The following is a 230,686-nucleotide window of genomic DNA, read 5'->3' on the forward strand; positions in this document are numbered from 1 at the left end:
GGCCGGCGGAAGCTGGGAGGGCCTCGCGATCGAGTCACTGATCGGTGCTGCCCCTCCCGGCACGGAAGCGTACTTTTTTCGGACCGCGGCCGGCGCGGAGATCGATCTGCTGCTCAAGCGCCCCGGCGAGCGCAAGCCCTGGGCCATCGAGATCAAGCGCGGTCTCGCGCCGAAGCTCGAGCGCGGCTTTCATCTGGCCTGCGATACCGTCAAACCGCTGCATCGTCGTGTGGTGTACGGTGGTGTCGAGCGATTCCCGATCTCGGCGGACGTGGAAGCGATCTCGCTGCCCAGCCTTTGCGAGGAGCTTGGCGATACTTGAATGCAAGGCAGTACGATGAACCTGACCCCGTACCACGCCAAGTACTTCGCCCACGAGCTCACGCGCCGAGCGACCAGCTCTGCCTCGAGCGCCTTTCAACTAATGCGGCCGGCCAGGTGGTCTATCAACTCAAGAACCCGTTCCGCGACGGCACCACACACATGCTGTTCAGTCCGGAAGACTTTATCGCCCGCCTCGCCGCGTTGGTGCCACGCCCGCGGGTCAATCTCACCCGCTACCACGGCGTCTTCGCCCCAAGCTCGGCCATGCGCCGCGCGATCGTGCCGACGCCAGCGAATGCTCGCCGGCGCAGAAAGCTCAAAGATTCAGCCGCTGTGCCGGCAACCTGGCAGTGCTCTCCCACACAATCACGCAGCGACTGCAATGATCCGCCCGCCGCACCGCTGACCTGGGCGCAGCGATTGAAGCGAGTCTTTGTCCGATCGCATCACGATCGACATCGACAGTCACGCTCTGCCCGCTCTGCGGCGGACAGCTGCGGATCATAGCGGACATTACCGATCCCGGCCTGATTCGCAAGATCCTCGACCACATTAACAGCCGAGCACCCCCGCACCTGCCGCCTCGGCGCGCCGAGCCGCACCAGAACCCACCTGATCTGTTCGCCGAACGCTGAAAATACCTCGGCAACAGCCCCGCCTGCGCACAGGATTTCCAAAATTCCCTTTTCTCCCGACGATCTGTACGCCCACAATTCCGACAGTCGTAAGAAGTCAGACCGCTCTCCATCGTCCGGTTGAACCTCGCCAACGTCGACCTCCCCTGACCTCCGCGTCAGTACCCCAAGCAATCGAGGAAAGGCCACGTTATCCTCCCTATCCTCTTACTCCAACTCCTTGCTGGACAAATCGAGCAGGCGCTCACTGCGCCAGACCCGCACGACACGCACGTGCTTCGGATCACGACGGTAGACGATGCGAAATGGGGGCCGGATCAGTTCGCGCAGAAAGGACTGGTCGAACTCCGGGACGACCCGGCCCATGTCCGGATGATCGGCCAGCGCTTCGATACTCGCGACGATTTCCCCGATCAGGCGCTCGCCGACATCGGGCACACCCTGTTCGGCGTACCAGGCCCGTATCGATTCCAGATCGGTCAGCGCGGATTCGGCGAACCGGATGACAACCTTCGCCATGCGATTACTTCAAGCCCAGGCGTGCCTTGGCCTCTGCGAGGGACAATTCTTGTCCGGCCTCGAGGTCGGCAAGACCGCCGACGACAGCCCGCATGAACGACCGCTCCTCCTCGGCGGCCTCGTAGTCGGTCAGCGCTTGAACCACCGCCACACCGCGTCCGCGGCTGGTGAGCAGCACAGGACGGTGAGCGTCTGTCGCATGCTTGACGACACGGCCCGGGTTCACCTTCAGGTCGGTCAGCGGGATGACGTCCTCGGAAAACTTGATGCTCATGCTCGGATCTTCAGTCCCTATTAACAGGTCAGAGAGTAGCACCTGTTAACGGACCTCTCCAACAGGAGGCTCCGGCGGTTGGCCCCGACGCGCCGAGGGGAAGGCGCCACTTTTACTCAAGTGGCCAGGGAGAAGATGCCGGCATTGGCCGGCGTTGTCAGTCCTCGTTCGGCAGCCCGCGCGTCCGCCAAAATCCCCCATCCGAGTGAGCAGGTCGCTCAATTCGTCAGTTCACATCCAAGTCCAGCTCAGTGCTGATGGGACACCTTCGACGGCAATGCAGACTACCTCCGCAACAAAGCCCCGTTGAATTTCCTATCCTCTCGCCGGTGCTGAACTTTAGAGTACCCAGGCGATAGAGGTCTCGCGCGATGTCGGATGAGGGTGCAAACCTTGCGCGATCCATTGCCAGCGCTTCCTCAAACGCAGCTTCGGCCTGCTCGAACTGTGCCTGCTCACGCAAGACTTCGCCACGCTCAACCAGCATTGTCGCGCGGCGGGCATCGTCGCCGACTGCAGCCATAGACGCCGCTTTGTCCAGCAACACCGTCGCGTCGTCGAATTCGCCCTTCATCCGCGCGAGCCGCGCGCGCACTATCATGGCATCGAGTCGGGCCTCATGGTCGGATATAGACGCGTACAATTCGTCGGCCTGTTCTGCCAGTAGCTGTGCCTCGTCATAGCTGCCAAGCTGACCGTATGTGTTAGCCAGCAACAACAGCATTTCCGCGCGGGTTTCCGGTTGTCCTCGAAGCTCTTCATTAACGCGACTGGCACCAAGATCGACCAACTGTCGCGCTGTGAGTCGGTCGCCAAGGCTTTTATCAGGATTCGCGAATTCGAACAGACTGGTCACAAAGTCCCGCGTCTCATTGGCTCTCGCCGCTTCGAGGCGTGCCAGCGCGGCAGCCGTTTTTGCCTGGTTGGATTGGTGCAGTGCAAAACTGGTACTGAGCAGCAGGCAAATGACGCCAACGGCGCTCAGTGGCACACCTACCGGATGACGCGTTACAAACTTTCTGACGCGGTACCAGGTCGTGTCAGCGCGCGCCAGAACCGGCAGGCCGGCAAGGTATCGCCGCAGGTCCGCGGCAAGCGCATCCGCGGTCGTGTATCGACGTTCCGGTTCGGCGCGTAATGCTTTCAGCGCAATGTTCTCCAGATCGCCGGAAATTGCTCGTAGCAACCGGCCTTTTCCGAGTCTGCGGGAAGCAGCGGCCTGTTCAAGATCGACCGGATCCACGGTTGCCAGAAATTGGGCAAAGGTCTGTGCACCGCGCTCGCGCACGGCTCGCTCAACCTCGAGCGCTGATCCGCCCACGTCGCCGAACGGCCTTCGACCTGTCAACAGCTCGTAGAGCAAGCCGCCCAGCGCGTAGACATCGACAGCGGTCGTAATTTGAGCGCCAACAAACTGTTCCGGTGCTGCGTAATCCGGCGTCAGCGCGCGAAGGCTCGTTTGCGTTCGGTCAGTCGTTCGGTCAGACAATAGCTTTGCGATGCCGAAGTCGAGCAGCTTCGGCAATCCGTTGTCGTCGACGAGGATGTTGCTCGGTTTGAGGTCGCGGTTAACGATAAGATTCCCGTGGGCGTAGTTGACTGCATCACAAACCGGCAGGAACAACCGGATCCGCTGGTTAATCGACAGACGATTCCGGTCGCAGTAAGTCGTGATCGGCAATCCATTGACAAACTCCATTGCGAAATAGGGCTCTGGGGCTTCGGTCAGGCCCCCGTCAAGAAGTGCGGCGATATTGGGATGTTGCAGCGATGCGAGAATCTGTCTTTACTGCAGGAAACGAGCCTCCCAGTGTTCAGTTCGTCGGGATGGCAGGATCAATTTGAGTGCGACCGTCTGCTGGGAATCCTGATCCGCGCGTTCCGCTTTGAAGACGGTCGCCATCCCGCCCTGATCGATCATCTCAACGATGCGATATCGGCCAATGCGTTCAGGAGCCGATATCGTGCTGGTGAACCGTTCATCCGCGATGTCGTCGAGCATGCCGGACTTCCGATCATCCGCGGCAAACATCTTCAATACCTTTCGAAGTACTACGTCATCCTCACAGTTTTCGCTGAGATAGCTGTTGCGTTCGTTCGCGGGCACATCGAGCATCTTCTCGAACAGGTCCAGTGCTTGCCGGTCTGTCGGTTTGCCTTCAGTCATCCACGTCCATCTCGGCATAAAGAAACGCACGCGACTTGCGCCACGCAGTTTTCACTGTGCCTTCGGAGATCTCCAGAAGCTCGGCGATTTCATCGATCGTGCAACCTCCGAAAAACTTGAGCTCCACGACCTGATGCCCCCGCTGATCCACCAGCCCGAGTTTTTGCATTGCTTCCTCCAGGGCGAGCACCTGATCCGAGAGTTTCGCCGCCGGGAGTTCACCATCATCAAGGTCAAGCCTTACCCAGTCGCCACCGCGCTTTTCCGAACTTCGCCTGCGGGCATGATCGACGAGGATATGCCGCATCGCCTGCGCCGCGGTTGCGATCAGGTGCCGGCGGTTCTCGAGTCCGCCGAGATGTTCGGCGCCTATAATCTTAAGAGAAGCCTCGTTGACGAGTTCGGTTGTGCAGATCGTGCTGCCACGATTCGCGTTCAACTGCGAACGTGCGAGTTTCTTGAGCACCGGATATATTTTCTCGAACAAATCGCCGTTCGCAACCGGGTCACCGGCAGCGGCGCGCTGAAGCAATGTCGTTAGCGTCGTCATCGTGATCACCCGCTGTCCTTTACTTGTCTGGCGCTCTTGTCATCAGATATTCCGACAACTTCATCTGCACGGATCGGAGAACGGCGCGTGGCCCGCACCCCAATCGACACTCGAAACTCGCTCGCTGAAAACAGGCAGCGGCGTTCGAAACCATCCTTCCTGCGCCCACTCTATGCGTGGTTGTGGAAAAGGCGCTGATTTTAACCGATTTTCTACCGAGTTCGGTCGGGTCGCGGCCGGGAAAAAGCATCATCTCGGACATCGCACTGCTGATTCCTGGCGGGCTTAGGAAATCTCTCCTGACAGGAATCATGATCAGCGCGGCTTGTGAGTGAACTGCAGAAAAAAATGGTCGGGGGAGCGGTTTTCGCCAGCACTGCCTCGACGTCAGCACCGGTGACTCCCATGTCTCTCCTGTGGGACGGCCTGGTGCTGAAACGCGACTCAGATTTCGACATTGAACCCGATTAGCTGTCGCCGTGACTCATCAGTACCACAAACCGACGGACAACCAACATGCGAATTATAACTGTGCTTACCCTGATCCTGGTTACAGCATGCGCAATGGCAGAGCCACACGGGTACCTGAAAATCCCTGATATCGACGGTGAAGCCCCGCAGAGTCAGTTCCCGGTCGAACCCCGTCGGGCTCAGGGGTCTCAGGGCCCCCTTTATCCGGCTGGCTGGGAGCAGCTGGTGAACGGCGATGAAGGCGGCAGCCGCATCGGAACGCTGCAGCCCGCTGAGACGCAAAATCGCGAGACCTACCACTCTATCGACCAGTCGTCTCCCTACTACGCCTGGTAACTGGCGGCCGGGCGATTGTCCGAGCCGCTTTCCAGAAGAAGGCCGTACGCCCGAGGTGCAGTATGCCTTCTGTACAGCCGCCCGGCTCGCCGAGATTGATTATCGCGGAAGCCTCTACTACTAATTCAAACCACCACTCAGCCTGCCTGATTGAGCGTCCCGGCCAGTTCCTCGAACTCAGCCTCGTCACCCTCGCAACCGCTTCGCTCGCCAGTGGAAAGTTTTCCTCTGCCCGGTGTGAAACAACAGTGGAGCGACATCTACAACGAGATACTGATTGAAACTGAAGCGTTCTTCGTCAGGCAGCTTGAGTGGCGTGTTGATCCTTCAATTGCCGTCGGCTATCTCGTTGACGTTTGTTCCGGAAGCCGCATTCGTGATCATCACTGACCTCTCTACCCATTTGACACTTATGTTCATTTTCAATAGTGCCTGCTGCACTCGCAAAGATTCGGGAGTTCTTCTGCCAGGTCGCAGGCGGCACGCCATACTCCCGCTTGAACGCCCGATTGAACGCCGACTCGAATTCATACCCGCAATCGAAGGCGTTCCGAGTAAAGGCCGATTGCGACAAGCCCACCCTGTGCCGCCACAGCGTGCCGAGTCCCTCCGGACCCTTACCGACCTGTTCCACGGGCACTGAAAGGCCCCCGGCATGAGGCTCTGGATACCACATTCCCGACTTCGCGATTCCCCCAGCCTTCACCCGTCAGAATCCTCCATCCGAGCGAGCAATCCCTTCGACCCGCCGCTTCACGACAATAATCATCAAAGTACAGCTTGCGCACCTGCAACAACACTACAGACCGCCTGCCTGGATAAGTCCCGTTGGATTTCCTGTCTGCACGCAGCGAGCTCATGTTCGCTGACGTTGAGCTCAGCCAGGCACTGTATTGAGAGAGCTGCTTCCGCTGACAGATCGAACGCGATCTTCAGATTTCTGAAACCATACTGTTGTTCATACTCTTTTCTGGTCTGGATGTTGCAGGTCGCGTTGACGCCTGTTGGCGTATGCCAGGGATCTCCGCAATCATCGATCTGCGGTCCAACCTCTCCTGGATCAGCTACTGCAGGTAATTTCGCAAGAGATTTTGATCTGGATCAAAGACAAACCGCGCATTCTAGTTAGCGTCAGGCTACGGCCTTCCGAATGGATTTTACCCTCTGCGAACTGGAGAACGGCATGTCAGCAACAGTCGAACAAAGCCTGACCATCCCGGACAAACTGACCAGGCTTGCCAGGGAAAAAGAATGGCCGCTCGAGAAACTCGAAAGGATGCTGCAGGTGTTCTCACCTTTCCAGGTGCAGATTCTTCTCGACCGAAACATGACGGCCGCTCAGGCCGAGCGGTTGCTTGCCGGTGAACGGCCCGACGAGAACGCGCCTCTCTATACACCTGATCAGGAGGAATACATCGACAGGCTCAAGGCTGGCAAGTATGACCTTCGATGGCTGAAGGATCAGGAGCCGCGCTGGGGAGTCCGTTCTTCGTTGAGTGCCCGGGGTCTGACCCTGATGGATATCAATAAAGCCTACGCAGGCGAACCTGAGGATGTTGCTCCCACCGACAGCATGGCACCGCGGGGCGCGCTTCTGGAAGATCAGTACCCTGGTATGGGTTACACGATGAACTCGAAATATCAGATGTGGGCAGACAACGTCGCGCCTTTGTACGAGGAAGCCGTTTCCCGCCAATGGAGCGTCACCCGTGACATTCCCTGGCAGGATCTGAAGCCATTGCCGGAGGATCTCGAGCGTGCCCAGTGTGAATTCTGCACATTTCTTACCGAGGTAGAGATGATCGCCAGCGACTTCCCGGCGAAGTGGCTGTGGCGCATGAACCAGCACTACCATGAGGTCAAGATGTTCCTCTGCACGCAGGCCATGGACGAGGCGAGGCACCTGGAAGTCTTTCGTAAACGTGCCCTCGCCAATGGCGGCGGACTGCTCCATGCGCGTGCAGAAACCGAACTGGGGCTGGCCAACATTCTTCATGCCCCTACCTATGTACAGGGCTCGTTTCTGATGCATGTGGTGGGTGAGGGCCTGGTACTGGACATCTTCCGTGCCGGTGAATTTCTGGCCCAGAACAAGGTTGAGAAAGAAATGTACCGATTGTGCATGCAGGACGAGGCGCGCCACGTCTCCTATGGCACGATGCATCTCAAGTATTTTCTGGAAAATCATCCGGATCGTGAAAACGCAGAGCGTGAGCTGCACGCAGTAGCAGAGATCGCCGAGCGCGGGTTCACCAGCTTCCTCTGCAATTCCTTCATCATCGAGCCGCTCGCGGTGCTGGCAGGTGGCGGCATCAAGCACATCGACAAGGGTATGGAAGCAGTCAAGGTAGTCTGGAAACGGATCACAGACGAGTATCTGAACCGCTGTGATCTGGCGGGTCTCGATCGACGTTCCCGCATCTTACTCCCGGCAGAAGCACCGTACTGAAAATATGCCACAACGGAATCAGCCGGATCGAAAAGGAGGAAATACAGTGAAGTTTCCATCAATTCAATGGTTCGAAGCCATTCAGCAGGAGGCCAAGGCCGAAGCGGATACATTCCGTCGAATGGGTTTCTGTGATGCGAAAGTCCTGTTCGAGTCCCGTTCGAGTAAAACAAACCGCCGTTTCCTGCTTTCCTTCGAGGACTATGGCATGACATCGGTGCGTGAACTCGGTACGGACGAGAAAGCCGATGCTGACTTCAGCCTCACAGCTGATGAAACAGTCTGGCAGGAAATGATCGAGAACATCCATTCAAACGGCGAAGCTGATCTTGGACACACCCTGAATCGACTGCAGTTGCCCGGCGCAGTACAGCTCGTGGCGGAGGATCAACAGAGGGCAGATCTGTTTTATCGATACAATCAGACCTTTCAGGAATTCTTCAACCTTTCTTCCAGGGTCGAGAGCGAGTTTGCAGGATCCGCCTAGCATGGAAAGCAACTCACACAGCGCGGGCGCTGACGAATCCGGCATCCGGAGTAACCGTGAGAAACACGTCATCAGCAACGACTGCGTCAGCTGCGGTGTCTGTGAGTACATGTGCCCGCTCGGGGCGATCGTCGAGACCAGGAACCAGTTCAGTATTCTCAAGCGTGTCTGCGATGGTTGTGCGATTTGTGTGCCGTACTGTCCGGTACGTGCGATCGTTCCCAAGACTGGGATCAGAGACCGGCAGGACAACAATGTAGCCGTCAATCTGCGTCGCGCCCTGGACGATGGGAAGTAGCCTCAAGGATCGCCTGCAGTAGTTTCCTCCTCAGTTTGATTTCCTGATCGTTGCACAACTCTCACGGGTGCTCTGCGATGACCTCTCATGTCACGGCAGATCCGAAGTTCAGCGCCTTTGCCTCGCCAGTTACGTTCGCTGGCCCTAAACGCATCACTCAGCCCGCAATTGAGCCTGAAGCTCTGCCACCGATCCATGCCGTCGTTATATCCCATGATCACTATGACCATCTGGATAGCGCGTCGATAAAACGGTTAGGAAATGGCCCTATGTACTTCGTGCCATTGGGCATCAAGCGCTGGTTGATCGAAAAAGCATAGATTCTGTGTGTATTGCTGAATCGCGGCATCGGAGCAAAACAGTCGATAGGCACTCACCGGGTTACGTTTGTTCCCTCCGGTGAAGGAGCACTCACCCCACCGAAGGAACTCGCCAGCACCCGTGCAACGTACGGGATGTCGCGAGCTGAATTCGATATTTTCGCTGTCGGCGAGACACGATACTTCCAGGGCTGACAGGTGTAAGTGCACATCGACATCACACGAATTACCGTTGCGAATTGCAGCCACACCTGCATGCGTGATTGCTTTTCGGCAATCTGCTGAGCTGTGGCTGCAAATGATGTGGGTCGCAACCGGCCTGGTTTATTTGAACTCGTAGACGAGGTTTACCGTGGTCATGGTATCGGTGCTCTTGAAACTGCTCGGCGGGTCCGTGTTGTGTCGCACCGTATAGCCGAGCGCGAGTGCGAGCTTCGCGTTCATTTTGACCTTCAGCGCAAGACCATTTTCCAGATAGGTATTGTTCGAGCCCGCCTCGACGATGAAGTTATTGATCACACTGGTCGATTCGTTGAACGCATGCTCGAAATCTGCGGTACCGCGAAATATTGCTTCATTGTCCGTGTCGCCTTCTTCCAGCAGCGCACCCAGGTCATCAAAAGTGTCCCGCGTTTCAAAGAACTTGTAACCGACACCGGCGGTAGCAGTTAGTTTCGTCTGATCAGTTCGGATCAGCTTCCGGCCCAGGCCGCTCGATAGAGTAGCCTGATACTTGAAACCGCTGAACTTGTCCCGTTCATAGCGACCCGCACCGAAGGCGAACGTCTTCTCGCTGATGTTGTAGTCACTCTGTCCGAACAGCTGCCAGCGCTGGGCAGTCTTGTCACCCTCATTGGACGCATAAAGTCCTTCCAGCCCAAGGCTGTGCTTCCAGTCACTGACTTCGGTGCTGAACTTCAGTTTCGCGTTCGCCGATTCAGTTTCGGTGTTTCCATCAGACATCAACAGACCGGCCTCTCCGATTCCGGTCCAGTCAGCCTGGGCTGATATTACAACGCTCGACAGAACGCCGAGTAACAGGTACCTGATCACTACGATCTCCCTCCATGGTTTTGGCGCAGGTGTGCTCTGCACACCAGCAGGTTTTTAATATGGAAGCGCCCGGGATCCGGGCGCGGGCAGAGTATAAAGCTTACCTATACTGTGCGTCACTATTTTCAGGAGGCGGCTCCACGCGGCACAGGATGCAACAGCGCAGTCAGAGGAATGCTGATGATGACTACGAGCACCATCGCCCGGAAATTGTCGAAACAACCGGCTATCAGGAGCTGCTGATTTCAGCGTTCGCGCACTCACGCTCCGAGGCTTCAGTTGCTGTAAAGTAGTCCTGATATTTGGCGGTTACTACGGGGTTGGCAATGTACGGGGACGTGTTCGGTGGGTGGGGAGTAAATCGAGTTTCTCGACTTTGGGCGAGCCTGATCATGTTTCTCTTTGTCCTGCTGTCCTCCTGCGGAGGTGGCGGTGGCCGACAAGCCAACGTGCCGGTCCTGCCACCTGGGAATGCGCCTTCCCCCCCTCCTGCTGGGGCAGACGCGAACCTCGCGAACCTCGAGGCCACACCGGGTTCTTTGGATCAGTTGTTCCAGCCATCATTACGCAGCTACACGATGCAGGTAGGATTTCTGACCTCGTCAATTCGGGTGGTAGCAGCTGTATCGGATCCAGCCGCGGACCTGACATTGAATACCGCTCCACTCAGCAGTGGCGTACCGAGTGGTCCCATCCCGCTGGTCGAGGGACTCAATACCATCAATCTGGAGGTGACCGGCGCTGATGGAATGACCCGACAGAGCTACGAACTCGGAGTAACGAGACGCCCGCTCTCGTCATTTTCGCAGCGCGCGTATCTCAAGTCATCTGCGTCCGACAGTGAGGACTACTTCGGAACCTCGATGGATGGACATGCTGACACTCTGGCTGTCGGTGTACCGAGCGAGGACAGTGGTATTGCGGGCGACCCGGGGGACAACAGTCTGCTGGACTCCGGCGCGGTTTTCGTTTTCGTGCGCAGCTCAACCGGAGACTGGCATCAGCAGGACTATCTCAAGCCCGACACGTTCGATTCGGGTGATCGGTTCGGCTCAAGCGTAGCCGTTCATGGAGATCTTCTTGCTGTGGGTGCGCTTGGCGAAGACAGCAGCGCCACCGGTGTGGGTGGTGACGAAACAGACAATGGTCATCCGGACTCTGGTGCTGTGTATGTCTTCGCACGAGACTCTACAGGGAACTGGGCGCAGGAGGCTTTTCTTAAGGCTTCCAATTCCGGGGACGGAGAACGGTTCGGTGAGACCCTGACGCTGCAAAACAACACTCTCATCATCGGGAGCACGCGATTCGCGAACCTGGTCGGCAGGGTGTGGGTATTCGAGCGTGATTCCGCGGGTATCTGGACTGAAGTCGATCAGTTTCAGGCATCGGACGGGACATCAGATTCGGCTTTCGGTTTCGATCTTGATCTTCAGGATGACACTCTTGCAGTCGGCGCCCCCTATCATGGTGGTATAGGAAATTTTTATGGTGCCGTCTACGTCTTCAACCGCAATACATCCGGTCTCTGGCAGGAAACGGCGATGTTCAGAGGTCCCAATACGGACCGTCTGGACAGTTTTGGACAGAGCGTCGCTCTCACTGAAAACATGCTTGCAGTAGCTGCTGGTGGTGAATCGAGTGCGGCAACTGGAATCGACGGAGATCAGCTGGACAACAACGCCGCCTATAGTGGTGCGGTGTATCTGTTCGTTAAGGATTCAAACAACGACTGGCTACCCGAAACCTATTTTAAGGCATCGAATACCGATAGCGGAGATTTCTTCGGCAGTCAACTGGCTTTTAATGGGGACCGGCTGCTCGTCAGCGCGAGCGCAGAGGACAGCGCCAGTACTGGAGTTGGTGGAGATCAGGGAGACAACGGTCTCGCGGACGCCGGAGCAGTTTACGGTTTTTCGCGTGATAGCAATGGTACCTGGACCCAGGATATGTACGTGAAATCGTCCTCCACTGGCGCTAACGATGTTTTCGGAAGGCAACTCGTGCTGACGGAGATATTCATGGCAGTCGGCGCACCCTTCGAAGACAGCCGGGCGGACGGTATTAATGGTGACGATAGCGATAACGCCGGCCAACAGAGTGGAGCGGTGTATGTGTTCGAATGACCATCCTTACTCACATCTTCGCAGCTGAAGTGGATAAGCCCTGGGTAGTCCTTTCTGAGCAAAGACAGGCGATCTCAGCGTCTATGGCGCCCGCGTATTCTTACAGGTGCTGCTACTGCACGCTGCCAGAGCGTCTCTCTTCAATCTGCTTCAGCCATTTCACTTTGCCCTTTGTCGCATAGTGATCCGGCCCAAATATATCCAGAAACTTATCATGCGACCGCCGGATCATCTCCTCAGCCTGGCTGTAGTCGCCCAGCAGCATGTGGCAATAGCCGATCGCTCCTTCAATGTCGGGAATGTTCCAGTTGTCTGGTGGATAAACCGCACGAGCAGATATGAGCGCATGCTGCAGCGCCTCGATACCTGGCTGCATACCATTCGACGCGCACAGGGCGTAGCCCAGCTTTGCCTCGAAGTAGGAAACCCGGGGGTCTTTCAGACTCATGCGTTCGCGAACATAGTCCCGCCAGGGCAACATAACCTGCACCGCCTGAGCAGCTTCACCGCGGGCGTGTAGTGCACGGCCACGATTCGCCACCAGCTCGACGACTGCAGGATGCTCTCTGCCAAAGGTGCGCTCCAGACCCGAGAGAGTCATCTGGAAGGCGGTATCGGCTTCACTATGACGGCCGGCCCAATCCAGATAGTCGACGCGGTTGGCCTGAATTGTCAAACCAAGTGAAGAGTTCAGGAAACCGAACTGCTCAGCAATTGAAAGCGCATCCGCATTGTGCTGGATCGCCTTTTCACGCTCATCCCGGTTTGCATAAACGTTAGATACTCCGTGATGGGCTGACGCGAGATCAAGGGGGAACAGAGGGTAATCCTGATTCAGCCTGATCACCGCGTTGAACTGTTCGACAGCTTCATCGCCACGACCCAGCAATGCCAGCGCACTGGCACGACTGTTGAGTCCGCTTATTCGATAACGCCACAAAGGCTGGTCAAAACCCAGTGGCGTGACAAAGGCTTTATCGACAGCCGCAAGGCTCTGGTCGAACTCACCGAGATTGAGTAATGTGGCTGCCAGCTGTTGCCAGATCAGCTCTTCATTCTCAAAGTCCTTGTCAGCTTCAAGCAATGCCTGTGACTGCGCAATGTATGTCGACGCCAGATCTCTCTCGGCTCGCCCGGCATGGATGTTGGCAAGATTAGACAGAATGAAAATCCGAGTCTCCGGTGTAACTTCCATTTCATACATGGGGTTGTTGATCGAGTTCGCGACGCTCGCTAGCGCGTCGCGAATCGAATCTGTAGCGACCGCAGACATGGGATTGTCTGCCTGCAGTACATCAGAAAGGAACTTGAGGGCGGATTGCGAGGTTGCTGTTTGGCGCTCAGCGAGCGCGCGCTGGTCATTCGCTTCCTGCAAGGCAATCAACGCCGCGATCAGCGCAGAAACTACGGCCGCGCCAGCGAAAGCCACGATACCAACCAGAACTCGATTCCGCGCAAAGAACCTCCTCAGCACGTACAGCAGGTCGTCCTTGCGGGCAACAATCGGCCGACGTTCCAGCAGACGTGTTATATCCTCTGCCATGGCGATCGCAGAGTAGTAACGTCGTTCCGGGTCGAGGTGCATCGCCGTGGCGACGATCTGGTCAAGATCAGCGTGACCGCTGTCCAGGCTTGCGGGGGATGAACTGCGTACAACCTGTGCTGCCTTGATGGGAGAAAGCCCCGCAACTTCAAACGGTCGCCGCCCTGCAAGTACTTCGAACAGTAAAACACCCAGAGAATAGACATCACTGCGGACGGTAGACGGCTCACCTTCCAGGCATTCGGGGGCGGTGTAGCTGGGCGTCATGGGCAACCCGCCATCTACTGTCAGGTCGATAGCTGAACCCGTTGAGTGTTCATTCAACTCATGCAGCAGCTTGGCAATACCAAAATCCAGAAGTTTGGGCTCACCAGCGCTGTCAATCATCACATTGGAAGGCTTGATATCGCGATGCAGAATCAGTCGACTGTGGGCGTGACCAACCGCTGCACACACCTTGATGAACCTGCGCAGCTGTCTGTTTCTTGATACGCCCGGATCGTGAGTGAACGGCGATCCATCGATGTACTCCATGACAAGATACGAGATATCGCCATCTACACCACCATCCAGCAAAGTCGTGATGTTCGGGTGGCGAAGCTGTGCCATCAAGTGTCGTTCAACATCGAAACGCTCGCGCGCACCCTTAGTCAGAGCCGAGGCACCAAGCAGCTTGATTGCCACAGTCCTTTCAAAGGCACCATCCATGCGTTCGGCCCGATAAACGCTGCCCATACCACCTTGCCCGATCAGATTCAGCAGACGGTATGGGCCCAGTTTTACCGGTGGAGACCGCGCCGGCAGACTTGTCGGGAGTTCCAGACTGTCCAGCGGCTCATCACCCGCGTGATCCCAGGTGAGCAGTTTTGTAACCCGGGCAAGGAGAGCATCGTTTCCTGCGCAGCGACCGCGCACGTAGTCCAGCCTTGAATCAGGCTCCTGCTCGAGCGCCGCCATCAGCAGATCAAGTGCTGCGCGTTCCAGTTCAATGTTTCCGGACATTATTGATCTGCGATCCAGGTGGCTAACTCATTAGCTCAAGTATGGCAGCTGGCAGGACGAATGCACTCAACGACTCCCGGTGATCCGGTCAGGCAGGTGGTCGGCCTGTCTCCGACCACCCTAAGGTACCGCCGCTCAATCTGTCTGCGGGAAAAACGGGTAGACACTGGCGTGGATTCGACCGGTTACTCGGTCCGTCAGAATCACGATCGCTGGCGCGGGGAAAGCGCCACTACGGTGGACAATCGGGAATCCGTTGCCCAGCACAACCTGGGAACAGTCGTTCACCTGGTCGAAAAAACAGCCTCGCAATACCTGGTTGGACCTGGTCTGCTGAGTACCTTCCAGGCTTCCCGCAGCGGCTTCCGCAGCGGCCTGATCAAGCTCAGCCAGCTCCTGGAAACTGGTTGGGACCTCGAAATCCGTCGCGAAATCCAGCCAGGCCTGATATCTGTCAGGGCCAATGAGTTTAATGTTGAAAGCCCGACCGTCACGACTCAGGTCAGTAGCTTCAATGATCGAATTTCCAGCCCTGAAGACATGAAAGCTCTGCGATGCACCGCTGATGATCGCAACCAGCGGAGTCACCTCATGCTCCTGTTGAAGCGCATCGAATTCAGACAATACACCTGCGGTAGAGATCAGGCGCGTGACATAGGGTACGTACAGATTCTTGATCAGATCGGTGCGTATTGCCGTCGCCGTCATCATGCCACCCAGGGTAAAAAACGTCGGCTGAGATTCCGCATAGAACGCACTGACGGACGCAATAGCGTGACCACTGGACGGCCCCGCGTCTGCAAGCAGTCCGTCTGTCACCAACAGCCCAATGATGCGAGTCAGGTCATCACGCAGCAGTTTCGGCAGCAGGTGGGACAGCAGAACGTAGCTTTCAGTATTGAAATAGCTTTGCGCGCCAACTGACAGCGGAGTAGCCAGCAGACTGCTGAATGCGCTTTCCAGCTGCTGATTGAGAAAACGCGCCCGCACATCGTCATTACGTGACGCGCTGGCATTCAACTGAACAAGAAATCGCTGACTTTCATTAATGGCATTTTCGACCTGCCGGAAAGCCGCAACACCTGCCGCCAGTTCACTGAAACCCGCGGGGAATCCCGCACCTGCCGCCTGTGTTCGATTGGGCAGAAAACCTGTTTCCGGCGCAAAGGGGTTGCGTTCGGCCAGCAGCTCAAGGTCAATACCATCGCGCAGTTCAACAAGCACGGCACCCAAAGATTCAACGGTCAGCAGATCATTGCCGCTCAGCGCCTGGGATATCGCGTTAATCAATCCGGGCACCTGCTCTACCGTTGACGCAAAATCCGCAACCGCCTCGTAGTAACTGCCGGCGGTCAGGCCACCACGCACGATGAAAGGCAGTGTTCGGCTGCCAAAAATCCCAGCATTGACCTGAAGCTCGTAAGCTCCTCTGGTGTCGGCAAAGGTCGTGGCCCCGAACGCGTCAGCCATCGGCGGTGTACCAGCCGCACCGGGCAGAGCGACTACAGAGACAGTCACCGCAGGTTGCGGCGCGGCAGGCTCGCCCTGATTATCAAATGCATTCACGCTGAGCGTCGCCACATTACCCGCGCCTATAATGACGTCCGCAAGTCCCGCTTTGAGAGAAGGTCCAGATGAAACGGTTAACGGGACAGCCTCGCCGAGGCCCGCCAGCACGCCTGGTGCACGGCCTTGCGAAGTCACGATTCCGGGAAACACGCTGTCGCTGTTAACCCGCGTTATGCTGCCCGCCGACAGGCCAACCGCCTCCAATGCCGCGGTCGCAGTCGACAGATTCAGTCCAGCAAGATCGGGCACAAAGATAGGCTGCGGGCCCAGGGAGATGACATAGTCAACTGCTGCACCCGCGCCACTTTCACTGCCACCTGCCAGGCTCTGGGAAATCACCTGGCCGGCTGGAACGGTCAGACTGAAAGCCTGCGTCACAGAGCCGATGGTAAGGCCTGCACCAGTGAGGTCCGCCATGGCATCGCCATCGTCACTGCCCAGGATATCGGGCACGCTAACAGCTGGAACGACATTCACCTGGAAGTCCTGACTGTCGGTGTTGCCGTCGCTGTCCGTAACCAGCAGCTGTATGCGAACGACGTCGCCGAGATCGGTTGTTTCCGGGGTCCAGGAAACGATCCCAAATAGGTCCACACTCATACCTGCCGGTGCATCGACAAGAGACCAGGTGAGCGTATCGCCAAAATCAGCATCCGTGGCTAACGCTGGATAGCTGTACTCAAAATCCGGCGACGCACCCAGTGGTGGCTTCGATACGATTTCCGGGGCGTTCACCGTTGCGATAGTGATGCGCACACTGGCTTCGTTGGAACTGGCGCTTCCATCGGCGGCCGTGTAGCGGAACTGATCCAGACTGGTGGCCGTTTCGCCCGGGACCACAGGAGCTGCGTTGTACTTATTCAAGCCGGGGATGAGCCAGTGGGGTCTGACCGATCGCGGTATGGTGCCATCGTCATTGACCTGGGTCGGATGATAAAAGCCCTGGTTGCGAATCTGGCGTGCGGGCGGATACGGATTTCCAGCGGTGCCTTCAAATACGCGAATCAGATCGCGATCAAACTCTGTGGGCGAAGCATCCTGGGCAAGAATCTCCGCGGCACCATCACCGTCGACATCGGCAACCGTCAGCGAGTGATACTGATGATCTCCGGAGAGTTCCAGCCACGGTTGAGAGCTGATGACGCTGCCGTCAGCGCCGTTGAGAATGTACAGCCCATTGGGCGTCAGACTTCCGTTGGAGCCACCAAAATACCAGACCAGCTCATCAATACCGTCACGGTCGAAATCGAACGCGACCGGCACCGTTGACCAGGCGTGGGTGGAGGAGGCCATTTCGAACGGCGTGCCATCATGAGTCCACAGCACACTGCCGTCCGAATCGTATGCGACGAGCCGATGAAAGCCTTCGCCGGAGGGCAGCTCGATCATCAGATATTCCGGAGCGCTATCGGCATCCAGCTGAGCGATCGTGATTTCATGATTCGCGAGGCCGCTGCGCAGAATCTGCCATTTCAGCGCGCCGGTATGCTCAAACATCCGATGCGCATCAGGATCGACAGTCAGAATTTCAGCGTACGGATCGTTGTCGAAATTCGCGATGGCGATTTTTTTGTGTTTGGGCGTGCCTGTTCCAGCCGGCAACAGAAATTCTAATGCCCCGGTATGCGAAACCACATTGTTGCCGAAGAGAATTTCGACCGTCCCATCCAGATCTATATCGGCGATCGCCCAGTGCGAGCCGCTGCGCCCGTTGGCGGTTGCTTCCAGGGGCCCCGTGTATTCCCAGAGAATCGCACCCGTTTGACCGTTGTAGGCCGTTATGTGAGCTCGACCCGTGGCACCGTTGGTACCCGGCGCACCGGTGCTGGCGACAAGAAGTTCGGGCAGACCGTCACCGTCCAGGTCCACGGCACTGGGGCCGACGCTGGAGAGTGCGTTAGCAGCAATTGTGGCGGTGGAGATCAGTTCCGACACACCTGCAGCATTCCACACCGGGGTACCGTCAATGTTGTGCGCCATCAGTCGATACTGAGTATTCGTGTTGGGCAGCTGGGCACTGCCGTCCAGGTAAGGCACGACGATTTCCAACTCGGGATCGGCATCCAGATTGACGAGGGTGAGCGCAGGGCTGACTACGGGGCGGCCAAACTGGGTGCTCAACGTGACACGGCTTTCGAGCGCACAGGTGGCAGCGTCATAGACGGAGATCGTTCGAAAAGACCAGGACACCATTTCCAGGGCGCCATCCGCATCCACATCGGCAACAGCGATACTCTGCACGCGGAAGTTGCCACCGGCTGAAACCGTCCGACACTGTTCAACGAGACCGATTTCGATCGGTGGAATCGGCGGAGGAGTATAGGTAAAGGATCCGTTACCCTGAAACGAATCCAATGAACCAAGAACGGGCAGGCTGGAACCCGCTGCAGTCAGCACGTCGCTGTTTGCATCAACATCGTTGTCAAGGACACCCGGCGCAACCACCATGAGCTGCTCCCGATGGCCGATCGTGTAGGCGTCGTCGAACGCCACGGGGGCGACTGGCGGCTCTACTACCGTGATCACAAAATTGGTCGTCGCTGTATCACCGGCCGAATCGGCAACGGTTGCGATCAGACTCACAGCACCCGCATCGTCAACATCTGGTGTCCAGGTCAGTACACCACTACGCGAATCGAATCTCAGGTCCGCCGGTGCACCGGAGAGCGTCAGCGTCAGTATGTCATTGGCGTCGGTATCATGTGCCGTGACTGTCAGCGTGATGGTCGACAGAGCGTCGACAGTCTGATCTGCAACCGGATCGATGGTTGGCGCATTGTTGACCTGTTCAGACAGGACGGTAACCATGAAACTGGTCTGTGCCTGCTGGCCACCCGGATCGGTCGCCGTCACCGTCGCACCAGCAGTGCCCACCTGAGCGACGCCGGGTGTCCACTGTATTGCGCCGGTCGTGGTATTTATCGACAGACCCGCAGGTCCGGTCGCAACACCGTAGCGAAGCGTTTCCCCTTCCGGGTCCAGCCCTATAGCGTTCAACACCAGCGTCGCACCAGTGACCGTAAACTGATTTCCAATTGGCTGCAGGGTCGGCGGTAGATCTCCCGGGCCGTTGTTCACGCTGACAAGGTAGATCTGCCGGCCGGTTCGGCCCGTAAGATCTGTGACCTGCACGTCGACGTCGGCAGGTCCCGTTGCATCAGGCACCCAGCCGATGATCCCGGTGCTGGAATTGATGGTCATTCCGGCAGGCGCCGTCAACAGAGCATAGGTCAGGGCGTCACCGGCATCGGCATCCGTTGCGGTGACATCGTAGGTGTAGTTCTGGCCTGTGCTGGCAGTCACTACCGGGGATGAGGTTATGACCGGTGGATTGCTGCCGTCGAAAGTCACGGTCACCGTCATCGTGTCAGGCAGAGAGTTCAACAACCCGTCGTTAACCGTCAGTGTGACTGTATAGATGCCCGCGACGTCTGCGGTAAATGTTGGTGAGACCGCGGCGGCGCCGTTCAGGACCGAGCTGCTGCCCGCCGGGCTGGACAGTGACCACGCATAGGTCAGAGCATCACCTTCAGCATCCGACGAAGCTGCTCCGCTCAGAGTAACAGTCTGGCCAACATTCGCAGTCTGATCGACGCCCGCACTCGCAGTAGGCGCGGTATTCGTGGGAGCTGGCTCGTCCGCTGTAAAGGTCCAGGTCAGGTCGGCAGGATTGAACAGATATCGGCGATCCTGCCGGAACTGAAAGGTGTCCGCGCTCTGGATCGAACCTGGCCCGACATTCCCGAGACTGACTGTGCCGTCCAGAATCACGGTGTTCGGTGAGCTGGATGTTACCGTGGCGACAGCGTTTTCGAGCGGGCCACCAGCATTACTGATCGAAATGGTATACGTGAAATCATATGCGCTTCGGCCGGAGCGTTGCTGGCTGACCAGTTGCTGGTCCATGACCGCAAGATCCTCAACGCTCGCGAATACCTGGCCAGCCGGGAGCACGCAGACGAGCGCAATGAGTGCCGCGCCTGATTTCGGGACCGCCATAGCGGGTTGTCGCATGAATACCAGAGAGAAAAGGCCTAATCCGAGCAGGATCAGAGACGAGGGTTCAGGCACCGCGCGCGGAGCGGCTTCGGTGAAGCCAGAACTGGTGGCAGTAAAGGAGAGGGGGTCGATGATCTCAAAATACTGCGCTGCCGGGGAGCCTGATCCCAGCCAGTCAAAGGTGACAGCGAAACCGCCGAGGATTTCACCTGGCAGGATTGCGAGTCCAAAGGTAAGCCAGTCTGCAAAACCTTCATGGGGCAGCTGGGGATCCGGCTGAGCAGCAAATCCATCCCAATCAGAACCTGGCGATGCTGAAATGCTCAGATTCTCGTAAAGCCCAAGATCAAAAAAGATCGTAAATTCTTCGATCGGGTCCGCGGTCAGATTGTTGACTGTATAGAAATACGTCCACTGGTTGCCGGCGACATTTTCTGCTTCATAGTAAATCGGATTTCCCCAGGCACCCGCCGCCCAGAAAAGCATGAGAACCGCCGGAAACGCTATACGCTGAACCAAGACTTTCTCCAGAAAACTATTTCCTGGCCATAACAACGACAAATTCACTGCAACCGGGTCACTTGCCGGCCAACATGAACAAAATCATTACATTCAGCCTAAGTTTATGAGGAAGCTTGCTCGTAGCTTTAGATGGGTCGCCTCCGCACACTAGCGGCTCACAGGAAGGCGATCTGCCCGGTTCAAGCGATTTCGCAACAGGAGAACTTTGAGCGAACCAACTCAACTACTGCGTCGATGGCAGACCGGAGACCAGGCCGCGCTGATTGAACTGATGGAGGTTGTCTACAAGGATCTGCGAACTCGTGCAGGCAAGATCCTGTCCGGTCAGAGTGCAATACGCCTCCAGCCCACCGAACTGGTCAACGAGTCGTTCATCAAGCTTGCCACAATAGAGGGGGCGGACTGGCAGGATCGCGCGCATTTTCTAGCTGTAGCAGCCAAGGCGATGCGTCAGGTATTGCTGGATCAGGTCAAATATGACCACGCCGCGAAGCGGGCGCGAAAAGATGTGACGCTCGTGACACACCATCTGGAACAGGTCGCGCCCGCTGATTTTTGCGATCTGGACGACGCGCTACGCAGGCTATCGGAAATCGATGAAGGGCTGGCTCAAATCGTGGAACTGAAGTTCTTTTCCGGAATGAGCAATCCGGAGATTGCGGCCTACACCCGGACCTCTGAAAGTACGGTTAAGCGCCAATGGAGAGCCGCCCGGGCCTGGCTGCTTGATGAGTTGTCCGTGCAACCAGAAGGTTGATGTACTGGCAGCGTCAGCCTCGATACTGCAATCTGCCCGCAGGTACCGAACGACGCGCAAACTGCAACCTGCTACGCTGCGACGGGACATCGCCGGTTTCCGCTGAAGCCGAGCTGAGATCTTCCGCTGAAGACGCGGACAGATCTTCAGCGGAAGATACTGAACGGGCTTCCGCCGAAGATTCGGTCCCTCGGCCCTCAATCGGCCGCCCGTCGGGCCGCGCGAAGTAGTAGCCCTCGGCCGTTGCCCGCAGCCTGAACCCGCCTTCATGCATCTGCCTGTGGTGATGGCTGCAGAGCAGGATCAGATTATCGAGGGAGGTTTCTCCGCCGTCGCACCAGTGCCGGATGTGGTGGGCGTCCAGCCAGCGGCTGTGATGACAGCCGGGAAACCGGCAGCTTCGGTCCCGGGCCGCCAGGGCCCGGCGGATGGCGAGGGGTACGGTGCGCTGTTTGCGGCCCACATCCAGTACTTTCTGGCCGTCCTTGAGGATCGGCACCAGAGACCCTTCACAGCACAGACGCCGGATGGTCGGTAAGGGCAGGTCCGCTTCGCCGCCGGCGCCGGATAATGCCTGCGCATCCACATGCACCAGGACCTGATAGTCGGCGGCCGTCGAGTCAGCGGCCGGGGTTGAACCGCCATCCGCCGCCCTCCCCCGCGCAACCAGTTCCATAAACGCATCCGCCCGGGCGGCTGCGGTACCTCGAGCAGGATCTTCCGGCAGCGTCTCCACCATCTGCGTCAGTACCTGTTCTACCAGAGCAAAAGCCTCGGCCGGCAGTTTCACCAGGATCTCCCCCGAATGGGGATACAGCGCCACCGACCGGGCCTCATGATCCCGCCGCGCGATCTGACCAGCCGTGCGCTCATCCCCATGGCGCAACCGTTTACAGCACTGCTCCAGCTGCTCCGCCGTCGAGGTCCGGGCATAGGCCAGCAGGTCGGCTTCGTTCGTCTCATCGGCGACGCGCGTGAGCGCCCGGACCTGGGAGTAGGACAGTTCACCCGATTGGAACGCCGCATCGATCAGAGGCACGAACCACAGCGCTTTCGCGACTCTCAATTTCTCTAAAGCCGTCGTCCGCGACAGCTTGAGTTTGAAGTCGAGCCACTGGGCACAGTCGGTGCAGCCATAGGCCTGCCAGCCCCGGCGCAGATCGAACTCGCGCAGCAGGCTCAGGAAGCGATGGGTGGCCCGGGACACATCGAGCCAGCTCGACTCCAGGGCGGATTCCAGATCATCGATGGGACCGAGGCGGACGATGGGCGACAGGCGATCGGTGTTGGCGAGAAACTCGGCACTGGGCAGCGGGGTGTAGTGAGACATGGGCGGCTCCGGCTGAAACAGATACTGTATGTACGTACAGTATTCTACGCCTGAAAGCGCGAAAACCCAATAAATACGCTGGTAAAACCGTGTCGGTACTACATCCAATCGGGCTGATTTCCGACCACAACTCCGATCAACCCCAGGAAAAAACGGGACCTGAAGCCCCGCTACCGCTTTCCATCCTGATACAGACATCCTGCGCGCTCGCACAGACAACCGCGCATCGGAACTCAAAAGATACAATTCGAACGTCGCGTACTACGCTATGCCAATGCCTGTAGACGAATCCGAATCGCACGTCACATATGCAACCCGTTAAACGTCTGCTGGAGAGAGTGGGCTTTCTTAACTCCTGGATTTCGGAGCTACCTGATGATTCGACTACTTATCTGGGCTCTTGTCCTGTTCTATCTGTTTACCGGCCTGTACATCGCCATTCTTCCTCACGACTTCTACCTGAACGCTCCAGGGGCACAGGAAACCGGTCCATACAACATGCATTTTATCCGCGACGTTGGTTTTGCATTCCTGACCAGTTCCCTGGCCATCGGCTACGGGATCTACTCCGGCATCAAGCCCCTCATGGTGTTTGGCGCGCTGTGGCTGCTGGTACATGGTCTCTTCCATCTCAGCCTCTGGGCCGTCCACGGCATGCACTTCGACAGCGCGGCCGCTATCGACATGGTTGTCGTCTCCATACCGGCTGTTGCAGCATTCGTTCTATGTGCGCGTTACAAGGCAGCGTGAAGCTGGGGAGGGTCCTGCAGATGATTTCGAGAAGAATCGCCCTCCTCATTACCGTATTCACCACCTCAGCCGTTACACGAGTTTAAACCCCGCTTCACTCAGCGGCATCGATCGAATGCGCACACCAGTGGCAGCATATATCGCGTTTGTCACGGCCGGTGCCAGGGGAGGCAGTGCGGGCTCGCCCAGGCCTGTGGAGGGGTTGTCACTCTGAATGAAGTGCACGTCGATCTGCGGTGTTGCAGCGATCCGCATGACAGGGTACTGATGAAAGTTGTCCTGCTGGATCACGCCAGCTTTCATGGTGATCTGCTGCAGGGCCATGGTGCTCAGCCCGTCGACAACGGATCCCTGAACCTGACTGATCGCACCGCTCATGTTGATGATCGGACCGACGTCCACAGCCACTGTCACTTTATCCACACTGAAATTCCGATCTGCATCCACGGACACTTCCACAATCTCGGCGATGTGCGCCGCATGACAGAAGTAGAAGGCCATTCCCTGGGCTGAGCCTTGCGGCATCTGCTTACCCCAGTCCGCTTTCCGGGCCGCGAGTTCTATGACGTCGATGGCCCGGCCCGTGTTGAGCGCATTCACATTGCCTTCGCTGACCCAGCGCCTGGGCAGCATGAGCTCCCGCAGGAACTCCACGTGATCGCGCCCGGCGAGCACGGCCAGTTCGTGGATAAAGCTCTGCTCAACAAAGGCATTGGTATTGGATCCCGGGGCACGCCAGGCCCCGCAGGGTGTGGCGATGTCCATCATGGTCTGGCGGACGCGCGCGTTGCTCAGTGCAGCCATCGAAAATTCATTGCCCGCCAGGCCGGATCCGATTACCGGCCTCGAACCTTTCCTGAACCCGATGTAATGCTGATCCCATGCAACCAGCTTTCCTTCCGGATTGACGGCCGCCTTCATGTGCTCAAAACCACCGGCCCTGAAGAAGTCGTTATGAATGTCATCGGTCCGGGTCCAGGTGAGCTTTACCGGAACGCCACCGCGGTGCGAGATCGCCATCGCTTCGGCGGCGAAGTCGTGAACGGCACGGCGGCCGAAACCGCCGCCCAGGCGTTTCAGATTCACCTTCACGTTGGCTGGATCGACTCCGAGCATGTTCTGCGCGATCTCTTTCACCTGGGCAGGAAACTGACTGCCCATCCAGATCTCCAGAGTATCCGGCGCACCATTGGTTCCTTGGCGGTAATCGGCCGTGCAGTTCATGGGCTCCATGCAGACGTGGGCCACAAAGGGGAACTGGTAGAAGGCTTCCAGCTGCCGATTTCCGGCTTTTGTCAGCTGCTCGTCCACGTCTGATCCGGCCTTGCGGATATCACCACCGCCTTCACGCGCAATCTGCTGAGCACGCTCAATCATGCTCGACCAGTCATCCTCAGATGCGGACGATTCATCCCACTCAACCTCGAGTCTGGTTTTTGCATCCAGCACAGACCAGGTGTCGTCTCCGATGATCGCAACCCCGCCGCGCAGCGAAGCCAGCCCCTCCAGAAACTCCATCGAGGCTTTGCCGGAACGCTCGTCAGGCTGAAGAATGAAGGCGTCAGTGATCCCCGGCAGTTTGCGGATCTCTGCTTCATTGAAGCTGACAGCGGTGCCGCCGATCCTCGGGCAGCGCGTATAGCTGGCGTATTTCATTCCGGGAATATCGACGTCGATGCCGAAGTCGGATCGGCCGGTTGCGATCACCAGATTGTCCACACCCCCGACGGATGTCCCGATAATCGTGTAGGAACGCGGATCCTTGAACGAGAGGGTTTCCGGATCCGGGACGGGCTGTTCGGCAGCAAGTGCTGCGAGCTGGCCGAAAGTTCGACGCTCGCCGGATGCGTGGATCACCTGGCTGTCTTTTGCTTCGAGGTCTTCCCGATCCACTTCCATGAGCAATGCAGCTGCACCGATCAGCATTTCCCGGGCCGAAGCACCCATGCGGCGCATCGTGCCGATATCTCTGGGAATCGACGTGGAACCACCGGCACCCTGGAGCCCGTATTTCTGCTGGTCGACCGGCGCCTGGATGACCCGCACATCCTCCCATTTCGCGCCCATCTCTTCGGCGATGATCATGGGGAGCGCCGTGGTCACCCCCTGTCCCATCTCCGGCAGGCTGGAATAGATGGTGATTTCACCGTCGGAGGCGATCTGCACGAAGACGTTCAGTTCCTTCGAATCGATGATCGTGCTGGCTTCCGCCGCCAGTGCAGATCCGGGTAGGCTCAGCTCGAGCATCAGCCCGCCGCCGGCCAGTGCCGATACCTTGAGCAGGTTCCGTCTATTCATCCGTATGGCACTCATCCCTGGACTCTCCTGTCCGAGTGGTGGTCGACGCTGTAGTAGCCGGCTGCCGTGTGCACGGCCTGTCGAATCCGGATGTAGGTGCCGCATCGGCAGTAGTTGCCGGACATTGCCGCATCGATGTCCGCATCGCTGGGTCTGGCGTTCGTTGCCAGCAGCGCCGCCGCCGTCATGATCTGCCCGGCCTGACAGTACCCGCACTGGGGGACATCGTGTTCGATCCACGCGGCCTGCAGCGGGTGCAGATCACCGCTATCTTCGAGCCCCTCGATCGTCGTAATCGGGCCCTGCACGGCTGAAACGGGCAGCACGCAGGAGCGGACGGCCGTGCCGTTCACATGAACGGTGCATGCGCCGCACTGGGCGATACCACAGCCGTATTTGGTTCCCGTCAGTTTCAGTTTGTCGCGCAGCACCCACATGAGCGGCATATCAGGACTGACGTCAACCTCATGCACTACTCCGTTCACCGTCAGTTTGAACTTACTCATCCGTGTCTCCTCATCGATGAAGCCTGTCAGATCCGATCCAGCCGGAACACAGAGATCTGTCCCTGCGCCTCCTCGATCGATGGGAAACCGGCGACGATGTCCGGGTAATCGGGCCGATACTTCTCCACATAGGCGTTCAGCACAGGCTGCCAGCCCTCGGTGACCGGCGTAGCCCGAAGCGAGTAGGTTGTATCACCCAGGCGCATCTCGACCGGACCGCCACTTCCCAGCATCCTGACCCAGCCGCTGTCGCTGGCGCCGACAATGTGCAGATCACCGGCGTGTTCTATGACCCATATGATTACGACACGGGGCAGAGCGCCTGGAACTTTGAGTCGGATCTCATGAACGGATGAAGTGTCCGGCCATTGTGCAGGCACTTCGGCGGAGGTTCCGCCAATGAAGACGCCGGGCAACGGACCTATGGGTGCGGCAATCACCACCACGACCAGAATAGCCGCAATGGCGAGCAGCGCGATCTTCAGTACTTTCATAAATTTTTCTACATTGAAAACCAACAGACTAAAGATCCGGCGTTCAGAACTCTACCCTCGCTCGAGCTCTCCAGCCTTCAGCGCCGCGATCATCTCTTCCTTCAACCCGCGCTTGTTGATCTTTCCGGAAGCGATGCGCGGTAACTGCTCGCTGACGATGTGAATGATGTCCGGCACTTTGAATCTGGCGAGATGTTCGAGCGCGTGCGCCCGCAGTTCCGCTGCGTTCGGATTCGTTCCCGGTCGATGCATGACGATGGCGGCCACGGTCTCGCCGAGCCGCTCGTCCGGCACACCGAACACCGCGGCTTCGGAGACGGCGGGGTGATCGCACAGCACGGCTTCCACCTCCTGACAGCCGATGTTCTCACCACCGCGGATGATCATGTCCTTGGCGCGATCGGTGATGAACACGAAGTCCTGCTCGTCCATATGGCCGATATCGCCGGAGTGAACCCAGCCATCGGAGAGTGTCTCCGCGGTTGCCTTGGGATTGTTCCAGTATCCCCGGAAGTTCATCGCGCCCTTGAACCAGATTTCCCCGGTCTGCCCCCGGGGGACCTCGTTGCCGGCAGGATCGACGACCCTGATGGTGACGACCGGTGGGATCGGGCGGCCCGCACTGCGCGGCCGTTCCAGCAGATCGGTGCCGGAGATCGATGTACCGAGGCCGTTGGTTTCGGTCATTCCGTAGCCGGTACCCGCGACCCCGCCGTTGGGCGTAAGACGTCTGTTGATCTGCCGCGAGTGCTCAGGCGCCATGGCGGCCCCGCCACCACCAGCCGATTTCAGGCTGCGCAGGTCGTATTTATCGAAGTCAGGCGACTGCACCAGTTCCCAGGACATGGTCGGCACCCCGTTGAAACCGGTGATGCGTTCGTCCTGTATCAGGCGTAATGCTGCTTCCGGATCCCACTTGTACATGCCGACCAGCTTCCGGCCGCCGCGAAAAGAAGACATGAACTGGACGTTCAGCCCCGCAACATGAAACAGCGGCACAGCCAGCATCATGGCCGGGTGAAACTCAGGAGACGGGTCTGCCAGTTCGGGTGAGAGTTCCACTGCGATGGCTGCACCGCACTCCCAGCCGAGCACCGCGTGGATGATGCTGCGATGGGTCGCGAGCACGCCCTTCGGATGCGCGGTGGATCCGGAGGTATAGAGAATGGTCGCGTTGGCATCCGGATGCACATCGGGCTCCGGCATGACGTTCGACGCGCCTGCGATGAAGGCTTCGAATGAACGCACCTTCGAGTCCGCCGGGTCGTGCGGGGTGCGCATCGTCACTATATCTACCGGATGGGTGTCGGACAGGGGTCGCAATCGTTCGAGTCGCTCGCTGTCGGCAAAGACCAGCCGGGTACCGCTGTCCGTCAGTCCATAGGCCAGTTCCTCAGTGGTCCACCAGGCATTCATGCACACCGCAGTAGCACCGATGGAAGTGATGCCCATGAATGCGAAGATCCACTCGGGATAGTTGCGCGCCGCGATGGCGATGCGATCGCCGGGCTGCACACCTTCGCGCAGCAGTGCATTGGCCACTTCGGCCGCACGCTCCCAGGTCTGCGCAAACGTCCACCGCTGTTCCAGAAACACATAGAAGTCGCGTTGTGCATGCTCAAGACTGGAACGGAACAGTTCCCGCAGATTGACAGGTGCATGTCTGAATACGTCGAAGGTCACACCGTCGATGACCTCAGGCCCCATCTCATAGGGCTGGCCTTCGCCGGTCAGCCTGGCTGTGGCGCGTCTGATGTCGCGGATGTCCATGGGGGTCCTTAGAGATTGGCCGGTCGATGATTCTGGCATGGACACCCGCACCCGGCTACTTACGCGTTACTCCTCTTCCGGCTGCTGCACCAGCCGGGCGATGCGCACCGCTTTAGATTGCTAACATGACGCAGATTCCTTCCAACTCGGAGCACCACATGCCCACTACCCGCAAGCTGGAATTCCCAAATACCCGGGGCGAATCCCTCGCTGGCGCCCTGAACCTGCCGGATCGCGAGCCAAGGGCCTGGGTGCTGTTCGCCCACTGCTTCACCTGCGACCGCAACAGCGTGGCCGCCGCCCGCATCGCCCGGGGGCTGGCTGCGCATGGCTACGCCGTGCTGCGCTTCGATTTCACCGGTCTCGGGAGTTCGAGCGGTGAATTCGCCAACACCAGCTTCTCTTCCAACGTGGAGGATCTCGTCGCGGCGGCCGATTACCTGCGACGCGAGTATCAGGCTCCCGCACTGCTGATCGGTCACAGCCTCGGCGGCACTGCTGTGCTTTCAGCAGCCGGTCAGATTGACGAATGCCGGGCAGTGGTCACCATCGGCGCTCCGGCGACACCGGAGCACGTTGAAAAGCAGTTCGGCGCCAGTCGGGCGCAGATCGAGCGCGAGGGCGAAGCCGAGGTTTCCCTCGCCGGGCGAAAATTCCGCATCCGGCGCGCATTCCTGGAAGATCTCAAGCAGCATCCGCTGGCCGACCAGGTCGCGCGCCTGCGTCGCGCGCTGCTGGTGTTTCATGCGCCGCTCGACGAGGTGGTATCCATTGATGAAGCCGGTCGTATTTTCATGGCGGCCCGTCATCCCAAGAGTTTCGTGTCACTCGACGGTGCGGATCATCTGCTGACCCGTCTGGCGGATGCACAGTATGTTGCCGACACAATTGCCGCATGGGTGAGTCGTTATCTGTCCCAGGAGGAACCCGTGCGGCCGCCCGTGCAGGGCGGTGAGGTGCTGGTAGCGGAGGTCAATCAGCGCTTTACCCGGGAGATCACTACGGACGATCACGCCTGGCTCGGAGACGAACCCAAGTCCGCCGGTGGCGACAATCTGGGCCCGGATCCCTATGAACATCTGCTGGCAGCACTCGGTGCCTGCACCTCCATGACCCTGCGCATGTACGCAAATCGCAAGGCCTGGCCACTGGACGACGTGGAGGTGCGGGTAACCCACGAGCGCCGACACATCGAAGACTGTCAGAACTGCGAAAGCGAAGACGGAAAAGTCGAGGTGCTGAGCCGCCACATCATCCTGCAGGGTTCGTTATCTCAGGAACAGCGCAGCCGACTCATGGAGATCGCCGATCGCTGTCCCGTGCACCGCACACTGGAGGCGGACCTGCGGATCGAGACGCAGCTGACTGCGGATCGCCAGTCGAGGCGCTGACGATCCAGGGCTTGTCCCTGCACTGAAGCTGCCGCCAGGCGAGGCAATTCACCAGACCCACAGGACCAATCCATCATGCGAATCCTTCTCACCAACGACGACAGTCATGATTCACCGCTGTTTCTCCTCGCCATCACGATCCTGAAGGAATTCGGTGATCTGTCGATCGTGGTGCCCGCCCAGGAGCAGAGCTGGAAGGGTAAATCCATGACCCGTTTCAGCGAACTCTACGTCGACCGCATCGATCTGCACGGCACACCGGCCTGGTCGGTCACAGGGACACCGGCCGACTGCGTCAATCTGGCAATCTACAACCTGATGGACGAACCTCCGGACCTGGTGGTGTCGGGTATCAACATCGGGATCAACTCCGGCCTCGGGTTTTTCATGGCTTCCGGCACTCTGGGTGCCTGTTTCGAGGCAAACATCGCCCGCATTCCTGCCATTGCCCTGTCCCAGGCGCTGACACGGGAAGATTTCGGCGCCTGGTACAACACCCGCAGCTTTCCGGAAGCGTCACTCGCGCGCATGCAGGCAGCGACCCGGGAACTGCTGCCGGTCATCTGGAAAGCGTACGTGCTCGAGCTGAACGAACCGGTCACCTGGAGTTTCAACATTCCGGACCCGCCGCTGCATCCGGAGATCGTGCGTGCACGCCTGGGACGGACTTACTACCGCCGCTGCTTTTCCCGGCGCGGAGACCAGTTCTACCACGATCTGCAGCCCTTTGAGATCGACAGCGAACCCGACACGGATCAGGCGGTGGTAGCCGGTGGCAATGTCAGCGCCACCCGGATCGATCTCAGTGAAATCGGCCAGCGGCTCTGATACGCATCCTGAAGTCATGCCATCAGGCAACCATCACGCCCAACGCCAAGGCAAACATCACAGTGGTCACAGGGCCCCACAGCCGGCGCTCGGCGCCTGATGGTGTGATCCAGTTCAGCAGCATCGAAACCGCCTGTACACCGAGCGCACCCCAGGCCGCCCAGCGCGGCCAGTTCGGCCATCCACCAGCTCCTGAGAGCACCGCTCCTGCCATCATCATCAGCAGCAGAATCGAGATTGCCGCGATAACCCTGCCCCGCAGCGGCAGCACACCCGTGTGGCCACCACCCTGGGTGAGATGACCCCAGGGGGCGCCGGCGATCAGACAGATCTGAAACAGGATCACGCCTGCGCACAGTACTGCATAAATGAACGCTGCCGACTGCACCGGTTACTGCGCCTCTGCCCGGTCCGCCCGCTCGAAACTGCGAAAGAAGCCATCGTAAGACTCCTCTGTGAACCGGGACGCTGACCTGCCGTCTGCATCAAAGCGCACACGCAGCGTATCCGAGCTTTCCAGGTAGAAGAGTACTGGTGACGCAGCCACCAGCGCTTCCGCCATCCGCTCTCCGCGCCGATACCACAACCGGCCATCCTCGAAGGAAATGGTGCGATCGCCATAGTGGCCGGTCAGTGTCTCAAGCGCGCTCACCGCAACCGGCGACTGCGCTGCGCGCAGGTAGTCGAGCGCCCATTCCAGTTGCTGCTGCGCCAGCTCATCCTCGTTTCGGGCAAGTTCTGCGCCAAGGGCCAGTTCATGGGCCTGCCTTAACGCGGAGGATTCGCTGACATCCACATGGGGCTCAACGCCGCTACCCTCCCAGTTGCTGCCCGTGATGGGGTTGATCGCCTTGCCGGTAGAAACGAAAACCGACCAGCCTCCACCGAGATCCATATCCTGGCCTGGATTCGCCGCACCATAAGTCGTCCGGCCAACCAGCGTTCCTCGCTCCAGTGCGCGCAGGTTGTAGGCAAATTCCTCCGCCGCCGAGCCGGTTCGTGCACCAATCAGAACATAAACCGGCTTGTCGATCAGCCGCGCACCCGGCACCACCGGCAATGTCCAGAACTGACTGGTCTGATTCGAGGGTCGCCAGTAAAGGCTGTTGAGCAGCACCCCGGGCTCGATCAGATAACTGCAGAGCAGCTGCACCATCGCAGGATCGCCGCCACCGTTGCGTCGCAGATCGAAGATCAGCGCATGCGCGTTTGCGACGAACTGCATGGCACCCGCTGCGGTGGGTCCGGCAGCTTCAGCTGCAGCAAACTCCCGCAGGTCGATGTAGCCGATGTTGCCCCGCAGAATCTCCACCTGTTGAAATCCGTAGTTGCGGCGGCGGATCGCGCCCGCGTAGTCCACAGCACCGGCTTCTGCTTCGATCACGGCCGGACCCGGCGGTCTGAAGCGAACCGAGAAGTGCCCGTCGAATGGCTTGAGGAGCTCCGTGAACCGGCTCGCCAGGCGGGATTCGTCTCGTGCTGCCCAGGTGCCCTCCCGCAGCAGTGCCGCGATTTCCCGTCCTGTGTCGGGTTCGACATAGTTGTCTTCGATCACCTGCGCGAGTCGCTCGGCGATCAGGCTGCCGCTCTCCCGATCAATGGCATACAGGCCCGGTGCGACGCACAGTACGGCGGCACAGATAATGATTCTCAACATGATGTATCCCCGCTCCGAATCGAAGGCTGCACTGCATCGCAGCCGACCCGCTATGGGAACATATCACCTTCAGGGGCTGACCCGCCGCGCTCAGACTGGCAGAATCCCGGAGCGGCAACAGTGGAGGTTCAGGTGCACAGACAACGGGCTCGAAGATCGGCTCCCGCGCACCATCGGCTCATCCCGCTGCTGCTGGGCTGGATGGTCACACTGGAAGCGCAGGCGGCAACGCCAATCCAGGCTGAACTGAGCGGCCCATTTCACGAGGTGGTGCAGGAAGAGGTCAGTGTCAGCGGGACCGTGGTAGTGGGCGTCGCCGCCGCCGGTGCGCTGTCCGGACCGGCAACCCTCGCGGGACTGATCATGCCCACCTCCGCCGGCCAGATCTGTCTCACCGTGCTTTCCAGAGACGGCGTCTACTACTCCCGGAATTCCTACAATGTGCCGGAAGGCAGTCCGACCGAGGGCGACATCCTGGTACAGCTGCCATTCGAAGGCACCCGGCGCCGCGAGCTCCTGGCCGGGTATGCGGAAGGCGAACTCGCAGTTCTGGCGACACCGGGCGCCTGCGATGCTGCCACCACAACCTATCTGGTTGCGGGCGGACCCACGGAGGTCAAAGCAGTCGACATTCTGATCAACAGTTTCGGCGCCAACACCGTGTACTATCGGACCGCAGAAGGTTTCGAAGCGGACTGCACCGAGTTCACCGAAGGTCGCCGTACGAGTTTCGACTACCGCTGTGAAATTCCAGCTGCAGCACTGGGCAGTGGCCGCCAGGCGCTGACCATTGAGCGGGAACGTTATGGGCGACCGCTTGGGCAGGTAGCAATCGAACTGCAGCTGCGCACCGGCTCATGATCGAACGGCTGAGCCTGCTCGGGGAAGCCGGAAGTCTGCTCTGGAATCTTTTTCTGCTGACGATCCGCAGGCTGCAGCCACTGCTCGTGATCACCATGGCCGGCCTGGTCGCCTGGGCAATGCTGTCCCGGGAACCCTGGCCCTACTCGATCGACGCCGAATCCGAACACGTGACATTGAGCCTATCTCAGGACACGGAAACGAACTGGCGCATCGACGCAGCTCAGCTCTGTGTGAGATCCGCCCTCGAGCCATTCGATCTTCCGCAAGTCAGTGGTTCGACGCCGTGTCCCAGCCGGCGCTGGCGTGCGCACGATCTGGCAGGGATCGCCGAAGCCGTCCTGCGCATTCCCAGTGCCACGGACGATGTCGGTCACTACACCGTCCGCATCGATGTCAATGTCGACGGTTCTCTATCGGTGCAGTTCGAGCCGGACCAGAGCGCCACGGGACTGCTGCTCTTCGCAGATAACCTAGGGCCACTGCCGCTGGGCAAGGAGGTGCTCCTGCATTTTCCCGTACCCGCAGAAGGCAGCCCGCCCAGCCGCCTGCTGTTGCCATTCGTTGGCGCAGGCACCCTGGGTAAGGATGTTTCCTGGCGGGAGCCGACCCTGCTGCGCAGTGGCGTGATCACCCTGTACACCCGATCCGACGAAGCCGCAGGTGGCAGAGAGCTGGTCGCCACTACCGAACTGATCGCGGGTGATCGCATCGATCTCAGCCAGGGTGATGCAGCCGCCGGTCAGCTTGCGAAAGGTTTCGTGCACTTCGATCTTGATGCAACACTGGACGATCCGCCGGTGATGCGTGTGGTCGCATTCGGTGAGGCGGATTCGGTACGCATTGTCAGGTTCGGCGAGCAGGGTTTCAGTTTTTCCCCGGGCCCGCTGGCAAGACTGTCACGTCACAGCGCCATTTCGACCTGGGCCGTGCTGCTGTTTTCCCTGCTGGGACTGATGGCGGTATACAAAGAGGGTTCCGAGATCGGTGAAGGCTCATTCGCCGAGGGACGCAGCGAGTTGCGGATCCGCTGGCGCAGGCTGTGGCGTCGCAGCATATGAGCCCGGAAACGGGCACACGCTGGATACTGGCGGTCATGGCTCTGCTGCTGTCATATCCTGCCGCCGCGCAGCAGGCAGTGGTGCGCTCATACGATCAGCCGGAACTGGAAGTCGGTCAGGCCTGGCTGGTCAGCAGCGGTGGTCGGTGCCTGGGTGTTCTGCCCTATCACGTGGCGACCGAAACCACCGTACCCTCACTGCTGAAGGAGGGCAGCGGCAGCCTGCGCGGGGAGGCACAGTCGGTGGTGGATCTCGGCGACGATGCAGCCTTCGCCTTCATGACAGGCGCGATCACCCGGGATTGCGGATTGAGTCTCGGCAGTATCAGTCGCGCCACGGATCGGAATCTGCGAGGTGGCGGCCTCGGCGCACTGCGCTTTATCAATGGGGACGGCACCGTCGGTCGCCTCGCGGTGACCGTGGTGGATGACGATGGACAGCAACTGCTTCGCGTGCAGACCACAGACCCGGATGAGCGAATCCGTAAAGGCCAGAGCGGCAGTTTGCTCATGGTCAATGATCAGTCTGTGGGGATGCTGCTCTCTGTTAACGCACGTTCAGGCATCGGCACCGTGATGCGGACAGACGCGCTGCTGCGCAAGGTTGAAGACTACCTGCGTAATCCGATATCACAGCCACAGGCTGCATCCCAGACACAGGCCACGATATCCGCCCCGACTGCGGAACTGAAGAACCAGGACGCATGGTCAGTGGCCGCCTGGAATGTTGATCCGGTGAGTTCTGAACACACCGCGGCCAGACTGACCGCGGAAGGCAATGAAGGATTCTGGTCTGCAAGGATGGGCAATCCACCAGCGGCCCTGGAATTCAGTGGTCCGGGTTCGATCAGGGTGGTGAATGGCATAACTTTCCATGCCGGATCCGAGGTGCCACAGGCACAACTGCCCGCCCGGGTGCAGATACTCACGTCCGTGAACGCCGATCGACCCGCCTGGCGGGTCAGCGGCTCCGGTACCCTGACATTCGAAGCGGACCGCGCAACGCTCAGCTTCATGCCGGTCCGTGCGCGCTATCTGCGCATCGAACTGTTCGATACCCGGGGTGGCGCTGATGAGATCTCTTTGTCACGCATCCGCATTCTGGAAGCACCACCACCACCCAGGTAGCGGTTCCTGCCCGTCAGCGGATGGGTGCTGAGGCCTTGAACTGATGGTTGCCGCCATAGCTGTAATAGACCGTGCCGGCGAGCGTGTTGTCGTCCTGCAGGTGCAGTTCACCGGTGTGGTAGCCGTAGTCGAATGTGAGAACGAGCCCGCTGATATTTCCGGTGCGATTGCTGTTGCCGGGCAGATGGAAGTAGCCGCGGGCTACGTCCACGGATTTGGTGTCGATCTTCAGCACGAAGCTGGACCCGGTCTTCTCCAGATAGGCGCGTGATTTCTCCTGCACTTCCTTCGGCGCGCCCGGATCCAGAATCAGGCTGAGGTTAAGCTGTTCAAGCGAGAGAACCGCATACTTGAGGGCGAGTCCGCGCAGTACCTGATCCGTGCTGGCAATTCCCGCATCGAGCGCGAGCTCACGCATGAGTGGATCGCCGCTGTCCACCATGGCCTCGAAGGCGGCGAGCCGCACATTCTGATCCGGATCATTGAGTACCTGTTTAATCTCGTCGAGTTGGCGGGCCCGTTCCCGGGCCTGTTCGACGATCTGCGCTGCGCTCGTCTGGGCAAGTGCGCTGAAACTGAGTGAAGCAATACAGATGATCAGGAATAATCTGACGCAGGCAGTGGTCATTTCCGGTTCCATCAAAAAGCTTGGGGTTGATTAAACGGTGATCGGGAATCGATTGGAAGCCCCAGGTCCACCTTCCCGGCAGAACCGCGCGCAATGCCGGCAGCCGGACGGATCCTTGTCCGGATAGCGGGGTTCGGCGAGTATCAGTGCCAGATTTGACCCACCAGTGGTGTGCGGCATGAACCGACCTCTATATCCATTTCTTGCGGTGTTGGCCCTCCTTGGTGAAAGCGCAATTGCGCTCGATCCTGGCGAAAGCGCCTCCGCTGTCGACGCCGTCGATGGGTTTCCTGTGATTGAGACCCGGCAGCTGTTCATTCACCGTTGCGAACGGGAGCTGCTGGCGCACCATCCGGAGGCGGCATCCTGGGCCCCTGCTCAGTGCCGGAGCAGATGGCAGGCCGCCCGTGCCGCCGGACCCATGGCGGAAGCTCTGCTCACCCTCGCTCAGTCCGAACCCGAGTCTTTCCGCTCCACAAACGACGTCCGCAACGCACTCTCCTCCGTGCAGTGGTCGTCGGACAGGGAAGGCACGCTGGGAGATCTGGCGGTGGTACTGCGCGGAGACTCCGCTCCCGGCATCAGCTTCGCCTGGTACGAGATCGGCGCCTACGGGCGCTACAACGTCATTGACGCCCTGCGCAGCCGCGGCGCAACACTGCAGACCCTCGGCTGCCCGCAATACCCGGGCGCGTCCATGGGTCAGGAGAAAGTCATGCGGGTCGATACTGAAAACGCTGCAGCTTTTACGATCAGCGTTTACAGCCGCGGGGCACCGACTGCCATCGAGCCCGGTATCTACGAAGTCAACGCTCAGTTCGGTGGAGCAATTCCCTCGCACGATGCACTCCAGTCCGGCAATTACCCGGGTGGCGGTGGACGCGCATTCGCGGTGGACGCAACTGGCTGGATCTTTGAGTGCGCAGATCCCGAGTGACTGGCGCATCTCAGGAGACCGGCCGAGGCACACCGATTCCGTGAGCAGATTCCGCGCCAGCCCCTGAAACAGCGGGTACAGACCGCCGGATCCAGTCCCTTGTTATGATATCGGCATGGCCAGCGACACCGACAAGCGTCCGCAAGAGCAGAAGCGCGAGGGGCGTCTGGCCCGCCACCGCCGCATCGCCGGAGAGATCTATGCACAACCTCGCACCCTCGGCGGTCACCTCCGCGACGGCCTGCTGTCTGTCTGGGTCGCCCGTGGCGCCGGATTTTACGGTCTGGGCTGGATCATCACCTTCCTGGTGCTCGAGGTCACCATGTTCAGCAATGAACTGGCAGAGAGTGCGGGTGTGACCGAATTCATCGGCAGTCAACTGATCGAATACGTATTCCGAATGGGTTTTCTCTCCCTGGTGAACAGCCTGCTGGCTGCGATCTGGCCCGTTTATCTGCTGCAGTGGCTATCCGGCTATGGAATTCTGGTGTTCGTCGGCGGCTACTTTGCATTCGAGAAGCTGCTGAGACCGGTTGTGGAAGGACGTTTCCCCGAACTGAGGGCCGCCCGCGAAGCCAAAGCCGCCCGGCAACGGGAGAAAGAGGCACGAAAGCGAGTGAAGAAGAAACCATCCGGCTAGTACCGACCAACTGACCGGCCCGCTTCACCTCGCGGTCGTTTTTTGAACAACTCTCCTGGTCAGCCAATCAATCACTCAGCCGCTCAACTGCCCGGCTCTACATTCAAACGTGCAACTTTCGCCATCACCCGCAGCGCCTGCTCATTACCGGTGATGGTCAGTCCGGTGATCCCACAGTCTTCCCAGGCTTTGAACCGCCTGCTGATACGCTGCTCATCGCCGATCAGCGCCCCCTGATCGACAAATTCATCGGGTACCGCCGCGATTGCTTCGTCTTTCCGTTTGGCGAGATACAGTTCCTGAATCCGTTCCGCGGCTTCAGCGAAGCCACGACGGATCATCATCTCCTTGTGGAAGTTCTTGTTCCTGTGGCCCATGCCGCCAACATACAGCGCGATACCCGGCTTCTGCCGGTCGAGGCCCGCCTGCACATCGTCGGTGACATTGACATGGGTCATGGCCTGGCGTTCGAAGCTCTCGAGTTTCTTTCCCGCCTTCGCAAGACCGGCTTCGATCCAGGGTCTGTAGGTCTGGTAGTTTTCCGGCACCAGACCCAGGGGCAGCCAGCCATCGGCAATTTCCGCTGTCAGCTTCACGGTGGATTCCATACCGGTACCGAGCCAGATGGGTATGTCCGGATTCATATGGAGGATGGACTTCAGCGGCTTACCGACACCCATGGCACCTTCACCCACATAGGGCAGGGAAATCTCCTGCCCTTCATGCACCACAGGCTCTTCCCGGCGCAGAATCTTCTTCATGATGCTGACGTAGTCTTTGATCCGGTAGTAGGGCCTGCCCCAGGGCTGGCCATACCAGCCTTCGACGATCTGCGGACCGGACACACCGATGCCGCAGATCACCCGGTTACCTCCGGCGAGGGCGTCGATGGTGGCGATGGTCATTGCCGCGTTTGCGGGTGTGCGTGCCGCAAGCTGGATGATGGCGGTACCCAGACGGATGCGTTCGGTTTTCCCTGCCAGATAGGCCAGCGGGGACAGCGCGTCAGAGCCATAGGCTTCCGCCGTCCACACCGTGTCGTAGCCCAGGCGTTCAGCCAGCTGCACCAGTTCTACCGGCAGCTTCAGCTCCCCGCCCGAGTATCCCAGCATCAGTCCCAGCTTCATTTATGCTTCTCCTTTACGCCGGTTACACGGTCGAAAAACCGTCCGATACTCGCCAGCGCGTCGCCGGATTCCGGCAGACCGGGCATGGCCTGGAATACATGAAAGGCTTCTTCGTAGATTTCCAGCTCGGCAGTTACCCCCTGAGCCACCGCGCGCTCGGCGAGTCGGGTCGAGTCGTCGAGCAGCACTTCGTGATCGCCAACCTGAATCAGCAGTGGTGGCAGCCCCGTCAGGTCACCAAATAAGGGCGAGACCCCCGGATCCGCTGGATCGGTATCGCCAATATAGAGCTTCGCGGTGGGCAGGAGGTTTTCAGCACTGATCATCGGATCGAGTGCCGCCCGGCTGCGCGAACTCTCACCGCTGCCGGTGAGATCCGTCCAGGGGGAAAGGAGCACAGCCCCAGCCGGCTGTGGCTTTCCCTGCGCTTTCAGGGCCAGCAGACAGGCCAGTGTCAGACCGCCACCGGCGGAATCACCGGCGATGACGACCTGATCGGGTCGGATGCCATTGGCGAGCAGTCTGTCGTAGCTGGCAACTGCATCCTCAACCGCCGCCGGATAGGGGTTCTCAGGAGCCAGGCGGTAGTCGACACCAAGCACCGGTGCGCGGCAGGCTTCAGCCAGTCGCCCCATCAGCTCAGCGTGTGTATCCAGAGAGCCGAGCATGTAGCCGCCACCATGCAGATAAAGGAGGCCTCTGTCCTCACGTACACCGGCGACGGTGATATGGCACAACGGGATGCCATCGACATTGAAGTCCTTCCGGGTGACATGGTCTGCCATGGGCGCGGTCATCGACACCATGTTCTCACGCATCTCGGCGACATTGATTTCAGACCCGCTGAAAAGCCCCGACTCGCGCAGCATGTCCGCCATCGCGCGCATTTCTTCACTCGCCATTGCACTCCCCCATAAGCTTTAGAGGGCCGAGTATACCGGGGACCCGGAAATCCGTCCGTCTGTCTGTCTGTCGCCCGGATCAGTCGACCGTGCGTCCGGTTGCCCGGGCCAGTTCTTCTTCGGTTCGCGACAGGGCGGTCGCGGTAGTCACGGCGCCGGTGGTGATCAGTTCATGAATTCCGGTCGCGAGCGTCTGATGGTCCACGGCTGAATTCCGACGCAGCACATTGCTCATCAGAGCGATCATGTAGTGATGTTTTCTGGCCCCGGCAGGAGACTCGACGATCGCGACCGAGTTCATCAGGTTCTTGACGTTGCCGTGATATTTCAGACACCTGAATCCCGCTTCGGGTTCGCACTGGTACAGAGATCCTGATTTGAAGTAGACGGCGGCCTGGTTGAGCGCCGGTGCAGACGCATAGCGAATCCGCCGTTCCGTCGAATACAGCAGTCGCTTCAGCTCCCTGCTGGAGAACTCATCCACCAGCCGCCCCTGCTCCATGCGCAGCAGAAACTCGATCAGTGTGCGCGGTGTGGCATAACTCTTTGTTCCAGGCACTCTGCGATTACCGGTCGCCGTGAAGAAACTGCCCTGACGGATTTCGTCGAGATTGAATCCGGCTGCGGTCACTGGCAGCTGCAGCGTGCGGATAAGCAGACTTCCCAGCTCTGCGCGGGAAGTCTCGGCAAAGAACCGCATCCCCACGTCGTGGGTAACCGGGTACTCGTCGCCGAATTTGCGCATGAGCATCGTTTCGCGGATCAGCGACGATGCCGCCGAATTGGAACTCGCGGACATCATCCAGTCCAGGTACTCCCAAATCGAGCCGACATCGCCAGGTTGCAGCGGGCGTCTGGTGAGAACCTCCAGGACCGGGTCCCACTGCCGCACCGTGTGGTGATCCGTGAGTACGAATTCATCGGCAACGATGCGCGTGTTCTTCAGCAGCGCCCGACGTTCATCCACCGCTTCCGGACGGAGGTCAGCAAGCGCCTGAAACAGTGCCAGCCCGACCAGCAGTTTTCCCACGCTGCCCACATTGGCCCTGTAATTTTCACCGTGCTCCGCATATCTGGGCCGCGCCGGATCGGACAGGTCCAATAGCGCAAACTGATAGTCATCTTTCCGATCTCCGAGCAATTCGATGACCGAAGCGGACAGCGCCGCGTCCGGTTCCGGCAGCTGCAGGTCCTGCCGATCGAGCAGGCGCAGATCGACCTCGGAGAGACTCAACAGACCACCAGGCGGTTGTTTGCTGCCATACATCTCTCCCGCCTGTACCCGCCGCGCCACCTCCAGACGGCCGATGCCCGTCTCCTCGTAGCCATCAATTGGATAGGCGGCGATCTGCGCTGCCGGCACCAGCAGGCTGACTGCCGCCAGCGCAACCAACGACCCCGTCACTCTCAAACTCTTCATTGGACTCCTTCTGTTAGTGGACGGTCGCTGAGGTCCACCCGGATCGGGCCGGTATCAACCAGTTGCCGGTCCAGATTCGCGAGATATTCATGGTTACGCATCCTCGTGCTCTCGAGAAATGGCCGGATCTGGAAGAGGCGCAGTTCACCCCCCAGAAAGCCAAACTCGATATCCGCCGGAGCCGGCTCTCCCTGTTCATCGGTAATCGGAGGAAACTGCTGCGGCAGAGTTTCTGCCAGGCGGATCAGCTGAGCAATCTCCTCCGCCTGCAGAATGACACTGGATCCGGAAACCGGTATCCGCACGATCCCGCCCGTTGCAGGGGTTATACGTTTCCACGGAGCAGCCGCCTGAGCCAGAAGACGCACCCTGCCGGTGCTGATTTCCACACGCAGAGACTCAGCCGCCTGACCGTCCACCGCACCGCCCACGCCTTCGTTTGCCGCAATCGACAGCCAGCGATCGTCGCCGCTGTCGATGTCCCGGGTAACCATCACACCTGACTTATCCACCGGCACGGTGAGCTGCAGCAGCACGGCCGGATAGACGTGTTGAGGCGCAGGCATGAAGTTCTGTCGCCAGGCAAACGCCCGGGCGCTGAAGGGCGATGCCCACACCCGGCTGACGGCTTCGATCACCGCATCGAAACCCACCACATTCGGCACGGTGAGATTCAATCCTGCCCCGGTGAATCCGGGCAGATCTTCGACATTGGTGTCACTGCGCACAAACACACCATAGCTGCCCTCCTCGCCGAACGTCTCCTCCATTGCTTTCCGCAGCCGCTCGCGGAACTCGTCTCCCGGATCCGCGTGCAGGATCCAGGCTTCCAGAACCTGTCGAAAGCTCTGGGTCTGTGCTTCGCGCTGCGGGGAGTTCACCGGCAGTGTGGCAAGGTGCTCATACTGCTCCACCATCCATTCAAACACGGTGCCTGTGGTACCCGTCTTGGGTTGCTCGAGCAGGGCGCGGAACTCCCCAAAGGGGACGACGATGCCATTGGCGACCGCTTCCGGAAAATGATGACGCAGCTCGGCGAGTTTCGCCGCCTTGGGTCCCACGATCCGGCCTGAATCGGCTGCCCGCAGACTGTCCAGTGTCGGAATTTCTCGAAAGCCGAGTTCGATTTTTGCCATGTCCGGAACGATCCGCACCGCTGGCTGACCGGTTTCCTCCCCGGCATCCTCCAGCGCCTCAGGATCCACACCACGAATCTCTACCGAACCTGTCTGGCCAACTGCCAGGACCACCGTCTCGCCGGCGTGTCTGCGTAATCGCTCCATGAGCTGCTCACTGATCGCAACATTCGGAATTCCCAGATTGCGGGCGAGAAGCTGGACATGAGAAAGCGGATTGCCTTCACCGGCCGTGATGATTCCGGCTACAGGCGGGAGATCCGCAATGGTTTCATGCAGTACATAGATACCATTCCGATCGAACTCGGTGGTCTCGTCCACCGTCAGTGCAAAGCGCAACACACCCCGTGCGAAGCCGGGATTCAGGGATCGCATACCACTGATACGCTCGCCGAACAGCTCATTGCGCACACCGGCCAGTTGTTCCGCGTCGCGCTGCAGCACATCGAGGGCCTGCGCAAAGAAGAACAGTGCACTCCCGCGCAGCTGGTCCTGAATGAAGAGGAGGCTCAACGGCTCGATGGCGGCGAAACGCTGCATCGCTTCACCGAAATACAGAGACAGAGATGAGGTACCCCAACCCGGCACCCGGGCTAGAAAACCAAGAGCGTCCCGGTATTCGGTCAGACTGACCTCCGGACTCCGCAATCGCTGCATTTCCCCTTCAATGGCCGCTCGCTGCCGCTCGGAGATCAGACCGGCACCATAGAGGGCGGAAGAGTTCGTCAGGAGCCAGTCGATGATCCTGCTGCGCGATGCGCTGTGCAGTTCATCGCGCAGCTCTGTCCCGGCAGCAAAATGCTCTGCCTCGAGTTTCAGGGTTGCATTGACGAGCGCCAGGCGTCGGTCGGGGCTGTTCGGAACCAGCAGCTGATCGCGCAGCACTCTGAGCAGCTCAGCTGTGTAGATGAAGCGGGCTTCCACGTTCTCAGCAGTCGCAATTCGGGTCGCTGCGGCTCTCAGAATCTCACTCAGCTCCCCCGAGCCCTGCAGACGCACTGCGAGCTTATCAAGGTACTCAACGAGGGTAGACGGCTGGTAGGCTGAGCGTATGGTGCTGGCCAGCAGCTCATAGTCCGCCAGATGTTCGGAGTCGGGATGGGCCGCAGCGTATGCAAACACAGCGTCCGCGTCCGTCGCGTCCGGCCTTACGTGGATCTTGTTGCGCAGAAGCTGAAAAGCGGCGTCCCGCCGGGCAAGATCGGTGCTCAGCTGCCGGATCTGGGTGATCTGATCGGTCTCCGAGCCATGAGGGATAAAGCGGGCGGCGGTGCGCAGCATCACATAACGGGTCCGCAGCCATTCACGGTCTTCGGCCATCTTGAACAGCAGGCGCCGGGCACCCCGACGTTCGCCCTCTTCCTGCAGGGCACCCCGATAGTAGCGGGCGTGGCGCAGAATCCAGCCATCGTCGATCGCAAGCAGAAACTGCTCCAGTACAATCTGAGCCAGCCTGTCACGATGATTCGGCTCCGTCAGGAAGTCTTCGACTTTCAGGTTGGACAGGATGTTCGCTATGAAATAGCCGTCTGCGCGCATGGCCTTGACCTGATCTGTCCATTCCCCATGCTGCGCGCCGCCCCCGTGTCCATCACACGCCCTCGGTGTGGGCGGCCAGTCTGTGCCATCGTTACAGAACCAGCGCACCCGGGAAAACGGCCCGCGCGGAGCCTCCTTCATCTGCACTATCCAGTCCCGGTACTGAGCGGGCTCCGCCTGCAGATCCTGGCTCATCACGAGCACCGCCACCAGGAACAGGACAACCGACCGGTAACTGAACAGAGTCCGGATTTCCACGCGCCTGATCGCAGGGCAAATAAAGGCAGCCCTCATCATTTCCTCATAATCCACACACCTGAATTCATCGACTTCTGCCAGGGACGTTGATACTTATCCTGAGACTGCCTAGTGTAGTGCGCCATTCCAGACCCGGGCATGACCGCCGACCTGGGTGCGTAATGTGCGCGCGATATGCGCGCCCACGAGCTCAACTGAGACGATCAGACAATGACAGCGACCCGCGAGACGATTTCACTGATTCAGCCCGACGACTGGCACCTCCACCTCCGGGACGGCCAGGGCATGAAAGACGTGGTCGCCCACAGCGCCCGACAGTTCGCACGGGCCATTGTCATGCCCAATCTGAAACCGCCGATCGTGGACACCGCCCAGGCCGGTGCCTATCGCCAGCGTATCCTCGACGCGCTGCCGGCGGGATCGGATTTTGAACCACTCATGACACTATATCTGACCGATCACACCAGGCCCGCAGAAATAGATCGCGCCCGCCAGAGCGGTTTCATTCCGGCATTGAAGCTCTATCCGGCTGGTGCCACCACCAATTCCGACTCGGGTGTCACCGATCTGAAGAAGACTTACCCCGCACTCGAAGCCATGCAGAGGCTCGGTATGGTGCTGTGTATCCACGGCGAAGTGACAGATCCCGCAATCGATCTCTTCGATCGCGAAAAGGCATTCATCGACGATCAGCTCATCCCTTTGGGGAGGGATTTCCCTGAGTTGAAGATCGTTTTTGAGCATATCACCACCACAGACGCCGCAGACTATGTCATCGAGGCGGGCCCGAACGTGGCGGCGACGATCACCGCACACCACCTGCTCTACAATCGCAATGCGCTGTTTCTCGGCGGCATCCGTCCTCACTACTACTGTCTGCCTGTGCTGAAACGGGAGATCCACCGTCAGGCCCTGGTACAGGCTGCAACCTCGGGGAATCCGAAATTTTTCCTCGGCACCGATTCCGCACCACACCCGCAGGAGGAGAAGGAGTCCGACTGCGGCTGCGCCGGCTGCTACACCGCACTGCATGCCATGGAACTGTACGCACAGGCCTTCGACCAGGCCGGGCGCATGGACGCACTGGAGGGATTCGCGAGCCTGTTCGGACCGGCGTTTTACGGACTGCCAGCCAACCAGCGCAGGATCACACTGGAGCGCAAAGCCTGGACCGTGCCTCGGACATTGAAATTTGCTGCTGGTCAGCTGGTACCGCTGGCTGCGGCCGAATCTCTTGACTGGCGCCTGATCGATTGCTGACTCCATAGAAGATGGATCCTGTTACACAGGGCGTGCTCGGCGCTACGCTGGCACAGGCGACAGCGGACCACCGGCGCCTGCGTGCCTGTGCGATCGCAGGTCTGGCCGGCGGTCTGGCACCCGACCTCGATATCTTCATCCGCTCTGCAACGGATCCACTGCTCTACCTGGAGTTCCATCGGCAGTTCACCCACGCACTGGTTTTCATTCCCATCGGTGCGGGCCTGTGCGCGCTGCTGTTGCAGCCGTTCCTGCACAGGCACCTGAGCTGGCGGGATACCTATCTGAGCTGTCTTCTCGGATACGCCACCCACGGTCTGCTGGACGCCTGCACGAGCTATGGCACGCAGCTGTTCTGGCCGATGTCGACACTGCGGGTCAGCTGGAACTGGATCTCGGTCGTTGATCCCCTCTTTACCCTGCCGCTGCTCATCCTGCTGGGAATCGGCTTGCTCCGCCGTCGGCCCATGTTCGCGAAAGCCGGCCTGATCTGGGCAGCGCTGTACATGTGCATCGGTTTCGCTCAGCACGAACGGGCAGTGGCAGCAGCCGAGCGGCTGGCGCACACACGCGGTCACCAGATCGAGCGGCTCAACGTGAAACCGGGCTTCGCCAATCTGCTGCTGTGGAAAGCCGTCTACCGGCACGATGGCCGCTACTACGTCGCGGGTCTGCGTATCGCCGCCGACACCAGTCATTGCGGTGGTGCAGACATCGAAGCGCTCGACACAGACAGGGCACTGCCCTGGCTGGTGCCGGACAGTCAGCAGGCGAGAGACCTGGAGCGTTTCCGCTGGTATTCGGATGGCTGGCTGGCCCTGGATCCCGAGGAGCCTCTGTATATCGTTGATGTGCGTTATTCGTCGCTGCCGAACACCATCGATGCGCTCTGGGGACTGAAACTGGACACAGAGGCAGGCCCGGACCGTCACGCCACATACCATGTGGTGCAATCAAGACGCACAGAGGCGATGGACAAACTGCTCGATCTGCTCCGTGGCAGCGCCTGCCGTAACCTTCCACCGGCGTGACGCTGAGCGGACGTCGAAGTTTCAGAGTTTCCCCTGCAACCACTGCACCGCATCGGCCGTGTACCCGGCGGGCAGTGAATGCCCGCTGTCGTAGAAGCGAATTGTTTTCACATCGCCAGGCACGGCATCGAACAGAGCCATGGCCTCATCGACGCTGTAGAACTGGTCGTTTTTCGCCATCAGCAGCAGCAGCGGGTCGGCACCCATATCCCGGGCAAAGGCTGCGGCTGCCATCGGCATGCCCGCCGAATGGGGCACCACACAGGCCACCGTCGCCTGGATTCTCTCCTCCACTGCGCCGAGGATGAACGCCATGTGTCCTCCCATGCTGTAACCCACCAGCCCGATGCGCGAGGAATCGATGTCGTCCCGGGTAGCCAGGTAATCGATCGCACGCCGGTAATCAACGACGGACTGGGTCAGCATGTTTGCATACCGCACACCCCAGCCTCGTTTGAAGACCATTTCTCCCGCGTCGATATGGTCGTTGTAGACCGCGCGATCGCCATGATACTGAGCATCCAGCGCCAGCACGGCATAGCCCTGCTGCAGCAGAGCCGCTGACAGCTCACCCCCATGGGTGAAGTCGTCCTCCAGCCACTGGGATTTGTTGCCGGTGAGACCATGCAGCAGCAGTACAACGGGGAACGGACCTTCGCCCTCGGGCGGCAGCGCCAGCAATCCCGGCACCCTGCCGTCGTGGAAGCTGTCGAAGACCAGCTTCTCAAAGGTGGCAGCGCCGTGGGTGAAGGTTCCGACGATTCGAGCATTGAGTGGATAGCTCTGGTCGTAAGAGTAGATGGACTTCAGCAGACCATAGGCCTGGGGATTCAGAGCCTCGGCAGAGGCTGTTCCACACAGGCCACACAGCAGAATCGCAATCAGACATTTGCTCATGGTGCTCACCCTGGATCGATCGAAGGGTGCATCGTACCCGCGTCGGCAGTTCATCGCTCCCGATACTGCTCTTCACCAAACAGTATCGAGCGGTGTGCATCATCAAAGCCCTGCAGCCCGCCCTGGATGATCTCCGGCCGCACTTTTTCATCGAAGGCCACCAGACCGCGACGCACCGCGGGTCGTTCCCGCAAACCCCGGGCCCAGGCCTGCAGGTGCGGGCGTTCACCCGGGGACGCATCGAGGCGGCCTGCCACCCAGGGCAGCACACAGATGTCCGCGATGGTATAGGTCTCATCGACAAAATAAGTGCGTGTGGCCAGGTGCTGGTCCATCACCCGCATCAGGCGCTCAGTCTCGCGTTTGTAACGATCGATGGCGTAGGGGTGTTTGTCCTTCGCGTAATAGTAGAAGTGCGCAAACTGACCGAACATTGGACCCACACCGGCCATCTGGAACATGATCCACTGCATCATCATGTGGCGTCCGGTCGCCGTCGGTGGCAGAAAAAGGCCCGTCTTCTCCGCCAGATAGATCAGGATGGCGCCACTCTCCCAAAGGGTGATGGGTGCTCCGTCCGGCCCTTCGGAGTCCCGCAGAACCGGAAACTTGTTGTTCGGGTTCAGCGCCAGAAACTCGGGCCTGAACTGATCCCCGGCCAGCATATCGACATACTCCCAGCGCCAGTCGAGTCCCGACTCTTCGAGGAAGATCGAAATTTTCCGTGCGTTCGGTGTCGGTCCACCCCAGAGTTCGATCATGATTAGCCTTCCCTGTACCCATCATTTCAGCCTGACAGGAGACAGCATGCCTATCCCAACCCTGCGAAATCAACGCGTTGTGGTGATCGGAGGCACTTCCGGCATCGGTTTCGCGGTTGCGCGAAGCGCTCTCGCCGAAGGCGCCGATGTCATCGTCGGTTCGAGCAGTGCAGCCAGAGTCACGGACGCGGTAAAAAGGCTGGGCGGCACCGCCAGCGGTGCTGCCGTCGATGTCAGGGATGAAGCCAGCGTGGCCGAGTTCTTCAAGCCCATCGGCAGCTTCGATCACCTGGCCTACACCGCAGGAGACTGGGGTCCGAATCGTGGCGGCGGAACGGTTGCCCAGATGGATCTTGCAGGCGCAAACCCGACCTTCAGGGTTCGATTCTGGGGTGCGTTGATCGCCATCAGACATGCCCAGCCCCATCTGTGCACCCGGGGTTCGATCACCCTCACAAACGGCATGATCGCCCATCGACCGCGCAAGGAGGCCGCGCTGAGCAGTGCCATGGCGGGCGCCATCGAGCACCTGACCCGGGCGCTGGCGGTCGACCTCGCGCCACTGCGGGTGAACGCAGTCTGTCCCGGTTACGTGCTGACCGAAGTCTGGGACAGCATCCCGGCGGATCGGCGGGAAGCACAGCTGCAGCGGATGACCGCGCGCCAGCCCCTGGCCCGGGCGGGAGATCCGGATGAGGTCGCCCAGGCCTATCTCTATCTGATGCGCGGCGGCTTTACGACCGGACAGGTACTGGTCGTCGACGGCGGGATGGCCCTGGTCTAGTGGTGCGCTGCAGGCGCGTAACCCGAACATTCAAAGTAGTTTGCAAGCTAAGCATTTTCGCTTAAGGTCAGATTCCAACACTTCCGGAGGACGATCTTATGGCCAACTGGCAGCGGCAGTTTGTTTCCATGGCTTCACCCACCGGTGCGCGCAACGGCGCCGGTTTCTACCCCTGCCAGGGGCTCTACTACAGTCCCGAGGGCAAGCGGCCGAAGACGGCGCTCATCGCCACCCATTACAACGTGGACTTCAGCGAACACTATCTCGGCGAGTTCATGGCAAAGCGGGGTGTCGGCTTTCTCGGCTGGAATACCCGCTTCCGCGGTAACGAAGCTTTTTTCCTGCTCGAACACGCTCTGGTCGATATCGGCGCAGGCGTACGCTGGCTGAAGGAAACCGCGGGGGTGGAGCAGGTAGTGATCCTGGGAAATTCCGGAGGTGGTTCACTGATGGGTGCTTATCAGTCCCAGGCCCTCGGGGTGACCATGACCCCCACCCCAGGACTCAAGCTGCCGGATGCGCTGCAGGACCTGATTCCGGCGGATCTGTACATCTCGCTGTGTGCACACCTCGGCCGCCCCGAGGTGCTCACCGCCTGGTTCGATCCATCCATCACGGATGAAACCGACCCAGCCAGCATCGACCCCGCACTCAACATGTTCGACCCGGCCAATGGACCGCCGTACTCCCCGTCCTTCATCGCGAAATATCGGGCTGCCCAGGAAGCGCGCAATGATCGGATCACCGCCTGGTGTCACAGCGAGCTGGCGCGGCTGCAGAAACTCGGCATGACCGACCGGGCGTTCAATCTGTACCGCACCTGGGCCGATCTGCGGCTTATGGATGGCACCATCGATCCCTCGGAACGGCAGGTCGGTCGCTGCTACGCGGGAGATCCGAAGACGGCGAATTTCGCACCGCGCGGCATCGGCCTCACCAATACACTGCGAACCTGGCTGTCGATGTGGAGCCTCAAGGAGTCCCACTGTCGGGGGGCCCCGCATCTCAACCGTATTACCCAGCCCGCGCTGGTCGTGCAGAGCACGGGGGATACCGGCGTCTTCCCGAGCGACGCGAAATCCATTTACGAAGAGCTGGCCAGCACGGACAAAACTCTTGAGATGATACCGGGCGATCACTATCTGGAAAGCCCGGACAACGCCCGCGACGATGTTGCAGATCTGATCGTCGACTGGCTGAAGCGCTATGGCGCCTGAGCACAACTTCGCAATCTGGGAGAAGACACTGTGATCAACCTGCCTGTTCTACCAGCGTCGCTCGTTGGCAGCTACGCACAGCCTTCCTGGCTGATCGACCGGCAACGTCTGAACGAACGGCTGCCACCCAGAGTTCTGCTCAACGCGCTCTGGCAGATCCCTCCGGAGCGGCTTGCCGAGGCGCAGAACGATGCGACTGTGCTCGCCCTGGAGGATCAGCACCGGGCCGGACTGGACATCGTGACCGACGGTGAGATGCGTCGCGAAAGTTATTCCAACCGATTCGCCAATGCCCTCAACGGGGTGGATATCGATCACCCCGGGGAAGCGGTTGATCGCACGGGAAAAACCGTCCCGGTGCCGCGTGTCGTCGGCGAGGTTTCCCGCCGCGAACCTGTGGAAGCACCTTTCATAGCCTTGCTCAAGCAGCACACGGACAAACCGATAAAAATCACACTTCCAGGGCCATTCACCATGGCTCAACAGGCGCAGAACGACTACTACCCGGACATCGGTACGCTGGCGATGGCCTATGCGGCAGCGGTCAACGAGGAGCTGCGCGATCTGTTTGCCGCGGGTGTCGACATTGTGCAGCTGGATGAACCCTATGTGCAGGCACGACCGGAAGCGGCTCGTGAATATGCGGTCGCAGCCATCGACCGCGCTCTGGCAGGTGCGACCGGGCCAACCGTGCTGCACGTGTGCTTCGGATACGGCAAACATGTGGCTGACAAGCCGGCAGGCTACGCCTTTCTCGGCGAACTCGACAGCTGCAGTGCGGATGAAATTTCCATCGAGTGTGCCCAGCCGAGATTGAAGATGGATCTGCTCCAGGCACTGCCGCACAAGAAAGTACATGTCGGAGTGATCGATCTCCGCGACCTCACGCCGGAAACTCCCGAAGTGGTGGCCGAGCGTATCCGCGCGGCGCTCGAGTTTCTGCCTGCGGAACGGATGGTCATCGCGCCGGATTGCGGGATGAAATACCTGCCAAGGGATGTCGCCTACACGAAACTCACAAACATGGTGCTGGGTCGCAACATCGTGCGCGACTCTCTGACCGGATGATGCAGATGAGCGAAGACAAACGACACATCGTGATCGTCACCTTTGTGACAGAGCCGGACACTCAGGATGAGGCACTGGAGAAGATCGGCGCCTATGTCGGCAGCTTTCTGAGCAGGCAGCCCGGCTTCGTCGAGAGTTTCCTGCACAAAGGGCTGGACGGTACCAGCATCGTGCACTACGCAAAGTGGCAGTCGGAGGCGGACTTCAAGGCTGCCGGAGAGAAAGCACGGGCGCATCCCGATCTGCCCGCTCTGCTGGTCTACCAGCCGAAGGGCCTGGGCTACCGGGTCTGGTCCACCTACTGAGCAGCCCGTTCCGCAAGCGCATCTTGCTCCGCAAGCGCATCTTGCTCCGCAAGCGCATCTTGCTCCGCAAGCGCATCTTGCTCCGCAAGCGCATCTTGCTCCGCAAGCTGGGCGCGGATCGCAGCAAGGCTGCGCCAGAGAATGAGCCCACCCAGCGGACAGAGTATGGCCGCGCACAGGGCTATGGATTTACCGATGGCTTCGTCGTAGCCGAACACATAGTCGGTGGTCGCTGCCACCAGTGTCGGCCCCAGTCCAAGCCCGATCAGATTCGATACCAGCATGTACAGGGCGATCACCTGACCGCGCATCCGGTTCGGCGCCATCAACTGCAGAGTGCCACCACTGACACCGCCCTGAAATGCGGAGAAGAACACCGCGAGGGCCATCAGCAGGATGGCCGCCAGATCATTACTCGTGAATCCGAGGGCGACTGTGCAGGGAGTGATGCAGACGATACTGACCAGAATGGTCCGCACGTAAGCATCTCGGGTTCCGCGCAACATCCAGGCATCCGCAATCGTGCCCGCCAGGAGCAGACCGGCAGTCCCGGCACCGATCATGATCAGACCGAACGTCCAGCCTGCCTGCGCCGGGCTGTAAGCAAAGGTGCGGATGAAATAGGTGGGCCCCCAGAGATTCAGGGCATACACAACCATGATGAAAAGTGAGACACCGAAGATGTGGCCGCCGAAAGCCGCCTTCCGCTGCCAGAGATAGCCGACTACTTCAGGCAGCGGGATTGCCGCGGTATCTGTACCCGCCAGCCCGCGCCGTGGAGGCTCGCGGATCGTGAGAAAGACCAGCAGGGCGACCAGCAGACCCGGCAGCCCGACAATGAAGAACGTCAGCTGCCAGCCTTCCACCGGGCCGAGCACGGGCAACACCACCTGACCCATGCTCGTCACATAGGCAACCACCGCCCCGCCGAGCATGTAGGCAAAGCCGGAGCCCAGCGTCACACCGATCATGTAAACCGAGAGCGCTCTGCCAAGAACCGTCTTCGGGAAGTAGTCGGTGATCATGGAATAGGCACCCGGCGCGAGCGTCGCTTCGCCGACACCCACTCCGACACGGGCAATGAACAGGGTCCAGAATCCACGTGCCAGTCCGCACAGCGCAGTCATCGCACACCAGACCGCAATACCTGCGGCGATCAGATTACGCCGGTTCCGGCTGTCTGCGATGCGCGCCAGCGGAAGACCCATGATCGCGTAGAAGAGGGAGAACGCCAGACCAGCCAGCAGACTGTACTGGGTGTCGGAGATCTGGAAGCTCTCGCGGATGGGCCCCACGAGCAGGCCCATGATCATGCGATCGAGGAAGGAAAACGCCTGGGCAAGCAGGAGTACGGCTACCACATACCAGGCGTATCCGAGGCTGGCACTTTTCAATTCATACCAGCCTCTGGCTCAAACGCACCCGTGCCGAACTCGTTCCCTCTACTTCTGGTATGCGAGCGTCAGGCCATAGGTCCGCGGCAGACCCCAGAAATGCTGGTTGAAAAACTGGGCGGTGGGTGTGAGCCCGCTAGTGTAGTGCTTGTCTGTGCAGTTCTTGCACCAGGCCTGCACGCGCCATTTGTCATCCGGGCTGGTCCAGCCGGTGCTGGCATCCATCAGCCAGAAATCGCCCGTATCACCTTTCGGATTGTTGCTGGTACCACCGGCGGAGTATTTGCTCTCGTAGTCGGTCGCGGCGCGTACATGGAATCCCCCCATACTCGTGTTCCAGTCGTACTGGGCGGAGAGGTAGATCTGGGTCTTCGGCGCGCGGGTAAGTTCCAGATCGGTATGATCCCGGTCCACCAGCCAGGTACCATTCGGCAGCGCAACCACTACCCCACCACAGTCAGAAACCGGATTGGTCTCCACTGCCGGTCCATCGAGGTCGGCACAGAAATCATCGTACTCCGAATGCAGCAGGCCCAGCACACCCTGCAGGGTCAGACCATCGATCGGAACAGCGGTAAGCTCCAGCTCCAGGCCGTAGACGGTTGCTTCGCCGATATTCTGTGACGCTGTTTCCTGGCCGGTCGGGTTGTTGGGCGACGGGAAGAAGACTTCGAAGGCCAGCTCTTTGTAGTTCGTGTAAAACGCGGTGGCATTGGCGCGCAGGCGGCCATCCAGGAGATCACTCTTGACACCGACTTCAAAGGCGTCGGAAGTCTCGTCGTCGGTCGGACCCGCGGTGAGATCCGAGCCTGCTCTGGCACCGAATTCACCCGCCTTGTAGCCCTGGGAATAGGTCGCGAAGCCCATCACGTAGTCGGTGAACTGATAGTCGACACCGACCTTGATCGTGGTCCGGTCGCTGTCGAGTTCGCCATTGACCGTCATCGGCTGCCGCGACATCTCGTCGATACTGGGCCGGGAAGAAGGATTGGTCGCGGAGATCTGAGTCCCGAAGAGGGTGCCCGGATTGCGTTCGAAATCCTTATGCTCATCCGTGTAGCGCACGCCGAACAGGAAATTCAGCCGGTCGTTGATTGCGTAGATCGCCTGACCAAAGATCGCCTTGCTTTCACCCTTCTGGTGGGCGTAGTCGGCAGACGACGGATTACCCAGGGTCGGGAAAGACTGCACGATTTCATGCTTCTGTTCGAAGTAGAACAGACCCCCTACCAGTTCGAGGTTACCGAGGAAACCGTCCATGTCCGAGAAATCGGTCTGCACCCGGATTTCCTGGCTGAACTGACTGTGTTCCTGATCTCTGAAAGTCGGGAAGAAGGGCAGCTCGGTCTGATCGAAATCCGCCGCCGCGAAATCGTCTGTCGAGATGTAGCCGGTGATCGAAGTCAGCGTGTAGTTACCGACATCCCAGTTCATGATCCCGGTCCAGCTGTCCTGATCGGTGTCGTAGAAGTCCAGCGCATCACGCCCAACTGTGAAGTCACCGTCGTCGGGTTCGCCGTTCCAGAAGAAGGGTGCACCGGCGAAGAAGATGTTGATCAGCTGATTGGGATCGGAATCGTCGTCCCCACCGGGGGCCTGGCTGCGTTCTTTCAGCCAGCCATAGATCAGAGTGGCATCAAAATTCTCGGTCGGGGTCCAGGAAAGGGTCCCACGGATCGAATCCACATCCTCGCCATTCAGATGACCGCCGTTCGCCCGGTTCTTATAGTGGCCGTCATAATTCTGGGCCAGGCCGGAAATTCGAGCAGACAGCTTGTCTTCGATAATGGGGAACTGAACCGCGCCACGGAAATCGAGGCGGTCGTAGTTGCCGCCTGTCACTTCGGCCCTGTAGTCGACTGTGCCGTCCGGCTTGATCGTGTCCACCGCTACCGCACCGGAAAGGGAATTCTTACCGAATGTGGTGCCCTGGGGTCCGCGCAATACCTGCACCGTGTCCACATCGAAGAAATCGATCAGGGTGGCCACCGGTCGCGATATGTACACGCCGTTGACCGATACACCGTTTCTCAGCTCGTTGGTGGACTCGATGGTAAGCGCGCCCATTCCGCGGATGTGGATGGCCGAAGAATTCGGCGCGAAGGTATTGGGCTGAATATGCACGTTTGGAGACTGGGGGCCTACATCGCGCAGATCCAGGGCAGTAATCTCCTGAAGCATGGACTGGTTGAATGCCGTTATGGCAACCGGCGTCTCCTGGGCTGTCTCTTCCCGATAACGCGCGGTAACGACGACTTCTTCGATGGCGCCCTTTGATTCCTCGGCACCAATCACTACAGGTGACCAGACTGCGGTACTCAACGAGGCACAGAACAGAACTACTCGACTATGGAATACTTGCATGACTCTCTCCTTTCACACAGTTAGTATCAGTTGGGCGGGTCCGATCGGGCCCGCATCAGATTTCGTCCGTTGGTTTGCGGAGCTGGAAAGCCTCGCCGTCTACCGGCGTCTGCTCAGTCGACGCTGACAGGCTCACTGTTCACGTCCCGCTGATCGAGCTCCCGAGTCCAGGCTGCGAACTCCAGCAGGATCCCGTCCGGATCCTTGAAGTAGATCGAGCGCACAAAGGTCGATTCGGTGAGTGTCGGACTTGCCTGGGTTTCAGAGTCGTCATGATTGACCACGGGAGTGACCTCTACGCCGGCCGCCTCCAGCTTGCGCTGGTATTCATCGATCTTGTCCAGCGGAACATCGAAGGCAACGTGGTTCATCGACGCGTGAGCAGATGTGATATCCCCCTGCCCGACCAGTGCCGCGGCATGAGAAACCCCGGGTTCACTCTTACGGGCGTTGGGAAACCAGAAAAACGCCAGCGAATCCCCCTTGCCGATGTCGAAGAAAAAATGCTGACCCATACCGCCGGGCAGATCGATGGTTTTGGTAAGCGGCATGCCGAGAACGCCGGAATAGAAATCCACGGTCGCCTTCATGTCACGGCACACCAGTGCCAGGTGATTGATTCCTCTGATCTCAAATTTCTGATTGGTCGGCATTGGCCTCTCCTCCGTTGCGCGGGTCAATATCGTTGACTAAGTACAAGTCTGTCAATAGCATCATTGCAGTTCATGCGTTGAAATAGTGCCCGCGCAGTCTCAACACTCGTGTTGGCGGCGGCCTTTCAACTTCGCTTCCGCAATCGAGGGAGAATGCAATGCCGAGACTACGACAGGTACCTAGAAGCAAGGCCGGACAGAATGTCCTCAAGTACTATCAGGCGCTGTTCGGCGATCGGGATCCGGTGGCCGAACCCGGGACTGCCACCGGCACACCCGGCAACTGGTGGACGGTCTTCGCGCTGGTACCCTACATCTTCGATCACGCGACCAGTCATTTCGGCATGTTCGGCATGTTTGCGGATAAAAGTATCAGCCAGCTCGACAATAAGGTTCGCGAGCTGGGCATCATGCGGGCCGGATACACACAGGGAAGCCAGTTTGTTTTCTCCCAGCACTGTAAAGCAGCCAGACGCTTCGGTATCACGGATGCACAGATCGCAGCGATTCCACACTGGGAGGTATCCGACGAGTTCGATGCTAAAGAGCGGGCGGTGCTGGCCTGGGCGGACGCTCTGATTCTGCATGGCGGGCGCGCATCCGATGAACTGTTCAATGTCCTGCATTCGCACCTGAGTGATGAAGACATCCTCGAGCTCACATATCACGTCATGGGGTACAACCTTCATGCGGTATGCTGCAAGGCACTGCGTCTGGAGTTCGACGATGTCCCTGAACGCATTCGGGAAGTACCGGTTCCCGGTGCAGGTGAACCTGCGGATTGGGCAGGCGGAGCATGGAAGAAGGAGAACTGAGTAATGCCGGCGAATCAACCCATTGAATACGGCAGCCCGATTACCGGCGCGTGAATCCCGGAAAAAAGTCTGCCGCACCATCCGCCGGTTCCGGAGATCACGTGCTCCTGCGGGATCTGGTGCATGCCACCTACTGGATCGATGACGGCCTGCAGGCCTACATGAAACAACACGCGGGAATGTCTCTACCCCGCGCGCAGTCGATGATGATGGTCTACCTTTCCGAAGGTATCGACCGACCTGCCGATCTCGCAAAGCGCCTGCGCATCAGCAAACAGGCGGTACGGCAGGGACTGAAAGAACTCATGACCAAGGAAATGGTCACCCTGGAGCCCGATCCGACCAACGGCAGGCAGAAGATCGTGCGATTCACCCCGCGTGGCCGGGAACTGCGCGACATCGCCAAGGAGGGGCTGGGGGATCTGGAGCGCCTGCTGGTGCGGCGCATCGGCAGGTCCCGGGTCGATGGGCTTCGCGACGCTCTGCACCAGAACTGGGGCTCCGCTCCGGAATCAGACAGCTAGGGAGGACTCCGCGATGAACGAGTCAGCGTTGACAGTCGCCGGCCGGCTGTTCGCATGCATTGAAGCCGGCAATCCGGCCGGTGTCGACGCGCTCTACGCCACCGATGTTGAGGTCTGGCATAACTTCTCGAACTCAGTACAGAGCAAAAGCGAGAACCTGAGGACACTGGAAGGCCTGATCAGCAGTGTCGCGGCCATCGAATATGAAGTGAAGGAGCGTGTGGCGCTGGACGATAACCGAATTCTCCAGCGCCACGACCTGCACTGCACAACGGCGGGCGGGGAGCGTCACACCATTCCCGCCTGCATCTTCATTACCGTGAAGAATGGCAGGATCGTCCGTATCGACGAGTACCTGGATAGCGTCCAGGCCAACGTCCTGCGGGCTGCGACGGGCAGGGAAAAGATCAGCGACAGTTAATCCGCCGGATCCACAGGCATGCCGCGTTCACCAGGACAGGATTACAGGTCTGCCTCGACGAGATTCGCATAAACAGTTGCCAGCAGCTGTTTCAGCTTCTTCTGATCGGCGGCAGAAACCCCGCGTACCGCCACATCGTTCACTTCTGCAACATAGGGCATCAGCTTCGCCTGCAGTCTTTTCGCCTTCGGCGTCAGCTTGATCCGGACTTTCCGCTTGTCTTCCGGATCACTGCGTCTGGTGACGAATCCGTCCCGGACCAGGCTGCGGATCATGAGCACCGTGGTCGCCTCAGTCGCCCCGACCCGATCGCTTAATTCACGTTGAGTGATGTCGTCCTCTGCCCAGAGCACCCGCAATGAGCGCCACTGACCACTGCTCACGCCGTGGGCGGCGATGCGCTTTTCCAGTTCCCGGGCAAACAGCCTGAAGTTGATCCGGCACAGGAAGCCGATGCTCTGCATGGGATCATCGAAGCGGTGCATTAATCTGCGAGCCGACCCAGAAATCCCGAGAGCGCTTCTCCTACCCGCTGTACCATGGCCTGGCCGGTCGCATCCTTCAGCGCACCGCCGTCGTCAAAACTTTCCGGCTTCGCACCGGGAACACCCCAGTGCTCTGGAATCACCGTCACCCCGATACCACTGAGTATCTGGCGCAGATGCGCCTGAGCACGGATTCCACCCATCGGCCCCAGCGATGCAGACAGGAGCGCGGCGATTTTACCGTTGAAACAGGCCAGATGGGGTTCATCGGGCACCGGCCGGGTTACCCAGTCGATGGCGTTTTTCAGAACACCGCTGATGGACGTGTTGTATTCCGGCGTAGCGATCAGCAGCCCCCGATGCGCCTTGAACAGGCGCTTCAGTTTCAGCGCGTTCTCCGGAACGCCTTCCGCAGCCTCCTGATCGCCGTCGTAAATCGGCAGAGGAAAGTCCCGCAGGTCGATCACCGTCACTTCCGCGTCATCGCGGCGGGCCGCCTCTGAAGCGATGGCCAGAACCTTCTTGTTCACCGATGCGGATCGGGTGCTGCCTGCAAAGGCCAGTATGGATTTACTTCCACTCAAGTCGATAACTCCTTGCTGCCGATAAAAGAAAAAGCTGCAGGCAGATTAACCGGACAGGACGGCATCTTGCCACAGCGGAACGATTCGGACACAGGTGAATACCGGCTTCTCATACCGGCTTCTCATACCGGCTTCTCATACCGGCTTCTCATACCGGCATGGAAACCGGCATATCCAGCAGCACGCGTCCGTACTGTTCAGAACTGATGTCCAGATCGAACACCGTGTGACAGGAGAGCGTGTGCATGTCCCGCAGCATGCGCTGGAGAGGATTGTCGAGAAAATGCGCGTGTGCGCCGCTGGCTTCCACCACATCACGCACCACGTCCCGGGATTTCCGGACGACGTCTCCGATCCGTACGCGAAGCCTGGCACGCTCGGCGTCCGGACAGACGATTCCGCTGCGACCCCATTCTTCGGTCTCCCGGGCGAGCTGCATCAGAAGTATTTCCGCGTTCTCAGCCGCGACCGCAATCTGACCCAGCCGGTGCTGTGTTACCGGCTTCTCACCCTGGGCAGTGGTCGTGCCATAGACCATGCGCTCCTTGAGTCGCGCGCGAAACAGTTTCACCGCCTTCCTCGCGCAGCCAACCGCGGGTGCCGCTGCGGTGAGGCCGAGCACGGCCATCATCGGCATCTTGTACAGATGGGAATCGAGCCACTTCGACCCTTCTGTTTCGCCCGAGCGCATACTGGTAACGCTGGCCACCCGGTGTTCGGGTACAAATATATCCCTCACCGCTACATCGTTGCTGCCGGTTCCTGCCATGCCGGCGATGTTCCAGGTATCGATGATCTCCACGTCGGAAATCGGCACTGCAAACATGCACAGATCCATTTTGTCCGTCCCGGCTATCGGCGTCAGTGCACCCAGCAGCGCCCAGTCGGCGTGCATGACGCCGGTACCCCACTCCCAGCGCCCGGTTACCCGATAGCCACCTTCCACGGGCGTCGCTTTCCCCTTCGGCGCAAGCGTACCGGGTGCGATGATGTACGGCTGTCGGCCGAAGATGTCTTCCTGGGCTTTGCGGTTGTAAAGCGCCAGCAGCCAGTTGTGCTCGATACAGAAGGTGGTGACCCAGGCGGTCGACACGCAACCCTCACCGAGGGCGAGCCCGATCTTCATGAAGGTTTCCATACCGAATTCATAACCATCGAAGCGCTTCGGCACGAAGTAACGATAAACGCCGGTCTCTTCGATGGCGCGCATCACCGAATCCACCGGTTTGCGGCCCGCCTCCGCCTCCGCGGCATGGGCCTCGAGCATGGGCACGAGTTCTTCAATCCGCGCGAGCAGCGTTTCTTCCTGCATTTTTCTTCTCTCCCCGGCCCCTGGCAGTAGTTGATTCGCCTTCTGCGAGCGTTGCTTAGTGTGTTAGCGGCGTCAAATGATTTTACACAATTAACGTCCCGCCTCAAGGCTCAGGGCAGCACGGTGACCGGGGCAGAACGGACCTTCAGTGTAAAACCATTTGACCTAGGCAGCGGAGTCCGGTTACATAAAGACGGCTTAAGTACTTAGCTGCCTAAGGTTTGACCGGGAGAGATCAAAATGCAGGTTAATGGTTTAAGTCCGCTGCGCCATGCAGTCGGAATTCTGACAATGCTGGGTCTTGCGGCTCCGCTGTTCGCAAGTACCAGCGATACCGTACTCGAAGAAATCGTTGTGACGGCCACCAAACGTACCGAGAGCCTCCAGGATGTACCGATTTCGATCGGCGTTGTCACTGGAGAGACCATCGAGCAGTACGGCATCTTCAATCTGCAGGATCTGCAGAGTTTCGTTCCCAATCTCACTGTCCAGCGTACCTTCGGTAACTGGGCCGTGCGTATTCGCGGTCTCGGATCAGGCGTGACCAACCTCGCCTTCGATTCCTCGGTGAGCATATTCAGCGACGGCATCTATTGCGGACGCTCGCGCTGTCTGGAAACCGCCTACCTCGACCCGGGCCGGGTGGAAGTCGCCCGGGGACCCCAGGGCGCACTGTTCGGCAAGAGCACCATTGCCGGTGCGCTGGGTGTGTTCTCGGCGCGACCCACGGACACATTCGAAAGCTTCGTGAAAGGCGGCTACGAATTCGAAAACGGCGGTTACACCACCTCGGCCATGGTCTCCGGTCCGATCGCGGACAACGTGCGCGGCAGGCTCGCTGGAGAATACCGGGACGTGGACGGATGGATGTCCAACCCCTACGGCCACGACGATGCGCCCTCCACCAAAGCCTACGCCGTGCGGGGCAGCATCGAGTGGGACATCAATGAGGACTCCATGCTTTACCTGAAGGCGGAAACCTTCAGCACGGACATGGACGGGCGCAGCAATCAGCTGGTCAGCCCCGGTCTGTTCGGCGGACTCACGGCAGATCCCAATCCGGAGTACGACCGCGACAGTACCCGCAGGGTAAGCACCGGCACCAGCAAGGATGAATTCGACAACTCCGATTCCTTCGGCTTCACCGCGCAATTCGACACCATGCTCGGCGAGCACTCCCTGGCGGTCATCGCCGGGTACTGGGATCTGGATTACGACAACTACCTCGATGTGGACGGGGTGCCCGAGAATTTTCTGAACACAACCCTCTCCGAGGACTACGACCAGCAGTCTCTGGAAGTCCGCCTGCTCTCGCCGGTCGGTAACAGATTCGAGTACATCGCCGGCGTGCTCTACCACACCAGTGACACGAAGACCCGGCAGCATTCACCCTTCGGTTTCTTTCCCGCCTTTCTGGCTCCGGTACCGGTCGGCGGTGACCGCAACTTCAAGCGGGACAGCGACACCTGGTCGGTCTATGCCCAGACCACCTGGCACATCACAGACCAGTGGCGTGTCATCGTCGATGCCCGCTACACAGACGAGAAGCAGAAAGCCGAAGGCCACTCCTTCCCGGTTTCGTACCCTGATCTGATCAATCCGGTCTACACACCAGCCGCCTTCAACCAGCCGCCCGAGTATCTGTTCAAGGAAACGTACAACGACGACAGCTTCGACCCGTCGATCCGTATTCAGTACGACTGGACGGATTCCCTGATGGTTTATGCCGCGATTTCAACGGGCTCCAAGCCCGGCGGTCTGAAGGCAAACGACGGCAACCTCGGCACCCAGCTGCTGGCAAAGAACGATACCGCCTACTACCAGCGCTATGTCGGACAGCCGACAGTAACGACCGCAGATCTGCTCGCGGGGGTTACCCTCGACCAGGGTAATGGGGTCTTCGATTTCAAAGGCGAAGATGCCACCAACTACGAACTCGGTCTCAAGGCTCTGTTCGCCGACGGACGTGCCTCGCTGAATGCTGCGGTATTCACGATGCAGTTCGACGACCTCCAGACGTCCTCCTACGACGGCACCCAGTTCATCATCCAGAACGCAGCATCCGCTGATGTGACGGGCTTCGAACTGGAGGGGATGTTTCTCGCCACCCCGGACGTGCAGCTGCACGGATCACTGGGCTATGTCGATGCGACCTACGACGAGTTCATGGGCGCACAGTGCATCGTTGCCGATGTAAGCGGCGCTTTCGAGGACCCGACCTGCGTTAACGGATTCGAAGATCTGAGCGGCAAGCGACTCGAGCGCAGTCCGAAGTGGGAAGTCAATCTGGGTGTCGACTGGCAGAAGCAGATCAACAACGATTTCATCCTGTCCTCCAGTCTGTCGATGTACTACTCCGGGAACTACTATGTTCGCCAGGATTTTCATCCTTACGGAGAACAGGACGATTTCACCAAGTGGGATGCGCGGATCGCACTGGCGACGCCGGACGACACCTGGGAAGTAGCGCTGATCGGCCGGAATCTGACCGACAAGCGCATCATTCAGCACGCCTACGAGGTGGCCGGCTCGAACTTCGTCGCAGAAGGTGTGGGCAGAACGCTGACACTTCAGGCTCAATACCGGTTCCACTAGCCTCTGCGAACCCGAACACACCCTGGCTGTTAACAGCCAGGGTGTGTGTCGACGGCATGACATCGACGGATGGTCATGCCGGAATCTGCAGAGACAGTCGAGGCCAAGCCCATGCTGGAGATACCCGAACCCACCTCTTTAGAATTCCGGCACAACGCGATCGAAATCTACCAGCGCCTGCTCCGGGAGCAGCCTGTCCTGCCTCTGTCCGAGGGACGCTACCTCATCTGCCGCCACGCCGATGTACGCTGGGCACTGCGTGACCACGATAAGGTTGCCCGCCCCACCACATGGTCCAGCGCGAGGAAGCCACCCGGCCCGTTCCGCGAATTCGGCAACAACAACATGATCGCGATGAATCCACCGGATCACACCCGTTTCCGGAAGGCCATCATGCGCGCCTTTTCACCTCAGAAGGTCACCGCGCTCACTGACTTCGTGACCACTACCTGCGACTCTCTGATTGACCGAATGGCGCAACAAAAGCGCGGCGATTTCATTGATGACTTCGCCTACCCTCTGCCGGTGGCCGTGATCTGCGCGATGCTCGGAATCCCTGCCACCAACCACGAAGTGCTGCGTGAGGGTTCCGCGGCCATGCTCGCGGGGCTGGAGCTCTCCGCTTCACCCGAAGAGCTGGCACACGCCGGGGACGCCGCTCAGCGTCTGTTCGATTTTCTGCGGGCACTCGTCGAGGAGCGCAGAAGCGACCTGGGAGACGATCTGCTCAGTCTCCTGCTGCGCCACCAGCAGGAAGACCACCTGAGTTCCGATGAAGTGGTCTGGGCGGCGATCACCCTGCTGCTCGCCGGGCACGAAACAACCACCCATCTGCTGGGTAACGGCCTGCTGGCTCTGATGCATGCACCAGGTGATTTCGACCGCCTCTTCCGGCAGCCGCAGCTGATAGGGAATGCCGTCGAAGAATTCCTGCGCTTCGACCCGTCTCTCTACGTCCTCTTCCGTCAGACCACCGAGCCGGTGGAACTGGACGGGGTCGCAATCCCGGCAGGCGCGATCCTGATCCTGTCTCTGGCCGCCGCAAACCGTGACCCGCGGCTTTTCGAAGAACCGGACCGGCTGGATGTCAGCAGAAAGAATGCGGACCAGCACCTGACCTTCGCTGCCGGCAGGCATCTGTGTGCAGGACAGGCGGTCGCCCGCCTGGAAGGCCGGATCGCCTTCGAACGACTGGTCAGGCGTCTGCACGACTTCGAGCTCGACGGTGATCCAGTGCCGCGCAACGGCCTCATGTTCAAGGGGTATCATGCGCTTCCCGTACGCTACAGCCCGCGGTAACAGGAAGTCATGAAAAAGCCCTCACCCAGGCAGTCGCTGGTCGCAGACAGTACACCCGGGCGACCGGTCACAGCCAGAATCATGGCTGGACTGACCCAGGCTATGGACTGGTTCGACAACAGCCTGCAGAACGTGGTGGCTTCACAAGGTTATCAGCCGTTTCACCGCACCCAGTCCATGATCATCATGCACGTTGCCCTGGGCATCGATAATCCTGCGGACATCGCCAGGGAAATGGGTCTGACCCGACAGAACGTGCATCACATGGCCAAAGGTCTGATCGAGGGCGGCATCATGGAGACGACGCCGGATGCCCGGGATCCCCGCCGCAGCCTCTATCGCCTGGCGGATGCCGCCAGCGAACTGCGCAACCTTGCACTCACCACCATGACCGACCTCGAACGGGTGCTGGAGCAGCGCATCGGTGCTGCCCGGGTAAAAGCCATGCGGGCGGCACTCGACGCGGACTGGGGGCCCGACATCTCCAGCGCCGCTGAGCTGCAGGAAATACTGGGCAATGGGACAAAGCAATCCAAGGGGTCCGCCCATGAGCCGGGTCCTGCTGCAACGTGAGATCGGATGACCAGCCCCGACTGAGTCGATCGCAACTCGTACTGTTCGGACTTCCGGAGTTTGCCGTTTATCTGGCAGTGATTCCGATCTCGCTCTATCTGCCCTTCTTCTACTCCCGGGATCTGGGTTTGAGCCTCACGGATATCGGGCTGCTGCTGATGGTGGCCCGTATCAGCGATGTAGTTACAGACCCCCTGATAGGCGCACTGAGTGACCGAACCAGATCGCGTTTCGGCAAGCGGAAGGTGTGGATGCTCGCCGGTACGCCGATGATGATGCTGGCCGCCTTCCAGCTGTTCTCCCCCTCCGGCCCGGTGAGCAACACCTATCTGCTGGTCTGGTCGATGCTGCTGTGGTTCGGCTGGACCATGATCAACATTCCCTACTACGCCTGGGGGGCAGAGCTTTCAGACGACTTTGATGAACGCACCCGGATCACCGGCTGGCGACAGGCCTTCGGCTTCTCAGGCAACATCAGCGTGCTGCTGGTACCTGTGGCTGCGTCCCAGCTGTTCGGCTACGGTGGCGTCGCCAGCGAAGCGCTGACGGTCATCGGTGGCATGGTACTGGTGCTGCTGCCGCTGCTGATCGGACTGACTGTCTGGAAGCTTCCGGAGCGGGTCAGGGTTCTGCCCGCGCACCAGCCCGTGCTCCGCAATCTGAGATCGATGCTGTCGAACGGCTACTTCCTGGTACTGTTCCTCGGCTTCACCCTGATGTCTCTGGGCACCACGATGATCGGCACACTGTTCATGCTGTTCACCACTTACGCAATGGAACTGGAGAGACAGGCCCAGCCGATTCTGCTGGCGTATTTCGCGGTGAACATCATCGGACTGCCCTTCTGGGTCTGGTTGTCGCACCGGATCGGCAAGCGGGAAGCCTGGATGTCAGGCACTCTGATCATGGCGTTTGTCACCCCTGCCTATCTGCTGCTGTCCCCCGGTCAGATCGTGCCCTTTGTGCTCATCACGGCAGTCATCGGTTTTGCCGGCGGAAATTTCGTGGCGCTGTCCCTGTCGATGAAGGCGGACGTGATCGAGATTGCCACCCGCCGGCGGCGTGAAACCGTTGCCGGTTCGTACATGGCGGTATGGTCGCTGGGTTCGAAGACGACCCAGGCACTGGCGGTCGGTATCTCCCTGCCTCTGCTCGGGCTGTTCGGCTTCGATCCGCGCACGGAAAACGGACCCGAACAGATTGATGCCCTGCGCTATGCCATCGGGCTGCTGCCGTCGGCCTGCTATATCGGCGCGATACTCATCATTTTCCGCTACCGGATCTCGAGGGGTCGACTCGACCGGCTGCGCCAGGCGTTCGGTCGCAGGGACAGGCGGCTTGCGAATACAGCGTCCGGTCGCTGAAGTCTCCAGGCGACGCCTGATCAGATTCCCGTCGACTGCCAGGCGAGCAGTTCGAAGGTGCCGCTTTCATGCTTCCAGACACTCAGAAAGCGGCTGCTGAGATTTTTCGCCACAGCGTTTCTGCTCGCGCTGCCCTGGAGGGTGCCGTGGCAGAGAAAAATAGCGCCATGAGCCGACACGCGCACATCGGTCACCTCCAGCGCTGTGTAGACGACCGCGCGCGAGCCGATCGCCTCCAGCAAGGCGCTTTTCGAATCTGATTTTCCTGAGGAATGTGTCCAGATCAGGTCATCACTGAGCAATCTGTCGAGTACAGAGACGTCGCCTGCAATCATGGCCGCTCGTCGCTGTGCGTCTGCTTCCAGCAGTGCTACTTCAAGCTTCATGGGTTTTCCCCTTTTTCCTGTACTGATCCTCGAGTGCTTTGATCAGGCCCGTCAGCGTCGCATTCACCGGTGCCTGGAGTCCGACCTTCTCAGCTTCCCGCGGAATCGCACCGTTGATCACACCGACCTCGCTGACCCGACCCGCCTCCAGATCGAGAAGCACGGAGGGTTTCGCATCGGGCATGCGCGCCGCAAAGGCACGAACATGAGCGATGGGATCATCGAACCCGAGTGAGATTCCCCGGGCGAGCGCCACAGCATAGGCTTCCGCGGCGGCGGCACGGCTCACCGGCCCCACATCCGCGTGGTCCATGGCTTCTCCGATCGTCATCCCCGTCAACCCGCAGGGTGCACTGTAGGCAACGTTGCAGATCAGCTTCTCCCACTGCATCGCTGCGATATCTGTTACCGGCTCGGCGTCGAATCCTGCCTCACGCCAGACACCCGCCACCCGTGCTACCTCCGCATGCGGCAGCCCCGCATAGGCACCCATGCGGATCGCCTTCATATCATTGTGGTGGGCGTGTCCCGGTTCCGGCAACGATGCACCGAAGCCCTGGGCTACCCCCACGATCAGCCGATCCGGATCGACCACGGCCGCCACAGCCTCGGAACTGCCCAGGCCATTCTGGATGGTCAGAATAAGCGTTTCCGCTCCGATCAGTGTACGCGCCGATTGTGCAGCAGCGGTGACGTGGGCGGCTTTTACGGCGATGATCAGCAGATCGACCTCGGCACCAGGCTGAGCGCCCGGAGGCCGGCTGTACGCGCGCATCACGACCCGCCGGTCCCCGCTGGCTCCGGAGACTCGCAGACCCCGGGCGTTGATGGCATCGACATGGGCCTGATTGGTGTCGATGGCGAGCACACTGTGTCCGGCGGAGCCGAGCAACCCGGCATAGATGGACCCCATGGCACCGCAACCCACCACGGCTATCCGCATTTCACTGCACTCCTCTGCCTGCTTTCAGCGGGCATCTCAGACCAGCGCCGCCAGATGCGGGCGCAGTTGCGGCTTCTGCTCGAGACCGAAACCCGGCGCATCGCCGGGCCATACCTGCCCGTTCTCGATTCGACACTCGGGCGAATAGCCACCGAAAGGCTGAAAGACCCCGGGATACGCTTCACAGCCACCGAGACCGAGGCCCACGGCGATGTGCAGATTGATGAGGTGGCCGCCGTGCGGGTAACACTGCTTTCTATCAAACCCTGCTGCCTCCAGCGTCGCCAGGATCTGCCCGTATTCGGTCAGACCGTAGCTGATACCCGGATCCATCTGAAAGACATCCTTACCCGCGCGCATGCCGGCGTAGCGGATGAGGTTGCGTGAATCCGCAAGGCTGAAGAGATTCTCGCCCGTCGCAAGCGCGCCGTCATAAGCCTGGGTGAGGGTGCAATTGAGTTCGTAATCCAGGGGATCGCCGGGCTCTTCGTACCAGCGCAGATTCAGCGACTGAATCGCACGCCCGCAGGCCAGTGCTTCTTCGAGTCCAAAGCGGCCGTTCGCGTCAACCGCAAGCCGCGAGCCGGCACCGCAAATCTGCAGGGCTGCCTCTATCCGCGCCATGTCCTGTGTCAGGGGGGCACCGCCAATCTTGATTTTGAAAGCGTCGAAACCGAGCGCCTGGTAGCCCTTCAGCTCCTCGCGCAGGCGCAACAGGGAATCCTGGGGGTAGTAGTAGCCGCCCGCTGCATAGACCGACACACCCCGCCGCTCCAGGGAACGTCCGGCATGGCGTGCGATGTTCACATAGGCAGGTTCATCATTGAGTTTCGCGTTCAGATCCCACACCGCAAGTTCTACAGCCCCCGCAGCACCGGCACGATCACCATGACCACCAGGTTTTTCATTGCGCATCGAGGCTGCGGCGACTTTCGCCGGATCGAATTGCCCGCCATCCTCAGCGAGCAACGACTGCGGATCAGCACCCAGCAGCCGCGGAAACAGGCGCTCCCTGAGAATGCCACCCTGTGCAAACCGGCCGATGGAATTGAAGCCATAGCCCACCACAGGCCGTCCACCGCGCTGCTGATCGGTGATCAGTGCCACGAGCGAAACCGTGTGATCCGCAAAACTCACCATCGCGTTGGCAATGGCTCCTTCCAGCCCCACCGTACGTTCCCTCGCAGCGACTATCCGCATCGGCGACTAATCGAAATGGCAGGAAATCGCACCCAGCTCACCATAGTCCGCATGGAAAGTATCGCCGGGCAGGATGGCAACAGGTCGGGTAAAGGAGCCGGCCAGAATCACCTGGCCGGCCTCGAGTCCGATGTCGTGAGCGGCAAGACGCCGGGCCAGCCAGACGATGCCGTTGGCCGGGTGATTCAACACCCCGGCGGCAACACCGGTCTCTTCAATCACCCCGTTGCGATACAACAGTGCGCTGACTCTGCGCAGATCCACATCCATGGGTCGGATGGGTCGTCCTCCGAGAATTACACCGGCTGCAGCGGCATTGTCGGCGATCGTATCCAGCACTGTGCGGGTGCGCCCGCTCTGCGGATCCACCCGGAAACTGCGCGCGGCGATCAGCTCCAGTGCAGGCACAACGAAATCCGTGGCCTTGAGAACTTCCCAGGGTGTGAGCCGGTCACCCTGCAATCGGGTGTTCAATACAAAAGCCAGCTCCACTTCGATCCGGGGATCGGTAAATCGTGCCGCTTCAAGGCTGGCACCGTCATCGAAGAGCATGCTGTCGGTAAGGGTGCCGTAGTCCGGTTCGTCGATCTTCATTGCGACCTGCATGGCACGGGAGGTCAATCCGATCTTGCGTCCACGCAGGCTTTCGCCCGCAGCGTACTTCAGACCCATCCAGGCATCCTGGATCGCGTAGGAATCCGCCATTGTCATATCGGGAAAATCCGCAGAGACGGGTCTGATCTGGTGGCGTTCACGTTCGGCCGCTTCAAGAGCTTCAGCGGCATTTCTGATCTGGTCTGCGGTCAACATCGAGGTTTCCTAAAGCGGGTACACGATGGTGTTGGGTACCAGCACCGAATCGTAAACCACACGCTTTTCCGCAAATTCCATGCTGCCTTCCGCGTTTCTAACCACCACATCGAGATAGCGGCCGACACTGAGAATTTTCGGCAGCTCATCGTGCAGGACTTCGAACACCACATAGTTTGCTGTGACATCGATCTCACCGCTGGAGCGCACCGAGCTGGCGATGTTCGTAATCTGATGCCGCAGGTAGCGGGGTTCGTGCATGATGGTTTCCTGCACCGAGCGCACCCGGTCTTGCAACATCCCTCGACTCTCACAACGCATGATTGCCAGCGGCAGGCCCTGGTCGAAATTATCCCTTGGAATAATCAGATACATGCAGGCCTCGCTGAACAGTTCCGGCCACTGCTCCAGGGGACCATCATCGAGCAGCCCGGCATAGCGGAAGTACAGGTCTTCCAGTTCCCGCTGCGCACCCGGATCCAGATTCACAGTTCCATCACCCTGCGATAGTGATCATAGAATGCACGCACAGCAGTTTCTGTGACCATATGGCTTTCGTCCGCCCGCCCGGTGCCACCCATCAGCAGCACACCCCGATCATCGGAATACTGGGTGACGCCGTCCTGGGCGAGCTTGATCACCTCGCTGTCGTCTGCGGACACGAGGCCGGCAGAACTCATGAGATTGGCCTGACGCAGTCGCCGCGTAATCATGGCTTCGTCATCATCCGCATAGCCGAAGAACGTCCAGGCCAGCTCGAACGCACCCGGGTGTCGCGGACGGATCTGGCGCATCGCCAGAGTATTGGACTGCTGCTGCACGATGAGATTCGGCCACAGGGTCTGCATGACCACAGTGGCGTTGTCCGGAAACTCCTTGACCGGATCTAGCAGCCTCGGATCACTGAGTACGAAGTCTTCGCGAAGATTGGCAATGTCTTTTGTGGCACTGGTCCTGCGCTGCTCTCCACGGCGGGAGATAAGCAGTGCGTGCCCTCCGCTGTCATCCATGGCGACCTGTGAATCCTGATCTGCGCGGAACAGGCCAAAGGTCACCAGAAACACGTGCAGCAGAGACGCATGGTATGGGTCCTTGATGTTCTCGAACATCAGCTTCCAGTTGCCGGGTATGAGCTGACGTGAGTAACCCAGCAGCCGCAGCTCGCGGCCGTCGAACACACGATTGAAATAGGCGAGATTGGTTTTACCCAGATAGTCTTCAAACGGCGGCGGATTCTGGTTGAAAGACGCGAAAATCACACCGTTGTGCACGGTGATCGCGAGCCGCGGCAGACTATGCGCCGCCCGGTCGAAGTCCGCAGGCATACCGCCTTTGCCACTGACGCCCTTTATGAACGGCACACCCCGCAAACCGCCCTGGGCATCGTAGGACCACTGATGATAGGGACAGACAAAAAAGCGTGTATTGCCTTTGCTCTGGCGACAGATCTTGACACCACGGTGGGCGCAGCGGTTCGCAAAACCGCTGATCTGACCATCCTGACCACGGGTGATCACGACCGAGCGTTGACCGATCTGGCTGACCAGATAATCGCCGATCTCCGGGATCTCGACGCTCAGACCCACATAGGCCCAGCCCTCTCCACAGAAGATCCGCGCCATCTCCCGCTCAAAAATCTCCTGATCGGAATATATCCGATAGGGCACTTCGGTAATGCCACCTGGCGGCCAGATCAACTTGGATTGGTCGTTCATCGTCTTCCGGTGCCGGATTGTTGACGAACAGAATAATACTTTGGTATCAAAGGATATTGAAACCCCCGTAGACCCGCAGCCATGGCAGACAGAGCAGATCCCAGGCCGATTCTCCTGAATATTTCCAGTCAGTGCGACGGGATCGGTGATCCTTCGAAAGCCAAACCCGCAAAGGACTGGCCACCGGTCACCATCACGAAAGAAATGATGGACACCCAGATCGAGATGCTGGCCGATCTGCCACGGCCTGCGAATGGCCGACGGCAGACGATGTTCATCCATCCCAGTGCGCCTACACCGGGTAGAGGACTCACACCGGGCGTGCGGGTAACCCTGGATGTTCTGAAGCCGGGTGAGGAAACCGTGCCCGTAAGACACAATTCGACCCAGGTGAATTTCTGCATACGCGGCAGCGGTCGAGCCGTGGTCGGAGACAGGACGATCGCCTTCCAGCAGTACGATGCCTGGAATCATCCCTCCTACGCCACCTACCGGCACATCAATGATGGCAGTGATCTGCAGGTCCGGCTGACCTACTCGAACGCGGCACTGCTCGAAATGATGCGCGTGCATCTTGTGGAAGAGGACCCGAAGCCGATTACTCAGACGGACGAAGCAGAACGTATCGACTCCGCTCCACTGCCTACTTTTACAATCGGGGAAGACGGCGCCGCACTGATGCCGTATGAAACACTGATCAGCCCACGCGCTGTGCCTTCAAATTGCCTGCACTGGCCGTGGAAGACCGTAAAAGAGCAACTCGACAAGCTGGCCGCACTGGGCGATACCTACCAGGGGCGTCGCCTGTATCTGCTCTTCAATCCGCGTACCGACAGGTTCAATGGCACCACCCCAAATTTCTTTTCCACAATCACCATCCGACCGCCAGGCATTGTCGACAAACCTCACCGGCACGTCTCCTCCGCCATCAACTACTACTTCCATGGCTCCGGATACAGCCGGGTTGAAGGGAAGCGCTACGAATGGAAAGCCGGCGACCTCATGGTGTCGGCTCCCGGCTGGGCGGTGCACAACCATGCGTCCTACGATGAACCCGTGTACGAACTGACCATTCAGGATCAGCCACTCAACATTTACATGGAATCTCTGCTCTGGCAGGAAGACCTTGCCCGGCCGGCGCGCATACTGGGCACGGACGAAGGTTTTGCCACCAATCGTGCGAATGCCTGATGTTCTTTGACCCCCGGGAGAATGTGCGACCGGCGCCCCTCACACACAATCCACTCAACGCCCTGATCGCACCGCGGCCGATCGGCTGGATCTGCAGCCTGTCCGCTACCGGGCAGGTGAATCTTGCTCCATTCTCTTACTTCAACGCGGTGTCGGCCGATCCTCCGCTGGTCGTGTTTGCACCCAATGAAAAAACCGGTGGTGGTCCGAAGGATACACTGGCCAACGTCCGCTCCACGGGAGAGTTCACCGCCAGCATCGTTTCGGAATCCCTCGCCCGGGCGATGAACGAAACCTCCCGGGAAGTGGACCATGGTGTCAATGAATTCGAACTGGCAGGCCTGACGTCCGCGCCATCCCGGCTGGTGAACGCGCCCTTCGTTGCAGAGGCGCGAGCCGCACTCGAATGCGAAGTCTGGGACATCATTGCGCTGCCTTCGAAACCCGGTGGACGTGGCAGCCATCTGGTGATCGGCACCGTCGTCGGCATTCACATCAACGATTCGCTCATCAAGGACGGCCGCATCGATACCCCGGCACTCGCGCCGGTAGCCCGCCTCGGCTACTTCGATTACTGCGTGGTACGGGAACTGTTCGAGTTGAAACGACCTGACTGACCCGTCTTTCTGAACGGCCGGAAGAACTCCCGCTCCAGCCTTTCCTGTACATCTGCGGGTATCCAGCCAGAACAGCAGGCCGCCGGGTTCTCTCCCCTCCCGTCGCTTCTTCATTCTGACCATGCCATTAAACAGTCCCCCAGGAATTCTGCTGTCCCGCTGTTCATTTAAACGTTTTCTGCCGGTATGGTGCTGGGTATCCACTCACCCCAGGAGGCGTGGTGGCAGCTTCCCAACCCGAACTGAAGATTATCGAACTGGACTCAGTTATCGATACTCTGCTGTCCTCCAGTCAACCTTCCATCCGTTATAAGACCAGACTACACATCCTCGGCGAGTCGCCCACCAGCAGACCACTCAAGCGCCTTACGGCAGAGATCAGGCAATCCGCCCTTGCACGCTGCCTGCTGCAGAATCAGCAGGCGGACGGTCGCATCACTGCACCTTCTGGCGTCTACGCAAAGTGGCAGGGCGCACACTGGATTATGGCCGCCCTAGCCGATACCGGCTATCCGGGCGGTGATCGCAGCCTGCTTCCGATTCGAGACCAGTTGCAGGAGCAATGGTTGTCCGAGACCTACTTCGAAGAATTTGAAGCACCATCGAAGCCGATGGCATATCGACGAAACGGTGTACCCGTCATGCAGGGACGACATCGGCGCTGCGCCTCCCAACAGGCGAATGCACTCTGGTCGATCCTTCGGCTCGGCCTTGCCGGTAAAAAGACCCATGAGTTCGTCGAACGGCTTCTGCACTGGCAGTGGCCGGACGGCGGCTGGAACTGCGACAAGAACCCGGACGCCGCGCACTCCTCTTTCATGGAATCCATCCTGCCTCTGCGGGCGCTGGCGCTGTACGCTCAACTGTACAGCGACCGCCGCGCCGGAGATGCCGCCGGTCTCGCCAGCGAGATTTTTCTCAAACGTCATCTGTTCTCGAGGCAGACAGATGGTAGTGTGATGAAAGCCGAATTCACTCTGCTCCACTATCCCCTGTACTGGCACTACGATTTTCTGCACGGCCTCAAGGTGCTGGCAGAGTCAGGTTTCATTCAGGATCCCCGCTGTGTTCCGGCGCTCGTACTGCTCGCGGACAAGCAGTTACCCGGAGGTGGGTGGCCGGCGGAGAAAAAATATTACAGAACCTCCGGGAAAGTCGCGTTGGGCCACGACTTCGTCGACTGGGGTCCTACCGGTAGAAAGCGCATGAATCCCTGGGTGACTCTGGACGCGCTGATCGTGCTGCGAAGCGCCGGCCGCCTACCCGGTTAGCGCTACCCGGCCGTGCAGTCCCGCCTGTGATGGCGTTAGACTTCAGCCATAGATAAATCAGGGGAACGATCCGATGTCCGAGCACCAAGCATTTCGAGAGGAAACCCGGGCCTGGCTGGAATCCAACTGCCCGAAAGGCGCCCGGGGTCCTGGTCAGTTCGCGACCGGCAGCACCAAGGTGGAGCTCGAGCCCGATGTCGCCCTCTGGCTGTCCCGCATGGCCGAGCGTGGCTGGACTGCGCCAACCTGGCCCACCGAGTACGGCGGTGCCGGTCTGAAAGCCGCAGAAGCCCGCATACTCCAGGAGGAGATGGCAAAGATCGGCGCCCGTCCACCGCTCATGGGCATGGGTCTAAGCATGATCGGACCCACTCTGCTCGAATTCGGCACTGAGGATCAGAAGGCTCGTCACCTGCCCAGGATCGTGCGCGGCGAGGTGCAGTGGTGTCAGGGCTATTCCGAGCCAGGCGCCGGGTCAGACCTGGCCTCGCTGCGGACCCGCGCCGAGGATCAGGGCGACAACTTCCTGATCAATGGCCAGAAGATCTGGACCTCGGGTGGCATGACAGCCGACTGGATGTTCGCGCTGGTGCGCACCGATCCGGATGCGCCAAAACACGAAGGGATCAGCTTTGTGCTCTTCAGCATGGATCAACCCGGGGTCACCGTACGACCGATCCGCCTGATCAGCGGCAACTCGCCCTTCAGCGAAACCTTCCTGGACAACGTGATCGCCAGCAAGACCGATCTGGTGGGTCAGCTCAACAAGGGCTGGACCATCGGCAAACGCCTGCTCCAGTTCGAGCGCTCCGGTATCGGCGGCTTGAGCGGCGGACCGCGGCGCGACGTTGGACGCGAACTGGTAGACACGGCGCGCAAGTACATCGGCGAAGAAAAAGGTCGGATCACAGACACAGCAGCCCGGGACAAGGTGCTGCGCTACAACCTCGACATGGCAGCCTTCCGCCTCACAGTGAAGCGGGTCACCGAAGAGAACAAGTCGAGCCGCACACCCGGAGATGCCACTTCGATCTTCAAGCTGGTCGGGGCCACCCTGCAGCGGGATGGCGCGGACCTGAAACGCGATCTGATGGGTTTTCGCGGGGTGGGCTGGGACAAGGAAATTTACGAGCCGGATGAGCTGGAAGCCACCCGGGAGTGGTTGTGGAGTCGCACCACGACCATTTATGGCGGCACCAATGAGGTCCAGCGCAACATCATCGGCAAACGGGTGCTCGGCCTGCCCGACTGAGACGGCCGGCATCCCCAGGAAGCCATTTCGCTCCGGGGGTTCCTGGAGCGACTCTGAAGACGCAGCTATCTCTGCACGTCGCTCTGGAGCAGGCGATTCACCTCAGCCCCGGGGGCCGTGTTCCGGATCCAGCCGAAAGTGCCCTGGTCCAGCATTTCCCGACCCGCATCGAGCAGCGGTTTCACCGCAGCCCAGGTCAGCGCGCCGCCCACACTGACACGCTTCGCACCCGCCGCCGAAAAATCCTGCAGTGACGCATCGGGCATGAACACGCCGAGCACGTTGAACGGCCGCTGAATCGAGCCGGTGACCGTGCGCAGATCCTTCAGGGTGCGGATTCCCGGGGCGTAGAGCACATGCGCGCCGGCGGCCTGGTATGCGAGCAGCCGCTGTATGGTGTCATCGAGGTCATTTACCCCCCGCAGCAGATTCTCAGCTCGCGCGGTCAGCTGAAAGGCCAGACCTGAATTCTCGATCGCTTCAGCTGCAGCCTGCAGTCTCTCTACTGCCTGATTCCGGCCGAACAGCGTGCGCGTGCTGCGGCTGAAATCTTCGATGGAACCACCGGCGACGCCGGTTTCAAGGAGCCGCAGTACATTCGTGGCAACCGTTTCGGGATCGTCCGCAAAGCCATCTTCGAAGTCTGCGTTCACAGGAATATCGGTAGCAGAGGCCAGCGTCCGGCAATGTGCGAGCTTCTCTTCCAGTGTGGGTTTGCCGTCCGTTCGACCCAGCGAATACGCAAACCCTGCACTGGTCGTGGCCAGCGCCTTAAAGCCCAGTTCCTGCAGGATTTTCGCGGAGCCCGCATCCCAGGGGTTGGGGATGATGAAAGCATCCGCCTGGCTGTGCAGCGCCGCGAACTGATCACACTTTTCAGACTGGCTGGTCATATTCGATTCTCCTGTGAACGCTCTACTCACCGGTCCCGACGAATTCCACCAACGATTGGCGAAATCGGCCCGATCGCTCAGCCGCTGCGGCGCCAACCCGATGAATCCACACGGGTTTCTGATTGGCACGATGGTTGCTCGATCAAGCCCGGGTATCAGTATGTTCCTGATTCGAGAAACGGCAGTGTAAAGAAGATGAGCGCGAGAACGGGAGTAGCGGTGCATTTTGTTCAATCTGACCAGAACCCGGAGACAATCATGGTCCCAGCTCTGCTGAAGTATTCCTGCGCCGGTCTGGCGGGCGTTCTCATCTGCGCCATTCTGACCATTCTCATAGCCCAGCGAGTCTCTGACGGGCCGGTCGAATTTCTGCAGGGTGGACCTTTCAAAACTGGCGAGCACGTTGAAGAGACGGTCGCTTATCCTGGAAGGCATTTTCCATTACCCTGAGACCGTGATCGCCGCTCGGGGTGACTCGATCGGATACTCATGATTATCTGGAGCATCTCATGCAGAATCAGAGGCTGCCGACGACCACCCTCCTCCCATTCCTGTTGCTCTCTGCACTGACGCTCACCGGCTGTGGTGCTGACGATCCTGGGCCCACCCCGAATGTGGCACCCGACACCGCGGCCGCGCCGGCTGAAGACGCCGCTGCCACCGCAGTACCCATCGAAGAGACTCTGCTGCCCGGTATCAGAATGCACTTCGTCGATTCCAACGGTATCCGCTTGCGCGTCGCCGAAATGGGCGAAGGACCTGTTGTCCTGCTCGCACACGGCTGGCCCGAATCCTGGTATTCCTGGCGTCATCAGATACGCGCCCTGGCAGCTGCCGGTTATCGTGTGCTGGCGCCGGATATGCGCGGCTACGGGGCAAGTGACGCGCCCGGACCGGAAGAAGATTACAACCTGGTGACTCTGGCAGCGGACATGGTCGGGATACTGGATGCCTTTGCAGTCACCGAAGCAACCATGGTGGGCCACGACTGGGGTGCACCGGTCGCGACTCACAGCGTGCTGCTGCATCCGGAGCGGTTCAATGGACTCATCATCATGAGCGTCCCCTACGGCGGCCGCGCGCCGAATCCTCCGATGGCGGGCATGCGGTCCCGGGTCGGTGACAACTTTTTCTATATTCTCTACCACAATGAGCCCAACGGGGTTGCAGAAGCCGAGTACGATGCCGACCCGCGCGGCCTGCTGAGTCGCCTCTACCTCTCACCGGACTCCCCCCGAGAGGCACCGGAGGTAACCGACCCGAAGCGCGCCGCTGGTGGCTGGATTCCCCGTCTCGGTGCCGCGAAGGGTCTGCCCGACTGGCTGACTCAGCAGGATCTGGATTACTACGTGAGCCAGGTTGAAGACGCCGGTTTTCGCGGTGGCGTGAACTACTACCGGAACATCGGGCGGAACTGGGAGCTCACCGAAAACCTCGCAGGCGCCAGCGTCCGTGTGCCAACTCTGTTTATCGCCGGAGACAAGGACATCGTGATCGGAGGTGCGACGCAGGCAGATCTGGAAGGCATGATGAAGCCTGTAATCCCGGAACTGAAGGGCGTGCTGCTGATTCCCGGTATCGGACACTGGGTACAGCAGGAGGCGCCGGAACAGACCAGCGCAGCGATACTCGAATTTCTTGCAGACCTGCACGCACACCGCGAATAAACTGCAACAGTTGAGTAACTGGAACAGATCCGCAGCCACAGCAGGTCAACACCCACAATGGACCAGAAAGGAGGAACCGGGATGGCACAGGCCAGAGTCGTGGAAGTCATCAATGCACCCGTCGATCGGGTCTGGCAGCATCTGGGCAACTTTGCCGGTATAAGACCCGGCCCGGGCATCGATGCGGTCGAATACACAGGCGAGGGCGTCGGTATGACCCGTAACATGCGACTGAGCACCGGTACCGTCATCGAACAGCTCACTCATCACGATCCGGCGAAGAAGACCTTCAGCTACGCGATCATCAATGAAGATTCCCCGCTGCCTTTCAAAAACTACTCCGCCACCGTCCAGCTGCTGGCCAACGACGACGACTCAACGACAGTGGAGTGGACGGGGACATTCGAACCGGAAGGTATTGAAGAAGCCAAGGCGATAAGATTCGCAACAGGCATCTACACCAGCGCCATCAAGAACGCCAGAGCTGAGCTGAAGGCCGACTGAGCGATGGCCGCATCCCTCTCTCTCCCAGCAACCCGGCAACCTGAATGACCAGAGTTGCCGGCAAGGTAGCCATCATTACCGGAGCCGCCTCGGGGCTCGGCAAGGCAGACGCTTTCCGACTCGCCGAAGAAGGTGCTCAGCTGATGCTGACAGACATCAACGAAGAGGCGGGTAACGAAGTCGCGAAGGCCTGTGGCGGCCTGTTCTTTACCCAGGATGTGAGCAACGAAACCTCCTGGTCCGAACTCATCGAGCGAACCATCTCCAGCTTCGGGCGCCTGGACGTGCTCGTCAACAATGCCGGCATCGCTCCCACAGCCAATATCGAATCCACTTCCACAGAGCAATGGCACCTCACTCTGCGTGTCCACCTCGATGGTACTTTCTTCGGCTGCCGCGCGGCCATTCCGGTGATCGCAGAATCCGGTGGGGGTTCGATTATCAACATGTCTTCAACCGCCGCCCTGGTGGGACTGTCTCCCTATCTCGCCTATTCAGCGGCCAAAGGCGGGATCCGATCGATGACAAAATCGATTGCCAGCCACTGCCGTGAACAGAAGAACAACATTCGTTGCAACTCGATACATCCCGGCAGTATCTCCACACCGATGGTGCACAACGCGCTGGAAAGTCTTTCGGGATACCGGCTGATGGATCAGGAAGACCCGGAAGCGGCCCGCATAGCGCTCGGGATCGGTGAACCACTCGATGTCGCGAACATGGTTCTGTTCCTAGCATCGGACGAATCCAAACACATTAACGGGGCCGAAATCCTCATCGATGGCGGCTCCACCTTCGGAGCATCCAGATGAGTGTGACCGGCCAGGTCACCATGGCGGGTCACGCACCCACGCACGTCGCCTGCCTGATGGACCGGGATGGGACAATGCCGAAACTGGTCCCATAGCCCGGGACAGTGCAGACACTGATCCCGATGGTGTCATGACACCTCGCCCAGCCTTTGTGATTCCCCTTGCCACCAAAGGGCTTTCGCTCAGCCAGGTCGGCGGCAAAAGCCGATCGCTTTCTGTACTGGCCTGCGCCGGTCTGCCGGTACCCTCCGGTTTTCTGATCTCCACAGACGCCTACAGGCTGTTCGTCGCACACAACGATCTGGGGACACGCATTCGTACACTGCTGGCAGAGCTGGATAGCGGATCCATCGCATCACTGGAAAGTACCTCAGACCGGATACGCGGTCTCTTCGAAGCGCATGAACTGCCTGCCGAAGTCGAGTCTGCAGTGATCGAGTCATGGCGCGCTCTGGGAGAACGAGGCTTCTACGCTGTGCGTTCCTCTGCCACCGCAGAAGATCTGCCCGACTTCTCTTTCGCAGGACAGCACGACAGCTTTCTCGGAGTACAGGGTCGCGACGCTGTGCTCCACGCCATTCGACTCTGCTGGGCGTCGCTGTGGAGCGCGCGGGCGATCGGCTACCGCCAGCGAATGGCCATAGATGCTGACCGAGTCGCCATGGGTGTGATTGTGCAGGAGATGGCGGACGCACAGGTGTCCGGAATTCTGTTTACCGCAAACCCGGCCACCGGAGATCCTTCGGAGCTTGTGATCAATGCGGGATTCGGACTGGGAGAAGCGATCGTGGGTGGTCTGGTGACGCCGGATACCTTTCTGCTTTCCCGGGACGATCTGCGTGTGCGCAGAACCGTGATCGGTGCCAAAGCACAGATGATCGTCCCGGGTGAGGGATCCGATAGTCAGATCGCGAATACCCGCGTCGTGGATGTTCCGCCTGCGGATCGCCTGCGAGCCGCCCTCAGCACGGAAACACTCGGTGAAATCGCATCTCTCGGCCTGAAGATCGAAGCACTGTGTGATGGCCAGCCCCAGGACATCGAGTGGGCCATTGCTGACGGAAGGCTGTTGCTGCTGCAGTCCCGACCCATCACGAATCTGCCTGCCGGATCTCTCCCCGACATCCGCTGGGAACCACCCCGTCCCGGTTCAAGGCTCGTCCGGCGGCAGGTTGTCGAGAACATGCCCCAGCCGCTTTCGACCCTGTTTGAAGATCTGTATCTGAATGAAGGACTGGACCGGGGCCTCGACAATTTCACGTCAGTGATGAAACTGCCCTTCGATCTGGACGCGTTCATCACCCGCCCGATGTTCGTGACCGTGAACGGCTTCGGTTACTGCCGATACGATCTGCATTTATCCTGGCGTGTATTGTCCATCATTCCCAGGATGATCTACTGGTACATCCGCCATCTACCCCGGTTCATCAGACAGCTGATCCCGCTCTGGGAGTCTTCCGGGCTTCCCGAGTATCAGGCGACCATCGAGCGATGGCGTTCGCTTGACTGCAGCCTGGAATCTGATGCGCAGCTGCTGAGCGGCATCCGCGCACTGGCGCTTGCAGACGCCGTCTACTGGTTCTACATCACGCTGATGGTCGGCGCGGCGAAGATCACCGAAGAAATGCTGAGTCGCACCCTCAGATCAAAGTCCCTCCAGTCCCGATTTACCACCGGCATGTTCCTCAGTGGCTTCCCATCGAAGACGGACGAAGCGAAGAACGCACTGGCAGCAATCGCGAGCTCAATCACCCGGGACAGCACCCTGCGTCACTTTGTGCTGAGCACGCCTGCAGAAATTCTCGTTTCGACCCTTCTCGATGATCCCCGGGCTGCTGCTATCCGGGACCCCTTCGCTGAGTACCTGTACGAGTACGGCCACCAGGTTTACGACCTGGATTTCGTGGAGCCCACCCAGGGCGAGGATCCTCTACCGGTGGTGCTCAGTCTGCAGGCACTCGTCCGAAAACTGCAGATCCACGACAATCCGGCGGACGCACAGGGTGAATCATCATCAGTGGCCCAGGAACGACGCGACACATCGATCACCGCAGCACGCGCCGCCATGGGTCCCATCCGAAAAAGGTTTTTCAACGCTTTTCTGCGCTGGGCACTGAAGTTCGGCCCCTATCGGGAGCAGGCACTTTTCCATATGGGTGCAGCCTGGCCGACCTTGCGCAAGCTGGCCTTCGAACTTGGCGGACGCCTGACCGACGCTGGCATTCTCCACTCCGCCGGCGCCGTGTTTTTCCTCACCAGCGAAGAACTCCGTCAGGCATGCGACGCTCGGACGGAGTTCAGCGAGAACGGCAGGCTCAGAAAACCCGGTGAGTCCAGCGAAGCAGGCGGGTTCAGTGAACTCGCAGAGCAACGGCAGGCTCTGAGAGAAGCGCGCAAGCGCCTGCATCCGCCCCCGCGTGTTCCGCAGGACTTACGCTTCAAATTCGGACCCTTCGATTTCACCCGCTACTTCGAGGTCTGGGAAACCCAGATGCACAACGACCCCGCTTCTTCCACGTTGCACGGATTTCCCGTCAGCCCCGGCACGGTGACCGGAACGGTGAGTCTGATTCTCTCCCCGGCTGATTTCGCACAGATGAAACCCGACACCATTCTGGTGTGCCCCACAACCACCCCCGCCTGGACGCCGCTGTTCTCCCAGGCCATCGGTCTGATCACGGATATCGGCGGGGTGCTCGCTCATGGTTCCATCGTAGCGCGGGAGTATGGTATTCCCGCCGTACTCGGCACCGGCGACATCACCCGCCGTATCACCAGCGGTCAGCGGGTCACCCTGAACGGGGTGACAGGCACCGTGACGCTCATCGACTGATCATCTGCGCACAATCAAGGTCTTCGAAGGCCAGGAAGGCCCGCTCCAGATGCGGCCACCATATGCCGGCGGGGATGACGCTCGCGTAGACAACCACCTTCGTCAGCAGTCCGGCCACCATGAAGCGGTAGTCGTCCCAGACAGCTTTGAAGTCACAGTCGACTCCGAGCGATTGCAGAGCAGCCACATAGTCGGCAACCAGGGGCTTCTCGAAGCGCTGCCGGCGCTCGGGGAACCAGTGCAGGGCCATCATGTAGGCGAGATCAGCTGCACCGAAGTCCACACCCCAGAGTTGCCAGTCGATCAGGAGAGACACCCGGGACTCATCCTCCGGAATCAGAAAATTCCACAGGTGAGCGTCGCCATGCACAACGGTCTGCCGTCCGGATCCCGCAAGTCGGGACTCGTGCAGGTGCGGATAGACGTCCGCCAGCCGCTCGATGAGAGCGCGCCTGCCCGGCGACAGCGCGTCTCCCAGCCGATCAATCAGATTCTGCGCGGACGATCTGATTCTCAGATCGTCCGCTTCCCGCCCGGCCCCTCTCGTCGCCCGCTCTGCATCCACGCGCACATCTCCCCACCAGTGCGCGTGCACACCGGCAAGCGCCTGCACCACCCGTACACAGTCTCGCTGCTGAAACGGCACCGGCCAGTCAGATCCGATAAAGGGTCCTGCCATGTCTTTCATCAGCAGCACCGCCAACCGGGTCCCGTCATCAACCAGATTTCCATAGATTTCGACGAGTGCATCCGGATTCTGACGCCGATCCTGATTCGCGAACGCATAGAAGCTCGCTTCCGCTCGACCTGCACGGAATATCGGAGCTTCCGTGACCTTCATCAGAGCGCGCTCGGGGCGCTTACCCGTGCTGTCAGCGCTGTAGGTCAGGCGCAGGTCATAAATCTTCGATGTGAAAGCGGTATAACTGCTCGGCGTCTGCACAGCATTTTCCACAACACCACCGGTCAGCTGTCCCGACTCCAGCAGCATCCGGGTCAGCGTCTGTTCGTCCAGTGTGTTCATCTGTCGGGTTCCTTCGGTTGAATGCAGTTCGCGATTGTGTCGCTGAGATCTCTGTCTCGGCGATCGGGCACCGAGCTTAAGGGAATTGATCTGTCGATCGCAGACTGTTATAAATCCCGCACTTCGAAGACGGACGGAAGTGCGTCCTGGGCACCTTCGCTACCCCCCGCAGCTGATCCTCTCCCCGCCGCAACAGACAAACCACTGGACGAAATGTTGTGAGTTCGCACTCATTTCACCGGCTGGCTTGTTATGAAAGCCGGAGACGAGCAGTATCAGGAAGCCCTGTTTCGGGCGAATTCTTCTAAAGGGGGAGAAAAATGTTTAAAAAAACGCTGTTTCTAGCAGTAACCTGGTGTTTCGCCGCATCCGTAGTCGCCGACCCGGTCTCGGTCCGTTACGGCTTCAGTACCGATGGCCCACCTGCTGCGCTGATCGACTACATCAAGCAGGCCTCGGCTGTTCAGAACAAGCTCAATCCTGGGACCCAGCCAGAATTGTGGCTGAACACCTTCCACGGACCGAATACCTCCGGTGGCTCCGTCGTCGTCCAGTATCCGAGCATGGAGGCATTTGCCGCTGCGACGAAACGGAATCAGGAGAGTGCTGAATGGGCAGCCGCGCTGCAGAAAATGCCAGCCAGCGCCCAGCTGCGCTACACGGGTCTGAGCAACGTGCTCTGGCAGGAAGCAGACGCAAAGGTTGCTGCTGCTGGTGAAGTGATGATGATTTTCACTTTCGAAGTTCTGCAAGGCGGCACTGCTCCCCTGGTGGAGTTCGCCAAGAAAGCGGCGGCGACACAGGGAACGATCGGCGTGCAGAGCACTTTCAGAGTCGTCGCACCGACCCTGTCCGGGGACAACGTCGGTACGGCCACCGTGCTGGTACGGTATCCGAACCTGACAGCCTATGCCGAAGGGACGACCAAGCTTGCCGGCAACAAGACGTGGCAGGATCTTCTGGCCACTTTCCCTGCAGCAAACTACCGCATCAGCTACACGGCCCTGTCGACGGCGGCCGCTCTCTGATCTAATTTGTCCGGTGCTGGAGATCTGGCGGGTGCGTTGGCGACAGCGCACCCGCTTGCCGTTGGTGCGTGCACTTTATAAGCGACACGGTTTCACCGATTGCGGCCCCTTCGGCAACTACAAGCCAGACCCACACAGCCACTTCATGACCCGGGAAATCCAACAGCCTCTGAGGTGAACCATGCGATTCGTCGATCTCTCCGTCTCCATCGAAAACAACGAACACACCGACCACCCGGGTGGCAGCCCGAAAGTCACCTACCGCACCCACCAGGAAACTGCCGGGGGACTGGCGCACTTTTTCGAGGGTCTGCAGCCCACCGATCTGCCGGACAGCGAAGGCTGGGCGGTAGAGACCATCACGCTGTCGACCCACAACGGCACTCACATGGACGCGCCCTGGCACTTCCACTCCACTACCGACCATGGCGCACGACGTGCGCCCTCCATCGACGAGACCCCCCTCGAGTACTGCTTCAAACCCGGCGTGAAACTGGACTTCCGGCATTTCGCAGACGGCTATCTGGTTTCAGCAGCGGATGTGGAGGCCGAACTCGTTCGCATCGGGCACACACTGCAGCCCCTCGACATCGTGCTGGTGAACACCAGCGCTGGCGCATATTTCGGTAAACCGGGCTATGTGGATCGTGGCTGCGGCATGGGACGCGAAGCCACCCTCTATCTCACCGAGCGCGGAGTACGCGTAGTCGGCACAGATGGCTGGTCCTGGGATGCACCGTTCAAACACACCGCAGTGAAATGGCGCGAAAGCCATGATGCATCCATCATCTGGGAAGGGCATAAGGCAGGCCGGGAAATCCCCTACTGGCAGATGGAGAAACTGCACAACCTCGAAGCGCTGCCGGCTCATGGCTTCACCGTGGCCTGCTTCCCGGTGAAGATCGCCAGAGCGTCCGCCGGCTGGACACGGGCGGTGGCGATGTTCGAATCATAGCCCGATCAGCCCGGCTGGGAGTCTCCGCGCACCTGATTCATGGTGCTCATGGCAGTTGCAACCAGTGTGGCGACATCTCCGAGCTGGGCCGGCACGATCATGGTGTTATTGGTCTTGGCCAGCCGACCGAACTCTGTCACCCACTGCTCCGCCACCCGCAAGCTGACCGCATCCCGGCCACCCGGTTCGGATATGGCACTGGCGACCTCCCGCAGTCCGTGCGCTGTTGCCTCGGCAATGAGACGGATTTCCTGGGCCCGGCCTTCCGCCTCGTTGATCTGCCGCAGCTTTTCCGCTTCCGAAAGGTTGATTGTCTCCTGCTTCTCGCCTTCTGAGACGTTGATGCGCGCCTGACGCTCGCCCTCTGACTGCGCCACCACGGCGCGCCGCTCCCGCTCAGCACGCATCTGCTTTTCCAGTGCGTCGCGCACCGATTCCGGAGGCATGATGTCCTTGATCTCGTAACGGAGAATCTTCACGCCCCAGGGTTCCGCCGCCCGGTCTACCGCATTCACCACCTGGGCGTTGATGGTTTCCCGTTCTTCGAAGGAGCGATCGAGTTCAATCTTGCCGATCTCGGAGCGCAGTGTGGTCTGGGCAAGCTGGGAGGTTGCAAACAGGTAGTTCTCGATACCATAGCTGGCCGAGCGGGCGTCCACCACCTGCAGGTAGATCACCCCATCCACCGCCACCGCGATGTTGTCCTTGGTGATGCAGGTCTGGGAGGCCACATCGAAGGCCTGCTCCTTGAGGGTGTGCTTGTAGGCGACCCGGTCCACGAAGGGAATCAGGATATGAAAGCCGGCATCCAGAGTGCGTGAGAACTTGCCGAGGCGTTCGATCACGAACTGCTCCCGCTGGGGCACCACCCGGGCCGTTTTCGCCAGGGCAACGAGAACGACGACCGCAACACCAATACTCAGGATCAGGGAAATTTCCACGGTGATCGGCTCTCCTTCCGGTGATCTGGCAGCTCAAAGATCAGTGATGACAGGACTCAGTCGGCTACGGGCTCAATCTCCAGCAGCGAACCTTTACGATCCGAAATGCGCGCAACCGATCCCGGCGGAAACAGCGCTGATGTGCTCTTCGAATCCCAGCTCGCCCCCCGATAGTCCACCTTTCCGCGACCCGGGCTGGCCGCATCGAAGCCGCTCGCTATGCGGACCTCATGGCCGATGAAGTCATCGTCCACATCAGCGGAAATCGTAGTGCCGACAAACCACTCCTGAAAACGGCTGCGCAGCAGCAGCACGGAGCCCAGCGAGAGCGCGGCAAACATCAGATAGGGCAGTCCGTATGCGTCTGTCATGCCGGCCCACAGCAGCAGGCCGACACAGAGCGCGGCCAGGCCGAAAAAGACGACGATAAAACTGGTCAGCACGAATTCGGCGACGATCAGCACGAAGCCGACAAGTATCCAGATGAGGGCGATTTCCATGGCACAACGATAACCCCCGTCATCCGGGTTGCCAACCAGCCGGTGTGAAACTCACACTGGCACCACAATCCCGAAAAGCCCCGGAGGCCATCGCCATGCACAAACGCACCACAGGACTTTCAGCAGAAAGACCGCTGGCAAAAAGACTTCCGCCGGGAAAGCCATTCAGCCACCGGCTACTGTTCGCCGGCGCAGGCCTGCTCCTGTTCGCCCACCTGGCCGCGGCGGCCGAAGTCATACCGTTGTACTCAGGTCCCGCCCCTGGCTCCGAAGACTGGGACCACCAGGAATCGCAATACTATTCAGACATTTTCAGAACGGAAGTGGTCACCAACGTAAGCCACCCGACCCTGACCGCGTTTCTTCCCGACCCGGCCATCGCCAGCGGTACCGCGGTCATCATCGCCCCCGGCGGTGGATTCCATGCACTGTCGATCAACAGCGAAGGTAACGACGTCGCCCGCTGGCTGCAGCAACGCGGCGTGGCCGCCTTCGTACTCAGATATCGCCTGGTGCCCACCGGCAAAGACGGTGTGGCCGACATGGTCGCCAAAACTCCTGAGCAGACCCGCTCGGATATGGCCGCGATCGCACCACTGTCCGGCGCCGACGGTCTGGCAGCGATGCGGCTGGTCCGCACCCGACACAGTGCCTTCGGCATCTCCCCGGATCGAATCGGGTTCATGGGATTTTCTGCCGGGGGCGCGGTGGCAACCCTGGTTGCTTCCCGCTACGACGCAGCCACACGCCCGGATTTCGTCGCACCCATCTACGCGGGTATCGGCATGATCGGAGACACTCCGGTGCGCGAAGACGCACCACCGCTGTTCATCGTTGCAGCGACCGACGATCAACTCGATCTCGCCAGAGACAGTCTGACGCTTTACGGAAAATGGCTGGACGCGAAAAGGTCCGCCGAGCTGCACATCTATGCCAGCGGCGGACACGGCTTCGGCATGCGGCGCCAGGATCTGCCGACAGATCGCTGGATCGATCGCTTCGGAGACTGGCTGGCCGCGCAGGGTCTGATGGCGGTAGCCCAATGAGACGCCGGGAGTGCCGGGTCACCATCAGAGTGTGCGCAACCCTGCTCTTTGCAACCGGTGCAGCTGACACGATCCCGGAAGACGCTGGCTTCATCTGCCTTCCACCCGAAGCCATCGAGTATCAGACCGCGCCCGGCCCAGGGTGACGACTACAGAGATATCGCCACCCCAATGAGGTCGCGGGCCGCTAATCCGGTTCGAACTCAGCACACAGCGTGCTGTCGACAATGGCCTCCGCGAGCCCCAGACCATCCGCGATGCGCATGAGCACCTCCCGCTCTCTGGAGGTCGTGTGGCCTTCGGCCCGGGCCAGCAGACAGAGATCGCGCAGCACCTGCATTGCCTGAGACGGACTGGCCGTTTCCCGCACCTGGCGCATCCGTTCCGGCAGACTCTTTTCGAGGGTGGCCACATCGAGACCTTCCTTGAGCGAGCCCCTGCCAAAGAACTTCTCAAAGACTTCGACTTCTGCCTCGCTCGCCTGGCCATCCGCCAGTCCGATAAGAACCGCGCCTGCAAACAGCAGGCGACGCATGGCCTCATCTGCCTTGGTGCGACCCTGCATGTAGTTCGGATCCATGAGACCCATCACCCGCTGCACAGCCTGTTCAAGATCCTCGGCACTCACGCCGCCCGGCCGCGCAAACTCCGACTGGTCGAAGAGTTCGAGCGCCTTCACCCGCAGCGGACTGAAGGGATGGGTGGAAAACCAGTCTTCCTTCGGCGCCCCTTCCCCCGGCTTCTGATCGATGACCTGCATCTCGTCCACCTGGGCGAGAAAGTCGTCGAGATGGAAGTCGATCGTGGTGCCGGTGAGACCCGATGCCAGCTTGAAGAGTGCGCGGGAGACCGCCTTGATGTCCCTGGCACAGTGCGCACCGGCGCGGTCAGCCGAGATCTCCGCGTAGCGCGACCAGGTGAAAAGCGACAGCGCGAGTTTTGGATCCGGCCGGGCATTGCCCTGCAGTACCAGCCCGATGGGGATGTCGTGATGACGGTAGGCGTGATGACCCAGCTCATGGCCCACCACGAACTTCAGCTCGTTCTCATCGAAGCCCTCGATGAGACTGGAGGAGAACATCACATAGAGATGCTTCTCTTCGGGCTTGAAGCACATCGCGTTGAACTGCGGACTGGCGAAAACATAAAGCTCGGGCTCGATGTCTATCTCGAGGCGCTCCACACATTCCCGGGCCATTTCGTGCAGGTCGGGCGCCATACGGGCACTCAGGCGCACCGAGGTAGACAGAAGCCTGCGCCGCAGGCCACTCGGATTGTCTTCCTCATGGCGCGCGATCTGTTCGTTGACCCGCCGGATCAGGGGATCGGTGAGCAGGGACTCCGCCATTTTCCGATCATTGATGCAGCGGATGCTGGCGGCATTGAACTGGTCTGGCACGGCGGGGTCCGGTCGCTGAGTCAAAGTCCATGGTCGCCTCACCCCGGCGAAGTTGCAACGCGCGACGTCATTCCGCGGCGTCACCGATACAACAGGCTTGGGGTATAGTGGCGCGCTGAAATCGGCTTTCTACAGGAGAGGAACCCCAATGCGCGCACCACTTTTACTCACTGCTGCACTGACACTGCTGTTCGCCATGGCCCCCGCCGGCCAGCTCGCAGCCAGAGACATTCCCGCCACCGCACCGGAAAAGGTCGGTATGTCAACCGAACGGCTGGCGCGCATCACCGAGATCACCCGGAAGTATGTGGACGAAGGCAAGCTGGCCGGCGTCATCACCATGGTGGCGCGCCACGGCAAACTGGTGCATTTCGAAGTGGTCGGCCATCGAGGTGTCGATGACCCCGCTCCGCTGACCAGGGACGCGCTGTTCCGCATCTATTCGATGAGCAAACCGATCACTGCAGTCGCACTCATGCAGCTCTACGAGCAGGGGCTCTTCCAGCTGTCGGACCCCATCTCGAAGTTCGTTCCTGAACTGGCGGATCTCAAGGTCCTCAATGGCGGTGGTGAACTGGAAGCCGCCAAGGGTCCGATCACCATGCAGCAACTGCTGACCCACACTGCGGGTTTTTCCTACGGATTCGATCCCAACGATCCGGTCGACAAGCTCTACCGGGAATCCGCCGCACTGGGCGCTGAGAATCTGGATGAATTTGCAGCCACCCTCGCCACCCTGCCGCTGAAGTATCAGCCCGGTACCCGCTGGCATTACAGCGTGGCGGTGGATGTGACCGGACTCATCGTCCAGCGGATCAGCGGGCAACCCTTCGATGAATACCTGGACGAACACATCTTCAAACCCCTGAAAATGGTTGATACCTCCTTCTCCGTGCCGGACAGCAAATTCGGCCGTTTCCTGCCCAACCATCGCTGGGATGCAAAGGCCAACAAGCTCGTGGCCCTCGGGCCGGAATCCATCAGCAACTTCCAGAATGTCACTCTCTATTCGGGTGGCGGCGGTCTGGTCGGCACCGCCATGGATTACCTGCGATTCGCTGAAATGCTGCGCAACGGCGGCAGCCTCGACGGTGCGCGCATCCTCAGCCCGCGCACCATCGAGTTCATGACCATGAATCATCTGCCCGCCTCTGTTGCCGGCAGTGGCAGCGGTGAGTCGCCCACCCTTGCCGGAGCAGGCGCACTCAGAGGTTTCGGTTTCGGTCTCGGCTTCGGCCTGGTGACCGATGTCCCGGCCTCGGGCCAGATGGGCTCGGTGGGCGACTACTACTGGGGGGGCGCTGCCGGCACCATCTTCTGGGTAGACCCGGTGGAAGACTTTGTTGTGGTGTCGATGCTGCAGCTCATGGGCTCTCCCTGGCCGTTGCGCGCAGAGCTGAAGAACGCGGTAAACCAGGCCATCATCGGCGACTGAGGCAGGAGAAGCAGCGCATGACTACCCCGATCAGGGCCGACTATCTGGTGGTCGGCAGCGGCGCCATGGGGATGGCCTTCACCGATGTGCTGATGACAGAGACCGATGCCACGGTGGCGATGGTCGATCGCTATCATCAGCCAGGCGGTCACTGGAACATCGCTTACCCGTACGTGCACCTGCACCAGCCTTCGGCCTTTTACGGGGTGAATTCGCGCCCGCTGGGTTCCGACAGCATCGATCAGACCGGCTGGAACAAAGGTCTTTTCGAGCTCGCGACCAATTCCGAGGTCTGCGCCTACTTCGATCTGGTGATGCAGCAGCAGTTCCTGCCTTCGGGACGGGTCCAGTATTTTCCCCTGTGCGAGTATCAGGGTGAACGCCGATTCAGTTCCCTGGCCTCCGGTGAGAGCTTTGAAGTTTCGAGCGCCACCAGGCTGGTGGATGCCACCTATATGCATGTCACGGTGCCTGCGATGCGCGCACCAAACTTCGAAGTCGACGATCACGTGACCTGTGTACCACCCAACGCACTGGCCCACCTCGGCGAGCCCTGCGATCGCTATGTGGTCATCGGCGCGGGCAAGACCGGCATGGATGCCTGCCTGTGGCTGCTGAAAAACGGCGTGAACCCGGATGCCATCACCTGGATCATGCCCAGAGATTCCTGGCTGCTGGATCGCGCCAGGATCCAGCCTTCCCAGGGGCCTTCCCAGCAGCTGCTGACATTTTTCGCCGGCCAGCTCGAAGCCTCGGCCCAGGCGCAATCACTGGAAGATCTGTTCGAAAGACTCGAGAGCAGCGGTCAGCTTCTGCGACTGGACAGGAATCACTGGCCAACCATGTACCGCTGCGCCACGGTCACCAAGGCGGAACTCGACGAACTGCGCCGTATCCGCAACGTGATCCGCAAAGGTCGCGTCGAACGGATCGAAACCGGAAAGCTGCACCTCACCGAAGGCACCTGCGAGATCAGGGGTCGCGCACTCTACGTGGACTGCACGGCGGATGGTCTGGAGCGCCGGCCGGCGAAGCCGGTATTCGACGGCGATCTGATCACCCTGCAGTCGGTTCGCACCTGTCAGCAGGTTTTCAGCGCGGCCTTCATCGCCCATGTCGCTGCAAGCTACCCGGACGATGCCATCAGAAACGAACTCTGCACACCGGTTCCCCATCCGGACTCCCACCTGGACTGGCTGCGTACCACGCTGGCCAACGGCATGAATCAGGCCCGCTGGGCCCAGGAACCCGAGCTGCAGGAATGGCTGGCCGGATCGCGGCTGGATGGTTTCAAGGGTCTGGCCATGGCCGCCCGCAGCACCGATCCCGCTCTTCAGCAGCAGCTGCAGGCCATCGCCGCCAACGCAATGAGCGCTGCGTCCAGGCTCCAGGAGCTACTGGCCGGCGCGGAAGGTTGAACGGACTGATCAGGTCGTCAGTTCCCGCACCGATCGGTACGCCGCGTCAATGGCGCCATTCACGTAGGCGTACTGTTCGCTGTCGGAATTAGCGATCGCGATATTGCCGATCTGCTGTCTGCCGAGCACGTGCGGCCCGGCGCCACGACCCCAGCGCGCGTCGTCCCAGAGATCCATGTATTCATAGGCATAGCCGTGAGGCCAGCGATTGATGGTGATCGCTGCCAGGTGCTTCTCCACATCCAGACCATGACTGCCCCAGGCTAAGTCGAGCTGGGCGAGAATCGCCTGCTCCATCTCTTCGAACGAGGTCTCGTAGAGCTTCCGGCGTCCGGCGCGGAAGGCGGCTTTCGGATTTCCTCCCACCGGACCTTGCGCCGGTGCATGCCAGAACTGCAGCACCGCCGGGTCTTCAGGTTTTTCAGCGAATCTGTAACCGCCCATGCTCACCGGGAAGTCGAGGCCGCCGTAAGTGAGAAATCCACCGGGCGCATAGAAAGTGGATATCTTCGAATCTGCAAGCGCGCGCCAGTTCTTCACCGCTACATTCACCAGCGCAAAAGGCACTTTCTCCGGATACAGCAGCGCAGCCTTCTGTTCATCGCTCACCTCCGAAGCCAGGTGAGGAATCATGCGGTTGTAACAGGCAAGCACACAATGCGATGCGCGCACCCGTTCCACTGAGCCCTCCTGTGCCTGATCGCCACGCGCCGGGCCACTCTGCCAGGAAGGACTACCACGCACATAGGTGACTTCTGCACCACCCTGCGCATTGCGCACATCCACCGCCGTGCTGTTCAGCCGCATCCGGATCGGATGAGTCGGCCGATCGAGCCGGGAATAGTCTGCCCTGGCTGTCACCACATCTTCCATGCTGCTGCCACTGAGAAAATCCGGAATCAGAGAACGCACCAGCAGTCGTGCGATGCTGGCATTGCCGTCCGGAAAATGGCAGATGTAGGGTTCGTCTTCATCGCGCCCGTGAACAGGGTCGCCAGCCGAGGCGACCGTCTCATAGGCAGCTTCTGCCAGTCGTGCGCCGAGCGTGTAGTCGAACACAGTTTCCTGCACAGACAGGGCGTCAAGTCCGCAGCCCCAGAGCGGCCGGGAGATATCCCGCAGAAAGGCGAGGCCCTCTTCGTCGAATCCGAAAGCCGTCTGCAGAAAAATTTCACAGGGTGTCGAGCGTGCCGATCGCAACAGGGCCCGCGCCGGCTCACTGAATCGCAACGGCTCCACAAAAAGCGCACGCAGGGATCGTCGTGCGGTCTCACCCAGGGGATAGCTGTCGATGAGTGCTGCGGCTCTATCACCTCCAACATTCACGCCCCATCCCAGTACCGCTGGAAGCAGCCCACCACCACCCCGATTACCCGATGCGAACAGCACCCCATCACCCAGGCCAAAGCGGCTGTCGAACTTCTGATCGTAATAGATGCGGAACAGATCCGTGTCTACACCCAGATCCCGCAGCAGTCCCCGCGCGGCGATCGAATAGCGGCCGGGATTCTCCAGTGTCTGGGAACCGCCATAGCCGATCAGCCGCCGACCGCTCACCGGGAACTCATTGCGCCGGGCGTGACCACCGAAGTCATCGTGGTTGTCGAGGATCAGGATGCGCGCATCCGCACCCACCCGACTGCGGTAAAAGTGTGCGGCGGCAAGACCGGAGATCCCGGCACCCACCACGATCAGATCGTAATCCGCATCCTGCACCGCATCCGGCCTCTGCCAGCGTTGACCCTGCCAGGCCAGGGCGTGTGCCACTTCGAAAGCGCCGGCGTGGGATCCGCGCATACCGGTAAGCGCCGGGGGATAGTAGCCGGTATCTGATGCCGCGGCCGCCGGTGCCAGGCCGCCACCTCGAGCCAGCAGCGGTGTTCCTCCGATCAGAAGCGCCGAACCCTGCAGGAAGTCGCGACGGTTGATGTCCACTATTCAACCGCTGCAGCTGGTCTGTCCGCCGGTGTGTCCGCCGGTGTGTCCGCCGGTGTGTCCGCCGGTCCGTCCGCATACAGCGGCGAGAAGCTGAACACCCAGGGTGTGCGGGTATCCACATCCACCCGTACCGCACGCAGCTCGGGGGCCCCGTAAACCTGCAGCCGGGTGATATTTGCGTACTTCGGCGGCCGGCTTTCGCCCTGGGGCACCATGAACGGCCGGTCGATCTGAAACTGATGAAAATCGCCGTGGATCAGCAGCACAGGACGACCGAAGTCGTTCGCCAGATCCCGGATCGCCAGGGCTACCCAGTAATAGGGACCGTCAACACCCCCGCGCAGCTGTCTGCCGAACTCCGCATCACCCGCGGTATCAATGAACAAGGAGGCATGCAGCGCGATCACGACCGCCTTCGCATCCGCAGACTCCGCTGCGGCAAACGCCGCTTTCAGCCATTCGACGTTGGCTGCGTTGCGGGCCGAGGCCTCCGCAGCGCGGCGTGGATCATTGATCGGAAAGCCGTTCTGGCTGCCCGGCACACTGACCGTGGTAAACACGACCCCGCCCTGCTGCCAGCGCGCGTTCTCGCGGATGCCGCCTTTCTGCCCGAGGTCGGCCTGCAGCTGCAGAGGCAGCTTTACGGCACCCTGGCTCCGGGGCTGGCTGAAGAACACCCGACGGATCGTTGCGAGACTTTCCAGGGTATCCACATAACTCGTGGCAGCGAGGGCGCTGTCCAGTTGTCGCGCCGCGCCGAGCATGGCCATGTCCGCCGGGGTTCCCTTGCCTTCCATTACCCTGCCGTAAGCAGCCAGCAATTCCGGCTTACGGCAATCGGTCCATTCGTTATCCCCCGGCGTGTAGATGAGGGGGTGATCAAAGCGATCAAACCAGCCACGCACCCACAGATGGTTTTCCTCCGAACACTCCAGAACACCCCAGGTATCGCCGACATGGATCGAGAAAGCGGGAGCGCTGCGATTGATGGCTTCGATCAGGGTCGCGTAGATCGGCAGATCACGATCCAGGTTATAGGCAGTGTCACCCAGAGCTACAAAGTGGAATCGCGCATCCGCAGCGGATGCTGCGGGGGCCGGCAGTGTGCAGGACAGTACAAACAGAGCCAGCAGCAGGCGCGGAAAACTCATGACGGTATCTCCCCGGTTACCGGGATCCAACCTAGGGGAACTCTGATCAGGTAGCAACACCTCGGCGTGGTGCACCGCCATCCAGCAGCGCGCAGCAATCAGATCGAACGCTGGATCACATAAGCCAGGTAGGCCAGATAGGCGCCGATAAAGACAACCCCGTGGGCGCGCAGAATGCGACCGCTGCCGCTGGTCACCAGCGCCAGGATGACCATGGCGCTGGCCATGATGACCATCACCAGGTCGGTATTGCTCACCACTTCGAAAGGCAGTTCCACGATGGCTGCCGTGAATCCCAGTATCCAGAGCAGATTGAAGATGTTCGACCCCACCACATTGCCGACAGCAATGTCGGTCTGGCCCCGATAAGCGGCGACAGCGGATGCCACCAGTTCCGGTGCGGATGTGCCGATGGCGACAATGGTGAGTCCGATCAGCGCATCATCTACTCCCAGGTCCCGGGCGAGACCCACGGCACCGTCCACCGTCCACTGTCCGCCGAAGTAAAGGGCAACCACACCAGCTGCGATGTACAGCAGGCTGCGTGTGAGCGTCCGGGTCTCGATCCTCTGTACAGATTCAAGCCTGCCGTCTCTGGCCACACCGTAGACGTACAGCATGAACAGCAGGAAGAAGAACAGCAGAATGCCGCCATCCAGCCGGCTGATACTCAGCACACCGGGCATTGCAAACAGGGACGCATTCGCAAGGAATCCCACCAGCAGCGCGGCGGTGAGGGAAAAGGGTATCTCCGATACCACAGTGGAATCCCGAACCGGCAGCGGGCGGATGACCGCGGCGACGCCGAGCACCACCAGCACGTTGAAAATATTGCTGCCGATCACATTAGCGATGGCAAGGTCGGCGTTGTGACGCAGGCCGGAGGTGAGGGTGACCAGCATTTCCGGCAGCGAAGTACCGAAAGAAACGATGGTGAGTCCTACCACCAGCGGTGGCACGCCGAACCGGGCGGCAATGCTGGATGCGCCATCCACCAGCAGATCGGCACCTTTCACCAGCACGATCAGACCGACAAGCAGCAGCAGTACGTCAGTGAAAAGCAATCAGACTCAACCTTGCGCAGCAGGCTTTCTGTGTACCAAGTCCTCGCCCGGCCATCAACTCTGGCCTGCGGCGTTGACTTCAGCCGCCGTGCCATCTTCCTTCACCTGCACCGGCGCACGTGTCTTCACTGCTTCGTCGATGGCAACCGCCAGCTTGGCATGATCCCAGGCGGAGTTGACCTTCAGTACATTGGACATCAGCGTGATGAAGTACCTTGTGTCCGTGCCAGGCCATTCCACGATGGTTACCACATTCATGAAGTTCTTGGTGTTGCCCATGTACTTGCCGCAGCGGTAACCCTCCTCGGGTCGGCACTGATAGAGCGAGCCGCTCTTGAAGTACAGGGCAGCTTCCGCAAGTTCAGGTGCGTAAGCATAACGATAGCGACGCTTGGTCACGTAAAGATAGCGCTTCATTTCCAGACTCGACCAGGCATCGACGAGGCGACCCTGCTCCATTCTGAAGACGAACTGCGCCAGCGTGCGGGGGGTTGCGTAGCTGAGGATGCCGGGTACGTACTGTTTGCCGGCGCGGGTGAACATCGAACCCTGCTGCATGTCCGCAAGCCGGATGCCGGCAGCGGCAAGCGGTTCATTGACCACCTGCTGACTCAGTGCACCGAGCTGGCCTTTGGGTGTTGTCGAAAAGAAAGCACGGGATTCCTCTTCACTCACCGGATAGCGATTACCGAAGTGACGCAACAGCATCGCCTCGCGCCAGACTACAGAACCCGCAGCATTGGCCGAGGCGGACGTCATGTGATCCACCCATTCGGCGAGACTGTAGGACTCCTCCGGCTGGAGGATGCTGAAGGAGTTGATGCGGGTCTCGGGATCGAACTTCGGCACCACATGCTCATCGAGGAGCACCCAGTCGCCGCCGAGCACCCGGGTATCACGCAGGATACGGCGTCGATCTTCGATATCGGGGAAAGCGCGGGCGAGGGCGTCGAACAGTCCCACCAGCGGCAGCAGTTTTCCGACACTTCCCGGATTCTGCCGTACATCGGGACGCACGCCGGCCCACACCACCGCATCGGGTTGCGACATGTCCACGACCACAAAGCCGTTACTCGGATCCCGGTCTGCGAAAATGCTCTCCACGGCCTCCAGCAGCCGGGCATCCATCGGCCGGGTATCAAACATCGGCGCGTCTGCCTGTTCGGCGAGATTCAGATGGATGTCTGCCATCCCCAGCAGGCCACCTTTCGCGATCCTGGGTCCCTTCGCTGCCAGCTGTGCCTGCTGGTAGCCGATCAGACGATTGATGCCCGACGCCTGTGCACCGTCGAGTGGATAAGCAACAGGTGACTGGGGAGCGGCGCCGATGAGCATTCCACACAGCAGCAGATGCAGCCTACGCAGCGGGCGCAGCGGGCGCAGCGGGCGCAGCGGGCGCAGCCCAGACAAGGTGGACGGCGAGCGCAACAGCTGCCTCAGAATTCCGGGGCTCGACTTCATGGTGTCTGCTCCTCGCCGGATTTCACCGGACGTTCCTCCAGGTAAACCACCTCCGCGACCGGGGCCGACGGTCCCGCAATCTCCAGCATCGCCCTGTCGGCCCTGCGCTGGCCGCGTTCGATCAGCGGGCGGATCTGGAACAGTGTGAGTTCGCCGCTGACGAATCCGAACTCGATATCCCAGGGCAGTTCACGCCCTTCCGGATCCGTCATCGGCCTGTAAGCGTCAGTCACTTCACTGGCCAGCACACGGAGCACGGCCTTCTCCTGCGGCGTGAGCACAGCGCCCGAAGGCGCGCGCGCCCAGCCCACGCCACCGGCGTCCGCCAGATAACGCCGCAGCGGAGCCTTGGCCTCCGACAGCAGCCGCTCCTCACCACCCGGCAGCAGCACAATGGTTTCCGCCGCTTCACCGGCAACCGCACCACCCACACCCCAGGCTGTCGACACCGTGAGTCCCTCACCGCGCCCGGCAAGATCGGTTGTGACCAGCACACCTGACTTGTCTGCCGGCACGCTCTTCATCAGCAGCACCGAGGCAAATACGTCCGCCGGATTGGTCAGCAGATCGGAACGCCAGGCAATGGCCCGGGGGCTCAAAACCGAACCCCACACCCGGGGCACCACCGCGAGCTGAGCCTCGAGGCCACGCACATTGGGCACCGTTTCCGACAGTCCCGCACCGGTGAATCCGGGCAGGTCTTCCACATTGGTATCGGATCGTATGAACACACCGTAGCTGCCAGGCGGACCGAACTCCCGCTCCATCATCGGCAGCAGTTCTGACTTCGCACGTTCGCTCAAAGTCACCCGGGCAATCTGCTCCCGCACGCCGGCAAGCGCATCCGTCAGTTCCGACCCGGTGAGTCCACCCGCCCGGGCCCGGGCATAAATCTGTGCGAGCTGCGCGAGCGGCGAATCGTTGCCGGCCCCGACATGATCGGCAAACAGTCCGAAGGGCAGTGCGATCGCAGGCGCCACCCGGCCCGGGAAAGTACGGTTGAGCTCGCCGAGATTGGCCGCCTTGGGTCCGACCACCCTGCCGGAGAGAGTGCGGTTCAGATCAGCCAGTGGCAGTGGCGATCGCACACTGAGGTCGGGCAGCGGCACGGTAAGTTCCATCCGCTCAGCGGAACCGGCGGGCCGGCCGGCGGTCGCTGCGTTGGCAGCGGTCGCTGCAGGATCAGCAGTCGCTGTCCCATCTGCAACCAGCGGTCGGATCAGCACCGAACCATCACTCGCAGCGATGATCTCGATCTGAGCGCCTTCATGCACGGCGAGCTGACCGGCCTCCCGCTCACCCATGGCAATGTTGGGAATACCGAAATTCCGGGCCAGCAGCTGCACATGGGAGAGGAGGTTACCTTCGCCCCGGGTCAGCACCCCGGCAACGGGCGGCAGTTCTGCGCTGGTCTGGGTCAGCAGCACGATGTCCGTGCGGACGACGTCCGCAGGCACCGATTCGCTCTCCCCGATGATGCGCAGACGGCCCCGGGAATAACCCGGATTCAGCGCGATCAGTCCGGGTGCAGGACGTCCATCGATACTGCGCCGGACACCGCTGAGCTGTGCCACGTCGGCATACAGGGGTTGCAGCACATCGGCCAGCGACAGCAACACCGAACCGCGGAGCACATCGTCCATGACTCCGGCACTGGCCGGCTCCAGCACAACATAGCGGCTAAGCGCTTCCGCGAGACTGTGACGCAGCGTGCCGGCACCCCAGCCCATCGCCAGGGTAAGGCTGCCCAGCACTTCCTGATACACCGGCAGCGTGAGGTCCGCCTGACGGGTGCGATCGAGCTGGGTGTCCAGCGCCCGGCGCTCCCCCGCCGAGAGGAACCCGGTGCCATAAGAGGCGGCCACCAGCGCCCGCGCGGCCAGCAGATAATCACGACGTCGCAGATCCGGCTCCGCGAGCAGCTCAGCGGTCAGCAGCCGGGTCTCGAGTTCCAGATCCGGCATCAGATCCAGCAGTTCCAGCTTGTCTGCCGGGCGCAGGTCCCCCTCAACAAGGCCACGCATGGCGGCCAGGAGTTCGCCCAGCCGTCCCAGCCGCATGCCGACCTCCAGCACCTCGAGACCGGCAACCGCGCGCGCGACATCGGCCAGCGCCACCCGCCGCTGCAGCCGTGTGCGGGTTTCCACGAGCCGCGCGTGACGACCCGCCGCGTCATAGGACTCGACCAGCAAGCTGATCAGCGTCTGTGCATCCGTGATCACCTCGGGCTGGGCTTCGGCCTCGAGGACATAGCCGGTCAGCCACTCCTGTATCCGCCCGGCGGTGGAAAAAGACGGATTGGTGTGAACCTCTATCCGCCAGCGTTCGAAGCCGGGCGCGCGCTCGGCGATTACCTGGGCCAGTCTGCGGATCTCCCGGCTGCGATCGGTATCAAAGCCATGGGGTACGGCGCGCGCGGTTTCCCGGGTAAGAAGGTAGTTCTCCATTACCCACTCCCGCTGTTCGAGCAGGGCAAGCAGCAGCAGCCGGCCAGCGGCGGTTTCGTCCTCGATCTGAATATGGCCCCGGTAGTAGCGGGCTTCACGCATGACCCAGCCATCCTGGGTGTCGATCAGGAATCGCTCGATCGGCAGCTGACGCAGGCGGGACTGTCCACCTCCCGCATCCCAGAACTCTTCGAAGTCGAGCGCGGCGAAGACCGTGCCGACCGCCCAGCCGAGTTCGGCCAGTCGTTCCCGTTCACTGGAGTACTCCGCATGCTGCCGCCCACCTCCCAGTTCCCGGCAGGCATAAGGCCGGGGTGGCAGCACACTGCCGTCTTCACAGAACCAGCGGATCCGCCGGTAGGGTCCGCGCGAGCTGCGGATCATCCCCGCTACCAGTGCACGGGCTTCCTCGATCACCACCAGCTCCGGGGTGCGCATCGGATTGTCTGACCAGACCGGCTGTGCCGCGACACCCGTGAGTTCGGTTGTTGCTCCCAGCGAACTGCAGGGAAAAAACGCCAGCCAGACCACAAGAAACAGAATATACCCGGGAAATCCCGCCCGACAGGCGTTTCCCGGAGATTGCGGGGGCGGGGGACCTATGCTCAAATGCCTGCCGGCTTTTTCGCCGCTTTCACGGATTTCCGCCCGATTCACCATGTCGCTTCCAATGCGTGACGCACTTCTGATTCACACCGGCGCGGATCCTACAGTATCCGTCAATCGCTCTGTGGGCGTTTTTGTGCGCTGTGAGTAACCCTTCCCCACCCTTTACGGTCAGTCGGCTCGACCGGGTCCTGCGGCTGTTCGCACCCGTGGAAGGCCGGGAGGGCACAACCAGCCTGCTGCTGCTTGCCAACGTTTTTCTCGTGCTGATGGCCTACTACTTCATCAAGCCCGTGCGCGAAGGCTGGCTGTCGATATCGGACATCACCGGTCTGAGTAAACTCGAAGTCAAAGCCTACTCGGCGTTCGCCCAGAGTCTGCTGCTGATCATCATACTGCCGCTGTACGCGACCTTCGCCGCACGACTGCCGCGACGCAAACTCATCAACCGGGTGGGCGGTACCTTCGCCCTGCTGCTGTGCGTATTCTGGCTGCTGCAGCCGGACATGCTGGTACCTGTAAACGCCGTGGTCGGTGTCGCCTTCTACCTGTTCGTCGGCATCTTCGGCGTCACCCTGGTCGCCCAGTTCTGGTCTTTTGCCTCCGATGTGTACGGCGAGGAACGCGGTACACGCCTGTTCCCCCTGGTCGCCATCGGCGCCTCTGCAGGTGCCACCGTGGGCGCCTGGGCAGGTGAACGGCTCATCCGCAGCGACTGGCTGAATGCCGCAGACCTGGTGCTGCTGGCGACAGTTCCTCTTGCCGCGGCCATGCTGCTGGCCCGCATCGCCGATCGGCGTGGTGCCTCCGGGAAGCCTTCCTCGGCAACCGAGACGCGCTGGTCGGAACCGGCGGCCCCGGGCACAGAAACCGGCTTCCAGCTCATCACCCGGCACCACTATCTGACTGCCATCGCGCTGCTGACCCTGACCTTCAACTGGGTAGTGGCGAACGGCGACAACATACTCTTCGCGGCAGTGCAGCAGGCCCTGGCGGAACAGCATGCCGCTGCACAGGGCACTGCCGGCTACTCGACCCTGATCAACACGGCGACTACCGCCTTCTATGGCGACCTCTATTTCTGGGTGAATCTGCTCGGGCTGCTGCTGCAGGCCTTCGTGGTCTCGCGCCTGGTACGCATCGGCGGCATCTCAGCCGTGCTGCTCGTCACGCCGGTCGTGTCCTTCGTCGCCTACTTCAGCATGGCGCTGAGCCCGCTGATCGCCGTCCTGAAAGCCATGAAGATCGCGGAGAACGCCACCAACTACTCGCTGAACAATACAGCCAGGCACATGCTCTGGCTGCCTACCACCAAGACCATGCTCTACAAAGCCAAACCCGCCATCGATACCCTCTTCGTGCGCATTGGTGACGGTCTGGCAGCACTGACCGTGCTGCTGGGGACAAGGTTGTTTGAGATGCAGGTGGTGCAGTACTTCCAGCTCAATGTGGTGCTGGTGTGTCTGTGGGTGGCTCTAGCGTTCTATCTGGTAAGGGAAAACAGGCGCTGGGCGGGGCGTACCGACAGCGCAGTGGCCGCCCCCCAGGGCGCCTGAACAGGGCGCCGTCGGGCGCCAAGGAGCTTTTGATGCCGTCTGATCGTCGTTTCACCGCTCTGCTGTGCAGTTCCCTCCTGTGCAGCGCACTCTTCTGGTGCACCGGCGCTTGGGCCGAAGGTGACTGGGCTCCGCTCTATGAGCACGTCAATCCGGAGCTCCAGGAAAGTCTGGACGCGGTCATGGCCGGCAATCCCGGCTGGAGCAAACTGATACGCGACAAGCGCATGTCGATTGGCGTCGTCGATCTGTCCGGGCCGGAGCCGCGCTTCGCCCGGGTCAACGGCAACGAGATGATGTATGCGGCCAGCCTGCCGAAGATTGCCATTCTGCTGGCCGCCTATGTCTCCCTTGAAGCCGGCACACTGCCCGACACACCCGACGTCCGCAAAGACATGGCGGACATGATCCGGGTCTCGAGCAACTCCGCCGCCACCCGCATGATCGACCGGATCGGCATGGAGCGAATTGACGAAATCCTCATGGATCCCAAATACGATCTCTATGACGAGTCCCGGGGCGGCGGCTTGTGGGTGGGCAAGCGCTATGCCAAAGAAGGCCGGCGCCTGCCGGACCCGATGCACGGCATCTCTCATGGCGCCACGGCAACCCAGATCTGCCGTTTCTACTATCTGCTGGCCACCGAGAAGCTGGTTGGTCCGAAATGGACACAGCAGATGATGGACGATATGTCCGATCCCCATCTGAACCACAAGTTTGTCTATGCCATCAAGAAGCGGGCACCTGAGGCAACTCTGTATCGTAAATCCGGTACCTGGCGTACCTGGCATTCGGACTCGGTGTGGGTGAAGGGCAAGGGCTGGCGCAACTACATACTCACCGCCATGGTGGACAGCACGGATGGCGAACGCATCATCCGCGAACTGCTGCCGGCGATCGAACCCATCCTTCTCGAACCCATCGCACGGCGCGCCGTCAGATTGCCGAAAGCCATCGCCGACTCCGAACCACCCGCCGTGCAGACCGGCGACAGGAGCGCAACACCGACCCGGGAGAAAGATGTCTGAGTCCGGCTGGCCCAGTGCACCCTCATGACCTAGGATGGGCCTGAACCCGCTAAGGCAGGCAGGTATGCCAATTTCTCACAGGATCGACAGGGAACGTCGATACGTCTTCTTCAGAATCTGGGGTGAGTTCTCCACCGCAGAGATCATCGCAGCGATCACCCAGGCTCTGACCGACCCGGATTTCAAACCAGGATACAACGTGCTTTCTGATCACACGGGCGTCACACGGGTGATTCAGCGCGATCAGATCGAGGTGACAACCAGCGTGCTCAACAAATTCCGGACCGCCCTCGCCGGGGCCCGCTGGGCGATGGTGGTTGGCGATTCGGACTACCATTGGGGCATGCTGCGCATGCTCTCCGGGCTCTCTTCCGGTGTGCCGGTCGAGGCGCAGACTTTCCGTGAGGAAGCAGCCGCCGTCAGGTGGCTGGAAGAAGTCGTCTAGAACCTCTCAGCATCCGCAGACGAGGCCCAGGCCCTTTACACCGGATCGACATCCCGCTGCAGAATGACCTTCGCATCGCCGGGTGCGTAGTAGTCGTCCAGTCGCGCGACCTCCCGATACCCATTGGCCAGATAGAAGGCTCTGGTCGGCTCATAGTCCGCGCGGCCGCTGGTGTCCAGACAGATGCGGCCACCGCCGCTCAAGGCGATGCGCCGGTGCACCTCGTCCATGATCGTGCGGCCGATGCCCTTGCCCTGCCGGGAGGGGTCGACTGCGATCCAGTAGAGTTCCCAGGAGCTCTCGGTCATCTCGTTGAGTCCGTAGCAGGCGTAACCCACCACCGCCTGATCCATTTCGGCAAACAGGAAGTCGTAGCCGGAACTTGCGCCCTTCGCCATGCGGACATCGAGCAACTCGACAGCCACGGGAATTTCATTGGGATGAAAAACTCCGGTCGCAACGACCAGATCATGAATGATCGGACCATCACTGGCTCGCGCGACATCACGCAGTGTGACCGCCGCGGACATCAGGATTTTTTCGACGGCTTTTTCGGCGCCGACCCGGCTTTCTCTTTCACCCTGGCTTTCTCTTTCACTGCGATTTTCTCTCTGGCCTTCGGAGCTGAGCGCATGCCCCTGCCATCCTCGAAAAAGCCAGAGAAGAACCGGCGGGCATTGGTACCCAGAGTCCGGGTGCGGTATCCGCCTTCCTGCACGATGAGGGTCGGTACCCGCAGAGAACGGATCATCCTGCCGTTCTGTTCGAAGTCCGCCGGTGTGAGTGCCCAGGAGCCGGTCGGATCACCGCGGGCTGTGTCGAAACCGAGTGACACCACCAGATAATCGGGGCGGAATGCGGCGATTTTCTTCAGACCCTGTTCGAGCGCTTTATGGTAGCGCTCAGAAGTGATGTGTTCCGGCAGCGGGATATTCACATTGAACCCCTCACCCTCCCCTTCACCCCGCTCTTCGTCGTAGCCGGAAAAGTAGGGATAGGCGAAGCGCGGGTGACCGTGAATGGAAACCGTGAACACATCAGGTCGCTGGTAGAAGATGTCCTGCTGACCGTTGCCATGGTGGTAGTCCACATCGAGCATGGCGACCCGGCCAAAGGCAGACAGATGATGGGCTGCGATCGCCGCATTGTTGAAGTAGCAGAAACCGCCATACACCCGATGCTCGGCGTGGTGTCCCGGCGGACGGACCAGTGCATATGCAAACCGCGCACCGCCCGCAATCAGAGTGGCGCCCGTCATGGCACAGTCGACCGACTCCCGTGCGGCAAGGTAGGCAGGTTCATTGAGCGGCGTAAAAGTGTCGATACAGTAGTAGCCGGCCTTGATCGAAAGATCCTGAGGCGGTTTTGCCGCGTTGCGGATCGGGAACACATAGGGGTAGACAGATTTCTCCTGGGTCACACCCTTGCTGGCCCTGGCGATGTAACTCACCAGGCCTGCATCGTGCACCGCGGTGATGTGTGATTCCCCGAAGTCCTTCGCTGTCACCTTGTCGAAATAGCCGGTGCCTTCGAGCGGCCCGAGGATCGCCCGGATCCGCACAGGCGCCTCCACATAGCCTCTGTCCCTGACGTGATGAATCGCGTGCTTTTCGTTGACGATGATGGAGGCGGGCCGATGCTCGGCTCGTTTCAGTACGGTTGCCGCGCCGGCTTTCGGTTTACGCAACTGCACCGGATCATCCCTGATGGATTTGACGACCCGTTCAACGTATTCAGGCGGGCAATGGCTCGCATACTTGCGCTCCAGTATGGCCCGCACCACCTTCTTCAAAGTGGCACGACTGAGGGGCTCGACCCGATCGAGCCCGTCGTAAACCAGGTAGGGGGCGTCCTTGTCACCGGGTGTGACCGGTGTTTCATATGCCGTGTTCACGATGGGATAAGCGCCCCACTGGGCATAGAACCTCAACCGGGCACGGTTCGGTGACAACAGTGCTTCGTCACTCACTAGACTCGCCTGATCAGGCGCGCACTCGAAAAACAGACCCTGAGCACCCAGTTCTCTGGCCTCATCACGCAGCCGCTGATAGAGCGCACCACCGATTCCCTGACTGGTGAGGCCTTTGCGGGCGGCCACAAAATCCAGATAACAGAATTTCGCGACCGGATCATTCATCAGAATGGCGAATCCCTGCACATGGCTGCGCCCGTCTTCCGCCACGTAAAGCAGGGTTTTAAAGCGTTTGGCGAAGGGGTTCACCAGCTGTTCCCGCACCGCCTTGATCTCTTCACCCGTCAGCCCGGGGAACTGATCCTTGAGAATCGCCTCCACATCGAGAATGGCCTGGTGATTGGCAGGATGGATGTCGTCATGGATGGTTCTTATTCGAAACATGTCGCTCGACTCACGAGATGGCCCATCGCCTCTTTAAAAGGGATGTCGGCCTTGGTTAACGCCGCGACAAAACCCGCATCGCGTGCCAGACAGGGATTGGGATTCACTTCGAGTATGACCGGCTCGCCCGCCGAATCGAGGCGGAAGTCGACCCGCGCGTAGCCCGCCAGGCCGAAAAGCCTGAAACAGGCCTCGCTCAACTCGATCAGGCGCCGGCTCAGACCTGCAGTGAGTTCGGGAAACAGTCGCGGCGTGTAAGCGTATTCGAAACTGTCTTCCACCCACTTGGCCCGATAGCCGACGATGCGCGGCTTGCCTGGTGCAAACGCTGAGAAATCAATCTCTGCCGCAGGCAGCACCCGCAACCCATCGTGCCACTCGATGACAGACAGGTTGAATTCCCGACCTTCGAGATAACCCTCCGCAAAACACGGGCGGCCCAGGGTCTGCTGCCGCGCGGACACCGCCTGCTGCAGATCGAATTCGTGATCGAACCTGCGCACCGCCTCATCATCAATGCCGCAGGAGCCGTGCTCGAAACGGGTTTTGATCAGATAGACGCCCGGCACAAACCCGTCCACACCGGGATACCAGTTCGCCGTCGGCAGACCGGCCCGACGCATGAAGGCTTTCGCCATGCACTTGTCATTCGCCAGCGCCTGGGCCGCAGCGTTTGATCCGGTGTAGGCGATGCCGAGACTGTCGAGCAATGCAGGCACTGCGACGGCGGCGCCGTCCGCGCCGGCTATGGACTCGACCAGATTGAATACGACAGTCGGACGGGAATCGCACAGCTGCCGCTGGAGGTCATCGAGATTGCCGCCGACCGGCAGCCTCTGCGCATCGACACCTTCCGCGCGCAGGGCGGCTTCTACCTCACACGCCTGTTTGAGAGTGTCGACCACTTCGGGTGCTGCGTCCGGCGGCACCGCATCGTGCAGAATGAGCACACCCATCAGACATCCGCCGCAGGACAAACCACTGCAGTGATTCTGATCATCCGGCTACCCCTGAGCATCCACTACGCGGCCTGAGAATCCGCCGGTGCGCGGCGTCCGGCGACACGTTCCGCCGCTGACTCGACGATTTCCCGGATCAGTTCCACATAGGGCATCCCGATCGCCGTCGCCAGCATCGGCAGGTCCGAATGGGTCGGATGCAGTCCCGCCAGCGGATTGACTTCCATGAAAACGGGCCGGCCTTCACTGTCACAACGCAGGTCCACCCGGCCGCCGTCGCGGCAGCCCAGCGCAATCCAGGCTTTCAGCGCAATGGCCTGCGCCTCTTCGACCACCGGTTCGTCGCAGACATAGGGATAGTCCACCAGGGACTCGCACTGCTCTTTGTTGACGTAGGAGTACACACCCTGTTCCGCTTCGTCACGGAGTCTGATTTCAAGAGAACCCAGCACCCGGGCGTTTGTCCCCGTGCCGAGGATGCCAACCGTAAATTCCCGACCCGGCAGAAACTCCTCGACCAGCACCGGCTGCCTGTAGCGGGCCAGCATCGCCTTCGCTGCAGGCGCGAGTTGTTTCGGATCGGTGATCACCGACTCCGGTGTCACCCCCTTACCGGTGCCTTCAGCAATCGGTTTGAGCAGCACGGGGAGTGGCAGCCTGAAATCGCCGCAATCCCTGATGCGGCTGATGACCTGGTGTTGAGCCGTCCGCACACCGACCGCAGCCACCAGCGTCTTCGCCCAGGCTTTGTGAAGACACACCGAGGCGGTGAGGGGATCACCAAAGGTGTAGGGAATTCCATACACATCCAGAATGGCTGGTACCTGGGCCTCCCGGCCATAGCCATTCAGGCCTTCCGCAATGTTGAACACCAGATCCCAGCGCCCGCCCGCCGACAGCCGCTGCATCAGTGCCACCGCATTGCCGATGCGATCGACACGGTAGCCGAGTGCTTCCAGGGCATTACCGAGCGCATCGATGGTACCCGGCTGATCGAACTCGGCAGTTTCCTCCTCGCTGTACCCCTGGGCCAGGTACTCATCGCGCAGGTCGTAGGTGAGGCCGATGTGCAAAGCCGCTTCTGCTTTCATGATCAACCCCCCGCTACGCCCTGCACGTCCCGATAGCGGTACTCGTGCATCTCGTAGTTGCGCAAAACCACATCGTCACCATCACGACCCACCAGATACCGGGGCTGCAGCGGGATCTTGCCGCCACCGCCAGGTGCATCCACCACATAGGTCGGTACACCATACCCTGTTGTGTGACCTCGCAGGCCTTCGATGATGTCCAGACCGGTCTGGATGCTGGTGCGGAAATGTGCCGAGCCGGAAATCGGATCGCACTGATAGAGATAATAAGGACGAACCCGCATCAGCAGCATGCGGTGCATCAGATCCTTCATCACCGGCACACTGTCATTCACCCCTTTGAGCAGCACGGTCTGCGAACCCAGGGGAATTCCGGCATCGGACAGTCTCGCACAGGCCGTGAATGACTCCCACGTGCACTCGGACGGGTGCAGAAAGTGCAGGCTCATCCAGATCGGGTGATGCTTGCGCAGGATGCGGACCAGATTCGGTGTGATGCGCTGGGGCAGCACGGCCGGCATCTTGGTGCCGATGCGGATGAATTCCACATGGGGAATTTCCCGCAGTTTGCCGAGGATGTGGTCGAGCTTGTCATCCGCCAGGGACAGCGGATCGCCGCCGGATATGAGCACATCGCGAATCTCGGAATGCGCGCGGATATAGGAGAACATCGCTTCGAGGCGTGCCTCAGAAGGCGCCAGTTCACCATGTCCGACCACCCGGGAGCGGGTGCAGTAGCGGCAGTAGGTCGTGCAGAAATCCAGCGCCAGGAACAGCACCCGGTCCGGATAGCGATGCACGAGCCCCGGCACCGGGCTGTGGCCGTCCTCCCCCAGCGGGTCGTCTGCCTCACCGGGCAGGCGAAGGAACTCTCTCGTTGTCGGGATGACCGTGCGACGCAGCGCTTCCCCGGCATCCACCGGATCCATAAGGCTCATGTAGTAGGGCGTGATGCCGAGGGGCAGCATCGAGCCAGCTTCGGAGAGCGCCTTGCGCTCATCCGCAGAAAGCTCAATGAGTCCCTCGAGCTGGGCAAGATTGCGGACGCGATGGCGGGACTGCCAGCGCCAGTCGTTCCATTCAGAGTCTGTGACAGTCGGATAGTGGGCGCGCCGGAACAGCTTCACACGGCGGCTTTCTTTGGGGGTGCGGCCCCGCACTCTGGAGCGATCGAAACCGGCCGGGATGTCCCGGTGGACGTGCGGACCGGTGTGGATGGTAGCATTGCGGACGGAAATGAGGAGAGGGTTTGTCGCCGGCCTGGGCGAGGGAGGTTCGTCTTCCTCCGTCATCAGAGCGTCGGACGTCGCAGGTCGTTTGTTCACTGTTAAGGAACTCCGAATCAATCATTTGATCACACGGGCTACATCACTGTGCCCGACCTGCCATTCGAGGGAGGTCACCACCGAGTACCAGTGTCCGGGTCGCTCCGGGATCCGGAACCTTTCCCGGGCTGGCTTCTAGTGTTCGGTCGCACCCATGGCGACGCACATGATGCCAGTTCCAACAGGTTTGTCACTGGTCTCGCAACATTTTTTGCACTCATGTATTTCGTGCAGGGTGTCGGAGATCCCACTTCCGGACTGATAGCTCAACCTGTTCGATCCCTGCTGAAAACCTGGGGGGAATCGCCCGGCGCAATTGCCGGCTTCATGGCACTGCTTGCCGTGCCATGGACGCTCAAACCCATCTTCGGCCTGCTGTCGGACTACGTCCCCTTCTTCGGTTCGAGACGCCGCAGCTATCTGCTGATCGCAACCGCCAGCGCCGCTCTCGGGCTGCTGGTGCTGTGGCTGGTGCCATTGCCTGCCGGCAGTGTCTGGCTGCTCATGGTGCTTCTGCTTGTGCCTACGCTGGGCATCGCCTTCGGCGATGTGCTCGTGGACGCCCTGATGATCGAGCGCGGTCAGCCCCTGGGACTGACCGGCCGGTTCCAGTCCGTGCAGTGGGCGGCCGTGTACGCCGCACTGCTGCTCACCGGAGTAACGGCCGGCTATCTGGCAGAGCACGGTCTGCAGGAAACTGCCTTCGGTCTCTGCGCGCTGCTCTGGGGCGCATCCTTCCTGCTCGCCTGGCGCTACGCCGATGAGCCGGTGGAACCCAGGGCGCCACACAGTCTGCAGAGCCTGCGCAATGCGCTCGCCGTGCCCGGCCTGCTGTCAGTGATCGGCATCCAGTTCCTCTGGAGCATGAATCCACTCTGGGTCTCTGTGCTTTACCTGCACATGACAGACGCATTGAGCTTTTCCGAGCAGGTGTACGGCAATACCTATTCACTGTTCTCGGCGGGATGTGTGCTCGCAAGCCTGGGCTACGCCTGGTACTGCCGCCGGGTTCGCATGGGCATGCTGCTGCACGCCTCGATCATCACCGGCATCCTTGCCAATCTCGTGTACTGGCAGATGGAGACACCGGCCCAGGCTTACCTGATCTCTGTAGTCGCCGGATTCGCCTACATGACCGGGATGCTGATCCAGCTCGATCTCGCCGCCCGGGTGGTGCCGGTGGTTCTGGCAGCGACCCTGTTTTCGCTGATCATGGCCATCACCAACTTCGCGGCCTCGATCAGTGAAGCCATCGGTGGTTATCTCTACGAGTGGCTGCAGGCGGATATCAGCGAACCCGCCGCCTTCCAGGTAATCGTGGTGCTGAGCATGCTGTTTGCCGCAGCCAGCTGGCTGCTGGTGCCGGGTCTGCGCCGCGCCCAGCCCGGCTGGTGGCAACGGGGTACACCGACACGATCTGCTGCGAACGGGATTCCCGTCGTTTCCACAGCACCCGGGACAAAACGGTAATCGCACTGAGCTTCCCGTAGACTGGTCCGCGGCAGGACCGATACTGCTCTGACCGCGCGTTCCCCTGGGGAGGGGTTGCAGAACTTGGAGGAGAGAGTGAGCGACAGGAATAAAACCCGGGTGGGTGGCTGGTACTCGCACTACGTACTGTTCGTGCTGGTGATCGTCTACGTCTTCAATTTCATTGATCGCAACATCCTGTCTATCCTGACCCAGGACATTCAGGCCGATCTCGGCGTCACCGACGCACAGATGGGATTCCTCTACGGCACCGTCTTCGCCGTGTTCTACGCCGTGTTCGGTATTCCACTGGCGCGCTTCGCGGACGTCTGGGTACGACGCAGTCTCATCAGCATCGGTCTGCTGTTCTGGAGCCTGATGACCGCGCTTTCCGGCTTCGCCCGCTCCTTTCCCGTGCTGGCGCTGTTCCGGATCGGGGTGGGGATCGGCGAAGCCAGTGCCTCGCCCGCTGCCTACTCCATGCTTGCCGACTACTACCCGACCCGGGTGCGGGCCACGGTCATCGCCATCTATTCCAGCGGCGTATACATCGGCGGTGGTATCGGGCTGTTTCTCGGCGGACTCATTCTCAACACCTGGGGCGACGCCTATCCGATCGCTGAGCAGGCGCCATTCGGGCTGAAAGGGTGGCACGTCGCCTTCATGGCTGTGGGTGTACCCGGGATTCTCATGGCGGCCTGGGTGCGTACCCTGCGGGAACCGCGCCGCGGCGTGAGTGAGGGCATCGTCAGCGAGGAGCACAAGGCGCCCTGGTCGGTGCTCGCCACCGAAATGATGTCCATGCTGCCGCTGTTCAATCTGCCCGGGTTACGACGCAGTGGCGCCTCACTGCCGCGCAACGCTCTGGCGGCTGCCATCATTGCCGGCGTATCCGGCCTGCTGATGTATCTCACCGGCAGCATCGCCCAGTGGATCGCGCTCGGCGCCGGTGCCTACATCGTCTTCTCCTGGGGCCAGTCCCTCGCCGGAAGGGACCCGGTTGCTTTCGGCATGATCTTCAAATCCAGGGCCATGCGTTACACCATGATCGCTTTTCCGACGATCTCCTTCGTAACCTACGGTGTTGGTTTCTGGACCGCACCATTGCTGCTGCGCGTGCACGACACCAGTCCGGCCGAAGTCGGTCTCTACATCGGCCTCGGCAGCGCGCTGGGTGGTCTGCTCGGCGTTACCCTGGGCGGCGCATTCAGCGACTGGTGCAAGCGGCGGCATCCAGCGGGCCGTCTGATCATCGGTTATGTCGCCGTGCTGGGTACCGCACCGCTTGTGCTCTGGATGATCTACACCGAAAGTCTCATGACCGCCTTCGTACTCAATTTCACCCACCATCTGTTCAGCGCCTCCTGGCCCGGCGTACCACCCAGCACCGCCGCCGATCTGGTACTGCCGCGCATGCGGGCGGTTGCGGGCGCCTACTACATTCTGGTCAACACTTTCATCGGACTGGCCCTGGGACCCTATGCGATGGGCATGCTGTCGGATGGCTTCGGAGCCACCGGCATGGATCCCGCCAGCGCCCTGCGCGCAGCAATTGCCACCGCAATGCTGATCTTCGCATTGACGCTTGTGTTTCTGACACTCGCCTGGCGCCACCTGCCGAAAGACGAAGCCTCGCGTCTCAGCCGGGCGCGTGCGCTCGGCGAGACGGTGACTGAAACCGGCGTCTGAACTTCAGCTCGCCGCCGTCCGGCAATCGGCGAAGTGCGTTCGAAGCGAGCGCGATAGCCCGGACCAGGGGAATCGTGCAATCGGTTGGATTGTTCGAAGCAGGCGGGTGGCAGGGGTGCACTAAGACCTCGCGCAGAACTTCGATGGGTTGTGGGTTGGGCGCTCGATCAGGAACCTCGGAAAGAATCATCGAGCGTGATCGGGGACGGGCCACGCTCTGATCAACCTCTTTCCGAACTTCCCGGCCGAATTGCCTGGCCGAACACCTCCGCCCGGCGCTACGGGAATCTCCGGGTGTCTGCACAACACCCGCAGGACTAGCCTCAAATGATGTCGAACTTTTCGAGGAGCATGAGTATGCAGGTTTCACGATCACTAATGAGGCCGGTCATCTGTGCCGGCCTGCTGGCCGCACTGCTGCTGACCGGCTGTGATCGGGCACAGGCTCCCGATCCTGCGGCTGCGGCGCCGGTGCAGCCAACGCCGGCACCGGCATCCTCAGCACCGGCAGCACGTCTTCCTGTGAGTCTCAACGAGGTGATGGTGGCTCTGGTTAATCACTCCGCCGATCCGATATGGCGGGCCGCCTGGCGTAATCCTCAGACAGACGCTGACTGGCGCAACCTGGAACGGATGGCCTACCAGCTCGAAATCGCCGGCGCCCTGCTGATGATTCCAGGTACCGGCCCGATGGATGAGACCTGGACCAGTAATCCTGCCTGGAATACCTGGTCGAAGAACCTCCAGTTCGCTGGAAAGCGCGCCGTGGATGCGGTGGCTGCCCGGGACATCGTGAGCATAGATGTCATCGGCAGCGACATCGTGGAGATCTGCGAAGGCTGCCACATCCAGTTCAAACCGGATCTGCCAACCGGTGGGCTGTTCGGCGAACTTTCACCGACCGAAGGGGATTTCGAGTCTTCTGAAGACGAGCAGTAGCCGCCGTCGCCTCAGTGCGCCGGCCTGCTGCCGGTGCGAGTAACCAGCGCGGACTTTCAGGCAGACGGACACCAGTTTCCGTGGAAGCCGAACGGCACCCGATGGTCGAGATAGGCGGTTGCCAGCGGACCTGCGGTGGGATTTTCCGCATCCAGCACCACCAGATGGCTCGCCTTGCGATTGCCATCGTAGATATTGGCCAGCAGAAAACCTTCCCCCTCCCGGGCCCCATCTGACTTCGGCACGAATATCGGCTCATTGGTCGCGCAACCCGGACCGACGTCATAGATATCAAATCTGCCGGTCCGATGATCGACCCGGCCGATGCCGTTGAATCCTCCCACCTTGAATTCCGGTTCGGTATCACAGGCAAAATAGCCGTAGCGGTAGTCCAGGCCGGTGCGGCGCTCATCCAGACGCGGAAATTCACAGGCCAGATCGTTCAGGCGCTCCCACCTGTAGTCGTCACTGTTGCGACCGAGATCGAACGTCCAGCGTGTGAGACGCGGTACCGCCCTGTTCGGATCTCCGCGGGTGCCATCCACCAGGGGGAACAGCGGCGCCTGTTCGAACTCGCAGACATCGCAGGTGACAATGTCGCCATCCGAATGTGCGTTCATCGGGTGGAAGACATACGCCGGATCTCCCCTGAACCAGCGCAGTTCCGAGACCGAACCACTGCGCGGCATGATGCCGATGTGTACCCCTTTCTCCGGCTCCCAGGCATATACCGGAGCCCCGCTCATCGCCCGTTCCATGGAGCCGGTCAGCGGCATGATCGGAAATATGACGTGGTCCCGTGTGACCATGAAATCGTGCACCATAGCTGCGTATGGGGCTTTGAAGGTCTCCGAACGCACCAGCCGGCCTGCCTTGTCCACCACGTGGAAGGACATGTCTTCGGAAATCAGGCCCGCGGCGTTGTAGCCGAAAAACAGCATTTCGCCGGTCTCAGGATCGATCTTCGGATGCGCCGTCATGGGGCCTTTGAGTTTGTCACCGAAAGTCCAGGGTCCGATGGAGTCCAGGGTCCCGGGATCCAGTTCAAAGGGTGCGTGGGCCTCCTCCAGGGCGAGCAGCTTCCCGGCATGCCAGACGATGTTGGTGTTTGCCAGCCCATCGGTTTCCATGCCCATCACACTCGGATCCGAGTCCATGGGGTTGAAAGCGCTGAACAGGCTTCGACCTGCCTCCCGCTCTTTCTTCCATTTCACTGTGCGCACCCAGCGATTCCGGTAGGCGATCCTGCCGTCATCGAAATAAAAGCCATGAATCATGCCGTCACCGCCGAACCAGTGATAATCACCCCGGGGCGCGAACTGCGGGTTGGCGCCGTTGCGGAAGAAGGCCCCGTTCAGTTCCCGGGGCACCTCCCCTTCCACCACCAGATCGGGCGCATCGCACTCCATCTGCAGCGGGGCGAAGCCTTCGATCAGATTCGGGTGACGGGGGAAGGGCTTGGCCATGGCGGGCTCCTTGCGGGGTGTGCGCAAATTGAATGACCGGAAGTATGGTAACGCATGGCACTCACTCAACGTGCGGCAGCTCCTTTTGCATCCCGCTGCCCGGGTTGACCCAGCTGGAGCGCTTCGGGAGACTCAGCCGTCCTCACAGATCTGACTTGAGCGATGACCTGGCTGAAAGAACCGCTGCTGCACTTCCTCGGGCTGGGCGCCCTGATCTTCGCCTTCTACTACTGGACCGCTGACGACAGCGCGAATCACAGGGAGATCACCATCTCCCTCGGTGCCCAGGAGAACCTCATCCGCACCTTCGAGCGCACCTGGCAGCGCCCGCCGTTGCCGACAGAAATGGCAAGCCTCGTGCAGGATCTGGTCAGGGAGGAGATCGCTTACCGGGAGAGCCAGGTCATGGGCCTGGATGCAAACGACATCATCATCCGCCGACGTCTGCGCCAGAAACTGGAACTGCTCACAGAGGATCTCGTCTCTCTCGGTCCCCCTGTGCGGGCGGATCTGGAAAGCTATCTGCAATCCCATCCCGAAGACTACCGACAGCCCGCTCTGCTGGACTTCGAACAGATCTATTTCCGTTCGGAACCGGACGAGGCGACGGCCCGGGCCAGGGCGACGGATGCGCTGGCCAGTCTGCTCGCAGAGCCGGGGAGGATCGATCCGGCCGGTCTGGGAGACCGCTCACTGCTGGCGGGCAGATACCGGGATGTGCGGAGCAGTGAACTGAGCACCCTGTTCGGGTCCGGCTTCGACACCGCCGTGCTGGCGCTGCCACTGAACACCTGGGCAGGCCCGGTGCGATCCGGCTATGGCTACCACCTGCTGCGCATCGCCCGGAAAACCGAAAGCCGGATTCCTGCGCTTGATGAGGTCGCTGATGAAGTGGAGAGAGACTGGATGAGTGAACGTCGCCGTCAGGCGGTCGACGGTCTCTACGAACGCCTCGCCGCGAACTATCAGATCCGCATCGAAGCCACCCTTCCACAGGCGCCTGCAGCGCCAGGCGCCCCAGCGCTGTGAAACAGTGTTCGACTGTCCGGGGCGCAGTCGCTGCCATTCTGCTGGTGTGCGTCGGCGCGGCAGGTGCTGCCCGGGCACACGAAGTGCGGCCTGCCTATCTGCGGATTGTGGATCTGGCAGAAAGCAACGGCCCGGGTTTCTACGAAGTGCTGTGGCGCCTGCCGACCGGGAGCGAGATTCCTCTGACCCTGCATGTTGTCCTTCCCGATCACTGTCAGAGCAATGCGGACCCCGCAGCCTGGCAGGAAAACGGCGTCCGCATCAGCCGCTGGACCACCTACTGTCCGGGTGGACTGGCCGGTCACGAGATCCTGATCGGTGACCTGGCCGCTTCCGTGACCGATGTGCTCGCGCGCTTCGAACGCGTTAACGGCACCACACAGGTCAACCGGCTCACTCCCACCAGCACCCGTTTCCTTGTCATGGAGTCGGAACGTCCCGGAGAAGTGGCGCAGACCTATCTGCTGCTCGGGGTCGAACACATCCTGCTCGGCATCGATCACCTGCTTTTTGTGTTCGCCCTGCTGCTCATCGTGGCGGGTGGCCGACGCCTGGTGGCGACAGTGACCGCATTCACACTCGCCCACAGCGTGACGCTGGCGGCCGCGACCCTGGGCTGGGTGCAGGTTCCCCAGCAGCCTGTGGAGGCTGTGATCGCGCTGAGCATTCTTTTCGTGGCGACCGAAATCGTGCACTGGCGTCGCGGCCGGGAAAGTCTCACCCGACGCAGACCCTGGCTGGTCGCCTTCGTGTTCGGGCTGCTGCATGGTTTCGGTTTTGCCGGCGCGCTGGCCGGGATCGGACTGCCGGAGCATGCCATTCCCCTGGCGCTGCTGTTTTTTAATCTCGGGGTCGAAGTGGGTCAGCTGACGTTCATTGCCGCCGTTTATCTGCTGTGGTGGCCGCTGCGCAATCGAGCCTTTCCGGAGTGGGCGTGGCAGGTTCCGGTGTATGGTATCGGCACCATGGCCGGGTTCTGGACCATAGAGCGCATCGCGGGATTCCTCCCGGGGGTCTGAACGGCTTCATCTATCTGGTAATGCAATCGTCGTGAACACCACTTCAAAATACTGGTTTACCCCCGCGATCCTCGCCTTCCTCACGGCGGCCTGCACCACACCGCCCGCTGACAGCGCCGAACGCCCTTACGACCTGGCCTTCCAGGCGCATTTCGCGCCGGAGCAAAAGACCGTCACCGCTTCCATCCGGGTGAGTCAGGGCGCAGGAGAACTGCGCATCCTGGATCTGTCCACGCCGAAATCAAGATTCTCAGACTTCACCGGTGACGGCAGTATCCGTACAGAAGGCCCACGCACGCTCTGGAGCGTACCGAAAAAGGGTGGCGAACTGCGCTACCGGGTCACAGTGGACCACCGCCGCCACGGCGCCTTTGATGCGCGGATGACAGATTCCTATGCGATCTTCCGACTCGACGATCTGTTCCCCAGCGCCCGGGTCCGCAGTCGCAGCGGCGCATCCTCCCGGGCCTCGCTGTCACTGACCGGCCCCGATGACTGGAGTTTCGAAACACGCTTCGGCCCGCTGAAGGCACCGGTCGCCTTCGACAATCCCTCACGCCGTTTCGATCGACCTACCGGATGGGCGATCGCCGGAAAGATCGGCATCAGGCGCGATGACATCGGTGGCGTTCAGGTAGCGGTTGCCGCCCCGGTGGGCGATGACTTCAGACGCCAGGACACTCTGGCATTTCTGAACTGGACCCTGCCCGAGGTGATCCGGATTTTCCCCGGGTTTCCCCGACTGCTGATCGTCGGCGCCGGCGGGGAGTTCTGGCTCGGCGGATTATCCGGACCGGGCTCACTCTTTCTCCACAGCGACCGGCCGCTGATCAGCGAGAACCGGACCAGCGCCCTGATCCACGAGCTCGTCCATGTCGCGACTTCCAGCCCTCCGGCGCCGGGTGATGACTGGATCCTCGAAGGCATCGCCGAATTCTATGCCCTGGATATCCTCCATCGCAGCGGCGGCACCAGCACCCGGCGCGCCGAGGAAGCTTTCGCCGCGCTGGCCTCCTGGGTCAGCTCGGACGGCGGCAGGCTCACCGATCCCTCCACCGGTGCAAACACCGCCCGTGCCGCACTGCTGTTCCGGGAACTCGCGGCGGAACTCGACAGCGCAGGCAGCAGCATCGATGTGCTGGCCGGGGAACTCTTCAGCGCGCCGCGCGCGGACCGGGAGCGCCTGCGCGCAATTGCCCAGAGACTGCTGGGCCGACCGTCAAAGACGCTCAAACGCGCCTACGCAGAGCTCGACGAAGAGTGATCTCGAGGTAGCCGTTCACACCTCACCCATCAGCATGGACAGGAAGGTCTATTGATGAAAAAGACAGATTCGATTTCCGCTGCGGATACGCCTGTAACACTAACCAGAATGTCGGTGCTGTGCCTGGCTGCTGTAATGGTTCTCGCCGCAAACACCACAGTAAACGCTGCGGCGACCAGCACCGCCGAAATTCTCTACGTGACAGACGAACTCCGCCTCGGCCTCTACGACAACGAGAAAGCCGAAGGCCGCCAGTTCAAGACCCTGTTGAGCGGCGCCAGACTCGAGGTGCTCGACCGCGCACTGATGACCGTCCGGGTTCGCACCGAAGAGGGTGACGAAGGCTGGGTGAAGCTGGCTTATCTGGTGGAAGAAGAGCCCGGGCGGCGCAGAGCGGCCACCCTGGAAAAGGCACAGGAAAAGCTCCAGACCGAGCTTGCCTCCGTGAAAGCAGCGCTGGCCCGGGCAACCGCGGACAGCGACGCGATCGAGTCTGAACTGCGCGATCTGCAGGAACGCAGCGCACGTGTGCCGGAGCTGGAAGCAGAAAACATCCGGCTGCGCGAAGCACTCGCCCGCTACGCCGACAGTGTGCCGTGGCTTTGGCTGTTCATCGCTGCCGGTATCACGTTTGTGCTCGGATGCCTGGCCGGTTACTGGTGGCTGGACAGGCGGGTACGCAAACAGTTCGGCGGCGTGCGCGTGTACTGAGCAGTTCCGGCACAATGGTCCGGGGCGCGACCTGACTCCTGAAAAGTTTTGCACGGACGCGGCATCGGTGCCTCAACCCGTACCAGCCTGCCGCTGTTCCAGCTGGCGCTGGGTGTCGTCATTGGAACTCCGATTGATCCGGTACTGGGCATAGAAGCAGGCGGCAATCAACCCGGGGATGATGGTGATCGGGGAGTCGATAAGACCCAGCCAGAGCAGCGTATCTTCCGCGACTTGACCCGGTACTGCTTTTTCCGGAAAGGAAATCAGCCACAGCGACAGTGCCGCCACACCGTGGCCAAGGGAGTTGTCCACCTTCGCAAAGAAGGTCCGTGCTGCGTACAGCACACCTTCCTGACGACGGCCGAGTTTCAGCTCGTTCTCATCCGCCACATCCGCCAGAGCCGACATCACACTGATGTTGAGGATGCTGCCGCAACCCGATGAGAGCACACCGAACGCCACGATGGACCACAACAGCCACTCCGAACCGTTTTCCGGAAACATGCCCATCAGCCTCAGTACCACCGGCAGCGCCGGAAACACAGACAGACCTACCGCAGTCGCCACGATCACCGCCCGCTTATCGAAAGAGAAATGCAGGCGCGCAGAGAACAGGAAGCCAACCGCATAGCCTACGAAAGAACCGGCAAACGCCAGTGTGCCGATGTCGGCCGCATGCAGCTCCCAGTAGAAAATGTTCATGTAACTGCTGAAAGCCGTACGCACACCCAGAGTCAGTGACAGCAGGAAGAAGGCAATCATCAGCATCAGGTAGTTGCGGTTCGAAAAGGCGCCGACCATGTCCGACAGAAATTCCTGGAAAGAGAAGTCCGGCTGGTCTGCCGGCGGCTGCTTGAGCGTGGGAATCCGATCCCGGGTAAACCAGCCCGAAGCGAACAGCACCAGTATGATCGCGATACTGATGAATACGGAGAAAGCAAAATAGGATTCGCCGTTGAGCAGACCGTTGCCCACTGTGCCAGCTGCAGCGAAGAACACGATGGTGTTGAGTTTGAAAACGCCGGCACCGCCGAGCCAGAAGAAAAAATTGTTGTAACTCATGATCTTCGAGCGTTCGGTGTAGTTCTTCGACAGCTCGCCACCGAGCGCCAGATGGGGTACATGGAAGAAGGTCATGAAGGTGCGCAGACTGATGGAGAAAACCAGGAACCAGCCGAACAGCCCGCCCTGTGTCAGCGCCTCCGGCGGGTTGAACAGAAAGTAGAAACTCAAACCTATGGGCAGTGGCGCAAACAGCATGAAGGGATGGCGCCTGCCCCAGCGCCTGCTGCGGAATCGATCTGAGATCGACCCGATCAGTGGGTCCGATATGGCATCAACCAGCAGAGCTATGGTTGGCACCAGCCCGGCCAGCAGCACATCCAGCCCCTGCACCTGGTTGTAGAAGAGCATGCCGAGGACAGACAGGGAATACAGCGACATGGTCTCGGCGGTCGCCCCGACACCGAATGCCAGTCGGGTGCGCGTCGGCACGGTGCGCGGGTCCACCTGCTGTGAAATCGTCGACATCCAGCTCCTCCCAGTCCTCCCGAGGTGTTTACCACGCTCCGTGTGCAGTGACCAGATTGAAGATGGTGGATCGTCAAGGCCTGTTGTAGGGTTGCGCAATGAGCGAGAGCCTGTGGGACTACATCATTGTCGGTGCCGGCACGGCGGGATGTGTACTCGCCAACCGGCTCTCCACCGATCCGGAAAACCGGGTGCTGCTGCTTGAAGCAGGCGGCAGGGACGACTATTTCTGGATCCGCATCCCGGTCGGCTACCTCTACACCATCAACAATCCCCGCACGGACTGGTGCTTGCAGATCGAGCCGGACCCCGGCCTGAACGGACGCACGATCGGCTACGCCCGCGGCAAAGTACTGGGCGGCTGTTCGTCCATCAACGCGATGATCTACATGCGCGGACAGCGCAGCGACTACGATCAGTGGGCAGCGCTGGGCAATCGCGGCTGGGGGTGGGACGACGTACTGCCCGTGTTCCGCCGCTCTGAGAGCTACCAGCACGGAGCGGACGAATTCCACGGCGCCGACGGTGAACTGCGGGTGGAGGAACGCCGGGTGAACTGGGAAATCCTCGACGCCTGGCGCGCCGCGGCAGCGGAGTGCGGCATACCGCCCATCGAGGAATTTAATCGCGGCGACAACTTCGGCTGTGCCTATTTCCAGATGAATCAGCGCCGGGGCGTGCGCTGCAGTGCGGTGGACGCTTTCCTGAAGCCCGCGCTGTCGCGATCCAATCTCGAAGTGCGTACCGGTGTACATGTCGAAGGCCTGCTCTTCGACCCCCAGTCGCCGCGCCCGCGCGCAGCCGGTGTGTGTGCGAGGATGCCTGACGGCACCCGGCACAATCTCAAAGCACGCCGCGAAGTAATCCTCGCAGCCGGCGCCATCGGATCACCCGCGCTGCTGCAGCTTTCCGGCATCGGTCCTTCGGACCTGCTGCGGGAGAAGGGTATCGCTGTGCGGGTCGATCTGCCCGGGGTGGGCGAGAACCTGCAGGATCATCTGCAGGTGCGCACGATTTACAAAGTCCGCAACACGGTCACCCTCAACCGCCGTGCGAACAGCCTGTTCGGTAAAGCGGCCATGGCTCTGCAATACGCACTGTTTCGCACAGGGCCCCTGACCATGCCGCCCTCCCAGCTTGGTGCCTTCGCACGCAGCGACCCCTCCCAGCCCGGCCCAAACATCGAATGGCACGTGCAGCCCCTGTCTCTCGATCGATTCGGGGAGCCTCTGCACACCTTCGATGCCATCACCCCTTCTGTCTGCAATCTGCGTCCGACCAGCCGCGGATCCGTGCGCATACGCAGCCCGGATTCCCGGGACAGCCCTGCGATCACGACCAACTATCTCGCTACCGAGGCAGATAGAGCCATCGCCATCGCCGGACTGCGGTTCACCCGCAGAATCATGTCTGCGCAGGCGCTTGCACGATTTCAGCCGGAAGAGTGGAAGCCCGGGCCGGAACTGACGAGCGACGAACAGCTCAGACAGGCCGCTGGCGATCTCGGCACCACGATTTTCCATCCGGTCGGCACCTGCAGAATGGGCAGCGATGCGGACGCAGTAGTCAGCGACACACTCAACGTGCACGGTGTCGGGGGCCTGCGGGTCTGTGACGCATCGATCATGCCCCTCATCACCTCGGGCAACACCAACGCACCCACGGTGATGATCGCGGAGAAGGCGGCGGAGTTCATTCTCAAAGGGCAGTGACAGTCGCTCCCGCCGAATGCGGTGTTCGCAATCGCCGCGGCGCTTGATTCCGCCGCAGGCGCCTGAATCCGCAAGCTCAGATCAGTCGCGGGGCTTCCAGCACTTCCTGATAGGCAGCGCCCACTTCCTCTGCCACGTTTTCGGCCGCTTTGAAACGTGCGACATGCACGATCGCGTCACCTTCGTGGACGAGGGGATTCTGGGTCATGCCGACGATGATGCCCTCCTTTTCGCCCACCACATCCGCGCCTTCATCTTCGAACAGATTGAAGGGGTCGTAGACGCGCGCCAGGACATCTCCCACTCCAACCTTGGCGCCGAGGTGCACACGCATGTCCAGCACACCCGAGCGCGGTGCGCGCACCCAGCTGCTGGAGCGGGCGATAAAGGGATCCACCAGCTTACGGCGGCTCCTGCTCGCCGGAAGCATTGCGACGTGACGCATCAGCTGCAGAATACCTCGCAGACCCACCCGCACAGCCAGCTCAGAGAAGCGCAGAGCCTCTCCCGCTTCGAACAGCAGCATCTTGATACCCTGCTCCATGGCGATTTCGCGCAGAGAGCCGTCCCGGGTGGTGGAGTGGATGATCACCGGCACACCGAAGGCGTTAGCCAGCCGCAGGGTCTCTTCGTCATCCAGGTTCGCACGCACCTGGGGCAGGTTGATGCGGTGGGAGGATCCGGTGTGAAGGTCCACACCATACTGGCAGCGCGCGACGATTTCGGTCACGAATATGTTGGCAAGCCGGGCAGCGAGGGAACCGGTTGCCGAGCCGGGAAATGAACGGTTGAGATCCCGCCGGTCCGGCAGATAGCGGGACTGCTGCAGCATGCCGAAGCCATTCACTACCGGAATCGCCAGCAGGGTGCCGGCCAGATTGCGCATCGTGCGCTGCCGCAGCAGGCGCCGCACGATGTCGACTCCGTTGATTTCGTCACCATGGATGGCGGCAGATACGAACATGACCGGCCCGGGACGCCGTCCGTGAATCACATACACGGGCAGCGTCAGAGGCGCATCGTGGGAGTACAGGCTGGCAATCGGCAGATGCACCAGGGCACGTTCGCCCGCTGCGATGGTCTCTGTACCAATGGTGAAAGGCGCTGCTCGCGACATGATCAGATGTCCTGATGAATCAGCCCTTACCCCGGGTTCGAGTACGGTTGGGCTTGGCGCTCTTCTCGATGAATTCGATGATCATATCCGCCACATTCTGCCCGGTGGCTGCTTCGATACCCTGGATGCCTGGAGAGGAGTTCACCTCCATCACCAGCGGCCCCCGCTTCGAACGCAGCAGGTCCACACCACAGACGTTCAGACCCATGATTTTGGCCGCGTTCACCGCAGTCTGTCTTTCCGCCGGCTTCAATCGCACCAGCTCCGCGGAGCCACCACGATGCAGATTCGAACGGAATTCACCTTCGGGAGCCGAACGACGCATCGCGGCGATGACCTTGTCTCCCACCACAAAACAGCGGATGTCCGAACCCCCGGATTCCTTGATGAATTCCTGGACGAGAATGTTGGCACGCAATCCCATGAATCCCTGAATCACACTTTCTGCCGCCTGCTCCGTCTCCGCCAGCACGACCCCGATACCCTGGGTACCTTCGAGCAGTTTGATCACCAGGGGTGCGCCGCCTACTTCCTTGATCAGACGCTTGACGTCGTCGGGCCGGTTTGCAAACGCCGTGACCGGAATGCCCACACCCTTTCTGGACAGGAGCTGCAGGGAGCGCAGCTTGTCTCGGGAGCGGGTGATCGCAACGGACTCGTTGACACAGTAAACACCCATCATCTCGAACTGGCGCACCACGGCAGCACCATAGAAGGTCACGGAAGAACCGATTCGTGGAATCGCCGCGTCGAATGACTGGGAGTCAAATTCTTCGTCCCTGTAATGCACGGTCGGCGCTTCCGAAGTGATATCCATGAAACAGTGGGTGTGGTCGATCACCCGCACGTCGTGACCGCGCGCTTCCGCCGCTTCCACGAGGCGTTTGGTCGAGTAGATCTTCTTACTGCGGGAGAGAATGGCAATCTTCATGATGATTTCTTCCGTTTTCTGCGTGTAGGGTCCTTACGACTGGACACCCGATAAGAGCTCGCCGGATCGACAACGAATGCATCCCGCACTGCCGTGCGGCCGAGCAGCATTCGAAAACCCATATTGTCCCGATCGGTGAGCGTGAGTTCGATAGACCAGGTATGACTGCCTAAAGTCACCGGAGTTTCGATCACGAAGCGCTCCTCTTCGTGACCGCCGGAATCCCGTACCACCCGGCGATCGAGCACGGGTGCTTCACACCAGACTTCAGGTTCCGTGCGGCGTTGCTCGGGGTGAATGCCGAACTTCACCCAGCGCGCTCCGTTGCGCTCGAAGGGTTCGAGACGAAAGGCGTGCAGCGCGGAGGTACGCGCGCCAGTGTCCACCTTGACCTTTACCCGGTCGATGCCCAGTTCCGGCAGCCGCACCCACTCCCGCCAGCCGATGGTCTGTTTGATCTCAGACACAATGTTTTCCGGATACGGTGGAAGGATTCCCCAGGAAATTGCAGCGCGAGGAAGAACTGATCAACGGCCTTTTAACTGTAGCGTGCCTCGAAGTCGCCGCGTCCGGCGCCTTCGGCAACCGCCTGCAGACTCTCCTTCAGGTCGTTCAGGTAGACGTCTGTCACCTGCAGATGGAAGGGCGAGAGCATGAGATGCAACGCGGGAGGCCGGGTGGTGAGACTGGTGAACCAGCCCTTGCGATACATCTGCTTATAGATGGCGAACACATCCAGTTCCGGGTGGGAGAAAGCCAGGATACCGAGCAGCGGCTGGCCGAGCACTTCGAATCCCAGCTTTCGCACCCCTTCCTCGATCAGTTCACGGGCCCGGGTGACCTCCCCCTGCTTTTTCCGGTAACCGGACACACCGAGAAAATTCATCACGGCCCAGGCGGCGGAGATGGCCCCACCTGGCCGGGTGCCCGCCAGCGTGGGCGTAATCATTCGGCCACCGGGCCAGTCGGCACAGTCAAACACCATGTACCCGTGCAGCTCGGCACTTCGATAGAGCACCGTGGATGCACCTTTCGCACAATAGCCGTATTTGTGCAGATCGGCGGACATGGACATCACACCGGGAACTTCAAAGTCAAAAGGGGGAATCGGCGCGCCGTTCATCCGCACAAAGGGGGCGATGTAGCCGCCGACACAGGCGTCCACGTGCAACCAAACGGCCCGCTTTTCAGCGACTGCGCTGAGCGCAGGGATGTCATCGATGAGGCCATAAGGGAAACTCGGCGCTGAACCCACCAGCATGATGGTGCTGGCATCGCAGGCCGCATCCATTGCCTGGGTATCCGCGAGCAGATCTGCGGCCACCGGTATCCGGCGCACTTCGAGCTGCATCAGCTTGGCCGCCTTGTCGAAGGCGGGATGCGCGGAGTAAGGCAGAACCAGGTTGGCACGCCCTTTCACGCCTCGTTCGGCGATGGCGTAATCCCGGGCTGTTTTTACTGCCATGGTAATCGAGTCGGTACCGCCCGAAGTCATGGTGCCCCTGGCACCCTCGGGCGCGTGAAGCAGCGACAGCCCCATGCCGATCACTTCGTCTTCCATCTGTTTAAGGCTGGGGAAGGCGAGCGGACCCAGCCCGTTTTCAGACATGTAGAGGGTGTAGGCTTCTTTCTGCACGGCGGCAACTTCCTCACCGGCATTGAAGACGTAAACTGCAGTACGTCCCTCCCGCCAGCGTGCATCGCCCGCGCCGCGCTCTATCATCTGCGCTTTGAGTGCAGACCAATCGGTACCTTGATCGGGCATGGGCTTGTGCATCGTCTGACTCCCGATCAGCCCCGCCCGGCCTGACGATCCGCCTTGGGATCGGCACCCGTCTTGGGCCCGGCATCCGCCCTGAGGTCGGCATCCGTTTTGGGCTCGGCATCCGCTTTCGATTGCAGGTCCACAGCGACCACCCTGGCGGAGCGTGCGCCGTCTTCGACGCTTCGCACAGCGGCGGCTTCTGGCGGTGCGTCCACGATATCTTTGATCAGGGGTGGTTCGGTTCGCGCGACACTTTCACCCGTCTGCCTGTGTTCAGGCGCCTTGTCTGCGGATGGTTTGTCTGCGGGTGGCTTGTCTGAAGACGCCTTAGCTGCTGGTGCCTGGTCGCCAGAGGCTTCAGTTGCAGGGGCGTCCTTCGGCTTCGATGCCGCAGGTGCTTCCGTTTGATTCACCACATCCTGCTCGAGATGCGTGAGCAGTGGCTGGTAGCCCTGTTCCAGCAGCTCCCGGGCACGACCCTCAGACAGTCCCAGCGCCTGGGCGCTGTCTGAGTAGTGGTCCAGAAAAGCCTTGTAGTCTTTCGCCAGATGACCGAACAGCACCGCGCTGCGCTCGAAATGCTCACTCACCCGGCCCTCAACCTGCTTCGCGTTATTGCGCGCAGTTTCGAGTTCGGTCTCGAGATCATCGAGCTGTTTTCGGGTCGGTGCGCCTCGTCGCGCGAGAAAAAAAGTGATGAGGGCAGATGCCGCAGCTGCGGCAAGCACCAGTAGTATCCAGATTTCTGTGCTCACTTGCGCTCCCATGCCGGAAAGGGAGCAGTATCCCCCAAACAAGGGGCAAGGTGTAGCTTGCACGGTTGCAGTGCGGTTACGGCGCGATTGTGGCACGCTGTCAGGCGGTTGCGCTCGCAGCCTCGTTCATCGAATGCGCAAGTGCAAAGTCGCGGGTGGTGAGGCCCCGGGCATCATGAGTGGTGAGGTCGACCCGCACGGTGCGGTAGACGTTGAACCACTCGGGATGGTGGTCCATGCGCTCGGCGACAAGCGCACACCGCGTCATGAAGGCAAAGGCTGCAACGAAGTCAGTGAACTGAAAGGTTCGCTGCAGTTTGCCCTCGACCAGCACCCAGTCAGCGCCCTCGGCATTGAGCTCAGCGAGACGCGCCGCGATCTCGGCCTCTGTCAGCTTCTGCCCCATTCAAGCCCCCCTTCCAAGCTGACCCTGCGCGCTTCCCACATGGATCAGTTCAGCAGATCGAAGATATAACTGTACTTGAGTATGAACTCCCGGCTCTTCCAGCGCTGGCCGACCAGATCCTCGTTGAGTTCGTTGTACACCAGGTAAAGGCCCGCATTGGCTGACTGCAGCCAGGCGAAGCGCACATTGGTGGCCACCGAATCGTCCCGGTTGTCGTACTGCACCAGCGTCTCCAGAGAGATCTTCGGGGTGAAGGAATACGCGAGCCGCAGAACGCCGACACTGACCTTCACCTTGCCATCGGGCTGATCCAGATCGATGTCGTTGTAGTTCCAGGAAAGTGACGAGTTGAAGGCATCACCGATGCGATAGCTGATCCCCGGAATCAGTGTGACCTTGTCGCCGCTGAAATAGCCCCCGACACGGGTTTCCAGCTCGAAACTCAGCGGCGCACCCTGGTTGGTGAACATCACCAGCTGCATTTCCGAAGTGTCGTAGTCACCCGGTTGCACACTGACCCCGTCTGCGATCTCAAAAGGCGTGGCCACGGTTTCATGGATGAAATTCACACCGGTATGAATCTCACCACCGGTCTTGAACTCCCAGTGATTGTCCACGTGCACGAAGCCGGACTCGTAGACATCATCGAAATTCCAGTACCCGCGATAGGACACATGCGGACGCAGCTCCTGCAGACCCCAGAAATTGTCTGGCCGGATGCGCCGCAGCACCCGGAAGTCCGCCTTGCGATAATCGGTGCGGCGGACAAAGCCCACTTCCGGATTGAAATCTTCACCGACTTCGGAGTAGCCGATCGAGTTCGACCAGGCTTCCGAGTTGAAGTCAGCCTTCAGAGAAAAGGCGTGATCCTTGCCGTCCAGATCCTGTGTGTCCGTTTTTGCCACGAAACCGGAAATCAGCAGATCGTCACCCAGACCGAGACGGCCATCCAGGCCATAGGTGCGATTGTAGTCATCGCTGGCGGACACGCCGGGCAGGCCGCCGTTGCCGTCACGCTGTACGTAGATGCCGCCAACCGACGAGCGATTGCGCAGTTCCTGGTTGAGCCGGATGACGGAAAAGTCATTGCGCGGCGCGACATCGTCCACCGACTGGGAACGCATCTGCAGCAGACCGACGTTGGTACGTTCCCCCACCTTGCCGGAAAGCCGCAGACCGCCATCGATGGGTATCTGTGAGCCATCCGAACCGATACCGATTCTGCGGCTGAAAAAGAGCTCGACTTCTTCAGGCAGCCCCACCGAAAACTGACCGGCGTTCTCCAGAAAGAAAGGCCGCTTTTCCGGCAGGAAGACGTTGAACCGATCCAGATTCACCACCACTTCGTCCACTTCCACCTGGGCGAAGTCGGTGTTGTAGGTCGCGTCGAGTGTCAGACTCGGTGTGACCGAGTACTTCAGGTCGACACCGAATTCGGTGTCCGTGTCGGTGCCGGACACATCGGTGCCCCGTGTGGCCCGGCCCAGCGCATAAGGGGTGACTTTCAGATTCCGCTGGGCCGGCAGTGTAACGCCTTCCAGTCTGCCCGCCTGGGAGACGCGATACAGATTGTACTGTCTCGGCAGCGGCGACCAGAAGGCGACTTCGTTGTTGCGACGGATGTTGCGCTGGAAATTGATTCCCCAGATCTGGGCGTCTTTTCCCTTGTAGCGAAGGGAGCGGAAAGGGATGGCCATTTCCACGCTCCAGCCATAGTCGCCGATCCGGGTTGCCACATCCCAGGTCGTGTCCCAGTCCCGGTTGAAGCCACCACCGGTACCGCTGCCGAACTGATTGCCACCTTCCTTGGTCACCTGCCCGTCGTACTGCAGACCGGACGGGTTGGTGCCAAACACAAATCCGTTCTGCCCATCGAGGTAGGTATCCATGATGACCTGGAAACTGTCGGTCTGATCCAGATCCGCGTCCCGCCGGGAGTCCGACACGATGATGCCGGCAGGATTGTCATCGTAGAGCACGGCGGCAATGTAGAGTGTGTCTTCCGTGTAACCCATGTAGACCTGGGTTCGCTGAGTCGCCGGCTGACCTTCCCTGGGCTGGATCTGCCAGAAGCCGCTGGTCGCCTTTGCACCTTCCCAGACCGGATCTCCAAGCACGTCCCCGTCGAGCATCGGAGCGCCGGAGAGCGGATACGCCTGCGTGGCCGGAGGCACGGCAGGCGGCATTCTGGTCGAATCCTGGGCGTGCAGAGGTGTCGCGAAGAGCAATGCAGCGCCGAGACTTGCGGATACAATCCGCAGCAGTAATTCATTCATCGATGATCATTCAGCTGGAAGCGAGAACGTCGCGGGCCCGGGGATTATAGCCGCGCGGTCCGCCCGTGCACACCTGCAGCGAAGTGTCGGGCAGGTGGAATCAAAAGGCCGCGCGCCGGCCCCCGCCGGAAGGGTGGCATTCAGCCATCCGTTACACCCGCACTCGCGAGCAGCAGCAGCAGCGCTTTCTTCACCCCTCGAGCCGAATCCTCTGGTGACCACCATTCGTCCAGTGCGTGCGCGCCGCCGCTCTTCCCGCCCCGGCTGATCGTCGTGGCAGGAATACCCCGGGCGATGGGGACGTTGGCGTCCGTTGATCCCGAACTCAGCAGCGGCTCAATACCAAAGAAACGGGCAGCCGCCATCGCGCGTTGAATCAGAGGTGTCCGCGGATCGACGATGCCGGAAGGGCGATCGCCGATACGCCTGATTTCTACAGTCAACCGATCACCCCGGTCTCGCTGCGCATTGTGATCGTCCAGCGCGGTGGCTACCGCAGCGTGCAGCAGTTCATCGATGGTCAGCAGCGCTGCTGGTGATTCCGATCGCATGTCGATTTCCGCCCAGTTCTCGAAAGGCACTGCGTTGACCGATGTTCCGCCACCGATGCGACCGACATTGTAGGTCGTGCGGGGTGCCGACCGGACGAAGTCCGCTGCGGCCAGATCGAAGTGATGAATGGCACTGGCCAGCGCATGGGCCGGATTGCCGAGTCCGAAAGCACCCCAGGAATGCCCGCCAGGACCGCGGAAGGTCAACCGGTAGCGCAGCGAGCCGATCGCCTGGTTGAGGACCCGTTCATCACTGCCGCCATCGATGGCGATGAACTCGTCGATCCGGGGGCCGCCGTCCCGCAGCAGGTGCTTGACGCCGCGCAGATCGCCGAGGCCTTCTTCGCCGACCGTTGCCACAAACAGCAGATCAGCCGCGGTATGCAGGTCGGCGACCTCGATCGCCGACATCAGCAGGAGCAGCAACACAAGGCCCCGGGCATTGTCCGCGATTCCGGGCGCCAGCAACCGTTGCCCCTCCCGGCGCACTGTTACGTCAGTGCCTGCGGGAAATACCGTATCGAGGTGCGCAGCCATGGCAATCGTATAACCTTCCTCGCCGGGTATGCGATCCGGACCACGCCCCGGCCGCCGCACGTAGACGTTTCCTGCCTCATCCGTCTCCACCACCCCGACCTGTAACGCCCGGGCGAGTTCGGCAAAGCGGCGTGCCCGGGCCTCCTCCGCGAAGGGTGGCGCCGGGATCTGGGTGAGCTCAATGAGTTGAGCAGTGCTTGCCGGATCTTCCCGATCAATCTGCGCGAGCGCACGGCGCACTTTTTCGCGGCCGGCCAGCATGCGCATTTCGCGGTCGTATTCGATAACCGACCGATCAGCGGTCAGGGCGGTACCCGCCGGTTCACCAGCCTGAACATGAGAGCTGGGATGCAGAAACAGGACCAGCAGCAGCACGGAGGCCTGCCGGATGACCGTGAACATGGAAATACTCGATCGACGACGACGCGGTATCCTACCAGTGAACCCGGCACCGGTCGGTTTGAATTTAAGGAAACGCCCGCGGATGTACAGCGCACTCGAGCTACTCGGTTATCTCGGTGTATTCGCTTTCGCAGCGTCCGGCGCCCTTGCTGCAGGACGCAAAGGGATGGACATCTTCGGATTCGTGTTCGTCGCCCTGCTGCCAGCTGTCGGAGGCGGAACCGTGCGCGATCTGCTGCTCGACGTGCAGCCATTCTGGATCTCGGATCAGCTGAACATCTGGGTTGCCTTCGCTGCGGCAGTATCCGTCTTCCTAGCCGGTAAACATTTCCGCCGTACCCGGGTGCTTGTCTGGGCAGACGCCATAGGATTGAGCGTGTTTGCCGTACTCGGCGCCCGCAGCGCCTATCTGCTGACAGACAGTACCCTGGTGGCTGTCATGCTGGGTGTCACGACTGCAGTCGTCGGGGGCATCCTCAGAGATGTGGTGTGCAACGAGCTGCCTCTGGTCCTGCACAAGGAAATCTATGCCAGCGCCGCGGTAGCGGGCGCGGGCTGCTATTGCCTGCTGAAAGGGTTCGCTGTTCCCGATGACATGGCCGTCGTCACCAGTATCGGTTTGTGCTTTGCGATCCGCGCGATCGCCATGCTCACCAATCTTTCACTGCCGGTTTCCCGCCTTGAGGACTGATTCAGCGGCGACGCAGGGCCACACGCAGAATCCCGTAGCCGAAGACTGCTGACAGTATCGAGCCTGCCAGCACGCCGGCGCGAACTCCGGCGCCGTAATCGAATCCCACGTGCTCAAAGGCCAGCGAGCCGATGAACAGGCTCATGGTGAATCCGATTCCTGTGAGCACCGCAACCCCATAGAGCGACAGCCAGTCCACCCCCTGGGGAAGACGGCATACACCGAGGAGGATGAGCAGCCCACAGGTCAGAAAAACCCCCGCCTGCTTACCGACAAACAGACCGGCAGCGATGCCCAGCGGGACCGGCTCGGCAAGAATGCTCACGCTCATGCCGCTGAAGGAAACGCCCGCATTGGAGAATGCGAACAGCGGCAGGATCATGAACGCCACCCAGGGATGCAGGACATGCTCCAGGTGCCGCAGTGGTGAGCCTTCATAGGCTTCATTTTCATCCCGCAGCGGAATGAACAGTGCCGTCACCACACCAGCCAGCGTGGCATGCACACCACTTTTCAGTACACAGACCCAGATGAACAGCCCTACCAGGAGGTAGGGGCCAATACGTTTCACCCCGCGCATTTTCAGTATGACAAGCCCGCACACACCGGAAAGGCCCAGCCCGAGAGAGAGTACCGACAGCTCACTTGTGAAGAACAGTGCAATTACCACGATTGCCGCCAGATCATCAAAAATGGCCAGCGAGACGAGAAATACTTTCAGAGCCGGCGGCACCCGATCGCCCAGCAGCGTCAATACACCCAGCGCAAAGGCGATGTCGGTAGCAGCGGGGATGGCCCAGCCATCCACGCTCACCGCGTTGTCCGCATTCAGCAGGTAATAGATTACTGCCGGTACCACGAAACCGCCGATCGCAGCACCTGCCGGCAATACCACCTGCGACGGCGTCGACAATTCGCCTTCGAGAATTTCGCGTTTCAGTTCGAGGCCGACCAGAAAAAAGAACACAGCCATGAGGCCATCGTTGATCCAGAGCAGCAGCGGCTTGTTGATCTCCAGAGCACCCACCTGAATGGCCACGGGTACCCGGGTAAATGCCTCATACAACCAGTTCAGGGGCGAATTCGACAGCACCAGCGCCAACAGCGCAGCGGCAACCAGGATGATCCCCCCGGATGCTTCGAGTTTGAGAAAATCCGTGACCGCGTTGCGTACCAGCGTCATCTGCTCTCCGGAATATCTGCAGGCCAGACGATCTCAGCTGCACGCGATTGACACTGTACCGACACCGACTGCTCGAAGCCCTGACGCCAATGCGTCAGCAGTTCCGCATCCAGGTCCGGGTCCGGTGCCGGCTCCTCGCGCTTGCACCAGATGATGCCGGCGCGATGCCCGTCGCGGAACGCCGCCTCGAGTTCTTCCGGCGAATAGCCACAGCCGCACAGCAGCAGACATAACAGAACCGGGAGTTGCCGCTTCACTTCAGAGATTCGGCCGACCAGCGGCGGCAAGCAGTTCCCTGCGGGTCCGCAGCGGGTCATCCAGGGGCGCGCTGCGGAAACGGGCGATTTCCCCCGGGGTGTAAGGTTCGAAATCGGCGGCCAGCGCTGCGGTCGAGAAGCGGGTAAGCATGTAGTTCACCACCTCCGCGAGCCGGTCGTCCGACAGCGGTGCCAGGGAAACCCCGGGTACCCGCACCAGATACTCGCGCCCACCGGGAAGAGCGGCAATGGCCCCTGGCACATCCACTAGTGTTGGCACCTCCGGCGGTGCACCTTTACCTTCCAGGCCATGGCAGCCGGCGCAGTGCAGCCAGTAAGCGATTTTCGGATCTTCCGCCACGGCTGTTCCTGCTGCCAGCAGTGTGGCCAGCCAGAGGAAAGCGGTTGCGGCGAAACTCGCCGGGGAGACGCTCATCCGGTATTCGGATCTCCCTGGTGGCCAGCAACGGGCATTTCCGGCCACTAGACTGCGCTCGTTTCGCTCAGCACCAGCGCCACGGTGCAGTGGTAGCTGTGACTCTGAGTACCGAAGCACCAGAGGATGTCGTTGCTTTTCGAAGGATAGTAGATGGGCTTGTCGCCCTCGGTGCGGTGGCAGCCGCAGCGGCCACAGACCGACTTTCCGCAGCAGTCGTTATAAGAGATCAGGTAGTGCTTGCCGTCCGCCGGATTGAGGCAGGTGCCCACCCAGGTTACCGGTGAGAGTTCTGTTCCCGGCGGGCACTGGGTGTGGGAACCGCCGCAGCAGCTGCAGAGAAAGCCACCGAATGCACAATAGCGCCAGTAGTCGCAACTCTGCGGGTCCCCGAGCTCCGGAATTCCCGCGCCGGCGGCATTGGCTTCACGCGCGACCGGCAGGAGAGGCATGGCACCGGCGCCCACCAGCAGCGTCCCGAGCCGGGCGAGAAATCCGCGCCGCGACACCCGCTTCGCGAGATCCCGGGTCGAACGGGTGACCCCTGCATCCATGTCTGCCCAGATTCTGCCTGCAATACTCATTTGAATTCCCCGAAGACCTGAATTCTGGAAGCGAAGGCGCCTGACTCTTCTATGGTGCGCAGCCATCGCCCGGTGCGCGCCCCGTGCACCCGGACCTTGCCACTCCCGGGAACGTACAGGAGCGGGTCTTCATCGAGACTGACCGCTATGGAGCTCGCCGGGTCTTCCAGCGCAAGCCGGTACCCTCGACGTCTGTGGTCCACGCTGAAGGCCCAGATCTCGGTACCCGGCTCTTCATGGGTATCCGCTCCACCCTGGTGCATGAGGGCAAGCAGCACGCCGGCCTTTGCGTTGTAAGCGAAGGGCGGGCTGCCGCCTGTCCGCCACTTCTCCGCGACATCTGCCTCATCAAGCAGCGACCAGGGTTCGGCAATCGTGATTTTGTCCGTGATGCGAACGTCGTAGACCAGCCCTTCGAAGGAAATCAGCATCCAGCCTTCCGGCCGGGCCAGTGCCTGATCAAAAACCGGATCTTTTTCCGGATCAAAAAACACTCTGCTGCGGGTGCGGCTGCGCTCTCTGCCCTGCTGATCGAGTTCGATCACCTGCACCGTGCCATCTCCGCAGATCTGCATGAAGCGACGTCCGGACAGGGGAAAGACGAGTGCACATCCGGCGGTGGATATCTCACCCACGAACGTCTCGGACTGGACATCCACGATGCTGACAGACATCGCAGGGGTCATGTTGTAGACACCGATGAGCTTGTCGCCGACGGGATTGATGACCGCACGGTTGAACACGCCGGCGAGCTTTTTCGGTATTTCGATCTCAGTGACCGGAGTGAGCGTGGTCATGTCCTGGACGACGATCAGATCGGTCCGTTCACCATAGCTGCCGCGTGAATAGTGCGCGCCGGGTACATAGAAACGCTGCCGACGCTCATCGATGACCATACCCGGGGAGTAGCTGGTCACATGCACCCGGCCCTGCATTTCACCCGAATCCCCATCGAAGATGGTTCCGCCACCGAGGAAGCCAAGGGTGATGAACCAGTGGTCCGACGGTGCGGCCATCTTCGCCACACTACCGAGTTCCGGCTCGAGGCCCGCCGCAGACACCCCGTGCGGAGCGCATATCAGCAGACAGACAAGCAGCATGGATGATCGAACAGCCTGCACTTGAACCCCTCCCGATGCGCGCAACAGCGGCAAGCTTAGCAGCAATCTCCAGACCGGGGCAGTTCAGACCTGCTTGAGTCCGTCATCATCCTCGGGGTAGTAGACAAACACCTCATCGAGGGACACGCCGAAGACGTGGGCGATACGGAAGGCGACCTCCAGCGAGGGGGAATACTTGCCCCCTTCGATGGCGTTCACCGTCTGACGTGTCACGCCGATGCACTCCGCCAGTCCCTGCTGGGTCATCTCTTCCGCTGCGAAGCGCAGCCGGCGAATGTCATTGCGGATCGGACTGCTGCGGCTCATCGAAGACAGCCGGCAGAATCACTTGCGGCCCACACCATCCGGTCCCTCACAAGCCGCGCCGATAGAAGTACAGCTGTGCCGCATAGTGCACGACCTCGCTCGCCACCAGTCCGGCCAGCAGCAGATTAGCGATCTCAAACAGCGAGATCAGACTTTCATCCGCCGACTCACCCCAGGCGCCGACGATGAGAATCCGGGCCAGCACGGTGATCACGGCAATCACCAGGATGACATGACTGATCGATCCGGCACGGCGATCGATGGCCTTATCCCGTTCATCGTCTCTGCCGGGTGCGTCGTCGAGACTGATCACCGAGTGGTAGACGATGTGCACGACTATCAGCGCGATCACGATGCCGATCATTTCCTGGAGCATGGCGGTCAGGACGGGTTGTGCCTCTCCACCGAGTACCCGGAGAAAGTAGGCGCCGTAGAGAACCAGGATCGCCAGCAGGGAAATCAGCAGACTCTTTTCTTTGAAGGAGAATTCCTCGCCGGAGCCCCCGCTCATAGCGCACCCCCTGCGGGGATTGCCCGGGATCTGTGGCTCGACGCAGTGCAGCACCGGTCCATTCGGCACGCGATCCGGGACTCCGGAGGCTTTGGGCGGTTCATATTCGTTCTCCTTGAGTTATCGAGGCCCGCTGTCGTGACCTGTGGCAACACCGGTGACAGCGACCCGCTACAGCGACCGGCTACAGCGACCCGCTACAGCGACCCGCTACAGCGACCGGGTCTCCGTCAAAAATTACCGACTCAAGGTATGTTTTTATTTACCTCATGTCAATTATTTTATACATATATCAATGACCGAGTACCGAACGTCTTGCCGCAACCCGGGAAACCGCGAGGGTCCGGCCCAGTCTGTCCCGGCTGGTTCCTTCTTCCTGCTCCACGATCTCCAGATCTCCACAGGCCGCTGCCAGCGCGCCTGAGGCGACCCGGTACTCGGCCCGCCTGGGGCCAACCTGCACACCACTGGTGTGCAGGTACTGCTCGGACACGAGCCAGCCGCCCGGGCGCAATGCCAGGGTGAGTTTCTCCATGAGCGGCAGATTCACATAGTGAATCATGAGGATGAGGTCATAGGTCCGGGGCGGACGGAAGGCCAGATCCAGATCGGCCTCCAGCCAGTTGATGCTGAGCTCCCGCTCCCGGCTCGCCGCGCTCGCCTGGGCCAGTGCAACGGGGGAGATATCCACCGCATCCACGGAGAATCCGAGAGCGGCCAGATAGAGCGCGTCTCGCCCGGTGCCACAGGCAACATCCAGCGCCGCCCTGCCATCGCCCCGATCAAAGCCGGCCAGTGCCAGGCTCCGTAACAGCCACTCGCTGGGCTGAGCGCCTGCCAGTTCACTGCCTCGTGAGTAGCGTCTGTCCCACTTCTGTCTGTCGAGCCGGGTCATCGGGTGCTCCCTGTGCCGTTGTCGTTCAGGTCCTGTTTAACTTCCCCGCCCTACCATGGACGCCAATCCGCTTGAAGGGAGAGGGCACATGTACCGCCACCTGATGACAATCGCCGCACTGATCGGCTCCCTCGCAACGGTCACGGGACAGGCAGCACCCATGGCGGGCAACTCAGATAACGCATATTACATCGCTGTGCCGGTCATCGACGTTTCGCCCGTCACCAGTCGCCGCACAGTCAGCCACCCGGTGCAGGAGTGTCGCACCGTCGAGCCCGCCTACAGCTATCGCGAACACAGGCGTCCCTACCGACAGCGCGACGCGGTGGTACCGGGGATCCTCGGGGGCCTGATCGGCGGCCTCGTGGGGAACCAGTTCGGCGGAGGCAGTGGTCGCACGGCGCTGACTGTGATCGGTGCCTTCGCCGGCTCGTCAATCGCCCGCCAGTCAGTCGCGCAACACAATGGCTATCACTACGACGACTACAGGCAGCCGCGGAGCCGAAGAATCTGCGAAACCGGTTACCGGGAGCGAACGGTCGACGAAGTGATCGCCTACGACGTGACCTATGAATACGCGGGCCAGCGCTTCGTCAAGCGGGTCAGCGATCACCCGGGTGACGAGATTCGCGTGCAGGTTGAGGTCACCCCTGATTTTTCCAGTTGATGCGAATGCACACCCGTCATTCAGGTCCGGTTCATTCAGCAATGGCTAACGTGACTATCAACACAGGGGATTCGCATATCCCGCAGCACATTCAGCACGGCTGAACTCGAAAGGAGAACGCACCCATGAAGGCGCCCACCGCACTGACCCGACCCCTGCGCAGACTGTTGAGGCTGGCATCGTCTGCCCTGCGGCTTCCCACCCGTCCGGCTCCAAACCCGTTGGCTCCAGCTCTGTTGACTTCAATCCTCCTGACTATGGCACCCACCGCCTTCGCCGCAGGCGGCGGTTCGGGTCCGGTGGTACGCCTGTTTCCGACCAACGTCCTCGAAGACATCCGCGAGACAGGTCAGGCGGCGGAAGATATGGAGAACAATCTCCAGGGCATCATCGAGCGCCTGGACCTGCAGCAGCAGCTCTACACCGAAAGCCTCTGTCAGGGCTCAGAGGGTGATCAGGGTTGTGAGCGCATCGCGAAACAGATCGGCGCAACTTATCTCGAGATGCTCGACGTGATGAGCGAACGTCTGCCCCAGATGGAGCGGGCGGTCGACAACACCCGCAACAGCCTTGAAAAACGTCTGCGCCAGGAACTCGGCCAGCGCACCACCCCAACCTCCCTGCAGAACACGCTGCTCGGCGAAGTTGAGCGTGGTGAATCAGCCAAGGATCGACCCGCTCTGCGTGGTCGCTCCGGCGTGCGTCTGTCCGATCGCTTCAAGCAGTACTACGACCTGGTAGCCACCCAGAAGGAAGGACCCGGTCAGTCCCTCGCGGTGGTTGCTTCCGACATTTACCTCGACATGGAGGAAGCCGCGCTGCTGATCGCCGCCACCCAGGAAGAAATCGGGCGGGCAACGCTGATGGAACAGCTGAATCAGTCCTTCGGAATGATCACCCCGGAGATGTCGGCCGTGGTGAGCGGCGTGAAGGAGATTCTCTTCGGTGAAGCCAGTATTGAAGCGCCTGTCGCATCGCCACCCTATGCGATCGGAGAAACCGAATTCGTCAGCCCGCTGGCTCTGTAAGCGGCTCTCACCCGCCCGACCCGGCCTTGAGGAGAACATCATGGGACACCCGATACGAAACCTGCTGATTGCCCTGCCACTGATGGCAGCGCTTGCCGCCTGCACCACGAGCGAACCCGATCACTGCAGTCTGGATCTGCGCGGCAATCTGGAGCCGGCCATGGCGCTGACCGAAGCACGCATGAACGAAGGCTGTGAACACCGCTTCGACAGCTATTTCCACCAGCTGCTCAGCATCGCCGAAGCCAATCCTTCACGGGACAACCGCATGCGCTTCAGCAACTATCTGATGCGGGTGAACGACGCCGGCATCATCAGCCGCCGCCAGGCGGAAGGGCTCTACAACCGCTACTTCAACGTGAAGTTCGTCTCCCTGCAGGGTGACTACAACACCTGCTCCCAGACCTGTCCGATCCGTCGTCAGGTGCTCTCCGACATGCAGGCTGAACTGCACGACAAGGAGCTTGGTCTGTTGCGCGCCAGTGCAGATGCCGCCAGTTTCTACCGGGCGGACAACCTGCTGAAGGAAACCGACCTGGTGCTGGAAGCAACCTGTCGTGCCTGCACCGCCGGAGCTGTGCGGTGACATCCGCCGACGTTGCCGAGGGATCTTTTTCCGCCCCGGGAGCGTCCCGTTTCGGGTTCGGCTGGGGAATCGGCAGCGGTGTTGTGCTGGCCCTCGTCGCATTGCTGGTCGCAGCACCCGCCGACCCGGATGACGCATCACGCGCCCTGCTCGGCTCCTGGCTGACCACCAATCTCGGTCATTCGATCTGGCTGTTCGGTGTGGTTTTTACGCTCTACATGATGAACCTCCACCAGCTACGACGGATTCTCACCGGCAGTCCCGCGCTGCGGGAGGTGGTGGAACTCGATCAGCTTCTCGATGTGTGGATACACCTGTTTGTCGGGATCGGTGTGATCTGGACAGCGGTCGGCATGCGCAGCGCGCTTCAGGCCGCCCTCGGAGAGCCTGGTCAGGCCGTCGTCGACTCTGCTGGTTCGGTCCTGCAGAAACTGGTGGACGGCGGCATTCTGCTTGCACTCACCACCACCATCATCGGCGGGATAGGTGGTTATCTCATGCGCCTGGGCAAGGCCATGACCGTGGGTGCGAACCTGATCGGATACTACGCGGACCATCAGCAGTCGGACATGCGCACGCTGATTACCATGGTGACTCGAATTGAAAACGCTCTCAACGGCGCGCGCAGTCACGAAGTCCGCAGCTCAAATACGCAGAAATCGGGCGATCACCACACGAATCCGCAGGAGGCTCTCCTGTCATGAGCTACGGGCCGATTCCGCTTCAGGGAGACAGTGAGTCGCTGCAGACCGACGTGATGCGCTTCATGGCCATCATCGCTTTCTGCCTGATCGCCATCCTGGCCCTGGTCAAAGAAGCAGCCCCCACCGAGCGGCCTCCGACACCCCTGAGTATCACTTCCCCAGCAGAGACGGTCAGCGCTTCTTCAACAGCAGCGGCCAGCGCCGCGGAGCCCGCTTCTCCTGTCGATTCGCTGCAGGTCAGCCCCGTGCCGACACCGCAGATCGAAACCCGCGAGGTCAGCTCAGCACCGATGTCTCCTGCCTTGTCGCCGCGCTGGGAACAGCCTCTGCCAAGGCCGACCCCGGAGCCGGTAACACCCCGGCCGACCCTGAAACCGGATGCGAAGGCGCGACAGCAGCCGACCTCACCATCGCGCCAGGAAACCGCCATCCTGCCAGCACCACCTGCAGCCGCGGCAGGCGCGACTGCCGATCCGGGACTGAGTCTGCGCTTCGCCTCGGACAATGATTTCCTGCGTCTGATCGCAAAGGGCGCAATCAGCGTGTACGCCTACCACGGCCCACAGACCGGCGGTCTGCCAGGCAGGGAAATACTGAAACTCGACGGCAGCTATCAGTTCCGCGACAGTCCCGCACCCGGACGGGTCTACGAGCTGCTCCCCCAGACCATTCCAGGGCTTGTTATCAATGCCCTGCGAACCACCGGCCGTAACGTCGACGTCTTCACCTGGGCCATCGTGCTGCCGCCGCGTATCGAACAGCAACTGGAGCGGCATATGACCCGGGTACGCTCGGGAGAGCTTGTCATTGACCGCTTCGGTGAGGTGCAGCATGTGGCGTCCGGCTGAAACAGTCCGCGCGCTGTGTCTCGTCGCCGCTGTCAGTACAACCGCGGCGGGCACGCTGAGCGCCACCGCCGCGCTGGCCGACAGCGGACTTCTGAGTGCGAGCCTGGGTCGCTGGATCGACAGCGAAGCAGCGCCCGAACTGGCGCAAACCCTTGCCAGTCACCCGCGTTTTCGGGGCGAAACCATCAAGGTTGTGAGCATGCGGGATGGGCGCACCCTGGAAGCTGCCTCCCGCCTGCATCAGGCTGTCGAACAGCGCCTCACACAGCAACTGCTGCAGTACCCGGGGGTACGTATCGTCTGGAATGAAAGCCGGCAACCCTGTGGCACGCCTCAGCCGGTGACCTACCTGCTCGGTGTCGAGCTCGAAAGGGATGGCAGTTCCAGCCACAAGGCGAACATCAGCATGATCGATGTCTCGGAATCGTTGTGGGTGAGTGGTGTCAATCTGAACTGGCAGGGCCGTCTCACCGCGCCGGAGCGCAGCGCCTTCAGTCGCGCTGTAGAAACGCAGCCCCGCGGCTCAATAGACAGTCCGATGACTGTGACTGACAGCCACCGGATCGCTGAACTCATGGAGCAGAACCTGCGCTGCGCCTTACCGGATGGCCTGCAGGGTCCTCTCTATCTGACACCGCCTGAACCCGGTGCCATCGCGCAGATTTCCGGGCAACTGCGCACCCGGCTCTCCCGGACACCCTTTGCAGCCGTCACCCGTACCGCTGAAGAAGCCGAATGGAAGCTTTCGCTGCAGAGCGAACCCGCCAGCGGCTCGACCCATCAGCTGCAGCTGCTGCTCGAAGATACCGGACGCAACGTCACCCAGCAGGTGGCCGCCGTTTATGTCGTCGGTCTCGATGCATCGGTGCACAAGGCGCGGCAGAACAGTGATCTGCAGGCCGGCGGCCTGCCGACTGTCGCCGCACCTGCCAGCGCATCGCCGCCGGCGATGAATGGATTTCATTCCGACCGCCAGATGCTCTCGGTGATGCGATTCAATGAATCCGAAGCGGTCGGCGTGTGCCGTGAATCCCGTGACCAGGGTGAGCGGGGCGCCTGCGTGGAGGTGAGTTTCGAACTGCTTCAGCCCGCCTATCTGTTCGTCTTCTCCACCCGGGATCGTCGTCTCAGTGGATTGAGCTGTGAGATCTGGCGCGATCGTTCAGACAGAGGTGAACAGCGATACCGGGTGCAGATCCCCGCAGCCGACAACTCTGATCGACCGGGAGTCGGCGTCTACGCCATCGCCTCCGGACGCCGCGATGTCGCAACAAGGCTCGACCGGCATCTGCGCGCCGCCGAAGGCATGTGCAGCGGGTCAAAACCAGCCGACCTGACCCGCTGGCTCGCAGATCTCGAAAAACTCATCGCTGAACGGCCTGATGAAGTTCAGTGGCAGGCGATCCAGCTCGCAAACTCCCCGGCAGGCGTACGGCGACTCTAGGGAAACATGATTACCTGATCAGCGGTCACCTGCCGCCGCTGACCGACCGGACCAGTAAGGAAGGAGGCTCAATGCGATTTCTGACCGGAATGCTCTTCGGCACAGCACTGACACTGCTGGCTGCAACCGCCGTAGATGCGCCCACCCACGCGCTGCTCGAAAGCACTTCCTCCCGAATTGAATCCACCTGGCATGGCCTGCTGAAGATCACGTCTGCCGCCTTGTTCCAATCGCCAGTGGCGACTGGCCGGACCACCACTGATCACACGAGTGCGGCGGCGGACGCTTCTGCATCTGTCCCCGCTACCGACTCCGTACCTGCAGCCCGATCCGCACCGGCACCTGTACCAGCGGTTGCATCTTTGATTGAACCTGCACCTGCACCTGCACCTGCACCTGCGCCTGCACCTGCACCTGCACCTGCACCTGCACCTGCACCTGCACCCAGAATTGAGCCGGAAGCCGAGTATGCAGAATCAGACGCGTTCTTCACCGCAGAAACACAAGCGGCCGCGCTGGCGGCCGCCCCATTCGATCTGCCGTCTCCCGACGCCGCGGCAACAGACACCGCCACGGTGTGGGTTCCCTTCCACAGCGAGCGCTCCGCGCTCGGTTTCGCCCGCCGGCTGACCAGCGAGATCCAGCATCCCTTCGCGGTGGAACGCAAAGGACCGGGCGCCTATCAGGTTGTCTATCAGGCCGCTTCCGCCGATGAGATCGCCGGACTGGAAGCCCGGATTGCGGAGGTAACCGGCAGATGATCCGCCATGCGCCACTCTGTGTGGTCACCCTGTTTGCACTCTGGTGTCCACTGCTGCACGCCGCTGCCGCAAACTCTTATCAGAGTTGCTTCCAGGCCGCGTCACAACTGCACAAGGTACCCGTCGATCTGCTGATGGCGGTTGCAACGACGGAAAGCGCTCTGAATCCGGACGCCCGTTCCACCGCAAATGCCCATGGCATCATGCAGATTCAGTGGCCGGGTACTGCAAGACATCTGGGCGTGCGCCGGGTCTCGGAGCTGTATAACCCCTGCCTGAATATCGAACTGGGCGCCCGCTATCTGAGGGAACTGCTCGATGCCAGTGGCGGCGATGTGCAACGCGCGCTGGCTGCCTACAACTATGGTCCGACCCGCATCAACGCCAGTACAACACTGCCCGAAGGGGCGATCCGTTACGCATCGACCGTTGCAGGGCATCAGAAGCGCATCGAGCGCTCTACAGGTGCGCAGAAAGCCGCGCTCATCACAAACGCATCCACTAAGGCGGGCGTAGCATTCGACTCGAAAATGCGGGCGGAAAGTTTCGCCCGGGTACTGAATGGCCGCATCACGGGTGCCGAGTTCAATACCCGTGCGGACAGGTCAGGCCGCCATGTGGTTGCCATGACCGTGGCAGCCTCAGGTCTGACCAGTGCGGATCTGGTTGTCCTTACTTCACTGGGCTGGAATCAGCTGGGGAGCGGCAGATGACACACAAGGCGTTGACCTGCCTGCTCGGGATACTGGCACTCAGCGCACCAGCACTGGCTGGCGCCGGTGAGCTGGTGGTTCAGGCACGCGTGGTCAGTGTGGATCCCGTCCGTACCGACCCACGTTTCGAAGAACAGTGTGCGCCACGGCCTGATCCGCAGCGCTCACTCGCCGAACTGCTGGCCTGGGATCTGGGCCTGGGCTGCCGCCTGATTCCCGTGGGCGAAGGTCGGATCAGCGGCTACCGGGTGTCTTACGAGTGGGACAACCGCATCATGAGTCGGGTCATGACCGAAGCACCTCCAGGTTCTCACATACCCCTGCGCGTGCGTCTCAACTGAAGTACCGGCTGACTGCGGTCAGTAGCCGGCCGCCGCACCGTCCGGGACCCGCAGATCCACACCCCCTTCGAGCCAGCCATCCTCGGCGACCACGATCACTTCCGCCACGCCCTGAATGCCGTCTTCCACCAGCTCGTGGCCCATGGAGCGCAGCAGCGCGAGGGTGTCGGGGGAGAAGCCATATTTTTCATAACTGAGGCGATCCGGCAGCCACTGGTGATGCACCCGACCCGCATCCACTGCCACCTGCGCGTTCATGCCGTAGTCGATCACATTCACTATGGTCTGCAGCACGGTGTTGATAATGGTGCGACCCCCCGGTGAACCGGTCACCATGAACAGTTCATCGCCGCGATTGACGATGGTCGGTGTCATGCTCGACAGCATGCGTTTGCCGGGTTCCGCCAGATTCGCGCTGGTGCCGATCAGCCCGTTGCTGTCGGTCAGGCCGACCCCCGCATTGAAATCGCCCATTTCGTTGTTGAGCAGAAATCCGCCACCAGGCACAACGATGGCTGAACCGTAGCCATATTCGAGTGTGTAAGTGAGAGAAACCGCGTTGCGATCCTTGTCGACCACCGAAAAGTGGGTGGTTTCGCTGCTTTCCACGGGCCAGTCGAAATTATCCGGCGAAGAGACGGACGCCCGGTCCGGATTGATGCTGCGCCGCTGCTTTTCGGCGTGGGCGTCGGAAGTGAGCCGCGCCAGTGGCATCTCGACAAAATCAGGGTCGCCAAGAAAACGCGCCCTGTCCGCATAGGCACGACGCATGGCTTCGGCCATCCGGTGCAGGTTGGCTGCAGAGCCAAAGCCACTGGCGGCCATGTCATAGCCTTCCAGCACATTGAGCATCTGCACCAGGGTGACACCGCCGGAGCTCGGCGGTGGCATGGACACAATCTCAAAGCCGCGGTACTCGCCAACGAGCGGCTCACGGCGGCGGGGACGATAGTCGGCGAGATCCTGATGGGTTATGAGCCCACCACCCGCCTGCATCTCAGCCACGATGAGGTCGGCCGTCCGGCCCTTATAGAATCCGTCGGGGCCCTGCTGTGCAATCCGCTTGAGGGACGCCGCAAGGTCCGGCTGCCTGAAAAGATCACCGGTGGCGTAGGGAACACCGTCTCGACTGAACGCCGCAATCGACGCCGGATAAGGCTGCATGCGCGGCAGTTCTTCTTCCAGTGACCGCGCCAGTCCGTTGCTGAGCTTGAAGCCATCCCGGGCAAGCCGGATCGCCGGAGCGATCAGCCGTGCCCAGGGCAGTGAGCCCGCATCCTGCCATGCCATATGCAGCCCGGCGACCGTCCCCGGCACACCGACGGATTTGTGACTGTGATGATGCAGGCGCGCGCTGTACTTGCCCGCCTCGAGCCACATGTCGGGATGGGCGGCGGCCGGTGCGGTTTCCCGGAAGTCGTAGGCAACCGCATCTGCACCCCGTGGCTGGTGGATGATGAAGCCGCCGCCACCGATATTGCCCGCAGTGGGATGGGTCACCGCCAGGGCGAAGGCGACTGCCACTGCAGCATCGATTGCGTTGCCACCCTCCTCGAGGATAGCGACCCCGACGCGCGAGGCGTGCAGATCGGCGGACACCACCATGCCGTGCTGTGCCCGGGCAGGAGCATTCGCGGCAGATACCGGCAGGGGCAGCGTCGCGATCAGCAATCCCGCCAGGACCGCTCGCACAATTCGAGGCAGGTTCAACATTATTTCTCCATGACGTAAAAGACTGTTTCCATCACCGACGTGCTGAGCGGCCCGCCTGAGCGACCCGTTTCAGCGAGGAGGGGCAACCGGAATCACGCGGCCTTCGCGACGCGGGTCCGCCGCACCTTCGAGTCCATCCGGGCCCCGCAGGATAACGTGGAGCCCGGAATTTTCACCCTCCCGCGCCTGCACCGGATAACCCAGAGCGGTCAGCGCGGTCACCGCCGCTGCGCCCCCCGCGACTCCGGATTCCACGCGAACCACAGCACCACGCGCCACGATGTTCGGCGCAGCCACCGCTTCCTGCACCGATACGCCGCCGCGCAGCACACCGACCAGGGTCTTCGCCACATAAGCGATGATCGAGTTTCCACCCGGTGAGCCACTCACCAGCAGCAGCTCGCCACTTTCATCCAGCACGATCACCGGTGACATGGACGAGCGCGGACGTTTGCCCGGCGCCACGGCATTGGCCACGGGCCGGCCGTCGAGGGTGGGCGTGCGGGCGAAGTCCGTCATCTGATTGTTCAGCAGAAAGCCGGCCGCCCAGCGGGAAGAACCGAACACGGCTTCGACTGTGGCCGTCATGGCCACCGCATTGCCGTAGGTGTCGACTATCGACAGGTGGGTGGTACCTGCCGCTTCGTCCGTGTTGTCCTGCCCCCAGCGATCGATGATGGGCATGCCGTTCACCACCGCGCCGGGATCTCCCGGTACCGGTGTCGCCTGGGCGGGGAATCGCTCCCGGGCGCGGACATCGAGATAGGCCGCATCAAGCAGCGCTCCGACAGGAACATCCACCATATCCCCATCGGCAACATAGTGATCGCGATCCGCGTAAGCCAGTCGCTGGGCGTCCACGAACGCCGGCAGGGATACCGCTGCGGCGAAGGATCCCGGCGCGTGGGGGCCTTCGGTAAGCGGCCTGCCAGAAGCCACACGATCGGCGGTGAGTCTGTCGTAGAGGCCGAGAATCATGATCTCGGCCAGGCCCGAAGAGGGTGGCGGCATGGTGCAGATCCGCTGACCCTTCGACAGGGCACACAGCGCCTTGCGCTCGGCCACCCGATAGCCGGTCAGGTCTTCGAGGGAAAGGGTGCCGGGATTCGGTTCGGCCCGGGCTGCCTTGACCATCGCTGTGGCAATGTCGCCCCCGTAAAAGGCGGCTGGACCCTCTGCAATCACCCGGGACAGAGTCCGTGCATAGTCCGGATTCTTCAGTCGGGCACCGGCGGTCAATGCCCGGCCGTTCGGATAAAAGTAGGCAGCGGTGTCGGGGTTCTCTTCCAGGCGGGTGAAGCGCGGTACCTGTTCCAGAAAACCGGCCAGTCTGGGAGAGACTGTAAAGCCCTCTGTCGCAAGCTGGATTGCCCGGGCGACGTCTTCGCCGAGATCGAGTTTGCCGTGTTTCCTGTGGGCCAGGTCATACAGGGCAACCACTCCCGGCACGCCGACCGCCATGCCGCTCTGCCAGGCTTCCAGGAATCCCATCTCCGCGCCATCCACCAGAAACATGTCAGCGCGCGCACCTGCCGGTGCCGTTTCGCGTCCGTCATAAGCGTGCATGGCACCCGTGACCCGATCGTAGACGAGCATGAAGGCCCCGCCCCCCAGACCGGAACTCTGCGGCTCCACCAGGCCGAGCACCGCATGCGCGGCAATGGCGGCATCCACGGCGTGGCCACCGCGAGCGAGCACCTCGGCTGCGGCGTCGGCGGCCAGGGGGTTGGCCACCGAAACCATGCCGCCATGTGGCCAGTGCCGGGCTTCGGACTGCGCTGCGGCGGTGCCCGCTGGCACCGGTCCGGCGCCCGAACATCCCCACAGAAACAGCAGAGGCAACAACCTGGTGAGGTGCATTTGGTGTGGTTTCCGGGTGCGAAGTGGCGACACCTTGCCACAGCGGGCCGTTGCGTCAAGCCCGCGGCATTAGAATGTCAGTGTCTGCTAACCCGAGAGCACCATGCGCCACAGGGGCCTACAACCCCTTACAGACCTCAGAAACAAGCGTGACCGCGATCACACTTGCAGCAGCCGACTCTCACTAAGGTAGGCGTCACGAAATGAGCAGTAGGCGCTGCGCAACACAATGTTCAGGAGGTCGCCTTCATGAGAGTCCGAGTAAGTTTCCTGTCTTCAATGCTGCTTCTGCTGGCCGGTTTCGCCGGTTATGCACCCGGCGCCCTCGCACAGAACGCCTGTTCGTGCATGTGCACGGATGCCGGTACGGCCCAGTGGATGTGCAGCACGCCTTTCAGTACCCAGGCCCCGGAGTCCTGCGCCGCGACACAGTGCCCGGTAGCCGGTACCGGTACCGGTACCGGTACCGATGAAACCCCGACAGACACACCACCGGTCACGGATCCGACGGACGAGGTGACAGATCCGGTCGCTGATGGCACCGATGTGGTCGAGCCACCCGCCGCGGGGCTGGAATGCAAGCGCCGCAACGTTTACCGCCCGGACCTCGGTAAGTACAAGACCTACAAGGTCTGCAAGCCGGCGATGAGCGAAGAGGAAAAAGCCAGAATCGCCGAGTATCGCGCACGCATGCAGGAACGCTGGGCCGCCCATCAGGCGAAACACCAGCACAGCAGTCACAAGAGTTACCGGGGCCGACATGGTCGCGGTGGCCACGGCGACTGACAGTAAGCCTCGGGCAGCGGGCTTACCCGCTGCCCGACATTACTCCACCGGTTCAACCACTCCGACTACCCGGGCTGTCTTTCCTCCCTCTCTATCCGGCCCCGCCCCGTCATTCCAGCCCCGCCTTCGCACAACTCGACCCGGCAGCGCCCCCGTGTGTTCGCCATCTCTGAGTACAGGGACCCCATTGACCAGCACGTGTCGCACTCCGGTGGCATAAACGTGGGGGTTGTCGTAGGTCGCGTGATCTCTGATTTCCGCCGGATCAAACACCACCGCATCCCCGAAGTGGTGGTGTGGAGTCCGCCAGGTTGCGGTGAGCCGTCGACCGCAGGAGCAGTCGATGCGGTCAACCGCCCAGCATGCCCTTGCGGAACAGATGGCGGATCCGGCGCTCGGCAATCTCCGCATAGCCGGCACTGGCCGCCGCTTCGGAAATCACGGTGGGATCGAGACGCACGGTATTGGCATGCTCGTCGAGACACTTGATGGTGAGCGTGATGCGGCGTGCTTCAGAATCCTGAACCACATGATATTCATAGGAACAGCGCTGCGAGGCGTCCACCTGGAAATTCTCCACGAGGACCCAATCCTGCAGAACTTCGCGCTTCGGCACCCGGGGTCCTCGACTGAAAAACTGAACTGACGGATTTGCGACAGACATCGTCCTGGAGCCTATCGTCTGAGCGCGCCGCAGGTACCGGACCGGTGTCACAGATTCACAAATCGGCCATTGCCGGCAGGCGATTCTTTTCTCCCGGACACCCTTGAGCTATGGTTGCCGGCCTGGGAATGACAGAGGACGACTGATGCGCTACGACAATATCCTGGGAACCATCGGGAACACGCCCGTGGTGCGGCTCAACCGCACGGGTCCCGACCACGTTGACATTCATGTCAAAGTTGAGTCATTCAACCCCCTCGCTTCGGTCAAAGACCGGCTCGCCTACGCGATCATCAAGGACGCGACGGACTCCGGCGCGCTCAAGCCCGGCCAGACCGTGGTGGAAGCAACATCCGGCAACACGGGTATCGCCCTGGCCATGGTCTGTGCTGCGACCGGCCACCCCTTTGTCGCCACCATGGTCGAAACCTTTTCCATCGAGCGCCGCAAGATCATGCGGGCGCTGGGCGCCAGGGTGATTCTTACCCCTGCCGCCGAACGGGGCACCGGCATGGTGCGCCGGGCAGAAGAACTGGCGGACCAGCACGGCTGGTTCCTGGCCAGACAGTTCGAAAACCCAGCGAACCCCGCCTATCACCGCAATACCACCGGCCCGGAAATCCTCAAGGATTTCGCCGGCGAGCGTCTCGATTTCTGGGTCACGGGCTGGGGTACCGGCGGTACGCTCACCGGTGCCGGGGAAGTGCTCAAGACAGCCCGGCCTGACATCCGCATCATCGCCGCGGAACCCGAGCAGGCTTCACTGCTGGCGGGTGGCGAGTGGAAGCCGCACATGATCCAGGGCTGGACACCGGACTTTATTCCCCAGGTGCTCAATCGCGACATCGCCGATCAGATCGTGCCGGTGAACCAGGATGTGGCCAAGGCCACCGCACTGGAGCTTGCGCGCAACGAAGGCATCTTCGTCGGCGTCTCTTCCGGGGCTACCCTCGCGGCGGGTCTGGAGGTCGCAAAGACCGCAGCAAAAGGCAGCGTGATTCTGGTCATGCTTCCGGATACCGGAGAGCGGTATCTCTCCACCTTCATGTTCGCGGACATCAACGAAGGCTCCGATGATGAATGGCTGAACAGCCTCTAAGGCGCCCACCGCCGATCGCTCACCTGCAACCGGGAAGACTGCTCACCCAGTAAGTGCGCACGAACCACTGGTGCACCGCGCCACACCCGCCAACACTGCAGGGGACGAATCGAGGAGGTACCCGTGCAGGAGCAGGCGAGGCACCTTGTCATGGTGTGGAGTGTGGCGGCGTCGGTTGTTCTGTCCGGTCTGACAGCCCGGCTGACGGCCGTTGCGACTGCGCTCACCGCGGCGACCGCCGCGCACAGCGCCGTCTACCGCTGTGTCGGGCCCGGAGATCGGGTGCACTACCATCAGTTCGGCTGTCCGCTCCATTCCGTGCATGAACCTGTGGACCTCGCTGAGACCAGCTTCATCCGCGCCGCACCACTGACCGACAGCGAGCGCGCGCAGCTCGCCCGACTCGAATCCCGCCTGGAGTCTGCGCGACAGATCAGCCTGAAGGCGCGTAAGCGTCACAACGCCGAAGCACAGCGACAACGCCGGGAGTCCGAGCGCCTGTGTGCCCGGGCACAGACCCATCTGGAAAAGCTGGCGGCGCGTCGCCGTAGCGGCTACCCGGCAAGTGAGGATCGGGCGCTGTCCCGGGAGGAGAGCCTCTGGGAGCGGGCGGCAAAGGAGAGCTGTTGAGCAGCACCCCGACACCGGCGGCAACCCACAGCCTCGACATCACCAATTGGGCTAACATGCGGCAAGCGCCCAGTTTGTGAGAAGCCATGGCCGAGTTCAGCATCCAGTCGATTTTCTCGCCGGAGACGATTGCCGATCCCTATCCGATGTATCGACACCTGCAGGAATCCAATCCCCTGCTGGTACTCGAAGACGCCAACATGATGATTGTGAGCCGCTATTCGGACGTGCAGACCGTGCTCAGAGATCGTGCCCTGGGCCACAGCGACGACAGCATGATGACCGAGGAACAGCTCAGGGAGGTCGAGGCGAATCCCGCAGTGCGCAATCTGCGACGCACCATGCTGCTGAAGAATCCGCCCGACCATACCCGGCTGCGGGGGCTGGTGGTGAAGGCCTTCGACGCGCGCAGGGTCGAAACCATGCGTTCGCGCATCCGCGACATCGCAAACAGACTGGTCGACGATTTCATCGACCAGGGCGAAGGTGATCTGGTCCGGTTGTTCACTCACCCTCTGCCGGTGATCGTGATCTGCGACATGCTTGGAGTCCCCGAGAGCGATCGAGCCGAGTTCGTCAGAGGCAGCCGTGTCGACGGCCGTCTGATCGATCCTTCGCCGATGACGCCGGAGGAGCTTGCCGCCGCCAATGCACGCACGCTGGAAAGTCAGGCTTACTTCGAAAGCCTCTGTGAGCTGCGGCGCAGATCGCCGGAAGACGACCTCATTACCGCGCTCGTGGAAAGCGAGACCGAACTCGGCAGACTCAGCCGGGATGAACTCACCTCCAACATCGGCCTGCTCTTCGCCGCGGGTCATGAAACCACCGTCAATCTCATGGGCAACGCGCTGATTGCACTGTTCCGCAACAGGGACCAGCTGAAACTGCTCCGGGACGATGCAAGCCTGATGCCCCGTGCGGTGGAGGAATTTCTGCGCTACGACAGTTCGGTGCAACTGACCGGCAGAGACGCACTCGAAGATGTCACGGTGTGCGGAGTCAGGGTGCCCAGAGGGCGCGCGGTACTCACCCTGCTGGCCGCGGCGAACCGGGACCCTGCCGTCTATGCGGATCCGGACCGGCTGGATATCCGTCGCGAGCGCAACAAGCCGCTGTCTTTCGGCGGCGGCATCCATCTGTGTCTGGGTGCGCAACTCGCCCGCATCGAAGCCTGCGAGGCACTGTCCGTGTTACTGGAACGGCTGCCGGAACTCGAACTCGAAGCGCCCGGGCATCCGGACTGGAAGCAGACCATTACCCTGCGGGGCGTCAGCACGCTGCCCGCGCGCTGGTAGCGGTCAGGACCAGTCCGCTACCAGATTAGTTGCAAGCGCGACGGTTCCCCGGGTGAGTTCGCGACGCCGGAGGAAATTTTCCATGGCTTCCGGCGCCGGACGACGTGACTTCTGCCAGGATTCGAGGCCGTCGTACCAGGTCACCAGCAGCATGCGACCGACACCGGTGGCGCCAGACTGGCTGAACAGCCCCTGGGGTTCGGACTGGTAGGCGGCGGTGTTTTCGAAGGTCTTCCAGGCCTCGGCGGACAGGCGTACCACTTCAGCCACATCCGCATCCGCCACAGTAAAGAAGCGGAAAACATACAGGCCAGCTTTCTCCCTGGGCGCATCATCCGTGGGCCGCACTGTGGGCGACAGCAGCAGACTGTCACGGATCTCGATTCCGCTCAGCGGTCGCGTGAATGCTTCGAGCGGCCGCCGATCGGCAGCGGCGGCGATCACCAGCAGCTCATTGCTGGCCACGCCAAACAGGCCGCTCCACACTCCCCACACCGCCACCGTATCCCGGCGCCAGGCAGGAAACACTTCGCCGAGGAGGCGGGCTCGAAGTTCGACATCATCTCTGCCCGCACCGCGCAGGTGCAGAAAACAATAGGTCCGCCCGTTCTTCATCGAGGTCGTTACCACGGCCTTCTCCTCAAATTGATCCAGATGCATACTTCAACGGCGACTGCGGCCCAGGGTCTTCAGTCTGAAAACGTCTGCCTCCTGTTCACGCCGTATCTTCAGCTCCACCAGCAGGGTCCGGTCCGGCGTGAACATGCGCTCCGTTGCCCGGGTGTCGAGCTTCACGCTGTCCAGGTCATTCCAGCCAAAAGTGCGGTACCCCACCGATCCGGTCTCGGCAATGTCCGGCTGAGCGGTCAATGCCATGCACAGGGTTCCGGGATAGGTCTGCAGCGTACGCCCAAGTTCGACACAGTCTATGAGCAGACTGCGATACGCAGGGTTTCCGGAATAGACATGGGCAGTGGTAATGACTTTCTCCTGCACACGGGTGGTGGCTGCCTCCCATTCCGATCGGGAACCCGGCGCTTTCTTCACGAACAGTTCCAGGAAGAAATCATCGACGTCCGCATCGACATCGTCATGCACGTGCAGCACTGTATTCTGCAGTCTTCGCGGTCCACCGCCGCCGCCGGCAGCAGCGCCAGCTCCGGGCGGGACCTGGGCATCCGCCGCTTCCAGTCGCGCACAGTGCGCAGCAAAGGTCTGGTCGGTGACCGTGAGCGCGCTGCGGATGAGCGCGGTCAGATATTCATCGTCCGCACCTTCGCTCAGCGTGATGGTTGTGTGGTTGTGCCCAGGCACCCGGGCAAACGCCGCCCTGCCATTGGAGCGGGTCAATCGGTACACGGGCTGCTGCGGATCCGCTGCGAAGTCGACCGTGAGCCGCGCCGCATTGAGGTTGGCAGTGGCGATATACACCGTGCCATCCGTGCCCGGTTTGTTGGCCACCGCACGAATTCCTTTGTAACCCTCGACACCCACCAGCACGGTGCAGAGCACACCACCGGCGGCAAATACCGAGCGATTGCCGAACAGATCCTTCGCCGCCAGACCCACACTGTAAGGACTCGCCATCTCCAGACCCTTGAGAATGCGGGTACCGGTATGGAAGCGCCTTTCGGAGCGGAAGCCCTTGAACACCCGACCGATCATGGAACTGCCCAGGCGCGCCAGCGGCGAGCCGAAGTTGGCCGGCGCCAGCATCAGCAGGCGGCGGACCGGGTTGTCACCCTGCAATCCCGACATCCAGTCCCGGATCACCAGCGCACCGGTGCTGTGCACGATCACATCAACGCTGCGCGCCTGCCGGGACAGACCGACGTCGTCCCACGCCCGCTCGAGAGCGGCGGTCAGATCGGCGAAAGTGACGTCGTCGTCCAGGGTCAGATAGTCGCCGAGGCGGATCTCCTGTATCGGCGTGTCCAGATCCTGCCCGGTCAGCCAGCGGGCCAGCGGCCGGAACGACTCCTCCGAATCACTCCAGCCATGCAGGATGACAATCATGACCGCTCCTCAGTCCCGGGTCTGAACCTGTTTGCCAGCCTTGCTCAGAGTAGTGACCTTGTCCAGTTCCACGATCACAGCCACCCCTTTCCGGTCCGGGTCGAACTGCCGCTCGATGGGGTGCATCTCAGAATAAACACGTTCACGCACCACCGCAGAATCATCCACTCTGCCACGACCGGCAAAGGTGTAGTACACGCGGGATGCAATATCACCGTAGATGAGCGCAATATGTGGACGGCTCGGCAGTGTGCTGATCAGCGCACCCTGAGGATCCCTGACCCATAGCGCGAGTTTGTCGCGGTCGTGTACGTGTGTGCTGCCGTAGAAAGAGATGTGCGGACGGTCCTGCACATCCACATAGGCGGCGGTGAGGGTTTTACCCTCTTCGATCGCCCGGGCCAGCCGCGCTTTTACTTCGTCGTCCAGTTCAATCATTTCCTGCCTCTGTGTTTACCGTCAGTTGCGAACCGCTGCACGCCGCCCGGCACCGGGAATGCCACACAGCGCACAGTTGTGCCGGAAGCCTTTCTCTATGATGCGACAAATAGGACTGAAACTGGACAGCGGATGCCCGCCGACTACCACATCAGCGCAGACGATGGGCTCATTACCGTGCAGATTGACTCCGATGTTGACCTTGCCCACCTCTATGAGGTTGCCAAGCAACTGCTGGAGGACCCGGACTACGACGCCCGGCTGCCGCTGCTCCTGGATCTGCGCAACATGCGTCTGAACATCGTGGAAAGCGCACGCGGGCCCTTCAATCAGTTCATCATCGGCAACTTCGGTCGGAATCGCGAAGCCAGTATCGCCGTGGTCATCGATACGGAACTCGACGAGAAATGCTGCGCCGACATCTACTGGCTGGCCTGCGCCGTCGGCAGTGCAGAACTCTTCGAAGAGTACGATCTGGCCCTGAAATGGCTGATCAAGCGGGAATTCGCAGAGCCTGCTGCCGGACTGTCCAGGTGACATCCCAGGGCTACATCAGCAGGATGCCTCCGGTGATCGCGCCGACCACCAGCCAGAACAGGTAGGGACTCAATAAAGCGATGATGCGCGCAGCACTGTCGTGCGAACGCGAGTAAAAGCGAGCGTACTGCTGGCGGCCATTCATGGACGTCTCCCTCGTGCGAACTCCGTACGCAGCGGCAACCGGCGTGCTGGTGTCTTACCAGCCTTCCCCCGCCATTGCCGACCCCGGTCTGCTGTCTCCGCCGTTCGCTGCAAAGCAGCAAACCTCTCTGACACCGCCGTTGAGTCGATGGGCTGTCCATGGCCTTAGCATCCTGACACCGGCTTTGTAACCCGTCGCCGGAGGGTGCAGCAAATGCTTCCGGGCCCGGCGGTGTAATGTCTTTGTAAAACACCTCGGAAAATTTCCGCCGGGGCATCGCAAAAGTGAAAGAAATATGGAACCTGCTCCGCTAACGCATTGATGCAGCAGACAAATCATTTCAGCGGGACAAACTCAGGTACCGGCCTGCTTTTTTCTGCGAAATTTTTTGTTATCTTTCCTCACCTCACTAGCCGGGTCTGTATGTATATACAGTGTCATTCTCCTCGGCAGGGCGAAGCACCAGGCATACGACCCGGCTAGTGAGGCCAAAATCCTTTTGGCATCACTGGACGGGTCAAAACTGGAAAGCCCGGCTAGTGAGGCCAAAATCCTTTTGGCATCACTGGACGGGTCAAAACTGGAAAGCCCGGCTAGTGAGGCCAGATCAACCCCCGGCTGATGAGGCCGCGCGCCCGTCAGTCTGCGGCCGAGACCGCCGGCAGGCGCCGCTCCCAGGGATAGGCTGCATCCGCAACCGCGAAGAATTCCGGATTGAGCACCGAGTCCTTGCGGTTGTACTCCAGCGCCGAACCATCCGCCGCCCAGACCCGGCCGCCTGCAGCAGCCAGCACCGCGTGTGCCGCGGCGATGTCCCACTCCGACGTCGGTCCCAGTCGCGGATACAGATCAGCACGACCTTCCGCGAGAATGCACAGTTTCAGCGAACTGCCGACCGGCGTGCGCTCGACAGCGCCGAATTCCGCTGCTAAAGCAGCCAGATAGCGTTCGAGTCGCTCTCCCCCGTGACTGCGACTGGCAACCACCACCAGAGGCGCAGACTCATCCCGGCGACAACCACCGATTTCACTGCGCGTTCCGGATGCATGCCGGAAGGCACCCTGGCCGGGGATTCCTGTATAGACCACTCCCTGGGCGGGGACACCCACCACACCGAATACCGGCTTGTGATCATCGATAAGTGCGATGTTCACGGTGAACTCATCGTTGCGATTAACGAATTCCCGGGTGCCATCGAGGGGGTCCACCAGCCAGTAGCGTGTCCAGCCCTGCCTGCGGGAAAACTCAGGCACTGCGGACTCTTCCGAGAAAAGCGGGATCTCCGGCGTCAGCTCTGCTAGCCCCCGGGCGATGATGTTGTGCGCCGCGAGATCGGCCCTGGTCAGCGGAGACGCGTCATCCTTTGTCTGAACATCGAAGTCGGTGCGGTAAACGTCCATGATCGCGGTGCCCGCACGTTCGACCAGTGCGATCACCGCGTCTGCCAGATGCCTGTCCATCAGTGTCTCCAGGAGGATTCAAAATTCCGGATCGTCAGCCACCGGCATCGGGTGTCTGCGCAGAACATCAGCGCACCGGCAGGGGCTTATCCCTGGGCCGCTCGCCCAGCAGGTGCTGGCGGACCAGATACAGTGCGGCGATCGCCCGGGCTTCCCGAAACTCTTCGCGACCGATCAGCTCATCGAGCCGCGCCAGCGGCCAGCGTACCAGCTCGGGAGGTTCCGGTTCATCGCCGGGCAGACGTTCAGCAAAAAGGTCGCGGGCAAGCACCACATTGATGGTGAATCCCATATGTCCCGGCGCCAGATCGAGCTTCTTGATGAACTCGAGCGAGCGGGCCCCGAAACCCACTTCCTCTTTGAGTTCCCGGTTTGCCGCCTCCTCGAGGGACTCTCCGTCTTCAGCGGCGCCTTTCACCAGGGTAAGCTGGATTTCATGGAAACCGGCGGCGTATTCCCGGATCAGCAGCAGATCCTGGTTACCGTCCACCGCGACCACGATAACGGCCGCCTTGCCCGATCCCGGCATCCGCTCATAGGTGCGCTCGATCCCGTTGGAAAAACGCAGATCCAGTTCTTCGATGTGAAAAAAACGCGATCGGGCAATCGTTCGGATCGCCTTGATCTCGGGTACGCTCACTTTAAGACCCCTGCAGGTGCGCGGGAGACGCTATCATACGCACCACATTGCGCAACTCCCGGCAACCAGCTATCGCCATGATCACCTGGGACACCGTCGACACCGTGCTGCTGGATATGGACGGCACCCTGCTCGATCTGTGTTATGACAACACCCTCTGGAGCACCCTGCTGCCGGCCCGTTTCGGTGCAGCCCGCGGGATGAGTCTGGGAGACGCCCGGCAGCACCTGTTTTCCCACATGGGAGAAACCCGGGGTCAGCTGCAGTTCTACTGCCTGGACTACTGGGCCACCTTCACCGGCCTCGACATCATTGCCCTGCACCATGAACTGGCAGGTCTGATCGCCTACCGGCCCAACGTTCCTGAGTTTCTCACCTGGCTGACTGGCAGCGGCAAGCGCTCGCTGCTGGTCACCAACGCTCACCGCGATTCGCTGGCGGTGAAGCATGCCCATTCCGGGCTCGCCCACAGGCTCGACGCGGTGATATCCAGTCACGACTTCGGCGCGCCTAAGGAGTCCCAGGTATTCTGGCAGCAACTGATGCGTGCGCATCCCTTCGATCCCGCTCGTACCCTGCTGATCGACGACAACGACGCAGTCCTGGATGCCGCCGCCGACTATGGCATCGTCCACCTGCTCAACATCGAGCAGCCCGACAGTGGCCGCCCGGCCCGGCAGAATCTCGGCCGTCTGGCCCTCAAGGACTTCCGCGACATTACCCCGACCGCGCCGAAGGTGGCGGTCGCTTCGCCTTGAGTACCGCGGCCACTGATAACCGGGTGCGCCTCGACCGGTGGCTCTGGGCCGCCCGGTTTTTCAGGACCCGTGCCCAGGCCAAGGCAGCCATCGAGGCCGGGAAGGTGGATTTTCACGCCGGTGGCCAGCCCCAGGGCCAGACGAGCAAGCCCAGGGTCAGTAAGGAGGTGTCGGTCGGTGACTGTCTCAGCATCCGCCGCGGCTGGACTGTAGAGACCGTTGTGGTGCGCGGGTTGTCGGAACAGCGAGGCAGCGCAGGCATCGCCCGGACCCTCTATGAGGAGACTGCGGACTCCATTGAAGCGCGGGAAGCCGAATCCGCTCGCCGGCGCATGGAACGCGCCGGACTGCAGGTGCCGGATCGTCGCCCCTCGAAGCACGAACGACGGGCCCGTGCGCAACTGAAACAGGAACACTGATCTCCTGCCCCGGGCAGCAGTGCAGATCGAATGGAGAGACCATTGGACGAAATTCGCCGCTTCAGCTTTATCGAGGCACCCATCCGGGGCCAGTGGGTCAGGCTCAGCTCCGTGCTCACCGAACTCGATGGTCGCCGGACCTACCCGGGGCGGGTGCGCAATCTGCTGGGTGAGATGCTGGCCGCCGTGACTCTGGTGGCAGACAACGTCAAATTCCGCGGCGCAGTCGCCCTGCAATCCCGGGGATCTGGCCCACTCACCACCGTGCTTGCGGAATGCCGGGAACGCCATCTCCTGCGTGGTCTCGCCAACTGGTCGGATCAGGCGCACATTCCCGATACCGACTCTCTGAAGGCACTGATCGGCGACGGCCAGCTGGCCCTGAACCTGATTCCTGATGCGGTCTCGGATGATGCCGAGTCCCAGGCCTACCAGGGACTGGTGGCGCTGAGCGGAGACCGCCTGGCGGTTAATCTGGAAAGCTACTTCGCTATCAGTGAACAGCTGCCGACCCGCCTCAGCTTCGCGGGCACCCAGGACTCCGTAACCGGCCTCCTGCTGCAGCGACTACCCGGCAGGGACAACGCAACCGAAGTCGAAATCGACCACCAGCAGGCGCTCTGGGAGGAAGTCCAGCTGCTGGCAGCCACGCTGCGCGAGGAAGAGCTGGCCGGACTGGACTGCGAGAGCCTGATTACCCGCCTGTTCGGCGGAGCCACCGTGCGCGTGCACCCGCCCCGGGCGCTGCGTTTTCAGTGTACCTGCAACCGGGACAAGACCAGCACCACCCTGCTCGCCCTGGGCCGGGACGACCTGCTGGAACTGCTCACTGAACAGGAGGCAATCAGCGTCACCTGTGAGATCTGTGGCGCTCTCTATGCCTACGACGCCGTCGACGTCCACCAGCTGTTCAGCCCGGATCCCCCCGCCATTCACTAGACACCTCTGGCGAAGAGGGCCACATCCTGCACATATGCCTGAGTAAAACCCTCTGGCATAATGCGCCGCTCTTTTGGGACACCTGAAAAAGCGACGAACATGGCCGTAGATATAGACAATACGTCGAAAAACCTCACCCACGTTGACCTTTCGCGCCCGCTGCTCGCCGAAATCTCGGTGCTGCGCGGGGAAGGCCATTTCGCCAGCAATGGCGCCATCGTGGTGGAAACCGGTGCCCGCACCGGCCGCTCACCGAAGGACCGCTTCATCGTCCAGGAGCCTTCCACTGCCGATGCCATCGACTGGGGTGCCATCAACCAGCCGATCAGACCGGAGGTGTTCGAAGCCCTCTGGGATCGGGTGCAGCTGCATCTCGAAAACTGTGAGACCTTCGAATCCCACCTGCACGTGGGCGCGGATCCGGAGCACTATCTGCCCATCGAAGTGACCACCGAATACGCCTGGCACGCGCTCTTCGGCCGGGCACTGTTCATCACACCCGAGCACTACAACCCGCACAACAAACAGGTCTGGCAGGTGGTGAACGCACCCGGCTTCGTCTGCAATCCGAAGCGTGACGGCACCAACAGTGACGGTACCGTGATGATCAACTTCGCCCAGCGCAAGGTACTGCTCGCCGGTATGCGCTATGCGGGCGAAATGAAGAAATCCATGTTCTCCGTGCTGAACTTTCTGCTGCCGGAAAAGGACGTGCTGCCCATGCACTGCTCCGCGAATATGGGCCCCGAGGGCGATGTCACCCTCTTCTTCGGACTGTCCGGTACCGGAAAAACCACCCTTTCCGCTGATCCGGATCGATTCCTGATCGGTGATGACGAACACGGCTGGGGCAAAGGCACGGTCTTCAATTTCGAAGGCGGCTGCTACGCGAAATGCATCGACCTCACCCGGGAAAACGAACCGGTCATCTTCGATGCCATCAGTTTCGGGGCCATTGTCGAAAACGTGGTGATCGACCCCCAGACCCGGATACCCGACTACGCGGATTCGAGCCTCACGGAAAACACCCGGGCCTGCTACTCGCGGGACAACATCGAAGCCAAGGTACCCGAGAATCGTGGCGGCGAACCCAACAGCATCATCTTCCTGACCTGCGATGTCAGCGGCGTGCTGCCACCGGTGGCTCTGCTGTCGAAAGAAGCGGCCGCCTATCACTTTCTGTCCGGTTATACGGCCGCCGTCGGTTCGACGGAAATCGGCTCCACGGAAGCCTTCAAAATCACCTTCTCAACCTGTTTTGGCGCACCCTTCTTTCCGCGACCGGCCGGTGTCTACGCCGACCTGCTGATCAAGCGGATCGAAGACTTCCAATCCCGGGTCTATCTGGTCAACACCGGCTGGACAGGTGGCGGCTACGGCGTGGGCAGGCGCTTCAACATCCCCACTACCCGTGCCATCATCCGCGCGATCCAGTCCGGATCCCTCAAGGATGTGGCGACTGAAACACTGCCCGGCCTCAATCTGCAGATCCCCAAGGCAGTAGACGGTGTCGACACGCAATTGCTGAATCCGCGCAACACCTGGTCAGACAAAGCAGCCTATGACAGGGCGGCCAGAAATCTGATCGGCAGATTCCAGGAAAATTTCAAGAAATACGACGTGGAAAAAACCATCGTGGACGCAGGTCCGGATGGAAATTTCGGCAGCTGACCGCGCCGGGTGTCGGAGACAAGTGCCTTGACCGCAAACGTTTTCGATATCCCAGAGCAGGTTCTGGACTCGATGGGCGCCGACCTCACGGTGCTCACCCGCATGCGCTGTGGCATCGAAAAGGAAAGCCTGCGGGTGACGCGGGAAGGTGCACTCTCACCCGAACCACATCCTGCAGGTCTCGGTTCTCCACTCACCCACCCGCACATCACCACCGATTTCAGCGAAGCGCAGCTCGAACTGATCACCAGTGTCCATGAGTCCAGCGATACCTGCATCGCTCAGCTCGAAGACGTGCACCGCTTTGTCTATCAGCAGTTGCACGACGAATTGTTGTGGGCGAGCAGCATGCCCTGTGTGCTGGGTTCGGATGAAGATATCCCCGTAGGTCGCTACGGCAGCTCCAACATCGCCCAGGCAAAGACCGTTTATCGCCTTGGTCTTGGCAACCGCTACGGCCGTCTGATGCAGACGATCTCCGGCATCCACTACAACTTTTCCGTACCCGAGGCCTTCTGGGAGCCGCTGGCCCGTCTGCGTGGCAGCGAGCCGGACCAGGATTTCCGCACCGCTGCCTATTTCGGCCTGATCCGGAATTTCCGCCGCTACTCCTGGCTGCTCATTTACCTGTTCGGCGCCTCGCCGGCCATCTGCAAGAGTTTCGTGAAAGGCAAAACCCACGCCCTCGAAGTCTTCGACGAAGGTTCCCTGTATCTGCCCTACGCAACCTCTCTGCGGATGGGCCGACTCGGCTATCAGAGCGACGCGCAGCAGTCCCTGCATATCTCCTATAACTGTTTTTCCCGGTACGCGGCTTCGATGCAGCAGGCGCTGACCACCTCCTACCCGGCGTATGAAAAGATTGGCGTGAAGGTGGACGGCGAGTACCGGCAGCTCAACACCAACCTGCTGCAGATCGAAAACGAGTTCTACGGAACCATCCGGCCCAAGCGTCCGGTACAGAAAGACGAACGGCCGCTGGATGCGCTGCGCAGTCGCGGTGTGGAGTACGTGGAAGTACGCTGCCTGGATCTCAACCCTTTCCTGCCGGTCGGTATCGATACCCAGGAAGCCCGCTTCCTGGATGTGTTCCTGCTCTACTGTCTGCTGCTCGACAGCCCTGAAGACAGCGAGGAAGAATCTGCCACCATGTCCGCGAATCAGCTGAAGGTGGTGGAGCAGGGACGGCGACCCGGACTGCCACTGGAAATTCTGGGCACCACCCACACGCTTGCGGAGTGGGGAGACGTGCTCTGTCACGGTCTGCAGCCTGTTGCCGATCTGCTGGATGAGGCAAACGGCCACGACATGTTCACTTACAGTCTGGCAGTGCAGAAACAGAAGCTGGCTGATCCCGAGCAGACGCCTTCGGCGCGCATTCTCGAGATGATGCGCAGCCAGGAGATCCCCTTCTTCCGTTTCATCATGAATCAGTCGATTGCCCACAAGGGCTACTTCGACAACCGGCCTCTGCGGGATCGCACCCTGCGGCGCTACACGCGTCTTGCCGAAGACTCCGTGAAGGAGCAGATCCGGATCGAGCAGGCCGACACCGTCGACTTCGATACTTTTCTCGAGGGCTACCTGGCGCTCTGATGAATTTTCTCGCTCACTGTCTGATCGGCGCCCGGGTTGCGGGACCGTGCAGCGATTCGATGGGCAACGGATCATACTTCCCCGCTCACAGCTCAGAACCGCCCGACGAAGCCTGGCAGGGATCTCTGATCGCAGGGGGTTTTCTCGGGGATTTTCTCAAAGGCAGAGTGCCCGTCGATATGCCGGCAGCGCTCTCACTCGGCGTGAGACTGCATCGTCGTGTGGACGCTTACAGCAATCGGGCACCACTGATCCTGCGCAGCTGTGAACGCTTTCCGGCCGAGCTGCGCCGGCTCGCTCCTGTGTTCGTGGATATTATCGCCGACCATCTGCTCGCGATGTCCTGGTCTGCCCATCACCCGGAGGTTCTGGCGGATTTCACAGGCACCGCCTATTCAAGTATTGCTGAGCATCGAGACTGGCTGCCCGAATCGGGTCAGCAGTTTCTCGACTACGCAGCCAGCTCCGATCTGTTCGCCCGTTACCAGGAATGGCCGGTAGTCGAGCGCGCTCTGCATTCAGTTGCCCGGCGTATTCGCCGACCGGAACTCGGTGCCCGTGCCGCAGCTGTGAGTCTGGATCTCTATCAGGATCTGACCGCCGACTTCGAGGCCTACTTTCCCGACATCCTCCAGCACGCGGGGGAATGGACGAAGGAACAGATCACCGCTGCACGATGAAATTGGTGAACATGAGATCGTCGAGATAAGGCGCGCCTTCCTCGTTTTCCAGAATCGTCCGCAGTTCGCTCAGCGCCTCCGCCCGGATCATTTCCCTGCCCCGACCGGTGGATACCGTGGCTTCGTCCTGACGGGAGAGCAGCAGCACCAGCGCATTCCTCAATGCGGGCAGGTGATAGCGGGTGGCCATCTCCGCCTGCTGTGACGACACCCGTACCGAGATGTCCGTCTTCACATACATGAGGCTGCCGTTGTCAGAGACACCCACATTGGTGATGAAAGCGGGCTGCAGATCCACATAGCGGACGTCCCGATGCGCAGCTCCTGCCCCGGATTCCTCATCGCCCTCGGCAGCGGAAACGTATCCCGCCAGCCCTGCTACACACAGCAGCAGCAGGTTGAGGCTGCGCACGTCGACCATTGTCATTGCTTTGCTCCGAACTTATATCTTCGAAGCATAGTTGACGCTGACTTTCCGACCAGTACCCTTGCGGGGTCGTCGCCACAGGTTGAACCCTACTCATCATGAAAGCTGTACTGTGCAAGGCCTTCGGGCCGCCCGAGAGTCTGGTGCTGGAAGATGTCCCGGAACCCATACCGGGACCTGGCGAAGTGCTCGTGGACGTTCGAGCGAGCGCCATCAACTTTCCCGACGTGCTGATGATCGAAGGCAAATACCAGAGCCGTCCGCCTTTCCCCTTCTCTCCCGGGGGGGAGATTGCCGGGGTGGTAGCCGCTCTGGGCTCCGGGGTGTCGAAGTTTGCCGTGGGTGATCGGGTCTTCGCCGGGATCGGCCACGGTGGTTTCGCCGAGCGCGTGGTGGTGAACGAACGCGCTCTGCGGACCATGGCCAAAGGCATGAGTTTCGCCCAGGCATCCGGCATCTCCACAACCTACGGCACCTCCTACTATGCACTCAAACAGCGCGCCGATCTCAAAGCCGGTGAGACCCTGCTGGTACTGGGTGCGGCTGGCGGCGTTGGGCTGGCCGCCGTGGAACTGGGTAAGGCCATGGGTGCCCGGGTCATCGCGGCGGCGAGTTCGGCGGAGAAACTCGCGGCGGCCAGGCGGGCCGGTGCCGATGAACTGATCGACTACAGCGATGGTGAGCTCAAGGAGAAGGTCAAGGCACTCACAGACGGCAGAGGGGCCGATGTGATTTATGATCCCGTCGGCGGTGAGCTTTTCGACCAGTGCATGCGCTGCATCAACTGGTACGGACGCATCCTGGTGATCGGCTTCGCCGCAGGGGATATCCCGAAAGTACCCCTCAATCTGATCCTGCTGAAGAGCTGTCAGCTGGTAGGGGTATTCTTCGGTGCCTGGTCCGCCCGCTTCACAGCAGAGGCCGCAGCCAATTTTTCCGAAGTACTCGAATTCTACAAACAGGGTCTCATACGTCCGCTCGTGGGAGCCGAGTACCCGCTTACTGAATATGCCGCCGCATTGCGCTGCCTGAGTGAGCGACGCGCGATCGGTAAAGTCGTGGTGATTGTGCAATGAATCAGTTTCAGGATTCCTCCGAGGCCTGGGCCACGATGATCGTCGGTGTCTGCGGCGTCCTTCTCTGCGGCGCGCTGGTGATGGAATACGCGCTGGGCCTGGCACCCTGTCCACTCTGTCTGATGCAGCGCATCTGGTTCGGTATTGCCGGACTCATCGCAGTGGGCGGTCTGCTGCACTCCTCACGCTGGGGCATCTATCCCCTGCTCAGCATGCTGGCGGCTCTGGTCGGGGCGGGATTCGCGCTGCGCCAGCTCTACCTGCAGAACCTGCCGGCGGAGCAGGTACCCGCCTGCGGGCCGGACATGGCCTATGCCATCGAGAATTTCCCCTTCGCCGACGTGCTGGCAATGATGACCCGGGGTACCGGAGACTGCGCACAGGTGAGCTGGCAGTTCATCGGCATTTCGCTGCCGGGCTGGGCGCTGCTCGGCTTCGTGGTACTCATCGTTCTGTCCGCGCTGCAGTTACGTGCAGCCAGCGTGGCGTCGCGCTGATCCATCAGGCATCTGCCGCCAGAGGCAGGAGACGCTTCGAGCGGCCAACTGGCGTAATTCGCAGACCGGACTATCTTTCTCATGGAAAACCATTCGGAGAGGGATAGTTCATGCAGACAGAAGTTGTGCCGGCCGTTGATCGCAACCACACATCCACCCGCAGTTCCTCTGCGACCCGCAGTTCCCCTGCGACCCGCAGTTCCCCTGCGACCCGCAGCGCCTCAGAGCGCACCCGGGAATATCTGGAAAATTCCGACAAGACCTTCGGCGGTTGCCGTCAGCGTCTGATCGCGTACCTGGTGAAACTCAATCACGCACTGGATGAGAATTTCATCGATCTGTCCGAGGCGTTGCTCGGCCGTTTCTGCGACACACTGGTCGACTACCTTTCCGCCGGTCACTTCCGGGTATTTCAACGGGCGATTCCCAGCGCTCACGAATATGCGGCAATCGAAGCGTCCACCCGCCAGGCAATGATGTTCAACGATACCTTCGGCAATCCCGCGAACATCGACGTGAGCGCAGTGAAAAACGCTCTGGAAGCACTCGCCCTGACACTGGGGACCCGCTTTGAACTGGAAGACGACATTCTCCGCAACGACAATGCCCAGGAGGAGATCCCGGAAGATGCCGCCGTCCTCCTCGCCGCGATGGTCGAAATACCCGCAACCCGCAATCACGCGAGTACCCGGGGCCTCCACTGATCCCGGAAGTCAGTGAATTTCCTGGACTTCCAGCAGGTGCAGAAAAAACCACGGGCAGCACTCGCGCTCGTGACACTCCTCGCATTGTGCGGGTGTCTGCACGACGACACCGACGCAAGCCACGAACTGGCCAGCCAGGGTATCTTCTCCGGAGCACTGTCCAGCGACGGCGCTTTCAGCCTTGTCGGCTCCCTCAATCACGGCGCCAGCCTCTGGCGTAATCCCGATCACGAACGACTCTACGACTGGAATCACCAGGCGGGTGAATATTCGACTCTGACAGCGGCCGCGTTTTCTCCCGACGGCACCCGGGCTGCTACCGCTGACCCGCGCACCCTGGTGCTGTGGGATACCGGCACCGGCCAATCACTCGGCTACTGGGCAACACCGGGCAGTGTGATGAGCCTCGCCGTGTTGAATCAGGGCCGTGCGGTGCTGATGGGACTCGAGGATCACAGTGCGGTGTTGTTCGATCCCACAAACGGCGCGCATCTGCGGACCTTCCTGCACCAGGCAGTCGTGGGCAGTGTCGCTGCCAGCACCGATGGCACCCTCGCCTTCACCGGCAGTGACGATGAAACTGCCGTGCTCTGGGATCTGAACACCGGCGAGTCGCTACACCGATTCGAGTGCGGCAATCCGGTGCGGCAGGTAGCACTCTCTGCTACCGGACGCTACGCGTTCACCGCCGCGCAGGGTGCCGCTGTCACACTGTGGGATGCCACCAGCGGTACACGCCTCGCTGACCTTCATGACCGCAACCCCGGTGTGACCAGCGCCCGCTTTGCTTTCGATGAATCCACCCTGCTCATCGGTTTCGTGAATCGTACCGTTGAGCTCTGGGACACCCGCAGCCACCGCAGGATTCAGCGCTGGAATGCCGGCGCCCGGGATCCCTGGCGACCCACGGGTGCGGCCATCCTGGCGGTTGGCTATGACGCCCGTACCGGCGCCTTCCTGGCGCTGGCCGGAGATGGCCGGCTGGTGGAACTGCGTCGCATCTAGGGCGTCCGGCCCTCTCCCTGCCCGTTCATCTTTTAGATCTAACTCTTTGTTTAGTCGACATTCCTTCACCTGAGGTCTGGCGTTCCCCTGCCTGTGTGGCTATATTTATCCACAGGTCAGACCAGTGACCGGGGGGCCGCTCGAGTCAGAACAAAAAAACCGCTCCAAGAACGGTACGCTCACCCAGCAGACTTGAGGGACAGATAAGGGCCCGTTAGAGGGCCGCACAGGAACGGATCCGCGCCAGCCGACTGGATGTAGGCACGCGGGGCGATCTGCCACGCCGTTCTGACATTATGGGAAGGACTGTCATGGACAGCACACGTCCGGCGACCTGCCGGATCCTGGTGATCAACGGTAAAGGTGGCTGCGGCAAGACGACGATCGCCACCAATCTCGCTGTCGCCTATGCCAACCGCGGGCACTCCGTTGCCCTGATCGACAACGATCCGCAGGCATCGAGTTCCTACTGGATCGAACAGCGCAGCCCGGCACTGCCAACCATCCGGCTCATCGCCGCGCATCAGCGACCATCGATGTATCAGACCCAGGTCTACAGCAACCGGCTGCCCCCGGAAGTGGATCGCATCATCGTCGACGGCCAGTCCAATGCCCGGGATCAGGAGATGGAGTCCCTGCTGAAACAGGCGGACATCGTACTGATTCCGATGCTGCCGTCTTCAATCGACATCCGTGCTGGCGGCCGTTTCATCACCAACCTGCTGACCCATCGCGCCTTCCGTAGCTCGCCGCGACCGGTTGGTGTGATCGCAAACCGGATTCAGCCCAACACTGAGACCCACGCCAAACTCGAGCACTTTCTCGGCTGCATCGATGTGCCTGCAGTCGCCACATTCCGGGACAGCCCCGTTTACTCAGAGGCGATCGAGCTGGGCCAGGGCGTCGTCGACATGACAGAGTCGCGAGCCGCACGCAAGGAAACCCCTGCCTGGTGGTCCCTGCTGCGCTGGATCGACGCCCAGCGCGCACCACGCAGTGCCAGCGATCTGCGCCGCAGACCCCTGGCTGCCGGCCCCGCACGTCTGGACGATCGCAGCATAAGCGCCTAACCTCCCGCCCGCGCGCACACCCTCCTGCCGGGAGGGTGACCCTCCCAGCGGGAGGGTGTCGACAGCGTTTGACGAATTCCCGGTTCACTGACCAAAAAAATAGAGATCTGCTGTGCTGACCATCAGCGGCCTCGGCCTCAAGCGGGGTCCGACGACCATATTTGAAAACCTCAATCTGACCGTTCATCCCGGTCAGAAAGTCGCCATTGTCGGCCGCAATGGCGTGGGTAAGTCGACCCTGTTCGAACTGGTGCTGCGCACCGTGCAACCGGATACGGGGGACATCGGGCGTCCTGCCGGCTGGCGTATCGCCTACATGGCCCAGGAGGTAGGAGCCTCTTCGAGGCCCGCACTCGACTACGTGATCGACGGTGACCACGAACTGCGCAAAGCCGAACGGGACCTGGCCGCGGCGGAAGCCGAGGGCCGGGACATGGACATCGCCAATGGCCACATCCGTCTCGACGATCTCGGCGCCTACAGCGCCGAAGCCCGAGCCGGAGAAATTCTCTTCGGTCTCGGCTTTTCCGCTGCCGATACTGCAAGGCCATTTGCAGACTTCTCAGGCGGCTGGCGCATCCGTCTGAATCTGGCCCAGGCCCTCATGACCCCGGCCGACCTGCTGATGCTGGACGAACCCACCAACCACCTCGACCTGGAGGCCACCCTGTGGCTGGAGACCTGGCTGCAGCGTTTTCCCGGCACCCTGCTGGTGATCGCCCACGACCGGGAGTTCCTCGACAACATTGCCGATGTCACCGTACACCTGCACCACGGTCAGGCCGACGTCTATCGGGGCAACTACTCGGCCTTCGAAAGCCAGCGTGCGGAAGCGCTGATGCTGCGACAGGCAGCATTCTCCAAGCAGCAGCGGGAAATCGCCCATATCCACAGCTTCGTGGACCGCTTTCGCGCGAAAGCTTCCAAGGCGCGGCAGGCGCAGAGCCGGCTCAAGGCCCTCGAGCGGATGGAACTCGTGGCTCCCGTGCACGCCGACTCGCCCTACCACCTGACTTTCGCCAGCCCGGAACGCATGTCCAATCCGCTCATCAGCCTCGACCAGGTAAGTGTGGGTTACGGCGCTCATGTGGTGCTGCAGAACGTGCGCGCCTCCATCCTGCCCGGCGCCCGGATCGGTGTGATGGGGGCCAACGGCGCCGGCAAATCGACCCTGTTGAAGTGCCTGCAGGGCGCCCTCGAACCTTTATCCGGCGAGGTGGTGCGCGGCGCCCACTCTGCCATCGGCTACTTCGCCCAGCATCAGATGGAAACCCTCGATGCGTCTGCAACCGGGCTCGCGACTCTCCAGGACGCCCACCCCAGACAGCGTGAACAATGGTGCCGCGACTACCTCGGCCGCTGGGGATTCCCAAAAAATCTCGCGGAACGACCGATAGCCACCTATTCGGGCGGCGAGCGGGCACGTCTTGTGCTGTCCCTGATCGCCGCCGAAAAACCGGCCATCCTGGTGCTGGATGAACCCACCAACCACCTCGACCTGGATATGCGGGAGGCACTCGCGCTCGCGCTGCAGGATTACGAAGGCGCCATGGTGATCGTCGCCCACGATCGCAGCCTGCTGTCCCGTACGGTGAACGAACTGTGGCTGGTCGAACACGGCACCGTGACCCTCATCGACGCCGATCTCGCCGACTACGCGGATCTGCACAACCCGGCAAAACTGCGTGCGGCCGCCGGCCTGCCTGAATTGAAGAGCGCGCCGGTTGCGACGACCCAGGCTGCGGGAAATGAGCTGACCGCAAAGGAGCGGCGCCAGGCTGCCGCACAACAGCGCAAACAGGAACAGCCGCTGCGCAAATCCATCAGACAGGCAGAGGCGGAACTCGAGGCTGTTTCAGCCCGTCTTGCGGATGCCGAGCAAAAACTTGCGGATCCCGAGGCCTACAACAGCCTGCCACCCGGGGAGCTGGACGAGCTGATTCGGATGGCCGGCAAGCTGCGCAAGACCCGGGATGCCGCAGAGCAGAAGTGGCTGGAGGCGTCCGAGGCCCTCGAACGCCTGCAGAGCTAACGCGGCCCGATGAGGGCGGGTCCGCCGGGCGGCGCTTCGGGTCCGCTGACCTCCTTGTGTATAAAGATCGTCTGAGGTCCCGGTCCCATCCCCAACGGCTCGATCTGAATCGACACCCGGGCACCTTCCCGGATCACCTCCGCCGGGACAGCCTGAGTGATCCCGTGCAGCGTTCTGTAGGTATCGCCAATCCCATCGATCGCCGCACCATCGATGCTGCGCAGAATGTCACCGGCGCGTAAGCCGGCGCCGGATGCGGATCCGGATGCGGATGCGGATCCGGATCCGCCGGCACTCATGACCAGCACGCCCTTTTCCACCTGAAAGTAGCGGGCAAGATCGCCGCTGACTTCTTCGAGTCTCAGACCCCCAGGCTGCAGGGCGTCATGCAATACGGGCCAGGCAGCCCGCAATTCGGCCATCGCCTCACTCGCCGCCTCCTGCCCCGCTGCCACGGCGGACTCGATTTCGACCGCCAGCTCCCGGTGGTCGGGCAGCCAGTCGACATCACCCCGCAGTACCCGCAGGGTGAAATCCTGTCGTGCCTGGGTGGTGACCGCCGCCTGCAGGACGGATCCATCCCGGGCATATTCCACATTCACCACCGCTCCGGGTTCGAGGCCATCGAGTGCCTGGCTGAAGCGATCAGAGAAACTGCCGCCGCCCTCGAAGCGGTGGCCGTCGATGGCCAGAAGGCGGTCGCCCGACGCCAGCCCGGCGGCCTCGGCACCACCCCCCGGGGTCACACCGACAATCAGGACACCCTCCTGCCTGTCTGCCTCACCCAGCAGCACACCGAGCGTCGGTCTCGACTGCCGCTGGCCGCCCTGCTCGAACAGTTCCCGGTGCAGCTCGGCGAGACGGGCAGCCGCTGCATCGAGTTCCTGCCGGGCGGTGTCGATTGCGGCCTCGATCTCAGAGCGATCGAATTCACCGCTGCTCTGCCCTGCGATGGCCATCTCGCCGCCCACAACGGCCAGCGCCAGGCCGATTGCCAGCAGTTGCATACCTTTCCGCGACTTCATGCTGTCTCCTCAGATTTCAGTAGTAGGCGACCTGACGGGTCGCATTGATCTGCCTGATCCGGGTCAGTGTGCCCAGCAGCTCGACCCGCCGGGCCCAGAGCGTGCGCTCGGTTTCCGCATCGAGGCGACCGGCGTCCGCCCGCTCCAGCAATTGACCGTCCAGGTCCGCAAGCCGATACAGCAGGGCGGACTCGGCGGGGTCACCCGCCCGGGAACCGGATACCGGTAAGCCGGGTACGGCACGCGCCAGACCTTCGAGCCGGAAGGACACCTGTCGCAGCGCGTTCAGCTCTGCCCCAGGCCCCGGACCATTCATTCCGGCCATTCCGGCGACTCTCCCGGTGAGCGCCGGCCTGCTGCGCATTTCGTGAGAGCTGCCGATCTGCCCTTCCGAGGGTTCCGGCCAGCGCGCGTCCTGCACCAGCAAACTGACCAGAACGCCGAACGTCAGCACAGCTGCGCTGGCGAGAAGCAGATTCCACATTCGCCCCGAATTCCCCGGGCGCCGGTGCTGAGGCGCCGCAAGTCGCGCTCTGATCCGTTGCAGATTTGCGGGATCCGGCTCGAGTGCCGGGAGAGACTGCAGATCCGACTTCAGTGCTCGCAGCCGACGCAACCGCTCAATTTCTCGAGGATCCCCGGAGGCTGCCACTGCGCGGGAACCGTCGAGAGGCTCTCGGTCACGTAGCGCCAGCAGGTCGGATACGGATTGCTGCCGTTCCTTCATCCTGAGTTCCTCCATACAGCGCTTCCAGCCGGCGGTAGCCCCGCGCCAGCTGGGATTTTGAATAGCTCGACGTCTTTCCCAGCAGATCGCCGATTTCCTTGTGGGTATAGCCCTCCACATCGTGAAGCCAGATCACCAGGCGTGTCTTCGCACCGAGTTGCAGCAGCGCGCGCTCCAGGTCACGCAGGTTCCCGAGTCGCAGTGCACCGTCTCCGTCATCCACCCGTTCCGCCGGTTCGCTCTGCGTCCGGCGCCGATACCAGGGTGATCGCAGCCGCATCAGACAGTGGTTGATCGCAACTTTCCGGACCCAGGCCACCACCGCGGTGTCGTCCCGCAGACTGCCGACTTTTTCCATGAGATCCACAAAGGTGTCCTGCATCACCTCTTCGGCAAGCTGACGCTCCCCCAGCACCCTGACACAGAGACCGAATATCGCCGGGGCGAGTACACGGTAGGCGTCGGTCAATGCATCCGCCTCGCCCGCGCGAAGTCCGGCGACGACGGATGCTTCAAGATTCAGGTCGGAAAAGCCTGCCATGGCTCTATAGATGCCTGCGCTGCCGGAAAGGTCGCAGCAGCAGGCAGGCCGATCTGCACACCACCATGCGTCGATTCACCCTCGATCGATTCACCCTCGACAGATCCACCATCGCCAGATCGACATTGATAGAGAGCCGAACGTTCGTTCTGTTACCATCCGCCCATGCGAGTGTCTTCCCGCGCCATGCTGCTCTCCCGGCTTGAAACTGTCTTCGAAGACCGCGGCTATGAGGGCGCCACCCTGAATCAACTCGCAGAAGCCTGCGGGCTGGGTAAGGCGAGCCTCTATCATCACTTCCCCGGTGGAAAGCCGGAAATGGCCGCGGTGCTGCTCAGGGAAGCGGTGGCCAGACTCGAATCACAGGCCTTCGCCCGGCTCCAGTCGCCCGAACCTGCCGCACAACGGCTGGCCCGATTCATTGAAGGCTTTGCCGACTATACCCAGCAGGGTGAGCGCAACTGTCTGGTCGCCGTATTCAGCCAGGGCAGTGCGGCCGACGCCCATGCAGAAGCGGTCGCCGCCCAGTTCGAAACCTGGCTGCAGCGCTTGAGTGCGGTATTCGAAGACACTGGCGCCCGCCCCAAGCGCGCCCAGCGGGAAGCCGCCGCTCTGCTGGCCGGGCTCTACGGCTATCTGCTCACCGCCCGGCTGCTGCGCGACCCGGCCAGCTTCCGGCGGGGTCTGAAACGTCTGCGCAAAACCCTCCCGGACTGAGCGGCACATCAACGCAGCAGTGCATGCAGCCGTCCCACCCAGTTGAGCAGCCGCTCCGGCGCATGGCGTCTGCGCCAGACACCAGCCGCCAGCTTGCTCGCCTCAGAGAGTGTCGGATAGACGTGGATGGTGCTCATGATGCCCTTCAGGCCGATGCCGTGGGTCATGGCCAGCACAAACTCGGCAATCAGTTCCCCGGCCCGGCTGCCGACGATCGTTGCACCGAGAATCTCATCGCTGCCGGGTTTCACCAGGATCTTGACCCAGCCGCCTGTCGCGCCGTCGGCGATGGCACGGTCCACATCATCGAGGGGATAGCGCACGACTTCCACCGCGCGGCCGGCGGCGGCCGCTTCCGCTTCGGACAGACCGACTCTGGCGACTTCCGGATCCGTGTAGGTGGCCCAGGGCACGACCCGGTAGTTCACCCGGAACTTCCAGAACCTGCCGAAGAGTGCGTTGACCGACGCATACCAGGCCTGGTGTGAAGCCATGTGGGTGAACTGGTAAGGGCCCACCACATCCCCGCAGGCGAACAGGTTTTTCTGAGTGCTGCGCAGATAGTCGTCCACCTGCACGGTGCCGTTCGGATGGATGCCGACCCCCAGTTTTTCGAGACCCATGCCCTGGGTGTGTGCCCGTCGGCCGACCGCCACCAGGATGCGATCGAAGCCCACACTCACCGGGCCGGAGGCCGTCTCCGCGTGCAGCACCCCTGCCTCCACCCGTACCGCCCGATGACCGAGGCGGACGTCGATGCCTTCTTCTGTGAACGTGGCTTCGATATGACGGGAGACATCGACATCCTCCCTCGGCAGCAGCCGATCCTCCATGTCGATCAGGGTCACCTGTGTGCCCAGACGGGCGAAACACTGGGCGAGTTCACAGCCGATGGGGCCACCGCCCATGACGAGCAGGCGCCCGGGCAGTGACCGCAGCGCCCAGAGATTGTCCGAGGTGAGCGGCTGCACCGAGTCGAGACCGGGAATCGGTGGCAGAAAGGGTCGGGCCCCGGAGGCCAGCACAATACTGCGGGTGCTCAGCAGCCGATCACCCTGCTCACCGCTGACCCGGACATGGTGGGGGTCTTCGATATGCGCCGTACCGGTGACACAGTCCACGCCCAGTTCCGTGTAGCGGGCAATCGAGTCCTTGGGTTCGATCGTGGCGATGGCCTGCTGGACCCGGGACATCACCGCTGGAAAATCCACTTCGGGGGTCACCGACGCGACACCAAACTTCGCCGCCATGCGCATCTCCCGGGCCGTCTTCGCCGAGCGGATGAGCGCCTTGCTCGGCACGCAGCCGGTGTTCAGGCAATCGCCGCCCATCCGGTCCCGCTCGACCAGTGTGACCCGGGCTTTGACGGTGGCGGCAATGAGCGCCGCGATGAGTCCGGCTGAACCGGCGCCGATCACCACCAGGTTGTTGTCGTAATTTGCCATCAGCGCTGCCTCCGGAGCGCATTCACCCAGCCCACGGATTTACGCGCCAGCAGCGGGAACAGTCCCAGCAGTGTCAGGGCAGCGATCAGGCCCGGACTTAAAACGTCTGCGAGGCTGCTCACCTGGGCGAGCTGGGTGCCTGCAAAGACGAACACGGCGGTGCCTGCCAGCATCCCCAGCTGGCTGACCCAGTAAAAGGTCCACGCGGGCAGCCGACTCACCCCCATCACCAGATTGACGATGAAAAAGGGAAACAGCGGCACCATGCGGATGCTGAACAGATAGAAGCCACCGTCCCGGTCGAGGCCCGCATTCACTGCTGCGAGCTGTCGCTCGAAACGGCTCTGCACCCAGTCCCGCAGGACCGTGCGGGAGATCAGCATCGCCAGGGTCGCGCCCAGCGAGCTGGCAAAGGACACCAGCGCGACCCCCCAGATCAGCCCGAACAGTGCGCCGGCCGCCACCGTCATGACGGCCGCGCCCGGGAGAGAAAGCCCGGTGACCACCACATAGGCACCAAAGAAGAGCAGAGAGGTCCAGGCCGGCTCCTCGTCAACCCTGGCGAGAATGCCGGCGTGGGCCTGCTTCAGAAAATCGAGGGTGAAGTACTGCGGCAGATCGAAGAGAAAGAAAACCGCAACAAGGCAGACAACGGAGAACAGCAGAAAAACTCTGTGCCACCTCCGCAGTTTTCCGGGTGATCCGATGGTTCCAGGCAGGGGCTCCGGCATTCCGTTCTCCGTTCAACAGGACGCATTGTCGCGCATGGGCAGAGTAAATGCGCTTCCGGCGTGAGCCGTGCACCCGGGTGCGGCAGCAATCGGGTAGCATCTGCCGACGGACAATCGGGAGTACTGACATGGATCTCGGACTGGCAGAGCGCAAGGCGGCAGTCGCGGGCGGCTCGCGCGGCATCGGTCGCGCCATTGCCCTGGAGCTCGCCCGGGAAGGCGCGGATGTCGCCATCCTCTCCCGCTCTCAGGCGGATCTCGAGGCAACCGCGCTGGAGATCTCGGCAGAGACCGGACGGCGCATCGTGCCCATCGCCTGCGACGTGACCGACCGAAAAATGGTCGACTCGGCGATCGAACGGGCCGTTACCGAACTCGGCGGGCTGCACATACTGGTCAACAGTGCCTCGCTGCCGGGTGGTTCGCCCACGGCGGTCGGCCGCATCGAATCGATCGTGGACGAGGACTTCCTGCACGATTTCGACGTGAAGTATCTCGGCGCCCTGCGCTGCACGCGCGCGGCAATTCCCCATCTTCAGCGCGCCGGATACGGCCGCATCATCAATATCAGCGGCGCGAATGCCCGCCTGCCCGGCAATCTCAGTGGCGGGGCGCGGAACACTTCGCTCGTGCATTTCACCCGCACGCTCGCACTTCAACTGGGCCGCGACGGCATCACCGTCAACTGCATCCACCCCGGCATGACGCGTACCGAGACCACCCGGGCGATGCTCGAGGCGCGTGCCCTGAAGCTCGGCGTGGCGGTCGAGGAGGCTGAACGGCAGGACTTCGCCCCCGGGGGACGGTTTGAAAACGCCATCGGCCGGATGATCGACGCGTCAGAGGTTGCGCATCTTGCCGTGTTTCTCGCGTCCGATCGCGCCGCGGCAATCACCGGCGATCTGCTCAATCCGAGCGGCGGGGTAGGCAAAGCGGTCTGGTACTGACCCGCGTCACAGCGCGACCATCCTCGGCCTCAAAGCGGGCTCATTGTGCGCTACCATGCGCGCTGCGTACCCGCCCGAAGGACACCAGGATGCACCGCACATTCCCCGCAACCCGCATGCGTCGCAATCGCGCCAGCGATTTTTCGAGACGTCTGGTGCGCGAGAACCAGGTGAGCGCGGACGATCTGATCTATCCGGTTTTCGTCGTCGAAGGAAACGGCCAGCGCATCCCCGTGGCCTCCATGCCGGGCATCGAACGTCTTTCCATCGATCAGCTCCTGAAAGACGCACATCGCGCCGCAGACGCCGGTATTCCCATGATCGCCCTCTTCCCCAACCTCGACATCAGTCTGCGCTCTCTCGATGGGGCTCAGGCCTGGAACCCGGAAGGCCTGATTCCCCGCGCCGTGCGGGCACTCAAAGCAGAAATGCCCGAGCTTGGCGTCATGACCGATGCGGCACTCGACCCGTACACGACCCACGGCCAGGACGGCATCATCGATGATGCCGGTTACGTACTCAACGACATCACCGTCGAAGCCCTCTGCCGCCAGTCCCTGGTCTGCGCCGAAGCCGGGGCCGATGTGATTGCCCCGAGCGATATGATGGACGGCCGCATCGGTGCGATCCGCAGCGCGCTGGACGACGGCGCCTACATCAACACCCGGATCATGGCCTATTCGGCGAAATACGCATCCGCCTACTACGGCCCTTTCCGCGATGCGGTCGGTGCCAGCGCCACCCTTGGCAAGGGCAACAAGAAGACCTATCAGATGGATCCCGCCAACAGCGACGAGGCCCTGCAGGAGATCGCCCTGGATCTGAGCGAAGGTGCGGACATGGTGATGGTCAAGCCCGGCATGCCCTACCTGGACGTGGTCCGCCGGGTGAAGGACAGATTCGGAGTGCCCACTTTCGCCTATCAGGTCAGTGGCGAGTACGCGATGCACATGGCCGCCATCAGCAACGGCTGGCTGGCGGAATCCGTGATCGATGAGTCCCTGCTGTGTATCAAGCGGGCGGGGGCAGACGGTATCCTCAGCTACTTTGCGCTGCGCTTTGCCGAGTCGATTCGAGGTCTATAACCATGTCGATCGGGTCTAAGAACGGGCGTCGACAGTCGTGCTACACTCCCCTGCATCGATTTCCAGTCCCGGTGCGTTCCACCGCCCTGAGCCCTCGAATCACCGCCCAACAGGGCATTCCGATGCGGCTGAGGGTACCAGGATCTCATCTGGGACTTCCCGGATCCACATGACCGATCAGTTCATCGATCACTTTATCGATCTGAATACAGACCAGTCGACTGACAGATCAAGCCCTTTGCCGATAACCGATATATCCCTAAAAAGACCGACAGGAGACAGATTGTGAACGAAAAGATTGTTCATACCACCGACTCACAGTGGGAGGCCGATGTCCTCAAATCCACCAAGCCCGTGCTGGTGGATTACTGGGCAGAGTGGTGCGGGCCCTGCAAGATGATCGCCCCCATCCTCGATGAAATTGCCACCGAGTACGGCGATCGCCTGAAGATCTGTAAGCTGGACATAGACGCGAATCAGGAAACCCCGCCGAAATACGGTATCCGGGGTATCCCGACACTGATGCTGTTCAAGGACGGTGAAGTGTCCGCGACCAAGGTAGGCGCACTGTCCAAGTCCCAGCTGGCAGCCTTCCTGGACAGTAATATCTGATTTCATGAGCCGAATAGTGGGGATGCGGGCCTTTCAGCCCGCATCTTGACGAACCCTGTCAAAACTCTAAACTTGACTCACGTCCTGACAGCCTTTCGGCTAACTTCATCGGTTCCTGCCAGCCTCATCCACCCAGTGCCGGCGGAGACGACGAGTACCTAGACCTTTTTCTCCGGTGCGTCCATGTATTCGAGGCAGGCGCCGGAATGACTGAAACTACACCAACCCGGGTCAGCAGAGGACACCAGAGAACCCCGGGGCACGTCAGGATCCGCATTCCCACTCCATCATTTTAAGTAATCCCTATGTCCATGAACCTCACTGATCTGAAGCGCAAACCCGTCGGCGACCTGGTCGACATGGCCCGTGAAATGGGTCTGGAAAACCAGGCCCGCTCCCGTAAACAGGAAGTCATCGCCGCCATCGTCCGCAAACAGGCGAAAGCGGGCGAAGACATCTACGGCGAAGGAACCCTGGAAATACTCCAGGACGGTTTCGGATTCCTGCGCTCACCAGACAGCTCCTACCTGGCAGGTCCGGACGACATCTATGTCTCGCCCAGCCAGATACGCCGCTTCAACCTGCGCACGGGTGACAGCATCGCCGGCAAGATCCGGCCACCCAAGGACGGCGAGCGCTATTTCGCCATGCTCAAGGTCGACTCGATCAACTTCAGCGAGCCGAACTCGAAAAAACACAAGATCCTCTTCGAAAACCTCACCCCGCTGTTCCCGAACAAACGCCTCAAGCTCGAACGCGGCAACGGCAGCACCGAAGATCTCACCGCCCGCATCATCGATCTGATCGCACCCATCGGTAAGGGCCAGCGCGCGCTCATCGTCTCACCGCCGAAGGCCGGTAAGACCCTGGTGCTGCAGAACATCGCCCAGTCCGTCGCCTCCAACAATCCGGAAGTTGTTCTGATCGTGCTGCTCATCGACGAGCGACCGGAAGAAGTAACCGAAATGCAGCGACTGGTGAGCGGTGAGGTGGTCGCCAGCACCTTCGACGAACCACCGTCCCGCCATGTCCAGGTCGCCGAGATGGTGATCGAGAAGGCGAAGCGTCTGGTGGAACATGGCAAGGATGTGGTGATCCTGCTCGATTCGATCACGCGCCTCGCCCGTGCCTACAACACCATCGTCCCCTCATCGGGCAAGGTGCTCACCGGCGGTGTGGATGCCAATGCACTCGAACGCCCCAAGCGCTTCTTCGGGGCTGCGCGCAACATCGAAGAAGGCGGCAGCCTCACCATCATCGCCACCTCCCTGGTGGACACGGGCTCGAAGATGGACGAAGTGATCTACGAGGAATTCAAAGGTACCGGTAACCAGGAACTGCACCTGGAACGCAAGATCGCCGAGAAGCGCGTCTACCCGGCCATCAACATCCGCCGTTCCGGTACCCGCAGGGAAGAACTGCTGATGGCGGAAGATGAACTGCAGAGGGTCTGGATTCTGCGCAAACTGCTCCACGACATGGACGATATCGCTGCAATCGAATTCATGGTTAACAAGCTCAAAGACACCAAGACGAACGCTGAATTTTTTGCATCGATGCGCCGGAGCTCATAGCCGCCGGACATTGCGGCCGGGTCAGACGTGTTCGCCTAGGATCCGCGTTGCGCGTCGCTCGCCTGACCATCCGGCAGCGGCAGGTCAGGCAGCCCGGGATTGGCCAGCCGCAGATACTCCGCACCACGTTCGCTCTCCCCAAGCGCCAGGCAGAGCCGACCGAGTTCCCCGTAAACCTGGGTCGATCGCGACATGCGCAGACTCAACTCGAGATATTCCCGGGCTTTTTCCCACTCGCTGTTCATCAGACAGATGCGCCCCAGAGCCAGCAGCAGGGGAGCATCATTGGGGCGCTGCTTGAGCCAGCTTTCCGCAGCCACCAGCTGTCGCCTGGTGTCCGATCCCTGCACCGAGCCATACAGCTCAACCAGGGTATCGTCCCAGTGCTGTGAAAGGGCGCCGCGCAGCACAACTTCCGCTTCATCTGATTCCCCGGCTTCTATCAGCGCACGCGCGTACGCCACCAGGAGTGTCGGCTTTTTCTGGAGGTCTCTGGGCATCTGGGACCAGACCGTCCTGGGAACCGCGCCCGCCTGCCCCAGACGCTGATGCCAGGCCTGTTCAAGCAGTGCGTCCACATCGATGCGGTTGAACTCGGCGGTATGGGCGTCCACCTTCTGCCGGATCAGCGCAGGCCCAAGTTCGATGAGCGCCTGCCAGTCTTTCAGTTCCTGGTAGCAGCGCGACAGCATCACCAGCACCTGCCGGTGTTTCGGCGCTTCCGAACGCAACTGCAGAAGCGTCGCCAGACACTGCTCCCACTGACCGGCCGCCATCTGCAACTCGGCCTGGGTCAGACCCACCGCAAACCGGGAGCCGGGGGTGGATTCGTGTGCCTGCCGCAGCAGATCGTCACGCCCCTGGGTATCACCCAGCTCATGTGCCGCCCGGGCAGCGTTCAGATAGTTGATCAGCGGAGCGCTTGCCTCGGAAGCGGACGCCACCAGCAGTTTGCGCGCCTGGGCCCACTCGCCTTCAGCCATCAGCAGCAGTCCCTGCACCGTGCGCGTGCGCGCATTACGGCTGCGGCGCTCAGACAACCAGCCGCTCACCTGTCCTCCGGTGGCTCGGGAACGATTGAACAGGAAAGCCATCAGGCGGATCAGCACATAGGCGGTCAGCAGTATCAGGAGCGCGAACCAGAGGCTGGTTTCCAGCGCCATATCCGCATAGGAGACCAGCACATACCCCGGATCCCGAACCACGAGGGTGCCGACCAGACCGCCCAGCACCACCGCGACGATGAGCAGCAGTATGCCGAGTTTCATGCGCCGCCTTCGGCTGCCTTGCGCAGCGCCTCGAGGGATCCCGAAATGTCCGGCAGGCTCTGATTGAGATCCACCTGGCTCATCTCGTCCAGTTCCTCCAGTACCCGCCGCACCCGCGGCTCAGCAGGATCGAGATATTCTTCGAGCCACTGACTCGCGGAATCCAGACTCTGCTGGTAGATGACCTGCTCTCTGCGCAGCGCGGCAAGCTGAGCGCGCTCCAGCATCAGCCGCAGATTCAGCTCGAGATACACGGCTTCGTCCGGCGCCAGGAGCGGTTTCACCTCCCCCTCCACCCGTCGGATCCGCAGGTAGGTCGAGATCTGGTCAAGGAAGCGCTGCCACATCGGTGCGTCGGCCTCTGCACTGGTCCGCTCGGTCTGTTCACGGGCTGCCAGATAGGCGGGAATCCGCAGCGGCAGACGCTCGAGTTCTCCCTTCACCGCTTCCAGGCGCAGATAGAGACCCTGTACATCGTTACTGTGCACGTTCTCCAGAGCCAGGATTTCATCGGCAAGTCGGGCACGCACCGGGAAGAGGCCGAAATCGTCGAGCTCGAGAAGGATGGCGTCTGCAGCATGGAGCAATTGCAGAGCGCCATCTGTATCCCGTTCCATCAGCAGTCGGTGATTGGCGATCCGCAGCAGGTAGGCCACTTCTGCCACCTTCCATTCCCGCGACGACGGGGGTGCCTGGATTGCCATCTCGTTTACCGCACCGGCCACCCGCTCTTCCGTCGCCCTGATCTGGGCCTGTTGCTCCCGGGCGAACTGCTGGAAGGCCGCCTGCTGCTCGGCTGCCAGGTTTTGTGTCTTCTCAGCCTGGCTGGTCAATGTTTCTTCAATGCCACGCAGCCGCGCAGCAACGGGCGCCATCGGCGCCGAGACTACCAGCAGGTAGTAAAGGTAACCCGCCAGACCGGCCGCACCGAGTGCCACCAGCAGAGCGAAAAATGCCAGCAGACGGCCGCGCGTTTTCACCGGAGCCGCCGCTGACGGCGTTCCGGCTGCGTCTGCGCTGCGCCGCTTCGTCGCACGCTCCCTGGCCAGTGCGTCCTTTTCGGGATCGCCCGCTTTCCCGGCGGCTGCCGCACTGAATCTGGCTGGATCGACGTCCTTCCCGGTAGCGGATTCCGGGGGGGTCTTCCCTTCACTCATTATTCACGCATCCATTACTCATGCATCCAGTACACATGCATCCATTGCTCATGAAGCCTTCAGTGCATTGAGGGCATCCCGATAATCCTCGGCCCCGGCCCCGGCACAATCAATGACCTGCCTGAAGCCGAGCCCGGCCCCGAGACCGGCAACCCGCGCCGACGGAGCCAGCACCGCCACCTCCGGGTCGCCGCCGGCTTCGAACCATACCCGCGCCACGTAGGCGAATCCATCGCCACTGCCAACCAGAATTGCATCAATGTCCGTGGTCGATTCGAGCCGGATGCCTGCCGGACGGCGACGATAGCAGCGCAGAAGCTGGACATCCGCTCCGCGACGCCGGAGGGTATCTGCGAGCAGCATGCGCCCGCCCTCACCGCAGACAATGAGAATCGACTGACCTTTCACCTCCTGCAGCGCCGTGCTGGCGAGCAGACGCTCGCTGCCCTGCAGTCTGGCACCGCGCCGATCCCCGGACACCGACACACTGACCCCGGCTGCCGTCAGCGCTGCCGCTGTCGCAGTCCCGACGGCGAGCACTTGGGCACCCGCACAGAAATCAGTCCGGGCGCGCTGAGCGCTGCTGCAGTTGACGGCATGCTCCGACAGAAAGATCACCAGGTTGAAGTCCCGCCCGGGGGCCGGATTGCTCAGGGAATCGATGGCCAGTACAGGCAGTACCAGGGTTTCAAATCCAGCCGCCTGGAGGACCTGCTCATGCCGGTCCGCACCCGGCCGGCTTCTGCTAATCCAGACCTTCACCGCACCTAGCTCCTGGATTGGGCAGCGCGGACGTTCGCCAGCAGCTCTGATGCGCCCTGGGACTCGAGCTGCCTGACAACTTCTGCCCCGACCTTCAGCGGATGTGTGCCGCTCGCAGCCGCCCGCAGCTTCCTGGTGCCATCGATGGAACACAGGACCGCCTCCAGGCTGACGTCCGAACCATCGTAGGTGGCATGCGCGCCCAGAGGGGCTGAGCAGTCCGCCCCCAGGCCCGCACTGACCGCGCGCTCGGCGGTCACACAGCGTTCCGTATCCACATCGGAGAGAGCGGCAACGAGCGCACGCACCGGTCCATCGGAGCGGCGGCATTCGATCCCGAGGGCTCCCTGACCGGCCGCCGGGAGCGAGATATCCAGAGGCAGGCGGAAACCGATGCGCCGCTCCAGCCCGAGACGCCGCAGTCCCGCCGCCGCCAGCACCAGGGCATCGTATTCACCTTCATCGAGTTTGCGCAGCCGGGTGCCCACATTGCCTCGAACCGGGCGTATCACCAGATCCGGACGCTGAGCGAGCAGCATGGCCTGGCGGCGCAGACTCGAAGAGCCGATCCGTGCCCCCCGGGGCAGCTCATCGAGACTGCCGACACCTTCAGCTACCAGCGCATCCCGGACATCATCGCGAAATCCGATGGCAGCCAGGGTGAAGGCTTCCGGTAACACGGCGGGCACATCCTTCATCGAATGCACGGCAATGTCTGCACGACCATCCGCGATGGCCTCTTCGAGTTCCTTGATGAAGAGGCCCTTGCCGCCGACTTCCGACAGCGGGGAACTCAGCCACTGATCGCCCCGGGTCGTCATGCCCAGCAGTTCGACTTCAAGGTCAGGGTGATGCTCGAGCAGCTGGTCCCTGATGAAGCTGGCCTGCCAGAGCGCCAGTTCACTCTCCCGGGTTGCAATGACAATACGGTCTTTCATTCAGTCACCACGCGACTACAGGTGTTTCACAAATTTCCGCACGGCGGACACATGACGCCGGCTGATCTCGATGGATTCTGCCACGTCTTTCAGACGGATCCGGTACGCGCCCGAGCTCTGCCGGTCGAGACCGACGATGAAGGACCAGGCAATCAGCGCATTGCGATGCACACGCAGAAACTGATCGCCGAATTCATCCTCGAGGTCTTTCAACGGCTCATCGATAATGATTTCGCCCTCGCTGTGACGCACGGTGACGTACTTCTGATCCGCCTGAAAATAGCGGACGTCGTCCACCGGTATCAGCTCGATGCCGCGATGGGTCCGCGCGGAGATGTGGCTGCGCCGGGGAGGCTGTTCTTCGGCGAGCGCAGCCAGCTGGGCCTTGTTGACCCGCTGTGCCTTGCCCAGCGCACGCTCCAGACTCTCCTTGCGCACCGGCTTGAGCAGATAGCCCACGGCCTGCAGATCGAAGGCCTCGACCGCGTGTTCTTCATAGGCGGTGCAGAAGATCACCGCCGGCGGTTCTTCGAACTCGATCAGATGGCGGGCTGCTTCCAGGCCATCCATGCCCGGCATACGGATATCGAGCAGCACCACCTCCGGCAACACCGAGGCCGCGAGCTTGACCGCCTCCACGCCGTTCGCCGCCTGCCCGATCACCGAATACCCGGAAAAGCCGCCCACCATTCTTGCCAGCCTGTCCCGGGCGAGCTGTTCATCGTCGACGATGAGTACTTTCATCTGCCCTCCTCGCTGTTGTGCAACATCGGATATTTCAGCGTCGTCACGAAGCGATCCTCGAGTGCCTCGGTCTTAAGTTCCGCCCGGGCGCCATAGAGCACATTCAACCGGCTGCGGATGTTGTTGAGCGCCATCCGATTCCCCTGGCTCGGATGCCGCGTGGACTGCGCAGGCAGCGGATTACTGATCTCCACATTGACGATCTCCTTGTCCAGCCACAGCCGCACCCGGATCGTTCCTCCGTCGGGGAGCGGTTGAATGCCGTGATAGATGGCATTCTCCAGCAGGGGCTGCAGCGTCAGCAGAGGAATCCGTACCGACTCCGGTATCGGGTCCACCTGCCAGTCGAGCCGCAGACGCTCACCCAGCCGCAGGGCCTCGATCCGCACATAGCGTTCGCAGAGATCCAGTTCCTCGGTCAGAGGCACCTGATTGCCTGCGTCATTGAGACTCGCCCGGAACAGCTCGGACAGGTCCTCGACCACAACCTCTGCGGTCTCCGGATCCGACGCTATCAGACTGGCAATGATGTTCATGCTGTTGAACAGAAAGTGCGGCCGGATGCGGGACTGCATGGCCTGAATCCGTGAGCGCAGTTCGGACTGTTCCTGCACCCGGAGCTGCTGTTGCACATAGAAGTAGCGCAACGCCAGGGCAGTGATGATGCCGGAGATCACCAGCTGACCGAATATGGTCTGCCAGTCGATGCCCCGGGTTCCGGCGCCGTCCGCCAGAATCCGATCCGCAGCGATGCCAACACTCAGGGTCACCGCCATGACCAGACAGAAGGCGCTGACCGCGCCGGCTACCAGGCCGAGGTGGGCGAGCGCCTTGCGCGTGGTACACAGAATTCCCGCGCTGGCCAGGGTCACCCACTGCACAAACAGGGACATCAGGGCCAGCCGGATCCAGGTTACCTCACCACCGGCAAACAGCAGCACCAGAACCAGCAGTTCGCCAAACAGCACCAGCAGCGAGATGGCGCCCACGTTACAAAGCTCAGGCACCACGAAGGGCAGCGAGCGGCTCGGCAGCGTCGTTTGGTTGCTATACTCGCTCACCGCTCACTCGACCAAGCAATCATTCATGAGTCAGGACAACAAACCTTGGGGTGGAAGATTCACCGAAGCCACTGATGCCTTCGTGGAAGCGTTTACCGCATCCGTGACCTTCGATAAGCGGCTGTACCATTTCGATATTCAGGGCTCCATTGCCCACGCCAACATGCTCTGCAGTGTGGGGATCCTCACCGGGGAGGAATGCTCAGGCATCGTAACGGGATTGCAGAGGATCCACAAAGAGATCGACGAGGGCATCTTCGACTGGCGGGTGAGCCTCGAGGACGTGCACATGAACATCGAAAGCCGGCTGGTGGCTCTCATCGGCGACACCGGCAAGAAGCTCCACACCGGTCGCTCCCGCAACGATCAGGTCGCCACCGACATGCGCCTGTATCTGCGCGCCGAGATCGACGAACTGCTGATCGGCGTCGACGCCCTGCTGGACGCCATCATCGATCAGGCAGAGGCCCACGCAGATACGGTGATGCCAGGTTTCACCCACCTGCAGACCGCCCAGCCGATCACCTTCGGGCATCACCTGCTGGCCTGGCATGAAATGCTCAATCGCGACCGCCAGCGACTGCTGGATTGCCGTAAACGGGTCGACGTGCTGCCTCTGGGCAGCGCTGCCCTGGCCGGTACAACCTTCCCTATCGATCGGGCCTTCGTCGCCCGGGAGCTGGGCTTCGGCGCCGTGTCGGAAAACTCGCTCGATTCGGTGAGCGATCGGGACTTCATCATCGAGTTCTGCAGCACGGCCAGCCTGATGATGGTGCACTTCTCCCGCTGGAGCGAAGAACTGGTGCTGTGGATGTCCCAGCAGTTCGCCTTCATCGACCTGCCGGATCGGTTCTGCACCGGATCGAGCATCATGCCCCAGAAGAAGAATCCGGACGTTCCGGAGCTGATCCGCGGCAAATCCGCTCGGGTAATCGGTGATCTGATGTCGATGCTGACTCTGATGAAGGGCCAGCCGCTGGCCTACAACAAGGACAACCAGGAAGACAAGGAGCCGCTCTTCGACGCGGTGGATACGCTGCGTGACACGGTCAACGCCCTGGGTGGTCTGATCCCCATGATCGAGGTGAAGGCGGATCGCATGCGGGCGGCCGCCTCGGCTGGTTTTGCTACCGCAACGGATCTGGCCGACTACCTGGTGCGCCTCGGTCTGCCCTTCCGGGACGCCCACGATGTGGTCGGTCGCACGGTCTCCCATGCGATTGCCAACAACAGAACCCTCGACGAATTGAGTCTCGAAGAACTGCGGAGCTTTCATCAAGCCATCGGCCCCGAGGTGTTCGAAGTGCTGACCCTCGACGGGTCCATCGCTGCCCGCAACCACACCGGTGGCACTGCGCCGGATCAGGTGCGCGCGGCGGCAGCGAGGGCCCGCACCACCCGCTGATTTTCACCTGTCGGTGTATACTCGCCGGCCTGTTTTCCACCCCGCATCGAGGCTTAGAAAAGTGCGCTGGATCATTTACTGCGTGTTCGCCATTCAGGCTGCGAGCTGCGGCCAGAAGGGCCCGCTCACCCTGCCGGAGAGTCCTGCTCCGGCCGGGAGTGCCACGCCGGCAATCGAACTGCGTCGATGAACGCCTTCGAGCGTCGAGGCGGCGTGCTGCATGTCGAAGGGGTACCTGTTCCGGAGCTGGTTGCTGCTGCGGGCTCCCCCGTCTACGTCTACTCACGCAATCACTTCATCCACCAGTACCGCGCCCTCGAGTCGGCGCTGGCAGGCTGCGGTGTCCGGATCTTCTTCGCGGTCAAAGCCAATTCCAATGTCAGCGTGCTGCGTCTGTTCCACAAGCTGGGGGCCGGCTTCGACATCGTTTCCGCCGGTGAACTGCAACGGGTGATGGCCGCCGGTGCTGCACCGGAGTCCGTGGTATTTTCCGGTGTGGGCAAATCGGTTGCGGAAATCGACCTCGCCTGCAAACTGGGCATCCACAGTTTCAATGTGGAAAGTGCTGCGGAGCTTGCGCGTCTCGGCGAACGCGCGACCCTGCTGCAACGCAAGGTACGGTTCGCAGTCCGGGTCAATCCGGATGTGGACGCAGCCACCCACCCCTATATCTCCACGGGGTTGAAGAAGAACAAATTCGGCGTCCCTGCCGCCGAGGCGAGGCGCCTTTACCAGCAGGCGGTCGGACATCCCTGGCTCGAAGCCACCGGTATCGCCTGCCATATCGGTTCCCAGATCCTCCAGAGCGCACCTCTGCTCGAGGCACTGGACAGCCTGCTGAACCTGCGCGCTGATCTTGCACAGGCAGGCATTGCCATACCTCAGCTGGACCTGGGTGGCGGCTTTGGCGTGACCTATGACTCGGAACCGCCATTCGATCTGGACGCCTACGGCAGCGCGCTGCGGTCAGCGCTCGAGGCCAACCGCCAGCACAGCTCCCCGGGCGCGGAGACCGCAGAGCGGCTCTCGGTGGCTGTGGAACCCGGACGCTTTCTGGTCGCCAATGGTGGCATCCTCGTCACCACGGTGGAGTATCTCAAACCCGCACAGAACGACGCAGGGCACAATTTCGCGGTAGTCGACGCGGCCATGAACGATCTGATCCGGCCTGCCCTGTATCAGGCCTGGCACCGGGTAGAAAACGTCTGCGATCATCCCGATGTCACAGAGCGGCACTGGGACGTGGTCGGCCCGGTTTGCGAAAGCGGCGACTTCCTCGCGCTCGATCGTCCATTGAGAGTGCGCGCAGGCGACCTGCTTGCTGTGCATTCCGCAGGCGCTTACGGCATGGTGCAGGCCTCGAACTACAACAGTCGCGGCCGACCGGCAGAGGTGCTCGTGGACGGCGATCACTTCGAAATCATCCGACGCCGGGAGACCAGTGAGGATCAGCTGCGCCTGGAGCTGGGTACTCCAGCCGGAAAATGAACCTGCGCTTCAGCAAAATGCATGGCCTGGGCAACGACTTCATGGTGCTGGACCTGGTCACCCAGGAAGCCGAGCTGACACCACAACAGATCCTGTCCTGGGCCGATCGGCACACGGGTGTCGGATTCGATCAGCTGCTGCTGATCGCGCCCCCCACCGATCCCCAGGCCGATTTCCGCTACCGCATTTTCAATTCGGACGGCACCGAGGCCGAACAGTGCGGCAACGGTACCCGCTGTGTGGCCAGGCTTGTCAAGGAACTGAATCTCTGCACCAGGACCGAGGTGCGGTGGCAGACCAGTACCGGATTCCTGACAACACGCCTGCTCGAAGATGGCCAGGTCGAAGTGGCAATGGGTGTACCGAGCACCGAGACGAGCCTGGTGCCCTGCCATCCACCCGCAGCCGTTGCACGCGCCGCCCATCCCGCCGACTCACCCGGCTACGTGCTGGAGAACAGCGCGGGAGAAAGGTTCGATGTGGTGCCGGTATCCATGGGCAATCCTCACGGTGTCCTGTTCGTACCCGATGCAGCCGCGGCTCCGGTCGCCGACATCGGCAGCGCCCTTACCAGTCATCCTTTTTTCCCCGCCCGGGCCAATATCGGCTTCTGCGAGATCGTGGATCCCGGTTTCATCCGGCTGCGGGTCTTCGAGCGTGGGGTTGGTGAAACCAGGGCCTGCGGCACCGGAGCCTGTGCCGCGGTGGTCGCCGGAAGACTCACAAAGGGATTGCGTGAACGGGTAAAGGTCTCTCTGCCGGGCGGGAAGGTGCGCATTCAGTGGCAGGGACCAGGTAGCACCGTTACAATGACCGGGCCGGCCACTCTCGTCTTCCACGGAAGGATTAATTTCCCCTGACAGATCTGATGAGTTCTGCACCACAACCCGACACCCAGCTTACCGAAGAGGTAGTGATCAACTATCTCCTCTCCGATCCAGGTTTTTTCCAGCGCAACGCCCACCTGCTGTCTGAGCTGAATCTGCCACACGAAACCGGCAGCGCGGTTTCGCTGGTGGAACGCCAGGTCGCCGTCCTGCGTGAGCGCAACGTGCAGATGCGGCGGCGTATGAATGAACTCATTGAAGCTGCAAAAAACAACGACGAACTGTTCGGCAAGATCCGCACCCTCACCCTCGCTCTGCTGCATACCAACGACTGGCGCAGCCTGAATGAAGTACTGGCCACTTACGTCCTCACCGACTTCGACGCGGACTTCGTATGCTGCCATCTGCGCGACCTGCCTGTGCATCTCGACTACCTGCGCAGTCATGAGCAGAAGCTGCCACTGCCGGCCATCATCCCGGGACCGGGCAAGCCACCTCTGTGCACCAGTCTGCGCAGGGAAGAACTCCGCGCTCTGTTCCCCGCAGACGACCATGAGGCCGCCACCGGCAGTACGGTGCTGGTCCGTCTGGCCTGGGAAGAAGGGGAAGGGCTGCTGGCCATAGGCAGCAGGGACAACGGTCGTTTCACCTCCGATATGGACACCCTGTTCATCGCCTATGTCGGCGAGGTACTCAGCGGGGCCATTCAACGACTCGCCACATGACCGATCTCAGCGGCCACATCGGCAGCTACCTCGATCATCTGAAATTCGAAAAGCGCTACTCGCCCAATACCCTCGCAGCCTATCGACGGGATCTGGAACTGTTTTCCGAATCCACCAGCGAACCACTCGCCGCACTCCGCGCACATCATGTCAGCGGCTTCGTCGCGAGGCTGCACGCAGGCGGCCTGTCACCCAAGAGTATCCAGCGCGCACTGTCCAGCGTGCGCAGTTTCTTCCGCTACCTCGAATCCCAGCGCCTGTTGAAAGCAAATCCCGCGGCATCGGTGAAGGCACCCAAGGCTCCGCGCCGCCTGCCTGCGACACTGGACACCGATCAGGCCGCAAAACTTTTCAGTTACGAGGCGGATACGCCCATCGGTAAACGCGACAAGGCCATCCTCGAACTCTTCTACGGCAGCGGCCTGCGTCTCTCGGAGCTCGTCGGTATCGACATCGGCGATCTGGATCTCGACAGCGGCTTCGTGCGGGTAATCGGCAAGGGCAGCAAGGCCCGCCAGGTGCCCATCGGCAGTCACTGTCTGCGCGCGATCGAGGCCTGGCTGCGGTGTCGTGAGCTACCCCGGCGTTCGCAGCCGCTGTTCACCGGCGGTCGAGGCACGGCCGCCATCACTCGAGGCAATTCGCGCATCAGCGTGCGCACCGTGCAGCAACGCCTGAAACGTATTGCCATTCTCCAGCTCGGCAGCAACGCACTGCATCCGCACATGCTCCGCCACAGCTTCGCCAGTCATCTGCTGGAATCCAGCGGCGATCTGCGCGCGGTGCAGGAACTGCTGGGTCACAGCGACATATCCACGACTCAGATCTACACCCATCTGGACTTCCAGCATCTGGCGAAGGTCTACGACGCCGCACATCCCCGTGCAGGTCGTCAGTCAGAAAAGGGCTGAGCTCTGCGTGCGCCGAATCAAGGTCATCACCTTCGATCTCGACAACACCCTGTGGAGTGTGAATGACGTGATGCTGCGGGCCGAAGCCCATATGCGCGACTGGCTCGATGAGCATGTCCCCGACTACTACAGGAAGCTCTCCCGGGAGCGCATCCTGGCACTGCGCACCGCGGCTGTTGCGGAGTTGCCGCAGCTCGCCCACGATGTGTCCGGATTGCGACGCGAGGTGCTGTATCGGGGCATTTCCGAGATCGGCTACAGCAGCGCAGAAGCCCGCCGGCTCGCCGAAGGCGCTTTCGGAAGGTTTTATGAGGCGCGTCAGCAGGTGGTGTTGTTCGACGATGCCCTGGAGGTGCTCGATGCGCTTGCCGCCAGCTACCGCTTAGGTGCGCTCACCAATGGCAACGCCGATACTGCGGCAATCGGTTTGAACCGTTTTTTCTCTTTCGCATTCAATGCGGCCGATGTCGGCGCAAGCAAACCCGCCCCGCACATGTTCCGGGCGGCGCTGCGGCATGCGCGAGCGCAACCGGACGAAGGCATCCACATCGGCGACCATCTCGTGGACGATATTCAGGGGGCCGGTGAGGCCGGCATGCACAGCATCTGGATGAATCCCGGTGCTGCGCTTCGGGAGGATCATCACCACCAGCCCAGCCGCGAGGTACGCAGGCTGCGGGAGCTCCTCGGTGCGGTAGGTTCGATCGAGGCGGGCTAGGCGCGCGCGTGTGCCTGCAGATAGTCCCGCACCGCTGCCACGGTCGCCGGAATCACCGTACGGCGACTCTCCAGTCCTTTCAGCGCCTCGAGGGCAGGATGGGTGGCAACCGGTTTGCCGACAGCCTGGTTCACGGACTCGGGGAACTTCGCCGGGTGGGCGGTCGCAATACAGACCTTGGTACCGGCGGTAGCGAAGCGCTCTGCCGCCGCGAGGCCGACCGCTGTATGGGGATCTGCCACATAACCGCAATCGCGGTAGACGCGCCCGATGGTGTCCCGGGTTTCCTGCTCTGTTACCGCGGTGGCAAGCAGCACGGCTGAGACACGCTGACCGCCGTCTGCTTCGGGATCGATGCTGGCACAGCCGCTGCGCGCGAAAGTCTCCATGAAGGCATTCAGGCGGGCGGCGTCTTCCCCGAAGTGGTAATAGAGGTAGCGTTCAAAGTTGCTCGCGACCTGAATATCCATGGCCGGGCTCATGGTGTGGTGGACCGAACCCCGCTGATAGCGGCCGGTGCCGAAGAACACCGAGAGAATGTCATTGGCATTGGTGGCCACAATCAGTCGGTCGATGGGAAAGCCCATGCGGCGTGCAAGATAGCCGGCGAAGACATTGCCGAAATTACCGGTCGGCACACAGAAGGACACCGGCGCGCTGCTGCCGAAGCGCAGGCTGGCATAGCCGTAGTAGACGATCTGCGCCATCACCCGCGCCCAGTTGACCGAGTTGACCGCACCGAGCGCATACCGGGACTTGAACGCTGCATCACCGAAGAGCGTCTTCATCAGGTTCTGACAGTCATCGAATGAACCTTCGACTGCCAGGCAATGCACATTCGGATCCAGCACCGTGGTCATCTGCAGTTCCTGCAGCGGGCTGACCCGGCCGTTGGGATACATGATGAAAATGTCGACGGCGGGCAGTCCGCGCACCCCTGCGATTGCCGCACTGCCGGTATCACCGCTGGTCGCGCCAAGAATGTTCAGATGCTGGGCGCGCGCTTCGAGCACATATTCGAAAAGCTGGCCCAGCAGCTGCAGGGCAATGTCCTTGAAAGCCAGAGTCGGACCATGGAAAAGCTCGAGAACCTGCACCTCGCCACGGGTGCCGGCCAGCGCGTGAAAGCCAACCACATCCGGATGATCGAACTTCGAGTAGGCCCGATCGATGAGCTGATCAAGGGTTGCGCGGGGAATATCATCGATGAAGTGCGGCAGCAGCGCCTTGGCGAGATCCACGAAGCCGAGACTCCGCCAGCTGTCCAGGTGAGCGCGGATATCGGGAATCTGTTCCGGGATCAGCAGACCACCATCGGGTGCAAGCCCGGTAACGACAGCCTCAGTGAAGGGCTGAGGTGGGGTGGCTCCCCGGGTGCTGATGTAGCGCATGAACGATAAACCACCGGCTGGCAAAGCCCGGCATTGTACACCAGGCTTTCGGGGCTTCGGCCGCAGCGGCCGTGCGGGTCTGCCCTCTCAGCGACGGCGTGGGCCGACTGCCTCAGGCCGCGGGATAGCTCAGATGGCGCCGCGTCCGTAGTTGGACTCGGGTCGCTTCGGCGGATCAGCACGTTCCCCGGCACGCAGTTCCCGGATCACGCCGCCCTCGCGCAGAAAGGCATCCACATCACATTCGAGCTGGGAGCGGATCGGCGCCTTCGCCTGGGGATTGTGATCGTTGCTGTCGTTGTCTGTTCTGCTGTCCATGCCGGGTCCTTGAATCGGGTCGGAGTAGTTATAGTCCAGATCGGAAAACGCGCAAGTTTGCAGCGGACACTGCAAAGGCTGTTTGGAAAGGCAGTCTCCACACCAGCGGTATCCGACTTCGCAATGCACAGGCACGGGGTTGTCCGGCTGCTTGCGCTGAAGGTCAGGGTCCATCTTCCGCTGAAGACGCGGACAGATCTTCCGCTGAAAATACCGATTCATTTTCCGCTGAAGATTCCGGCGCGTCTTCTGCTGAAGGCGCTTCTTCCGCTGAAGACGCACAATCTTCTTCTGCCGCCCCTCGGCCCTCAATCGGCCGACCGTCCGGCCGCGCGAAGTAGTAGCCTTCGGCGGTCGCCCGCAGCCTGAACCCGCCTTCATGCATCTGCCTGTGGTGATGGCTGCAGAGCAGGATCAGATTATCGAGGGAGGTTTCTCCGCCGTCGCACCAGTGCTGAATATGGTGGGCGTCCAGCCAGCGGCTGTGATGACAGCCGGGAAACCGGCAGCTTCGGTCCCGCGCCGCCAGGGCCCGGCGGATGGCGGTAGGCACGGTGCGCTGTTTGCGGCCCACATCCAGTATTTTCTGGCCGTCCTTGAGGATCGGCACCAGAGCGCCTTCACAGCACAGACGCCGGATGGTGGGTAAGGGCAGATCCGCTTGGCCGCCGGCGCCGGACAAAGCCTGAGCGTCTACATGCACCAGGACCTGATAGTCGGCGGCCGTCGAGTCAGCGGCCGGGGTTGAACCGCCATCCGCCGCCCTCCCCGCGCAACCAGCTCCATAAACGCATCCGCCCGGGCGGCTGCGGTACCTCGAGCAGGATCTTCCGGCAGCGTCTCCACCATCTGCGTCAGTACCTGTTCTACCAGAGCAAAAGCCTCGGCCGGCAGTTTCACCAGGATCTCCCCCGAATGGGGATACAGCGCCACCGACCGGGCCTCATGATCCCGCCGCGCGATCTGACCAGCCGTGCGCTCATCCCCATGGCGCAACCGTTTACAGCACTGCTCCAGCTGCTCCGCCGTCGAGGTCCGGGCATAGGCCAGCAGGTCGGCTTCGTTCGTCTCATCGGCGACGCGCGTGAGCGCCCGGACCTGGGAGTAGGACAGTTCACCCGATTGGAACGCCGCATCGATCAGAGGCACGAACCACAGCGCTTTCGCGACTCTCAATTTCTCTAAAGCCGTCGTCCGCGACAGCTTGAGTTTGAAGTCGAGCCACTGGGCACAGTCGGTGCAGCCATAGGCCTGCCAGCCCCGGCGCAGATCGAACTCGCGCAGCAGGCTCAGGAAGCGATGGGTGGCCCGGGACACATCGAGCCAGCTCGACTCCAGGGCGGATTCCAGATCATCGATGGGACCGAGGCGGACGATGGGCGACAGGCGATCGGTGTTGGCGAGAAACTCGGCACTGGGCAGCGGGGTGTAGTGAGACATGGGCGGCTCCGGTGGAACAGATACTGTATGTACGTACAGTATTCTACGCCTGAAAGCGCGAAAACCCAATAAATACGCTGGTAAAACCGTGTCGGTACTACATCCAATCGGGCTGATTTCCGACCACAACTCCGATCAATCCCGGACAAAAAAAGCGGGGCCCGAAGCCCCGCCCGAATACCGGCACTGATCGTACCGGCAGATCGATTACCCGATCAGGCTTTCACAAATTCCGGATAAGCCTCGAGGCCGCACTCGGCGATATCGCCGCCTTCGTACTCTTCCTCTTCCGAAATCCGGATACCCATGGTCAGCTTCAGCACGAACCAGACCAGCAGGCTGGCCAGGAATACCCAGGCGAAGATCGCGGTGATGCCGAGCAGCTGGGCACCCAGTGTGGCTTCGTCATTGGTGATGCATACCGCGAGCAGTCCCCAGATCCCTACCGTGCCATGCACCGAGATCGCACCCACCGGGTCGTCGATCTTCAGCTTGTCCAGTCCGAGAATCGAGAACACCACCAGCACTCCACCGATCAGTCCGATCAGCGCGGAAAGCTGAATGCTCCCGGCAAGCGGTTCCGCGGTGATGGCAACCAGACCGGCCAGCGCACCGTTGAGGGCCATGGTGAGGTCCGCCTTGCCGAACAGCAGCTTCGCCGTAATCAGCGCACCCAGCAGTCCTGCGCAGGCCGAGATATTGGTATTGGCAAACACCTGGGAAACCGCGTTGGCTTCATCCACATTGGACAGCTTGAGCTCGGAGCCGCCGTTGAAGCCGAACCAGCCGAACCAGAGAATGAACATCCCCAGGGTCGCCAGTGGCAGGTTGGCACCGGGAATGGCGTTGACCTGTCCCTGCGCACCGTATTTACCCTTGCGTGCACCGAGCAGGATGACCCCTGCCAGTGCTGCAGCTGCGCCACACATGTGCACCACACCGGAACCCGCGAAGTCGAGGAAACCCGCTTCATTGAGGGCACCACCACCCCACTTCCAGAAGCCCTGCACCGGATAGATGAATCCCGTCATCACCACCGCAAAGCCCAGAAACGCCCACAGCTTCATACGCTCGGCCACCGCACCCGAGACGATGGACATGGCGGTCGCCACGAACACCACCTGGAAGAAGTAGTCCGAACGGGCCGAATAGTAGGTGTCACCACCCGAGGCCAGTACCGCGTCTGTCGTGTGCTCGTCGCCGATCAGGGTGCCGAGGATGGGTATCCAGTTTCCCTCACCGGCACCCGGATACATGATCGCGTAGCCGCAGAGCATGTACATGACACAGGCAATGGCGAACAGTGCCACGTTTTTAGTCAGAATCTCAGAAGTGTTCTTGGCACGGACGAGGCCCGCTTCGAGCATCGCGAAACCCGGCGCCATGAACATCACCAGAGCACCCATTACCAGAAAGTAAAAGGTATCCAGTGCGTAGTTAGTTTGAATCAGATCTTCCACAATCTATCTCCCTGGAGTGCCGACGCCGCTATACGGCGTCGGCGCCTGTTTCGCCGGTTCTTATCCGGACCACTTCATCGAGGGTGGCAACAAAAATCTTGCCGTCGCCCACCTTGCCGGTGTTGGCCGACTTGGTGATCGCCTCGAGTACCTGATCGAGCATGCCGTCGTCCACGGCGACCTCGACCTTTACCTTCGGGAGAAAATCCACCACGTATTCAGCACCGCGGTAGAGTTCTGTGTGCCCCTTCTGCCTTCCGAAGCCTTTCACTTCGGTAACCGTCATTCCCTGGACGCCAACCTCGGACATCGCTTCACGAACATCGTCGAGCTTGAAGGGCTTGATGATTGCTGTGATTAATTTCATTTGTTTTCTCCTGTTGAATCCGCATGGATGCACGACTCCCTGCTCTGGGCACTGGCCCATCGAGGGAGATCTTTGTGGAAGATCCTGTGCACCCGGGATTCTCTCCTAATTACAGGCTTTTCGATATGGTGAAGACGGCGGAGCCTTCGCACAGCTTGTCGCCACAGTCAGAATTGCTGACGTCGGTATCGACATAGGCGAGAGACAGATCGGCGCCGAAGACAGAGGTGCTCACACCGATGCTGTAGTCGAAATAGTTGCTGACGAAGTTCTGATCGCCATCGAGTTCGTTGTAACCCACGTGCAGATCGAGGCTGAACTGCTCACCGAGCGGCACGCTGTAGTCACCGAACAGGTACCAGAACTCTCCACTCTTCGCGAAGTAGTCGTCGGAGTAGATGACGCCTACTGTCGCGCCATAAAAGCCGAGTTTCGCGTAGAACTCCTGGAGATCCAGATCAGGATCGGAGTTGTCAGACGGGTAGTAGTAGTACATGTAACCGAGATCGAGACTGACGTCGTCGTTGAACTCCTTCACCCAGCCACCGTAGAAGTCCATCTCGACGGAGCCGCCGTACTGAATGCTGGATGCCCAGGTGCCTGCATAAAGGCCATTTTCGAAGGCGATATCGAAACCACCCTGGACGGCCGGATCCCGGTCTGTCTGGGAGATGCCCCGGAAACGGTAGTCGGTGGTCAGGGCAACGTTGCCGGCAATCTCTGCGGCAGAGGCAAAGCCCGCGCTGAGCAGCAGCAGTCCTGCGATTAATTTTTTCATTCCTTAGATCCCCATAGTTAAGTGGTTGAATAGTTGAGTGGTCGGGAGTGCCGGTCCGCGTTCGCGCCGCGTTTCTCCAGTCAACGGCGGTTGCATCGCATCCCACTGCCAACCCACTTCAATCTCATCACTCCTCAGGCAGAATTCGTGCCAACTGAATTTCTGTTTTTATTTCAATTGGTTACAAGGCATGCAAGGCCCCCGAAGCGGTGCCCGGGAGCGGCGTGCACTAATGCGATGCGCGCAATGCACTATCTTGGTGCGTCAAAGTGCCCATTCTCACCCACCGATTTCCCACACCCGTCCTGGTCATCCGCCGTGGTGACCGGGATGCGGCTGAATTACCATGACCGCAACAAATCACCCCAGGAAGCCTGAGAATGACCCGGAGCGCGTCTCCACCGCCGATTCCACCCCCACTGGAAGAGCTCCTCTCCCGACTGGGCGAAACCCTGGGGGATCTTTCCGGGGAATCGGTCACTGACCGCCTGCAGCCGGTGGTGGAAGGCTTCTTCGAGCAGTTTCAGCTGGTACCAAGGCGCGAATATGACGCTCACATGGCCAGCCTGAGTCGTCTCGAGCGGCTGGTCAGCGATCTGGAGAACCGGGTTGCCGGCCTCGAGCAGCGGGTCGACGCCTGACGCAAGCGTCACTACCCGCTCACATACCCGCTCCCGTGCCCAGATCGGCATGGATGCACCCCGTGTCATCGTGGAGACCCATCTGGCCGGCGGGCTGCCCGGGACCACGCTCGTCGGGCTGCCGGCTACCGCTGTGCGGGAAGCCCGGGACCGGGTCCGCAGCGCGCTGCAGAACTGCGGCTTTGATTACCCGCGCGGCAAAGTCATCATCAATCTGGCCCCAGCGGATCTCGCCAAGGAGGGGGGGCGCTTCGACCTCGCGATCGCCATCAGCATCCTCAGGGCGACCGGACAGATCACACCGGAAGCGCCCCGCACCTTCGACTACGAATTTCTCGGCGAACTGAGCCTCAACGGCGAGCTGCGTTATACCCGTGGCTGTCTGTGTGCAGCACTCCATCTCGACGCCGGGGACCGGCTGGTGGTGCCCTGGGCAAACCTGGCCGAAGCCCGCCTGGCCAGGGATCAGATTCTGCCCGTGGGCCATCTCCAGGATGTGGTGAATCTGCTGCGGATGGCGCCCGCCGAGCGTGACTTGGAGCCGACACCGCCCTCAGTGGGGACTGCGGTGGATCCGGCAGCCCGTCCCCAGGTCGCCGATCCGATCATCGGCCAGAGTGCGGCCAAACGCGCCATCGCCGTGGCAGCGGTCGGCGGCCATCACCTGCTCCTGATCGGACCCCCCGGTGCCGGAAAATCTCTGCTTTCCAGACGCCTGCCCCTGCTCCTGCCCTCCCTCGATACCCGCCGCGCCATGGAGGTGGCCGCCGTATATTCTGCCGCCGGACTCTCCCTGGAAAACCCTTCCGAGCCACCGATCCGGGACCCTCACCACTCGGCCTCCATGACCGCCATGGTCGGTGGCGGCAGCCAGCCGCGACCGGGCGAAATCTCCCTGGCGCACCAGGGCGTTCTGTTCCTCGATGAACTGCCGCATTTCAAGCCCAGCGTGCTCGACGCTCTGCGGGAACCCCTCGAGAATCGCAGGATCGCCATCGCCAGAGCGACAGGGCAGGTGGCCTTTCCGGCGAACTTTCAGTTGATCGCTGCCATGAATCCCTGCCCTGCCGGACTGACCTGCGAACAGGGCACCTGTCGATGCCGGCCGGATCAGGTGCAGCGCTACCAGTCCCGGATCTCGGGGCCGCTGCTGGACCGGGTCGACCTGCATGTCGGCGTGCCGGAAGTCCCGGGCAGACTGTTACTCGAAGGATTACCGCCCGAGGCAGAGGCTCATTCGATCAGAGAGCAGATTGCGAAGGCCCGCCGTATTCAGATCACCCGCCAGCGTTGCTTTAACTCGGAGCTCCCGGTGCGGGCGCTCGAGCGTCTGGTGACCCTCGATGCCGGTGCCCGGCGTATGCTGGACCGAGCCATGGAGCGCTACCGGCTGTCAGCGCGGGGCCTGCACCGGGTGCTCCGGGTGGCAAGATCGATTGCAGATCTGGAGAGTGCGGAGGGTGGCGAATCGACCCAGGTGGGATTGCCCCACCTGGCAGAAGCCCTGTCTTATCGCGGCATGGAGTGGTCGGGCAAAGGAGCTGCGCACTGACCCCGATCGCGGCCTACTGCACCTGCTCCAACATGTAGTCCACGGCGGCCTGCAGCTCTTCGTCAGAGCAGTTCATGCAGGTGCCCCGGGGTGGCATTGCGCCCAATCCGTTCAACGTGGTGGCCATCAGCGCGTCCATCCCCTTGGCGATGCGGGGCGCCCAGGCTTCGGCATCCGCGAACAGCGGCGCACCACCGACTCCGGATGCGTGGCAGGCAAAACAGAACTGGTTGTATACCGCATCACCCGTCAGTGCGGCACCACTGGCCGCCGCGGTCCCAGAGCCACAGTCTTCACCGGCCCGGCAGACGGCGCCGGCGGGCGCCAGTCGTGCGCGAATATCCTCGTCGCTGCCCGGAGGCACGGGTGCAGCCGCAGCGGGCACTGCGAGTGCAATCAGCACGATCGAAACACAAGCGGTGGCAGCGGCCTTGAAACTTTGCACGCACATTTCTCCTGTAATTCTGTCGACAGGGTGGGCTGCATGCGCCCTGAGCCCCGTAACGGCGCGGGATTATAGCCAGCTCAGCCCGTGGCGTCGAACAGCTCGCGACCGATGAGCATGCGCCGGATTTCGCTGGTACCGGCACCGATTTCGTAGAGCTTGGCATCGCGCAGCAGGCGGCCGGTCGGGTAGTCATTGATGTAGCCGTTGCCTCCGAGCGCCTGAATGGCTTCGCCCGCCATCCAGGTCGCCTTCTCGGCGGCGTAGAGAATACAACCTGCAGCATCGATCCGGGTGGTGCGTCCGCTGTCGCAGGCCTGGGCGACCGCATAGACGTAGGCGCGAGCAGCGTTGAATGTGGTGTACATGTCCGCCACCTTCCCCTGCATGAGCTGGAAGGTGCCGATCGGCTGGCCGAACTGTTTGCGCTCGTGGACGTAGGGCAGCACCGCATCGAGGCAGGCGTGCATGATGCCCAGCGGACCACCGGCGAGCACGACCCGCTCATAGTCGAGGCCGCTCATCAGGAGCCTGACACCCTGGCCGACCGAACCGAGCACCTGATCCTTCGGTACCACACAGTCTTCGAATATCAGCTCGCAGGTATCTGATCCGCGCATGCCGAGCTTGTCGAGCTTTTTTCCGGTAGAGAATCCGGCACAGCCACGCTCGATGAGAAAGGCCGTGATACCCCTGCTGCCCAGGGCAGGATCCACGGTGGCATATACCACCAGCACATCGGCGCCGGGACCATTAGTGATCCACATCTTGTTGCCGTTGAGCACGTAACTGTCGCCTTGCTCGGTGGCCCGCAGCCGCATGCTGACCACATCGGAACCGGCTCCGGGCTCGCTCATCGCCAGCGCACCCAGTGCGTTTCCGGAAATCAGACCCGGCAGGTAACGGGCTTTCTGTTCCGGCGTGCCGAAGCGGCGGATCTGATTCACACACAGGTTGGAGTGGGCACCGTAGGACAGCCCCACCGCGGCCGAAGCCCGGCTGATCTCCTCCATGGCAATGCAGTGCGCCAGATAGCCCAGGCCACTGCCGCCATCCGCCTCTTCCACGGTAATGCCGAGCAGTCCGAGCGCGCCGAGTTCGGGCCACAGATCTCTGGGAAACTCGTTGCCGGCATCCACCTGCTGCGCAATTGGTGCAATTTTCCGGCTGGCAAACTGGCGCACCGAGTCCCTCAGCATGTCGAGGGTTTCGCCGTGTCCGAATTCAAAGTCCATCGTCATCCCCTGCTGATCTTTCTACTTCGAGACTTCTGCAAGCGTCTCGTCGAGGGACCTGCCCAGCTTGGTGAACAGCTCGTCCACCTGGCTATCGGAGATGACCAGTGGTGGGCAGAGGGCGACCGTGTCACCCAGTGCACGCATGATCAGGCCGTTTGCTTCGCAGCGTGCCTGGAGTTTTGCACCCGCACCCCGGGTCGCCGGAAACGGCGTTTTCGTTGCCTTGTCAGCCACCAGCTCCAGCGCTCCGATCATGCCGACGCCACGCGCTTCACCCACCAGCGGATGATCGGCCAGCCCGGCGAGCCGCTGCTGAATCGTCACGCCGATGCGGGCGGCGTGTGCAAACAGGTCCCGCTCCTCCATCAGTTCGATGTTGCGCAGGGCGACCGCTGCACACACCGGGTGTCCGGAATAGGTGAAGCCATGGCTGAAATTGCCGAGTTCGGCACTCATGGCCTTGAAGGCGTCGTACATGTACTCGGGCAGCAGCACAGCACTCAACGGCAGATAGGCAGAAGACACCGCCTTGGCGATGCTCATGGTGTCCGGCTGGATGTTGAAGGTCTGGGCGCCGAACGGCTGACCCGTGCGGCCGAATCCACAGATCACTTCATCATCGATGAAGAGAATCTCGTGGCGTCTGAGCAGTGCCTGGACTTTCTCGAAATACCCCCGGGGTGGAACGATGACCCCGCCCGCGCCCATCACCGGCTCGGCGATGAAGGCGGCTATGGTCTCGGGTCCTTCCCTGAGAATCAGGGCTTCAAGATTGCCGACGATGCGGTCTACGAAGGCTGCTTCGGATTCGCCCGGTTCCGCCCCACGATAATAGTGGGGGCAATCCGTGTGCAGGATGCCGGCAATGGGCAGGTCGAAGTGTTTGTGGAACGGGGGCAGTCCGGTGAGCGAACCTGCCGCCACGGTGACCCCGTGATAGCCCCGCTGCCGTGAAATGATCTTCTTTTTTTCCGGCCGGCCGATGGCATTGTTGTAGTACCACATCAGCTTGACCTGGGTGTCATTGGCATCGCTGCCGGACAGGCCGAAAAACACGCGCCCCGCATCCATGGGGGCCATGGCCTTGAGCTTTTCCGCCAGCAGCACACTGGCTTCGTTGGTGCGTCCGCCGAAGATCTGGGAGTAGCACAGCTTGCGCATCTGGGTTTCCGCCACCCGCACCAGTTCTTCTTCGCCATAACCGAGGGCCGTGCACCAGAGTCCGGCCATACCTTCCAGGTACTGCTTACCCTGGTTGTCCCACAGATAAACGCCCTTGGCGCGGCTCAGAACCTTAGGCCCGACCTGGTGGTGCTGGGCCAGATTGGTGGCCGGGTGCAGCAGGTGGGCAAGATCCTTCGCCTCGATGGATTCCGGGGGAAATTCGTTGTGCAGCGGGTCGGCCATGGCAGCTTCCAGGTGAGTGGCGGGCGAGCGCCCATGATGCCCGAAATCAGGCAGCGTGTAGCGTCGTAGGGATCTCCATGCCCAGCGCCTCTGCCACCTTGGGATGACGGATCTGACCCAGATGGACATTGAGTCCATCACCGAATCCGGGGACCGCGGCGATCGCCGCCTTCCAGCCGACGTCCGCCAGCGTGTGCACATAGGGCAGGGTCACATTGTTCAGCGCGAGCGCCGAGGTGCGCGCCACGGCACCGGGCATGTTGGTTACACAGTAGTGCACCACGCCTTCTTCCACATAAGTCGGATTATCGTGGGTGGTCGGCCGCGAGGTTTCGAAACAGCCACCCTGATCGATCGAAATGTCCACCATCGCCGAGCCATCGATCATCTGTCGCACCATGTCCCGGCTCACCAGTTTGGGCGCTGCCGCGCCTGGAATCAGTACCGCACCGACTACCAGGTCTGCTTCGAGCACCTCTTCGTTGACGTTCTGCCGGCTGGCCATGAGTACCTTGACCCTGCCCTGAAAGTGATCGGACAGCCAGATCATGCGGGAGACGGATTTATCGAGGATGGTCACATCCGCCTGCATACCCGCCGCCATCTGTGCTGCATTGGTACCAGCGATGCCGCCGCCGAGAATCACCACCTTGCCCGGGGCCACCCCGGGGACACCGCCGAGCAGGGTGCCGCGGCCACCGCTGGCCTTCTGCAGCGCATAGGCCCCCACCTGAATGGACATGCGCCCCGCCACTTCGCTCATGGGTGCCAGCAGGGGCAGCCCGCCAGTGGCGGAGGTGACCGTCTCATAGGCGATGGCCGTCACCCCGGAGGCCATCAGCGCCTCGGCCTGGGGTTTATCAGCAGCCAGATGCAGGTAGGTGAACAGTATCTGGCCTTCCCGCAGGCGCTGGCACTCCCCGATCTGGGGCTCCTTCACCTTCACCACCAGTTCGGCAGCGAAGGCCTCCTCAACCGAACCGATCCGGGCACCAGCGGCCACATAATCTGCATCGCTGAAGCCAATCCCCTGGCCGGCCGTGGTCTCCACCACCACCTCGTGACCGCCCACGGTCAGTTCCGCCACAGAAGCCGGGGTCAGTCCAACCCGATATTCATGGGTCTTGATCTCTTTCGGTACACCGATGCGCATTGCACCCACCTGCTGGTTGAATTAGCACTTATGCTATCGAAGTCCTGGTGGCGGAAATTTGCGATTTTCGACAACATCGCTGGAACTGGCGCAATTATTCAGCGTAGTATCCGACTATGTCGCAAGTAACAGTCGACTTAGATCGTATCGACCGCTCGATCCTTCATGAACTGCAGCTCGACGCCAAACTGCCTTTCGCCGCCCTCGCCGAACTGGTCAATCTGTCCGAGTCTGCCTGTCTGCGGCGGGTCCGCAATCTGGAGGCGAAGGGGCTGATCCGTGGTTATGTGTGCCTGGTCGACCAGTTGATGGCCGGCTACCCGGACAACGTCTTCGTGCAGATCACCCTGGAAAGCCAGCAGCAGGACGACCTGGCCGCTTTCGAAGCGGCTGTCCGGGAGCTACCCGAGGTGATGGAGTGCTATCTGATGTCGGGAGATGCGGACTTCCTGCTGCGGGTGATCGTGGAGGACGCCCGGGACTACGAACGCATCCACAGCCAGCACCTCACCCGTCTGCCGGGCGTGGACCGCGTGCACTCGGCTTTCGCCCTGCGCACGGTCATCCGCAAAACCGAGGTTCCGATCCGCTAGCCGAGTGCCGCTAGATCAGATCCGCCGGCTGCAGCTTGAATTCATCGATGATCTTGTCCGCATAGTCGATGCGGCCCGTCATTTTTTTCGGGTCCCCATGCACGAGTCGAAGACAGGCTTCGGCCATGTGCTCCACCGGGGTCACCCGCTCTTTGTTCGATTCGTTGATCAACTTGTGATGCATCACCCCGGGGGTCGCCACCAGTCCAGGTGAGATCACATTCACACCAATGTTTTCATCGTAAAGCTCCTGAGCCAGCCCGGTGGTGAAGCGCTCAAGGGCCGCCTTGCACATGCCATACACGGTACCCCCGCGACCCGCCAGAGTCGGCTGAGGATGAATGGCGGCGTGGGAAGAAATATTCAGAATCCAGCCTCTGCCTCGCTCACGCATGCCGGGTAACACCAGCTGTGCCAGTTCGAAAGGCGCCCAGACCTGCACATCCATCATCAGCCGGAATCGTTTTTCCGGAAAATCGGCGACCGGAATGAAATAGGTGATGGCCGCGTTGTTAACAAGTATATCGACGGCACCATAAGCGCCCAGTGCTGCCTCGATCAGACCATGGCGATCCTCCGAACTGCCCAGGTCGGCCTTTACCGCAATGGCTTCGCCGCCAGCGGCTCGAATGTGCTCCACGGTTTCGTTGATAGTGCCCGGCAGATAGTGCTCATCTGCAGACGCGGTCCGGGCAGAAACCACCACCTTCGCCCCTTCCATCGCATAGCGGCGTGCGATCGCCTCTCCAATGCCGCGGCTCGCACCGGTCACAACTGCGACCTGACCCTTGAGCACCCCGTCTGGATTTACCTGTGCCACTGCTGTTATCTCCGCTGTACTGTTCGCTCAACTATAGCCTTGCCGGCGGCAGCAGGTACACTCACGCCATGCACCCCCACTGGTCCTGCACACAATGATCCTTCGAGTTCTGCCATTGCTGATCTGCTGGGCCAGCCTGCCTGACGCATTTGCCGCAGATGCCGGCGTGGGTCCGGTGGCCGATCCGCAGACACTCACAGCACCGGCGGCAACAGCAGACGCTGCACCGGCCCGACGGTGTCTCGACGCCGCCATGACTGCACCCGGTTCGAATCTCGGCTTCTGTGACCTGGTGATCTCCCAATTGAGCGAGGGGGGCGGGGCGGATCCCACCACCACCCGGGCGCTCTCAGCCGCGCTGAGCAACCGGGCGATCGCGGCACAACGCGAGGGCGCCTACGATGCGGCGGAAGCGGACCTGCAGCGCGCACTGGACATTGCCGGGCCGCACCCGGATCTGCTGCTGAATCGCGGCAATCTGCGTCTCGCCCAGCGACGCTATGCGGAGGCGCTCATTGACTACTCGGAAGCCCTGCGCCTGTCCCGGGGTACACTGCTCGCCGCCCATTACAACAGTGCGTTCGCCCACAGAGCCCTCGGCCAGATTCCGGAAGCAGTGGCGGATGAACTGCGCGCACGCGGTCATAAAGTCGACATCGTCTCCAACCAGGTCCGCTAGGGCACCCCCACATAGTGCCGCGTGACCCTGTTGCCGATCCCGGTGAACATTTCGAAGGCGATGGTGCCTGCCCAGGCAGCCGCCTCGTCCACACTGATGTCCAGGCCGAAGCATTCCACCCAGTCTCCAACTTCGACAGAGCCGCCCTGTGCCAGGCAGTCGGTGATGTCGACCACGGTGAAATCCATGGAGATCCGACCGAGGAAGGGCACACGGTGTCCGCCGACGGCCATGGCACCCTGTTGCGCCAGGGCGCGCTTCACCCCGTCTTCATAGCCGATACCCAGCACCGCCGTTTCGGTGATTCGCCCGGTGACGGCCGTGGCGCCGTAACCGACTGCTGACCCTGCCGGTAAACGCCGGCGCTGCAGGACCTGGCCTTCGAAGCGAACCACCGGATCCATGGGATTAGCCCGATCGGTGAACGGATTGCCTCCGAACAGACCGATACCCGGGCGACCCAGGTCCCCGCGGGTAGCCTCGCCGGTCAACCAGCCGGGCGAATTTCCCATGCTGGTGCGCACACCCGGAAACTGCGCTGCGACTGCACGGAATGCCTGCACCTGAGCGCGATTCTGTGGGTGATCGGGGGTATCTGCACAGGCGAGATGCGTCATGAGCAGGCACAGATCGAACCCCGCGAACTGCCCGGATTGGATATCCGGGCTATAACCGAGGCGCGCCATCCCCGTGTCCACGTGCACGGCTATGGGGCGACTGCGCAGGGGGCGCCAGAGGTCGAGTTGACCCTGATGATTGACGACCGGCACGAGATCTGCGGCCACCAGAGCGTCGAGGGTCTCAGGCAGCGGGCCCTCCAGCACGTAGATTGCGCAGCCGGTTGCCGATAAGGGTCCCTGCCTGGAATCGAGGCCGGCAGCAGGGGCCGGGCAGAGGATCTGCCGCAGACGCACGCCCTCCGCGGCGGTAGCGACAAAGAAAGACCGGCAGCCACTGTGCCGTAACCGCTCCGCCACCGGCCCGACGCCCAGTCCGTAGGCGTCGGCCTTCACCGCCGCACCGACTTCCGGTGCGGCTGCGCGGAAGCGCTGGTAGTTGGCCGCAAGGGCGTCCAGATCGACGATCAGACGCCCGGGCATGTTTTACTTCAGCGTATTGATATACGCCACCACATCGTTGATGGCCTTGTCGCTGTTCAGGGTCATTGCCATCGGCCGCATCTGCATGCCGTAGGTGTCCTTGGAATCGTATCCCCGCAGACCGCCGTTGTAGTTCTTGATCTGCCGCACCAGATACCAGTCGCTCTGACCGCTCAATCTGGGACCGCCAAGCTGTTGATTACCTTCACCATTCTGACCGTGACAGGCGGCACACACCGCATAGGCGCCTTTACCCGCTGCCGCATCGCCGGTGACAGTGGCCGCCGGAGGCGTGGCGGGTAACGAGGCGATGTAAGCGACCAGATTGTCTTCCGCGGTGGGATCCACCACCGTCATGGCCATTGGCCGCATCTGCATTCCGTAGGCGTCTCCGGACGCGGTACCCCGCAGGCCACTCTTGTAGGCCTCCAGTTGACGCTTCAGATACCAGGGCTCCTGACCGGCAATTTTGGGTGCATTCATGGCAAGGTTTCCCTCGCCGTTCTGGCCATGACAGGCTGCACAGACCGCATAGGCGCCCTTTCCCGCCGCTGCATCCGCTGCCAGCGACGCCGCCGCGGGCAACAGAGAGGCCGCCAGCACCATAAAACCAATCCTGAACTTCATTACTACCTCGCTTTTTGGAAACGGCCACATGCCGGGCAAAGCCCGCATGATCCGGCCAGTTTGGGATTCCAGGCTAGTGGATGACTCTGATCGGGACCTCTCCAGAGCGCACTAGCCTAGCTGTCGCGCCGCCAGAGTGACTGCCACCAGCGTCCCACGGCCGAGTCGCGCCGCTCTCCGCGGCGGCGATCACCATGGGCACCTTCCCGGTGGGCGCGAAGCTCGAACAGACCCTGAGCGCGGCGCCGGCGTTCACTCTCTGCCCGCCGATCAGCACCTGAACGGCGACCGTCCAGGGGTTCGGGCGTGAGAGGGTAAAGACCGGATTCCTTATTCACAGCAACAGCAGGGGCTTCCTGGACACTGGCTGAGGACTATAGCCTGTGAGCGGATGCATTGCGATCAGGTTTCTGGTCAGATACGGGCATGTCCTTAGATAAGCAGAAAGTCACAAGGCCACCCTCCGGAGCACCGCCGGGGGACTACCCCGGGGATGCTTCCAGCCACCCGAACCTGCAGAAATTCGCAGACGCACTCACTACCTACGTGCTCGACCCGATGCAGTGGGATCCGGTACTCGAGGAGCTCGATCGAATCAGCAGCAGCCTGCCCTCCTGGGATCCCCGGGAGCTGCTTGCGCAGCTCTCCCGCGCCGAATCACTGTCCTGGCATATCCGGGAAGAATCCGGACAGCTGACCGGCAGCGGATTCGCCTACGTGCTGCTCGATGCCCAGGATCGCACCACGGGCTGCAGCGATAACCTGACCCAGCTTATCGACTACCTGTATGTAGACCCGAAAACCCGGATGCTGGAATTCGGGACCAGCGCGGGGCGTCGCTCCTTTGAGTCTGCCCGGAAACGACTGCGCAGCGGCAACGGTGCGCATCTGCTGGTGGAATTTTCCCGCGCACATCACCCCGGGCACCGTTTCGGCTATCTGATCGCCGAGGAGGACTTTCCCGATTCCCTGAGAACCATCGCCAACGGCGCACGCACCGCACTGTTCATCGCCCAGCCGCAACCCGATGAGCGCCTGCGCAAAGTAGTCCAGGCGAGCTTCGGCCTGACAGACGCTGAAGCCCAGGTGACACTGTCGATCGCTCGTGGTCTGACACTCAAACAGACAGCGTCCGAGCTTGGCATCAGCGTCAATACAGCGCGCAATCACCTCCAGGCCACTTTCGCCAAAAGCGGGATCAACCGGCAGGGAGATCTGGTACTCGTCATCACACAACTGAGCGTGATCCTCGCCGCTACGACTTCGGAGGAAACCCCGAGTGCCGCCCGGAGTGTGGCATCCATTCGTCCCACCCCGCCTCAGCATTTCATGATCCTCCCGGATGGCCGGCGCATCGCCTATCGCACTTATGGCGACCCGATGGGTGAGCCCGTCGTCTTCTTCCATGAATCCATCGGGTCGAGTCGATTGCCTCCCGGGACCGATGCCGACGCGAAACGGCGCAATCTGCACCTGATTGCCCCGGAGCGCCCGGGTTTCGGTTTGTCAGATGGGGATCCCGATTGTGACTACAGATCGGTGTGCGATGACCTGCAGGCATTGCTCAGCCACCTTCGCATCCAGCGCGCCACCCTGATCGGCAATCTGTCAGGCGGTGCATTCGCACTGTCGATGGCGGCACTGAAGCCAGCCCTGGTGCGCCACGTGCTGCTCACCGCCGCACGCCCGCCGGGACCCATGACCGGCCGTTTCCAGCACCTGATGCAGGTCAACAAAAAACTGCTCGGGCGACCCTGGCTGATCTCCACTTTTTTCAACATCCTGCGCAATCGGGCTTCACGCGAAAACAATGGCAAGCTGATCAACGCCGTATACGGTGCCAACGCCCAGGATCGGGCTTTTCTGCAGGCCAACCCGCGGCTCTTCGATCACATGGTGACCTGCACCCTGGAAAGCTTCAGTGTCAGCGCCGCCGGTGTGGTGAACGAACTGCGCTGCTTCGCCGCCGCGCCGCCGCCGGGCAGCCACAGTATCCGTGCCCCGATCACTGCCTGGCACGGCACATCTGACGGCATCGCGGAGATCGCCGATCTGCAGAAGTATCTGCAAGGCTGCAGCGTGGACTGGCATCCACTGGAAGGTGCGGGGTCCCTGCTGGCGCTGTCGCACTGGCAGGAGCTGCTGGATGCCGCGCGGGATACCGGCAGCCGCTGACCTTTCCCTGCTCGCAGCGACGCCGGCGTTCGAGACTAACCTCTTCCCTGACCTGGCCGATCCTTCGGCGTGCCTCGAGGGAAAGAGCCTAGTACAGGCGAATCACAGACACATGATACAAACGTACTAGGGCACTTCCGGACTGCCGGTCAACCCAGAGCTTCGATCGCCTGTTCGATCCAGCCATCCTTGAGAATCCGCCCGCGCAGGCCATGCAGGGGATGGGCATCGTCTTCCAGCAATGCTTCGCTGAGAGCGGCAATCTGATCGAAACGGGTAATGCCGAGTTCTTCCAGCTGGGCGGCGAGTTTGGGGCCGATGCCCCGGATACAGGTGAGATCGTCTGCGGTCCCGGGACGTTCCGACAACGCCGCTTCGAGCGTTTCCACCTTCTCGAGCAGTCGCCGGTTGTCGTCCCGGGCGCTCTGCAGCTGCTGGTTCAACACCACCAGCATCTTGCCTTCTGAGCCACCCTCAGCGCCCGTCTGCTTTTCGAGCATCTCCTGCTGCCAGCGTGCTTTGTTCAGCTGCTCAGTACGGTCACGCACCATACCCTCGAGTTTGAGCACTTCCTGCTGCAGCTCCAGCAGCTCGCCGGCGGTATCGTCAGGATCTGCCCGCGCCGCGCGGCCGGCTTCATCTAACGCGGCCCGGGCGCTGGCCGCCGCCGCTTCTGCTTCCGCCGCGAGACGACTCTGCTTGCTCAACTGATTTTCCAGCTGCTCGATCTTCTCTGCCAGCGACTTGCGTGCGGCATCCTGTTGCGACCTGAGCTGTTCGTTTTCCCGGGCCAGCTGCTCGGCCCGGGTTTCAGCCCGGTTCTGCGCCTGGACCGCGGCTTCCTGCGATTCCCGGACTTCCGCCAGTGCCGCTTCCAGGGCCAGCCGGTCTGATGCACCGGACGCGGCGGCCTCGATCGATGCCGCTGCTTCCCGCGATGATGCGTTCGCCAGCGCGAGTTGCGATTCGAGTTCCGCGACAGCCGCCGCTCTCTCCTCGAGAGCGCCTTTATGGCTCTTCACGGCCTGGGCGTAGTCTTCCTGGACCTGGGCGAATTCTTCTTCTAACCGGGTCATCAGCTCCTTCTGCCGGTCGAGGCGGGCATCGAGCTGGGCCACATGATCGGAGTGCTCAGCCGCGTTGCGCTGGGCTTTCTCCAGCGCTTCGGACAGACGCTGATTTTCGCTCTTCAGATCCGACGTCTCGGAATGAATATGGTTTCTTTCCTGCTCCAGCCCGACCACCAGATTCGATCGTTCCGCCAGCTGAGCTTCCAGGTGCTCGTTGCGCGATTTCAGTTCGTCGAGCTGTTCGGACAGTGTTCTGCGTTCTGATTCCCGGCGCTCGATGCGTTCGCCCGCCTGGGTCACACAGTCTTCAAGACGCGCGATCTCGGTACTCTGCTCGGCGAGTGTTGCGTCCCGGCTTTCGATCTGCGCACGGAGTGCAGCGGCGCTTTCCTGCGCTTCGACAAGCGCCGCCTGAGCTGCATCGAATTCTGCTCTTGCACTCGCAGCTGAACGTTCGACTTCCTGCAGTCGTGCGATCTGCTCCAGATGCACGGCAATCTCCGCCCGCAGAGACTCGAGCTCCCCATTCCTCCGCTGTGCTTCCGCTTCGAGGCGCTCACGCTCCGCGCGGGTCTGTTCCAAGGCAGCAACTTCGTCGTTGAGCCTGTTGATTTCCTGCTGCTTGGTTTCAACATGTCCATGCAGGAACTCGATATCCTGGTCGCGGCTGGCCAGCTTTTCCTGGTAGCGAACCTGTTCTTCCCGCAGCTGCTGCAGCTGTGCGCGGCTTTTGACGAGTTCCGCCTCCTGCTTTTTGCCATGATCCCGCAGTTGCTCGAGGCTCACGCCCAGAGATTCGATCTGCCGGTTGGCGAGCTCCGTGGTTTCGAACAGTTTTGCATTGCGGGACTCCAGGGACTGGCTGCTTTCCCGCAGCCCGGTCAGTTCGATGTCCTGGGACCGGGTGCGTCGACTCAGCTCTTCGTTGATCGCCCGCAGTTCGGCGGTTTCTGCACGCAATCGACTCAGCTCGGTCTCTTTCTCAGAAGCCGCATCGGTCTGGGCATCGAGGGAACTGGTGACCTGCTGCCACTTCTCCCGCCACTCACCGGCGTCCTGGCGCAGTTCGGCAATCTCCATGTCCCGCACATGGAGCTGGCCCTGGGCATCCTGATGTTTGCTGTTCAGCGCTTTGAGTTTGGCCTCGAGTTCCCTGATCAGGGCATCCCGCGCCTCGATCCCGGGCGTGGTGCGGGCCGGCGTCTGGAGGTTTTCCGTGGTGGCGCCCGCATTTCCCGCAGCACTCAGCTGCGCACGCAGGGCTTCCACTTCCGAGGTGCGCTGCCGCAGCGCAGCGGCCAGTTTCGGCACGCGCTCCTGCCACTTGGCCAGTTCGCGCTGCAGCGCTTCCGCACTGGCAAGGGGATCGGCGTTCATCGGTGCCGTGGAGTCCGCGTGCAGCTCTGTACTCTCCGGCGCCGGCTCATCCTGTGCAGCCTCGGTTACGGGTGTCATGAAATTCGCCTGATCCTGCATCCGTGTATCCATCCACAAAGGCCTGCACGAGGCCGTTGCCTCACCCAGGGCGGAGTCGTCCGCATCTATTTCCCAAAACTACTAGAAAGCCTCACGGGGTTATGTGATCCAGGTGCAAAAACCTTGCTGACCCAGGCAGGTTGATTGACGGCCCACTAGGGACCGGATGTCGGCTCGATGTCGGAATACTGCCAGGCGGTTTCGAGCACTCCGTCGATGTCGGCAGTGGACTGCCCCAGCGCGGTGCGGGCTGCATGCAGACCGTGCAGCGACCAGCCGTTATTGGGGAAGTTACCCAGGTCTTCGGCGAAGGTGGCAGCCGCGGCATCCGGCTCTCCTGCCCGCAGGAATGCACTGCCCAGCGCCTGCCGCACCGGGAAGTGCCAGAAGGGCGGCTCCGTGTAAGGCAGCGCATCCTGCGCAGCAACCGCGGCCTGCAGGTGGAGGATTTCAGCTGCCGGATCCTGCTCCGCCCGGGCGATTTCCGCCTCCACCAGCTCGATGGCGATGTCTCCGAGCAGATTGCCGATATCTCCCTGGCGATCCATTACGGCGTCGAAGTCGTCACTGTTACGGGCCACCCACATGCCCTCGAGGGTTTTCCGGGCGGCGGCAATATCTCCGGTCGCGGCCTGCGCCACACCCCGGGCATATTCCCGCATAAAGGCAGCCGCCGGCATGCCTTCGGGCATCTCCGGTTCATCCAGCGCTTCCTGCCACATACCGAAGCGCACATAGGTTGCGCCACGGACACCGAGATAACGCTGGATGGACCCGAACTGTCTGGCCATGTCGTGATCGACCTTGTCGTAGAGCCGACGCGCCGTCTCGACGGCCAGCTCCTTGCGCCCCTCCATGATGGCCGCGTACCAGAGGAAATGGATGTTGTGCGGGTAATAACCGGCGGGATAAAAGCCCTGGGCATCGCACTGTGAGAGGTAATCTTCGTCCGCCAGGGCGGCAGCCTGATTGGCGGTCACCGCATCGTGATAGCGGCCTACCCGCAGATAGATGTGAGACGGCATGTGCACCAGATGACCGGCTACCGGCACCAGAGGCCCCAGCCGATCCGCCGCGACTTCGGCTTTTTCCGGGGTGAAGCGCTCCATCGCGTGGATATACAGGTGCAGCGCACCGGGATGCTGCGGATCCATCCCCATGACTTTTTCAATCACGCTGACCAGTTCGGCCGTATGCTCCCTGGGGGAGCCGTCATCTTCCCAGTAGGCCCAGGGATACAGATCCATGAGCGCTTCGGCATAGAGGGTCAGCACATGGGTGTTGTCGGGAAACTTTTCAGCGACCGCCTGCATCGAACCGGCATAGGCAACATCCAGCGCATCCCGGCCGGAACCGTCTTCGGAATATCGGGTGGAAACCGCATCGATGAGCGCCTGCTCGAGGGGCGATTCCTGGTCGCGCAGTGCCAGCGCCTGCTGCAGTGACTCCCAGGCCGGCTTCACCGCCGCCTCATCCATCGCCGCATTGATGTTCGGACCCAGCGCCAGTGCGACGCCCCACCAGCAGATACCACAGGTGGGATCCATACGGACCGCCTCACGGAAGGAACGCACCGCCTCCGCATGATTGAAACCGAAACTGAATGTCAGCGCCTGATTGAAATAGGCCTGGGCGAGAGGCTCTTCGGTGCTGATCGGAAAATTCAGCGGACCGATGCCTTCGAGCAGTGGCGCAATGCCTTCCTCAGTATTCAGATAACCGGGATCCAGCTGATGGGCGGCCATGGCGCCATGTCCTGCATGGGCAAGCCGCGCGGCCACGGTTTCCGCAGCAGGGGCCGCGACGACGGCGGCCGGTGCTTCTGAAGACGGCTCCACCTCTGTGGAACAGCCTGTAAACAGCAGAATACCGGTGGCCAGAACACCCTGCACCAGACGGGTGGCGGAATCTGACCGAAATCGACAGATAAGTGACTGATTCATTTCGTGTAACTCCCTCCCGAGAAGCCGACCACTCTAACCGCCACCCGGAGACAGTTCCACAGTGCACCAGGGAACCGCCACTGCGTTGATGTTTAAACAGTGGGTCCCTGGGAGGCCAGAACCCGCCGCAGCGTGAGTGACAGATCTGTCAGTTCTATACCAAGTCTGTCGAGACTGGCAGCGGGGTCGAGGTCGTCGTCATGGTCCAGCACCCCGAGCATGGCTCGTGTCACCGGTGGATCCGGCAGCAGTGTTTCAAATAACCAGGCCAGCGCCAGACCGGCTGCGAGCGGAATCGACAGCACCCGGGTCTGGCGACCGAGCAGGTTGGCGGCGCGCTGCACCAGTTCGCCCCGACTCAGGGATTCGGGCCCGGCGAGATCCAGCACCACATCGTCGAGACCCGCACCGGCGATACCCGATCGGATCGCTTCGATTACGTCCCCGGCATATATGGGCTGCTCGAGACTTGCCGCACGCAGCAGCAGGTTCAGACGCTTACCGGCACGCTGCCGCAGCGCGCGGCTGGCATAGTCACCTTCGCCCAGCACCATGGGCACCCGCAGCACCAGAGCCGGCACCTGACCTGCGAGCAGAATCTGTTCCGCACGGCCTTTGGATGCGAGGCAGGGGTTGCTGGAATCGGGGGTTGAGCCGACGATGCTCAGATAGATGATTCTCTGCACTCCTCCCTGTGCCGCTGCGTCCACAAGCACCCGGGAAGTACGCTCGTGTGAATCTTCATAAAGGCTGCGCGCAGACTCCTTGAGAATGCCAACCAGATGCACCACCTGACTGCAGCCCGCAGCTGCCGCCCGCATCCCTTCCGCATCCAGATAGTCGACCACCCGGACTTCCAGGTCCGGGCCCGTTGCGCCGACTGCGGCCACCGCATCGGCCCGCCTGACCAGTGCCCGTACCGGCACTTCCTGCGCTCGCAGGACACCGACGAGACGTCGGCCGAGATTGCCGTTGGCTCCAGTTACGAGGATCACCGCTTTTTTCATCCGTTGCTGTCACGCGCACCATTGTGCGGGGCCGTGTGCCAGCCAACAAGTTTCACCGCCGCGCGACCTGCCCTGCGCGCTCCGGCGCGACCTGCCCTGCGCGCTCCGGCGCGACCTGCCCTGGCACCCGCCTGCCCGGAGCCGTAGCATGTTCTGAAACCCGTTACCCGATCTTCAGGCTCTGGAACAGAACGCTGATGTGGAAATCCTGGGCAAATCTGCTGACGCTGCTGCGGCTCGCCTGCGTGGTGCCCTGCGCCTGGGCGATGGCTCATGGCGACTGGCTCACCGCGGCCGCGCTGTTCACGATCGCCGTGATCACCGACTTTCTGGACGGCCCGCTGGCCCGGCGTCTCGGTACGGCATCGCCCTTCGGCGGACTCTTCGATCATGCCACGGACGCCGCCTTCGTCACGGTCGCCCTCGGCACTCTGGGGTATCTGGGGTATGTGCCGGTATGGCTCGCTCCGCTTGTCGCCCTCGCCTTCATTCAATACATGTTCGATTCAAGCGCCCTGCAGGGGCACGTGCTGCGCGCAAGCTGGCTCGGGCGCAACAATGGTGTGGCCTATTTTGTTGTCGTAGGATTTCCTGTGATCCGCAACGCGGTCGGGTTGGACTGGCCTGCCGACCCATGGATTCTCGCCGCCGGCTGGCTGCTGGTGCTCACCACAGCACTGTCCATGCTCGATCGCGGCGTCGCACTGTTGCTGGTACGCAAACGGCAGGCGGAGAAGATCCGGAACCAGGCAGCAGAAGGAGACATCAACGGATTTTGAATACAGCGACAAGGTACTCGAGCTGCGCGCTGCAGATAGTCATCGACGGCTCGTCGCCCCTGGGCGGGCTGGTCGATGAAGAATCCCTGTACGCCAAGATCAAGCAGTCGCGCTGCCTCTTCTTCCACAGCCAGCACCCGGTCGCGGTCCCGCACCAGAAACGGTTCTTCGGCGCGCAGAGTATAAGGATGCACACCCAAACCCGCCTCACGCGCGGTTAACAGCAGCCGGCCTGATTCTGCGGAAAGCCGCATGCGCTGCGTCGACTGCCCGTCACCGTCCGGGTCCATGGCGTGCGTCGCTTCCTCCACCGGCATGATGCTGTCTTTGGGCGGCCCTATGGCGCTTGCGTAACGTCGGGCCATCCAGGTCAATACCCCGGGAGAGGTCAGATCGGCATAGCTTGTGTCGCTGCTCAATCCTCCGCGAGCGAGCGTCACCAGTTCCCCATAGACTGATTCCAGATCGACGCCCTGACGCACATTGAATACCACATCGTAAGGTTGGGCCCGGTAGCGACGATTGAACACATCACCAAACAGCTGCACGAGCGGCAGCTTCAGCGACCGCTGCCGGAGCTGCTCACGCAATGCCAGCAGACCGGCGATCTCAAAGGATTGAATAAACACCCGTTGCGGGTCCGTAAAGTCCGCCTCGATCAGTGCATCGAGCACACGCCCACCCAGATCGATGGCAATGGGCGTTCCATCCATGTGTCGGCCCTCGAGTGCAAAATACGTGGGGTGCTTCGTTTCGACATAAAGCCCCACGGGACGCTGTGCCGAGACATTGTGTCCTTTCACCAGTTCGATCACTTCGACAAGTGTCGCGAGCGGATAAAGATCGTCGAATTTCCGGCTGTCGGGACGCAGCGCGGGAATCCGCTCTCTGGCCCGCAGGGTGCGGATCTCCGCGAGGGAAAAATCTTCGCTGAACCAGCCCGCGATCGGGCGGCCATCGATACGCTTGATCGTCAGGCGCCCGGCAAAGGCTTCATGTTCAGCGACATCGGTAGTGGCTTCGACGATGATCGGCGCACCCGCCTGATCCCGGCGCACCACCCCTGACTCATCAATCGCGACCATCGCCAGAGCATTCTCATGACGGGCAATCAGCACTCCGTCGGCTGTCGCGACCACATCCGGTTCGATGAAATCAGCACCCTGGGCGATTGCGAGTTGATAAGCAGCCAGGGTGTGTTCAGGGCGCAATCCGCTTGCTCCCCGATGCGCGATAACGATCGGTGCGCGCTCCACCTGAACGTCACTCTGCGACCGCTCAGTTGCATCTGCAGGGAGTGCTGGATGGACAGGCGTGGGAACGAGCAGCATCGCGAAAGCACAAGCTGCAGCAAATCGTATCCACAAGGCTCCGACAGCGCCCATGCCCGTTAGCTTATCGCGAGTCACGCTTTTATTTGCTCCTGATAGACCGATATGTGATTTCTATACGGGCACACAGGCTCGTATGATGAAATTCACGGCGGATCCTTCAGCCTCATTCAGTCGATGATTAAGTTTCTAGAGAGCACACTGAACGGATCCGTCGGACTTACTCTCCGCTGTTCGCGCTTCAGTTAAGCGCTTCGAAGGTTACCCCGGCATTTTCCTGCAGACGATCGACCAGTGCGTCGCCCATGGCAACTGAGGGCGTGAGTATGCCACCCGGAGACGACAGTGCGTCTTTGGCCAGACACACCGCTGACTCACCCAGCATCTTTGCAGTGGATCCGTAACCCGGATCCCGATCACCGCGAACCCTCAGACGCAGATCGAGGGCAGCGCTGGTCGGGTGCCTGCCCAGGAACTGGATCTGAAAGTAGCCTTTTTCCCGGGCTTCCCGCGAAGGGCCTTCGCCGGGCTCGGGCAATACTCTGCCCAGCAGATCCCGCAGCATGCCACTGCCGGTTGCGGCGCTGAACATCGCGGTGCTGCCAGCCAGGGCGACGGCTGCCGGGAATCCAAACTGTCCGTAAGGTATCAGGATGCCCTCGTCATAGCGGAACTCACTGCCATACCTGAAATCAAGCAGGGCATTGCTGCGCCGTACCACCTTGGTGTCGACTGCAGCCATCGCAAAAGGGGATACCCAGGCGTTAAAGTCCACGTCCCATTCCGGATAGGTTTTTTCCGGACCATCGAGACCGCGGGGACCCCCGGCGGGATTCAGTGCATAGGGATCACTTGCGATCCTGCGGATCTCAGGATGCTTTTCGGCTTCTGCCATCATGTTCATCATGCTGGCAACCGTGCCGCCACTGAATCCCCCTTTGAACGCCTCTGCACGGAATTTTATGGCCTGACAATACACCCCGTGGCGCGCACGCATTTCCCGCTGCAACCAGTGCACGCCCATATCCGCAGGAATACAGTCGAACCCACAGGTGTGCACAATGCGGGCACCGCTGCGACGGGCACTCTCATGATGCTCGTCAATCATTCGCCGCATCCAGTGCACTTCACCCGTCAGATCACAGTAATGTGTGCCCAGGTTTGCACAGGCGGCGACCAGTTCACTGCCATAGAGCGCATAGGGTCCGACCGTCGAGCACACCACACGGGTTCTGCCGGCAAGCTCGTCGAGTGAATCCCGGTCATGGCTGTCGGCGACGATGATGGGCAGCGCATCTGCTCCCACCCCGAGTGTCTGACGCAGTGCTTCGAGCCTGCGCGGGCTGCGCCCGGCTATCGCCCAGTTGAACTGCTGCGCGACACCGTAGCGTTCGATCAGGTATTCGGCGACCAGACGACCGGTAAATCCCGTCGCACCCCACACCACCACATCGAACTCCCGATCGGACATCGCTATCATTTTCTCCTGCTTTTTCAGCGCGCAAACAGCATAACCCGACTCGTCCGGGTGCACCACGGCCGGTTACACTGCACGTCTTTGCGCACGGTTCTCAACCAGAGGGATGTATGAAAATATCGATGCTGCTCAGCTACGCGGGAGGTTTCAAGGAAGCGGTCGAAGAAGTGAAGCTGCTCGAAAAAGCGGGCCTTGATCAGGTCTGGGTACCCGAGGCTTACTCCTTCGATGCACCAAGCGCGATGGGCTACCTGGCCGCCAGTACCGATCGCATCACCATCGCTTCCGGCATCCTGCCCATCTACACCAGGACCCCATCGCTGCTGGCCATGACCGCCGCCGGTATCGACTACCTGTCGGACGGGCGCTGCATGCTGGGTCTCGGGGCATCAGGCCCACAGGTCATCGAGGGTTTCCATGGCGTCCCCTACACCACCCCCGTCGCCCGCCTGCGTGAAATCATCGAGATCTGTCGCATGGTCTGGCGCAGGGAGCGCCTGGCATACGATGGACGCAATTATCAGATTCCCCTGCCCCAGAACCGCGGCACGGGGCTCGGCAAGCCGCTGAAGCTGATCAACCACCCCGTGCGTGAAGACATTCCCATCGCCATCGCCTCCCTGGGCGAGAAGAGCGTGGCGCTCACTGCGGAACTCGCCGATGCCTGGCTGCCTGCCTTCTATACCGCCCGTGCCGCGCGGGATGTGTGGGGTAAGGCGCTGGATGCGGGGAATGCCGCCCGCGATCCGGCGCGGGGACCCCTGGAAATCTATGCCGGGGGTGCGGTGGGATTCGGCAAGGGGCTGGAGTCCCTCCGCGATCTGAGTCGCCCGCAGATTGCACTGTATGTAGGCGGCATGGGTGCGCGACAGAAGAACTTCTACAACGACATATTCTCCCGCTCGGGGTATCCGGATGCAGCCCGGCGGATACAGGACCTGTATCTCAATGGTGACAAGAAGGCCGCAGAAGCTGCAATCCCGGACAGCTACCTCACGGAAAACTCTCTGATCGGAGAGGAAGGCTTCGTGCGGGAACGCCTGCAGGCGCTGCGCGAATCCGGGGTGAACGCACTCAATGTCGGTTTCATGGGACAAAGCACCACAGATCGAGTCAAAGCCTGCGAAACCCTGAGAAAGCTTGTCGACACACTATGATTTACACGCATCTGAACCGCCTCTCTGTCCTCCTCGCGCTGCTGGCCACATGCCTGGCCACCGCAGGTGTCAGGGCCGCCACGACCCCCGAAGCACTGCTCGGCGAGTGGGTGCTGAATAACGAGCGCACGCATGAAATACAGCCGAAACAGGGCGGAGGATTCGATGGCTTCGGAGTTACACCCTCTATCTCGGTTGGCGGTGTGCCGATCCCCTTACCCGGGGCTGCTGCGACACCCTCATCGGGACCGGTCAGTGATCCGCGCGTGCTGCGCTGCGGGCGCATGCAGATCGAGATGCAGACACCCAATGTACGCCTCATCTATGAAGGTGTGGGTGAAGAGATCATGAAGCCCGGCAATGACCTGGGTAGAAAAACACGCCTAAGCCGCACAAAGATCACCCAGTTCTACGAAACCAATACGCGCAGAGTGAACAAGACCTTCGAGGTTCAGAAAGACGGCAGTCTTCTGGTGAAAGTGAAACTGAATCCCAAGGGAGCCAAAAGTGTCACCCAGGTGCGGGTGTTCGAACGACCTGCCGCAGCCCCACCTGCCGGCACACCGGACGCCTAGGAAGACTCTGCTCAGCTTCCGCGGGGTCCATTTGCACTGCAGGATGCTTTTTGCGCTAATGCATCCTTCGTATTCAAAGGAACCGCCGCCTATGGTTCGGCTCGACATCAGCATTCTGCCCCGCTTACCCGACACGAATGCGATCCGGTGCCTGGGCGCTCTGCTGCTGATGTTTGCCGTTGCGGGTTGCGCGGAACCTTTCATCGTTCTCCCGGGCAAGGCGTTAAGCGGAGAGCAGACCCCGCCGCCTGAAGACTGGTCGAAATACGCAGATGTCGAAGTCGTGCAGCTCGAAACACGGCCCGAGGATCCCTACTCGGTGAACATCTGGGCGGTCGCAGTGGGACCCGACTACTACATCGCAACCGGCGAAGACGGTACCCGCTGGACCGAAAACCTGACCGCAGATCCCAGAGTCCGCCTGCGCGTGGAATCAAACCTCTACCAACTGCGCACCGTCAGGGTTCTCGATCCTGCTGAGATCGACCGGGTCGCTGCCCAGTACTCGAAGAAATACGGCCTCGATGCGGAGGATAACTGGGTCGAGAAGGCCCTCGTGTATCGACTCGAACCCCGGTGAGTGTCGGCCCCTCAGGCCCTCCGCCTTCCGCGTAGCACTGTGACCGCGCATCGCTTCAGTCCCCGCACCGCCATGGCGGTGGTCATCGCCAATATGATCGGGACCGGAGTGTTCACCAGCCTCGGCTTCCAGCTGCTCGACATCCAGTCCGGCTTCGTCATTCTCATGCTGTGGATCGTTGGCGGCATGACGGCCCTGTGCGGCGCTCTGACCTATGCGGAACTCGGGGCCGCGCTGCCCCGCTCGGGTGGCGAATACAACTTCCTCGGACGCATCTACCACCCGGCAGCCGGCTTCATTTCCGGCTGGATCTCCGCAACCATCGGCTTCGCCGCGCCTACCGCACTGGCGGCGATCACCTTCGGCACCTACCTCGCCTCGGTAGTGCCGGGGCTGTCACCCACCTGGCTGGCCGCCGGGCTCGTCGCGGTGCTCACCGCAGTGCATGCCAGCAGCCATCGCAACAGCGGTGGCGTGCAGCGAGTCTTCACCGCCCTGAAAATTCTGCTCATCCTGGCTTTCTGCGTGCTCGCCTGGCTGCTCGCCGATTCCCCGCAAAGCCAGGTCCAGTTTCTCCCCAACACCCGGGACGCGCCACTCCTGCTGAGCGGGGCCTTTGCAGTGAGTCTGATCTATGTCAATTACGCCTACACCGGCTGGAATGCCGCCACCTATCTGACCGGTGAACTGGAACGACCGGCCGAATCCCTGTCGCGGGTACTGCTCTGGGGCACGGCCGTAGTGATGCTGCTGTACGTGCTGCTCAACTTCACCTTCCTCTATGTCGCGCCCATGGATGCGATGACGGGCAGACTCGAAGTGGGCTACATCGCTGCCCAGCACGTATTCGGAGAAACCGGAGCAGTCATCATGGGTGTGGTGCTGGCCCTGCTGCTGGTCTCCACCGTCAGCGCGATGATCATGGCCGGACCCCGGGTGCTGCAGATGATCGGTCAGGACTACCGGGCCTTCCGCCTGTTGTCCCGGACCAACCAGCATGAAGTGCCCTGGGTGGCCATCATCCTGCAGTCGGGTCTGTCGCTGCTTTTCATCTTCACCGCCTCCTTCGAATCCATTCTGGTGTTCGCCGGATTCACCCTCGGACTGAACACCTTCTTCACCGTGCTCGGCGTCTTCGTCCTGCGCAGACGGCAACCGGACCTGCCGCGACCCTACCGCATACCCGGTTATCCGATTCCGCCGCTGCTGTTTCTGGCCTTCACCGGATGGACACTCATCTACATCCTGCGTGACCGCCCGGAAGAGGGTCTGCTTGGACTGGCCATCGTGGTCAGCGGGGCATTTGCCTATTTTCTGACGCAAAGGTTTGGATCGACCCGCGCCACCGTCGCGGGACCGTCCCGACCGACGCTCCGGACACCACCAACTCCACCGGTTTGAGGTAGTATTCCGGCTCTGCTGCCACGCACGACTTGAGAAGCGCGCGGTCCAACTTCCTCCAGTAATAAAACCAAAAATGTCATTCACCCGAAGAAAATTTCTGAACATGGTCGGCGCAGCTGGCGGATCCAGCGCCGTCTATCAGATGGCTCTGGCCCTCGGCCTCACGCCGGGAGCCGCCTACGGTGCTCCGGAGCTCGTAGCGCCCCTCGGCCGCGCGAAGCGCTCGGTTGTCCTCCTCGGCGGCGGGCTTTCGAGCCTCATGAGCGCCTACGAACTCGAACGGGCCGGCTATCAGTGCACCATTCTCGAAGCCTCGCACCGGATCGGCGGGCGCAATCTGACCCTGCGCTCAGGTGATCTGATCGATGAGATGGGCAATCAGCAGCGCTGCAATTTCGACGACGAGCCCCACCTCTATTTCAACGCCGGCCCGGCCAGGATACCCGTCCACCACCACTATCTGGTGCACTACTGCCGGGAGCTGGGGGTCGCCCTGGAGGGTTTCACCAACGTCAACTACAACGCCTGGGTTCACCACAGCAACGCCTTCGGCGGCAGGCCCGTACGCTTTCGCCAGTACATCGCGGACGCCAGGGGATTCATCGCCGAGCTGTCCGCGAAAGCCATCGACAGTGCAGGTTTCGATTCCGAACTTTCCCCCGAAGACATCGAACGGGTGCTCGCCTTCCTGAAACGCTATGGCGATCTGGACGACAATGCGATCTATCGGGGCACCAATCGCGCCGGCTACCAGCAACCGGGTGTGCTGTCACCCACCGCCGGCATGCTGGAGCACGGCAAACTGCACGAGCGCCTGGATTTCTCCGAGCTGCTCAAGTCCAGTTTCTGGCGCTACCAGATGAATTTTGGAGAGGGCGAAGATCAGGCCGCCCCCATGCTTCAGGCCGTCGGGGGCATGGACAACATCGTCAAAGGCTTCGTGAAGAACATCCGCAGCCCGATGCTTACCCACGCACAGGTCAAATCCATCCGCATCAGGGAAAACGGTGTGGCGGTGGTCTATCAGCATGAGGGCAGGCACAGGCAGATCGAAGCCGACTACTGCATGAACTGCATACCCAAACATCTGCTGACCGGAATCGACAACAACTTCCCGGAAGAGTATCTGGATGCACTGCGCTCCATCGGTCGCGGCAAGCTCTTCAAGATCGGTATCCAGATGAGTGAGCGATTCTGGGAAAAAGAAAACATCTACGGCGGGATCAGCTGGACAGATCAGAACATCGAACAGATGTGGTATCCGCCCCATGGCATCTTCAAGAAGAAGGGCGTGATGCTGGGCGCCTATACCTTTCAGCATGAACATGCTGAGTACTTCGCGCGCATGAGCCCGGAACAGCGTTTCGAAGAAGCGCTGAAAGAAGGCGAGAAGATCCACCCGGACTACCGGAAATACGCGGAGAATTCCGTCAGTGTCGCCTGGCACCGGATGAACCATCACATGGGCTGCACGGCGCAATGGACCGAAGAAAGCCGCAGCCGCTATTTCTCCTACCTGCAGACACCCCTGGCGAACCGCCACTTCATGATGGGAGATCAGATCAGCTATCACCCGGGCTGGCAGGAAGGCGCCTTCTCGTCCGCCCATCATTCCCTGCGCGAACTCCAGAAGCGGGTCAGCGCCGAACTGGCGAACGCCTGATGAAAGACTACAAGCGCGTGCCGATGCTCCTTGGCCTGTCTGTCCTCCTGCACGCCGGAGTCGCGGAGGCCCAGGCTCCGGCCACAAAATATACCGCCGTCCCGGATATGTTCATTTACTGCACCACCTGCCACGGCGTCGAACTCAGAGGCAATTCTTCGGTGGATGCGCCCCGCCTCAACGGTATGGAAGACTGGTATGTGCGCAATCAGATGCGTGCGTTCGCCGGCGGCTGGCGGGGTAGCCACAGCGCCGACCTTACGGGCATGGAAATGCAGCCCCAGGCCGCAGCCCTCACAGAGAAACAACGAGAAGCCGCCGTGCAGTTCGTCGCTGCGGTGCCGGTGCGGCTTTCAACTCTGAGCTTCACGGTGAAGGGTGATGCGGATCGTGGTGCCGATCTTTACCGGACCTGCTCCGCCTGCCATGGTGCTGGGGGAGAAGGCAATGCCGCCCTCCAGGCACCCCGTCTCGCAGGACAGAGTGACTGGTATCTGGTGCGGCAGCTCGAGAAATACCTGGCGGGCACACGCGGCCATGATCCGGCGGATACCCTGGGCATTCAGATGCGCTCTGCCACCAGCGTGCTCACCGGCGCAGACGATGTGCTCGATGTGGTCGCCTATATCAACTCCCTGACAGACAAACTGTCCCAACCCTCCGAGGAGAATCCATGAAGAAATTTGTCGCAACGTCCGTATTAATTGGTGCTGCGGTTGCCGCGGCCACCGCCGCGACCAGTGCCAGCGCTGAGGTGAAACGCTATCCGCTGCCAGGCAGCGACTTTCCGATCGCCCAGGCTGTGGAGATCCTGCCCGGCACCACGCTGGTGTATCACAGCGGCATGACACCCGGCCCTGCGAAACCGGATGCGGAGCGTTACAGCACCGAATTCTGGGGGGACACGGAAGCACAGACCCTGTCCGTATTCGCCCGTCTCGAAGAGTCTCTGACTGCGAAGGGGCTCAACTTCGGCCATGTGGTGAAGATGCAGGTCTATCTGGTTGGTGTACCGGAACTCGACGGCGCCATGGACTTCCAGGGCATGATGCGCGCCTACCGGAAATACTTCGGCACAGAAGCTCAGCCCAATCTGCCGGCACGATCAGCGTTTCAGGTTGCCGGGCTCGCAGCACCCGGCATGCTGGTTGAAATCGAAGTGGTGCTGGCACGACCCTGAGGGCCATCCATCTTCTGATTCTTCGGCCGCAGCAGATCAGAGGAGCAGAAACAAAAAGGGCGTCTCTTTCGAGACGCCCTATTTCTTTGCTTCGAGAACCTCGACACCAGTCGGTACTCAGCAGCGGTACCTTCCGGTGTCGAGGTGGACTGATCCTTAGAAATCAGCCCGGAAGCGCAGGTACCAGTAGCCGCCGTCGAAGCCCCAGGGGGTCGAGGTCGCATACTTCTGCCCGGAGTTGTTGGACAGTCCTGCAGTATTCGTATTCAGGGCGTCGTCCGGCGCATCCTGGTCGAATACGTTCTGCGCACCTACGATGAACGTGTACTTCTCGTCCATGGTGTAGGCGGCTTCTACGTCGAATATCCACTCACCTTTGTAGCACTCATCCTCATTGCAATCGACCCGGTAGCTGGTGCCGCCATCGACATAGTTCGGATCAGTGGAGAAGCCACTGGACACCCAGTCATCGTAGTAGCTGGCCCGGGCCAGGAAACGGAAATCGCCGATGAAGTGATTGATCGTGAAGATGCCGCGATGTTCCGGGTTGAAGTTTTCCAGATCCACAATCTTATTGCGGTCCACTTCCTCACCGGCATCGTCCACTTCGGTTTCGGTCCAGTTCCAGGCTGCCGAGATCTGCGAAATACCGGCATTACCCCAATCCTTCGTGTAGGCCAGCACCAGGTCGATGCCCTGGGTGGTGGTCTCGAAGTCGTTGGTGTAGAAGTTGATGGAGCTCAGGTCAGATGCACCCGGTACACCAAGTGATTCTAGGCACTGGGGTGCGGTCAATGCGACGTTGCATTGAGCTACAAGGTTCGGATAAAGGAAATTTCCACTACCGTCTGTCGCGTCTATATCCAGAGTTTGGATGTCGATTGTACCGGTCGAAGAAATCCGATCCTTCACGTTGATGTTGTAGTAGTCGAGGGTCAGATCCAGATCGTCGGTGATGTTCCAGACTGCACCCAGGGTGAAGTTGGTGGCATCTTCCGCATCCAGGGATTCACCGCCGAGGGCTGCTGCGAGCGGGTTGGTCGGCGGAATCTGGCCCTGCTGCTGGAGAATTCCGTCAACGGTGATGGTGGAGATCTTGGTCACGTTCGACTGACCCGGTGTCGGCGCCCGGAAGCCGGTGCTCACCGAGCCGCGCACTGCGAAGGTGTCCACGATTGCCCAGCGACCGGACAACTTGTAGTTGAAGGTATCGCCGAAGTCATCGAAATCCTCGTAGCGTCCGGCCAGGCCGATGGTCACGTTCTCAATCACGTCCGCTTCGAAGTCCACGTAGGTGGCCCAGTTGGAGCGCTCGAATTCACCGGTCTGCGGGGGACTGAACCCGGCGAAACCATTGGCACCGATGCTCATCGCGGGCAGTTCGAGACCACCGGTAAAGACCGTATCCAGAGTACCGTCGCGGTTCACGTCGTACATGACATCACCGGGGTAAGTCAGGCCATCCACATTCTGGAAGGCGTACTCACCCGCTCTCCAGCTGTCTTCCGGTCCCTGACGGATCTCGAAGGTCTCCACCCGGTATTCCGCACCGAAAGCGATGTTCAGATCGGAGTAGAACGCATCGATATTCATCGGGTAGACGAAGTTGGCGTTGTAGTTCTGTTCGGTCTGGATGTACTTGCCCAGTTCAAAATCCCGAGGAGAGTCCGGGCCCAGGGAAGGGTTCAGAGTGTTGTTGATGCGGAAGGACGCTTCGTTGCGGCCGAGACCCACGCTGAAGTCGTAGCCTAGACCACTTTCCAGGTTCCCGCGCATACCGACAACGGCCGCCAGGTCTTCCATCTTGCCGCCGAACTGGGGCGTGAAGCCGCCTTCGTCAAGCGCGTTGAAAACGAAGCAGCCGGGGTTAGCCGTGCCATAAGCACTGCCGTTGAAGCCGTCGAAGCGGCTGCCACCCGGAGAGGGGACAGCCGGACATCCGGAGGGGACACCGCTGTCGTAGAAACCCGGGTCCATGATTGCCCGGAGGCCAACGGTCCTGAAAATAGGATCGCCCATCGAGTCAAAGCCGGAGATATCCGGCAATCCATCACCGTCCGCGTCGTATTGAGCGGAGCCGCTGGTGAACACGCCACCCCGGTTGTTCGGATTGCGGTAGAAGAAACCGCCTTCCGTATTGCGTTCGGAATAGTTACCAAAGCCGTAGAGTTCCTGGCTGTCGGAAAGCTCGATGCCGGAGTTCAGGAAGAAGGTCCAGTCGTCCTTCACTTCCGGTGAACCCCAGATCTGGGCGTAAGGCTGACGAACGTCGCTGTTGCCGGTGTCGATGAGGCCCTGGGCATCGGTGCGCTGCAGGGAGCGGCTGGTCGGATCGGCTTCCTTCCACTCCAGGGTCGCATTCGCGAAACCGTTGGGTCCCAGCGGCAGACCCCAGTTCACACCGAACTTGCGGGTATCACCGTCGCCTTCATAGGTTTCGCCGTAGCGGCCTTCGAAAGACAGACCTTCGCGGTCGTCTTTGAGCACCACGTTGATCACACCGGCGATGGCGTCGGAACCGTACTGAGCGGACGCGCCGTCACGCAGCACTTCCACACGCTCGATGGCCATGCTCGGGATCACCGCCATGTCCGGACCCTGGGATCCTTCAGCGAGTGAACCGCCGAGTTCCGCGATGACCGCACCGCGGTGGCGGCGCTTGCCATTGATCAGCAGCAGGGTGCTGTCCGGCGGCAGTCCGCGCAGCGTAGCGGGCCGGGTCAGTGTGGCCGCATCGCTGATCGGGAATCTTTGCACGTTGTAGGACGGAAGCAGATTTCTCAGCATATCGTCCATGTCGGTGGTGCCCTGGTTGTTGAAATCGTCACCAGTGACGACGTCGACAGGCACGGGCGAATCGGTTGCGGTTCGGCCAGCGCGGCGCGAACCCACGACCACCACTTCTTCGATGGCTTCTGCACCGTCCTGAGCCAGCGCGGCAGGAACCGCAACCGGTGAGAACAGCAGAGCACCGAAGAGCGCGACTCGCAGCAGGGAATCTCTTGATTCACTCATGAGTTGAACTCTCCAAAGTCCATGCGGCCGGAAACCGGCGCATTTTTGTTACCTTCTTCCATTACTGAAGCTTTTTGTTTCGAAAGCTTGCGCTTCCAACCATTCAGCTTTGCAGGTTTTCACCACTCCCCACCCGGCTCTCCACCGGGTCGCCGGGGCACCTTCTGCGCCGTATTCCGGCTGCTTCAGGAGCAGCGGACGTCGACCGTCAGGTAGCCGCCGACTTGCCTGAACCCCCCCATATCCCAGGGTCCCGGACTAGTGGCAACGGCGAAGCCTACACCAATCTGAAACGAATCGGAATCGCCCGGGAAACATCTCGAAACAGGTTCTGCGCCCGTCCTGACGGCCCCGAGCCCATTGAAATCTGCTACCCGAGCGGACACAGTGACCGCCATTCATCCCTTATGCCGGAACAGACAGATGCTTCGATTTGCCTACCTGGCGCTGGCAGCCGCGTTGATTACCGGTGCCATGCCCGGTCACACGGCCACCCAGCCTGACACCAGCGCCGATCTCATTCTCACCAACGGCAGGATCTACACCGTAGACTCCGCCAGACCCTGGGCGGAGGCGGTCGCGATAGCGGGCACCCGTATTGTCGCGGTCGGCAGCGCCAGCGAGGTCGCCCCTTCTGCTGGACCCCGGACCAGGATCATCGACCTTCAAGGGGCCTTTGCCAGTCCGGGATTCAACGACGCCCATGTGCACATGGACTCGACCGGCATGCTGATCACCGGGGTGAACCTGCTGGATGTGCATGAACCGGTGGCATTCGCCGAGCGCATCGCGGCGGCAACCACCCGTCTGCCGAAGGGCAGCTGGATTCTGCGCGGCGACTGGGGGGCCTATGAACAGTGGGGTCAGGGTTCGAGTGGCGCAGCCGTTGCCGGCGCATCCGACCGGGGACCCTTCACACCGGATCGCCGCTTGATCGACAAACTGACACCCGACCATCCGGTGCTGGTCAGCCGTTTTGATCGGAGCATGTTTCTCGCCAATTCCCGCGCCCTCGAGCTCGCCGGCATCTCCGCAGACACGCCGGATCCTGCCGGTGGTGAGATCGCCAGAGACGCATCCGGCCGGATCACCGGCGTCCTGCGCGGCAGTGCGGTGGATCTGGTGCAGAGCGTAATTCCGCCCATGCCCTTTGAGCAGCGCCTGGTTGGCGTGCGCGCCGTGCTGGCGGAAGCACGGGAAGGCGGTGTGACCACCATCCAGGATCTGACCGGTCCCGAGCAGCTGCGCGCTTATCAGACTCTGAAAGCGGCTGGTGAGCTGACGGCGCGCATCATGGTAAGACCCAATATTTTTCAGGTCGAACCCGTCGCCGCCCTCGGCCTGACCCGCGGCTTCGGTGACGACTACCTGAAGCTGGTGGGCTACAAGGGCTGGGTCGACGGCATCATGGGCAACTCCAGCGCCATGTTCTTCCAGCCCTATGACCACGACCCGGAAAACCGTGGCGCCCTGCGTTTGCCCATGCTCCCGGAAAGTGAGGAAGGTGCCGCCTTTTCCATGACCGAGGGCGACCACTACAGCGCTTTCCTGCCCGGCAACATGGAGCAGCTCATCGATGCCTGGGCAGACACGGGCGTTCCGGCGCATATCCATGCCATCGGTGACCTCGGCAACCGCATCCTGCTCGACATGTTCGAGCGTGTGCTGACCCGCCGGGATATGGTCGAGCACGATCACCGCTGGCGGGTAATCCATGCCCAGGTTCTGCGCGAGGAGGATTTCGAGCGCTTCGGCCGACTCAATCTGGTCGCGGAGGTGAACCCTTACCATGTCTCAGACGACATGCGCTGGATGGAGGAACGCATCGGCGCCGAGCGCTCGAAGGGTGCCTATGCATTCCGCAAACTCAAAGACGCCGGAGCCGTGCTCATTTTCGGCAGCGACTCACCCGGAACCAACGCCGCACGCTATTTCTTGAGCCCGGTATACGGACTCTACGCCGCCGTCTCCCGCCAGACCCTCGGGGGAGAGCCCGCTGCAGGATGGTTTCCCGATCAGCGGCTGAGCATCGAGGAAGCCATGGACGCCTACACCCGTGCACCCGCCTGGGCGACCTTCGACGAGGAAATAAAGGGCACGCTGACCCCGGGGAAACTCGCAGACATCGCCGTGTTCGATACCGATCTGATTGCGGCGGGCAAAGCGGACCCGAAGCAACTGCTCGATGCCAAGGTGCTCTACACCCTGGTGGGCGGCGAGATCGTCTACGAAGCCGGGCGCTAGACGGGCAGTCGAGCGTGGATGCGGACATCCCTTCGAGCGCTTTGGAGCTGCGCTTCGTGCATGCGTCCGGACCCGGCGGCCAGCACGTGAACAAAGTATCCACCGCGGTTCAACTGCGCCTGCGTCTCGGCCGCACGACCCTCCCCGAGCCGGTGAAGGCCCGCCTGCGTCAGCTCGCCGGCGGGCGCCTGACCAAACAGGATGAGGTGATCATCACCGCAGAGCGCTTCCGCTCACAGCTGAGGAACAAAGAAGACGCCTACGAACGACTCGACGAACTCGTCGCCGCCGCCCGCACCCGCCGCAAGTCGAGGGTGCCGACCCGGCCGAGTGCGGGCAGCGTGCGCGCGCGGCTGG

Annotated in this window: 214 protein-coding genes and 2 pseudogenes (2 of these 216 cut by a window edge); 106 read left to right on the forward strand and 110 right to left on the reverse strand. The window is 61.2% G+C overall.

Annotated features, from left to right (window positions below; translation table 11 throughout):
• Positions 1-322, forward strand: partial view of an ATP-binding protein gene (locus tag R3E82_18525; GenBank protein MEZ5552884.1) — the final stretch only. The gene continues 929 nt to the left of window position 1, outside the view; the window shows 322 of its 1,251 coding nt (coding positions 930-1,251); its start codon lies beyond the left edge, outside the window; its stop codon occupies positions 320-322.
• A 116-nt stretch (positions 323-438) separates the two neighbouring features.
• Positions 439-890: pseudogene (locus R3E82_18530) on the forward strand (transposase).
• Between the two features lie 276 nt (positions 891-1,166).
• On the opposite strand, the gene R3E82_18535 reads toward R3E82_18530, so the two are convergent.
• The 5 genes from R3E82_18535 to R3E82_18555 all read right to left on the reverse strand — a co-directional run bounded on the left by R3E82_18535 (position 1,167) and on the right by R3E82_18555 (position 4,469).
• Positions 1,167-1,478 (reverse strand): type II toxin-antitoxin system RelE/ParE family toxin, encoded by a 312-nt coding sequence (locus R3E82_18535; protein MEZ5552885.1) that lies wholly within the window; start codon positions 1,476-1,478, stop codon positions 1,167-1,169.
• 4 nt (positions 1,479-1,482) lie between these two features.
• Positions 1,483-1,752 (reverse strand): type II toxin-antitoxin system Phd/YefM family antitoxin, encoded by a 270-nt coding sequence (locus R3E82_18540; GenBank protein MEZ5552886.1) that lies wholly within the window; start codon positions 1,750-1,752, stop codon positions 1,483-1,485.
• Between the two features lie 226 nt (positions 1,753-1,978).
• Positions 1,979-3,532, reverse strand: a complete 1,554-nt coding sequence (locus R3E82_18545) for a serine/threonine-protein kinase (protein ID MEZ5552887.1) — start codon at positions 3,530-3,532, stop codon at positions 1,979-1,981.
• A 6-nt stretch (positions 3,533-3,538) separates the two neighbouring features.
• On the reverse strand, positions 3,539-3,919 hold the full coding sequence (locus R3E82_18550) for a hypothetical protein (protein MEZ5552888.1): 381 nt from the start codon (positions 3,917-3,919) through the stop codon (positions 3,539-3,541).
• On the reverse strand, positions 3,912-4,469 hold the full coding sequence (locus R3E82_18555; GenBank protein MEZ5552889.1) for an ECF-type sigma factor: 558 nt from the start codon (positions 4,467-4,469) through the stop codon (positions 3,912-3,914). Before R3E82_18555 ends, R3E82_18550 begins: the two co-directional genes overlap by 8 nt.
• 564 nt (positions 4,470-5,033) lie before the next feature.
• Here R3E82_18555 and R3E82_18560 point away from each other — a divergent pair.
• The 3 genes from R3E82_18560 to R3E82_18570 all read left to right on the forward strand — a co-directional run bounded on the left by R3E82_18560 (position 5,034) and on the right by R3E82_18570 (position 8,212).
• On the forward strand, positions 5,034-5,276 hold the full coding sequence (locus tag R3E82_18560) for a hypothetical protein (GenBank protein ID MEZ5552890.1): 243 nt from the start codon (positions 5,034-5,036) through the stop codon (positions 5,274-5,276).
• Positions 5,277-6,459: 1,183 nt separating this feature from the next.
• Positions 6,460-7,725, forward strand: a complete 1,266-nt coding sequence (locus R3E82_18565) for a ferritin-like domain-containing protein (GenBank protein MEZ5552891.1) — start codon at positions 6,460-6,462, stop codon at positions 7,723-7,725.
• 46 nt (positions 7,726-7,771) lie between these two features.
• Positions 7,772-8,212 (forward strand): hypothetical protein, encoded by a 441-nt coding sequence (locus tag R3E82_18570; protein MEZ5552892.1) that lies wholly within the window; start codon positions 7,772-7,774, stop codon positions 8,210-8,212.
• 942 nt (positions 8,213-9,154) lie between these two features.
• On the opposite strand, the gene R3E82_18575 is transcribed toward R3E82_18570, so the two are convergent.
• Entirely contained in the window at positions 9,155-9,925 is a 771-nt protein-coding gene (locus R3E82_18575) for a DUF481 domain-containing protein (protein MEZ5552893.1), read from the reverse strand.
• Between the two features lie 350 nt (positions 9,926-10,275).
• Between R3E82_18575 and R3E82_18580 the strand changes: the two genes are divergently transcribed.
• Entirely contained in the window at positions 10,276-12,006 is a 1,731-nt protein-coding gene (locus tag R3E82_18580) for a cadherin-like beta sandwich domain-containing protein (GenBank protein MEZ5552894.1), read from the forward strand.
• Positions 12,007-12,118: 112 nt separating this feature from the next.
• Here the strand turns inward: R3E82_18580 and R3E82_18585 are convergent, their stop codons facing one another.
• On the reverse strand, positions 12,119-14,551 hold the full coding sequence (locus R3E82_18585; GenBank protein MEZ5552895.1) for a serine/threonine-protein kinase: 2,433 nt from the start codon (positions 14,549-14,551) through the stop codon (positions 12,119-12,121).
• Positions 14,552-14,686: 135 nt separating this feature from the next.
• Entirely contained in the window at positions 14,687-20,638 is a 5,952-nt protein-coding gene (locus R3E82_18590) for a putative Ig domain-containing protein (protein MEZ5552896.1), read from the reverse strand.
• Between the two features lie 208 nt (positions 20,639-20,846).
• Here R3E82_18590 and R3E82_18595 point away from each other — a divergent pair, with 208 nt between their 5' ends.
• Positions 20,847-21,398 (forward strand): ECF-type sigma factor, encoded by a 552-nt coding sequence (locus tag R3E82_18595; protein ID MEZ5552897.1) that lies wholly within the window; start codon positions 20,847-20,849, stop codon positions 21,396-21,398.
• A gap of 13 nt (positions 21,399-21,411) precedes the next feature.
• Here R3E82_18595 and R3E82_18600 read toward each other — a convergent pair whose 3' ends face one another.
• Positions 21,412-22,728: a DUF222 domain-containing protein gene (locus R3E82_18600; protein ID MEZ5552898.1), complete on the reverse strand. Its 1,317-nt coding sequence runs from the start codon at positions 22,726-22,728 to the stop codon at positions 21,412-21,414.
• Positions 22,729-23,103: 375 nt separating this feature from the next.
• Between R3E82_18600 and R3E82_18605 the strand changes: the two genes are divergently transcribed.
• Complete coding sequence (locus R3E82_18605; GenBank protein ID MEZ5552899.1) at positions 23,104-23,478, forward strand: hypothetical protein; 375 nt, start codon at positions 23,104-23,106, stop codon at positions 23,476-23,478.
• A gap of 72 nt (positions 23,479-23,550) precedes the next feature.
• On the opposite strand, the gene R3E82_18610 is transcribed toward R3E82_18605, so the two are convergent.
• The 4 genes from R3E82_18610 to R3E82_18625 are packed head-to-tail and all read right to left on the reverse strand — an operon-like array spanning position 23,551 to position 28,546.
• On the reverse strand, positions 23,551-25,776 hold the full coding sequence (locus R3E82_18610) for a molybdopterin cofactor-binding domain-containing protein (GenBank protein MEZ5552900.1): 2,226 nt from the start codon (positions 25,774-25,776) through the stop codon (positions 23,551-23,553).
• An 11-nt stretch (positions 25,777-25,787) separates the two neighbouring features.
• Positions 25,788-26,282 (reverse strand): (2Fe-2S)-binding protein, encoded by a 495-nt coding sequence (locus R3E82_18615; GenBank protein ID MEZ5552901.1) that lies wholly within the window; start codon positions 26,280-26,282, stop codon positions 25,788-25,790.
• 26 nt (positions 26,283-26,308) lie between these two features.
• Complete coding sequence (locus tag R3E82_18620; GenBank protein ID MEZ5552902.1) at positions 26,309-26,776, reverse strand: hypothetical protein; 468 nt, start codon at positions 26,774-26,776, stop codon at positions 26,309-26,311.
• A 51-nt stretch (positions 26,777-26,827) separates the two neighbouring features.
• A complete protein-coding gene (locus R3E82_18625; protein MEZ5552903.1) occupies positions 26,828-28,546 on the reverse strand; it encodes a class I adenylate-forming enzyme family protein in 1,719 nt (572 codons plus the stop codon).
• A 125-nt stretch (positions 28,547-28,671) separates the two neighbouring features.
• Between R3E82_18625 and R3E82_18630 the strand changes: the two genes are divergently transcribed.
• Positions 28,672-29,937: a bifunctional alpha/beta hydrolase/OsmC family protein gene (locus R3E82_18630; GenBank protein MEZ5552904.1), complete on the forward strand. Its 1,266-nt coding sequence runs from the start codon at positions 28,672-28,674 to the stop codon at positions 29,935-29,937.
• Positions 29,938-30,012: 75 nt separating this feature from the next.
• Positions 30,013-30,765 (forward strand): 5'/3'-nucleotidase SurE, encoded by a 753-nt coding sequence (surE, locus tag R3E82_18635; GenBank protein MEZ5552905.1) that lies wholly within the window; start codon positions 30,013-30,015, stop codon positions 30,763-30,765.
• Between the two features lie 22 nt (positions 30,766-30,787).
• On the opposite strand, the gene R3E82_18640 is transcribed toward surE, so the two are convergent.
• Positions 30,788-31,153, reverse strand: coding sequence for a hypothetical protein (locus R3E82_18640; protein MEZ5552906.1), 366 nt, complete (start codon positions 31,151-31,153; stop codon positions 30,788-30,790).
• Between the two features lie 3 nt (positions 31,154-31,156).
• On the reverse strand, positions 31,157-32,422 hold the full coding sequence (locus R3E82_18645) for a S41 family peptidase (protein MEZ5552907.1): 1,266 nt from the start codon (positions 32,420-32,422) through the stop codon (positions 31,157-31,159).
• 132 nt (positions 32,423-32,554) lie between these two features.
• On the opposite strand from R3E82_18645, the gene R3E82_18650 reads away from it, so the two are divergent.
• From R3E82_18650 to R3E82_18660, 3 genes are read left to right on the forward strand one after another with little or no spacing between them, the layout of a single operon-like run.
• Positions 32,555-33,283, forward strand: coding sequence for a hypothetical protein (locus R3E82_18650; protein MEZ5552908.1), 729 nt, complete (start codon positions 32,555-32,557; stop codon positions 33,281-33,283).
• Positions 33,280-34,344, forward strand: coding sequence for a hypothetical protein (locus R3E82_18655; GenBank protein MEZ5552909.1), 1,065 nt, complete (start codon positions 33,280-33,282; stop codon positions 34,342-34,344). The genes R3E82_18650 and R3E82_18655 overlap by 4 nt, the downstream gene beginning before the upstream one ends.
• Positions 34,341-35,471, forward strand: coding sequence for a hypothetical protein (locus R3E82_18660; protein ID MEZ5552910.1), 1,131 nt, complete (start codon positions 34,341-34,343; stop codon positions 35,469-35,471). The genes R3E82_18655 and R3E82_18660 overlap by 4 nt, the downstream gene beginning before the upstream one ends.
• A 13-nt stretch (positions 35,472-35,484) precedes the next feature.
• On the opposite strand, the gene R3E82_18665 is transcribed toward R3E82_18660, so the two are convergent.
• Entirely contained in the window at positions 35,485-36,099 is a 615-nt protein-coding gene (locus R3E82_18665) for a HEAT repeat domain-containing protein (protein MEZ5552911.1), read from the reverse strand.
• Between the two features lie 178 nt (positions 36,100-36,277).
• Here R3E82_18665 and R3E82_18670 point away from each other — a divergent pair, with 178 nt between their 5' ends.
• Positions 36,278-37,036: a hypothetical protein gene (locus R3E82_18670; protein ID MEZ5552912.1), complete on the forward strand. Its 759-nt coding sequence runs from the start codon at positions 36,278-36,280 to the stop codon at positions 37,034-37,036.
• A 115-nt stretch (positions 37,037-37,151) separates the two neighbouring features.
• Positions 37,152-37,676 carry a hypothetical protein gene (locus tag R3E82_18675; GenBank protein MEZ5552913.1) on the forward strand — a complete coding sequence of 175 codons (525 nt, stop codon included), beginning with the start codon at positions 37,152-37,154 and terminating at the stop codon, positions 37,674-37,676.
• 83 nt (positions 37,677-37,759) lie between these two features.
• On the opposite strand, the gene R3E82_18680 is transcribed toward R3E82_18675, so the two are convergent.
• The 4 genes from R3E82_18680 to R3E82_18695 form a co-directional block, all read right to left on the reverse strand.
• On the reverse strand, positions 37,760-38,803 hold the full coding sequence (locus R3E82_18680; GenBank protein MEZ5552914.1) for an LLM class F420-dependent oxidoreductase: 1,044 nt from the start codon (positions 38,801-38,803) through the stop codon (positions 37,760-37,762).
• A complete protein-coding gene (locus R3E82_18685; GenBank protein ID MEZ5552915.1) occupies positions 38,800-39,705 on the reverse strand; it encodes an alpha/beta hydrolase in 906 nt (301 codons plus the stop codon). Before R3E82_18685 ends, R3E82_18680 begins: the two co-directional genes overlap by 4 nt.
• A gap of 79 nt (positions 39,706-39,784) precedes the next feature.
• Complete coding sequence (locus R3E82_18690; protein MEZ5552916.1) at positions 39,785-41,125, reverse strand: serine hydrolase; 1,341 nt, start codon at positions 41,123-41,125, stop codon at positions 39,785-39,787.
• The gene (locus R3E82_18695) at positions 41,122-44,058 is read right to left on the reverse strand and encodes a PEP/pyruvate-binding domain-containing protein (protein ID MEZ5552917.1); all 2,937 of its coding nucleotides are present in this window, start codon (positions 44,056-44,058) and stop codon (positions 41,122-41,124) included. Before R3E82_18695 ends, R3E82_18690 begins: the two co-directional genes overlap by 4 nt.
• Before the next feature lie 210 nt (positions 44,059-44,268).
• Between R3E82_18695 and pyrC the strand changes: the two genes are divergently transcribed.
• Together pyrC and R3E82_18705 are read left to right on the forward strand one after the other, a co-directional pair.
• Complete coding sequence (pyrC, locus tag R3E82_18700; protein MEZ5552918.1) at positions 44,269-45,318, forward strand: dihydroorotase; 1,050 nt, start codon at positions 44,269-44,271, stop codon at positions 45,316-45,318.
• A gap of 11 nt (positions 45,319-45,329) precedes the next feature.
• Positions 45,330-46,349, forward strand: coding sequence for a metal-dependent hydrolase (locus R3E82_18705; protein MEZ5552919.1), 1,020 nt, complete (start codon positions 45,330-45,332; stop codon positions 46,347-46,349).
• Positions 46,350-46,370: 21 nt separating this feature from the next.
• Here R3E82_18705 and R3E82_18710 read toward each other — a convergent pair whose 3' ends face one another.
• Positions 46,371-47,246, reverse strand: a complete 876-nt coding sequence (locus R3E82_18710) for an alpha/beta fold hydrolase (protein ID MEZ5552920.1) — start codon at positions 47,244-47,246, stop codon at positions 46,371-46,373.
• 50 nt (positions 47,247-47,296) lie between these two features.
• Complete coding sequence (locus R3E82_18715; GenBank protein ID MEZ5552921.1) at positions 47,297-48,007, reverse strand: glutathione S-transferase N-terminal domain-containing protein; 711 nt, start codon at positions 48,005-48,007, stop codon at positions 47,297-47,299.
• 46 nt (positions 48,008-48,053) lie between these two features.
• Between R3E82_18715 and R3E82_18720 the strand changes: the two genes are divergently transcribed.
• The 4 genes from R3E82_18720 to R3E82_18735 all read left to right on the forward strand — a co-directional run bounded on the left by R3E82_18720 (position 48,054) and on the right by R3E82_18735 (position 51,381).
• Positions 48,054-48,791 carry an SDR family oxidoreductase gene (locus tag R3E82_18720; protein ID MEZ5552922.1) on the forward strand — a complete coding sequence of 246 codons (738 nt, stop codon included), beginning with the start codon at positions 48,054-48,056 and terminating at the stop codon, positions 48,789-48,791.
• Positions 48,792-48,889: 98 nt separating this feature from the next.
• Positions 48,890-50,008, forward strand: a complete 1,119-nt coding sequence (locus R3E82_18725; protein MEZ5552923.1) for a hypothetical protein — start codon at positions 48,890-48,892, stop codon at positions 50,006-50,008.
• A gap of 30 nt (positions 50,009-50,038) precedes the next feature.
• Complete coding sequence (locus R3E82_18730) at positions 50,039-51,076, forward strand: hypothetical protein (GenBank protein MEZ5552924.1); 1,038 nt, start codon at positions 50,039-50,041, stop codon at positions 51,074-51,076.
• Between the two features lie 5 nt (positions 51,077-51,081).
• The gene (locus tag R3E82_18735; protein ID MEZ5552925.1) at positions 51,082-51,381 is read left to right on the forward strand and encodes an antibiotic biosynthesis monooxygenase; all 300 of its coding nucleotides are present in this window, start codon (positions 51,082-51,084) and stop codon (positions 51,379-51,381) included.
• Here the strand turns inward: R3E82_18735 and R3E82_18740 are convergent.
• From R3E82_18740 to R3E82_18750, 3 genes are all read right to left on the reverse strand, one after another.
• On the reverse strand, positions 51,375-52,775 hold the full coding sequence (locus tag R3E82_18740) for an MFS transporter (GenBank protein ID MEZ5552926.1): 1,401 nt from the start codon (positions 52,773-52,775) through the stop codon (positions 51,375-51,377). The genes R3E82_18735 and R3E82_18740 overlap by 7 nt on opposite strands.
• A gap of 48 nt (positions 52,776-52,823) precedes the next feature.
• Entirely contained in the window at positions 52,824-55,139 is a 2,316-nt protein-coding gene (locus R3E82_18745) for a TonB-dependent receptor (GenBank protein MEZ5552927.1), read from the reverse strand.
• A 113-nt stretch (positions 55,140-55,252) separates the two neighbouring features.
• Positions 55,253-55,792, reverse strand: a complete 540-nt coding sequence (locus R3E82_18750; protein ID MEZ5552928.1) for a VOC family protein — start codon at positions 55,790-55,792, stop codon at positions 55,253-55,255.
• Positions 55,793-55,950: 158 nt separating this feature from the next.
• Here R3E82_18750 and R3E82_18755 point away from each other — a divergent pair, with 158 nt between their 5' ends.
• Genes R3E82_18755 through R3E82_18765 form a run of 3 tightly spaced genes read left to right on the forward strand, consistent with a single transcriptional unit; the run spans position 55,951 to position 57,552 of the window.
• Positions 55,951-56,607: a carboxymuconolactone decarboxylase family protein gene (locus R3E82_18755; protein MEZ5552929.1), complete on the forward strand. Its 657-nt coding sequence runs from the start codon at positions 55,951-55,953 to the stop codon at positions 56,605-56,607.
• A gap of 50 nt (positions 56,608-56,657) precedes the next feature.
• On the forward strand, positions 56,658-57,131 hold the full coding sequence (locus R3E82_18760; protein MEZ5552930.1) for a MarR family winged helix-turn-helix transcriptional regulator: 474 nt from the start codon (positions 56,658-56,660) through the stop codon (positions 57,129-57,131).
• 13 nt (positions 57,132-57,144) lie between these two features.
• The gene (locus R3E82_18765; protein ID MEZ5552931.1) at positions 57,145-57,552 is read left to right on the forward strand and encodes a nuclear transport factor 2 family protein; all 408 of its coding nucleotides are present in this window, start codon (positions 57,145-57,147) and stop codon (positions 57,550-57,552) included.
• Between the two features lie 41 nt (positions 57,553-57,593).
• Here the strand turns inward: R3E82_18765 and R3E82_18770 are convergent, their stop codons facing one another.
• The 3 genes from R3E82_18770 to R3E82_18780 all read right to left on the reverse strand — a co-directional run bounded on the left by R3E82_18770 (position 57,594) and on the right by R3E82_18780 (position 59,933).
• Complete coding sequence (locus tag R3E82_18770; GenBank protein ID MEZ5552932.1) at positions 57,594-58,037, reverse strand: MarR family transcriptional regulator; 444 nt, start codon at positions 58,035-58,037, stop codon at positions 57,594-57,596.
• A complete protein-coding gene (locus R3E82_18775; protein ID MEZ5552933.1) occupies positions 58,037-58,621 on the reverse strand; it encodes an NAD(P)H-dependent oxidoreductase in 585 nt (194 codons plus the stop codon). Before R3E82_18775 ends, R3E82_18770 begins: the two co-directional genes overlap by 1 nt.
• A 148-nt stretch (positions 58,622-58,769) precedes the next feature.
• Positions 58,770-59,933: an acyl-CoA dehydrogenase family protein gene (locus tag R3E82_18780; GenBank protein ID MEZ5552934.1), complete on the reverse strand. Its 1,164-nt coding sequence runs from the start codon at positions 59,931-59,933 to the stop codon at positions 58,770-58,772.
• A 240-nt stretch (positions 59,934-60,173) separates the two neighbouring features.
• On the opposite strand from R3E82_18780, the gene R3E82_18785 reads away from it, so the two are divergent.
• From R3E82_18785 to R3E82_18800, 4 genes are all read left to right on the forward strand, one after another.
• Positions 60,174-62,528 (forward strand): TonB-dependent receptor, encoded by a 2,355-nt coding sequence (locus R3E82_18785; GenBank protein ID MEZ5552935.1) that lies wholly within the window; start codon positions 60,174-60,176, stop codon positions 62,526-62,528.
• A gap of 75 nt (positions 62,529-62,603) precedes the next feature.
• Positions 62,604-63,827, forward strand: coding sequence for a cytochrome P450 (locus R3E82_18790; GenBank protein MEZ5552936.1), 1,224 nt, complete (start codon positions 62,604-62,606; stop codon positions 63,825-63,827).
• A 9-nt stretch (positions 63,828-63,836) separates the two neighbouring features.
• The gene (locus tag R3E82_18795; protein MEZ5552937.1) at positions 63,837-64,400 is read left to right on the forward strand and encodes a MarR family winged helix-turn-helix transcriptional regulator; all 564 of its coding nucleotides are present in this window, start codon (positions 63,837-63,839) and stop codon (positions 64,398-64,400) included.
• A complete protein-coding gene (locus R3E82_18800) occupies positions 64,397-65,764 on the forward strand; it encodes an MFS transporter (GenBank protein MEZ5552938.1) in 1,368 nt (455 codons plus the stop codon). Before R3E82_18795 ends, R3E82_18800 begins: the two co-directional genes overlap by 4 nt.
• A 20-nt stretch (positions 65,765-65,784) precedes the next feature.
• Here R3E82_18800 and R3E82_18805 read toward each other — a convergent pair whose 3' ends face one another.
• Genes R3E82_18805 through R3E82_18830 form a run of 6 tightly spaced genes read right to left on the reverse strand, consistent with a single transcriptional unit; the run spans position 65,785 to position 70,818 of the window.
• Positions 65,785-66,150, reverse strand: a complete 366-nt coding sequence (locus R3E82_18805) for a nuclear transport factor 2 family protein (protein ID MEZ5552939.1) — start codon at positions 66,148-66,150, stop codon at positions 65,785-65,787.
• Positions 66,140-67,093 (reverse strand): 2-dehydropantoate 2-reductase, encoded by a 954-nt coding sequence (locus R3E82_18810; protein MEZ5552940.1) that lies wholly within the window; start codon positions 67,091-67,093, stop codon positions 66,140-66,142. The genes R3E82_18805 and R3E82_18810 overlap by 11 nt, the downstream gene beginning before the upstream one ends.
• Before the next feature lie 36 nt (positions 67,094-67,129).
• Positions 67,130-68,263: an enolase C-terminal domain-like protein gene (locus tag R3E82_18815; GenBank protein MEZ5552941.1), complete on the reverse strand. Its 1,134-nt coding sequence runs from the start codon at positions 68,261-68,263 to the stop codon at positions 67,130-67,132.
• Positions 68,264-68,299: 36 nt separating this feature from the next.
• Entirely contained in the window at positions 68,300-69,103 is an 804-nt protein-coding gene (hpaH, locus tag R3E82_18820; GenBank protein ID MEZ5552942.1) for a 2-oxo-hepta-3-ene-1,7-dioic acid hydratase, read from the reverse strand.
• 9 nt (positions 69,104-69,112) lie between these two features.
• Positions 69,113-69,592: an aromatic-ring-hydroxylating dioxygenase subunit beta gene (locus tag R3E82_18825; protein ID MEZ5552943.1), complete on the reverse strand. Its 480-nt coding sequence runs from the start codon at positions 69,590-69,592 to the stop codon at positions 69,113-69,115.
• On the reverse strand, positions 69,589-70,818 hold the full coding sequence (locus R3E82_18830; GenBank protein ID MEZ5552944.1) for an aromatic ring-hydroxylating dioxygenase subunit alpha: 1,230 nt from the start codon (positions 70,816-70,818) through the stop codon (positions 69,589-69,591). Before R3E82_18830 ends, R3E82_18825 begins: the two co-directional genes overlap by 4 nt.
• Positions 70,819-70,899: 81 nt before the next feature.
• Between R3E82_18830 and R3E82_18835 the strand changes: the two genes are divergently transcribed.
• From R3E82_18835 to R3E82_18850, 4 genes are all read left to right on the forward strand, one after another.
• Entirely contained in the window at positions 70,900-72,009 is a 1,110-nt protein-coding gene (locus R3E82_18835; GenBank protein ID MEZ5552945.1) for a hypothetical protein, read from the forward strand.
• On the forward strand, positions 72,009-72,626 hold the full coding sequence (locus R3E82_18840) for a flavin reductase family protein (GenBank protein ID MEZ5552946.1): 618 nt from the start codon (positions 72,009-72,011) through the stop codon (positions 72,624-72,626). The genes R3E82_18835 and R3E82_18840 overlap by 1 nt, the downstream gene beginning before the upstream one ends.
• A gap of 221 nt (positions 72,627-72,847) precedes the next feature.
• Positions 72,848-73,897 (forward strand): hypothetical protein, encoded by a 1,050-nt coding sequence (locus R3E82_18845; protein ID MEZ5552947.1) that lies wholly within the window; start codon positions 72,848-72,850, stop codon positions 73,895-73,897.
• Between the two features lie 73 nt (positions 73,898-73,970).
• Positions 73,971-75,149, forward strand: a complete 1,179-nt coding sequence (locus R3E82_18850) for an acyl-CoA dehydrogenase family protein (GenBank protein MEZ5552948.1) — start codon at positions 73,971-73,973, stop codon at positions 75,147-75,149.
• A 65-nt stretch (positions 75,150-75,214) separates the two neighbouring features.
• Here R3E82_18850 and R3E82_18855 read toward each other — a convergent pair whose 3' ends face one another.
• Positions 75,215-76,042, reverse strand: a complete 828-nt coding sequence (locus R3E82_18855) for an isocitrate lyase/phosphoenolpyruvate mutase family protein (GenBank protein MEZ5552949.1) — start codon at positions 76,040-76,042, stop codon at positions 75,215-75,217.
• A 219-nt stretch (positions 76,043-76,261) separates the two neighbouring features.
• Here R3E82_18855 and R3E82_18860 point away from each other — a divergent pair, with 219 nt between their 5' ends.
• The 5 genes from R3E82_18860 to R3E82_18880 all read left to right on the forward strand — a co-directional run bounded on the left by R3E82_18860 (position 76,262) and on the right by R3E82_18880 (position 81,858).
• Positions 76,262-76,492, forward strand: a complete 231-nt coding sequence (locus R3E82_18860) for a hypothetical protein (protein MEZ5552950.1) — start codon at positions 76,262-76,264, stop codon at positions 76,490-76,492.
• Between the two features lie 59 nt (positions 76,493-76,551).
• Positions 76,552-77,709, forward strand: coding sequence for an alpha/beta hydrolase (locus R3E82_18865; protein MEZ5552951.1), 1,158 nt, complete (start codon positions 76,552-76,554; stop codon positions 77,707-77,709).
• Between the two features lie 81 nt (positions 77,710-77,790).
• Positions 77,791-78,213 (forward strand): SRPBCC family protein, encoded by a 423-nt coding sequence (locus R3E82_18870; protein MEZ5552952.1) that lies wholly within the window; start codon positions 77,791-77,793, stop codon positions 78,211-78,213.
• Between the two features lie 44 nt (positions 78,214-78,257).
• Positions 78,258-79,025 carry an SDR family oxidoreductase gene (locus R3E82_18875; protein ID MEZ5552953.1) on the forward strand — a complete coding sequence of 256 codons (768 nt, stop codon included), beginning with the start codon at positions 78,258-78,260 and terminating at the stop codon, positions 79,023-79,025.
• A 130-nt stretch (positions 79,026-79,155) separates the two neighbouring features.
• The gene (locus R3E82_18880; GenBank protein ID MEZ5552954.1) at positions 79,156-81,858 is read left to right on the forward strand and encodes a PEP/pyruvate-binding domain-containing protein; all 2,703 of its coding nucleotides are present in this window, start codon (positions 79,156-79,158) and stop codon (positions 81,856-81,858) included.
• On the opposite strand, the gene R3E82_18885 is transcribed toward R3E82_18880, so the two are convergent.
• Positions 81,848-82,882, reverse strand: coding sequence for an aminoglycoside phosphotransferase family protein (locus tag R3E82_18885; GenBank protein MEZ5552955.1), 1,035 nt, complete (start codon positions 82,880-82,882; stop codon positions 81,848-81,850). The genes R3E82_18880 and R3E82_18885 overlap by 11 nt on opposite strands.
• 320 nt (positions 82,883-83,202) lie before the next feature.
• Here R3E82_18885 and R3E82_18890 point away from each other — a divergent pair, with 320 nt between their 5' ends.
• Both R3E82_18890 and R3E82_18895 read left to right on the forward strand, forming a co-directional pair.
• A complete protein-coding gene (locus R3E82_18890; protein MEZ5552956.1) occupies positions 83,203-83,910 on the forward strand; it encodes a hypothetical protein in 708 nt (235 codons plus the stop codon).
• 181 nt (positions 83,911-84,091) lie between these two features.
• Positions 84,092-84,865 carry a cyclase family protein gene (locus R3E82_18895; GenBank protein ID MEZ5552957.1) on the forward strand — a complete coding sequence of 258 codons (774 nt, stop codon included), beginning with the start codon at positions 84,092-84,094 and terminating at the stop codon, positions 84,863-84,865.
• A gap of 5 nt (positions 84,866-84,870) precedes the next feature.
• Here the strand turns inward: R3E82_18895 and R3E82_18900 are convergent, their stop codons facing one another.
• Both R3E82_18900 and R3E82_18905 read right to left on the reverse strand, forming a co-directional pair.
• Positions 84,871-85,806 carry a stomatin-like protein gene (locus R3E82_18900; GenBank protein ID MEZ5552958.1) on the reverse strand — a complete coding sequence of 312 codons (936 nt, stop codon included), beginning with the start codon at positions 85,804-85,806 and terminating at the stop codon, positions 84,871-84,873.
• Between the two features lie 56 nt (positions 85,807-85,862).
• Positions 85,863-86,306: an NfeD family protein gene (locus R3E82_18905; protein MEZ5552959.1), complete on the reverse strand. Its 444-nt coding sequence runs from the start codon at positions 86,304-86,306 to the stop codon at positions 85,863-85,865.
• 44 nt (positions 86,307-86,350) lie between these two features.
• Here R3E82_18905 and R3E82_18910 point away from each other — a divergent pair, with 44 nt between their 5' ends.
• Complete coding sequence (locus R3E82_18910; protein ID MEZ5552960.1) at positions 86,351-87,352, forward strand: alpha/beta hydrolase; 1,002 nt, start codon at positions 86,351-86,353, stop codon at positions 87,350-87,352.
• A 187-nt stretch (positions 87,353-87,539) separates the two neighbouring features.
• Here the strand turns inward: R3E82_18910 and R3E82_18915 are convergent, their stop codons facing one another.
• The gene (locus tag R3E82_18915; protein MEZ5552961.1) at positions 87,540-88,751 is read right to left on the reverse strand and encodes a M48 family metallopeptidase; all 1,212 of its coding nucleotides are present in this window, start codon (positions 88,749-88,751) and stop codon (positions 87,540-87,542) included.
• A 148-nt stretch (positions 88,752-88,899) separates the two neighbouring features.
• Between R3E82_18915 and R3E82_18920 the strand changes: the two genes are divergently transcribed.
• A complete protein-coding gene (locus tag R3E82_18920; GenBank protein MEZ5552962.1) occupies positions 88,900-90,186 on the forward strand; it encodes a serine hydrolase domain-containing protein in 1,287 nt (428 codons plus the stop codon).
• Between the two features lie 17 nt (positions 90,187-90,203).
• On the forward strand, positions 90,204-91,604 hold the full coding sequence (locus R3E82_18925) for an NAD(P)/FAD-dependent oxidoreductase (GenBank protein ID MEZ5552963.1): 1,401 nt from the start codon (positions 90,204-90,206) through the stop codon (positions 91,602-91,604).
• A 9-nt stretch (positions 91,605-91,613) separates the two neighbouring features.
• Here R3E82_18925 and R3E82_18930 read toward each other — a convergent pair whose 3' ends face one another.
• The 5 genes from R3E82_18930 to R3E82_18950 form a co-directional block, all read right to left on the reverse strand.
• Entirely contained in the window at positions 91,614-93,539 is a 1,926-nt protein-coding gene (locus R3E82_18930; protein MEZ5552964.1) for an NAD(P)-binding protein, read from the reverse strand.
• Positions 93,539-94,693 carry a hypothetical protein gene (locus R3E82_18935; GenBank protein ID MEZ5552965.1) on the reverse strand — a complete coding sequence of 385 codons (1,155 nt, stop codon included), beginning with the start codon at positions 94,691-94,693 and terminating at the stop codon, positions 93,539-93,541. Before R3E82_18935 ends, R3E82_18930 begins: the two co-directional genes overlap by 1 nt.
• A 98-nt stretch (positions 94,694-94,791) precedes the next feature.
• Positions 94,792-95,757 (reverse strand): calcium/sodium antiporter, encoded by a 966-nt coding sequence (locus R3E82_18940; protein MEZ5552966.1) that lies wholly within the window; start codon positions 95,755-95,757, stop codon positions 94,792-94,794.
• Between the two features lie 54 nt (positions 95,758-95,811).
• Positions 95,812-97,218: a hypothetical protein gene (locus R3E82_18945; protein MEZ5552967.1), complete on the reverse strand. Its 1,407-nt coding sequence runs from the start codon at positions 97,216-97,218 to the stop codon at positions 95,812-95,814.
• Complete coding sequence (locus R3E82_18950) at positions 97,215-100,325, reverse strand: PEP/pyruvate-binding domain-containing protein (GenBank protein ID MEZ5552968.1); 3,111 nt, start codon at positions 100,323-100,325, stop codon at positions 97,215-97,217. The genes R3E82_18945 and R3E82_18950 overlap by 4 nt, the downstream gene beginning before the upstream one ends.
• 89 nt (positions 100,326-100,414) lie before the next feature.
• On the opposite strand from R3E82_18950, the gene R3E82_18955 reads away from it, so the two are divergent.
• The 3 genes from R3E82_18955 to R3E82_18965 all read left to right on the forward strand — a co-directional run bounded on the left by R3E82_18955 (position 100,415) and on the right by R3E82_18965 (position 103,300).
• Positions 100,415-101,827, forward strand: coding sequence for a hypothetical protein (locus tag R3E82_18955; protein MEZ5552969.1), 1,413 nt, complete (start codon positions 100,415-100,417; stop codon positions 101,825-101,827).
• A gap of 32 nt (positions 101,828-101,859) precedes the next feature.
• Complete coding sequence (locus tag R3E82_18960) at positions 101,860-102,855, forward strand: serine hydrolase (GenBank protein ID MEZ5552970.1); 996 nt, start codon at positions 101,860-101,862, stop codon at positions 102,853-102,855.
• Positions 102,856-102,919: 64 nt separating this feature from the next.
• Positions 102,920-103,300, forward strand: a complete 381-nt coding sequence (locus tag R3E82_18965) for an STAS/SEC14 domain-containing protein (protein MEZ5552971.1) — start codon at positions 102,920-102,922, stop codon at positions 103,298-103,300.
• A gap of 35 nt (positions 103,301-103,335) precedes the next feature.
• Here R3E82_18965 and R3E82_18970 read toward each other — a convergent pair whose 3' ends face one another.
• The 5 genes from R3E82_18970 to R3E82_18990 all read right to left on the reverse strand — a co-directional run bounded on the left by R3E82_18970 (position 103,336) and on the right by R3E82_18990 (position 109,031).
• Positions 103,336-103,830, reverse strand: a complete 495-nt coding sequence (locus R3E82_18970; GenBank protein ID MEZ5552972.1) for a GNAT family N-acetyltransferase — start codon at positions 103,828-103,830, stop codon at positions 103,336-103,338.
• Complete coding sequence (locus tag R3E82_18975) at positions 103,830-105,656, reverse strand: histone deacetylase family protein (protein ID MEZ5552973.1); 1,827 nt, start codon at positions 105,654-105,656, stop codon at positions 103,830-103,832. Before R3E82_18975 ends, R3E82_18970 begins: the two co-directional genes overlap by 1 nt.
• Positions 105,644-106,612 carry a hypothetical protein gene (locus R3E82_18980; protein MEZ5552974.1) on the reverse strand — a complete coding sequence of 323 codons (969 nt, stop codon included), beginning with the start codon at positions 106,610-106,612 and terminating at the stop codon, positions 105,644-105,646. Before R3E82_18980 ends, R3E82_18975 begins: the two co-directional genes overlap by 13 nt.
• 65 nt (positions 106,613-106,677) lie before the next feature.
• Positions 106,678-107,706 (reverse strand): hypothetical protein, encoded by a 1,029-nt coding sequence (locus R3E82_18985; GenBank protein MEZ5552975.1) that lies wholly within the window; start codon positions 107,704-107,706, stop codon positions 106,678-106,680.
• Between the two features lie 2 nt (positions 107,707-107,708).
• Positions 107,709-109,031, reverse strand: a complete 1,323-nt coding sequence (locus R3E82_18990) for a KamA family radical SAM protein (GenBank protein ID MEZ5552976.1) — start codon at positions 109,029-109,031, stop codon at positions 107,709-107,711.
• A gap of 90 nt (positions 109,032-109,121) precedes the next feature.
• Between R3E82_18990 and R3E82_18995 the strand changes: the two genes are divergently transcribed.
• The 3 genes from R3E82_18995 to R3E82_19005 all read left to right on the forward strand — a co-directional run bounded on the left by R3E82_18995 (position 109,122) and on the right by R3E82_19005 (position 113,129).
• Positions 109,122-110,501, forward strand: coding sequence for a hypothetical protein (locus R3E82_18995; protein ID MEZ5552977.1), 1,380 nt, complete (start codon positions 109,122-109,124; stop codon positions 110,499-110,501).
• A 96-nt stretch (positions 110,502-110,597) separates the two neighbouring features.
• Positions 110,598-112,190, forward strand: coding sequence for an MFS transporter (locus tag R3E82_19000; GenBank protein ID MEZ5552978.1), 1,593 nt, complete (start codon positions 110,598-110,600; stop codon positions 112,188-112,190).
• Between the two features lie 378 nt (positions 112,191-112,568).
• Complete coding sequence (locus tag R3E82_19005) at positions 112,569-113,129, forward strand: hypothetical protein (GenBank protein ID MEZ5552979.1); 561 nt, start codon at positions 112,569-112,571, stop codon at positions 113,127-113,129.
• 56 nt (positions 113,130-113,185) lie between these two features.
• Here the strand turns inward: R3E82_19005 and R3E82_19010 are convergent, their stop codons facing one another.
• The gene (locus R3E82_19010; GenBank protein MEZ5552980.1) at positions 113,186-114,595 is read right to left on the reverse strand and encodes a carotenoid oxygenase family protein; all 1,410 of its coding nucleotides are present in this window, start codon (positions 114,593-114,595) and stop codon (positions 113,186-113,188) included.
• A gap of 162 nt (positions 114,596-114,757) precedes the next feature.
• On the opposite strand from R3E82_19010, the gene R3E82_19015 reads away from it, so the two are divergent.
• From R3E82_19015 to R3E82_19030, 4 genes are read left to right on the forward strand one after another with little or no spacing between them, the layout of a single operon-like run.
• A complete protein-coding gene (locus tag R3E82_19015; protein ID MEZ5552981.1) occupies positions 114,758-115,624 on the forward strand; it encodes a peptidylprolyl isomerase in 867 nt (288 codons plus the stop codon).
• The gene (locus R3E82_19020; GenBank protein MEZ5552982.1) at positions 115,621-116,643 is read left to right on the forward strand and encodes a HupE/UreJ family protein; all 1,023 of its coding nucleotides are present in this window, start codon (positions 115,621-115,623) and stop codon (positions 116,641-116,643) included. Before R3E82_19015 ends, R3E82_19020 begins: the two co-directional genes overlap by 4 nt.
• 31 nt (positions 116,644-116,674) lie before the next feature.
• Positions 116,675-117,907 (forward strand): hypothetical protein, encoded by a 1,233-nt coding sequence (locus R3E82_19025; protein MEZ5552983.1) that lies wholly within the window; start codon positions 116,675-116,677, stop codon positions 117,905-117,907.
• Between the two features lie 54 nt (positions 117,908-117,961).
• The gene (locus R3E82_19030; GenBank protein MEZ5552984.1) at positions 117,962-118,618 is read left to right on the forward strand and encodes a TIGR04211 family SH3 domain-containing protein; all 657 of its coding nucleotides are present in this window, start codon (positions 117,962-117,964) and stop codon (positions 118,616-118,618) included.
• A gap of 72 nt (positions 118,619-118,690) precedes the next feature.
• Here the strand turns inward: R3E82_19030 and R3E82_19035 are convergent, their stop codons facing one another.
• Positions 118,691-120,151, reverse strand: coding sequence for an MFS transporter (locus R3E82_19035; GenBank protein MEZ5552985.1), 1,461 nt, complete (start codon positions 120,149-120,151; stop codon positions 118,691-118,693).
• Positions 120,152-120,249: 98 nt separating this feature from the next.
• Here R3E82_19035 and R3E82_19040 point away from each other — a divergent pair, with 98 nt between their 5' ends.
• Entirely contained in the window at positions 120,250-121,863 is a 1,614-nt protein-coding gene (locus R3E82_19040) for a GMC family oxidoreductase N-terminal domain-containing protein (protein ID MEZ5552986.1), read from the forward strand.
• A 76-nt stretch (positions 121,864-121,939) separates the two neighbouring features.
• On the opposite strand, the gene R3E82_19045 is transcribed toward R3E82_19040, so the two are convergent.
• The 8 genes from R3E82_19045 to R3E82_19080 all read right to left on the reverse strand — a co-directional run bounded on the left by R3E82_19045 (position 121,940) and on the right by R3E82_19080 (position 130,603).
• Positions 121,940-122,980, reverse strand: a complete 1,041-nt coding sequence (locus tag R3E82_19045) for a succinylglutamate desuccinylase/aspartoacylase family protein (protein ID MEZ5552987.1) — start codon at positions 122,978-122,980, stop codon at positions 121,940-121,942.
• Positions 122,981-122,999: 19 nt separating this feature from the next.
• Positions 123,000-123,911: a 30S ribosomal protein S6--L-glutamate ligase gene (gene rimK, locus R3E82_19050; protein MEZ5552988.1), complete on the reverse strand. Its 912-nt coding sequence runs from the start codon at positions 123,909-123,911 to the stop codon at positions 123,000-123,002.
• Complete coding sequence (locus R3E82_19055; GenBank protein MEZ5552989.1) at positions 123,908-124,378, reverse strand: ATP-dependent zinc protease; 471 nt, start codon at positions 124,376-124,378, stop codon at positions 123,908-123,910. The genes rimK and R3E82_19055 overlap by 4 nt, the downstream gene beginning before the upstream one ends.
• Before the next feature lie 71 nt (positions 124,379-124,449).
• Positions 124,450-125,688: a pyridoxal-dependent decarboxylase gene (locus R3E82_19060; GenBank protein ID MEZ5552990.1), complete on the reverse strand. Its 1,239-nt coding sequence runs from the start codon at positions 125,686-125,688 to the stop codon at positions 124,450-124,452.
• 14 nt (positions 125,689-125,702) lie between these two features.
• A complete protein-coding gene (locus R3E82_19065) occupies positions 125,703-126,431 on the reverse strand; it encodes a DUF1043 family protein (GenBank protein MEZ5552991.1) in 729 nt (242 codons plus the stop codon).
• Between the two features lie 100 nt (positions 126,432-126,531).
• Entirely contained in the window at positions 126,532-126,837 is a 306-nt protein-coding gene (locus tag R3E82_19070; GenBank protein MEZ5552992.1) for a 4a-hydroxytetrahydrobiopterin dehydratase, read from the reverse strand.
• 44 nt (positions 126,838-126,881) lie between these two features.
• Complete coding sequence (locus tag R3E82_19075) at positions 126,882-129,113, reverse strand: DUF5916 domain-containing protein (protein MEZ5552993.1); 2,232 nt, start codon at positions 129,111-129,113, stop codon at positions 126,882-126,884.
• A gap of 140 nt (positions 129,114-129,253) precedes the next feature.
• Entirely contained in the window at positions 129,254-130,603 is a 1,350-nt protein-coding gene (locus R3E82_19080) for a M20/M25/M40 family metallo-hydrolase (GenBank protein MEZ5552994.1), read from the reverse strand.
• Between the two features lie 82 nt (positions 130,604-130,685).
• Here R3E82_19080 and R3E82_19085 point away from each other — a divergent pair, with 82 nt between their 5' ends.
• A complete protein-coding gene (locus R3E82_19085) occupies positions 130,686-131,294 on the forward strand; it encodes a trimeric intracellular cation channel family protein (protein MEZ5552995.1) in 609 nt (202 codons plus the stop codon).
• Position 131,295: 1 nt separating this feature from the next.
• On the opposite strand, the gene nhaA is transcribed toward R3E82_19085, so the two are convergent.
• From nhaA to R3E82_19125, 8 genes are all read right to left on the reverse strand, one after another.
• Complete coding sequence (gene nhaA / locus R3E82_19090; protein MEZ5552996.1) at positions 131,296-132,477, reverse strand: Na+/H+ antiporter NhaA; 1,182 nt, start codon at positions 132,475-132,477, stop codon at positions 131,296-131,298.
• Entirely contained in the window at positions 132,474-132,734 is a 261-nt protein-coding gene (locus R3E82_19095; GenBank protein MEZ5552997.1) for a hypothetical protein, read from the reverse strand. The genes nhaA and R3E82_19095 overlap by 4 nt, the downstream gene beginning before the upstream one ends.
• A 1-nt stretch (position 132,735) precedes the next feature.
• Complete coding sequence (locus tag R3E82_19100; protein ID MEZ5552998.1) at positions 132,736-133,170, reverse strand: hypothetical protein; 435 nt, start codon at positions 133,168-133,170, stop codon at positions 132,736-132,738.
• A 47-nt stretch (positions 133,171-133,217) separates the two neighbouring features.
• Complete coding sequence (locus tag R3E82_19105; protein ID MEZ5552999.1) at positions 133,218-133,754, reverse strand: methylamine dehydrogenase light chain; 537 nt, start codon at positions 133,752-133,754, stop codon at positions 133,218-133,220.
• Positions 133,751-134,875 (reverse strand): amine dehydrogenase large subunit, encoded by a 1,125-nt coding sequence (locus R3E82_19110; GenBank protein ID MEZ5553000.1) that lies wholly within the window; start codon positions 134,873-134,875, stop codon positions 133,751-133,753. Before R3E82_19110 ends, R3E82_19105 begins: the two co-directional genes overlap by 4 nt.
• 63 nt (positions 134,876-134,938) lie before the next feature.
• Entirely contained in the window at positions 134,939-135,181 is a 243-nt protein-coding gene (locus tag R3E82_19115; protein MEZ5553001.1) for a helix-turn-helix transcriptional regulator, read from the reverse strand.
• A 46-nt stretch (positions 135,182-135,227) separates the two neighbouring features.
• Entirely contained in the window at positions 135,228-135,692 is a 465-nt protein-coding gene (locus R3E82_19120; GenBank protein MEZ5553002.1) for a hypothetical protein, read from the reverse strand.
• 292 nt (positions 135,693-135,984) lie between these two features.
• Positions 135,985-136,587 carry a class I SAM-dependent methyltransferase gene (locus R3E82_19125; protein MEZ5553003.1) on the reverse strand — a complete coding sequence of 201 codons (603 nt, stop codon included), beginning with the start codon at positions 136,585-136,587 and terminating at the stop codon, positions 135,985-135,987.
• An 88-nt stretch (positions 136,588-136,675) separates the two neighbouring features.
• Here R3E82_19125 and R3E82_19130 point away from each other — a divergent pair, with 88 nt between their 5' ends.
• From R3E82_19130 to R3E82_19170, 9 genes are all read left to right on the forward strand, one after another.
• The gene (locus R3E82_19130) at positions 136,676-137,254 is read left to right on the forward strand and encodes a glycine zipper 2TM domain-containing protein (GenBank protein ID MEZ5553004.1); all 579 of its coding nucleotides are present in this window, start codon (positions 136,676-136,678) and stop codon (positions 137,252-137,254) included.
• 125 nt (positions 137,255-137,379) lie between these two features.
• Positions 137,380-138,282, forward strand: coding sequence for a hypothetical protein (locus tag R3E82_19135; protein ID MEZ5553005.1), 903 nt, complete (start codon positions 137,380-137,382; stop codon positions 138,280-138,282).
• A gap of 40 nt (positions 138,283-138,322) precedes the next feature.
• Entirely contained in the window at positions 138,323-138,868 is a 546-nt protein-coding gene (locus R3E82_19140) for a hypothetical protein (GenBank protein ID MEZ5553006.1), read from the forward strand.
• Complete coding sequence (locus R3E82_19145; GenBank protein MEZ5553007.1) at positions 138,865-139,572, forward strand: hypothetical protein; 708 nt, start codon at positions 138,865-138,867, stop codon at positions 139,570-139,572. The genes R3E82_19140 and R3E82_19145 overlap by 4 nt, the downstream gene beginning before the upstream one ends.
• Entirely contained in the window at positions 139,569-140,420 is an 852-nt protein-coding gene (locus R3E82_19150; GenBank protein ID MEZ5553008.1) for a hypothetical protein, read from the forward strand. Before R3E82_19145 ends, R3E82_19150 begins: the two co-directional genes overlap by 4 nt.
• Positions 140,404-141,864, forward strand: coding sequence for a hypothetical protein (locus R3E82_19155; protein ID MEZ5553009.1), 1,461 nt, complete (start codon positions 140,404-140,406; stop codon positions 141,862-141,864). The genes R3E82_19150 and R3E82_19155 overlap by 17 nt, the downstream gene beginning before the upstream one ends.
• A gap of 71 nt (positions 141,865-141,935) precedes the next feature.
• Positions 141,936-142,625, forward strand: a complete 690-nt coding sequence (locus tag R3E82_19160; protein ID MEZ5553010.1) for a hypothetical protein — start codon at positions 141,936-141,938, stop codon at positions 142,623-142,625.
• A complete protein-coding gene (locus tag R3E82_19165) occupies positions 142,622-143,338 on the forward strand; it encodes a lytic transglycosylase domain-containing protein (protein MEZ5553011.1) in 717 nt (238 codons plus the stop codon). The genes R3E82_19160 and R3E82_19165 overlap by 4 nt, the downstream gene beginning before the upstream one ends.
• Complete coding sequence (locus R3E82_19170; protein MEZ5553012.1) at positions 143,335-143,679, forward strand: hypothetical protein; 345 nt, start codon at positions 143,335-143,337, stop codon at positions 143,677-143,679. Before R3E82_19165 ends, R3E82_19170 begins: the two co-directional genes overlap by 4 nt.
• An 18-nt stretch (positions 143,680-143,697) precedes the next feature.
• Here R3E82_19170 and ggt read toward each other — a convergent pair whose 3' ends face one another.
• Together ggt and R3E82_19180 are read right to left on the reverse strand one after the other, a co-directional pair.
• Positions 143,698-145,392: a gamma-glutamyltransferase gene (gene ggt, locus R3E82_19175; protein ID MEZ5553013.1), complete on the reverse strand. Its 1,695-nt coding sequence runs from the start codon at positions 145,390-145,392 to the stop codon at positions 143,698-143,700.
• Positions 145,393-145,461: 69 nt separating this feature from the next.
• Positions 145,462-147,252, reverse strand: a complete 1,791-nt coding sequence (locus R3E82_19180; GenBank protein ID MEZ5553014.1) for a gamma-glutamyltransferase family protein — start codon at positions 147,250-147,252, stop codon at positions 145,462-145,464.
• Positions 147,253-147,501: 249 nt separating this feature from the next.
• On the opposite strand from R3E82_19180, the gene R3E82_19185 reads away from it, so the two are divergent.
• A complete protein-coding gene (locus tag R3E82_19185) occupies positions 147,502-148,038 on the forward strand; it encodes a hypothetical protein (GenBank protein MEZ5553015.1) in 537 nt (178 codons plus the stop codon).
• A gap of 39 nt (positions 148,039-148,077) precedes the next feature.
• Here the strand turns inward: R3E82_19185 and R3E82_19190 are convergent, their stop codons facing one another.
• Positions 148,078-148,311: a hypothetical protein gene (locus R3E82_19190; protein ID MEZ5553016.1), complete on the reverse strand. Its 234-nt coding sequence runs from the start codon at positions 148,309-148,311 to the stop codon at positions 148,078-148,080.
• Positions 148,312-148,387: 76 nt separating this feature from the next.
• On the reverse strand, positions 148,388-148,654 hold the full coding sequence (locus R3E82_19195; GenBank protein MEZ5553017.1) for a hypothetical protein: 267 nt from the start codon (positions 148,652-148,654) through the stop codon (positions 148,388-148,390).
• A 193-nt stretch (positions 148,655-148,847) separates the two neighbouring features.
• Between R3E82_19195 and cysK the strand changes: the two genes are divergently transcribed.
• The 3 genes from cysK (at position 148,848) to R3E82_19210 (ending at position 151,726) form a co-directional block, all read left to right on the forward strand.
• Positions 148,848-149,801, forward strand: coding sequence for a cysteine synthase A (cysK, locus tag R3E82_19200; GenBank protein MEZ5553018.1), 954 nt, complete (start codon positions 148,848-148,850; stop codon positions 149,799-149,801).
• A 123-nt stretch (positions 149,802-149,924) separates the two neighbouring features.
• The gene (locus R3E82_19205; GenBank protein ID MEZ5553019.1) at positions 149,925-150,431 is read left to right on the forward strand and encodes a hypothetical protein; all 507 of its coding nucleotides are present in this window, start codon (positions 149,925-149,927) and stop codon (positions 150,429-150,431) included.
• Positions 150,432-150,517: 86 nt separating this feature from the next.
• On the forward strand, positions 150,518-151,726 hold the full coding sequence (locus R3E82_19210; GenBank protein MEZ5553020.1) for a cytochrome P450: 1,209 nt from the start codon (positions 150,518-150,520) through the stop codon (positions 151,724-151,726).
• A gap of 3 nt (positions 151,727-151,729) precedes the next feature.
• Here the strand turns inward: R3E82_19210 and R3E82_19215 are convergent, their stop codons facing one another.
• Genes R3E82_19215 through R3E82_19225 form a run of 3 tightly spaced genes read right to left on the reverse strand, consistent with a single transcriptional unit; the run spans position 151,730 to position 154,180 of the window.
• A complete protein-coding gene (locus tag R3E82_19215; protein MEZ5553021.1) occupies positions 151,730-152,356 on the reverse strand; it encodes a hypothetical protein in 627 nt (208 codons plus the stop codon).
• A gap of 33 nt (positions 152,357-152,389) precedes the next feature.
• Positions 152,390-153,742, reverse strand: a complete 1,353-nt coding sequence (locus R3E82_19220) for an alpha/beta hydrolase (protein MEZ5553022.1) — start codon at positions 153,740-153,742, stop codon at positions 152,390-152,392.
• 9 nt (positions 153,743-153,751) lie between these two features.
• Positions 153,752-154,180 carry a hypothetical protein gene (locus R3E82_19225; GenBank protein ID MEZ5553023.1) on the reverse strand — a complete coding sequence of 143 codons (429 nt, stop codon included), beginning with the start codon at positions 154,178-154,180 and terminating at the stop codon, positions 153,752-153,754.
• Positions 154,181-154,312: 132 nt separating this feature from the next.
• Between R3E82_19225 and R3E82_19230 the strand changes: the two genes are divergently transcribed.
• Entirely contained in the window at positions 154,313-154,717 is a 405-nt protein-coding gene (locus R3E82_19230; protein ID MEZ5553024.1) for a hypothetical protein, read from the forward strand.
• 10 nt (positions 154,718-154,727) lie between these two features.
• Here R3E82_19230 and R3E82_19235 read toward each other — a convergent pair whose 3' ends face one another.
• The 3 genes from R3E82_19235 to nudE all read right to left on the reverse strand — a co-directional run bounded on the left by R3E82_19235 (position 154,728) and on the right by nudE (position 156,962).
• Positions 154,728-154,862, reverse strand: coding sequence for a hypothetical protein (locus tag R3E82_19235; GenBank protein MEZ5553025.1), 135 nt, complete (start codon positions 154,860-154,862; stop codon positions 154,728-154,730).
• A 638-nt stretch (positions 154,863-155,500) separates the two neighbouring features.
• A complete protein-coding gene (gene cysQ / locus R3E82_19240; protein ID MEZ5553026.1) occupies positions 155,501-156,322 on the reverse strand; it encodes a 3'(2'),5'-bisphosphate nucleotidase CysQ in 822 nt (273 codons plus the stop codon).
• Between the two features lie 67 nt (positions 156,323-156,389).
• Positions 156,390-156,962: an ADP compounds hydrolase NudE gene (gene nudE / locus R3E82_19245; protein MEZ5553027.1), complete on the reverse strand. Its 573-nt coding sequence runs from the start codon at positions 156,960-156,962 to the stop codon at positions 156,390-156,392.
• A gap of 77 nt (positions 156,963-157,039) precedes the next feature.
• Here nudE and yrfG point away from each other — a divergent pair, with 77 nt between their 5' ends.
• From yrfG to R3E82_19275, 6 genes are all read left to right on the forward strand, one after another.
• Positions 157,040-157,720 (forward strand): GMP/IMP nucleotidase, encoded by a 681-nt coding sequence (gene yrfG, locus R3E82_19250; GenBank protein ID MEZ5553028.1) that lies wholly within the window; start codon positions 157,040-157,042, stop codon positions 157,718-157,720.
• A gap of 23 nt (positions 157,721-157,743) precedes the next feature.
• Positions 157,744-158,139: a S4 domain-containing protein gene (locus R3E82_19255; protein ID MEZ5553029.1), complete on the forward strand. Its 396-nt coding sequence runs from the start codon at positions 157,744-157,746 to the stop codon at positions 158,137-158,139.
• Between the two features lie 42 nt (positions 158,140-158,181).
• Positions 158,182-159,078: an Hsp33 family molecular chaperone HslO gene (locus R3E82_19260; protein MEZ5553030.1), complete on the forward strand. Its 897-nt coding sequence runs from the start codon at positions 158,182-158,184 to the stop codon at positions 159,076-159,078.
• A 99-nt stretch (positions 159,079-159,177) separates the two neighbouring features.
• Positions 159,178-160,749 (forward strand): phosphoenolpyruvate carboxykinase, encoded by a 1,572-nt coding sequence (locus tag R3E82_19265; protein MEZ5553031.1) that lies wholly within the window; start codon positions 159,178-159,180, stop codon positions 160,747-160,749.
• A 72-nt stretch (positions 160,750-160,821) separates the two neighbouring features.
• The gene (gene gshA, locus R3E82_19270) at positions 160,822-162,345 is read left to right on the forward strand and encodes a glutamate--cysteine ligase (protein ID MEZ5553032.1); all 1,524 of its coding nucleotides are present in this window, start codon (positions 160,822-160,824) and stop codon (positions 162,343-162,345) included.
• A complete protein-coding gene (locus tag R3E82_19275) occupies positions 162,345-163,025 on the forward strand; it encodes an ACP phosphodiesterase (protein MEZ5553033.1) in 681 nt (226 codons plus the stop codon). The genes gshA and R3E82_19275 overlap by 1 nt, the downstream gene beginning before the upstream one ends.
• Here the strand turns inward: R3E82_19275 and R3E82_19280 are convergent.
• A complete protein-coding gene (locus R3E82_19280; protein MEZ5553034.1) occupies positions 163,009-163,452 on the reverse strand; it encodes a flagellar basal body-associated FliL family protein in 444 nt (147 codons plus the stop codon). The genes R3E82_19275 and R3E82_19280 overlap by 17 nt on opposite strands.
• Positions 163,453-163,550: 98 nt before the next feature.
• Between R3E82_19280 and R3E82_19285 the strand changes: the two genes are divergently transcribed.
• From R3E82_19285 to R3E82_19310, 6 genes are all read left to right on the forward strand, one after another.
• Positions 163,551-164,528: an NADPH:quinone oxidoreductase family protein gene (locus R3E82_19285; GenBank protein ID MEZ5553035.1), complete on the forward strand. Its 978-nt coding sequence runs from the start codon at positions 163,551-163,553 to the stop codon at positions 164,526-164,528.
• Positions 164,525-165,025 (forward strand): disulfide bond formation protein B, encoded by a 501-nt coding sequence (locus tag R3E82_19290; GenBank protein MEZ5553036.1) that lies wholly within the window; start codon positions 164,525-164,527, stop codon positions 165,023-165,025. The genes R3E82_19285 and R3E82_19290 overlap by 4 nt, the downstream gene beginning before the upstream one ends.
• A gap of 110 nt (positions 165,026-165,135) precedes the next feature.
• Entirely contained in the window at positions 165,136-165,729 is a 594-nt protein-coding gene (locus tag R3E82_19295) for an Rsd/AlgQ family anti-sigma factor (protein MEZ5553037.1), read from the forward strand.
• A gap of 12 nt (positions 165,730-165,741) precedes the next feature.
• Positions 165,742-166,734 (forward strand): hypothetical protein, encoded by a 993-nt coding sequence (locus tag R3E82_19300; GenBank protein MEZ5553038.1) that lies wholly within the window; start codon positions 165,742-165,744, stop codon positions 166,732-166,734.
• Positions 166,735-167,045: 311 nt separating this feature from the next.
• A complete protein-coding gene (locus R3E82_19305) occupies positions 167,046-167,804 on the forward strand; it encodes a ParA family protein (protein ID MEZ5553039.1) in 759 nt (252 codons plus the stop codon).
• Positions 167,805-167,916: 112 nt separating this feature from the next.
• Entirely contained in the window at positions 167,917-169,836 is a 1,920-nt protein-coding gene (locus R3E82_19310) for an ATP-binding cassette domain-containing protein (GenBank protein MEZ5553040.1), read from the forward strand.
• Here R3E82_19310 and R3E82_19315 read toward each other — a convergent pair.
• From R3E82_19315 to R3E82_19325, 3 genes are all read right to left on the reverse strand, one after another.
• Positions 169,833-170,861, reverse strand: a complete 1,029-nt coding sequence (locus R3E82_19315; GenBank protein ID MEZ5553041.1) for a PDZ domain-containing protein — start codon at positions 170,859-170,861, stop codon at positions 169,833-169,835. The two genes, R3E82_19310 and R3E82_19315, sit on opposite strands and share 4 nt — an antisense overlap.
• A gap of 16 nt (positions 170,862-170,877) precedes the next feature.
• Positions 170,878-171,345 (reverse strand): hypothetical protein, encoded by a 468-nt coding sequence (locus R3E82_19320; protein ID MEZ5553042.1) that lies wholly within the window; start codon positions 171,343-171,345, stop codon positions 170,878-170,880.
• Positions 171,346-171,541: 196 nt separating this feature from the next.
• Positions 171,542-172,129 (reverse strand): sigma-70 family RNA polymerase sigma factor, encoded by a 588-nt coding sequence (locus R3E82_19325; GenBank protein ID MEZ5553043.1) that lies wholly within the window; start codon positions 172,127-172,129, stop codon positions 171,542-171,544.
• A gap of 165 nt (positions 172,130-172,294) precedes the next feature.
• Here R3E82_19325 and R3E82_19330 point away from each other — a divergent pair, with 165 nt between their 5' ends.
• Complete coding sequence (locus R3E82_19330; GenBank protein MEZ5553044.1) at positions 172,295-172,846, forward strand: helix-turn-helix domain-containing protein; 552 nt, start codon at positions 172,295-172,297, stop codon at positions 172,844-172,846.
• 8 nt (positions 172,847-172,854) lie between these two features.
• Here R3E82_19330 and R3E82_19335 read toward each other — a convergent pair whose 3' ends face one another.
• On the reverse strand, positions 172,855-174,291 hold the full coding sequence (locus tag R3E82_19335; protein ID MEZ5553045.1) for an FAD-dependent oxidoreductase: 1,437 nt from the start codon (positions 174,289-174,291) through the stop codon (positions 172,855-172,857).
• A complete protein-coding gene (locus tag R3E82_19340) occupies positions 174,291-175,022 on the reverse strand; it encodes a TVP38/TMEM64 family protein (protein ID MEZ5553046.1) in 732 nt (243 codons plus the stop codon). The genes R3E82_19335 and R3E82_19340 overlap by 1 nt, the downstream gene beginning before the upstream one ends.
• Positions 175,023-175,150: 128 nt before the next feature.
• On the opposite strand from R3E82_19340, the gene R3E82_19345 reads away from it, so the two are divergent.
• The 4 genes from R3E82_19345 to rho all read left to right on the forward strand — a co-directional run bounded on the left by R3E82_19345 (position 175,151) and on the right by rho (position 179,240).
• Positions 175,151-175,969, forward strand: coding sequence for an SDR family oxidoreductase (locus tag R3E82_19345; GenBank protein ID MEZ5553047.1), 819 nt, complete (start codon positions 175,151-175,153; stop codon positions 175,967-175,969).
• Between the two features lie 89 nt (positions 175,970-176,058).
• Positions 176,059-177,054: a porphobilinogen synthase gene (gene hemB / locus R3E82_19350; GenBank protein MEZ5553048.1), complete on the forward strand. Its 996-nt coding sequence runs from the start codon at positions 176,059-176,061 to the stop codon at positions 177,052-177,054.
• Positions 177,055-177,339: 285 nt separating this feature from the next.
• Positions 177,340-177,666: a thioredoxin TrxA gene (gene trxA, locus R3E82_19355; GenBank protein ID MEZ5553049.1), complete on the forward strand. Its 327-nt coding sequence runs from the start codon at positions 177,340-177,342 to the stop codon at positions 177,664-177,666.
• A gap of 311 nt (positions 177,667-177,977) precedes the next feature.
• Positions 177,978-179,240, forward strand: coding sequence for a transcription termination factor Rho (rho, locus tag R3E82_19360; GenBank protein ID MEZ5553050.1), 1,263 nt, complete (start codon positions 177,978-177,980; stop codon positions 179,238-179,240).
• A gap of 35 nt (positions 179,241-179,275) precedes the next feature.
• Here the strand turns inward: rho and R3E82_19365 are convergent, their stop codons facing one another.
• The 6 genes from R3E82_19365 to R3E82_19390 are packed head-to-tail and all read right to left on the reverse strand — an operon-like array spanning position 179,276 to position 185,170.
• Positions 179,276-180,508, reverse strand: coding sequence for a heme biosynthesis HemY N-terminal domain-containing protein (locus R3E82_19365; GenBank protein ID MEZ5553051.1), 1,233 nt, complete (start codon positions 180,506-180,508; stop codon positions 179,276-179,278).
• Positions 180,505-181,665 carry a uroporphyrinogen-III C-methyltransferase gene (locus R3E82_19370; GenBank protein ID MEZ5553052.1) on the reverse strand — a complete coding sequence of 387 codons (1,161 nt, stop codon included), beginning with the start codon at positions 181,663-181,665 and terminating at the stop codon, positions 180,505-180,507. Before R3E82_19370 ends, R3E82_19365 begins: the two co-directional genes overlap by 4 nt.
• Positions 181,666-181,713: 48 nt before the next feature.
• The gene (locus R3E82_19375; protein ID MEZ5553053.1) at positions 181,714-182,427 is read right to left on the reverse strand and encodes a uroporphyrinogen-III synthase; all 714 of its coding nucleotides are present in this window, start codon (positions 182,425-182,427) and stop codon (positions 181,714-181,716) included.
• A 5-nt stretch (positions 182,428-182,432) separates the two neighbouring features.
• Positions 182,433-183,365 (reverse strand): hydroxymethylbilane synthase, encoded by a 933-nt coding sequence (gene hemC / locus R3E82_19380; protein ID MEZ5553054.1) that lies wholly within the window; start codon positions 183,363-183,365, stop codon positions 182,433-182,435.
• A gap of 15 nt (positions 183,366-183,380) precedes the next feature.
• A complete protein-coding gene (locus R3E82_19385) occupies positions 183,381-184,109 on the reverse strand; it encodes a LytTR family DNA-binding domain-containing protein (GenBank protein ID MEZ5553055.1) in 729 nt (242 codons plus the stop codon).
• Positions 184,106-185,170: a sensor histidine kinase gene (locus R3E82_19390; protein ID MEZ5553056.1), complete on the reverse strand. Its 1,065-nt coding sequence runs from the start codon at positions 185,168-185,170 to the stop codon at positions 184,106-184,108. Before R3E82_19390 ends, R3E82_19385 begins: the two co-directional genes overlap by 4 nt.
• A 25-nt stretch (positions 185,171-185,195) precedes the next feature.
• On the opposite strand from R3E82_19390, the gene argH reads away from it, so the two are divergent.
• The 6 genes from argH to R3E82_19420 all read left to right on the forward strand — a co-directional run bounded on the left by argH (position 185,196) and on the right by R3E82_19420 (position 191,244).
• Positions 185,196-186,575: an argininosuccinate lyase gene (gene argH / locus R3E82_19395; protein MEZ5553057.1), complete on the forward strand. Its 1,380-nt coding sequence runs from the start codon at positions 185,196-185,198 to the stop codon at positions 186,573-186,575.
• 186 nt (positions 186,576-186,761) lie between these two features.
• The gene (gene lysA, locus R3E82_19400) at positions 186,762-188,063 is read left to right on the forward strand and encodes a diaminopimelate decarboxylase (GenBank protein MEZ5553058.1); all 1,302 of its coding nucleotides are present in this window, start codon (positions 186,762-186,764) and stop codon (positions 188,061-188,063) included.
• Positions 188,060-188,923 (forward strand): diaminopimelate epimerase, encoded by an 864-nt coding sequence (dapF, locus tag R3E82_19405; GenBank protein ID MEZ5553059.1) that lies wholly within the window; start codon positions 188,060-188,062, stop codon positions 188,921-188,923. Before lysA ends, dapF begins: the two co-directional genes overlap by 4 nt.
• Before the next feature lie 8 nt (positions 188,924-188,931).
• Positions 188,932-189,615: a DUF484 family protein gene (locus tag R3E82_19410; protein ID MEZ5553060.1), complete on the forward strand. Its 684-nt coding sequence runs from the start codon at positions 188,932-188,934 to the stop codon at positions 189,613-189,615.
• The gene (xerC, locus tag R3E82_19415) at positions 189,612-190,526 is read left to right on the forward strand and encodes a tyrosine recombinase XerC (protein MEZ5553061.1); all 915 of its coding nucleotides are present in this window, start codon (positions 189,612-189,614) and stop codon (positions 190,524-190,526) included. The genes R3E82_19410 and xerC overlap by 4 nt, the downstream gene beginning before the upstream one ends.
• A gap of 7 nt (positions 190,527-190,533) precedes the next feature.
• Positions 190,534-191,244: an HAD family hydrolase gene (locus R3E82_19420; protein MEZ5553062.1), complete on the forward strand. Its 711-nt coding sequence runs from the start codon at positions 190,534-190,536 to the stop codon at positions 191,242-191,244.
• Here R3E82_19420 and thrC read toward each other — a convergent pair.
• The 7 genes from thrC to R3E82_19455 all read right to left on the reverse strand — a co-directional run bounded on the left by thrC (position 191,241) and on the right by R3E82_19455 (position 196,998).
• Positions 191,241-192,635: a threonine synthase gene (thrC, locus tag R3E82_19425; protein ID MEZ5553063.1), complete on the reverse strand. Its 1,395-nt coding sequence runs from the start codon at positions 192,633-192,635 to the stop codon at positions 191,241-191,243. The two genes, R3E82_19420 and thrC, sit on opposite strands and share 4 nt — an antisense overlap.
• Before the next feature lie 129 nt (positions 192,636-192,764).
• Entirely contained in the window at positions 192,765-192,953 is a 189-nt protein-coding gene (locus tag R3E82_19430; protein MEZ5553064.1) for a hypothetical protein, read from the reverse strand.
• A gap of 163 nt (positions 192,954-193,116) precedes the next feature.
• On the reverse strand, positions 193,117-193,656 hold the full coding sequence (locus R3E82_19435) for an HNH endonuclease (protein ID MEZ5553065.1): 540 nt from the start codon (positions 193,654-193,656) through the stop codon (positions 193,117-193,119).
• Positions 193,647-194,393 carry a DUF222 domain-containing protein gene (locus tag R3E82_19440; GenBank protein MEZ5553066.1) on the reverse strand — a complete coding sequence of 249 codons (747 nt, stop codon included), beginning with the start codon at positions 194,391-194,393 and terminating at the stop codon, positions 193,647-193,649. Before R3E82_19440 ends, R3E82_19435 begins: the two co-directional genes overlap by 10 nt.
• Before the next feature lie 215 nt (positions 194,394-194,608).
• Complete coding sequence (locus tag R3E82_19445; GenBank protein ID MEZ5553067.1) at positions 194,609-195,844, reverse strand: ammonium transporter; 1,236 nt, start codon at positions 195,842-195,844, stop codon at positions 194,609-194,611.
• A gap of 37 nt (positions 195,845-195,881) precedes the next feature.
• Positions 195,882-196,220: a P-II family nitrogen regulator gene (gene glnK / locus R3E82_19450; GenBank protein MEZ5553068.1), complete on the reverse strand. Its 339-nt coding sequence runs from the start codon at positions 196,218-196,220 to the stop codon at positions 195,882-195,884.
• A 109-nt stretch (positions 196,221-196,329) separates the two neighbouring features.
• Positions 196,330-196,998, reverse strand: coding sequence for a TorF family putative porin (locus tag R3E82_19455; GenBank protein ID MEZ5553069.1), 669 nt, complete (start codon positions 196,996-196,998; stop codon positions 196,330-196,332).
• A 380-nt stretch (positions 196,999-197,378) separates the two neighbouring features.
• Between R3E82_19455 and R3E82_19460 the strand changes: the two genes are divergently transcribed.
• On the forward strand, positions 197,379-197,639 hold the full coding sequence (locus tag R3E82_19460; protein ID MEZ5553070.1) for a hypothetical protein: 261 nt from the start codon (positions 197,379-197,381) through the stop codon (positions 197,637-197,639).
• The gene (locus R3E82_19465; protein MEZ5553071.1) at positions 197,608-199,191 is read left to right on the forward strand and encodes a YifB family Mg chelatase-like AAA ATPase; all 1,584 of its coding nucleotides are present in this window, start codon (positions 197,608-197,610) and stop codon (positions 199,189-199,191) included. Before R3E82_19460 ends, R3E82_19465 begins: the two co-directional genes overlap by 32 nt.
• Before the next feature lie 13 nt (positions 199,192-199,204).
• On the opposite strand, the gene R3E82_19470 is transcribed toward R3E82_19465, so the two are convergent.
• From R3E82_19470 to ald, 4 genes are all read right to left on the reverse strand, one after another.
• Positions 199,205-199,636: a c-type cytochrome gene (locus tag R3E82_19470; GenBank protein ID MEZ5553072.1), complete on the reverse strand. Its 432-nt coding sequence runs from the start codon at positions 199,634-199,636 to the stop codon at positions 199,205-199,207.
• 80 nt (positions 199,637-199,716) lie between these two features.
• Complete coding sequence (locus R3E82_19475; protein ID MEZ5553073.1) at positions 199,717-200,871, reverse strand: isovaleryl-CoA dehydrogenase; 1,155 nt, start codon at positions 200,869-200,871, stop codon at positions 199,717-199,719.
• A 21-nt stretch (positions 200,872-200,892) separates the two neighbouring features.
• Positions 200,893-202,281, reverse strand: coding sequence for an aminotransferase (locus R3E82_19480; protein MEZ5553074.1), 1,389 nt, complete (start codon positions 202,279-202,281; stop codon positions 200,893-200,895).
• Positions 202,282-202,327: 46 nt separating this feature from the next.
• A complete protein-coding gene (ald, locus tag R3E82_19485; GenBank protein ID MEZ5553075.1) occupies positions 202,328-203,434 on the reverse strand; it encodes an alanine dehydrogenase in 1,107 nt (368 codons plus the stop codon).
• Positions 203,435-203,550: 116 nt separating this feature from the next.
• Between ald and R3E82_19490 the strand changes: the two genes are divergently transcribed.
• Entirely contained in the window at positions 203,551-204,027 is a 477-nt protein-coding gene (locus tag R3E82_19490; GenBank protein MEZ5553076.1) for an Lrp/AsnC family transcriptional regulator, read from the forward strand.
• A 10-nt stretch (positions 204,028-204,037) separates the two neighbouring features.
• Here R3E82_19490 and R3E82_19495 read toward each other — a convergent pair whose 3' ends face one another.
• A complete protein-coding gene (locus R3E82_19495; GenBank protein ID MEZ5553077.1) occupies positions 204,038-204,847 on the reverse strand; it encodes an SDR family NAD(P)-dependent oxidoreductase in 810 nt (269 codons plus the stop codon).
• 94 nt (positions 204,848-204,941) lie between these two features.
• Here R3E82_19495 and R3E82_19500 point away from each other — a divergent pair, with 94 nt between their 5' ends.
• Positions 204,942-205,526, forward strand: a complete 585-nt coding sequence (locus R3E82_19500; protein MEZ5553078.1) for a tetratricopeptide repeat protein — start codon at positions 204,942-204,944, stop codon at positions 205,524-205,526.
• On the opposite strand, the gene alr is transcribed toward R3E82_19500, so the two are convergent.
• The 3 genes from alr to R3E82_19515 all read right to left on the reverse strand — a co-directional run bounded on the left by alr (position 205,523) and on the right by R3E82_19515 (position 207,591).
• Positions 205,523-206,626, reverse strand: a complete 1,104-nt coding sequence (alr, locus tag R3E82_19505) for an alanine racemase (protein MEZ5553079.1) — start codon at positions 206,624-206,626, stop codon at positions 205,523-205,525. The two genes, R3E82_19500 and alr, sit on opposite strands and share 4 nt — an antisense overlap.
• Before the next feature lie 3 nt (positions 206,627-206,629).
• Positions 206,630-207,253, reverse strand: coding sequence for a c-type cytochrome (locus R3E82_19510; protein ID MEZ5553080.1), 624 nt, complete (start codon positions 207,251-207,253; stop codon positions 206,630-206,632).
• 116 nt (positions 207,254-207,369) lie between these two features.
• Positions 207,370-207,591: a hypothetical protein gene (locus tag R3E82_19515; GenBank protein MEZ5553081.1), complete on the reverse strand. Its 222-nt coding sequence runs from the start codon at positions 207,589-207,591 to the stop codon at positions 207,370-207,372.
• A gap of 88 nt (positions 207,592-207,679) precedes the next feature.
• Here R3E82_19515 and R3E82_19520 point away from each other — a divergent pair, with 88 nt between their 5' ends.
• On the forward strand, positions 207,680-209,428 hold the full coding sequence (locus R3E82_19520; protein MEZ5553082.1) for an alpha/beta fold hydrolase: 1,749 nt from the start codon (positions 207,680-207,682) through the stop codon (positions 209,426-209,428).
• Between the two features lie 149 nt (positions 209,429-209,577).
• Here R3E82_19520 and R3E82_19525 read toward each other — a convergent pair whose 3' ends face one another.
• The 3 genes from R3E82_19525 to R3E82_19535 form a co-directional block, all read right to left on the reverse strand.
• Positions 209,578-211,974 (reverse strand): hypothetical protein, encoded by a 2,397-nt coding sequence (locus R3E82_19525; GenBank protein MEZ5553083.1) that lies wholly within the window; start codon positions 211,972-211,974, stop codon positions 209,578-209,580.
• 155 nt (positions 211,975-212,129) lie between these two features.
• The gene (locus R3E82_19530; GenBank protein MEZ5553084.1) at positions 212,130-213,917 is read right to left on the reverse strand and encodes a hypothetical protein; all 1,788 of its coding nucleotides are present in this window, start codon (positions 213,915-213,917) and stop codon (positions 212,130-212,132) included.
• 92 nt (positions 213,918-214,009) lie between these two features.
• On the reverse strand, positions 214,010-214,912 hold the full coding sequence (locus R3E82_19535; protein MEZ5553085.1) for an NAD(P)H-binding protein: 903 nt from the start codon (positions 214,910-214,912) through the stop codon (positions 214,010-214,012).
• Positions 214,913-215,121: 209 nt separating this feature from the next.
• On the opposite strand from R3E82_19535, the gene R3E82_19540 reads away from it, so the two are divergent.
• Positions 215,122-215,703 (forward strand): CDP-alcohol phosphatidyltransferase family protein, encoded by a 582-nt coding sequence (locus tag R3E82_19540; protein MEZ5553086.1) that lies wholly within the window; start codon positions 215,122-215,124, stop codon positions 215,701-215,703.
• Positions 215,704-215,777: 74 nt separating this feature from the next.
• Here the strand turns inward: R3E82_19540 and R3E82_19545 are convergent.
• Positions 215,778-217,088: pseudogene (locus R3E82_19545) on the reverse strand (glycerophosphodiester phosphodiesterase family protein).
• Positions 217,089-217,275: 187 nt separating this feature from the next.
• Complete coding sequence (locus tag R3E82_19550; GenBank protein ID MEZ5553087.1) at positions 217,276-218,505, reverse strand: saccharopine dehydrogenase NADP-binding domain-containing protein; 1,230 nt, start codon at positions 218,503-218,505, stop codon at positions 217,276-217,278.
• 116 nt (positions 218,506-218,621) lie between these two features.
• Between R3E82_19550 and R3E82_19555 the strand changes: the two genes are divergently transcribed.
• The 7 genes from R3E82_19555 to R3E82_19585 all read left to right on the forward strand — a co-directional run bounded on the left by R3E82_19555 (position 218,622) and on the right by R3E82_19585 (position 225,070).
• Positions 218,622-219,668 (forward strand): LLM class F420-dependent oxidoreductase, encoded by a 1,047-nt coding sequence (locus R3E82_19555; protein MEZ5553088.1) that lies wholly within the window; start codon positions 218,622-218,624, stop codon positions 219,666-219,668.
• Positions 219,665-220,243: a hypothetical protein gene (locus tag R3E82_19560; protein ID MEZ5553089.1), complete on the forward strand. Its 579-nt coding sequence runs from the start codon at positions 219,665-219,667 to the stop codon at positions 220,241-220,243. Before R3E82_19555 ends, R3E82_19560 begins: the two co-directional genes overlap by 4 nt.
• Positions 220,244-220,334: 91 nt before the next feature.
• Positions 220,335-220,823: a hypothetical protein gene (locus R3E82_19565; protein ID MEZ5553090.1), complete on the forward strand. Its 489-nt coding sequence runs from the start codon at positions 220,335-220,337 to the stop codon at positions 220,821-220,823.
• Between the two features lie 39 nt (positions 220,824-220,862).
• The gene (locus tag R3E82_19570) at positions 220,863-222,224 is read left to right on the forward strand and encodes an amino acid permease (protein ID MEZ5553091.1); all 1,362 of its coding nucleotides are present in this window, start codon (positions 220,863-220,865) and stop codon (positions 222,222-222,224) included.
• Positions 222,225-222,300: 76 nt separating this feature from the next.
• Entirely contained in the window at positions 222,301-223,890 is a 1,590-nt protein-coding gene (locus R3E82_19575) for an FAD-dependent oxidoreductase (GenBank protein ID MEZ5553092.1), read from the forward strand.
• Complete coding sequence (locus R3E82_19580) at positions 223,890-224,567, forward strand: c-type cytochrome (GenBank protein ID MEZ5553093.1); 678 nt, start codon at positions 223,890-223,892, stop codon at positions 224,565-224,567. The genes R3E82_19575 and R3E82_19580 overlap by 1 nt, the downstream gene beginning before the upstream one ends.
• Entirely contained in the window at positions 224,564-225,070 is a 507-nt protein-coding gene (locus tag R3E82_19585; GenBank protein ID MEZ5553094.1) for a RidA family protein, read from the forward strand. Before R3E82_19580 ends, R3E82_19585 begins: the two co-directional genes overlap by 4 nt.
• Before the next feature lie 156 nt (positions 225,071-225,226).
• Here the strand turns inward: R3E82_19585 and R3E82_19590 are convergent, their stop codons facing one another.
• Positions 225,227-228,085, reverse strand: a complete 2,859-nt coding sequence (locus R3E82_19590) for a TonB-dependent receptor (GenBank protein ID MEZ5553095.1) — start codon at positions 228,083-228,085, stop codon at positions 225,227-225,229.
• 423 nt (positions 228,086-228,508) lie between these two features.
• Here R3E82_19590 and R3E82_19595 point away from each other — a divergent pair, with 423 nt between their 5' ends.
• Positions 228,509-230,329, forward strand: a complete 1,821-nt coding sequence (locus R3E82_19595) for an amidohydrolase (protein MEZ5553096.1) — start codon at positions 228,509-228,511, stop codon at positions 230,327-230,329.
• A 14-nt stretch (positions 230,330-230,343) separates the two neighbouring features.
• Positions 230,344-230,686, forward strand: partial view of an alternative ribosome rescue aminoacyl-tRNA hydrolase ArfB gene (gene arfB, locus R3E82_19600; protein ID MEZ5553097.1) — the 5' portion only. The gene runs 59 nt beyond the window's last position; 343 of the gene's 402 nt are visible here — the first part of the coding sequence; its start codon is at positions 230,344-230,346; its stop codon lies beyond the right edge, outside the window.

The organism is Pseudomonadales bacterium, assembly GCA_041395945.1.
In the GTDB taxonomy this organism is placed as follows: domain Bacteria; phylum Pseudomonadota; class Gammaproteobacteria; order Pseudomonadales; family Azotimanducaceae; genus SZUA-309.

Coding starts and splice junctions, on each gene's coding strand:
- R3E82_18535 (MEZ5552885.1), bottom strand. CDS start 1,478: ATGGCGAAGGTTGTCATCCGGTTCGCCGAATCCGCGCTGACCGATCTG.
- R3E82_18540 (MEZ5552886.1), bottom strand. CDS start 1,752: ATGAGCATCAAGTTTTCCGAGGACGTCATCCCGCTGACCGACCTGAAG.
- R3E82_18550 (MEZ5552888.1), bottom strand. CDS start 3,919: ATGACTGAAGGCAAACCGACAGACCGGCAAGCACTGGACCTGTTCGAG.
- R3E82_18555 (MEZ5552889.1), bottom strand. CDS start 4,469: ATGACGACGCTAACGACATTGCTTCAGCGCGCCGCTGCCGGTGACCCG.
- R3E82_18560 (MEZ5552890.1), top strand. CDS start 5,034: ATGGCAGAGCCACACGGGTACCTGAAAATCCCTGATATCGACGGTGAA.
- R3E82_18565 (MEZ5552891.1), top strand. CDS start 6,460: ATGTCAGCAACAGTCGAACAAAGCCTGACCATCCCGGACAAACTGACC.
- R3E82_18580 (MEZ5552894.1), top strand. CDS start 10,276: ATGTTTCTCTTTGTCCTGCTGTCCTCCTGCGGAGGTGGCGGTGGCCGA.
- R3E82_18585 (MEZ5552895.1), bottom strand. CDS start 14,551: ATGTCCGGAAACATTGAACTGGAACGCGCAGCACTTGATCTGCTGATG.
- R3E82_18600 (MEZ5552898.1), bottom strand. CDS start 22,728: ATGTCTCACTACACCCCGCTGCCCAGTGCCGAGTTTCTCGCCAACACC.
- R3E82_18605 (MEZ5552899.1), top strand. CDS start 23,104: ATGATTCGACTACTTATCTGGGCTCTTGTCCTGTTCTATCTGTTTACC.
- R3E82_18610 (MEZ5552900.1), bottom strand. CDS start 25,776: ATGAATAGACGGAACCTGCTCAAGGTATCGGCACTGGCCGGCGGCGGG.
- R3E82_18615 (MEZ5552901.1), bottom strand. CDS start 26,282: ATGAGTAAGTTCAAACTGACGGTGAACGGAGTAGTGCATGAGGTTGAC.
- R3E82_18620 (MEZ5552902.1), bottom strand. CDS start 26,776: ATGAAAGTACTGAAGATCGCGCTGCTCGCCATTGCGGCTATTCTGGTC.
- R3E82_18625 (MEZ5552903.1), bottom strand. CDS start 28,546: ATGGACATCCGCGACATCAGACGCGCCACAGCCAGGCTGACCGGCGAA.
- R3E82_18630 (MEZ5552904.1), top strand. CDS start 28,672: ATGACGCAGATTCCTTCCAACTCGGAGCACCACATGCCCACTACCCGC.
- surE (MEZ5552905.1), top strand. CDS start 30,013: ATGCGAATCCTTCTCACCAACGACGACAGTCATGATTCACCGCTGTTT.
- R3E82_18645 (MEZ5552907.1), bottom strand. CDS start 32,422: ATGTTGAGAATCATTATCTGTGCCGCCGTACTGTGCGTCGCACCGGGC.
- R3E82_18655 (MEZ5552909.1), top strand. CDS start 33,280: ATGATCGAACGGCTGAGCCTGCTCGGGGAAGCCGGAAGTCTGCTCTGG.
- R3E82_18660 (MEZ5552910.1), top strand. CDS start 34,341: ATGAGCCCGGAAACGGGCACACGCTGGATACTGGCGGTCATGGCTCTG.
- R3E82_18665 (MEZ5552911.1), bottom strand. CDS start 36,099: ATGACCACTGCCTGCGTCAGATTATTCCTGATCATCTGTATTGCTTCA.
- R3E82_18670 (MEZ5552912.1), top strand. CDS start 36,278: ATGAACCGACCTCTATATCCATTTCTTGCGGTGTTGGCCCTCCTTGGT.
- R3E82_18675 (MEZ5552913.1), top strand. CDS start 37,152: ATGGCCAGCGACACCGACAAGCGTCCGCAAGAGCAGAAGCGCGAGGGG.
- R3E82_18680 (MEZ5552914.1), bottom strand. CDS start 38,803: ATGAAGCTGGGACTGATGCTGGGATACTCGGGCGGGGAGCTGAAGCTG.
- R3E82_18685 (MEZ5552915.1), bottom strand. CDS start 39,705: ATGGCGAGTGAAGAAATGCGCGCGATGGCGGACATGCTGCGCGAGTCG.
- R3E82_18690 (MEZ5552916.1), bottom strand. CDS start 41,125: ATGAAGAGTTTGAGAGTGACGGGGTCGTTGGTTGCGCTGGCGGCAGTC.
- pyrC (MEZ5552918.1), top strand. CDS start 44,269: ATGACAGCGACCCGCGAGACGATTTCACTGATTCAGCCCGACGACTGG.
- R3E82_18705 (MEZ5552919.1), top strand. CDS start 45,330: ATGGATCCTGTTACACAGGGCGTGCTCGGCGCTACGCTGGCACAGGCG.
- R3E82_18710 (MEZ5552920.1), bottom strand. CDS start 47,246: ATGAGCAAATGTCTGATTGCGATTCTGCTGTGTGGCCTGTGTGGAACA.
- R3E82_18715 (MEZ5552921.1), bottom strand. CDS start 48,007: ATGATCGAACTCTGGGGTGGACCGACACCGAACGCACGGAAAATTTCG.
- R3E82_18720 (MEZ5552922.1), top strand. CDS start 48,054: ATGCCTATCCCAACCCTGCGAAATCAACGCGTTGTGGTGATCGGAGGC.
- R3E82_18725 (MEZ5552923.1), top strand. CDS start 48,890: ATGGCCAACTGGCAGCGGCAGTTTGTTTCCATGGCTTCACCCACCGGT.
- R3E82_18735 (MEZ5552925.1), top strand. CDS start 51,082: ATGAGCGAAGACAAACGACACATCGTGATCGTCACCTTTGTGACAGAG.
- R3E82_18745 (MEZ5552927.1), bottom strand. CDS start 55,139: ATGCAAGTATTCCATAGTCGAGTAGTTCTGTTCTGTGCCTCGTTGAGT.
- R3E82_18750 (MEZ5552928.1), bottom strand. CDS start 55,792: ATGCCGACCAATCAGAAATTTGAGATCAGAGGAATCAATCACCTGGCA.
- R3E82_18755 (MEZ5552929.1), top strand. CDS start 55,951: ATGCCGAGACTACGACAGGTACCTAGAAGCAAGGCCGGACAGAATGTC.
- R3E82_18765 (MEZ5552931.1), top strand. CDS start 57,145: ATGAACGAGTCAGCGTTGACAGTCGCCGGCCGGCTGTTCGCATGCATT.
- R3E82_18770 (MEZ5552932.1), bottom strand. CDS start 58,037: ATGCACCGCTTCGATGATCCCATGCAGAGCATCGGCTTCCTGTGCCGG.
- R3E82_18780 (MEZ5552934.1), bottom strand. CDS start 59,933: ATGCAGGAAGAAACGCTGCTCGCGCGGATTGAAGAACTCGTGCCCATG.
- R3E82_18785 (MEZ5552935.1), top strand. CDS start 60,174: ATGCAGGTTAATGGTTTAAGTCCGCTGCGCCATGCAGTCGGAATTCTG.
- R3E82_18790 (MEZ5552936.1), top strand. CDS start 62,604: ATGCCGGAATCTGCAGAGACAGTCGAGGCCAAGCCCATGCTGGAGATA.
- R3E82_18795 (MEZ5552937.1), top strand. CDS start 63,837: ATGAAAAAGCCCTCACCCAGGCAGTCGCTGGTCGCAGACAGTACACCC.
- R3E82_18805 (MEZ5552939.1), bottom strand. CDS start 66,150: ATGAAGCTTGAAGTAGCACTGCTGGAAGCAGACGCACAGCGACGAGCG.
- R3E82_18810 (MEZ5552940.1), bottom strand. CDS start 67,093: ATGCGGATAGCCGTGGTGGGTTGCGGTGCCATGGGGTCCATCTATGCC.
- hpaH (MEZ5552942.1), bottom strand. CDS start 69,103: ATGTTGACCGCAGACCAGATCAGAAATGCCGCTGAAGCTCTTGAAGCG.
- R3E82_18830 (MEZ5552944.1), bottom strand. CDS start 70,818: ATGAACGACCAATCCAAGTTGATCTGGCCGCCAGGTGGCATTACCGAA.
- R3E82_18835 (MEZ5552945.1), top strand. CDS start 70,900: ATGGCAGACAGAGCAGATCCCAGGCCGATTCTCCTGAATATTTCCAGT.
- R3E82_18840 (MEZ5552946.1), top strand. CDS start 72,009: ATGTTCTTTGACCCCCGGGAGAATGTGCGACCGGCGCCCCTCACACAC.
- R3E82_18850 (MEZ5552948.1), top strand. CDS start 73,971: ATGTCCGAGCACCAAGCATTTCGAGAGGAAACCCGGGCCTGGCTGGAA.
- R3E82_18855 (MEZ5552949.1), bottom strand. CDS start 76,042: ATGACCAGCCAGTCTGAAAAGTGTGATCAGTTCGCGGCGCTGCACAGC.
- R3E82_18865 (MEZ5552951.1), top strand. CDS start 76,552: ATGCAGAATCAGAGGCTGCCGACGACCACCCTCCTCCCATTCCTGTTG.
- R3E82_18870 (MEZ5552952.1), top strand. CDS start 77,791: ATGGCACAGGCCAGAGTCGTGGAAGTCATCAATGCACCCGTCGATCGG.
- R3E82_18875 (MEZ5552953.1), top strand. CDS start 78,258: ATGACCAGAGTTGCCGGCAAGGTAGCCATCATTACCGGAGCCGCCTCG.
- R3E82_18880 (MEZ5552954.1), top strand. CDS start 79,156: ATGACACCTCGCCCAGCCTTTGTGATTCCCCTTGCCACCAAAGGGCTT.
- R3E82_18885 (MEZ5552955.1), bottom strand. CDS start 82,882: ATGAACACACTGGACGAACAGACGCTGACCCGGATGCTGCTGGAGTCG.
- R3E82_18890 (MEZ5552956.1), top strand. CDS start 83,203: ATGTTTAAAAAAACGCTGTTTCTAGCAGTAACCTGGTGTTTCGCCGCA.
- R3E82_18895 (MEZ5552957.1), top strand. CDS start 84,092: ATGCGATTCGTCGATCTCTCCGTCTCCATCGAAAACAACGAACACACC.
- R3E82_18905 (MEZ5552959.1), bottom strand. CDS start 86,306: ATGGAAATCGCCCTCATCTGGATACTTGTCGGCTTCGTGCTGATCGTC.
- R3E82_18920 (MEZ5552962.1), top strand. CDS start 88,900: ATGCGCGCACCACTTTTACTCACTGCTGCACTGACACTGCTGTTCGCC.
- R3E82_18925 (MEZ5552963.1), top strand. CDS start 90,204: ATGACTACCCCGATCAGGGCCGACTATCTGGTGGTCGGCAGCGGCGCC.
- R3E82_18935 (MEZ5552965.1), bottom strand. CDS start 94,693: ATGAGTTTTCCGCGCCTGCTGCTGGCTCTGTTTGTACTGTCCTGCACA.
- R3E82_18945 (MEZ5552967.1), bottom strand. CDS start 97,218: ATGAAGTCGAGCCCCGGAATTCTGAGGCAGCTGTTGCGCTCGCCGTCC.
- R3E82_18950 (MEZ5552968.1), bottom strand. CDS start 100,325: ATGGTGAATCGGGCGGAAATCCGTGAAAGCGGCGAAAAAGCCGGCAGG.
- R3E82_18960 (MEZ5552970.1), top strand. CDS start 101,860: ATGCCGTCTGATCGTCGTTTCACCGCTCTGCTGTGCAGTTCCCTCCTG.
- R3E82_18965 (MEZ5552971.1), top strand. CDS start 102,920: ATGCCAATTTCTCACAGGATCGACAGGGAACGTCGATACGTCTTCTTC.
- R3E82_18970 (MEZ5552972.1), bottom strand. CDS start 103,830: ATGTCCGCGGCGGTCACACTGCGTGATGTCGCGCGAGCCAGTGATGGT.
- R3E82_18975 (MEZ5552973.1), bottom strand. CDS start 105,656: ATGTTTCGAATAAGAACCATCCATGACGACATCCATCCTGCCAATCAC.
- R3E82_18980 (MEZ5552974.1), bottom strand. CDS start 106,612: ATGGGTGTGCTCATTCTGCACGATGCGGTGCCGCCGGACGCAGCACCC.
- R3E82_18985 (MEZ5552975.1), bottom strand. CDS start 107,706: ATGAAAGCAGAAGCGGCTTTGCACATCGGCCTCACCTACGACCTGCGC.
- R3E82_19005 (MEZ5552979.1), top strand. CDS start 112,569: ATGAGGCCGGTCATCTGTGCCGGCCTGCTGGCCGCACTGCTGCTGACC.
- R3E82_19010 (MEZ5552980.1), bottom strand. CDS start 114,595: ATGGCCAAGCCCTTCCCCCGTCACCCGAATCTGATCGAAGGCTTCGCC.
- R3E82_19015 (MEZ5552981.1), top strand. CDS start 114,758: ATGACCTGGCTGAAAGAACCGCTGCTGCACTTCCTCGGGCTGGGCGCC.
- R3E82_19030 (MEZ5552984.1), top strand. CDS start 117,962: ATGAAAAAGACAGATTCGATTTCCGCTGCGGATACGCCTGTAACACTA.
- R3E82_19035 (MEZ5552985.1), bottom strand. CDS start 120,151: ATGTCGACGATTTCACAGCAGGTGGACCCGCGCACCGTGCCGACGCGC.
- R3E82_19040 (MEZ5552986.1), top strand. CDS start 120,250: ATGAGCGAGAGCCTGTGGGACTACATCATTGTCGGTGCCGGCACGGCG.
- R3E82_19045 (MEZ5552987.1), bottom strand. CDS start 122,980: ATGTCGCGAGCAGCGCCTTTCACCATTGGTACAGAGACCATCGCAGCG.
- rimK (MEZ5552988.1), bottom strand. CDS start 123,911: ATGAAGATTGCCATTCTCTCCCGCAGTAAGAAGATCTACTCGACCAAA.
- R3E82_19060 (MEZ5552990.1), bottom strand. CDS start 125,688: ATGCACAAGCCCATGCCCGATCAAGGTACCGATTGGTCTGCACTCAAA.
- R3E82_19070 (MEZ5552992.1), bottom strand. CDS start 126,837: ATGGGGCAGAAGCTGACAGAGGCCGAGATCGCGGCGCGTCTCGCTGAG.
- R3E82_19075 (MEZ5552993.1), bottom strand. CDS start 129,113: ATGAATGAATTACTGCTGCGGATTGTATCCGCAAGTCTCGGCGCTGCA.
- R3E82_19080 (MEZ5552994.1), bottom strand. CDS start 130,603: ATGTTCACGGTCATCCGGCAGGCCTCCGTGCTGCTGCTGGTCCTGTTT.
- R3E82_19085 (MEZ5552995.1), top strand. CDS start 130,686: ATGTACAGCGCACTCGAGCTACTCGGTTATCTCGGTGTATTCGCTTTC.
- nhaA (MEZ5552996.1), bottom strand. CDS start 132,477: ATGACGCTGGTACGCAACGCGGTCACGGATTTTCTCAAACTCGAAGCA.
- R3E82_19100 (MEZ5552998.1), bottom strand. CDS start 133,170: ATGAGCGTCTCCCCGGCGAGTTTCGCCGCAACCGCTTTCCTCTGGCTG.
- R3E82_19105 (MEZ5552999.1), bottom strand. CDS start 133,754: ATGAGTATTGCAGGCAGAATCTGGGCAGACATGGATGCAGGGGTCACC.
- R3E82_19115 (MEZ5553001.1), bottom strand. CDS start 135,181: ATGAGCCGCAGCAGTCCGATCCGCAATGACATTCGCCGGCTGCGCTTC.
- R3E82_19120 (MEZ5553002.1), bottom strand. CDS start 135,692: ATGAGCGGGGGCTCCGGCGAGGAATTCTCCTTCAAAGAAAAGAGTCTG.
- R3E82_19125 (MEZ5553003.1), bottom strand. CDS start 136,587: ATGACCCGGCTCGACAGACAGAAGTGGGACAGACGCTACTCACGAGGC.
- R3E82_19130 (MEZ5553004.1), top strand. CDS start 136,676: ATGTACCGCCACCTGATGACAATCGCCGCACTGATCGGCTCCCTCGCA.
- R3E82_19135 (MEZ5553005.1), top strand. CDS start 137,380: ATGAAGGCGCCCACCGCACTGACCCGACCCCTGCGCAGACTGTTGAGG.
- R3E82_19140 (MEZ5553006.1), top strand. CDS start 138,323: ATGGGACACCCGATACGAAACCTGCTGATTGCCCTGCCACTGATGGCA.
- R3E82_19150 (MEZ5553008.1), top strand. CDS start 139,569: ATGAGCTACGGGCCGATTCCGCTTCAGGGAGACAGTGAGTCGCTGCAG.
- R3E82_19155 (MEZ5553009.1), top strand. CDS start 140,404: ATGTGGCGTCCGGCTGAAACAGTCCGCGCGCTGTGTCTCGTCGCCGCT.
- R3E82_19160 (MEZ5553010.1), top strand. CDS start 141,936: ATGCGATTTCTGACCGGAATGCTCTTCGGCACAGCACTGACACTGCTG.
- R3E82_19165 (MEZ5553011.1), top strand. CDS start 142,622: ATGATCCGCCATGCGCCACTCTGTGTGGTCACCCTGTTTGCACTCTGG.
- R3E82_19170 (MEZ5553012.1), top strand. CDS start 143,335: ATGACACACAAGGCGTTGACCTGCCTGCTCGGGATACTGGCACTCAGC.
- ggt (MEZ5553013.1), bottom strand. CDS start 145,392: ATGTTGAACCTGCCTCGAATTGTGCGAGCGGTCCTGGCGGGATTGCTG.
- R3E82_19180 (MEZ5553014.1), bottom strand. CDS start 147,252: ATGCACCTCACCAGGTTGTTGCCTCTGCTGTTTCTGTGGGGATGTTCG.
- R3E82_19185 (MEZ5553015.1), top strand. CDS start 147,502: ATGAGAGTCCGAGTAAGTTTCCTGTCTTCAATGCTGCTTCTGCTGGCC.
- cysK (MEZ5553018.1), top strand. CDS start 148,848: ATGCGCTACGACAATATCCTGGGAACCATCGGGAACACGCCCGTGGTG.
- R3E82_19210 (MEZ5553020.1), top strand. CDS start 150,518: ATGGCCGAGTTCAGCATCCAGTCGATTTTCTCGCCGGAGACGATTGCC.
- R3E82_19220 (MEZ5553022.1), bottom strand. CDS start 153,742: ATGATTGTCATCCTGCATGGCTGGAGTGATTCGGAGGAGTCGTTCCGG.
- R3E82_19225 (MEZ5553023.1), bottom strand. CDS start 154,180: ATGATTGAACTGGACGACGAAGTAAAAGCGCGGCTGGCCCGGGCGATC.
- R3E82_19230 (MEZ5553024.1), top strand. CDS start 154,313: ATGCCCGCCGACTACCACATCAGCGCAGACGATGGGCTCATTACCGTG.
- R3E82_19235 (MEZ5553025.1), bottom strand. CDS start 154,862: ATGAATGGCCGCCAGCAGTACGCTCGCTTTTACTCGCGTTCGCACGAC.
- cysQ (MEZ5553026.1), bottom strand. CDS start 156,322: ATGGACAGGCATCTGGCAGACGCGGTGATCGCACTGGTCGAACGTGCG.
- yrfG (MEZ5553028.1), top strand. CDS start 157,040: ATGATCACCTGGGACACCGTCGACACCGTGCTGCTGGATATGGACGGC.
- R3E82_19265 (MEZ5553031.1), top strand. CDS start 159,178: ATGGCCGTAGATATAGACAATACGTCGAAAAACCTCACCCACGTTGAC.
- gshA (MEZ5553032.1), top strand. CDS start 160,822: ATGGGCGCCGACCTCACGGTGCTCACCCGCATGCGCTGTGGCATCGAA.
- R3E82_19275 (MEZ5553033.1), top strand. CDS start 162,345: ATGAATTTTCTCGCTCACTGTCTGATCGGCGCCCGGGTTGCGGGACCG.
- R3E82_19280 (MEZ5553034.1), bottom strand. CDS start 163,452: ATGACAATGGTCGACGTGCGCAGCCTCAACCTGCTGCTGCTGTGTGTA.
- R3E82_19285 (MEZ5553035.1), top strand. CDS start 163,551: ATGAAAGCTGTACTGTGCAAGGCCTTCGGGCCGCCCGAGAGTCTGGTG.
- R3E82_19290 (MEZ5553036.1), top strand. CDS start 164,525: ATGAATCAGTTTCAGGATTCCTCCGAGGCCTGGGCCACGATGATCGTC.
- R3E82_19295 (MEZ5553037.1), top strand. CDS start 165,136: ATGCAGACAGAAGTTGTGCCGGCCGTTGATCGCAACCACACATCCACC.
- R3E82_19305 (MEZ5553039.1), top strand. CDS start 167,046: ATGGACAGCACACGTCCGGCGACCTGCCGGATCCTGGTGATCAACGGT.
- R3E82_19315 (MEZ5553041.1), bottom strand. CDS start 170,861: ATGAAGTCGCGGAAAGGTATGCAACTGCTGGCAATCGGCCTGGCGCTG.
- R3E82_19320 (MEZ5553042.1), bottom strand. CDS start 171,345: ATGTGGAATCTGCTTCTCGCCAGCGCAGCTGTGCTGACGTTCGGCGTT.
- R3E82_19325 (MEZ5553043.1), bottom strand. CDS start 172,129: ATGGCAGGCTTTTCCGACCTGAATCTTGAAGCATCCGTCGTCGCCGGA.
- R3E82_19330 (MEZ5553044.1), top strand. CDS start 172,295: ATGCGAGTGTCTTCCCGCGCCATGCTGCTCTCCCGGCTTGAAACTGTC.
- R3E82_19335 (MEZ5553045.1), bottom strand. CDS start 174,291: ATGGCAAATTACGACAACAACCTGGTGGTGATCGGCGCCGGTTCAGCC.
- R3E82_19340 (MEZ5553046.1), bottom strand. CDS start 175,022: ATGCCGGAGCCCCTGCCTGGAACCATCGGATCACCCGGAAAACTGCGG.
- R3E82_19345 (MEZ5553047.1), top strand. CDS start 175,151: ATGGATCTCGGACTGGCAGAGCGCAAGGCGGCAGTCGCGGGCGGCTCG.
- hemB (MEZ5553048.1), top strand. CDS start 176,059: ATGCACCGCACATTCCCCGCAACCCGCATGCGTCGCAATCGCGCCAGC.
- rho (MEZ5553050.1), top strand. CDS start 177,978: ATGAACCTCACTGATCTGAAGCGCAAACCCGTCGGCGACCTGGTCGAC.
- R3E82_19365 (MEZ5553051.1), bottom strand. CDS start 180,508: ATGAAACTCGGCATACTGCTGCTCATCGTCGCGGTGGTGCTGGGCGGT.
- R3E82_19370 (MEZ5553052.1), bottom strand. CDS start 181,665: ATGAGTGAAGGGAAGACCCCCCCGGAATCCGCTACCGGGAAGGACGTC.
- hemC (MEZ5553054.1), bottom strand. CDS start 183,365: ATGAAAGACCGTATTGTCATTGCAACCCGGGAGAGTGAACTGGCGCTC.
- R3E82_19385 (MEZ5553055.1), bottom strand. CDS start 184,109: ATGAAAGTACTCATCGTCGACGATGAACAGCTCGCCCGGGACAGGCTG.
- argH (MEZ5553057.1), top strand. CDS start 185,196: ATGAGTCAGGACAACAAACCTTGGGGTGGAAGATTCACCGAAGCCACT.
- lysA (MEZ5553058.1), top strand. CDS start 186,762: ATGAACGCCTTCGAGCGTCGAGGCGGCGTGCTGCATGTCGAAGGGGTA.
- dapF (MEZ5553059.1), top strand. CDS start 188,060: ATGAACCTGCGCTTCAGCAAAATGCATGGCCTGGGCAACGACTTCATG.
- R3E82_19410 (MEZ5553060.1), top strand. CDS start 188,932: ATGAGTTCTGCACCACAACCCGACACCCAGCTTACCGAAGAGGTAGTG.
- xerC (MEZ5553061.1), top strand. CDS start 189,612: ATGACCGATCTCAGCGGCCACATCGGCAGCTACCTCGATCATCTGAAA.
- thrC (MEZ5553063.1), bottom strand. CDS start 192,635: ATGCGCTACATCAGCACCCGGGGAGCCACCCCACCTCAGCCCTTCACT.
- R3E82_19430 (MEZ5553064.1), bottom strand. CDS start 192,953: ATGGACAGCAGAACAGACAACGACAGCAACGATCACAATCCCCAGGCG.
- R3E82_19440 (MEZ5553066.1), bottom strand. CDS start 194,393: ATGTCTCACTACACCCCGCTGCCCAGTGCCGAGTTTCTCGCCAACACC.
- glnK (MEZ5553068.1), bottom strand. CDS start 196,220: ATGAAATTAATCACAGCAATCATCAAGCCCTTCAAGCTCGACGATGTT.
- R3E82_19455 (MEZ5553069.1), bottom strand. CDS start 196,998: ATGAAAAAATTAATCGCAGGACTGCTGCTGCTCAGCGCGGGCTTTGCC.
- R3E82_19460 (MEZ5553070.1), top strand. CDS start 197,379: ATGACCCGGAGCGCGTCTCCACCGCCGATTCCACCCCCACTGGAAGAG.
- R3E82_19475 (MEZ5553073.1), bottom strand. CDS start 200,871: ATGGACTTTGAATTCGGACACGGCGAAACCCTCGACATGCTGAGGGAC.
- R3E82_19480 (MEZ5553074.1), bottom strand. CDS start 202,281: ATGGCCGACCCGCTGCACAACGAATTTCCCCCGGAATCCATCGAGGCG.
- ald (MEZ5553075.1), bottom strand. CDS start 203,434: ATGCGCATCGGTGTACCGAAAGAGATCAAGACCCATGAATATCGGGTT.
- R3E82_19490 (MEZ5553076.1), top strand. CDS start 203,551: ATGTCGCAAGTAACAGTCGACTTAGATCGTATCGACCGCTCGATCCTT.
- R3E82_19500 (MEZ5553078.1), top strand. CDS start 204,942: ATGATCCTTCGAGTTCTGCCATTGCTGATCTGCTGGGCCAGCCTGCCT.
- alr (MEZ5553079.1), bottom strand. CDS start 206,626: ATGCCCGGGCGTCTGATCGTCGATCTGGACGCCCTTGCGGCCAACTAC.
- R3E82_19510 (MEZ5553080.1), bottom strand. CDS start 207,253: ATGAAGTTCAGGATTGGTTTTATGGTGCTGGCGGCCTCTCTGTTGCCC.
- R3E82_19520 (MEZ5553082.1), top strand. CDS start 207,680: ATGTCCTTAGATAAGCAGAAAGTCACAAGGCCACCCTCCGGAGCACCG.
- R3E82_19525 (MEZ5553083.1), bottom strand. CDS start 211,974: ATGCAGGATCAGGCGAATTTCATGACACCCGTAACCGAGGCTGCACAG.
- R3E82_19530 (MEZ5553084.1), bottom strand. CDS start 213,917: ATGAATCAGTCACTTATCTGTCGATTTCGGTCAGATTCCGCCACCCGT.
- R3E82_19540 (MEZ5553086.1), top strand. CDS start 215,122: ATGTGGAAATCCTGGGCAAATCTGCTGACGCTGCTGCGGCTCGCCTGC.
- R3E82_19550 (MEZ5553087.1), bottom strand. CDS start 218,505: ATGTCCGATCGGGAGTTCGATGTGGTGGTGTGGGGTGCGACGGGATTT.
- R3E82_19555 (MEZ5553088.1), top strand. CDS start 218,622: ATGAAAATATCGATGCTGCTCAGCTACGCGGGAGGTTTCAAGGAAGCG.
- R3E82_19560 (MEZ5553089.1), top strand. CDS start 219,665: ATGATTTACACGCATCTGAACCGCCTCTCTGTCCTCCTCGCGCTGCTG.
- R3E82_19565 (MEZ5553090.1), top strand. CDS start 220,335: ATGGTTCGGCTCGACATCAGCATTCTGCCCCGCTTACCCGACACGAAT.
- R3E82_19575 (MEZ5553092.1), top strand. CDS start 222,301: ATGTCATTCACCCGAAGAAAATTTCTGAACATGGTCGGCGCAGCTGGC.
- R3E82_19580 (MEZ5553093.1), top strand. CDS start 223,890: ATGAAAGACTACAAGCGCGTGCCGATGCTCCTTGGCCTGTCTGTCCTC.
- R3E82_19585 (MEZ5553094.1), top strand. CDS start 224,564: ATGAAGAAATTTGTCGCAACGTCCGTATTAATTGGTGCTGCGGTTGCC.
- R3E82_19590 (MEZ5553095.1), bottom strand. CDS start 228,085: ATGAGTGAATCAAGAGATTCCCTGCTGCGAGTCGCGCTCTTCGGTGCT.
- R3E82_19595 (MEZ5553096.1), top strand. CDS start 228,509: ATGCTTCGATTTGCCTACCTGGCGCTGGCAGCCGCGTTGATTACCGGT.